General features: G+C 59.8%; 196 protein-coding genes, 3 tRNA genes, 9 pseudogenes and 1 riboswitch (1 of these 209 cut by a window edge). Of the genes and pseudogenes, 122 read left to right on the forward strand and 86 right to left on the reverse strand.

The genetic code is table 11. The features are described 5' to 3' along the window. Positions 1-303 (forward strand): annotated as a pseudogene (locus B0O95_RS01755) (two-component system response regulator); the annotation flags it as partial. Here B0O95_RS01755 and B0O95_RS01760 read toward each other — a convergent pair. The 3 genes from B0O95_RS01760 to B0O95_RS01770 all read right to left on the reverse strand — a co-directional run bounded on the left by B0O95_RS01760 (position 272) and on the right by B0O95_RS01770 (position 3,373). Continuing rightward, positions 272-1,051 carry an SDR family oxidoreductase gene (locus tag B0O95_RS01760; RefSeq protein ID WP_104076363.1) on the reverse strand — a complete coding sequence of 260 codons (780 nt, stop codon included), beginning with the start codon at positions 1,049-1,051 and terminating at the stop codon, positions 272-274. The pseudogene B0O95_RS01755 and the gene B0O95_RS01760 overlap by 32 nt on opposite strands. Continuing rightward, the gene (locus tag B0O95_RS01765; protein WP_146063956.1) at positions 1,048-2,760 is read right to left on the reverse strand and encodes an ATP-binding response regulator; all 1,713 of its coding nucleotides are present in this window, start codon (positions 2,758-2,760) and stop codon (positions 1,048-1,050) included. Before B0O95_RS01765 ends, B0O95_RS01760 begins: the two co-directional genes overlap by 4 nt. A gap of 112 nt (positions 2,761-2,872) precedes the next feature. Beyond that, positions 2,873-3,373: a putative pterin-binding protein gene (locus tag B0O95_RS01770; RefSeq protein ID WP_104076365.1), complete on the reverse strand. Its 501-nt coding sequence runs from the start codon at positions 3,371-3,373 to the stop codon at positions 2,873-2,875. A gap of 496 nt (positions 3,374-3,869) precedes the next feature. Here B0O95_RS01770 and B0O95_RS16865 point away from each other — a divergent pair, with 496 nt between their 5' ends. From B0O95_RS16865 to B0O95_RS01785, 4 genes are all read left to right on the forward strand, one after another. Beyond that, positions 3,870-3,995 carry a hypothetical protein gene (locus B0O95_RS16865; RefSeq protein WP_255779195.1) on the forward strand — a complete coding sequence of 42 codons (126 nt, stop codon included), beginning with the start codon at positions 3,870-3,872 and terminating at the stop codon, positions 3,993-3,995. Positions 3,996-4,144: 149 nt separating this feature from the next. Then, positions 4,145-4,408, forward strand: coding sequence for a helix-turn-helix domain-containing protein (locus B0O95_RS01775; RefSeq protein WP_104076366.1), 264 nt, complete (start codon positions 4,145-4,147; stop codon positions 4,406-4,408). 1 nt (position 4,409) lies between these two features. Then, positions 4,410-5,759, forward strand: a complete 1,350-nt coding sequence (locus B0O95_RS01780; RefSeq protein ID WP_104076367.1) for a type II toxin-antitoxin system HipA family toxin — start codon at positions 4,410-4,412, stop codon at positions 5,757-5,759. Between the two features lie 379 nt (positions 5,760-6,138). Further along, positions 6,139-12,072 (forward strand): DUF3320 domain-containing protein, encoded by a 5,934-nt coding sequence (locus B0O95_RS01785; RefSeq protein ID WP_104076368.1) that lies wholly within the window; start codon positions 6,139-6,141, stop codon positions 12,070-12,072. 340 nt (positions 12,073-12,412) lie between these two features. Here B0O95_RS01785 and B0O95_RS01790 read toward each other — a convergent pair whose 3' ends face one another. The 4 genes and pseudogenes from B0O95_RS01790 to B0O95_RS16265 form a co-directional block, all read right to left on the reverse strand. Beyond that, positions 12,413-12,853: a CesT family type III secretion system chaperone gene (locus B0O95_RS01790; protein ID WP_104076369.1), complete on the reverse strand. Its 441-nt coding sequence runs from the start codon at positions 12,851-12,853 to the stop codon at positions 12,413-12,415. Between the two features lie 609 nt (positions 12,854-13,462). Further along, on the reverse strand, positions 13,463-15,001 hold the full coding sequence (locus B0O95_RS15275; RefSeq protein ID WP_146063957.1) for a hypothetical protein: 1,539 nt from the start codon (positions 14,999-15,001) through the stop codon (positions 13,463-13,465). Positions 15,002-15,245: 244 nt separating this feature from the next. Further along, positions 15,246-16,091: pseudogene (locus B0O95_RS01800) on the reverse strand (IS5 family transposase). Positions 16,092-16,758: 667 nt separating this feature from the next. Beyond that, a pseudogene (locus B0O95_RS16265) lies at positions 16,759-16,917 on the reverse strand (transposase); the annotation flags it as partial. 180 nt (positions 16,918-17,097) lie between these two features. Here B0O95_RS16265 and B0O95_RS16270 point away from each other — a divergent pair. The 3 genes from B0O95_RS16270 to B0O95_RS01815 all read left to right on the forward strand — a co-directional run bounded on the left by B0O95_RS16270 (position 17,098) and on the right by B0O95_RS01815 (position 18,677). Next, positions 17,098-17,400 carry a PIN domain-containing protein gene (locus tag B0O95_RS16270; RefSeq protein WP_146063958.1) on the forward strand — a complete coding sequence of 101 codons (303 nt, stop codon included), beginning with the start codon at positions 17,098-17,100 and terminating at the stop codon, positions 17,398-17,400. Positions 17,401-17,479: 79 nt separating this feature from the next. Beyond that, positions 17,480-17,896, forward strand: a complete 417-nt coding sequence (locus B0O95_RS01810; protein ID WP_104076371.1) for a hypothetical protein — start codon at positions 17,480-17,482, stop codon at positions 17,894-17,896. 307 nt (positions 17,897-18,203) lie between these two features. Beyond that, entirely contained in the window at positions 18,204-18,677 is a 474-nt protein-coding gene (locus B0O95_RS01815; protein ID WP_104076372.1) for a transposase, read from the forward strand. Between the two features lie 86 nt (positions 18,678-18,763). Here B0O95_RS01815 and B0O95_RS16000 read toward each other — a convergent pair whose 3' ends face one another. Further along, on the reverse strand, positions 18,764-19,081 hold the full coding sequence (locus tag B0O95_RS16000; protein WP_199180407.1) for a hypothetical protein: 318 nt from the start codon (positions 19,079-19,081) through the stop codon (positions 18,764-18,766). A 146-nt stretch (positions 19,082-19,227) separates the two neighbouring features. Here B0O95_RS16000 and B0O95_RS01825 point away from each other — a divergent pair, with 146 nt between their 5' ends. From B0O95_RS01825 to B0O95_RS01900, 17 genes are all read left to right on the forward strand, one after another. Beyond that, positions 19,228-19,587, forward strand: a complete 360-nt coding sequence (locus B0O95_RS01825) for a DDE-type integrase/transposase/recombinase (protein WP_104076373.1) — start codon at positions 19,228-19,230, stop codon at positions 19,585-19,587. A 523-nt stretch (positions 19,588-20,110) separates the two neighbouring features. Next, a complete protein-coding gene (locus tag B0O95_RS01830) occupies positions 20,111-20,560 on the forward strand; it encodes a phage tail protein (protein ID WP_104076374.1) in 450 nt (149 codons plus the stop codon). A 54-nt stretch (positions 20,561-20,614) separates the two neighbouring features. Beyond that, positions 20,615-21,829, forward strand: a complete 1,215-nt coding sequence (locus B0O95_RS01835) for a phage tail sheath family protein (RefSeq protein WP_104076375.1) — start codon at positions 20,615-20,617, stop codon at positions 21,827-21,829. A 69-nt stretch (positions 21,830-21,898) separates the two neighbouring features. Then, positions 21,899-23,317, forward strand: a complete 1,419-nt coding sequence (locus B0O95_RS01840; RefSeq protein ID WP_104076376.1) for a phage tail sheath family protein — start codon at positions 21,899-21,901, stop codon at positions 23,315-23,317. Positions 23,318-23,395: 78 nt separating this feature from the next. Further along, positions 23,396-24,769 carry a phage tail sheath family protein gene (locus B0O95_RS01845; RefSeq protein WP_146063959.1) on the forward strand — a complete coding sequence of 458 codons (1,374 nt, stop codon included), beginning with the start codon at positions 23,396-23,398 and terminating at the stop codon, positions 24,767-24,769. Beyond that, positions 24,766-25,308, forward strand: coding sequence for a phage tail protein (locus B0O95_RS01850; protein ID WP_104076378.1), 543 nt, complete (start codon positions 24,766-24,768; stop codon positions 25,306-25,308). Before B0O95_RS01845 ends, B0O95_RS01850 begins: the two co-directional genes overlap by 4 nt. Further along, the gene (locus tag B0O95_RS15285) at positions 25,305-25,517 is read left to right on the forward strand and encodes a DUF5908 family protein (protein ID WP_146063960.1); all 213 of its coding nucleotides are present in this window, start codon (positions 25,305-25,307) and stop codon (positions 25,515-25,517) included. The genes B0O95_RS01850 and B0O95_RS15285 overlap by 4 nt, the downstream gene beginning before the upstream one ends. Then, entirely contained in the window at positions 25,514-26,275 is a 762-nt protein-coding gene (locus B0O95_RS01855) for a CIS tube protein (RefSeq protein ID WP_104076379.1), read from the forward strand. The genes B0O95_RS15285 and B0O95_RS01855 overlap by 4 nt, the downstream gene beginning before the upstream one ends. After that, positions 26,275-28,035, forward strand: a complete 1,761-nt coding sequence (locus tag B0O95_RS01860) for a phage baseplate assembly protein V (protein WP_104076380.1) — start codon at positions 26,275-26,277, stop codon at positions 28,033-28,035. Before B0O95_RS01855 ends, B0O95_RS01860 begins: the two co-directional genes overlap by 1 nt. A 20-nt stretch (positions 28,036-28,055) precedes the next feature. Continuing rightward, positions 28,056-28,496: a GPW/gp25 family protein gene (locus tag B0O95_RS01865; protein ID WP_158249436.1), complete on the forward strand. Its 441-nt coding sequence runs from the start codon at positions 28,056-28,058 to the stop codon at positions 28,494-28,496. A 182-nt stretch (positions 28,497-28,678) separates the two neighbouring features. Then, on the forward strand, positions 28,679-33,493 hold the full coding sequence (locus B0O95_RS01870) for a WD40 repeat domain-containing protein (RefSeq protein ID WP_146063961.1): 4,815 nt from the start codon (positions 28,679-28,681) through the stop codon (positions 33,491-33,493). Positions 33,494-33,568: 75 nt separating this feature from the next. Next, positions 33,569-36,472 carry a hypothetical protein gene (locus B0O95_RS01875; RefSeq protein WP_104076383.1) on the forward strand — a complete coding sequence of 968 codons (2,904 nt, stop codon included), beginning with the start codon at positions 33,569-33,571 and terminating at the stop codon, positions 36,470-36,472. Positions 36,473-36,524: 52 nt separating this feature from the next. Then, positions 36,525-38,216 (forward strand): hypothetical protein, encoded by a 1,692-nt coding sequence (locus B0O95_RS01880; RefSeq protein ID WP_104076384.1) that lies wholly within the window; start codon positions 36,525-36,527, stop codon positions 38,214-38,216. Beyond that, entirely contained in the window at positions 38,213-39,091 is an 879-nt protein-coding gene (locus B0O95_RS01885) for a hypothetical protein (RefSeq protein ID WP_104076385.1), read from the forward strand. The genes B0O95_RS01880 and B0O95_RS01885 overlap by 4 nt, the downstream gene beginning before the upstream one ends. Positions 39,092-39,266: 175 nt before the next feature. Beyond that, a complete protein-coding gene (locus tag B0O95_RS16005) occupies positions 39,267-41,102 on the forward strand; it encodes a hypothetical protein (RefSeq protein WP_199180408.1) in 1,836 nt (611 codons plus the stop codon). Between the two features lie 89 nt (positions 41,103-41,191). Then, entirely contained in the window at positions 41,192-42,931 is a 1,740-nt protein-coding gene (locus tag B0O95_RS01895; protein ID WP_104076386.1) for a methyltransferase regulatory domain-containing protein, read from the forward strand. A gap of 13 nt (positions 42,932-42,944) precedes the next feature. Then, positions 42,945-45,290 (forward strand): contractile injection system tape measure protein, encoded by a 2,346-nt coding sequence (locus tag B0O95_RS01900; protein ID WP_146063962.1) that lies wholly within the window; start codon positions 42,945-42,947, stop codon positions 45,288-45,290. A gap of 57 nt (positions 45,291-45,347) precedes the next feature. On the opposite strand, the gene B0O95_RS01905 is transcribed toward B0O95_RS01900, so the two are convergent. The 4 genes from B0O95_RS01905 to B0O95_RS01920 form a co-directional block, all read right to left on the reverse strand. Further along, positions 45,348-46,049 carry a hypothetical protein gene (locus B0O95_RS01905; protein WP_104076593.1) on the reverse strand — a complete coding sequence of 234 codons (702 nt, stop codon included), beginning with the start codon at positions 46,047-46,049 and terminating at the stop codon, positions 45,348-45,350. A gap of 117 nt (positions 46,050-46,166) precedes the next feature. Continuing rightward, positions 46,167-46,937 carry a hypothetical protein gene (locus B0O95_RS01910; RefSeq protein ID WP_104076388.1) on the reverse strand — a complete coding sequence of 257 codons (771 nt, stop codon included), beginning with the start codon at positions 46,935-46,937 and terminating at the stop codon, positions 46,167-46,169. Between the two features lie 42 nt (positions 46,938-46,979). Further along, complete coding sequence (locus B0O95_RS01915) at positions 46,980-48,392, reverse strand: hypothetical protein (RefSeq protein WP_104076389.1); 1,413 nt, start codon at positions 48,390-48,392, stop codon at positions 46,980-46,982. A 148-nt stretch (positions 48,393-48,540) separates the two neighbouring features. Further along, a complete protein-coding gene (locus B0O95_RS01920) occupies positions 48,541-49,284 on the reverse strand; it encodes a hypothetical protein (RefSeq protein WP_104076390.1) in 744 nt (247 codons plus the stop codon). Between the two features lie 510 nt (positions 49,285-49,794). Between B0O95_RS01920 and B0O95_RS01925 the strand changes: the two genes are divergently transcribed. From B0O95_RS01925 to B0O95_RS01935, 4 genes and pseudogenes are all read left to right on the forward strand, one after another. Then, entirely contained in the window at positions 49,795-51,981 is a 2,187-nt protein-coding gene (locus B0O95_RS01925) for an ATP-binding protein (RefSeq protein ID WP_233203022.1), read from the forward strand. Positions 51,982-51,998: 17 nt separating this feature from the next. Beyond that, positions 51,999-52,973 (forward strand): Pvc16 family protein, encoded by a 975-nt coding sequence (locus tag B0O95_RS01930; RefSeq protein WP_233203023.1) that lies wholly within the window; start codon positions 51,999-52,001, stop codon positions 52,971-52,973. 333 nt (positions 52,974-53,306) lie between these two features. Continuing rightward, positions 53,307-54,407, forward strand: a complete 1,101-nt coding sequence (locus tag B0O95_RS15290; RefSeq protein WP_146063963.1) for a PI-PLC domain-containing protein — start codon at positions 53,307-53,309, stop codon at positions 54,405-54,407. Between the two features lie 39 nt (positions 54,408-54,446). After that, a pseudogene (locus B0O95_RS01935) lies at positions 54,447-54,569 on the forward strand (transposase domain-containing protein); the annotation flags it as partial. A 132-nt stretch (positions 54,570-54,701) separates the two neighbouring features. Here the strand turns inward: B0O95_RS01935 and B0O95_RS01940 are convergent. Beyond that, complete coding sequence (locus tag B0O95_RS01940; protein WP_332908541.1) at positions 54,702-54,944, reverse strand: type II toxin-antitoxin system RelB/DinJ family antitoxin; 243 nt, start codon at positions 54,942-54,944, stop codon at positions 54,702-54,704. 129 nt (positions 54,945-55,073) lie between these two features. Between B0O95_RS01940 and B0O95_RS01945 the strand changes: the two genes are divergently transcribed. Further along, positions 55,074-56,000 (forward strand): DUF6216 family protein, encoded by a 927-nt coding sequence (locus B0O95_RS01945; RefSeq protein ID WP_146063964.1) that lies wholly within the window; start codon positions 55,074-55,076, stop codon positions 55,998-56,000. 343 nt (positions 56,001-56,343) lie between these two features. On the opposite strand, the gene gyrB is transcribed toward B0O95_RS01945, so the two are convergent. The 3 genes from gyrB to dnaA form a co-directional block, all read right to left on the reverse strand. Then, the gene (gyrB, locus tag B0O95_RS01950) at positions 56,344-58,827 is read right to left on the reverse strand and encodes a DNA topoisomerase (ATP-hydrolyzing) subunit B (protein WP_104076393.1); all 2,484 of its coding nucleotides are present in this window, start codon (positions 58,825-58,827) and stop codon (positions 56,344-56,346) included. Between the two features lie 99 nt (positions 58,828-58,926). Further along, positions 58,927-60,033, reverse strand: a complete 1,107-nt coding sequence (gene dnaN, locus B0O95_RS01955; protein WP_104076394.1) for a DNA polymerase III subunit beta — start codon at positions 60,031-60,033, stop codon at positions 58,927-58,929. A 387-nt stretch (positions 60,034-60,420) separates the two neighbouring features. Then, positions 60,421-61,974, reverse strand: coding sequence for a chromosomal replication initiator protein DnaA (dnaA, locus tag B0O95_RS01960; RefSeq protein ID WP_233203027.1), 1,554 nt, complete (start codon positions 61,972-61,974; stop codon positions 60,421-60,423). 424 nt (positions 61,975-62,398) lie between these two features. On the opposite strand from dnaA, the gene rpmH reads away from it, so the two are divergent. The 4 genes from rpmH to yidC all read left to right on the forward strand — a co-directional run bounded on the left by rpmH (position 62,399) and on the right by yidC (position 65,131). Further along, entirely contained in the window at positions 62,399-62,533 is a 135-nt protein-coding gene (rpmH, locus tag B0O95_RS01965) for a 50S ribosomal protein L34 (protein WP_006998755.1), read from the forward strand. A 146-nt stretch (positions 62,534-62,679) separates the two neighbouring features. Next, a complete protein-coding gene (gene rnpA, locus B0O95_RS01970) occupies positions 62,680-63,204 on the forward strand; it encodes a ribonuclease P protein component (RefSeq protein WP_104076396.1) in 525 nt (174 codons plus the stop codon). A 1-nt stretch (position 63,205) separates the two neighbouring features. Next, entirely contained in the window at positions 63,206-63,436 is a 231-nt protein-coding gene (yidD, locus tag B0O95_RS01975) for a membrane protein insertion efficiency factor YidD (RefSeq protein WP_233203029.1), read from the forward strand. Between the two features lie 30 nt (positions 63,437-63,466). Further along, a complete protein-coding gene (gene yidC, locus B0O95_RS01980; protein ID WP_104076398.1) occupies positions 63,467-65,131 on the forward strand; it encodes a membrane protein insertase YidC in 1,665 nt (554 codons plus the stop codon). A gap of 128 nt (positions 65,132-65,259) precedes the next feature. Here the strand turns inward: yidC and B0O95_RS15755 are convergent, their stop codons facing one another. Further along, complete coding sequence (locus B0O95_RS15755) at positions 65,260-65,421, reverse strand: hypothetical protein (RefSeq protein WP_158249437.1); 162 nt, start codon at positions 65,419-65,421, stop codon at positions 65,260-65,262. Positions 65,422-65,554: 133 nt separating this feature from the next. Between B0O95_RS15755 and mnmE the strand changes: the two genes are divergently transcribed. Both mnmE and B0O95_RS01990 read left to right on the forward strand, forming a co-directional pair. Then, positions 65,555-66,946 (forward strand): tRNA uridine-5-carboxymethylaminomethyl(34) synthesis GTPase MnmE, encoded by a 1,392-nt coding sequence (gene mnmE, locus B0O95_RS01985; protein ID WP_104076399.1) that lies wholly within the window; start codon positions 65,555-65,557, stop codon positions 66,944-66,946. A gap of 502 nt (positions 66,947-67,448) precedes the next feature. Then, on the forward strand, positions 67,449-67,781 hold the full coding sequence (locus tag B0O95_RS01990) for a DUF4148 domain-containing protein (protein WP_104076400.1): 333 nt from the start codon (positions 67,449-67,451) through the stop codon (positions 67,779-67,781). 185 nt (positions 67,782-67,966) lie between these two features. Here the strand turns inward: B0O95_RS01990 and B0O95_RS01995 are convergent. Beyond that, positions 67,967-68,464: pseudogene (locus B0O95_RS01995) on the reverse strand (O-methyltransferase); the annotation flags it as partial. 118 nt (positions 68,465-68,582) lie between these two features. Here B0O95_RS01995 and B0O95_RS16010 point away from each other — a divergent pair. After that, positions 68,583-68,756 carry a hypothetical protein gene (locus B0O95_RS16010; RefSeq protein ID WP_199180422.1) on the forward strand — a complete coding sequence of 58 codons (174 nt, stop codon included), beginning with the start codon at positions 68,583-68,585 and terminating at the stop codon, positions 68,754-68,756. Positions 68,757-68,858: 102 nt separating this feature from the next. On the opposite strand, the gene B0O95_RS16870 is transcribed toward B0O95_RS16010, so the two are convergent. Next, entirely contained in the window at positions 68,859-68,990 is a 132-nt protein-coding gene (locus B0O95_RS16870) for a hypothetical protein (RefSeq protein WP_255779348.1), read from the reverse strand. A gap of 675 nt (positions 68,991-69,665) precedes the next feature. Between B0O95_RS16870 and sap1 the strand changes: the two genes are divergently transcribed. Further along, complete coding sequence (gene sap1, locus B0O95_RS02005; protein WP_104076403.1) at positions 69,666-70,019, forward strand: surface attachment protein Sap1; 354 nt, start codon at positions 69,666-69,668, stop codon at positions 70,017-70,019. Positions 70,020-70,884: 865 nt separating this feature from the next. Here the strand turns inward: sap1 and B0O95_RS02010 are convergent. Then, a tRNA-Lys gene (locus B0O95_RS02010) sits at positions 70,885-70,960 on the reverse strand. A gap of 189 nt (positions 70,961-71,149) precedes the next feature. On the opposite strand from B0O95_RS02010, the pseudogene B0O95_RS16275 reads away from it, so the two are divergent. Further along, positions 71,150-71,303, forward strand: a pseudogene (locus B0O95_RS16275) (hotdog domain-containing protein); the annotation flags it as partial. A 27-nt stretch (positions 71,304-71,330) separates the two neighbouring features. On the opposite strand, the gene B0O95_RS02020 reads toward B0O95_RS16275, so the two are convergent. Then, a complete protein-coding gene (locus B0O95_RS02020; protein WP_104076404.1) occupies positions 71,331-72,344 on the reverse strand; it encodes a D-2-hydroxyacid dehydrogenase family protein in 1,014 nt (337 codons plus the stop codon). 350 nt (positions 72,345-72,694) lie between these two features. On the opposite strand from B0O95_RS02020, the gene B0O95_RS02025 reads away from it, so the two are divergent. Both B0O95_RS02025 and B0O95_RS02030 read left to right on the forward strand, forming a co-directional pair. Next, entirely contained in the window at positions 72,695-74,551 is a 1,857-nt protein-coding gene (locus B0O95_RS02025; RefSeq protein ID WP_104076405.1) for a phosphoenolpyruvate carboxykinase (GTP), read from the forward strand. A 216-nt stretch (positions 74,552-74,767) separates the two neighbouring features. Further along, positions 74,768-75,925: a LysR family transcriptional regulator gene (locus tag B0O95_RS02030; protein ID WP_104076406.1), complete on the forward strand. Its 1,158-nt coding sequence runs from the start codon at positions 74,768-74,770 to the stop codon at positions 75,923-75,925. Positions 75,926-76,141: 216 nt separating this feature from the next. Here B0O95_RS02030 and B0O95_RS02035 read toward each other — a convergent pair whose 3' ends face one another. The 3 genes from B0O95_RS02035 to dprA form a co-directional block, all read right to left on the reverse strand. Further along, positions 76,142-78,820, reverse strand: a complete 2,679-nt coding sequence (locus B0O95_RS02035; protein ID WP_104076407.1) for a DNA topoisomerase III — start codon at positions 78,818-78,820, stop codon at positions 76,142-76,144. Between the two features lie 217 nt (positions 78,821-79,037). Beyond that, positions 79,038-79,415 (reverse strand): thioredoxin family protein, encoded by a 378-nt coding sequence (locus tag B0O95_RS02045; RefSeq protein WP_104076409.1) that lies wholly within the window; start codon positions 79,413-79,415, stop codon positions 79,038-79,040. A 148-nt stretch (positions 79,416-79,563) separates the two neighbouring features. Further along, positions 79,564-81,141 (reverse strand): DNA-processing protein DprA, encoded by a 1,578-nt coding sequence (dprA, locus tag B0O95_RS16280; RefSeq protein WP_233203031.1) that lies wholly within the window; start codon positions 81,139-81,141, stop codon positions 79,564-79,566. Positions 81,142-81,379: 238 nt separating this feature from the next. Here dprA and def point away from each other — a divergent pair, with 238 nt between their 5' ends. From def to queD, 13 genes are all read left to right on the forward strand, one after another. Continuing rightward, a complete protein-coding gene (gene def / locus B0O95_RS02055; protein WP_104076410.1) occupies positions 81,380-81,883 on the forward strand; it encodes a peptide deformylase in 504 nt (167 codons plus the stop codon). Between the two features lie 8 nt (positions 81,884-81,891). Further along, a complete protein-coding gene (gene fmt, locus B0O95_RS02060; protein WP_104076411.1) occupies positions 81,892-82,905 on the forward strand; it encodes a methionyl-tRNA formyltransferase in 1,014 nt (337 codons plus the stop codon). Between the two features lie 9 nt (positions 82,906-82,914). Further along, positions 82,915-83,142 carry a hypothetical protein gene (locus B0O95_RS02065; RefSeq protein ID WP_104076412.1) on the forward strand — a complete coding sequence of 76 codons (228 nt, stop codon included), beginning with the start codon at positions 82,915-82,917 and terminating at the stop codon, positions 83,140-83,142. An 83-nt stretch (positions 83,143-83,225) separates the two neighbouring features. Further along, entirely contained in the window at positions 83,226-84,083 is an 858-nt protein-coding gene (gene htpX / locus B0O95_RS02070; RefSeq protein WP_104076413.1) for a zinc metalloprotease HtpX, read from the forward strand. Continuing rightward, positions 84,084-85,466: a 16S rRNA (cytosine(967)-C(5))-methyltransferase RsmB gene (gene rsmB, locus B0O95_RS02075; protein WP_104076414.1), complete on the forward strand. Its 1,383-nt coding sequence runs from the start codon at positions 84,084-84,086 to the stop codon at positions 85,464-85,466. Next, positions 85,463-86,056, forward strand: coding sequence for a DUF4390 domain-containing protein (locus B0O95_RS02080; protein ID WP_104076415.1), 594 nt, complete (start codon positions 85,463-85,465; stop codon positions 86,054-86,056). Before rsmB ends, B0O95_RS02080 begins: the two co-directional genes overlap by 4 nt. Beyond that, positions 86,046-88,490, forward strand: a complete 2,445-nt coding sequence (locus tag B0O95_RS02085; RefSeq protein WP_104076416.1) for a sensor histidine kinase — start codon at positions 86,046-86,048, stop codon at positions 88,488-88,490. Before B0O95_RS02080 ends, B0O95_RS02085 begins: the two co-directional genes overlap by 11 nt. Then, on the forward strand, positions 88,491-89,177 hold the full coding sequence (gene esaR, locus B0O95_RS02090; RefSeq protein WP_104076417.1) for a response regulator transcription factor EsaR: 687 nt from the start codon (positions 88,491-88,493) through the stop codon (positions 89,175-89,177). Positions 89,178-89,283: 106 nt separating this feature from the next. Beyond that, positions 89,284-89,359, forward strand: a tRNA-Phe gene (locus tag B0O95_RS02095). Between the two features lie 139 nt (positions 89,360-89,498). Beyond that, positions 89,499-90,767, forward strand: coding sequence for a glycosyltransferase (locus B0O95_RS02100; RefSeq protein ID WP_104076418.1), 1,269 nt, complete (start codon positions 89,499-89,501; stop codon positions 90,765-90,767). 116 nt (positions 90,768-90,883) lie between these two features. Then, a complete protein-coding gene (gene queC / locus B0O95_RS02105; RefSeq protein ID WP_104076419.1) occupies positions 90,884-91,618 on the forward strand; it encodes a 7-cyano-7-deazaguanine synthase QueC in 735 nt (244 codons plus the stop codon). 22 nt (positions 91,619-91,640) lie between these two features. Further along, positions 91,641-92,282, forward strand: coding sequence for a 7-carboxy-7-deazaguanine synthase (queE, locus tag B0O95_RS02110; RefSeq protein ID WP_104076420.1), 642 nt, complete (start codon positions 91,641-91,643; stop codon positions 92,280-92,282). Positions 92,283-92,300: 18 nt separating this feature from the next. Continuing rightward, positions 92,301-92,747, forward strand: a complete 447-nt coding sequence (gene queD, locus B0O95_RS02115) for a 6-carboxytetrahydropterin synthase QueD (protein ID WP_104076421.1) — start codon at positions 92,301-92,303, stop codon at positions 92,745-92,747. Positions 92,748-92,780: 33 nt separating this feature from the next. Here the strand turns inward: queD and rodA are convergent, their stop codons facing one another. The 5 genes from rodA to B0O95_RS02140 are packed head-to-tail and all read right to left on the reverse strand — an operon-like array spanning position 92,781 to position 98,734. Then, the gene (gene rodA, locus B0O95_RS02120) at positions 92,781-93,929 is read right to left on the reverse strand and encodes a rod shape-determining protein RodA (RefSeq protein ID WP_104076422.1); all 1,149 of its coding nucleotides are present in this window, start codon (positions 93,927-93,929) and stop codon (positions 92,781-92,783) included. 8 nt (positions 93,930-93,937) lie between these two features. Then, on the reverse strand, positions 93,938-96,100 hold the full coding sequence (mrdA, locus tag B0O95_RS02125) for a penicillin-binding protein 2 (RefSeq protein ID WP_104076423.1): 2,163 nt from the start codon (positions 96,098-96,100) through the stop codon (positions 93,938-93,940). Between the two features lie 17 nt (positions 96,101-96,117). After that, positions 96,118-96,630 (reverse strand): rod shape-determining protein MreD, encoded by a 513-nt coding sequence (mreD, locus tag B0O95_RS02130; RefSeq protein WP_104076424.1) that lies wholly within the window; start codon positions 96,628-96,630, stop codon positions 96,118-96,120. Then, positions 96,627-97,655, reverse strand: a complete 1,029-nt coding sequence (gene mreC / locus B0O95_RS02135; RefSeq protein WP_104076425.1) for a rod shape-determining protein MreC — start codon at positions 97,653-97,655, stop codon at positions 96,627-96,629. The genes mreD and mreC overlap by 4 nt, the downstream gene beginning before the upstream one ends. Before the next feature lie 35 nt (positions 97,656-97,690). Further along, on the reverse strand, positions 97,691-98,734 hold the full coding sequence (locus tag B0O95_RS02140) for a rod shape-determining protein (protein ID WP_076785893.1): 1,044 nt from the start codon (positions 98,732-98,734) through the stop codon (positions 97,691-97,693). 336 nt (positions 98,735-99,070) lie between these two features. Here B0O95_RS02140 and gatC point away from each other — a divergent pair, with 336 nt between their 5' ends. The 4 genes from gatC to B0O95_RS02160 all read left to right on the forward strand — a co-directional run bounded on the left by gatC (position 99,071) and on the right by B0O95_RS02160 (position 103,227). Continuing rightward, on the forward strand, positions 99,071-99,370 hold the full coding sequence (gene gatC / locus B0O95_RS02145; protein WP_104076426.1) for an Asp-tRNA(Asn)/Glu-tRNA(Gln) amidotransferase subunit GatC: 300 nt from the start codon (positions 99,071-99,073) through the stop codon (positions 99,368-99,370). A gap of 22 nt (positions 99,371-99,392) precedes the next feature. After that, complete coding sequence (gene gatA / locus B0O95_RS02150) at positions 99,393-100,886, forward strand: Asp-tRNA(Asn)/Glu-tRNA(Gln) amidotransferase subunit GatA (protein ID WP_104076427.1); 1,494 nt, start codon at positions 99,393-99,395, stop codon at positions 100,884-100,886. A 2-nt stretch (positions 100,887-100,888) separates the two neighbouring features. Then, the gene (gatB, locus tag B0O95_RS02155; RefSeq protein ID WP_370641798.1) at positions 100,889-102,358 is read left to right on the forward strand and encodes an Asp-tRNA(Asn)/Glu-tRNA(Gln) amidotransferase subunit GatB; all 1,470 of its coding nucleotides are present in this window, start codon (positions 100,889-100,891) and stop codon (positions 102,356-102,358) included. 80 nt (positions 102,359-102,438) lie between these two features. After that, the gene (locus B0O95_RS02160; protein ID WP_104076595.1) at positions 102,439-103,227 is read left to right on the forward strand and encodes an exodeoxyribonuclease III; all 789 of its coding nucleotides are present in this window, start codon (positions 102,439-102,441) and stop codon (positions 103,225-103,227) included. Between the two features lie 44 nt (positions 103,228-103,271). On the opposite strand, the gene B0O95_RS02165 is transcribed toward B0O95_RS02160, so the two are convergent. From B0O95_RS02165 to argB, 7 genes are all read right to left on the reverse strand, one after another. Then, on the reverse strand, positions 103,272-104,156 hold the full coding sequence (locus tag B0O95_RS02165; RefSeq protein ID WP_233203033.1) for a M48 family metallopeptidase: 885 nt from the start codon (positions 104,154-104,156) through the stop codon (positions 103,272-103,274). A gap of 68 nt (positions 104,157-104,224) precedes the next feature. After that, positions 104,225-105,508, reverse strand: coding sequence for an AmpG family muropeptide MFS transporter (locus B0O95_RS02170; protein ID WP_104076430.1), 1,284 nt, complete (start codon positions 105,506-105,508; stop codon positions 104,225-104,227). 26 nt (positions 105,509-105,534) lie between these two features. Continuing rightward, the gene (gene metW, locus B0O95_RS02175; RefSeq protein WP_104076431.1) at positions 105,535-106,143 is read right to left on the reverse strand and encodes a methionine biosynthesis protein MetW; all 609 of its coding nucleotides are present in this window, start codon (positions 106,141-106,143) and stop codon (positions 105,535-105,537) included. Next, on the reverse strand, positions 106,140-107,285 hold the full coding sequence (gene metX / locus B0O95_RS02180; RefSeq protein WP_104076596.1) for a homoserine O-succinyltransferase MetX: 1,146 nt from the start codon (positions 107,283-107,285) through the stop codon (positions 106,140-106,142). The genes metW and metX overlap by 4 nt, the downstream gene beginning before the upstream one ends. 244 nt (positions 107,286-107,529) lie before the next feature. Beyond that, positions 107,530-107,763 (reverse strand): hypothetical protein, encoded by a 234-nt coding sequence (locus B0O95_RS02185; protein ID WP_146063965.1) that lies wholly within the window; start codon positions 107,761-107,763, stop codon positions 107,530-107,532. A 62-nt stretch (positions 107,764-107,825) separates the two neighbouring features. Further along, a complete protein-coding gene (locus tag B0O95_RS02190) occupies positions 107,826-108,626 on the reverse strand; it encodes a pyrimidine 5'-nucleotidase (RefSeq protein WP_233203035.1) in 801 nt (266 codons plus the stop codon). Positions 108,627-108,628: 2 nt separating this feature from the next. Continuing rightward, positions 108,629-109,528: an acetylglutamate kinase gene (gene argB / locus B0O95_RS02195; RefSeq protein ID WP_104076433.1), complete on the reverse strand. Its 900-nt coding sequence runs from the start codon at positions 109,526-109,528 to the stop codon at positions 108,629-108,631. 333 nt (positions 109,529-109,861) lie between these two features. On the opposite strand from argB, the gene B0O95_RS02200 reads away from it, so the two are divergent. Then, on the forward strand, positions 109,862-111,130 hold the full coding sequence (locus B0O95_RS02200) for an ATP-binding protein (protein WP_104076434.1): 1,269 nt from the start codon (positions 109,862-109,864) through the stop codon (positions 111,128-111,130). Continuing rightward, positions 111,127-111,669, forward strand: coding sequence for a response regulator transcription factor (locus tag B0O95_RS02205; RefSeq protein WP_104076435.1), 543 nt, complete (start codon positions 111,127-111,129; stop codon positions 111,667-111,669). Before B0O95_RS02200 ends, B0O95_RS02205 begins: the two co-directional genes overlap by 4 nt. Positions 111,670-111,696: 27 nt before the next feature. On the opposite strand, the gene hslU is transcribed toward B0O95_RS02205, so the two are convergent. The 4 genes from hslU to B0O95_RS02225 form a co-directional block, all read right to left on the reverse strand. After that, complete coding sequence (hslU, locus tag B0O95_RS02210) at positions 111,697-113,034, reverse strand: ATP-dependent protease ATPase subunit HslU (RefSeq protein WP_104076436.1); 1,338 nt, start codon at positions 113,032-113,034, stop codon at positions 111,697-111,699. Between the two features lie 99 nt (positions 113,035-113,133). After that, positions 113,134-113,670 carry an ATP-dependent protease subunit HslV gene (gene hslV / locus B0O95_RS02215; RefSeq protein WP_076796583.1) on the reverse strand — a complete coding sequence of 179 codons (537 nt, stop codon included), beginning with the start codon at positions 113,668-113,670 and terminating at the stop codon, positions 113,134-113,136. A 250-nt stretch (positions 113,671-113,920) separates the two neighbouring features. Beyond that, complete coding sequence (dksA, locus tag B0O95_RS02220; RefSeq protein ID WP_104076437.1) at positions 113,921-114,340, reverse strand: RNA polymerase-binding protein DksA; 420 nt, start codon at positions 114,338-114,340, stop codon at positions 113,921-113,923. Between the two features lie 420 nt (positions 114,341-114,760). Then, positions 114,761-115,807 carry a CobW family GTP-binding protein gene (locus B0O95_RS02225; protein ID WP_370641797.1) on the reverse strand — a complete coding sequence of 349 codons (1,047 nt, stop codon included), beginning with the start codon at positions 115,805-115,807 and terminating at the stop codon, positions 114,761-114,763. Between B0O95_RS02225 and B0O95_RS15760 the strand changes: the two genes are divergently transcribed. Further along, entirely contained in the window at positions 115,800-115,970 is a 171-nt protein-coding gene (locus B0O95_RS15760; protein WP_158249438.1) for a hypothetical protein, read from the forward strand. The genes B0O95_RS02225 and B0O95_RS15760 overlap by 8 nt on opposite strands. 37 nt (positions 115,971-116,007) lie before the next feature. On the opposite strand, the gene B0O95_RS02230 is transcribed toward B0O95_RS15760, so the two are convergent. From B0O95_RS02230 to B0O95_RS02250, 5 genes are all read right to left on the reverse strand, one after another. Further along, the gene (locus B0O95_RS02230; RefSeq protein WP_104076438.1) at positions 116,008-117,219 is read right to left on the reverse strand and encodes a class I SAM-dependent rRNA methyltransferase; all 1,212 of its coding nucleotides are present in this window, start codon (positions 117,217-117,219) and stop codon (positions 116,008-116,010) included. A 63-nt stretch (positions 117,220-117,282) separates the two neighbouring features. Continuing rightward, positions 117,283-118,221 (reverse strand): tyrosine recombinase XerC, encoded by a 939-nt coding sequence (gene xerC, locus B0O95_RS02235; RefSeq protein ID WP_104076439.1) that lies wholly within the window; start codon positions 118,219-118,221, stop codon positions 117,283-117,285. A 30-nt stretch (positions 118,222-118,251) separates the two neighbouring features. Next, complete coding sequence (locus tag B0O95_RS02240) at positions 118,252-119,055, reverse strand: DUF484 family protein (protein WP_104076598.1); 804 nt, start codon at positions 119,053-119,055, stop codon at positions 118,252-118,254. 139 nt (positions 119,056-119,194) lie between these two features. Continuing rightward, positions 119,195-120,073: a diaminopimelate epimerase gene (gene dapF, locus B0O95_RS02245; RefSeq protein WP_104076440.1), complete on the reverse strand. Its 879-nt coding sequence runs from the start codon at positions 120,071-120,073 to the stop codon at positions 119,195-119,197. Positions 120,074-120,095: 22 nt separating this feature from the next. Next, positions 120,096-120,980 (reverse strand): lipid A biosynthesis lauroyl acyltransferase, encoded by an 885-nt coding sequence (locus B0O95_RS02250; RefSeq protein WP_104076441.1) that lies wholly within the window; start codon positions 120,978-120,980, stop codon positions 120,096-120,098. A gap of 252 nt (positions 120,981-121,232) precedes the next feature. Here B0O95_RS02250 and metK point away from each other — a divergent pair, with 252 nt between their 5' ends. Next, positions 121,233-122,420, forward strand: a complete 1,188-nt coding sequence (gene metK, locus B0O95_RS02255; protein WP_104076599.1) for a methionine adenosyltransferase — start codon at positions 121,233-121,235, stop codon at positions 122,418-122,420. 129 nt (positions 122,421-122,549) lie between these two features. Here metK and B0O95_RS02260 read toward each other — a convergent pair whose 3' ends face one another. Then, the gene (locus tag B0O95_RS02260) at positions 122,550-123,317 is read right to left on the reverse strand and encodes a BPSS1780 family membrane protein (RefSeq protein ID WP_104076442.1); all 768 of its coding nucleotides are present in this window, start codon (positions 123,315-123,317) and stop codon (positions 122,550-122,552) included. A 150-nt stretch (positions 123,318-123,467) separates the two neighbouring features. Continuing rightward, positions 123,468-124,874 (reverse strand): amino acid permease, encoded by a 1,407-nt coding sequence (locus tag B0O95_RS02265; RefSeq protein WP_104076443.1) that lies wholly within the window; start codon positions 124,872-124,874, stop codon positions 123,468-123,470. A 235-nt stretch (positions 124,875-125,109) separates the two neighbouring features. Here B0O95_RS02265 and B0O95_RS02270 point away from each other — a divergent pair, with 235 nt between their 5' ends. The 5 genes from B0O95_RS02270 to B0O95_RS02290 all read left to right on the forward strand — a co-directional run bounded on the left by B0O95_RS02270 (position 125,110) and on the right by B0O95_RS02290 (position 130,266). Beyond that, complete coding sequence (locus B0O95_RS02270; RefSeq protein WP_104076600.1) at positions 125,110-125,322, forward strand: hypothetical protein; 213 nt, start codon at positions 125,110-125,112, stop codon at positions 125,320-125,322. Between the two features lie 122 nt (positions 125,323-125,444). Then, the gene (locus tag B0O95_RS02275; protein WP_104076444.1) at positions 125,445-126,485 is read left to right on the forward strand and encodes a serine/threonine protein kinase; all 1,041 of its coding nucleotides are present in this window, start codon (positions 125,445-125,447) and stop codon (positions 126,483-126,485) included. Between the two features lie 256 nt (positions 126,486-126,741). After that, entirely contained in the window at positions 126,742-128,937 is a 2,196-nt protein-coding gene (locus B0O95_RS02280; RefSeq protein ID WP_104076601.1) for a TonB-dependent receptor, read from the forward strand. 28 nt (positions 128,938-128,965) lie between these two features. Then, the gene (locus tag B0O95_RS02285) at positions 128,966-129,652 is read left to right on the forward strand and encodes a Fe2+-dependent dioxygenase (protein ID WP_104076445.1); all 687 of its coding nucleotides are present in this window, start codon (positions 128,966-128,968) and stop codon (positions 129,650-129,652) included. Next, positions 129,613-130,266, forward strand: a complete 654-nt coding sequence (locus B0O95_RS02290; RefSeq protein WP_370641796.1) for a PepSY-associated TM helix domain-containing protein — start codon at positions 129,613-129,615, stop codon at positions 130,264-130,266. Before B0O95_RS02285 ends, B0O95_RS02290 begins: the two co-directional genes overlap by 40 nt. Positions 130,267-130,552: 286 nt before the next feature. Here the strand turns inward: B0O95_RS02290 and B0O95_RS02295 are convergent, their stop codons facing one another. Continuing rightward, positions 130,553-131,470 carry a LysR family transcriptional regulator gene (locus B0O95_RS02295; RefSeq protein ID WP_104076446.1) on the reverse strand — a complete coding sequence of 306 codons (918 nt, stop codon included), beginning with the start codon at positions 131,468-131,470 and terminating at the stop codon, positions 130,553-130,555. Between the two features lie 141 nt (positions 131,471-131,611). On the opposite strand from B0O95_RS02295, the gene B0O95_RS02300 reads away from it, so the two are divergent. The 11 genes from B0O95_RS02300 to B0O95_RS02350 all read left to right on the forward strand — a co-directional run bounded on the left by B0O95_RS02300 (position 131,612) and on the right by B0O95_RS02350 (position 142,853). Beyond that, on the forward strand, positions 131,612-132,073 hold the full coding sequence (locus B0O95_RS02300; RefSeq protein WP_104076447.1) for a CidA/LrgA family protein: 462 nt from the start codon (positions 131,612-131,614) through the stop codon (positions 132,071-132,073). An 11-nt stretch (positions 132,074-132,084) separates the two neighbouring features. Then, positions 132,085-132,807: an LrgB family protein gene (locus B0O95_RS02305; protein ID WP_104076448.1), complete on the forward strand. Its 723-nt coding sequence runs from the start codon at positions 132,085-132,087 to the stop codon at positions 132,805-132,807. 32 nt (positions 132,808-132,839) lie between these two features. Continuing rightward, positions 132,840-132,953, forward strand: a riboswitch (S-adenosyl-L-homocysteine riboswitch). A 29-nt stretch (positions 132,954-132,982) separates the two neighbouring features. Beyond that, positions 132,983-134,404, forward strand: coding sequence for an adenosylhomocysteinase (ahcY, locus tag B0O95_RS02310; protein WP_104076449.1), 1,422 nt, complete (start codon positions 132,983-132,985; stop codon positions 134,402-134,404). A 76-nt stretch (positions 134,405-134,480) separates the two neighbouring features. Then, positions 134,481-134,846, forward strand: a complete 366-nt coding sequence (locus B0O95_RS02315) for a phage holin family protein (RefSeq protein WP_104076450.1) — start codon at positions 134,481-134,483, stop codon at positions 134,844-134,846. Between the two features lie 48 nt (positions 134,847-134,894). Beyond that, a complete protein-coding gene (gene metF / locus B0O95_RS02320; protein WP_104076451.1) occupies positions 134,895-135,725 on the forward strand; it encodes a methylenetetrahydrofolate reductase [NAD(P)H] in 831 nt (276 codons plus the stop codon). Between the two features lie 138 nt (positions 135,726-135,863). Then, positions 135,864-137,507: an ABC transporter substrate-binding protein gene (locus B0O95_RS02325; RefSeq protein ID WP_199180410.1), complete on the forward strand. Its 1,644-nt coding sequence runs from the start codon at positions 135,864-135,866 to the stop codon at positions 137,505-137,507. A 128-nt stretch (positions 137,508-137,635) separates the two neighbouring features. Further along, positions 137,636-138,646, forward strand: coding sequence for an ABC transporter permease subunit (locus B0O95_RS02330; protein ID WP_104076602.1), 1,011 nt, complete (start codon positions 137,636-137,638; stop codon positions 138,644-138,646). A 2-nt stretch (positions 138,647-138,648) separates the two neighbouring features. Beyond that, the gene (locus B0O95_RS02335) at positions 138,649-139,578 is read left to right on the forward strand and encodes an ABC transporter permease subunit (protein WP_104076453.1); all 930 of its coding nucleotides are present in this window, start codon (positions 138,649-138,651) and stop codon (positions 139,576-139,578) included. Next, positions 139,575-140,747 (forward strand): ABC transporter ATP-binding protein, encoded by a 1,173-nt coding sequence (locus tag B0O95_RS02340; RefSeq protein ID WP_104076454.1) that lies wholly within the window; start codon positions 139,575-139,577, stop codon positions 140,745-140,747. The genes B0O95_RS02335 and B0O95_RS02340 overlap by 4 nt, the downstream gene beginning before the upstream one ends. Further along, positions 140,744-141,751, forward strand: coding sequence for a peptide ABC transporter ATP-binding protein (locus B0O95_RS02345; protein ID WP_104076455.1), 1,008 nt, complete (start codon positions 140,744-140,746; stop codon positions 141,749-141,751). The genes B0O95_RS02340 and B0O95_RS02345 overlap by 4 nt, the downstream gene beginning before the upstream one ends. Beyond that, positions 141,744-142,853, forward strand: coding sequence for a TraB/GumN family protein (locus tag B0O95_RS02350; RefSeq protein WP_104076456.1), 1,110 nt, complete (start codon positions 141,744-141,746; stop codon positions 142,851-142,853). The genes B0O95_RS02345 and B0O95_RS02350 overlap by 8 nt, the downstream gene beginning before the upstream one ends. Positions 142,854-142,994: 141 nt before the next feature. Here the strand turns inward: B0O95_RS02350 and pcp are convergent, their stop codons facing one another. Further along, the gene (pcp, locus tag B0O95_RS02355; protein WP_104076457.1) at positions 142,995-143,654 is read right to left on the reverse strand and encodes a pyroglutamyl-peptidase I; all 660 of its coding nucleotides are present in this window, start codon (positions 143,652-143,654) and stop codon (positions 142,995-142,997) included. 654 nt (positions 143,655-144,308) lie between these two features. Here pcp and B0O95_RS02360 point away from each other — a divergent pair. Beyond that, positions 144,309-146,741 (forward strand): hypothetical protein, encoded by a 2,433-nt coding sequence (locus B0O95_RS02360; RefSeq protein WP_104076458.1) that lies wholly within the window; start codon positions 144,309-144,311, stop codon positions 146,739-146,741. Positions 146,742-146,831: 90 nt separating this feature from the next. Here B0O95_RS02360 and B0O95_RS02365 read toward each other — a convergent pair whose 3' ends face one another. The 5 genes from B0O95_RS02365 to pxpB all read right to left on the reverse strand — a co-directional run bounded on the left by B0O95_RS02365 (position 146,832) and on the right by pxpB (position 151,135). Continuing rightward, positions 146,832-147,788 (reverse strand): DUF979 domain-containing protein, encoded by a 957-nt coding sequence (locus B0O95_RS02365; RefSeq protein ID WP_104076459.1) that lies wholly within the window; start codon positions 147,786-147,788, stop codon positions 146,832-146,834. Between the two features lie 2 nt (positions 147,789-147,790). Beyond that, a complete protein-coding gene (locus tag B0O95_RS02370) occupies positions 147,791-148,525 on the reverse strand; it encodes a DUF969 domain-containing protein (RefSeq protein ID WP_104076460.1) in 735 nt (244 codons plus the stop codon). 74 nt (positions 148,526-148,599) lie between these two features. Beyond that, positions 148,600-149,376, reverse strand: coding sequence for a 5-oxoprolinase subunit PxpA (gene pxpA / locus B0O95_RS02375; RefSeq protein WP_104076461.1), 777 nt, complete (start codon positions 149,374-149,376; stop codon positions 148,600-148,602). A gap of 15 nt (positions 149,377-149,391) precedes the next feature. Next, a complete protein-coding gene (locus B0O95_RS02380) occupies positions 149,392-150,420 on the reverse strand; it encodes a 5-oxoprolinase subunit C family protein (protein ID WP_104076462.1) in 1,029 nt (342 codons plus the stop codon). A gap of 61 nt (positions 150,421-150,481) precedes the next feature. Further along, a complete protein-coding gene (gene pxpB / locus B0O95_RS02385; protein ID WP_104076603.1) occupies positions 150,482-151,135 on the reverse strand; it encodes a 5-oxoprolinase subunit PxpB in 654 nt (217 codons plus the stop codon). A 189-nt stretch (positions 151,136-151,324) separates the two neighbouring features. Between pxpB and B0O95_RS02390 the strand changes: the two genes are divergently transcribed. Beyond that, entirely contained in the window at positions 151,325-151,837 is a 513-nt protein-coding gene (locus B0O95_RS02390; RefSeq protein ID WP_104076463.1) for a winged helix DNA-binding protein, read from the forward strand. 16 nt (positions 151,838-151,853) lie between these two features. Here B0O95_RS02390 and B0O95_RS02395 read toward each other — a convergent pair whose 3' ends face one another. Continuing rightward, positions 151,854-152,477: a 5-formyltetrahydrofolate cyclo-ligase gene (locus B0O95_RS02395; protein ID WP_233203038.1), complete on the reverse strand. Its 624-nt coding sequence runs from the start codon at positions 152,475-152,477 to the stop codon at positions 151,854-151,856. Between the two features lie 33 nt (positions 152,478-152,510). Between B0O95_RS02395 and B0O95_RS02400 the strand changes: the two genes are divergently transcribed. Beyond that, a complete protein-coding gene (locus B0O95_RS02400) occupies positions 152,511-154,484 on the forward strand; it encodes a lytic transglycosylase domain-containing protein (RefSeq protein WP_104076605.1) in 1,974 nt (657 codons plus the stop codon). A 72-nt stretch (positions 154,485-154,556) separates the two neighbouring features. Then, complete coding sequence (locus tag B0O95_RS02405) at positions 154,557-155,801, forward strand: multifunctional CCA addition/repair protein (protein ID WP_104076464.1); 1,245 nt, start codon at positions 154,557-154,559, stop codon at positions 155,799-155,801. 166 nt (positions 155,802-155,967) lie between these two features. Here B0O95_RS02405 and B0O95_RS02410 read toward each other — a convergent pair whose 3' ends face one another. Further along, positions 155,968-156,666, reverse strand: a complete 699-nt coding sequence (locus B0O95_RS02410) for a dienelactone hydrolase family protein (RefSeq protein ID WP_104076465.1) — start codon at positions 156,664-156,666, stop codon at positions 155,968-155,970. Between the two features lie 320 nt (positions 156,667-156,986). Between B0O95_RS02410 and B0O95_RS02415 the strand changes: the two genes are divergently transcribed. After that, a complete protein-coding gene (locus B0O95_RS02415) occupies positions 156,987-158,132 on the forward strand; it encodes a branched-chain amino acid ABC transporter substrate-binding protein (protein ID WP_104076466.1) in 1,146 nt (381 codons plus the stop codon). A 188-nt stretch (positions 158,133-158,320) separates the two neighbouring features. Here the strand turns inward: B0O95_RS02415 and B0O95_RS02420 are convergent, their stop codons facing one another. Continuing rightward, the gene (locus B0O95_RS02420) at positions 158,321-159,517 is read right to left on the reverse strand and encodes an MFS transporter (RefSeq protein ID WP_199180411.1); all 1,197 of its coding nucleotides are present in this window, start codon (positions 159,515-159,517) and stop codon (positions 158,321-158,323) included. 694 nt (positions 159,518-160,211) lie between these two features. Between B0O95_RS02420 and B0O95_RS02425 the strand changes: the two genes are divergently transcribed. Next, positions 160,212-160,511 (forward strand): H-NS histone family protein, encoded by a 300-nt coding sequence (locus tag B0O95_RS02425; RefSeq protein ID WP_041753907.1) that lies wholly within the window; start codon positions 160,212-160,214, stop codon positions 160,509-160,511. 369 nt (positions 160,512-160,880) lie between these two features. Further along, positions 160,881-162,047: a cation diffusion facilitator family transporter gene (locus B0O95_RS02430; protein WP_104076467.1), complete on the forward strand. Its 1,167-nt coding sequence runs from the start codon at positions 160,881-160,883 to the stop codon at positions 162,045-162,047. 13 nt (positions 162,048-162,060) lie between these two features. Here B0O95_RS02430 and B0O95_RS02435 read toward each other — a convergent pair whose 3' ends face one another. Continuing rightward, positions 162,061-162,519, reverse strand: coding sequence for an Lrp/AsnC family transcriptional regulator (locus B0O95_RS02435; RefSeq protein WP_104076468.1), 459 nt, complete (start codon positions 162,517-162,519; stop codon positions 162,061-162,063). Between the two features lie 249 nt (positions 162,520-162,768). Between B0O95_RS02435 and B0O95_RS02440 the strand changes: the two genes are divergently transcribed. Continuing rightward, positions 162,769-163,902 carry a glycosyltransferase family 4 protein gene (locus B0O95_RS02440; RefSeq protein WP_104076469.1) on the forward strand — a complete coding sequence of 378 codons (1,134 nt, stop codon included), beginning with the start codon at positions 162,769-162,771 and terminating at the stop codon, positions 163,900-163,902. 108 nt (positions 163,903-164,010) lie between these two features. Here B0O95_RS02440 and B0O95_RS02445 read toward each other — a convergent pair whose 3' ends face one another. Beyond that, positions 164,011-164,691, reverse strand: coding sequence for a 3'-5' exonuclease family protein (locus B0O95_RS02445; RefSeq protein ID WP_104076470.1), 681 nt, complete (start codon positions 164,689-164,691; stop codon positions 164,011-164,013). 11 nt (positions 164,692-164,702) lie between these two features. After that, positions 164,703-165,350: an MBL fold metallo-hydrolase gene (locus B0O95_RS02450; RefSeq protein WP_104076607.1), complete on the reverse strand. Its 648-nt coding sequence runs from the start codon at positions 165,348-165,350 to the stop codon at positions 164,703-164,705. A gap of 601 nt (positions 165,351-165,951) precedes the next feature. Between B0O95_RS02450 and B0O95_RS02455 the strand changes: the two genes are divergently transcribed. Further along, positions 165,952-166,581: a septal ring lytic transglycosylase RlpA family protein gene (locus B0O95_RS02455; protein WP_104076471.1), complete on the forward strand. Its 630-nt coding sequence runs from the start codon at positions 165,952-165,954 to the stop codon at positions 166,579-166,581. 60 nt (positions 166,582-166,641) lie between these two features. Here B0O95_RS02455 and rsmI read toward each other — a convergent pair whose 3' ends face one another. After that, positions 166,642-167,469, reverse strand: coding sequence for a 16S rRNA (cytidine(1402)-2'-O)-methyltransferase (rsmI, locus tag B0O95_RS02460; protein WP_104076608.1), 828 nt, complete (start codon positions 167,467-167,469; stop codon positions 166,642-166,644). An 80-nt stretch (positions 167,470-167,549) separates the two neighbouring features. On the opposite strand from rsmI, the gene B0O95_RS02465 reads away from it, so the two are divergent. The 6 genes and pseudogenes from B0O95_RS02465 to B0O95_RS16985 form a co-directional block, all read left to right on the forward strand. After that, complete coding sequence (locus tag B0O95_RS02465) at positions 167,550-168,113, forward strand: YraN family protein (protein ID WP_104076472.1); 564 nt, start codon at positions 167,550-167,552, stop codon at positions 168,111-168,113. Positions 168,114-168,145: 32 nt separating this feature from the next. Beyond that, the gene (locus tag B0O95_RS02470; RefSeq protein WP_104076473.1) at positions 168,146-168,733 is read left to right on the forward strand and encodes an SIS domain-containing protein; all 588 of its coding nucleotides are present in this window, start codon (positions 168,146-168,148) and stop codon (positions 168,731-168,733) included. Positions 168,734-168,755: 22 nt separating this feature from the next. Next, complete coding sequence (locus B0O95_RS02475; RefSeq protein ID WP_104076474.1) at positions 168,756-169,541, forward strand: BON domain-containing protein; 786 nt, start codon at positions 168,756-168,758, stop codon at positions 169,539-169,541. Next, positions 169,541-169,939 (forward strand): c-type cytochrome, encoded by a 399-nt coding sequence (locus tag B0O95_RS02480; protein ID WP_104076475.1) that lies wholly within the window; start codon positions 169,541-169,543, stop codon positions 169,937-169,939. The genes B0O95_RS02475 and B0O95_RS02480 overlap by 1 nt, the downstream gene beginning before the upstream one ends. A 55-nt stretch (positions 169,940-169,994) precedes the next feature. Then, positions 169,995-170,070: transfer RNA gene (locus B0O95_RS02485), tRNA-Ala, on the forward strand. A gap of 121 nt (positions 170,071-170,191) precedes the next feature. After that, positions 170,192-170,497, forward strand: a pseudogene (locus B0O95_RS16985) (hypothetical protein); the annotation flags it as partial. On the opposite strand, the gene B0O95_RS02495 reads toward B0O95_RS16985, so the two are convergent. Beyond that, positions 170,460-170,843 carry a helix-turn-helix domain-containing protein gene (locus B0O95_RS02495; RefSeq protein WP_104076476.1) on the reverse strand — a complete coding sequence of 128 codons (384 nt, stop codon included), beginning with the start codon at positions 170,841-170,843 and terminating at the stop codon, positions 170,460-170,462. The pseudogene B0O95_RS16985 and the gene B0O95_RS02495 sit on opposite strands and share 38 nt — an antisense overlap. Positions 170,844-171,613: 770 nt before the next feature. Here B0O95_RS02495 and B0O95_RS02505 point away from each other — a divergent pair. The 12 genes from B0O95_RS02505 to B0O95_RS02555 all read left to right on the forward strand — a co-directional run bounded on the left by B0O95_RS02505 (position 171,614) and on the right by B0O95_RS02555 (position 185,400). Continuing rightward, positions 171,614-172,096 carry a hypothetical protein gene (locus tag B0O95_RS02505; protein ID WP_146063966.1) on the forward strand — a complete coding sequence of 161 codons (483 nt, stop codon included), beginning with the start codon at positions 171,614-171,616 and terminating at the stop codon, positions 172,094-172,096. A 935-nt stretch (positions 172,097-173,031) separates the two neighbouring features. Further along, a complete protein-coding gene (locus tag B0O95_RS15295) occupies positions 173,032-173,379 on the forward strand; it encodes a hypothetical protein (RefSeq protein ID WP_146063967.1) in 348 nt (115 codons plus the stop codon). Between the two features lie 264 nt (positions 173,380-173,643). After that, positions 173,644-175,653, forward strand: a complete 2,010-nt coding sequence (locus tag B0O95_RS15300; RefSeq protein WP_146063968.1) for a hypothetical protein — start codon at positions 173,644-173,646, stop codon at positions 175,651-175,653. After that, positions 175,650-176,708: a ferritin-like domain-containing protein gene (locus B0O95_RS02525; RefSeq protein WP_104076481.1), complete on the forward strand. Its 1,059-nt coding sequence runs from the start codon at positions 175,650-175,652 to the stop codon at positions 176,706-176,708. The genes B0O95_RS15300 and B0O95_RS02525 overlap by 4 nt, the downstream gene beginning before the upstream one ends. Positions 176,709-176,907: 199 nt before the next feature. Continuing rightward, the gene (locus tag B0O95_RS02530) at positions 176,908-178,188 is read left to right on the forward strand and encodes a 3-dehydroquinate synthase (RefSeq protein WP_233203041.1); all 1,281 of its coding nucleotides are present in this window, start codon (positions 176,908-176,910) and stop codon (positions 178,186-178,188) included. Then, the gene (locus tag B0O95_RS15305; RefSeq protein ID WP_146063969.1) at positions 178,175-179,212 is read left to right on the forward strand and encodes a hypothetical protein; all 1,038 of its coding nucleotides are present in this window, start codon (positions 178,175-178,177) and stop codon (positions 179,210-179,212) included. The genes B0O95_RS02530 and B0O95_RS15305 overlap by 14 nt, the downstream gene beginning before the upstream one ends. A gap of 66 nt (positions 179,213-179,278) precedes the next feature. Then, entirely contained in the window at positions 179,279-180,586 is a 1,308-nt protein-coding gene (gene eboE / locus B0O95_RS02535) for a metabolite traffic protein EboE (RefSeq protein ID WP_233203043.1), read from the forward strand. Beyond that, the gene (locus B0O95_RS02540) at positions 180,583-181,440 is read left to right on the forward strand and encodes a UbiA family prenyltransferase (RefSeq protein ID WP_158249439.1); all 858 of its coding nucleotides are present in this window, start codon (positions 180,583-180,585) and stop codon (positions 181,438-181,440) included. Before eboE ends, B0O95_RS02540 begins: the two co-directional genes overlap by 4 nt. Before the next feature lie 57 nt (positions 181,441-181,497). Then, a complete protein-coding gene (locus B0O95_RS15310; protein WP_146063970.1) occupies positions 181,498-182,220 on the forward strand; it encodes an EboA domain-containing protein in 723 nt (240 codons plus the stop codon). Next, on the forward strand, positions 182,207-183,097 hold the full coding sequence (locus tag B0O95_RS02545) for a TatD family hydrolase (RefSeq protein ID WP_104076483.1): 891 nt from the start codon (positions 182,207-182,209) through the stop codon (positions 183,095-183,097). Before B0O95_RS15310 ends, B0O95_RS02545 begins: the two co-directional genes overlap by 14 nt. A gap of 93 nt (positions 183,098-183,190) precedes the next feature. Continuing rightward, positions 183,191-184,564: an alkaline phosphatase family protein gene (locus tag B0O95_RS02550; protein WP_104076484.1), complete on the forward strand. Its 1,374-nt coding sequence runs from the start codon at positions 183,191-183,193 to the stop codon at positions 184,562-184,564. A 194-nt stretch (positions 184,565-184,758) separates the two neighbouring features. Next, complete coding sequence (locus B0O95_RS02555) at positions 184,759-185,400, forward strand: TMEM165/GDT1 family protein (RefSeq protein ID WP_104076485.1); 642 nt, start codon at positions 184,759-184,761, stop codon at positions 185,398-185,400. 490 nt (positions 185,401-185,890) lie between these two features. Here B0O95_RS02555 and B0O95_RS02560 read toward each other — a convergent pair whose 3' ends face one another. Further along, positions 185,891-186,409: a DUF6496 domain-containing protein gene (locus tag B0O95_RS02560; RefSeq protein WP_104076486.1), complete on the reverse strand. Its 519-nt coding sequence runs from the start codon at positions 186,407-186,409 to the stop codon at positions 185,891-185,893. Between the two features lie 557 nt (positions 186,410-186,966). On the opposite strand from B0O95_RS02560, the gene B0O95_RS02565 reads away from it, so the two are divergent. The 3 genes and pseudogenes from B0O95_RS02565 to B0O95_RS02575 all read left to right on the forward strand — a co-directional run. After that, positions 186,967-187,476 (forward strand): hemerythrin domain-containing protein, encoded by a 510-nt coding sequence (locus B0O95_RS02565; RefSeq protein WP_233203045.1) that lies wholly within the window; start codon positions 186,967-186,969, stop codon positions 187,474-187,476. After that, positions 187,476-187,598: a DUF3309 family protein gene (locus tag B0O95_RS02570; RefSeq protein ID WP_233203047.1), complete on the forward strand. Its 123-nt coding sequence runs from the start codon at positions 187,476-187,478 to the stop codon at positions 187,596-187,598. Before B0O95_RS02565 ends, B0O95_RS02570 begins: the two co-directional genes overlap by 1 nt. Before the next feature lie 55 nt (positions 187,599-187,653). Further along, positions 187,654-188,088: pseudogene (locus B0O95_RS02575) on the forward strand (DUF72 domain-containing protein); the annotation flags it as partial. A 96-nt stretch (positions 188,089-188,184) separates the two neighbouring features. Here the strand turns inward: B0O95_RS02575 and B0O95_RS02580 are convergent. Both B0O95_RS02580 and B0O95_RS02585 read right to left on the reverse strand, forming a co-directional pair. Continuing rightward, positions 188,185-189,051, reverse strand: a complete 867-nt coding sequence (locus tag B0O95_RS02580) for an SDR family oxidoreductase (protein WP_104076488.1) — start codon at positions 189,049-189,051, stop codon at positions 188,185-188,187. Positions 189,052-189,224: 173 nt separating this feature from the next. Then, positions 189,225-189,563, reverse strand: a complete 339-nt coding sequence (locus B0O95_RS02585; protein WP_104076612.1) for an MgtC/SapB family protein — start codon at positions 189,561-189,563, stop codon at positions 189,225-189,227. Positions 189,564-189,776: 213 nt separating this feature from the next. On the opposite strand from B0O95_RS02585, the gene B0O95_RS16020 reads away from it, so the two are divergent. The 4 genes from B0O95_RS16020 to B0O95_RS02600 all read left to right on the forward strand — a co-directional run bounded on the left by B0O95_RS16020 (position 189,777) and on the right by B0O95_RS02600 (position 193,226). Further along, positions 189,777-189,947 (forward strand): hypothetical protein, encoded by a 171-nt coding sequence (locus B0O95_RS16020; protein WP_199180413.1) that lies wholly within the window; start codon positions 189,777-189,779, stop codon positions 189,945-189,947. Between the two features lie 207 nt (positions 189,948-190,154). Next, a complete protein-coding gene (locus B0O95_RS15765) occupies positions 190,155-190,304 on the forward strand; it encodes a hypothetical protein (RefSeq protein ID WP_158249440.1) in 150 nt (49 codons plus the stop codon). Between the two features lie 97 nt (positions 190,305-190,401). Beyond that, positions 190,402-191,331, forward strand: a complete 930-nt coding sequence (locus tag B0O95_RS02595) for an extracellular solute-binding protein (RefSeq protein ID WP_104076613.1) — start codon at positions 190,402-190,404, stop codon at positions 191,329-191,331. Beyond that, complete coding sequence (locus B0O95_RS02600; RefSeq protein WP_104076490.1) at positions 191,328-193,226, forward strand: ATP-binding cassette domain-containing protein; 1,899 nt, start codon at positions 191,328-191,330, stop codon at positions 193,224-193,226. Before B0O95_RS02595 ends, B0O95_RS02600 begins: the two co-directional genes overlap by 4 nt. On the opposite strand, the gene B0O95_RS02605 is transcribed toward B0O95_RS02600, so the two are convergent. Together B0O95_RS02605 and B0O95_RS02610 are read right to left on the reverse strand one after the other, a co-directional pair. Continuing rightward, positions 193,201-193,959, reverse strand: coding sequence for a Mut7-C RNAse domain-containing protein (locus B0O95_RS02605; RefSeq protein WP_104076491.1), 759 nt, complete (start codon positions 193,957-193,959; stop codon positions 193,201-193,203). The genes B0O95_RS02600 and B0O95_RS02605 overlap by 26 nt on opposite strands. A 472-nt stretch (positions 193,960-194,431) precedes the next feature. Continuing rightward, on the reverse strand, positions 194,432-195,298 hold the full coding sequence (locus B0O95_RS02610) for an alpha/beta fold hydrolase (protein WP_233203063.1): 867 nt from the start codon (positions 195,296-195,298) through the stop codon (positions 194,432-194,434). A gap of 270 nt (positions 195,299-195,568) precedes the next feature. Between B0O95_RS02610 and B0O95_RS02615 the strand changes: the two genes are divergently transcribed. Further along, on the forward strand, positions 195,569-196,528 hold the full coding sequence (locus B0O95_RS02615; protein WP_104076614.1) for an NAD(P)H-dependent flavin oxidoreductase: 960 nt from the start codon (positions 195,569-195,571) through the stop codon (positions 196,526-196,528). Here the strand turns inward: B0O95_RS02615 and B0O95_RS02620 are convergent. Next, positions 196,485-197,522: a LysR family transcriptional regulator gene (locus B0O95_RS02620; protein WP_104076615.1), complete on the reverse strand. Its 1,038-nt coding sequence runs from the start codon at positions 197,520-197,522 to the stop codon at positions 196,485-196,487. The genes B0O95_RS02615 and B0O95_RS02620 overlap by 44 nt on opposite strands. Before the next feature lie 335 nt (positions 197,523-197,857). Next, positions 197,858-198,544: a hypothetical protein gene (locus tag B0O95_RS02630; RefSeq protein ID WP_146063971.1), complete on the reverse strand. Its 687-nt coding sequence runs from the start codon at positions 198,542-198,544 to the stop codon at positions 197,858-197,860. A 265-nt stretch (positions 198,545-198,809) separates the two neighbouring features. Between B0O95_RS02630 and B0O95_RS02635 the strand changes: the two genes are divergently transcribed. Further along, the gene (locus B0O95_RS02635) at positions 198,810-199,826 is read left to right on the forward strand and encodes a bile acid:sodium symporter family protein (protein ID WP_104076616.1); all 1,017 of its coding nucleotides are present in this window, start codon (positions 198,810-198,812) and stop codon (positions 199,824-199,826) included. Between the two features lie 60 nt (positions 199,827-199,886). On the opposite strand, the gene B0O95_RS02640 is transcribed toward B0O95_RS02635, so the two are convergent. Beyond that, on the reverse strand, positions 199,887-201,641 hold the full coding sequence (locus B0O95_RS02640; protein WP_104076494.1) for a peptidoglycan D,D-transpeptidase FtsI family protein: 1,755 nt from the start codon (positions 201,639-201,641) through the stop codon (positions 199,887-199,889). 206 nt (positions 201,642-201,847) lie between these two features. Between B0O95_RS02640 and B0O95_RS15315 the strand changes: the two genes are divergently transcribed. From B0O95_RS15315 to B0O95_RS02655, 4 genes are all read left to right on the forward strand, one after another. Beyond that, the gene (locus tag B0O95_RS15315; protein WP_146063972.1) at positions 201,848-202,108 is read left to right on the forward strand and encodes a hypothetical protein; all 261 of its coding nucleotides are present in this window, start codon (positions 201,848-201,850) and stop codon (positions 202,106-202,108) included. 96 nt (positions 202,109-202,204) lie between these two features. Further along, positions 202,205-205,837, forward strand: a complete 3,633-nt coding sequence (locus tag B0O95_RS02645; RefSeq protein ID WP_104076495.1) for an indolepyruvate ferredoxin oxidoreductase family protein — start codon at positions 202,205-202,207, stop codon at positions 205,835-205,837. A gap of 1 nt (position 205,838) precedes the next feature. Continuing rightward, positions 205,839-206,207, forward strand: coding sequence for a hypothetical protein (locus B0O95_RS02650; protein ID WP_104076496.1), 369 nt, complete (start codon positions 205,839-205,841; stop codon positions 206,205-206,207). 106 nt (positions 206,208-206,313) lie between these two features. Further along, the gene (locus tag B0O95_RS02655) at positions 206,314-207,621 is read left to right on the forward strand and encodes a solute carrier family 23 protein (RefSeq protein ID WP_104076497.1); all 1,308 of its coding nucleotides are present in this window, start codon (positions 206,314-206,316) and stop codon (positions 207,619-207,621) included. A 92-nt stretch (positions 207,622-207,713) separates the two neighbouring features. Here the strand turns inward: B0O95_RS02655 and hemN are convergent, their stop codons facing one another. Beyond that, positions 207,714-209,105 (reverse strand): oxygen-independent coproporphyrinogen III oxidase, encoded by a 1,392-nt coding sequence (gene hemN, locus B0O95_RS02660; protein ID WP_104076617.1) that lies wholly within the window; start codon positions 209,103-209,105, stop codon positions 207,714-207,716. A 275-nt stretch (positions 209,106-209,380) separates the two neighbouring features. Here hemN and B0O95_RS02665 point away from each other — a divergent pair, with 275 nt between their 5' ends. Continuing rightward, positions 209,381-210,400 (forward strand): sulfate ABC transporter substrate-binding protein, encoded by a 1,020-nt coding sequence (locus B0O95_RS02665; RefSeq protein WP_104076498.1) that lies wholly within the window; start codon positions 209,381-209,383, stop codon positions 210,398-210,400. 90 nt (positions 210,401-210,490) lie between these two features. Here the strand turns inward: B0O95_RS02665 and bioB are convergent, their stop codons facing one another. The 7 genes from bioB to B0O95_RS02700 form a co-directional block, all read right to left on the reverse strand. Beyond that, positions 210,491-211,420: a biotin synthase BioB gene (bioB, locus tag B0O95_RS02670; protein WP_233203064.1), complete on the reverse strand. Its 930-nt coding sequence runs from the start codon at positions 211,418-211,420 to the stop codon at positions 210,491-210,493. Positions 211,421-211,779: 359 nt separating this feature from the next. Then, positions 211,780-212,073: a hypothetical protein gene (locus tag B0O95_RS02675; RefSeq protein WP_104076500.1), complete on the reverse strand. Its 294-nt coding sequence runs from the start codon at positions 212,071-212,073 to the stop codon at positions 211,780-211,782. Between the two features lie 123 nt (positions 212,074-212,196). Continuing rightward, on the reverse strand, positions 212,197-212,667 hold the full coding sequence (locus B0O95_RS02680; protein ID WP_104076501.1) for a YchJ family metal-binding protein: 471 nt from the start codon (positions 212,665-212,667) through the stop codon (positions 212,197-212,199). After that, on the reverse strand, positions 212,664-213,887 hold the full coding sequence (locus tag B0O95_RS02685) for an acetyl-CoA C-acetyltransferase (protein WP_104076618.1): 1,224 nt from the start codon (positions 213,885-213,887) through the stop codon (positions 212,664-212,666). The genes B0O95_RS02680 and B0O95_RS02685 overlap by 4 nt, the downstream gene beginning before the upstream one ends. A 40-nt stretch (positions 213,888-213,927) precedes the next feature. Then, positions 213,928-214,749: a carbonate dehydratase gene (gene can, locus B0O95_RS02690; RefSeq protein WP_199180414.1), complete on the reverse strand. Its 822-nt coding sequence runs from the start codon at positions 214,747-214,749 to the stop codon at positions 213,928-213,930. A gap of 47 nt (positions 214,750-214,796) precedes the next feature. Then, positions 214,797-216,620, reverse strand: coding sequence for a bifunctional isocitrate dehydrogenase kinase/phosphatase (gene aceK, locus B0O95_RS02695; RefSeq protein ID WP_104076503.1), 1,824 nt, complete (start codon positions 216,618-216,620; stop codon positions 214,797-214,799). Continuing rightward, positions 216,620-217,048 (reverse strand): MerR family transcriptional regulator, encoded by a 429-nt coding sequence (locus B0O95_RS02700; RefSeq protein ID WP_104076619.1) that lies wholly within the window; start codon positions 217,046-217,048, stop codon positions 216,620-216,622. Before B0O95_RS02700 ends, aceK begins: the two co-directional genes overlap by 1 nt. Before the next feature lie 80 nt (positions 217,049-217,128). On the opposite strand from B0O95_RS02700, the gene B0O95_RS02705 reads away from it, so the two are divergent. Beyond that, the gene (locus tag B0O95_RS02705) at positions 217,129-218,211 is read left to right on the forward strand and encodes an MBL fold metallo-hydrolase (protein ID WP_104076504.1); all 1,083 of its coding nucleotides are present in this window, start codon (positions 217,129-217,131) and stop codon (positions 218,209-218,211) included. Between the two features lie 105 nt (positions 218,212-218,316). Here the strand turns inward: B0O95_RS02705 and B0O95_RS02710 are convergent, their stop codons facing one another. The 6 genes from B0O95_RS02710 to argS all read right to left on the reverse strand — a co-directional run bounded on the left by B0O95_RS02710 (position 218,317) and on the right by argS (position 224,745). Further along, the gene (locus tag B0O95_RS02710) at positions 218,317-218,706 is read right to left on the reverse strand and encodes a GtrA family protein (RefSeq protein ID WP_104076505.1); all 390 of its coding nucleotides are present in this window, start codon (positions 218,704-218,706) and stop codon (positions 218,317-218,319) included. A gap of 6 nt (positions 218,707-218,712) precedes the next feature. Then, positions 218,713-220,272 carry an ABC transporter substrate-binding protein gene (locus B0O95_RS02715; RefSeq protein WP_233203066.1) on the reverse strand — a complete coding sequence of 520 codons (1,560 nt, stop codon included), beginning with the start codon at positions 220,270-220,272 and terminating at the stop codon, positions 218,713-218,715. A 191-nt stretch (positions 220,273-220,463) separates the two neighbouring features. Further along, positions 220,464-221,252 carry an SDR family oxidoreductase gene (locus B0O95_RS02720; RefSeq protein ID WP_104076507.1) on the reverse strand — a complete coding sequence of 263 codons (789 nt, stop codon included), beginning with the start codon at positions 221,250-221,252 and terminating at the stop codon, positions 220,464-220,466. A gap of 35 nt (positions 221,253-221,287) precedes the next feature. Continuing rightward, positions 221,288-221,935, reverse strand: a complete 648-nt coding sequence (locus B0O95_RS02725) for a thiol:disulfide interchange protein DsbA/DsbL (RefSeq protein ID WP_104076508.1) — start codon at positions 221,933-221,935, stop codon at positions 221,288-221,290. A 114-nt stretch (positions 221,936-222,049) separates the two neighbouring features. Next, entirely contained in the window at positions 222,050-222,811 is a 762-nt protein-coding gene (locus B0O95_RS02730; protein ID WP_104076509.1) for an SPOR domain-containing protein, read from the reverse strand. Between the two features lie 125 nt (positions 222,812-222,936). Then, complete coding sequence (gene argS / locus B0O95_RS02735; protein ID WP_104076510.1) at positions 222,937-224,745, reverse strand: arginine--tRNA ligase; 1,809 nt, start codon at positions 224,743-224,745, stop codon at positions 222,937-222,939. A 193-nt stretch (positions 224,746-224,938) separates the two neighbouring features. Here argS and B0O95_RS02740 point away from each other — a divergent pair, with 193 nt between their 5' ends. Further along, positions 224,939-225,265 carry a DUF1840 domain-containing protein gene (locus B0O95_RS02740; RefSeq protein WP_104076511.1) on the forward strand — a complete coding sequence of 109 codons (327 nt, stop codon included), beginning with the start codon at positions 224,939-224,941 and terminating at the stop codon, positions 225,263-225,265. Between the two features lie 95 nt (positions 225,266-225,360). On the opposite strand, the gene metH is transcribed toward B0O95_RS02740, so the two are convergent. Further along, positions 225,361-228,078, reverse strand: a complete 2,718-nt coding sequence (gene metH, locus B0O95_RS02745) for a methionine synthase (RefSeq protein ID WP_233203049.1) — start codon at positions 228,076-228,078, stop codon at positions 225,361-225,363. Beyond that, entirely contained in the window at positions 228,075-229,124 is a 1,050-nt protein-coding gene (locus B0O95_RS02750; protein WP_104076512.1) for a homocysteine S-methyltransferase family protein, read from the reverse strand. The genes metH and B0O95_RS02750 overlap by 4 nt, the downstream gene beginning before the upstream one ends. 878 nt (positions 229,125-230,002) lie before the next feature. Here B0O95_RS02750 and B0O95_RS02765 point away from each other — a divergent pair. Further along, positions 230,003-230,686 (forward strand): annotated as a pseudogene (locus B0O95_RS02765) (hypothetical protein); it runs 689 nt beyond the window's last position.

Consider the following 230,686-nt stretch of genomic DNA (forward strand, 5'->3'; position numbering starts at 1 on the left):
GCGCTTGGGGAGAATGTGTTTGACGGGTTTATAGTTGACTGGCTACTGGAGACGGGCACGGCCGAAGCGATTATCCAGTCGATCCGGCAGTCGCGTCACGGCGACGCGCCCATTTTGTTGCTCACTGGCAAGCTGGTGACAGGCGAGGCGAACGAGGATGAGGTGGCGCGGGTGATTCAGCAATACGACGTGAAACCCTTTGAAAAGCCGGCGCGACTGAACTGGGTGGCTGTGGAACTGGCGCGCCGGCTCAAGGCGGGGGGGCATCCGGCTAGGGCCGCGGGGCGCGATGCAGATAGATGACGTCCTGCTGTACGGGTATCAGGTTCTGGCCGCTATCGATGACGAAGTCGGTGCCGTTGTAGGCCGGAGAAGCCAGCAGCAGGACCGCCGCTGCGACATCGGCCGGGCCTGCTACCCTACCCAGCAAGTTGGATTGGTGGGCCGCGTAATGAAAGTCCGCATCGGTCTGGCTGTCGCTGGGCAACATCAGCCCGGGAAAAACCGCGTTAATGCGTAAGACCGGCGCGGCCGATATCGCAAGCATTTGTGTCAGGTTGCCCAGCGCTGTCTTTCCGACCGTATAAGTGAAGTGGTCGCGGTGGAAGTTACCTTTCACCTTCTGGTCCACAACATTGACCACTGCGCCGGTTACACCCGCGGCCCTCGCGCAGTCGTGGAAGGCCCGCGTCAGCAGGATCGGAGCCCTGCAGTTCACCGCCCATGCCTGATCCAGCGCCTGCACGGAGAAGTCGACGAAATCGTCTTGCCAGAAAACCGCCGCGTTGTTGACCAGTAGGTCCAACCGGCCGAAGTGCGCGAAGACATCCTGGATGAGCTGGTCGATCTGCGCGGCGTCCCGCAGGTCACCGCTGAAGGCAAGTGCGTCATACCCGGCATGCTGCAGCGCCAATGCGGCCGTTTCCGCCTCATCGCGCGATGTGTGCGCGTGTACGGCCACGCGATATCCATTCTTCGCGAGATGCTCCAGGATCTGTCTGCCGGCCCGCTTGGCCGAACCGGTCACCAGTGCTACCTTATCGACGCTCATGAAGACGCTCCATCCAGCAAGTTTTCGAATGCGGCGCGCAGCGCGTCAATCCGGACCGGTTTCATCAAAAGTTCGTCAAACATGGCCAATTGCGTTTCACTGAGTAGCTCCGGTGCCGATGCGCTTACGCCAATCAATTTCGAATGTGGTGCGCCGGTTTTCCGGATCCATCGCGCCAATGAAGCGCCATCTTCTCCCGGCATTTGCAGGTCAATGAGCGCGACATCCACTTCCCGCTGGCTAAGCATGACTCTGGCGTCCCATGCCGAGTCCACGGCGGTAACGGCCAGGCCCAAGCTGCGCATGAGCGCGACCAGCGCATCCCGCATCTGGGGCTGATCGTCCACCACCAGCGCCTGTTTGCCGCACAGCGGCGTGTCCGGCAGCGCGCTTCGGCTGTCGTCGTTGGGCTGCGCGCGACGTATCAACGAGTCGGTCGATTCGCGAAACGTGACTTCGAACGTCGATCCAACACCGAGCGTCGACGTAACGGTGATATGGCCGCCGAGCAGTCGCACCAGCCCGTCGACAATGGCCAGACCCATGCCGATGCCCGTGTGGCTTCGCGTGTTGCCGTCATCAAGCTGCACGAACGGCTCGAATAACTTTTCCTTGGCCTGCTCCGGGATGCCAATGCCGTGGTCGGTCACCGCGATCCGCGTGACGCATTCCGATGCAGCAATGTGCTGCGTCGCACGGATCAGCACGTCGCCTTGGGTCGAATACTTGATTGCGTTGTCGACCAGGTTGAGCAGGATCTGCCGTATCCGTTGCTGATCGGAGTGAATCAACCAGACGATGCCGCGCGTGTCGATTCGCACAGACAGCCGCTTGAGCGCAGCCATCGGCCGCATCTGTGTGGCGACCTGCTGCACGATATCGATCAGATCCACCGGCGCAATGCGCAACTTGAGCTTGCCCGCGTCAAGCCTTGCATAATCGGCCAGGTCTCGCAGTTGCGCGTCGATCTGTTCGGCCGCCTGCTCCATTCGCAACACAGCGCGCATACTTCTTGTCGACAGCTCGGCATCTGCGAGACTCGAAAGACCGGCCGATATTGTTTGTAGCGGCGTGCGGATCTCGTGCCCGATCGCCCCTAGAAACGCACTCTTAGCTTTTAATGACGCATTGGCTGCCGCCGTCGCGCTTTGCTCGGCGATTCTCCAGGTTCGCTCCCGCCAGGCGGCGCGCATGCCACGATATGTGGCGATGGTCAACGCGATCAATAGCGTGCTCGTCAACGAAGCTGCACTGATACAGCTCGCCCACAGCACTCGCCGTTTGTGTCGGAAGTCCTCCAGCGCAATGTCGCGACGTTTGTTTTCCGCTTCGCCGATGCCTTGCGCCAATCGAAGTGTTGACTCGTCCAGCGCGTGCAGGTGGCCGGCGATGACGCGCGCCGTCGACCTGTCGCCTGGCTGCAGATCGACGATGAGCGGATCGATCGTTTGCAGGCAATGGCGGATTGCCGCGATGGCCTGCACGTAGTCCGGCACGCTCAGCTGTACTTGGGTGGTATCCGACGGCTTCGAAATAAGCGAGAACTTTGACACCAGGATCTCATAGGAGCGCTGGATCTCATCCAGGTCCTGGCTGTCGCCGCTCGCATACCGCAAAAGCAGGTTTTCCAGGCGATCTGCATTGAACTTGAACTGAGCGGGTGCCCAGTAGTAGTTTTCCTGCGGACCGGCCAGCTTGTACACGGACATGGGTTCCGTGCTGGTCCATTGAAGTGCCGTATAGCCCCATGCCGCTATCACCAGCGCGAGCGCCACCCCCAACAAGGTGCCTGCCCGCGACCAACGAGGCCATTGACACGTATCATCTGACCTCAATCGACTTCACCTGCCACACGAACCGCCCGGCGACCTCTGAGCGATTCAACTCCTTTGGGAACCGGTCGCGGGGGTAGACAAGAAACAGCGGGCCGAAGTCCCTGAGCGTCAGCTGTTTGCCGTTGATCTGGTCGGCTAGAATCACGCCGTACCGGTGCGCGTCGCTGATCGGGACCGCATACGACACATAGCCATCGTGTGCTGTCACCCGGAGCGTCGTTCCCTTTGCGCCCACCTTCGATAGCACGTCGCTCAAAAGCACGCCGGAAAACTGCGACGAAGGCGTCCAGTTCGTGGCCGTGGTGAACTGGGTACGCGGCATCGACCGCCATTCCTGTTCCGTGAAACGGTACACGTGAGTACCTGGCACATTCGTGCGTTGGATATTGCCGGTGACGTCCAGTTGCATCGGCGTGGCCTGCGCGAGGCCGCCGAAGACGAACAGAACGAGCGCGAGGCCTCTCGCGAGCGTTGCAAGCTTGTTCATGCGGGTTCTCCTGACGAGCCGATTGGCTCAAGCGGTATCTCGGGATTCACATGCTAGACAAGCGGTTCAACTGGTAGCCACGGCGGCTGGCTGTGGAATGCGACATGCCAGCCGTCGCTCAGATGATTAAACGCGCTGGTGAATAGCCGACCGCGTTGACTGCAGTGCATATAGGGTATCGGCAGTGGGTTTGCTTGCTTGCTCGTCGTTGCGGGATCGACGCAGCTTTGCGAAAAATCAGCGTATCCGTCCAAACCAGCCGGTGCGCCGCACACCTTGCAGTGACAAACGGCCACATCGCTATCGCTATCAGATAGGCGGATCCTCGGTGCAGCCATTCATAAATAGACAGATTTGTCTGGACGAGGTTGGAAACTAAGCCAGCATATCGTCGGTGCCCGTGTGTCGCAACGCTTGCGTCCGACCTTTTTATAAAAAGACGGAATGCTTGCTTTTTATGACGAGGTGGTGGGTTGAGTGATGCGGTGGTTAGCCCATGCTGCACCCGCTTTTTTGCGTATTGGTCGTGACTGGCGTACCGGTGAAGCGTTTAGCCAAGCATTCGCGTATTGCCAATGTGCTGCTGGGGGCGTTGCGCGCGGTATCGGTGGCGCAAAGCTGAGTAATTGCGAATCTGACGCGCCGTCAGCGTGCTGAAGGGCTCAATTTTATCTGAAATTCAGATATTTTAGATTATCCGTTTTCCGGATATATTGCAAATATCCCGATTGCAGCTAAAATTAAAATAGCTGATTTTCGGGTACAAATCCTATGTCCCACACCTCGCCGTTCCAACCGCTTGTGACTGCTTTGCAGCTAGGTCAACTGCTGAAGGCGGCTCGCAAGCGTAGCAAGCTGACACAGGCCGAGGTGGCGGCCCGATTGGGGCTGAGCCAGAACCGCGTTTCCTATCTGGAACAACATCCGGACCAACTGAGTTTCAAGCAGTTGCTGGGCTGGTGCACGGCCGTCGGCCTGGAACTGCGGCTGGGCGAGCGCGAGCGCCTCGAATCGACCAACAAGACGCAGTGGTGAGATGGGGCGGCGCTCGCACAGTCAAACCCTGACGCTTTGGGCCAACGGCGACTACGTGGGCCGCTGGACTATCACGGCCCGCGGCGACATGGAGCTGCAATACGACGGGGGCTGGCTCGCCTCTGCGCATGGACGGCCAATATCTTTGTCGCTGCCCTTTAACCTCAACAACGAGCCGTTGAAAGGCGAGCGCGTTGCCCATTACTTCGAAGGCCTGCTGCCTGACAGCGATGCCATCCGCAAGCGCGTTGCAGCCCGCTTCAAGACGGGGTCTACCGAAGCCTTCAACCTGTTGGCCGCCATCGGACGCGATTGCGTAGGCGCACTACAACTCCTGCCGGAAGGCGAGACACCTTCTGGTGTTGACCGTATCGACGGCGTTGTCGTGGACGACGAAGCCATCGAACGCCATCTGCTCGAACTCGTAACCCCGGACCGCTTCGCCGGTGCGAGGGACCCTGACGACGACTTCCGGTTCTCGCTAGCCGGCGCTCAGGAGAAGGATGCTTTCCTGTGGTGGGGTGACAAGTGGATGAAGCCACGCGGCGCAACGCCCACCACGCACATCTTTAAGCTGCCGCTTGGCCTGGTCGGTGGTCGGCAGGCCGACTTCAGCACCTCCGTGGACAACGAGTGGCTGTGCCTTCGCTTGTTCAAGGCGTATGGCCTATCCACGGCAAAAGCTCACATCGCCACGTTCGGCAAGCGGCGGGTACTCGTTGTCGAGCGATTCGACCGCGTGGTGTCGTCCGACGGCACGCGGTTGTTCCGGCTCATACAGGAAGATTTTTGCCAAGCCACTGGAACATCGCCGCTCGTAAAGTACGAGAACGAAGGCGGGCCAGGCCTCAAGCAACTGTTCCCCCTCGTGCAGCAGTCGCTGGATGCCGAGCGTGACCTGCGCGCCCTCATGGCTTCGCAAATCCTGTTCTGGATGCTGCGCGCGCCGGACGGGCATGCCAAGAACTTCAGCATCCAACTACAGGCCGGGACAGCTGGACGGTTCCGGCTCACGCCGATGTATGACGTGATGTCTGCGTATCCGGTCATCGGCGAAGGACCGAACCAATGGGCCGAGCAGGACCTTAAGCTTGCTATGGCGCTGCTGAGCAAGAACCGGCACTATCGTATGCACGCCATCCAGCGCCGGCACTTCAATAGCACGGCCCAAAAGCTCGGCTATGGAGGAAACGCCGAGCCATTGCTTCAGGAACTGGTCGCTCGGACGCCAGAGGTGGTCGCGCAGGTGCAAGCGGAGCTGCCGCAAGGCTTTTCGCAGCAGGTGGCCGACAAGGTGCTGGGCGGGCTATTGGATGCCGCCCGGGCGCTCGAAGGGATGCCGCCAGTGTGACGCCCGCGGCAGTCGTAGCAACGGGTAAGGACAGGCGACAACCACGCGAATTACCTTGTCGTGAAAGCGCCTCACGCCACCGGCCGCACTTCTGCCGCGAGACGAAAGAAGCGATGCCGCCAACGCTGGTCTCAGCACTTGCAAGCCCGCCGGAACAATGATGCGAAACTGACTATGATCGCCATGTTCATCCGTACGGTGACGCATGTCGCTTCCAGGTTGCCGCTCTTGATCAAGGGGGCAAATTTCCGCGCACCCGGCATCGGCGAGGAAAGAATAAAATCTTTGCGAAAGACTCGCAGGCAATCGCGCAATCAAGGTTCAATCTAGCGCCCGCAATAATGAGAACTCGGTTGAACACAGTAGGGGGAACGGGGTGATGACGCAGGAACAGGCAGACAACGCTAAGGATCTGATGACCGACACCGACGTGAAGCTACCTGACGTTCAAATTATTGCCGACCTGACGATAGGGTATGCGGCGATTCAGAATCATGTTCCGGTCATCCGTGAAATTCGGGTCACAAATGAGGGTGAAACAACGCTCTCTGATATTGAACTCATCGTCAAATGTGTGCCGGCTTTTGCCGAAAGTGCCCGTTTCCGTTTCGAGGCATTGATGCCTGGAGAGCGCCGTCGCCTTGCACCGGTCGACCTACGCCCTGATCATCAGTATTTCAGCCAGCTCGACGAATCTGAGCGAGCGGTCATCACAGCAACGCTGCATGCTCGGGAAACGGCACTCGTAACGGCAACGCACAACATTGATGTGCTCGCCTACGACCAGTGGGCCGGCATACGGTCGCTACCCGAACTGCTTGCCGCGTTTTGCATGCCGAACTCGCGGGTCGTAGACAAGCTTCTCGCTCGAGCATCCGGGTTGTTGCGCCAGACGTCGGCCGACCTGTCCATGGACGGATACCAGTCCAAGAATCGTGAGAAGGTCTGGAAACAGGTGTCGGCTATCTACAGCACGATAGTTGCTGAGGATATCCAATATTCCAACCCGCCGGCGTCGTTCGGCAATGACGGTCAGAAAATCCGGACGCCGGAACGCATTCTGGATGGCAAGCTCGCGACGTGCCTAGACCTCGCCATGCTGTTTGCGTCTTGCTTGGAGCAGGCGGGCCTGCATCCCGTTGTGCTGTTCAAGGAAGGTCACGCCTGGGTCGGTGTCTGGCTGATAGAGACCAGTTTCCCGACCGCATTGGTAGACGACGTTCAGGCTGTTCGCAAGCGGGTGAAATCCGGCGAGTTTATGGTTTTTGAGACCACCAGCGTAGCGGGCGGACATAAACCGTCCCTTCGCTGGGCCTGCGCTCGTGGTCAGGAACACCTGAACGACGAGGACGAGTTCGCGTATGCAGTAGATATTCGGCGCGCACGTGAAGTCCAGCTTCGTCCCCTGCCATCACGCTCGTCGCAGGTCGATGCGTCTGCTGTCCCGAGTGCCAAGGCCGAAACGCCCATCATCGAGGACGTGCCGCAATTGCCGCCGCTGGACCCGGTCGTCATTCCACTGCGCGATAATGTTACATCCGACACACCCGAAGGCCGACTGGCGAAATGGAAGAGCAAGCTGCTCGACCTGACGCTCCGAAACAAGCTTCTGAATTTCAAGCCGACCAAGTCGACGCTGCGCGTCATCTGCCCTAACCTGGGTGCGCTAGAAGACCGGCTGGCAGGCGGAAACGAATTCCGCGTTCGTGCGAAACCGAAGATGATGTCCGGTTCGGATGGTCGCGATGCCGATGTGTACACCGGACGGAACGGTACGGCTGCAATGGATGACCTAGCGACCGACGCGCTTGGTCGAAACGAAATCATCACAGACATCGACGAGGAAGCGCTGGAAAGCAGGCTTCTCGAGATATTTCGAACGGCCAGCACGGGCATGGAAGAAGGCGGGGCCAATACGCTGTTTCTGGCTTTTGGAATGTTGGAGTGGCAAGAGAGCCAGGATGCCGAATCCAGCCACTTAGCTCCTATTTTGCTCATCCCGGTCACGTTGTTCCGCCAATCCGTCCGGAGTGGTTTCCGCCTGGCCCGTCACGACGACGACGCGCTCGTGAATCCGACGCTGCTACAAAAGTTGCAGCAAGATTTCAGCCTGAGGCTGCCGTCGTTCGACGTTTTGCTGACTGATGATCGTGGTATCGACGTCAACCGGATTCTGCAGATCTTCCGGCTGCATGTGGGCGAAATGAAGGGATGGGAGGTCAAGGAGCAGGTGCATCTGGGTATCTTCTCGTTCACGAAGTATCTGATGTGGAAGGACCTCCAGGACCGCCAGAAGCAGCTTCAAGAAAACAGCGTTGTCGCTCATTTAATTAACAATCCCGACAAGGCATTTGCTGACAGCGCGACTGGATTCGAGCCCAGTACCCTAGATGAGAAGTTCCGACCTCAAGACCTATTTACGCCGTTGCTATCGGATTCGTCGCAGTTGCGTGCTGTTTGCGTCGCTGCCGAAGGCAAGAATCTTGTCATCGAAGGTCCGCCAGGTACGGGTAAGAGCCAGACCATCTCGAACCTGATTGCGCACTTGTTGGCTACGGGGAAGACCGTGCTGTTTGTCTCGGAGAAGATGGCCGCGCTGGAGGTAGTACATCGTCGGCTCAGCAGCCTCGGTTTGGGGCCATTTTGTCTTGAGCTGCATTCGTCCAAGGCTAAAAAAGGGGATGTTCTGAAGCAGCTTGGCGTTGCGCTTGATGCTGCCAGCACACGTACGGTGAAGGATTGGGAGCGGGAGTCAGAACGGCTTCTAACGCTTCGTGCAGACCTCAATGGTGTCGCGCGTGCACTACATCACATCCATCCGAACGACCTGACCATTTATGAGGCCATCGGAACCAGCCTGCAGTATGCGCAGTGGCGGCCTGGCGCAATGCCGTGGGCGGATGCAGATGTACATGATCGTGCCCGGCTCGAGGCACTGCGTGAGAGCTGTCGCCAGATGGGCGCTCTGGCTGGCCAGCTGACCGGTTTGCAGAATCATCCTCTGGCAGCCGTCCACAAAACCGAATGGATGGTGTCCTGGCAGCAAGAGTTTCTCGACGCGGTTTCGGCGTTTGAAGCCCAAATCAAGAAGCTGGATAAGGCTGCATCGAACCTACTGGATCAATTAGGCCTTCCTAAATTTGCTTTTTCCCTGAATGGGCTGGCCCAATTGGATGTACTGGCCGACGTGCTCTCTGCCGCGCCCACCGTTCCTATCGAGGTTGCCCGGTCGGCGCATGACGAATCCACGCGCAACCGACTTGCCAACCTGCGGCGCCATGGCCTCGCGCGCAATCAGGCATGGGAGCCGCTGAGCAAACACTACGTGGAAGACGTTGCCACCCTAAATGCGTCGGAGCTGAAACTGCAGTGGGCGGCGACGACCCATACCTGGTGGCCGAAGCGTCTATTTGCCCGGCGTGCGGTTACCGGACGATTGCGACTGTATCGACAGGACCAGCGTCGCCCACCAGGTGGCGATGTTCCGTCCATCATTACGGCATTGACCGCCGTCAATGCCGAGGACAAGATCATCGAGTCTATGTCTCATGACGCGTCGCAATTGCTGCATGAAACGTTCGCTGCGTCGAAGACGGACTGGAACGCCGTCGAGTCGGCCGAGCGGTGGGCGACGTCATTTGCGGACGCGGTAGCGGCAATCGCGGACAACGACATCGAGTTGGCCCAGACGCTCCGCGCAAAGCTGCAGCCGTTTGTTTCCGATAACCGGGGCATGCTGAAGGCAGGCACGCCTCTTGGCTCCAGTTTGTTGGCGTACCGCGATTGCTATCGGGACGTCATGACTAAACTCCGCCAGGTCATTGAGCTTGGACACTGTCAGGCTGACCTCGGACTCGACCCAACTGCCGCCAGCGTGATTCCTCGGCTGTTGAACTTGCTTCAAGGTTGGCAATCTGCTTCGCGGCAGCTGCAGCCGTGGTGCCTGTGGCGGAAATCCCGCGCCAATGCAATCAGCAGCGGGTTGCAGGGTATTGTGGATGCACTGGAGGCTGGCGAGGTGCCATTGTCCGCTGTGGCGACGTTCTTCGAATACAGCTACCAGAGCTGGTGGCTGCGCAAGGCGATTGACCGGGAGCCGGTGCTCCGCAACTTCTCGAGTGCCGAGCATAACCGCAAGATTGCTGAGTTCAACGAGGCCGACGAGCGGTTTCAGAAGCTGACCCAGCAATATATTGCGGCCAAACTTGCGGGCCAGATTCCGGCGAGCCTCGAGGTTGTGCCCGGTGCTGATTCTGAACTGGGGAAGCTACGGCGCGAATTGCAGAAGCAGCGCAAGCACATGCCGATTCGGCAGCTGGTGCAAAACCTGCCGAGTCTGATGACCCGGCTGAAGCCATGTCTGCTGATGTCACCCTTGTCAGTCGCCCAGTATCTGGACGCTTCGCACGCTCAGTTTGATGTAGTCATCTTCGACGAAGCATCTCAGATTCCGGTGTGGGACGCCGTCGGTGCAATTGCGCGCGGCAAGCAGCTTGTCTGCGTTGGCGACCCGAAGCAACTGCCGCCGACCAGCTTCTTCTGCCGGTCAGATGGCTCAGAAGATGGGGCGGATAGCGACGATATTCAGGACCTTGAGAGCATCTTGGACGAGTGTCTCAGTATCGGCCTGCCTGAGCTGCGGTTGAAATGGCACTACCGAAGCAAGCATGAAGGGCTGATTACCTTCAGCAATGTCACGTACTACAACAACGAATTGGTCACGTTCCCGTCGCCGATGACAAATGACCAGAGCGTGCGCTTTGAACGCGTACTGGGTGTCTACGACCGCGGTGGCTCGCGAACCAATCGGGCGGAAGCCGATGCCATCGTCAAGGCAATTGAGCGGCACTATCTGGACTCGGCGAAGCGGCATCTGACGCTTGGTGTAGTGACCTTCAATCAGGCACAGCAAAGCCTGATTGAGCGGATGCTGGAGGAACGCCGTCGAGCGTCTCAGCAACTAGACCAGGCTATTGCGCAGACGGCGGCGCAGGAGCCGCTGTTCATCAAGAACCTGGAAAACGTCCAAGGTGATGAGCGGGACATCATCTTTTTCTCCATTACCTATGGCCCCGATGCATCGGGTAAGGTCAGCCTCAACTTTGGGCCGTTGAACCTAGAGGGCGGCCATCGGCGTCTCAACGTGGCCGTATCACGTGCTCGTGTCGGCGTCGTGATTTTTAGCACGCTGCTTCCCGAGCAGATTGACCTGTCGCGCGTCCGGGCTGCCGGCGTACGAGACCTGAAGAACTACCTGGAGTTCGCCATTCGAGGCCCACGCGCCCTGGTGGAGAAAAATATGCCGACTGGACGGGAGCCCGATAGCCCGTTCGAGCAGCAGGTGATTTCCGCACTTCGTGAGAAAGGTTGGACAGTCCATCCGCAGGTCGGCGTGTCCGGATACCGGGTTGATATTGGTGTGGTCGATCCGCGTGCGCCGGGACGCTATCTGCTGGGCGTCGAGTGCGATGGCGCCATGTATCACTCCGGCGCAACTGCGCGCGACCGTGACCGGCTCCGCCAGCATGTCCTTGAAGGGCTGGGTTGGGAACTGTATCGTATATGGTCCACGGACTGGTGGTTGAATCCGCAAGAGCCGATACGAAAGCTTGTGGCCCGACTGGAAGAGTTGGTAGCGACGGTGCCGACCGAGAACGAACCGCCTGTTGAGCTGCCGGAAGAGGAGAAGTATGAAGAAGCGCCGCATGCTTTGTATGCCCGGGCCGGATCGGTCGTCGAGTCGATTGCGCCTGCTACTCAGTTGCCCGAATACGAACTGACCCGCTTGGACAGAGGCAACCCCCACCTCTTCTACGAGAGCCGCTCAATGCCGACTTTGGCCGGGCAGTTACTCAAGGTAATCGAAACGGAAGGACCGGTATCGCAGGCGATAGTGTTCAAGCGTGTGACGCGGGCTTGGGGGTTGTCTAGGGTTGGTAGCCGCATCGAAGCTTATTTGATTGCAATGGTGCCCAAGCAGGTGATCCGTACGACGGACAACGACATCACTTTTTATTGGCCAGGGCAGGCTAACCCAAGCACCTGGGAAGGTATCCGGGTACCAGGAGGCGACCCCGAAACGCGTCGCAGTATCGACGAGATTAGCCTCGAAGAATTGGGTAATGCGGCTATGTATATCTTGATGCAACAAGGCGGTACGTCGCAAGAGGGATTGGTAAAGGCGGTTTGCCGACTACTCGGTGTGACTAGAACAACTGCCGAGGCCGGCATACGGATTTCTCGGGCGCTGACCCACGGACGAGTCCAGGCAACAGTGGCTATGGAGGGCGGTTCTGTTCGGTTGCGGAACTGAGTTAGCGTAGGGTAGGCGTTGTTTCAGGGCCGCGTTGATGGTCAGAATTGGGTCCACTCGCCGAATAGGCTGCTGGTTACTGGGTCGAGGAATGGCCGCGCTTACCGACGGTGATAAGCAGCGCGTCCAGCGCTTTGTTCAACGACTGCCGAGCGAAATCCGCACATCGCAGCGCTCCTCAAGCCCTACAGTAACGGCGTCGTTGAGGGCCATGTTAATCGGCTCAAGTTCCTCAAGTGCCCAATGTATGGCCGCGCCGGCTTCCAGCTGCTTCGTATTCACAGTCTTATGCCTACCCGCTATTGTAAGTGGCAGAGTGTGTCCGGACTTTAAAAGGACGTCAAAGTTGCCGGATTTGTCGAAACCGTTGAGCGAGGCGCTGGCGTTCTTCGATAAATTTTTCGATTGCTTGCTCAAGCGCATCGGGCTTAAGTGTCTCGACAGGCAAACCGAGATGATAGACGAATGCGTCCATCGGCTCAGAAACTGAAATCACACCGCCACGCGTGCCTACTTCCAAACAATTCAAACGCAACATATCGGCAAGAACTTGCCCATCTTGAGCATCATTCAACGGCGCGAAGGGTGCGTATATATACAGTTTGTTTGATTCAGCATTGAACCTTAGGTACAAACGCTCCCCCCACGCTAGCTCGATCCCTGCCTCGTCATTGGCATCCAGTGTCAAGCCGGCGATGCGGTGACGTTGACCAATTGCTTCAAGACACCTGCGCACGCGTTCTTTAGCTTGAAAGTGCACGACTGCAAAAAAATGATTCATAGTATTCTTACTGCCAATAGATGCAATAGCACATGACCGCTCAAAGAGTGAAGTGCTGTTTTGAAGATCTAAAAAAACTTTTTTCTGGGCATTTGGCCATAATTTGCAAAAATTCTATCAAGACAGAAGGTTTATGTTGGAAGGTTTGCTTTGTATTAAATATTTTCTGGAAAAATTAATTTGCGGCATGTAAGCGTTAATTCCATTTTCGTGGATTAATCGGTGGCCGTGCGCATGATTTCTGTGCCGCTCAGAATAGCAAAGCGGAAAATGTGTGAATTTTATTGATGTCCGGCTGCGCTGATTAATGGCTGACATTTTTAATAAAATATTGCTATAATATTTTATTAAAAATAACACTCAGATAGTTTGCGGCATCAATGTCGATGTGCATTCTCTCGGTTGCCCACTTGCACCCGTGCGGCTTCATTTGTTTATGCATTTTATCCTATAATTCATTCCATGTTAAATATAAGTTTTTGTATTTCCTGTCGCAGTCGAAATATTTTATCAAGGTTAATGCGGTTGGGGTATTTCTCTATAATTCAAAAAATGTTTTTGTTGGATTATACGCGCTGAAAATACAACTAAATTTAGTCAAATCATTGTTCATTCCGAATAATAGCGAGAGCGCCCAGAAACGCGGAGGCGCCCGGGTTGTTGAAGAGCCGATAGTGGTGAACCAATTGGGTCGGACACCGTTGAAACTGCTGATGGAGCTTTGATTGAAGTCGCTCCTTCAAGGGGGCTCTTGGTCCAAGTATTAAAAATTGTATTAGATTGATTGTCGGAAGATTTTTGTTTATGATAATCTAATATAATGCGTTCTATAACACATGCTGCGACGTTGTGTGATTCCGGGCTTGGGTGTTGCTCAATATATCCTTTACGTTCAAAATATTTCATGAGTTCATTTAAACTCATGGTTTCCCCATCAAATTCAACTTGGGTATCCTTTTCCGCTTCAAAAAGCTTCTTAAGGGTTTCGGGGCGCATTTTTTTCCAATAGTGATTGAGTTCATCCTCCTGGCCCTTGAGTTCCTTCTTCACAATTTTTCCTTCCATTAAGGCGATATTTTTGACAATAGGTCGACCGTATTTTTGTTTAAATTTTTGGATTAAGCCTTGCTGTATTCCCATAAGCATGTCTTCTCCGCCTGCAACCATATACGCAGCATAGATTCCATCTTCCCCTTTTTTGCGAAATGGAGATTTTATAGAAACGTATTGTTGTGCTGGCGATAGAACTCGCTGCTCGTTTGCGGTTTTTGGTTTTTTGGGGGAATATTCACCCTTTTCGAATCCAAAGTGTTTCGGAGGATCTTCGCGTGTAGGATAACCAACTCCAAGTCCGATGATAGATTTTTGAGTATTTCTATGTTTATTGTTCAATTGAGTTTTTATGCCAGGATTGGTGTGTCTAGTATTTTCGGTTAGAGCAACGTCCTGATCCATCATTATAATTTGCTGAGGACGATATGGTAGTGTATCTGCAAACGCCAAGGCTGCAGCGCGCGCAGCGCCGAAACCGGTCAAGCTACCGCCGTACCACCCGACAAGGCGCAAATTTTTATATTGCTCCATCATTTCGTTAAGAGCAGCCTCATAGCATTTGAATTCTGTCTCATGAACAAGCAAATAAATTGATTCATCTCGCATATATTTTGGATGCCATGCGAGGCTGCCGCCTGTTTTGCTTTTAAGGTCGCCTGCAATTTTATTTGCGCTCCCGCCGCTTATAACAATAATTGGCACTTCATTTGACTGCAGATCATGTTCTTGCCATTTATGTTCTTGTGTGCCCTCTCTTTTCCTGAATGAGAACCAGCCAACTGAATCACCTTGATAAGCAAGTTCCTTACATGTAGCAATTCTTTTTTCTAACACTTCTTTCATGTATTCAAAATTTTTGTTTTCATCATATAATACTTTGATGGGGGCATATTTGCATTTTGGTCGTGTTTTTTCATTGGTCCAGGCATCGTTTAAATCTATTTTAATTGCAGGTTTCCCTGTGGACGCAGTGCCAGAATTATTTTCTATATCAGGAGCGCTACGATCCCCAGTAGCTTTAATTGTAAAGGTGCAAGTTTTTGAATTTTTTAATGGGCTCTGACGAACTTCCGAAACAGAAGCTTGTTCTTTCAACGGCCTGGGCAGCCTAGAAGAATTTGTAGAACTATTCTTTGGTTTTCTTTGTTTATACATAATTTTCCTTCTATTTTTATTAATTAAAATGTTGGGGTATAACTATCAATTCTTGAAAAGCAAATTCCTTTTTTATTGGCGTATTTTTCTGCGCAATGCATATAGCATTTGGGCTGTCAATCAATGGCTAAATCTTCAATATAGAATAATTTTGGTGATCTCTATTTGTTTTGGCGGCGATCGGCTAGATTATGTCTGATAAACTGAAAATATCGGGAGCGTGTGATGCAATTTGCAAGATAGGCGCGGCATGAACGAGCATGAGCATGGCAAAGACGACGAAATGCAAGCCGACGAGCGTTTCAGGCAAACGCTCGTCGTCGCGAGCGAGCCTTCGAAAGCGATTGAGCCATCCGAAACTGCGCTCGACGAGCCATCAGTGCGGCAGCAGGATAAAGCCCTTCTTTGCCTCTGGCCGTTTGATAACCTGCAATTCGATGCCTTCATCTTGCGCGGCTTGTGCAGGCTCTTCTCCTATATAACCTTGGTCGGCAAAGGCAAGCTTCGTGCTCTACCCGCTCACAAGTTGCCCCGCTTGTGCCAACTCCGGAACCTGCACGCGCTCTTGCTCGTTGGCCGGCGTGACATGAACCGCCAGCCAATGCCCGAGCGTATCGACGGCCATATGCACCTTGCTTGCCCGTTTGCGCTTATCGCCGTCGTAGCCTGCGCGTGGGCCACTCTCGTAGCTCGACTGCAACGTACGCCCGTTCAGAACCACCGCACTGGTCTGAGCTTGCCGACCCTGGCAACACGCAGCACCGAACGCAAATCCTGAACCATCGCTTCGAAGCAGCCCGCTCGCAGTCAGCGCTGAGTTTGCTGATACACCACGCCTCCCATGGCGGAAAGTTCGCCGGCAGCATGCGCCACGCAGCGCCTGCACGAGCCAGCCAACGCAGCGCGTTGCACAACTCGCGCAATTCATACCATCTTGCGGTGCGTCTGGCTCCATCAACGTTAAATACGGCGCCGCGAAGCTCCATTCTTCGTCCGTCACGCCGCTCGGATAGGGTCTGCGTTTCTCCATCTCGATTCGACCCTGAGCCTCGATGAAATTGCATAACACGCTCTAAATCCGCAAGAGCCTGGCTTGCCACCCGTTATGGCATACGGTGTCAGCAATGATGAAGAGCGCAATATGCGCGTTCCATGCGTCCCAGTGGGCAACCTGCCAGAAGGTTGTAAATTGCCAGAGCCTTCTATACGATGGGAGCGACGTAGATGGGACCGCAGTGAGCTATATCCAAAAGGAAGCTCACCGACCAACACATAGAAGTTCTGTCGCATTAATGTGGCGATGCAGCCAGTTGCCGGGACAAGTCGATCAGGGACCCCGCGAGAATCGTCATGCGTGGCATGGGGCCCTCCGGCTCACCGGGCCGCGGCGCGTCCGCCGACCGGGACAGTGCGATAGCACATATACGCATAGAGCATGCTCTTGGGAATGTGCAGACGTTGTGCAATCTGTTCAACGCTGAGCTGCCCCTCGCGGTACAAGGTCTCGGCGGCATATGCTGTCATGCAGCAGCCCGCGCGCTTTGGAATGCAGTCACCTCCCACAGGCAACCGTTACTCTTCGCCAACGTCTGGTGTACCCGGTGTCGCGACGTAACGACGATCGGCGATTTTAGTGGTCGGACTGAACGCGGGGATTTCGTGCTGCAAGGGCGCTGCAAAATCTGCGGCGGTGAAGTCGCACGCTCCTGCAACTGCCCCTTCCATTCCGTGACCTGATTCGGGTGCACATTGAATGGGTGCGCCAATCCTGCCGGCGCTTGTTCACCCTTGACCGCTGCCATTGCCAGCTTTGCCTTGACCGCCGATGAGTGCTTCCGTCTCGTTCCCTTCGTTATTTCCTGGGATCCTTTGCCTGCATTATCGCCGGCTTAGGGCCCGGACATTTCACTTATCAGGATGTCCGATTGCTCGGCCACCTCTGCTAACTTGGAACTCAAAACGTCACACGGTATGTGAGAGCCAGCTTTTGAAAAGCGTTGACTGGGCGAGTTAGGATGGACTAGTATGGATTTAAAGTGTGCTATGCACTTTCAGCAAGACTCGACGCAGACGATGTTTTGTCAGCAGCGCGAGTATTCGCGGCCAATCTGGGCAAGCTTGATGCTAACGTGAGTCCGCTCGTGTCAGAAATTGAGGCTGGCGGCTTTTCAGAACTGTCGGTACGGGTAGCTTACGCTGCAATGGCTCGCCATTTACCGGCTATCCATCATGACCTGTTCGATTGGCTTCTTGTTGCGCAGGCGTTGTTTGAACCGTTGCACCTATTGATATCCGATGGCCATTTACCAAAATACGCTGATCTTGTGATTTTACTATAGGGAAAAGGATCCATTTTAGATTTCGCGGGACTTGGTAATGGAGCGGTCGATTTTTAGCTGAAGGCAATGGAGATCATCGATGGGCAAGTTGATCGTCGTGACGGGTGCCATGCTGGTTTTTCCGGCTCAGATTCAGGATGTACTATTCGTGCCCCCGATTCCTCCACGGCCCCTGTCGGGAAGCGGCCTTGCCAAAGTGAAGGGGCGGCCAGTTTGTCAGCTTGGCGATGAAAAGAAAATCATCGTGACAACTAGCTATCAGACGGCATCGGCCTCCATTCCAGGCGTCGCTATTCTGACGGTCACGCAGGCCGAAACCGCCAAGCGAACAAAGAGCCCGCTGCCTGTCATTATCGCGCCCAGCTGGGACATATTATGTACCATCACGGTTCCGGCACAAATACCGGGTACGCCCCCTGTTCCACAACCTCATCCACCCGTTTCAGGCAAGGCTACCGTGATGGCCAATCCCAATATCAATGTGATAGCGAACTAGGGCATAGGTTGCTCATCTATCTAAAAAACACTTCATTCCCACACCATTTTCTCCTTAAGCATCATGAAGACTTTATTTGAATCACAGCAAGTATTCATTCGGGTTTGTAACATGCGCTAAACAGCTGGCACAATCACATGCATTCCCTTAATAATTATTATGGGAAAAATAAGACCTTGGTGTAGTATGATTTTTTCTATAAAAATGAATCGATCTTTATTTTGATAGCGGGCAGCATACGATAGGATATGCGATTGTGTGCCGCAATTCATTTTCTCATGCTGTTCAACGATAGGAATAACATGACGTGAGGAACCATAAGCTCAATGCGACTGAAATCATAGCGGTGTTACAAGCACTTCGTGAGGGTGAGACGGTGCCTCAAATTTGTTGCCGATGGGGTATCAGTGCAACGACGCTTTATCAATTAAAAAGAAGTTATGACGGTCTGAGTGAGCCTGTATTTGAACGTATCACCGCACTGATGCGGGAAAACGCACGGTTGCGCCAGCGTGTGAAATCGCTTGAACGCGATAGTGAAGTGCTGAGCGAGGCGCTTCGAGCGCAGAGTCTCAGCACACACAAGCGTCGCAGGTTAATCGATCACTTAAGGCAGCATTTCACCGTGAGTCTGGCGCGTGTGTGCCGCTTAGTGGGGATGTCGCGCACCCTTTATTACTATGAACGTGGCGAACTAGGAGGAGAACAAGATGGCCCGGGCTTTGACCGAAGATCGGTAAAATCGCCCAGAAGTGGCCTTACTAAATCGGACAGACTCTGAGGAGATGAGCAAGAAGACAAGAAAGATTCCTAAGAAACGCCTTGCGCAGGTTGCAATGAGAAGCCGAATTCCGCCGCTCGCCGATGTCATTGTTTGATGACTCGCTCCCTGCAGCGCCGTTCGTAACGGTCTGCCCCGGGGGCCGCGTACGTATTGGACTTGCCCACAGTGACGGCAGTCAGCCGCAGCAGTGCGGCCACGCGGTTAGTTGTCTTGCGCGTATGTGACAACAATACCTTGCCGCCGCTGATCTTGCAGCCCGGCGACAATGTTAGTTTGTTGTTTCGTGCGGCTGCGCTTCTCGGACAAAGGCTTCTGCGGTATTGGCTTATTGGCAGCCAGGACATCCGGATCACGCTCTCCTGGCTAACAAGAATCTGTTGCGTCGCATCGACAAGCTGCATCTGACGTTTACATTTGCTGGGGCGTGGATGCTTGCGTGTCTGCTGCGCCGGGAAGGCCATTAAATTGGCCGGTGACGCGTGCGCACGCTAATGAAACGGATGAGCGTAGAAGCGTTGTACTACCGCCGAGCACGAGCCGGTGCAGCATGCAGCACAAGGTCTGGCCGTATCTGCTATGGAGCGTGAAGATCGAGCGAGCCAACCAGTTGTGGGCGCTGGACACAACCTATGTTCCTATGGTGCGTGGCTTCGTGTATCTGACTGCGGTGGTGGACTGGGTTAGCCGCAAGGTACTCGCGCACCGGGTTGCCATCACGCTGGAAGCAACGCACGCTGTCGAAGCGCTCGAGGAAGCGTTCGCGCGCTACGGCAGCCCAAAACCGCGAGCACAAACCAAGGCAATCAGTTCACAGCGAACGCGTTCATTGAGGCCGTGCCGTGCTGAGCCGGAGCATTCGAGTGTTAATAATGGGCAAAAGAAGCTGGCGCGACAATGTATTTGTTGAACGAATGTGGCGGAAAATCACTAAAATTGTCCGAATAAATGAGGGCAACTCTGTCATCTATTACAAGAATAGATTGTACTAAACTATTTTTCACACTGAACTAAACTTTTAGCCACGGCGATACACTGCCGACTGCGAACGGAGCATCACTCGGGCGGTGCTGGCACAGGAACCGAGTCAAAGGTGAAGGTCCAGCGCGAATCGGGTGAATTGTCAAAATCACGAAGCATAAAAAGGACACGAAGATGGCAACACTGAGTTGGCCTTTATCGCTTGTTCAGCTGCGGGCGGGTGTCGATATTCGAAGCGTTGAAGCTCGACTTGCTTAGCTGGTCAGTCCATTCGCTCAATGAAGCGACGTATTACCGCCGATGAGTTGGTCGCGTCTATCAGCGGATCAAGATATCGCTGAGCGGCACGGTAAACGTCGTGTCCACTGTACGCAATACGTGCCAGTCAAACGGCACGGGCTCGTGATGCAATCGGGACGCAAGGTTTCCTAATACACAATAAAGGAGAAGCTATGGCAACCACGGCAGATCAAATCGCAACAACTTACCCGATTCCGGTTTACCGGTTCAAAGTGACGATGGGCAAAGACGAGATGGCATTTAGCAATGTCTCGGGGTTGGATTTGGGATTTGAGACGATTACCTATAAGGATGGAGCGGGACATGTGTACCGGATGCCCGGGCAGCCCAGTGAGTTAAACATCACATTGCGTCGGGGCGTGATTAAGGGTAAAAACGAGCTGTATGACTGGATTAGCAAGATATCGAAGAACCTGATCGACAAACGGGACCTCTCAATTAGTCTAACCGACGAGGCGGGCACCGCGTTGCTGGTGACGTGGAATGTGACGGATGCATTCCCAAGCAAATTGTCGGGGCCGAGCTTTGATGCGACAAGCAATGAGGTGTCGATCGAGGAGTTGACGCTCGTAGCCGATCGATTGACGATAACATTCCACTGAAAGTGCGATCAGCGGCGCATGCCGCCAGTGCCCTATCCCGATTGAGGTAAGAACATGGCTTACGATTGGCCGGGTGTCTATGTCGAAGAAGATAAAGGTCTGTCCTTGGCGATTACCAGCGGGGCGACCGCGGTGCCGGTGATTGCGTACGACCCTGACGGTTCAACTAATAAAGATAAAGATAAGGCGGTTAATAAAGACCTAATCTCGGCGCCGGCCCGTATCGATTCGTGGATGGCGTTCATGAATTTACCCGGTGTTCAGACCGTGGCAAAGGCTGAGACAGAAAAGCCCCCTAAGAAGCGTCTGCTTGATTGCCCGCTTTATATTGCGTTAAAAACCTATTTCGACAATGGTGGTGGCTATTGCTATGTGTGTCCGACGAACGGAAAAGGTGATCCTGCTGATACGTTAATTAAGACCGTACCCGAGCTGGATGACGTGACGTTAATTGTTCAAGCGGGGGTGCCCAAGTTGGCGGAAGCGGTTTTTACGTCAGGTACAGGTTTATGTGCAGAAGGCAAATCGCGCTTTGCAATTCTGGATGGCCCCCTAGCGGTGCTTAAAGGGGACGCTACGGACATGGACACATATCCTAATACGTCATATGCTGCTGCGTACTATCCTCCTTTGAGGGCAGAGTGGGCAACGTACGTCAAGGAGGATAAAGGGGCGAAGGTGTCGGTAACACTGGATATCCCGGTGAGCGCAGCAGTTGCCGGCGCATACTGTTCTGTTGACCGTGACCGGGGCGTGTGGAAGGCGCCAGCCAATGTTCAGTTACAAGGCAAGGTCGTGCCTAAGTTTGTCGTATCCGATGCAGTCCAGGGAATCTACAATCAGTATCCCAAACCCCTGAACATCATTCGCTGCTTTCAGGCAGGCGTGCCATTGGTGTGGGGTGCACGCACGCTGGCAGACGACAGCGAGAAGGAGCGTTGGCGATACGTGCCGGTGCGGCGGCTATTCGGTGCGGCGGAAAAAGATATCAAACGGGCGATGGCGTTTGCGGTGTTCGAACCGAATAGCCAGCCGACGTGGGAGAAGGTGCGGGCGGCAATCGATGCATATCTATATGGTATCTGGAAGGCGGGCGGGCTCATGGGCACGAAGCCGGAGGAAGCGTACTTTGTGCGGTTAGGGCTGGGGGTGACGATGACGCAGGACGACATCGATGAAGGCAAAATGATTGTCCAAGTTGGCATGGCGCCCGTGTTTCCTGCGGAGTTCATTATTTTGCGCTTCACTCAGGACATGGACACCGCGTAATGCGGATGGGTGGTCGAGCGGATAGGATGCACTGGAAAATTAAGAAATGTATAAATAGTGAGGGTAGTCATGGGTGGACCTTATAAAGTTCCTGGCGTTTATATTGAAGAAGACCATTCGTTGTCGCTGAGTGTGCTGTCTGGTGCAACGGCCATCCCAGTGTTTGTTGGACAGTTTTTTAAGCCCGGGGCGAAACAAGGGAACGATCCAATACCAGTGGCCACAGACCCTGTAGCCTGCATCAGAGTGAATAACTGGGCTGAATTTGCTAAGCAGTTTGATAGCACGCTTGATTTAAAGGAAGCCGCGCTCAAAGTGACTAACGATGCCATTACAGGTACGTGTAAAGTTGTACCCGACTCCGCCAGCGCCGTATCGGTACAAGCGTATTTCGAAAATGGTGGCGGGCCATGCTATGTTTTATCAATTCAGGCTTCAACATCATCAGCCGATATTGAAAGTGCGATTTTGGCCTATCCAGACATTTCGTTATTGTGCTATTGTGGAAATACACCAGCAGAGCCAGATAACGTTAAAACTGTCTTTAAAAGCTTGATCGATCCGCAGAAAAACCTCGGCTATTTTGTGCTGACAGACAGTAATCTTGAAAATGTAAAGAATGTCGATTTTGGCAATAAGGAACAGGTTGCGATTTACTATCCAGCATTGCAGATGAGCTACCAGATGACAATACCTGATGATAATAAAATTGCATTAAGTGGAAATTTTAAGAGTTTTTCATCTTCCGGTTCACCCTTGCCGTCAACACTTAAATCGCTGATCGATTATAAGCCAAAAAATGACGCGGAACAGAGGGATAAAGAAGAACTGATTGGAAAGATTAGATCGTTGTCAGCCATTCCTCTTCGTGCAAGTGGGGTCATGGCGGGAGTCTATGCGCGTACCGATGCATTGCGTGGAGTATGGAAGGCCCCGGCGAATGTAACCTTGTCATCGGTAAAAGGGACGGTGTGGCCTTGCCCAACACCCCAGCAAGTACTCCAGCAAGCACCTCAACCGGTGACGGTTACCGATGAGATTCAGGAGAAACTGAATCCAGCAGGCCTCAATGCAATCCGATATTTCACGAATCAACAAGCTTATGTAGTCTGGGGAGCCCGGACGCAGAACGGTACCGACGAAAATCCTGATAAGCGTTGGCGGTATATCCCAGTGCGGCGCTTATTTAATGCGGCTGAACGGGATATCAAGGCCGCAATGAGGCAAGTCGTGTTCGAGCCGAACAGTCAGCCGACATGGGAAAAAGTTAGTGCGGCTATTGATACTTACCTGTACGCGATATGGCGCAAGGGCGGCTTGCAGGGCGCAAAACCGGAAGAGGCGTATTTCGTGCAGGTGGGCAAGAATGTGACGATGACCGATGCCGATATTCGCGCGGGCAAACTGATCGTTAAGGTTGGAATGGCTGCGGTGCGCCCGGCCGAATTCATTATCTTGCAGTTTTCACAGAAGCAACAAGATGAGTGAGCGCTTGAGTTTGGCACACCGAGTGCCGGTTGGAGGCATTGAGATGCGTTGAGATTGACGAATTTTGGAGTTTGAACAGTGCATCACGAACAACCTGGTGTCAGCTTCAATTTTCAAGAGGAAGCCCGTACGACAACACCGGCCGATACGACGGTTCCGTTATTTGCTGGCTATACGGAAAAAGATCCGGAATCACAAGATCTAGAATCAAAGTGTCCGAAGTCCCCCGTCCTGCTGAATACGTTCGAAGATTTTACGCAGATTTTTGGTGGTTTTCCATCATCTAACCCATTGGTTCCTTTGGCCCAGGAAGCCGCTTTCTATTACACCGTGAGACATTATTTCGATAACGGTGGTAGTACATGCTATGGTGTTTCATTGGGCAGCTATGCGAATTTGCCAGAAGGGGACGACTATTACGCACGGCAAGGCATAGCCGATTGCATTACCAAAACTGACTGGAATGATTTTCTTGAACAGGCGCTAGATGCAACGCTGTTGGCGGTGCCCGATATGGTAATGCTATCGGCACCCCAGTATTATCAGGCAAGCGACAGCGGTCAGTTGAACGATCAGCGGGTATCGAAGGAAGATGCAGTACTTTGGACGTCGGTGTGGAAGAAGTTATTAAGCGTAACTCAATCTCATCGGCAGGTCTTTGTGGTGCTCGATGCACCAGACAATCCGCAGCTTGTGCGCCAGTGTCTGGTTGAGCTGGAGTCAATGGATGAGGCATCGCGCGCGCGCGGTGCAGTGTATTGGCCGCGTCTGCAAACGAACTATTACGTTGATTATGATGACGAGCGTCAGCGTATTCCACGCCAAATCGTCGTTCCACCCTCAGGCGCTGTGGTTGCAGCGATCGGTAAAACCGACCGCGATCGTGGTATTTGGAAGGCCCCGGCCAATGTCGAATTAACCCAAGTGATCCGGCCTAACTATCGGAGCTGGCGCGATGTATTACTTCCTAAGTCGCCGTTATTCGAGGAAAATAAAATAAGCATTAATCTGATTCGAAGCTTTGTCGGGCGCGGGGTGCGTGTATGGGGCTGCCGCACGTTGGTTGCCCCACCGTTGCCGGATCGGTGGCGCTACGTTCAGGTACGGCGCACGCTGACCTATATCGAGACCACCTTAACGAACATTGGCCGTTATACGATATTCGAGCCGAATACCGCCATTACGTGGACGACGCTCAAAAGCTTAGCGCGTGCCTGGCTACGCGATCTATGGCTCGCGGGAGGACTGGTTGGGGCACAGGAAGGCGATGCGTTCCAGGTCTTGTTAGGACTTGGCGAGAGCATGACGACAGAAGATATTCGATCAGGCCGGTTAATTCTGATCGTGAAGCTTGCGATGCAATATCCGGCGGAATTTATCGAGCTGCGCGTATTGTTTCAAACGGGCAGCGATGCTGTGCTAACAGAATCGACGGAGAAAGCGACATCATGAGCAGTGCAATATTATCAACCGCCGAGGCGATGGCTACGGCGCCGATAACCGGTGATTTCTACGCGCATAGCCACCGTTTTTTAGTCCAAGTCTTTGCTAAGAAGAATTGGCGATTCATGGGTAATCTGCAAACGCTCAGTGTACTGCCAACGGTCGTTGATTTTCGTTTTCAACGCATTAGCGGACTGGGCCGGACGATCCAAACAAAGATGTTTCATCAAGGTGGTGATCCTATTAACCAGATTCACTTACCGAAGGAACTCACACAGGAGAACATTGTTTTGGAGCGCGGGGTCACGACATTATCGCCGCTGACGACAATGTTCATCGACACGATGCGACAATTCAAAAGCCGGTACCTGGTGGTGGTCATCTTGTTGCTTGATTCATCGTCGTTGCCGCTGTGCAGTTGGATTTGCATGGATGCGTTACCCGTGAAGCTGCAATGGGGCGAACTCGATGCCAATAGCAACACCGTCTTGCTTAATACGATGGAGCTCGCTTGCCGGGATGTGCAGTGGATGGGGTTGGTGGCATGATCGAGATTCATGAATTAATCATCGAGGCGCGCATCGGTACGCCAGGGACACGGAGTGTGCCGGTGTCCGCGCTGGGTACGGCTGCGTCGCCCATACCTCCTTGGGAAGCAGCGCAGTGTGAGGCGCGTTGGGTGGATGCGATTGTGCGGCAGGTCATTGAACGGTTGCGTGATGAATGGAGCAGTGATGTCCACGGAGGTAGCGTATGAGCGGGAGCGAGCAGTCGCTGCAGAAATTGAAAATGACGCCCTATTCGCTGGACAAGGGGGGGGCGCTCAAAAACTTGGCTGGGCCCTTCGAAGTTTTGTACAACCCTGAATCATTGACGATTGGGTATGGTGCAAAGTTTCGGGACGTGTCGCAGGCCGACAGCTCCAATACCCGCGTCAAATTTGACGCGGTGACACCCAGCACGCTGGCGGTGGAGTTGATCCTAGACAGCAGTTTGCCAGACAGCAAAACAAGCGTCGATGAGCAGTTGACTAGTCTGTACATCACGTTTTTTAGGATCAACGGCGCGGTGCGTACGCCCAACATTGTTAAGGTCGAATGGGGCCATTTTGGCTGGGCGGGGCAAATGAAGTTTACCGGCTGGATGACGAACATGACGGTGACATGTTCGCTCTTTGACCGCAGTGGCGCGCCTCAACGTGCCAATCTCTCGGTCAACTTCCTTGAAGAGTTGGAGCTGGATATGGGAGGCAAGGGTGGCAGCGGCGGTAACGTGTCGCAGGGAGGCGGCCAAGGCGGTAGCGGTGGTAGTACGCGGCAAGCCAGTATGTTGTACGAAGGCGGGCCCGTTCCAGATGGTGCCACATTGGCTCATATTGCTGAGGGAGCGTGGTCTGTGCCGAGCCAAACGACGGCGAGTGATTATCTCTCGTACGCCCGTGAAAATGATTTGGATAGCCTGGAGGCCTTGACACCCGGCCAATTTTTACGTGTGCCTGGCTCTAGGGAGACGTGATGGCACTTCCCTTCGCGAGTAAAAAATTTGACATCCAGGTGCAAGGTCAGCCGCTGTCCAAGCTCGGTTTAACGGTGATTGAAGCGGAAGTTCAGTATGCGGTCAACCGGATTCCAATGGCCCGGTTAACGTGCCAGGTGGATATAGAAGATCCAGCTAACATCTGGGCATCGTTAAGCCAGATAGATAAAGCATGGCAGCCAGCTCATCCCGTCAAGATCAGCTATACGGATGAAACGGGCACGCGCGTTCCGATTTTTGATGGGATGGTCGCCAGGCCACTGAACCCAAGCTATGTGCAACGGCAACTAACGTGCCAGCTCGAGGTGGTCCATGAGCTGCAAAAAATGGCCAACAGCCACCGCAGTCAGGTGTTGACCCAAAAAGGTGAAAAACTCACCGATGCTCAGGCTTTGCAAAAGCTGTTCAAGGAGCACGGCATCAAGGTGAAAAAAATGGATGGCATGACGGTTTCGCATGCACAGCTGATCCAATGGTCTTGCTCGGACTGGACCTGGTTGATGAGCCGGATCAGCGCGTATCCAGTTTGGTTGATCGGTGCCCCCGAACAATCGGTGTCGATTCTCAAAGCGGATATTGGGCAAGCACCCAAAGGCCTCGTCTTAAAAGCAGCAAAGCAGAATGCTGGGATAGAGTTGCGTGATATGAAGTACCGGCGTGATAGCCGAAGACTACCGAGCCAATTGAGCGTGAATTATTGGGATGTCACGCAGCAGAAAAGCCGGTCTGTGAAGGCGAAATCTCCGGCAGTCGGATCGGGCGTATTCAAGCCGCTCACCTATGCTGTGTCCGATGCGATGCACTGGACAATTAACTCAGGCTTGCCGCTTAGCGAGACGGAAGCGCAATCTTTCGCGGATGCCCGCTTGCTAGGTTGTCAACTGGCGGGTACCCAGGCGGAGTTTACGGTGGATTGGAGTGAAGCAACGGCTAAACTGGCACCTGGACAAACTCTGGAGTTGTCAGGCTATGGCACTTTCGACGGCAAAGGGCTAATTGCCGAAGTACGGCACCAATGGCTCGGTGCTGGCCAAGGTAAGACGATCTTGACGACGGGCCGGCCTAACGCCGTGATCGGTCTTCAAGTACCTGAGATTGATGCGCCCTTGATGCCAAGGGTTCAAGGTATGGCACCCGGTGTGGTTGTGAAGCCTGGCCGCGAAAAGGATCCGACTGGTTGGGGGTGTATGGCGGTGCGCGTGCCGGGGCTGGGAGGCAAGCCAGGACAGGAGCCGCCGGTCTGGGTGCGGCCCGGCATGGCCTATGCCAGCAAAGGCAGCGGCTTATGCTTGTATCCGGAAGCCGATGACGAGGTGATGCTGGCGTTTCTGAGTGACGATCCGCGCTTCCCAGTGATCGTCAGTGCCGTGCATAACCCGAAGAACAAGGCACCGTTCGAGTCGAGCGAGAAAAACGAGCAAAAGGGCTTGGTTTTGGCGAAAGACGGCAAAACACAGTTCCAGTGGCTTTTTGACGTCAAGGACGGTGGAACGCTTACATTGGAAGCGCAGAAGACGGCATTGGTACTGTCCAAGGCAAGCCTGCGCTTGCATGGCGAAGACGCGTTCGCGCTTGATGCGAAAAAAATCACGGTAGAAGCCAAAGAAGGTCTCACCCTCAAAAATGGTCAATCCGAGATGAAGATGGGAGGGACCTCCCTAAGCGCCAAATCGCAAACGCTTTCGCTGCAGGGCTCAGCCAAGGCTGACCTCAAAGGCGGCCAGGTCAACTTGGGTTAATCGTATGAATGGAGGACAGGATGGCGAACGGACCTCAGGATCAGCTTGGATGCGGCTGGAAGTTTCCAGTGCAGTTCGAATGTGTCTCCGGCAAGCCAAAAGCAGCGCAAGTGACGATGTCACGCGATGCGGACAATATCAGAGAGAGTCTGCAGGTACTGTTTAGTACGCAGCCGTACGAACGGGTGATGCGCGCAGGCTATGGGTGTGATTTGCAGACCTTTGTGTTTGAGAACATCAGCGATGGGCTGCGTACCGCAATTCGCCAGATGATCAGTGACGCGGTTCAAACCTACGAGCCCCGGGGCACGCTGGTCTCAATTGATTTCAGACCGGACAGCAATTCGCCGTGGACGATCAATATCGATATTGCTTACCGGATTCCCCTGAACAATACGGTGCAGCATGTCGGTGGCAAGCTGAATATCGGCAGTCCGCAGGGAGGATGGCTTGCACAATGAATAGCCGGATAAGGCGCCCTTGAGCCAGTGTGATGCAGCAGAGCATGCGCACCACGCGGCGGGCCGATGAGAGCAGTGCTTAGAGAAGGAAGTCCAAGCCGGGTAAATAGAACGTTCTCTACGATCAGCATAAAAAACCTATTATGACAGCGAAGAAGACATTATCGCCTCAAGAGTCGTTCATGCTGGATCAACGCGATTTGGCATGGCACTTAAAGACTTGGCGAGACTATGTAGCTTTGCTGCCATTTGATGACCCGTTTGCCACGTCGGACAGCGTTAAGAAAGACGATGAGTCGTGGAAGAAGTTTTTTTTCCCGTCCGATGAAGCCGGTGATTCAGTCGACCCCGTAGCGGCCCTACTTAAGGCGGTAGCTCAGCCCAATGGCATGCTGCCTCCCCAGCAAGCCTTTCTGATCGCATTTTTAGCCTCGCTCAACGTGCCGCGAGACCTGCTTAACACGCTACCGGATCGGCATCGCGCGCTTTATTATCGGGACGAGCTTGGTGTGCGGGAAAGCCCTGCCGTGCCGGATCAGGTGATGCTGTCATTCACGCCAAGCCAGCCAACCTTGATGTTGCCGGCCGGTGAACGGTTCAGTGCGGGCCAGGATAGTGCAGGGACACCATTGGAGTATCGGCTCGATGAAGATGTGTGGGTGAATCAGGCGATGCTCACGGATGTGTGCTGGTATCAGTCGGAAAACCATTACGATAACCCTCAAATCCAGCATCCTGCCACGAAGCGGGTGGTGCTTGATACGCTTGGTCAGTCTGCCACGGTGTGGCCAAACGAAGGGGTGCGGCTATTTAGTTACGATCCTCAAAGGGACCAGACCGTGGTGCCCGGGCGCGTGGTGGCTTCGCCGGTGCTGGCTGTCGCGCAAGGGGAGCGCGAGATCGAGGTGACGTTTGATGGTGTCGGCGGCCTGATGGGAAAAGACCAGGAACTCAGTGCATGGATGAGCGGGGAGAAAGGTTGGGTTCCCCTAAAGAGGCTTCCCATCATCCATATGCCGCCTGAGGGTTGGAAGGCCGCGTTTGTATTACAGGCCGATCAAGGCGCCATAGCGGTGCCCGCGGGGTTGGATGGCTTTAACGATCCCGTGCCTTTGCTCAAGATAACGTGTCCATTGGCTGATATTCCACGTGTTAAGCAGATTAACGTCACGGTGCGCAATCCCGCCCAGGTGATTATGGCGACCGATGACAGTGTGGCAGAAACGGGTAAAAAGAGCACGCCATTCGGTGAACTTCCCGCATTGGGCAGTAGCTTGTATTTGATGTCGCCGGACTGGAGCAACAAGCCGGATTGTACGCTGACCATCACTTTGAATCCGACGTGGACGGGATTGCCCACGCAGAATTTCCGCGATTGGTATCAATGGGATAGCGTGGGCGGTCAGGATGGAGAGTCTGGCTACGCCATTTATGGCGGTGGCGTACCTGCGAATAATCAGGCGTTCACGGTCAAAATGACGGTGGCGAATGGTCAATCAGACGGTGGAACGGTTCCTTTATACGAAAACCAATTGTCGGGAGACGCTGCGCCGCCGATAGGCGCTTTGCTGGCCTTTAAAGAGATTAAGGCACTCACCGCTCCCATCATTGAAAGTACCGATCCGCACGACTGGACACAATATCTTCGTTTCGAGTTGACGGGCCAGGACTTTGGGCATGCCGCTTATCAGAATTCACTTGTCGCGCCACAATATAAGAAGACGCCTACGATTATCGAACTCCATCCTCCGTATACACCGTGGTGGACATCGTTATCCGTGTCGTACGAGTTATCGGCAACAAAGCAGCTCACCCGGCATTCGCTTCCGTTGGGTTGCGCCATTGCTTCGTCAGTGCTGGCCGTTGCGGGCGGGCAGCGTGTGATCGAAGTGACATTTGATGCCTCTATCGGGGCAAGAGAGGACTTGAGTGCCTGGGTGAGCGGAGAGAACCAAAATTGGATCCCCCTGCAGAACCCCGGGAAGATCGATGATGATAGAAAGGTTTCGTTTGTATTACAGGCCAGTCAAGGCGCAGTAGTGGTGCCCGCAGGGTTGGATGGCTTTAATGATCCTGTGCCGTTGCTCAAGATGACGCATTCATCGGCTGAGGTTCCAGTTGTTGAGAAGATCAACGTAACCGTGCTCAGTTCTCCCCACGTAATCATGGCGACCGATGACGGTGTGGCGGAAATAAGTAAAGAAAACAGGCCGTTCGGTGATTCGCCTGCATTGGAGAGTAGCTTTTATTTGATGTCGCCGGACTGGTGCAACAAGCCGGGTTGTACGCTAACAATCACGCTGGATCCAAGTTGGATGGGATTGCCCACGCAAAGTTTCCAGAGTTGGTATGAATGGGACAGCGTTGATGGCCAGGATGAGAAGTTTGGCTATGCCATTTATGGTGGTTGCGTACCTGAAAATAATCAGGTTTTTACGGTAAAAATGACCTTGGAGAGCCGCCAACCGGCGATGGCGGGCAATCTATCAGATGACGAGGGGCTCCCGCTATTCAAAGACAAATCGCCGGGAAACGCTTCGCCACCGATCGGTGCTTCGTTAGCCTTTAACGCGATTGATGCGCTGACCGCCGAGATCATCGAGGATACCGATCCGCGCCATTGGGACCAGTACCTTCGTTTCAAACTGACGGGCCAGGACTTTGAGCATGCCGTCTATCAAAGTTTTAAGAATGCACCGCTCTATAAGAAGACGCCTACGATTATCCGGCTTCATCCCCCGTATACGCCGCAGTGGTCATTGTTATCCGTATCGTACAAACTATCGACGGCTGCACTCGACACCCAATACCGGCTTACGCCATTTGGTCACTGTGCGGACGATGCGCCAATGGCCCGCGAGTTGGGTCAGCCAGCGCGTCAATTAATGCTGGGCTTCGCGGGGATACAGCCGGGGCAAGATTTGGCGATGTACTGGAAAGTGCGAGCGGCCAATCCTGATGTGCTGTTGTCTTGGGACTATCTTTCCCAGGACAGGAATAAGAAGAGCTGCTGGCAAGCGCTGGACATGCAGGTGCATGATAAAACAGGAAAATTGTCAATGTCCGGCTTATGGCGGACAACGTTGCCGCACGATGCGAGCCACCAAGACCCGGCCATGCCCGCAGGGCGCTATTGGGTACGCGCACAGTTCAAGCCGCCTGCTCAGCAGAAGCAAGATGGGGAGCAGGATGACTTTGCAGTCAGTGACGATGCGGTGCGGCCTTCCGATTTTCCGTGGCTGTTGGGCCTGAACGTCAATTGCATGACGGCTACGCTTGTCAATGTTGAGCATATTGCCGCAGATCATCTGACCACGCCCCTGCCTGCTGATACGGTCACGCGCAGTGTCGAGCCCATCGAGGGTCTGCAAACTATCACACAACCCTGGCCTTCCGAGGGCGGCCAACCCGTGGAAGAAACAGGGAGATTTTATCAACGGATTGCCCAGTGCCTGCATCACCGCGGCCGTGCATTGACATGGGGTGATATCCGGCAATTGCTCACGGAGCGTTATACGGAAATTCATGACGTACGAGAGGCCGCTCCCCGTGTGCAAGATAAAGATGATCCGAACGCTCATCCTTTAATTCAGCGTCTGGTCGTCATTCCAGAGCCTGATCAATCCGATAGCGGTGACCGGTTGCGTCCTGCATTTAATGCGTCGCGGCTGAAGCAGATGAAACAATTCATTCTCGACAGAGCGACGCTATGGCTTAACCTTGAAATCGGCAATCCAGCTTATCGTGATGTCCCGCTCGCTTGTACAATCGACTTTACTGCGAGCACGAATCCTGATCAGGGCTATTGGCAAGTGGCCCAGGCGCTCAGCGCCCAGTATATGCCGTGGGCCAATGGCTCCAGCCCGGGTGAAGTTCGTACGGGTGTAACGCTCGACTACTATGCGATGCTTGCTTTCATCGAACGTTTGCCGATCGTGATGCGCGTGAAAAGCCTATTGCTCGATGGACAAGCGCGAACTGTTGTGGCAAACGGTCTAGAGGCGTTGGTGCTCACGTTTGGCGAACGCACTTCAACGCTTTTTGCTCAACCGCAGCGGGTGGAGCTCGATGCAGAATATACCCTTGTTGGCAATCGCGTACGCGTTAGCCATGACGGCCAGTATCTGGCGATCGATGCGACTAAGGATCCTAATACGCCGGCCATTGCCATTTATGGACCAGACAGCCAATGGCGCCATATTGAACTAGAAGCCGGACAAGCGACCATATTTGAGTTGACTGGGCCGCATGTCTGTCCTGGTATTGCGTATCTTCGCGGTACCGCCGTGCAGTTTGATTTGCTCAATAACCAGCCGTTTGGCATCGGCCCAAGCTTCGAGGTGGACACAAACGAAGGCGCTGTGACGGATCTCAGCGTTGAGGACAACGGGCAGTTTATCGCTGTGGCTCAAAAAGGAGGGTATCTTCGTTTCTGGACACTCAATAACAGTACGTATCAGAAAGGACGGGAGGACCCGATAACGCTGCCAGATTGGAACGATCGCCAGATTGACCTCAATGGCGGCGGAACGCTTCCCTTAGTCGCAAGCTGCAAGGACGATACGGGTGTTTATGTGTACCCGGACGTGGTCCATCATCCTGATAAGTCTGTCCAACTGGAAAGTGCTTTAAGTACCGTGTCCACTCTCAGCCGGAACGCGCAGGTGATCACGTGCGCATATCAAGCGGATATTACTATTGACCAGATACAAAACGGCATCTGGCAACGTGCCGGTAAGGGCATCTCATTGGCCCAGCCGGTGACCAGCGTGAGTCTGAGCGATACCGGCTATGTTCTGGCCGCCGGCGTTGCTGATGGCAAGCAGGTTGAAATTTGGATCGGTGTGAATGGTCCCGATCCCACCTTGTTGCAAACGCTTGAGGCGGAAACAGGGTTCGGCACAAGTGTGAGCTTAAGTGGCAATGGCTTAATACTTGCGATGGGCGGCGAACAAAACTCAATCCTATTGTTTCATCGGGCAGCAGAGTCAATATGAGTCCGCTGTTGATTCGACGGCATACACCGTCTACGCGCCAGGGAACAAACACTTTTATCGGCTGGGGCTTATCGCATGGATGAGACTGAACAGGAGTACGACGCGATTCACTTTGATAGCCTGTGGGCCACGGCGCTGGATACGTTGCGTACGCTCGCCGGCCAACAATGGACCGAGTTTGGTGAGCACGATCCAGGTGTAACGTTCTTGCAGGCGCTCACCTATAACGTGGCCGATCTAGCTTATCGGCACACGCATCCGCTAAAAGATTTGCTGACGCTCAGTCCAGAGGATGTGCAACGTCGTGAAGAAAATAATCGGAAGCGAATTTTTCCATTGACGTTTGGTCCAGATTGGGCGCTAACCTGCTCACCGGTCACGGAAAACGACTATCGGCGCGTGGTTCTGGATCTGCGCTCGGATGAGTCAACGCAGGCTGCAGCACTATCGCAGGGCTTTTATTTTATGGATGCGCAGCTGGTACGGGAGCCCTTCAATCTTAAACATATATATAGCTATCGGTACAATAAAGACAATCGCCGTTTCTGGTTCGATTTCAATTTGCTTTTTGATCACCCGCACCTTGAGACCAATCAGTTCTGTTTGTTAGGCGGATACCACTTGTATGTGGCGAAGCAGCGCGGCATCGATGAAGAGAAAGCCAAGGAGGCCTTGCAAACGTGTTTGCAAAACAATCGTAATCTGTGTGAGCACGTGCGCAGGGTCATCTGGCTCACGCCCCAAAACGTGGACGTGCAAATCGATATCGAACTCGACGATGAGTGGCAGGATCCGGTCAAGACAATGGCCGCCCTTTATCAGCAGGTGGATGCTTGCATCCGTTCACCAACGAGGCGCGCGGGGGCGCGGCAGCTCATCGAGCAAGGCATCCCGGCGGAGGCCGTCTACGATGGTCCGCGATTACAAAACGGCTGGATTACCTCAATACCCGACCCCGTTGACTACACGCAGTCCCGTGCCGTCGATATTAGTGGACTTGCTCAGTCATTACTAGCGCTTGCCGGGGTCGAGAGGATGATGAAGCTGCAAATCGGCGATATCCCGTCCTGGACAATGGCGATCGACCCGGCATGCTATCCGGTCGCCTGGGGGGACGATCCGATTGCTTCGTTAACCGGTGAGTCACCTAAAGTCCGCTTATTTAAGCGAGGCAAACTACAAATTATTGACCCAGGCGCTCTCAAACAAGCGATCCGAGATGCGCAATCCCCCATTGTCACGGACACACCTACAGGTGTGCCGATTGGCCGTTGGCGTGGCGATACCTACGCACCGGCGAGCAACCGCATCCCGCCGTGCTACGGCTTGCAGGATGATCTTAAGCATCAAGAGAATGAGGAAAAAAAACGTCTGCAACGCCAATACCAATTCTTTTTGCCGTTCGAGCAGTGGATTGCGAACGGCATAGCGCAAGCGGCCAATGTTGCTAAATTATTGGCATTCGACCGGTATACCTTGAAGCAAGCTTCGCCAGGGAACGTATGGGGATTTCAGTGGCCCTATTTGCCAGATTCTCGCTTGAATGAATTGTTTGATAACCGGAAAAAGTACCTAACCGGTTGTATGGTCGAGCATTCGGAGGATTGGGTCAAAGAACTGGCGATTATCGACTATCTGCTGGGGTACTTTGGGGTTCAGCAAGGCCTAGGCGTGTTGCGTAATAAGGCGCGGCTTCGTGAATTTATCCAGGTTCAGCAAGGCTACCTCGAACATTTTTGTACGCTGACCTACAACCGTGCCAATGTCCAGATCGGCCAAATCTCTGATCTTCAGAAGCGAATTGCCGCTCGACTGGGCATTGGCGCGGAACTCTTTGCCCTGCCTCGCGGCGGCAAGCTGAATAATCTTCCGTTTTACCTGATCGAATATCGGCTGTTGTTACCGCCGCAACCCAGAAAACCCATTGAGTTGGGACCTGCGTCTAGGGCATTTATTGAATTTTCAGACGAACAAAAAACGGAGAAAAAAGCACTAGCTCTGATATTTAGAGAGGGAGAAGATGTTCCCGAAGTCGGACAACTTTTCAGAATAACTGTAACAGACGGCTCTCCACCGCCTGACGTTAGTGTTTATCCTTGGGCGGTTGTTTCGGATGTAAAGGAAGGAGTTTTGGATGTAAAGGATGAAGGAAAGCTTATTAAGCTATCGTTCGATCTGCAACACAATAACCAGCTGTATGTCGATGCCGAATACATTGCGGATGGTGTATCCAACAAAGCGCGGCAACTGTCTTGTGAGACCTTGAGCGAATGGATGTGGGGCGTCGATTATCCACTCATATATGCCGCTGATCAATCTGGCTTAATCGATAGTCAGCGAAAGCGTTGCCAAATTGCCCCCAGCGCGACAGCGATCCAGATTGGAGACACGATCGCTATTCCATCTAATCCAAACATCCCCGGTGATCTGATCAAAGTGGTTGTTGAGCAGGTGAATATATCGCAGGGCACCTTTGTGGCGAAATGCGGCAATGGCGCCCAGTGGCCAGGAACCAACGGAGACGGCAAAACACTTCGGCGCTGTTACGTTGAGCGTTCGTTACCTCTGGCAGACCCGTTTTCGTTTAGCATCGGCGTTGTGTTGAATCGCGAGAACGATTGGTTCTCTTCGTCTTCTAAACCCAGCGATGTTATCGAGTGGGTCGAGCAGATTGTACGAGATGAAATTCCATGCCATATCCAAGCGACTGTCCACTGGTTGAACCGTAGCGCATTCCGTTCCTTTGGGCATGCATACGATGGTTGGCAAAATAGCGGTTGTCCGTTCGGCAATGAGGCGTATCAGCTGCTCGAGCTCCTGTCACTGAGCCGCTTGCCGGATCAACCGGCTGGCATTGGCACGGTCTCTCTCTATAAAACAGATGGAAATGTAAAGCTTAATCCTGATGGGACTTATCAAGACGAAGAGGCCGTCAAGAAAAATGAAGTGATGTATATCTTAACAGATAAACAGTACTAGCCACCATGCGATATTTGAGCGCGACGCTGCTGATATTACCGGCGAGGAGATTATGACGCTGCAAAAAGCCATGTGCCGGATATTGGACGCCCGTTTGGAAGTTAAAATTGCCGATTTGAAAAAGCGCTTCGGGACCGGCAGAAAACCGAGCGAGTGCGATTATGTTAACTTGTTCAACGTGCTCGAGGCATTATGTGATGCGCTGGACATGGCGCAGGATCTAACAAAAGTTGTGCCGGGTGATGGACTGCGTTTGGAACAAGACCGTCTCGTGCTGAATTTGGAGGCAAAGGGTGGTTTGAAAATCAACGCATTGGCGCCGTATCTGTTTGCCGATTTCGACGGCGACACATGTTTAGCGGCCGATGACAAAGGTATTTATGTTAAATGCCGCCCCGTGCTTCATGATGGCGAAGGCCCTCTGTCTGTGCAAGCGGGGTTCGGCGTAAGGGTCGAAGCGGTCAATAGTGTCAAAAAAGTGGTGCCGCAAGGCGTGAAACAACCCGTGGGCGGTATTCAGGCCACAGAGGATGGTTTAAGGTTAGAGGTAGCCACCAATACTGGGCTTGCTACTCAAGAGGGGTTGGCGTTGAAGTGCGGCAAAGGCATGAGCGCCGAGCAGGGGTTGCAGATCGTGCTGGCTAAGGAGACAGCGTTAGCGCTCGATGCCGATGGTCTTCGTGTGTGTACAGGCAAAGGCAATGCGCTGCAGATTGACGAGAACGGTCAATTGGCGCTTAATCCAAAAGTCTCGGTGAGCACGTTTGAAAAGATGTCATTCACCGAGCGTCAAGAGATATGGAAGATTTTAGAAGCGACCGCTCAATCCCCTGCGATCGGTAAACTGCGTATTGTGAGTCAGTCCGAAGATGAACACTTGAGTGGCATCCTCAACGATCACGAAAAAATTGGGCTGGCCAGAGTTTATTTTGTGCCAGCTGCTTCAGAGCAACCGGCTCAGGCAGTCACGGGTGATTTGGCATCGGTCATTGTTCAACTCAAGGAGGCATTTCGGACAGGAAAGTTACCGTGTCCCGAGCATTACGTGTCATGGTTCAATGTGCTCGAAGCGTTGTTTGACGCGCTGGGCATGACGCAGGATCTAACGAAAGTCGTACCGGGTGATGGCCTGCGATTGGAACACGACCGTCTTGCGCTGAATCTGGATAAGAAAAGCGGATTGAGTGTCGATCAACAATCATGCCTCACGGTCTATCTTGACGACAGCACATGTTTAGTGGCCGATGACAAAGGGATTGATGTGAAGTGCCACCCCGTGCTCCATGATGGCCAAGGCTGCCTGGCTGTGCAAACGGGGGGCGGCGTGATGGTTGAAAAGGTGGACGGTGTCAAAAAAGTGGTGCCAAGCAATTGGCAAAGCAATAATCAACCCGTGGGCGGTCTTCAGGCCACGGTGCAGGGTTTAAAGGTGGCGGTGGCCAGCAGCGGGCTTACGACCCGCGAGGGGCTGGCAGTGGTCTGCGGTGGCGGTGTGAGTGTCCAGGACGGGTTACACGTCGCGCTGGCTCAAGACACAGCGTTGGCGCTCGATGCAAACGGACTCCGTGTGCATACCGTCGAAGGCAACGCGCTGCGACTGAACGACAGTGGTCAATTGGCACTTGATCCGAGCGCTTTGGTCTCGGTCGAAACGTTTGAAAAGATGCCGCTCGCCCAGCGTCAAGAGATATGGCGGATTTTAGTGAAAGCAGGTGAAGAAAAAGAGGAGGATGAGTTGACATGAATCCAGACGATGAAAACGGCAGGCCGCAGAATACGCTCGTTCGAAATAGCCCGCTGAGAGACCGGATTGCAGAGCTGAAAGCATATTTTCAAGCGGGCCAGGTCCCGACTGAAGCTGATTTTTCCGAACTATTGGACCTGTTGCAAGAAGCCTGTCAAGCAGTGGGGGCAGTGGATCGTAATCCGGGAGCTGGTTTGCAGCTGTCCCCGCCGCCGACAAAATTGGACGGCCCATTGAAGCTGAGCGTTAAGTGTGACGGCCGGACAACTGAGTTAGGCGCGGAGCAAGAAGGATCAAAGGCACTGAAACTGAAAACGAACCCGGACGGCGCGTTGCAGGTTTCTGATGATGGAAAGCTTCAACTTGTTTTCAGTTCGGAATTGGAGGGGGAAGGTTTGCTTCAAATCCAAACGGGGCCAGGACTGGAGATTATGAGGAGCGCGGGGAAAGAAACCCTTGCGATAAAGTTGCAAGAGGATAAAGGTTTAAAGTTTGACAGCACAAACGGAGGCAGCGTGCAGATCCATTGCGGGCCTGCTATTAAGGTCGATAAAGGGCCACTTGAGATTGTATTAGGCGAAGGGTTGAAGTGGAATAATCAAGATAAAAATCTTGAAATTGATCTGGCAAAAGATAGTGGTTTGGTTTTTAATGGTGAAAATGCTGTCGATTTGCTGCTTAATCCACAAGAAGATAACGTGATAGAGAAGGTCGAAGAGAGTGGCCAAAACGCTCTGCGCGTAAAGAAAGATGCGTTGCTTTGTGATGTTGCTACATTTAGAAAACTTGATGAAGATTCAGATAAAGGAGGCCGCACGCTCCTGAATGAAATTTATCGGCTTCTGCAGGAAGCTGCGCAGGATGATCCAGGATAAAGCCGGACAAACGAGAATGCTGCACGTAGTGGAAAAAGCGGTAAAGTATTACTTTTAATGCTTGACTGAAAAATAGGGCGATTCGACGAAAGTTGATGAAAGCGTTAAGTTTAGATAACGGAGTACATTCTTCGTATCAACGTGGAATCAGCGGGACTCGATCGAATAGTGAGTAATGGAACCAGATAAAGATCCCGGTACGAAAAAAAATGTCGATGAGGAGGGCTTCTCTACAGAGGGCCCCTGGTCGCTATCAAAGCTGAAATCGTGCTTTGAAGCCAAACATGTTCCACGGCAGGAGCACTTCGAGGCCATTTTGGATGGACTGTCGAAATGTTTTAAGGCCATTGGTATCGATTCAGAGGGAAAGCCAGAATTGCCTGCAAATGGGCTATATTTGCAAAATTCGAAAAAATTGCCCAACGATAACTATCAATTATCTGTGTACTTGGATGAAAAACGGTCCATGACCAGCAAGACAGGTAGTGTGGCTGTCAAGGTGGACAAGGATCGCAGAATCGGTTCGGATGATAAAGGTTTGAAATGCATTTTTAGCGACGAGTTGAAGGGCGAAAATAACAAAAGCGGTGTAACGATGCTTGCCCTGCAGGCGGGCTACGGGATTGAGGTAACAAAGGGTGGTGAAGGTGGTAAGGGTAAAAAAGTCAAACTGAAAATCAAGAAAAACGACGCATTAGTCTTGGATAAACAAGAGGGACTGGGGTTGAAATGCAAGGAGAACAGTGGATTCAAGCTCGATTCTACCTTGCAGATCGATATACTTAAGGAAAAGGGGCTGGTCATCCCGGATGAGGGAAGTAATCAAAATAAATTGAGTGTTCAGCTTGATAAGATAAGGGGCGTGGAATTTAATGGCGGGTTAAGTCTGAAACTCGATGCTGAGAGTCATTTTGAAGGCCTTTCAGAAGGGCTTTGTTTGAAGCAGGGCGATATATTTTCGAAGGAGGTTTTTGAGGGCCTTGGAAAAGAATCATTGAAGAAAATATACAATATACTTCGTTCTGTTTTTGATGAGGATGGTGTGCCGTTTGGACCTGAAGCTAAGGATTTTTTATGGGCGGATGCCGCTTGCAATCATTACGATAATTATCGCTCGAATGGTGGGTGGTTTTCTGTCTTGACTCGTGATGAAAGTGGCAAAAAAAATTCATTAATGTTTTTGGATCAGGGGGAAAGAAAGGATATTGGGGAGGGGGTCGGGGATTCAATTGTCATTATTGATAATAAATTGATTGGCATCGGCGTATGCGAAGAAGAATCTGAACTTCACTGTATAGATTTAAGTACTACACGCTATAGGGATGAAAAATTTCAACTTGAACCGAAAACTTGTTTTTGTGGGCCGTTGTGCTTTAGTTCAGATGGGGGGCGGATAATTTTGTTGGATAGCGAAAAGAAAAATGTCAATGTATATTATTTTAGTGACGAAGGCGGTGGTGACGAAGGCGGTGGTGACGAAGGCGGTGGTGACGAAGGCGGTGGTGACGAAGGCGGTGGTGACGAAGGCGGCGGTGATGAGGGCGGTGATGGTGACGTAAAGAAAAAATACGAAAAAAGTGACGATTTTATCTTTAATGATGGTCTTCCTTTCCATGTTGTTCCAACCTGTGTAGCGTTGAGTGGAAACGGAAAATTTGCAGCGGTGGGGGACGAAGAAAAAATATATTTTTTCAAAGAAGGGGATGGAAAAAAATGGACTAAAGAGTACGAATGTGAGTTGCCCCATTCTGCGCTGGCCATCGGTGAGAATGGAGATTATTTCGCCGCGATAGAGGAAGATGTCATTGGGGTTTATAGAATTAAACGGGAAAGCCCTACTGCTCTGTCTATTGATAAAGTGCAAACGCTTGATTATTCCGCGCGGTCCATCTCGATGAAGATAATAGAAAAATCGAAAGAAGAAAAAGAACAGTATCTTGTTGCAATCAAAGCAGCCAATGACGAGGCCTCACCTTTGGGGATGGTCTTCAAGGGCTCAGTCATCGTGTGACATCACAGTTTGATGATTGTGTCACGCGCCTGAAAGGGGGCCTGTATGAGCTGGCTGAATGGCAGGCTGTTCCACTTCTCGGAGAGCTTATGTTAGAAACTCAACTACAAGTTGATGAAGCTGTTCAAGACACCGCGGCAACAGCGCTTGCGCCTTTTGTCTCCACGTATGACCGCTTGCCGTACACTTCGTATCCATTCGAGCAGACACACCCAGGAGCACTGGCTGCGCTGGCAGGACTGTTCGGACTTACCGCGCCGCCAGTGCGTACCGCGCGGATTCTGGAGCTGGGTTGCGCGGCTGGCGGAAATTTGATTCCGCTCGCCGCTGAATTTCCTGAGTCGGTGTGCGTGGGTATCGATCTGTCGCCAGTCCAAATTGAGGATGGGCAACAACGCATTGCCTACTCGGGTCTGCGCAATGTGCGCCTCGAGTGTCGCGACTTGCTCGAGCTTCCTGGCACATTGGGCCTATTCGATTACATTATTTGTCACGGTGTCTACAGCTGGGTGCCGCCCGCGGTACGCGCGGCGATTATGCAAATCTGTCAACAGCATCTGGCCCCCGACGGAATCGCGCACGTTAGTTATAACGTGCTGCCGGGTTGGCGGCAGCGGCAGGCGATTCGGGATGCGTTGTTGTGGCACGTTTCAGCGGATGCGGAACCAGCTCAGCAGCTCGAGCAGTTGCGTGCAATGCTGAGCTTTTTACGAACGCATGCGTCGTCCGATTCGAAGTATGGCTCGGCAGTATGTGCCATCATCGACGATTTGACGCAGCGCTCAGATCCGTATTTGATGCATGAATATCTGGCTGCAACCAACGCACCGTGCCTATTCAGCGAATTCGTGCAGGCGGCCAAAGGGCTGGCGTTTCTGTGCGAAGCGCGCTTAACCACCATGCTGCCGGAGTTGAGCGCCCCCGAGCGGGCAGCCGCAATCCGCGCGTGGACGGGCGACCGCTTACTGGCGAACGAGCAGGTGAATGATCTCGTCTCGGGTCGCCCGTTTCGCGAAAGCTTGCTTGTACATGATCATTGGGCGATTGATCGCACATTGCGGGCTATGCATATGGATAAGATGCACGTCGTTTTGTGTGAGTCTTATCGGTTCGAGCTGGAGAATAATGCTTGGGTGTTGCATGCTCCTCAAGGTCAATATCGGACGTCGGACCCCATTGTGCAGGCGGCTTTAAATATGCTTATCTCACGGTACCCGGCTTCGAGTACGTTGGATGAACTGAGCGCGGCTGCGGTGGAATCTGGCATTTCAGAGCCCGTTCGAGCGGCAATACGTGACGCGCTGTTTTACCTCGTGGTGGGCGGGCTTGCGATCGCGCGCACGGAACCGGTGTGCGCACAACCTGCGAGCACGCTGGAATGCGCGGTACTGGAGGATAAACTGGACGCGACATTTTGCTGTGCCAGTGCGCTGGCGCGCAGCGATGCCGCCGCCGGCGCACGGGCCACGGCGAACCTGCTTCACCGGCCTGTGCAGCTTACAGCCATTGATATCCTTTTGTTACCTCGCTTGACGGGGGACATGTCGATCGCTGCGCTACTCACAGCACTGTCGGGTGCAGTGACAGAAGAGCTGCTCAAGTTTGCTGAGCACGGCGATGTGTCGCTGCGTGAGCTACTCATCGCACGTTTGCGGCATTATGCGCGAGCGGCATTGCTGGTCGCACAGGCAAAGGACGAACCAGGCGGTAACCGGCAGGATGCCGAGCACGACCAGGTGCAAGCGATGACCTTATCAGGAAAGGTGTCAAGTACAGCCGGGCAATCGATTAATGAAGCGATTGTCTCGTTCAGTCCGCCAGAAAATTGACTGGAGAGCAGCCGTGTCCAAAATTGACCGACTGCGCTTATCGTTCAAGGCTGAGCAGTTCGATGGTCACGCGTTGCTGCGTGAATGTAGTCAGTTGTTTCACCAGCGTGTGCTTGCTGATCTCGATCAGCTCATCCATCGTTTAGCGAAGCGAACCTCCCGTCCCAGACTCATCAAACGGCTGGTGGTTGATCTGGGTGTGTTGGACGCGTCCGTCTGGAAAGAGCAATGGCGAACGCGTTTGCTGCAGCGAGTGGAGCAGGCGCTTATCGAGGAATTGGCACGTGCTGAGCAAGACAGGGCCAATGACGATTCGATGACACCGCATGATGAATCCGAGGCGTGGGTTCACTGGCTGCAGATGGGCGTTGAGACAGCGTCAGCTGCACCGTCTCTTTCCGCGATGAGTGTGCAGGCACATCCAGCGATGCCGGCAGCGCCTGTGACACAGCTCACCGAGAGCGCTATGCGCACTGTGCGAACCCGTCTGCAACAATGGTTGCAAGCGAACCCGGTATTGCGCCCAGCAGTGCGTCACCGGTTGGCGCAGCTGTGTGCGATACCGGCGCTACAAGGTATCTGGGCTGCCTACGAGGCTCAGCACCCCGAACCGGCTAAGCTAGATAGCCTAACCCATGCGGCACAAGGCATTCCACTCACCACATACTCCTCGGACGCTATTGCAGACTCCAATCGGCCGACTCCGGAGGCCGTGCCCGCGCAGCAAGGTACCATCTGGCCAGACGCATCCGTGCGCGCACCGGATATGTCTTATCGGATGAACCCCGCGATCGTGCCGAACGAACCAGCTGGCTTTAGCGCTGGTTTTGGGTTGCTCTGGCCGCTGTTGCCGGGCGTGTTTCGTGCGTTTGAAAGCAATAAACCGGCGACGGATACGGGTGATGCATTGCTGTGGGCTGCGTTGGAGTCTTTTCAGTCACATCCGGCAATGCCGACATCTTCCGCAATGCAGATCACCGAGAAAGCCATACATATCGCACGAACCCGTCTGCAACAATGGCTGCAAGCGAACCCGGTATTGCGCTCAGCAGTGCGTCACCGGTTGGCGCAGCTGTGTGCGATACCGGCGCTACAAGATATCTGGGCTGCCTATGAGGCTCAGCACCCGGAACCGGCTAAAGCGGATAGCCTAACCCATGCGGCGCAAGACATTCCATCCGCTACACGTCTACCGGATGCTATCGCAGGGCCCGATCGGCCGGCTTCGGAAGCCGTGCCCGCGCAGCAAGGTGCCATCTGGCCAGACGCATCCGTGCGCGCACCGGATATGCTCTATCGGATGAACCCCGCGATTGTGTCGAACGAACCAGCTGGCTTGAGCGCTGGTTTTGGGCTGCTCTGGCCGCTGTTTCCGGGTGTGTTTCGTGCGCTTGAAAGCAATAAACCGGCGGCGGATACTGATGATGCATTGCTGTGGGCTGCGTTGGAGTCTTTTCAGCCACATCCGGCGAGGGCGACATCCTCCGCAATGCAGATCACCGAGAAAGCCATACATACCGCGCGAACCCGCCTGCAACAATGGCTGCAGGCGAACCTGGTATTGCGCCCAGCAGTGCGTCACCGGTTGGCGCAGCTGTGTGCGATACCGATGCTACAGGATATCTGGGCTGCCTATGAGGCTCATCACCCCGAACCGGCTAAAGCGGATAACTTAGCCCGTGCGGCGCAAGACATTCCATCCGCCACACGTCTACCGGATGCTATCGCAGGATCCAATCGGCCGGTTCTAGAGGCGGTGCCCGCAAGTACCGTTCGGCCAGATGCACCCGTGTTACCAGATACTCCCGATCGCATGAACAGAAGCCGTGACCGGAACGCCGCGTTCGTACCGGCCGAGTTTGCCGTCTTAAACGCGGGTCTCGTGCTGCTGTGGCCGATGTTGCCAGGCTTGTTTCGCACGCTTGCGCTACTCGATGATGCCAATCACTTTATCGATGTCAGCGCACCGTCGATTGCTGCGGGTTGGCTTGATGAGCTGGCTTGGGGTGATGACACGGTCGCCGAGTGGCGCACACCGGTTAATAAACTACTATGCGGTGTGGCACTGGACGCTATGTTACCCGATTGGCAGCCTGACCCAACGGTGAGGGTGCAATTGAGCGGTTGGCTCGCGGCGTTGCCATCTCGCCTGCCGGGGTTGCATCGCTGTGGTGTGACTGACGTGCGACAATTGTTTCTACAACGTCCCGGCATGCTGACGCATCAGCCCAATAAGCGCTGGACGCTGCAGGTTGAACCGCACGCGGCTGACGTGCTGTTACACGCAATTCCGTGGCCACTTGAGCAGGTGTGGTTGCCATGGTGTAACGATTTGTTATGCGTGGAGTGGAGCAGATAAAGAGTAAGTGTCTACCGCACTCGTCTTGCTGAAGGTGAGTGTGGTAGGCCCTACGGACTACTTGCCCCCTTCCCACTTAAAGGTGGTACTGGCGGCGAGCGTGGTTTGCAAGGGATTTTGCTCGTCATACCCGCTTTTGAAGTAGCCGAGCGTATATTCGATGCCATTCTCGATGTTTTGATCTTCAGGGAGGGTGAACACACCGTTCCCCTTGTTGGTGTGGATTGGCACCGGCGAGAAGCATCGAGGTCTTTTATAGTACAGTTCAGACACCGTAGAACCTTCCCACAGTCCGACCCAATCGTTGTCGTCCTTCGGATTCATCCCCCTCGGCACGCAGAGCCGGTACGACAACGATGCAGGGCCGATCTGGGTTACCGAAAACGATAGGCTATCCGTGGGGGAGGATACCGTGAATCGACCGTCGCCTACACCTTCGATGAGCAGCGTGGCGACAATAGCCCTAACGTTGTCATTTACCGCGTAGGCCATTAAGTACGGCTCTTTACTTAACGAAAGCCCCGTGAAATTGGTGGAGGCGTTAGGTTCGTTGCGACTGATGGACTGCGATCTGAAAGGCGTGATTTTGACGAGAACGTCCTCTCCCTTTGTTTGCCAGAGATAGACGGTATTCTTGTTAGTCTTCGGCTGGTTCCCCGGCAGTGTGTCATAGCGAAAGGGGATGATTCTCGGCTTGATGTCCTCCGCTTCGACAGTGAACTGAGTGATCGAAGTTGCTTGGGAGGAGGGCTCGTCCATCATTTTTCCCTCTTAGTTTGAGAAAAAGGACCGCTTACGTTTGACTGACTTGGCGCAGCTGAACTCAGGCGCGGGCGTCTGCCAGGCCCCTTCATCCGCCCGGGTGCTGCCCGGCGTTTATGGGCCGGTAAAGATGGTAACGGCGGCGAGCGTGGTTTGCAAGGGATCTTCCTTACCGCCCCCTTCTTGATTGTTCTTCTTATCTTCTTCCTTACCGCTCCCTTCTTTATCGACTTTCTTATCTTCCTTATACCCGCTCTTGAAGTAACCGAGGATGTATTCGATGCCGCTCATGAGGTTTTGGCCTTCAGGCAGGGTCAGTCCACCGTATCCGCTGTTGATGTCGCTTAACACCGGTGAGGAGAATAGGGGTTTTTTGTAGTAAAGTTCCGATATTGTAGAGCCCTCCCACAGTCCGACCCAATCGCCATCGTCCTTCGGACTCATTCCTCTCGGCACGCAAAATTGGTAACACAATGATGTCGAGCCGATCTGGGTCACCGAGAACGCCAGCTTATCTTCTGGGAGGGATACGTCAAATCGGCCGTCACCCACACCCTTGATGAGTAGCGTGGTCACCACGGCGTTCACGTTATTCGCTACCGCGTAGGCCAACAAATACGACTCTTTAGCCAGCGAAAGCTCGTCGAAGTTGGTAAGGTTATCGGCCCGATTAGAATCGATGAGCATCGATTTTAGCTGTGGGTCTTCATGGAAGGGGACCTCTTCCCCATTCGTTTGCCAAAGGTAGACGATATTCTTGTTTGCCTTCGGCTGATTTCCAGGCAGCGTGTCATAGCGAAAGGGTATGATTGTTGACTTGATGTCTTCCGGCTCGACAGTGATTGAAGTGAGCTGAGAATGAAACCTACCTGGGCTTATTATCATATTGCCTCCTAGTTTAAGGTCTACCCGGATGCTGCTTAGTGCTTAGGGGCCCTTGAATTGGACAATGGCGGCGAGCGTAGTCCGCAAAGATTCTTCCGGGTTATCCGGATTGGATCCGCTTTTGAAGTAGCCGAGCATGTAGCTGTCGCCACTCACGAATTGCTGGCCGACAGAAAGAGTCAACCTATCGGTCCCGTGGCTGTCGTCGATTGTTATCGGCTTTAAGCCAATAGGCTTTTCCGCAGGGTTATAAAGTTTTGACACCGTAGTACCCTTCCACACTCCGATCCAATCCCCGTTGGCCTTCGCTCTCATCCCCGCCGGCATACGGAAACTGTACGACACCCTTGCCGTATCGATAGAGGTCACCTTCAATGAGAGCGCCTCGTCACTGGGTGCCGGGATGATCTTGTAGCACTTGCTGTCCTCCTGGTACTCTAGACGCTGCGTGGTCACAACAGCATTCACTGTTGGGCTCACCGCGTAGGCGATCAAGTAATTCGCCTGATCCAACCCAACGCTAAAGTTCTGGAAACCTTTGACTGAGTCGGAGGTGATTGAATGCTTTTGTGAGTCCGCATCCGTTGAGGGAACTGTCCAACCCTCTTTTTGCCAGAGGTAGACGGTATTTTTATATGTTTTCGGCTGATTTCCGTCTAGCGTTTCATAGTGAAAGTCAATTTTAGTCGAGTCGATGTTGATGAGATCGACGCCGAACTGGGTGAGGGTAGGCTTCGGAGGCCCCTTGAAGAGGACAACGGCGGCGAGCGTGGTCCGCGAGGGTTTTTGCGTATCGTACCCGCTCTTGAAGTAGCCGAGCATATAGTCGTCGTCGATCTCGAATTGCCGGGCGTGAGGAAGGGTTAATTCACCTGTCCCGTTGCTGTCGTCGATTAATATCGGCAAGAAGTAAAGGGGCTCCTGCGTATCGTCGTAGAGGTTCGATACCGTGGAACCCTTCCACACTCCGATCCAATCCCCGTCGTCTTCCGCGCTTGTCCCGCGCGGCATGCGGAAGCTGTACGACACCGTTGTTGGATTGACACTGGTCACCTTGAACGAGAGTTCCTCCGCCTCGGGTGGCGTGATGACCTTGTATTTACCGTCGCCCAGAGGCTCTAGACGCTGGGTGGTCACAACCGCATTTTTTTCTTTGCCCACCGCATAGGCTATCAAGTAATTTCGCTTAGATAACCCTTCAATAGGGGTAAGGTCCTGGAAGTCGCTGGATGAATCGATGTCGATTGGATGTTTCCCTTTTAGGTCCACATCCGATGAGGGAATATCCCAATAGTCTGTCTGCCACAGAAAAACGGTATTTTGGTATGTATGTGGCTTATTCCCATCTATCGTGTCATAATGAAAAGGGATGGAATTAGGCTGAACTCTTTCCCCATCGATTTCGAACCTGGTGAGAACAGCTGGATCATCAGGAAGCTGGGCTAACGTCATCATTTTTCTACTCTTCGTGTTTTTGATTTAAAGAAAGTGATTCACTCCTTACTGGAACTATGGAACCATCTCAACCTTCTACCTTTCCTCATCTTAGGGGCAAGGGAGAGGGTGCCCGGGTAGCCTCAGCTACCCGGGCGCGGCTCAGTGCTTAGGGGCCCTTGAATGTAATAACGGCGGCGAGCGTGGTCCGCTTGAGCGCATTTGAGTTCCCACTTTGGGCTCCGCTCTTGAAGTAGCCGAGCATATAAGTGGCACCACTCTCAAATGATTGACCGCCAGGAAGAGTAAGCCTATCGTTCCCGTAGCTCTGGTCCATTGTTAGCAGCTTCGTGCCAATGGGGCTTTTGGTAGTGTCGTAGAGGTTCGCTATCGTGCTACCCTTCCACACGCCGACCCAATCCCCGTTTCCTTGCGCGCTTGTTCCATTCGGTGCGCGAAAGCTGTACGATACCGATCTCGTAGTGGGATCGTCATTCAGTTGAAATGAGAGCGCCCCATCACTCTCCTGCGGCTCGATGACTTTGTATTTACCGCTTCCCTGAGCTTCTATGCGCAGTGTGGCCACGATAGCATCGCGTGTGTTATCCACTGCGTAGCCTATCAAGTAATTCCTATTAGCCAACGGAGTATAAGGAGAAAGATCGCCGAAGCTGCTGGGTGAGTCGTTGGTGATTTGAACTTTCCCCTTAATGTCTTGTTCCGATTGGGGAACAATCCAAGAGTCTACCTCCCACAGGAAGACGGTATTGTGGTTTTCCTTTGGCTTATTCCCAGTTATCGTATTATAACCAAAGGAGATATTATCCGTCAAAACGTCTTCATCCCTCATAGCGAAATGGGTGAGAACAGTTGGATCAGCAAGAAGTCGAGCTAAAAACATCATTTTCTCCATTTTTCGGTTTTTACTAAAAGGCAGTTGGATACTTCTTATTGGGACCACGATGCTTTCTCAACTTTCTGCCTCTTTCCATCCATTGAGAATGGCACCGCTAAAAGCCCGCATACGTTTGACTTGCTCGATGCAGCTGAACTCGTCATCGATGAGGTGATTGTCCCGTCAGCTTGAGTCCCCTGACCAACCAGCAGCGAACTCACACTTACTTTAGTCCATGTTTGAAAATAGTCAATGACTAAATCTCCTAAGATTTTGTGGAGTTTAGTACTGTTCATTATCTGTTCTTTTTTCGTGCCACTGATACATTTATTGTTGCAATGTTGGGTCATTTGGTGAAGTCCACGTCTTTTGCGATGAAATCTGATTCTTTGTGGCAAGGTTGTGAGGCCAAAATAGGTGTTGTGAGATCTGTAAGGAACGTGCATATTGACGCGTGAGACCTGCAAATTTCGACGAAAGTTGAATTGATCCAAAGATGCCGGCACCAATCAGCGTGATGTGGCTTCAATGAAAACTCTCTCGACTGACTTGTTAGACGCCCTTGCATCGGGCGCTGGGCAACCCGATACGGTTGATTTGTCCAATGCGCCGCCTGCGGATGCATGCGTGGCACATGCGTTCGAGGCGCTGGGGCCATGGCTCGAATACGTCGACCAGGCGCTGCAGCACCTGCTAGTGTGGCAGCACCAACGCGAAGACGACCGCTTTAACATAGCGGAGTTGCTGCACACAGAGGAGGCGCTTGAAGCCACACGCACGCAACCGCGCGGCATGCCGCATTGGAGTACAGCGAGCGGCGACGTTCCCCCGTGGACAACGCTGTGCGCACCCGTGCCGCGCGGCCGGCTCGCCAACGTTATCGACCGATTCGGGCTGACGCATTTTGAAACCCAGGTGCTGGTGCTGTGCTTATTGCCGCTCATCGAGCCACGCTACCGCGCACTGATTGCTTATTTGCAAGGTGATGAAGGCGCGAGTTGGCCTGGCGTGGAGCTGGCGTTGACGCTATTTAGCGCCACGCCGGTGGAGCGTATCGCACACCGCCACCAACTGTACTCGAGCGCGGGCAGCCTGTTGCCCAATGAGCTTGTGCATACGGCCGAGCGCAATGGTCGTGCATGCGCGCGCGACGATGCAGCCTACCTGCGCGTGAACGAGACCGTGTTTCGCTATCTCAGTGGGGCGGACGCGATGTCGCTACCCATGGCACTGACGGAGCTCGCGCAATGGCGCCCGACCTCACACGCCGAAGAGGCGCTGCGTCACGGCGCGTGGGCCGCGTGCGCGGAGCAGATTGCGACGTTCTGTTTCGGGACCGGATCACGCGCCATGCCCACCCCATTATTACTACTGCAAGGGGGCGATGGCAGCCAGGCGCTTATCGCGCAGCTAGCCAGCGAGGCAGGCCGCCCAGCTCTGATCGTCAATCTGCGGGCGTTGCCAGACGATGCGACGGATGCCTGGCCGCTGCTACTGGCGGCGCTGCGTGAGGCGCGCTTGCACGGCGGCATACTGGTATTACAGCACATCGCCGAAGGCGTATCTCGGCACGGGCCGCTACTCGAGGCGCTGGAGCCACGACTGGCGCGGCATGGTCAACCCATCGTGTGCTTATTGCCTACGCAGGAAACAGCAGAGGCGTTCGCAAGCCTGCCGAAGTTGCGCCTGACGATGCCGCCGCGCATGCACGAGGATAACGTGCGGTTGCTGCAAGCTGGCTTGGGAACTAGCAGTGATGGGTGGGATCTGGCGGGCTTGCTTAAGCGCACACGGGTCAATCCGGACACCCTGACTTCAACGTTGCAGGAGGCACAAGGCTATCGGGCACTGCGTGGGGCGCAAGCGCCGCTCGCGGAAGCTGACCTGTGCCAAGCGCTGCGCGTGCGGGGCCAGCAACACTTTGGGCAACTCGCACGGCGCATGCAGCCGCAGCGCACCCTCGACGACCTGATCGTGAACGAGAACCTACGTGAGCAGCTGCACGAGATTCTCGTGGCCATCCGGCAGCGCGATGCGGTGCTGACGCGCGGGTTTGCCCGCAAAGTAGGCTATGGCACTGGCATCAGCGCATTGTTTTATGGCGAATCGGGCACGGGCAAGTCGATGGCCGCAGAGGTACTCGCCGGGGAGTTAGGGCTGGATCTGATCCGAGTGGACCTGTCGACAGTGGTTAACAAGTATGTCGGCGAGACAGAAAAGAATCTGTCGCAGATCTTCGATCTAGCGGTGGCGGACACGGGCGTATTATTGTTCGACGAGGCGGATGCACTGTTTGGCAAGCGCAGTGAGGTGAAGGACGCGCAAGACCGGCACGCGAACATTGAAGTGTCGTACTTGTTGCAACGGCTGGAACAGTACCCTGGGCTGGTGGTGCTGACGACGAACAACCGTGCGCACTTGGATGATGCGTTTACACGTCGCTTAACGTTTATTACGCGTTTCGAGACACCCAATGCCGTATTGCGTGAACGCATGTGGCGGGCGATCTGGCCGGAGCAGGTGGCGGTGGATCAGGAAGTGGATTTTGCGCGGCTCTCGGCGGCCACGGAGTTAACGGGAGCAGGAATCCGGAACGTGGCGTTGCTGGCGAGCTGGCTTGCTGCCGAGCAGGATCGAGCAGTCAATTGGGTCGATATCGCTCGCGCGGTGCGCCGCGAGCTGAGCAAGACGGGGCGGATCATGCCGCAGCTTTAAGTTAAAGGTCTCCGCCAATGCAAGGTGGGGTCGATGAAGAACGTCAATTTTTAATGACGGATGCGATCATGGCAGACCAAATCATGGGTACGGGCGAGGAGTCAGAAAGTATGCAGCCGATCATCACTTTGAATAAAGCGATTGCACTTTCATTGGAAAAATACTTGTTGCGGATTAGCGATGAGTCGATCGATATTCGTTTTGATATTCCGGACAAAACATTGCTACCGGATATGCCAACCGTTTGTGTGTTCCTCTATGACATTCAAGAAGACCTTGAGCTACGCCACGGGCAACCACGCCAGTATTGCGCAAAGACAGGAACATTTGATGCTAGACAAGTCAACGTGCGTTGTTGTTACCTTGTGACGTATTGGGAGCAACCGAAGAAAGAGGGGATGAAGCCAGACGGTCAACCGATGGTAGTAATGAATGCGGTGCTCGATGCATTACTCAGTGCTGAACTGGATACGCTTCTTCGAGAGGCAGGTCTGCCGTCATTTGCGCGGGTGATCGCACCATTGGAGCATTTATCGAGTTTGGGGAATTTTTGGCAATCGTTGGGTGATCGGCCACGCCTGTGTCTGAATTTTCAAGTGACGATACCAGTTAAAATAGTTCCTGACCAGCCTGTAAAAGCGCCACCCGTGCTTAGTATGGAACTTGAATCGTCAAAGTGGGAACAGTATGATAAATCGTCACCTTTCAAGCGCGTGCTGGTTAAACAAGTTCTGCAGAAGTCGGATGTCAACAGAATACCTGAGGTACGAGCACAGCTCGCACGTTTAGCAATAACATGCGAGTACAAAGAGCCCAATCAGCCTGCGGTTCACATAAGCGGCCTACTTGATCAAGCGACAAATAATGCAGTAGAAAAAGTGATTGACGAGTATAACAACCGTTGGAATGAGATAGATGAGGACCTGCCTAATTCCCTATTGGTGAGCACTGATTTGACTGTAGTGAACGCTTCCATTCACGGTGCCGATTGACGAATGAAGACTGGCTTGGGCGTCCGCAGTGTCATGAATTTTAAGTATGTGAAAATACTGATGGCAAGTTGAGGATTGTCTTGACTGTGACAGCAGTATAGATGCCGTAATTGTATGCCAATCTGAGCTAGCATTCCCGCATAGATGGTTTTGAATTTGATGTGTTAAAGACGTAGGCCTAATATTGATCTGTTGCCTATGAAGTGATGTGATGCCGTTAAGCCTGACGCGCTGGCGCAAGCGGGCCAACGTCATCAAGAGTTCGGTTCCGAAACGGGTGATCGTTGACACATTAAAAGTCATGAAAAAACACATCTATTAATGAGGTGCATAATGCCAAAGACAAGTTCGTATGATATTCAATCCAAAAAACAAAGAAAAAATCAAGGTGAGCTTGCTACACCAGACCAGGACGCGATGGACTTACAAGTTATGCCGCTCAGCCGGCGTAACCTGGACCCGGAAAATCCGGATCGATCACCCGAGAATTTGCCACCTTTAGATCACGCAGACCTGCCGCCTCAAACACGGTTAACCCAGCTCAACATGCTTGGTTCACACGATGCAGGCACCTATCTGTTTAGCAAAGAAAGAGCGCAAGGCGGCTTTTCATTGGGTAAAACATGGCCGGGCCCTTTTAAGTGCCAATCCCTGGATTTGGTGGGACAAGCTGAAGCGGGAATCCACTATTTTGATTTGCGAGTAGAGCGTGATAAAAGCAATATTTACCGATTTTTCCATGGACCTAGCTCGACAGGCGGGGATGCACTGGAAGAGGTCAAAAAGCTGCTTAGGTATGCAACCGAGGATGAAAGAAATTTATATATACTGAAGTTACATTTCAAAAAAAGAGATGCAAGGCACTTTATTCGGCAGCTGTCAGCTTTTGAGCAACGTATTATTGAGAATAACGCATCGGGTTCGGAGAATCCTCTTGGGGGATTGACCATTGATAATACGATTGGCCAAAACAGAAATATTTTACTGCTAGTCAAAAATGCGGAGGGCAGTATTATGGAGGGGTCTTTAAAGAGATATTTCTGGGACTATGACAAAAATACCAATACAAAATGGGCCAATCAAGCCAGTGGCTCAGGAACGGGATCTCATATTCTAAATTTTCATGGTGATCGTGGTGTCGACAGAGAAAATAAATTCAATATTATACAAACAAATATGCCAATGAGGGCTAATCCTATTTCGAAGGATTTTGATTATTTTTTGAGCTTAATGAAATTGTTTAGCGTTAAAAATTTGGCTGCAGATCAAAAAGAACAGGTTGCCAATTTCGTTCGCCACCTTGTTTTGCGAGGTGTCAGTCCGGGCATTATTTCGATAGATTATGCGGGAGATGATGATAGATCTGATACGCGTTTGTATAATCAATTGGTTGATGATCAAAATCGTAAATTAACTAACGCCAACAATGTATAACGAAAATTTAACTGGTGAAATATTTGTTGGGTTAATCTACTGTATTCGCTGATCGAAGCCCGCAAGGCAAATCGCGTCGAATCGTATGGCTATCTCGTCGCGCTGTTCAGGCCCCTACCACTGGCAAACACTGCCGACGATTACCAGGCCCTGCTGCCGTGACGGCTCTTCGCCTCAACACACTGGCGCATGGCAGACCACCCAGAGCAAACCATGTCGTCTACTGAAAGCTTACCTTAATCCTGCGCATGCAGGTCTCCCATTAGCGCCTCAACGCTATTGAAGCGCTTGAGGTTACCTGCATGGCCTCACGCATAGCCGCGATAGTAGTTTCATTTGGCACCAGCGGCTCAAATGGAAGGGTTTTTCGTGGGCGACGCGGGTCAGTATGATGCGAAAAGCGTCGGATACCGTAAGGCCCGTCGCCGCCAGTATGATCGATGCTTCTTCTTTGATACGCTTGTCGATGCGGGCGGGAACAACCGCGTTCGCAGACATGGTGGGGTTTCCTAGTCTATGGGCTACATTGTGGCCCATTTATCTGGAATGCGTACCTTGTTCATTGCCTAAATGTCATGACATCCCGCGGATTAGGCGCTTGCATGTGCAGGTTTCTATCCTCATCGCCGTTCGCTAGACCCATCAAAGCATCCAGGAATCGACAACGTGGAATCCCTTTCAACATTTGTCCAAAGTCCAGCCCTTTCACCACTATCTATCATCTTCGGCGGGCTGATTATGGTCGGCTTATTTTGGTGGCGTGCCGGCTCGATTCACATCGTGCTGGACCGGCTCTGGCAGCTGGTTGCCGGCAAGGCCGACGTGCATGACCCAGTACTGAAAGCGCTCTTGCTTGAAAGCCGCGACATTGAAAAATTTAAATATACCTACCGGTTGAAGGTAGAGACCATGGCTGCAATCCACAGACTGGACAAATGGAGAAGAACACATGAAATCAGCATGTCTCGGCTTCAAAAAATGCGCTTTTGGATTGATACCACTTCGCACGAGATGGTGCGCCAGCCACCCAGGCACTATGTTTTGATCCATTTAGCGTTGGCTTACTTGGCACTGCTCTCAATGTCCGGGATCAGTCAATTCGCCGTGTCGGGCGATGCTTACCTTCAAACGCGCACATCCAAAGTGTTGTTCAAGACCGACGCTGTCACGGTCAAGGCACCGCTGGGAGGTTGGTCCTTCGATTCGGCAAAATGCGCGGCCGACAAAGCTGGCCTCGCGCAACTGACCGGCTTCAATGCCTCCGAAACCGACGCAATTTGCAATGCTCTGAAAGACGATAATTTGAAAGCGCTGGTCAAACAAACCCTGAAAAAGCAAGCATGGGTCGCAATTGCTGGTGTCTTGGTTGCCGTCGCCGTAGCCCTGGGCAATATCTTGGCTGCGCGTTCAGCAAAAGAAGCCCTGCGTCTAAGAAAGCAGCTGTATCCATCCAGTGAAGGTGACGGCAGGGAGGAGGACCAGACAATGCAGCCCGGATTGCCAAAGTCCAAACCTTCGCGTTTTAAGAGCCGAATGAAGGTTGTGCCGGATGGCGCGGATGTCGCTCATCCATCCGAACCGCACGGCCAGTGAAGTTCGCCTTCAAGGTTGCCGGGCCGATATCGAACTTTGCGCGTTGTCTCACCATCTCAAGTGCCACTTTAAGTCGGTAGTCGATGAAGTATCGTTGTAGCTACGGCGAAACGCTCTTCAACGCCTCGCCTGTCGCCCGATTCGACAAAGCGTGCACGATGAAGGCCAGAGCCACAGTGGCCGGGGAGCGCAACTGAAAATCTCACTCTTTTCCGCTAAGCAAACGGCGGGTACTCGTTGCCGGTCGATCCGACCGCCTGGTGTCATCCGGCGGTACGCGGTTGTTCCGGCTCATATTCTTGTCGTTGGCCGACGCGCGGCGCAAAAAGGTCTACAGTAGGCCTCAAACATCAATATTCCCCGCCCGCAACGCATTGCTCTCGATAAACGCCCGTCGCGGCTCGACCTCGTCGCCCATTAACGTCGTGAAAATCCCATCGGCAGCAATCGCATCCTCGATCTGCACCCGTAGCAACCGACGCACGGTCGGGTCCATCGTGGTTTCCCACAGCTGTTCCGGGTTCATTTCGCCGAGTCCCTTATAGCGCTGCTTTGACACGTTGCGCTCCGCATCCGCGAGCAGCCACTTCATTGCGTTCTTGAAGTCCGTCACGGCCATTGTCCGCTCGCCACGCTTGATCATCGCGCCGGCGCCGATTAGCCCCTTGAACGTATTGGCGGTGTTCATCAGTTGCTGGAAGTCCGCGGTCAGCAGAAACTCTTCGTCGATGACCGATACCCTGATATTGCCGTGATGCCGCCGCTCGATGCGTAGCGAACGCAACTCGCGCACGGCATCATATTGCGGTAAGACCGATACGTCCGGCTTGAGCGCGCTATCGCGCAGCTTGTCCTGCAGGGCTTGCGCGGCTTGCCGCGTCGCGTCCTCGGACGTCAGGTCGATGGTCACGCCGTCCATCACCGCTTCGAGCGAAGCCTCGTCATAGAGCTTGCTGAGCCGGTCCACCACCGCTTGCGCAAGCAGGTACGAGCGAGCGAGCTCGCCCAGCGCGTCACCGACGATCGGTGCCGCGCCTTCCGACGGCACTAGCTCCGCGCCATGTAACGCCAGCTTCAGCATGTGCTGGTTCAACTCATGCTGGTCCTTCAGGTAGCGCTCGTCCTTGCCGGCCTTCAGCTTGAACAGCGGCGGTTGGGCGATGTAGACATACCCGCGTTCAATCATCTCGGGCATCTGCCGATAGAAGAATGTCAGCAGCAGCGTGCGGATGTGTGCGCCGTCCACGTCCGCATCGGTCATGATGATGATGCGGTGGTAGCGCAGCTTCTCGAGGTTGTAGTCTTCCTTGCCGATGCCGCAACCGAGGGCGGTAATCAATGTGACGATCTGCTCGGACGACAACAGCTTGTCGTACCGCGCTTTCTCGACGTTCAGCACCTTGCCGCGCAGCGGCAGGATCGCCTGGAATTTACGGTCGCGCCCCTGTTTCGCGGACCCCCCCGCGGAGTCGCCCTCGACGATGTAGATTTCCGATTTCGCCGGGTCTTTTTCCTGGCAATCGGCCAGCTTGCCGGGCAGCCCGACGCCATCCAGCACCCCCTTGCGGCGCGTCATCTCGCGAGCCTTGCGCGCCGCGTCGCGCGCCCGCGCGGCATCGACGATCTTGCCGCAGATGACCTTCGCATCGTTTGGCGTCTCGAGTAGGTATTCCTCGAGCGCCTTCGCCACGACCTCCTCGACCGGCGCGCGCACTTCCGACGACACCAGTTTGTCCTTCGTCTGCGAGCTGAACTTGGGCTCCGGCACCTTGACGCTGAGTACGCATGACAGCCCTTCGCGCATGTCGTCGCCGGTCGTCTCGATCTTCGCCTTCTTCGCGATCTCGGTGTCGATGATGTACTTGTTGATCACGCGCGTCATCGCCGCGCGCAATCCGGTCAGGTGCGTGCCGCCGTCCCGCTGTGGAATGTTGTTCGTGAAGCACAGGACGTTTTCGTTGAAGCTGTCGTTCCACTGCATGGCGACCTCGACGCCGACGCCGTCCTTTTCGCCGACGACATGGAAGATGTTCTGGTGCAATGTCTGCTTGGTCTTATTGATGTATTCGACAAAACCCTTCACGCCCCCCGCGAATGCGAAATCGTCTTCCTTGCCGGTGCGCTGGTCGGTCAGCCGAATCCGTACGCCATTGTTCAGGAACGACAACTCGCGCATGCGCTTGGCGAGGATGTCGTAGTGGTACTCAACCGTGCCAAAGATCGTGTCGTCGGCCAGGAAGTGCACTTCGGTGCCGCGATTCTCGGTGTCCCCGATGATCACCATGGGCGAGACTTGTTCACCGTCGCGTTGCTCGAGCACGCGGTCCTGTACGACGCCGCGATGAAATTCCAGGAAATGCTTCTTGCCGCCACGGCGCACGGTGAGCCGCAGCCACTTGGAGAGTGCATTGACGCACGACACGCCGACGCCGTGCAGCCCGCCGGACACCTTGTAGCTGTTCTGGTCGAACTTGCCGCCGGCGTGTAGCTCGGTCATCACGATTTCGGCCGCGCTGCGCTTCGGTTCGTGCTTGTCGTCGCGCTTGATGTCGGTCGGGATCCCCCGGCCATTGTCGGTCACGGAGATCGAGTTGTCCGCGTGGATAACCACATGGATGTCATTGCAGTGTCCGGCGAGTGCCTCGTCAATCGAGTTGTCGAGTACTTCGAATACGAGATGGTGCAGACCGGTGCCGTCGGAGGTGTCCCCGATATACATGCCTGGGCGCTTGCGTACAGCTTCGAGACCTTCGAGGATCTGGATCGACGACTCGCCATAGCTGTTATCCGCGTTCGAATTCGCTTGCAGATTGTGCTGTTCAGTCATGAATTTCTTCCGGTTCTGCGTACTGCTTAAACACCCAATAAACATCAAAGGGGCCGGGATGGTTCCCTAGGCCCCTTGGTCATCGTTCTGATTTGCGGGTCATATCCGCATTGGCATCACCACGTATTTGAATTGTTCGTTCTCGGGGATCGTAATCAACGCGCTCGATGTCGCATCGCTGCCCAACGCGACCTGGATCATGTCGACTTTCAGGTTTGCGAGCATGTCCAGCAGGTACGTGACGTTGAAGCCCACGTCCAGCGTATCGCCCTGGTATGCGATTTCTAGCTCTTCCTGCGCCTCTTCCTGATCGGCATTGGTCGACATGATTTTCAGCTGACCAGGCGCGACGATGCACCGCACGCCCTTGAACTTGTCCGACGTCAGGATCGCCGCCCGTTGCAACGAATGCTGCAATTCGTCACGGCCGATCATGAACGTGTTTTTGTAGCCCTTCGGGATCACGCGCTGGAAGTCCGGGAACTTGCCCTCGACGAGTTTGGACACCAATTCCACCTGGCCGAACGTGAATTTCACCTGCGTGGACGCGATGTCGATCTTCAGCGGGTCGTCGATGTCTTCCAGCAGCCGCTGTAGCTCGAGGATCGTCTTACGCGGGATGATCACTTCCTGGCGCGCGAATGCGCCGTCCGTCTTCATCGACGAGAACGCGAGGCGGTGGCCGTCGGTCGCCACGGCCATCAACTGATCACCGTCGACCACCAGCAGCATGCCGTTTAAGTAATAGCGGATGTCCTGCTGCGCCATCGCGAAGTGGACCATCCCGAGCAATTGCTTGAATGTCTTCTGCGGCACCGACAGGCTCGCGCCGAAGTCTTTTGCCTGCGCCAGCGTCGGGAACTCGTCGGCTGCCAGCGTTTGCAGCGCGAACCGGCTCTTGCCGGACTGAACGGTCAGCCGTTTGTCTGACAACGTCAGCGTGACGTCGCCGATCGGCATTGCGCGCAGGATGTCGACGAGCTTGCGCGCGGCCACCGTCGTGGCCACTTGCTCGTTGCCGATGCCAAAGTCGGCACGCGTGGTGATCTGCAATTCGAGGTCGGTGGACAGGAACGACACGTCCGGGCCGTTTTTGGAGATCAGCAGATTGGCGAGGATCGGCAGCGTGTGGCGGCGTTCGACAATACCACTGACCGTCTGCAACGGACGCAGCAGGGTGTCTCGTTCGGTCTTGACCAATTGCATAGAATTCCTTCGTTGATATGACGGCTCACCCGCCCCACATCGCCATTGCCGTGCGTAGCGCCCGGTGCGGGGCGGCCCCCGTGCCCCGCACCGCAGGGCATGTAGCGGTCGATCAAACAGGCGTTTGAACAAGGCGTTGCGCCCGGCTGTCGGCCCGCCGGCCATAAACCCGTATTGTGCCTGAAAAACGCCCAGGTTTGCCCGACTCATATGGGGTGATCATGCGGTTTTCCAGGCGGCGCCTGCGGCGGTGTATGGATCCTGCTGTACGGCGCCCCGGTAGGGCGCCGCCGTCGACACATGGTGGAGACCGACGGTGGCCGGTGCCGCGACCGGCACCGTGGCGCATCGTGGGCCGCCGGCACGGATCGCCGCGGCAGTTATCCCTTATCCCTTGAGGGTTTGCTCGAGCACGTGCAACTCGTGGTTTAACTGCGCATCCTTGCCGCGCTCGTCGGAAATCTTGCGCACCGCGTGCAGCACGGTGGTATGGTCGCGACCGCCAAACAGTTCGCCGATCTCAGGCAGGCTCTTCTGCGTGAGTTCCTTGGCCAGGTACATGGCGATCTGGCGCGGCCGCGCAATGTTGGCCGGGCGCTTCTTCGAGTACATGTCAGCGACCTTGATGTTATAGAAGTCGGCGACGGTCTTCTGGATGTTCTCGACCGAGATCTGGCGGTTCTGCACCGTCAACAGATCCTTGAGCGCTTCCTTGGTCAGCTCAATCGTGATTTCGCGTCCGTGGAATTTCGAGTACGCGAGAATCTTGCGCAGTGCGCCTTCAAGCTCGCGCACGTTCGAGCGCAGGTGCTTCGCGACGAAGAACGCGACATCCTCGTTCAGCACGACACCCTCGGACTGCGCCTTGCGCATTAAGATCGCGACGCGCATCTCTAGCTCGGGCGGCTCGATCGCCACCGTCAGGCCGGAGTCAAAGCGCGAGATCAACCGGTCATCGATGCCGGAGATCTCCTTCGGATAGGTATCGCTGGTGATGATCACTTGCGCCTTGTTCGCGACCAGCGCCTCGAACGCGTAGAAGAATTCCTCCTGCGTGCGCGACTTGCCGGAGAAGAACTGGATATCGTCGATCAACAGCAGGTCCAGCGAATGGTAGTAGCGCTTGAACTCGTCGAACGCCTTGCGCTGGTACGCCTTGACGACATCGGACACGTACTGCTCCGCATGGATGTAGCGGATGCGCGCATTGGCCTTGTCCTGCAGCAGTTGGTTGCCGATCGCGTGGATCAAGTGCGTTTTGCCCAGTCCGACGCCGCCGTACAGGAACAGCGGGTTATACGATACGCCGGGGTTGTCGGCGACCTGGATCGCCGCGGCGCGCGCGAGCTGGTTCGCTTTGCCGGTGACGAAGTTTTCGAACGTGAGAACCGGATTGAGCTTGGAGCGCTCGTACGCGGAATCGGCCTCGGGCGACGGCGCGGGCGCCCCGGCGCGGAAGTTGCGCCGCGCCGCCGCAGCTTCGTTCGCGTCCAGGCTCGGCAAGTCTAGCTCCGCGTTGCCATCCGCGGTCGCGGCGCTGGCCGTGCTGAGCGCCTGAGCCATCGTCGGGTGAGGCGGCGAGCCATTGGCCAGCGCGGCGGCCGACGTGCCCGAGGCCGCGGCAATGACCGCGTCCACGGCGTTGGCGAGCGGGCTGCCGCTCGCGCGCCGCGCCGGCGATGCCTTCATGCTGGCTTTCGGATCGAGGACGAACTGAACTTGCACCGGATGCTGCCAAAAGTCCCGCGCTAGGTCGGTGATGCGCCCGGAGAATTGGCTCTTCACCCAGTCGAGCTTGAAGCGGTTCGGCGCGGCAATGCGCACCGTGTTGGCTTCAGCGTCGAAGTCGACCAGCGCGAGCGGTTTGATCCACGTCACGTATTGCTGAGGCGTTAGCTCGCGCGCCAGCAGTGTCGAGCAGTGTTGCCAGAAATCGTTCATGTGGTCTGTTGTGGTGTCGCGACGTCGTATCGGCTGCACCGCTCGACGCGAACGGCGCGGTTTCCGTCAGGATTCTTCATAGGGTTGCATGCGAAGCTGTGGGACGCACCCAGCCGCAGATGCGACAACGCATTGCGGCGGCCGAAGCGGCGTACTGGATTCTTGGGATAGCCGGGATTCTACCGCCAAACGCGTCAGGCGGGGCGAGTTATCCACAGGGCCGGTTCGGCGCCGTGACCGCGGACGCCCGGGGCGGCGGCCTGCGCCGGTGAACGTAAGATATTGACGCCGCAAAGAAAAGCGGTTTAAATAGCGGGTTCCGCGAAAACCGAATTTTTTGGCTCGGCGTCGCACTGCCGTTGTGCTGGCGCGTCAGGTTCTTGCAAAGCACGCCGCAGCCCATCCTCCAACGAGTGAGAGCAACATGAAACGTACCTATCAACCGTCCGTGACGCGCCGCAAGCGCACCCATGGCTTCCGTGTTCGCATGAAGACCGCGGGCGGTCGCAAAGTCATCAACGCTCGCCGCGCGAAGGGCCGTAAGCGCTTGGCCGTCTAAGGCCGGCGTGACGCTGGGTGGCGACGGTCGGCGGCCGAGCAGCGTGGTTTGCGCACGTCGATGCCGGGCGATGTCCGCCATGGGCGGAATGATGCCGGGCGGCGCGGCGGGCCGGTCCACTAGACGAGAGGCCTGAGCGCGTGCGCATGACACCTGCTGGTTTCCCGAAGACCGCAAGGCTGCTGAAAACGGATGAGTTCTCATCCGTTTTTCGTTTGCGCCCATGGGCGCGTTCCGCTCACTTCGTGTTGTACGGCCGCCCCACCGGGCAGGCTGCGCGGCTCGGCGTGGTGGTTGGCAAGAAGCAGGCGCCGCGCGCAGTCACGCGCAACCTGGTCAAGCGGCTGGTTCGCGAGGCATTTCGCGTGCGACGCCTGGAGTTGACTGGCTGGGACGTGCTGATCCGGCTGTCGGGCAAAATCGATCGTGCGCAGTTTCCGAGTGCCGGGTCTACGGCGCTCACGCAGATGCTGCAAGCGCAGATCGAGGGTTTGATCGGGCGCGCGGTGCGTGAGGCCACCCGCCGCACGGGCGGCGAACGGCTTGTGCAGGCCCAGACGTCGGTGCTCGCGCCGCACCACGGGCAGCGCGCTCCGGCGGCCCCGGCCTCGTCGGGTACGGTGCCGGGCGATGGCCCGCCGGAGCGCGCGTCCACCGACACGCAGCGATAACATGCAAACGGTGTTGATCGTGCTCCTGCGCTTCTACAAGCTTGTCGTGAGCCCTTATCTCGGCGATCGATGCCGTTTTTACCCTTCATGTTCGGACTACGCGCGCGAGGCAATCCAGTATCATGGCGCCGCGCACGGGACCTATCTGGCAGTGAAGCGATTGTGCCGCTGCCATCCGTTTTCGGCGGGCGGCGTCGACCCGGTGCCGCCGGTTCGTGCCGACAGGCGCTAGTCGCTCAGCTCATTCACCACGAGACAACGCATGGACATCAAACGTACCGTCCTATGGGTCATCTTCTTCATGTCAGTCGTCATGCTTTACGACAACTGGCAGCGGGACCATGGACGTCCGTCGCTGTTCTTCCCGAACACGACACCGACCCAGACGGCCACTTCGGCGGCGTCGGGCACGACCACGCCGGGCACGCAGCCGGCGGATCTGCCGCAGACCGCGGAGCCGAGCAGTGCGCCTGGCACGGCGCCCGCTGTGCAGCTCGCGGTGAAGGGCCAGCAGATCCACTTCAAGACGGACGTGTACGACGGCGACATTAGTACGGTGGGCGGCACGTTGTCGCGGCTGTCGCTGGTCAAGGGGGGGGGGGGCAAGCAACCCGACCTGTACATCACGCTGTTCGACCAGACGGCCAACCATACGTACCTGGCGCGCACTGGCCTGATTGGCGGTGATTTCCCAAACCACAACGATGTGTTTACCGTCGTGCCGGGACCGACGTCGCTGGCGGACGGCGCGAACACGGTGTCGATCAGCCTCGAATCGCCGGTCAAAGGCGGCGTGAAGGTCGTAAAGACCTATACGTTCACGCGCGGCAGCTATGTGGTCGGCGTCAATACGAAGCTTGAGAACGTTGGCTCCATCCCCGTGACGCCAACGGTATACATGGAGTTGGTGCGCGACGACACGCCGGTCGAGACGCCGCGTTTCTCGCATACGTTCATCGGCCCGGCTGTCTACACCGAGCAGCACAAGTTTCAGAAGATGAGTTTTTCGGATCTGGACAAGGGCAAGCAGGACTATGCGCCGTCAGCCGACAACGGCTGGGTTGCGATGGTGCAGCACTATTTCGCTTCTGCGTGGATTCCGCAGGAAGGCGTACAGCGCCAGTTCTATGCGGACAAGTTCAGCCAGGCGCTGTACCGCGTCGGCATGAAGGAGCCGGTGCAAAGCATCGCCCCGGGCCAGAGCGTGGACGTGGCCGCGCGCCTGTTCGCCGGCCCGCAGGAGGAGCGCAAGCTGGAGAAGATCGCGCCGGGCCTGGAGCTGGTCAAGGACTACGGCTGGGTGACGATCATCGCGAAGCCATTGTTCTGGCTGCTCGAGAAGATTCACGGCTTTGTCGGCAACTGGGGTTGGGCAATCGTGTTGCTGACGCTGCTGATCAAGGCGGTGTTCTTCCCGCTGTCGGCGGCTAGCTACAAATCGATGGCGCGGATGAAGGAGATCACACCGCGCATGCAGCAGATCCGCGAGCGTTTCAAGAGCGATCCGCAGAAGATGAACGCGGCGTTGATGGAATTGTACAAATCCGAGAAGGTGAACCCGTTTGGCGGCTGCCTGCCGATCTTGATCCAGATCCCGGTGTTCATCTCGCTGTACTGGGTGCTGCTCTCGTCAGTTGAGATGCGCGGCGCGCCATGGGTGCTGTGGATCCATGATCTGTCGCAGCAGGATCCCTACTTCATCTTGCCAGTGTTGATGGCGGTCTCAATGTTCGTGCAGACCAAGCTGAACCCGACGCCGCCAGATCCGGTGCAAGCGAAGATGATGATGTTCATGCCGCTCGCATTCTCGGTGATGTTCTTCTTTTTCCCGGCCGGACTGGTGCTGTACTACGTCGTGAACAACGTGCTGTCGATCGCCCAGCAGTACTACATCACGCGGATGATGGGCCAGGGCAAGAAGGCCTGAGCCCGTGAGGGTGGGGCGGGTAGCTTGACGAGGCGCTCGCCGTCGGCATGGGCCGTCGCGGTATCCGACGCGAATCGCCGGGCCGTCTGACGTCGCTCTAGCGCTTGGTGTTGCGCGACCGCTTGACGTTACTCCATCGTCTGACGTTGTCGGACCGCGTGACGTCGCTCTAGCGCTTGGCGTTGCCGGACCGCGTGACATCGCTCCACCGCTTGGTGCTGCCCGAGCGCGTGACGTCGCCCTACCGCCTGGCGTTGCTCGATCGCTGACGCCGCGACAATGCCTGACATCCCGTGATCCGGCAGCCTTGGCGGGCCACCGGGCCACGTTGTTTAGCGGATCTTAGCAAACGCGTATCGCGCGATACAATGGACGCAAGCCGTTATCGGCGGCGACCCGTATTACCGCACCTATTTATTTGAGTTGATGCAAACCGATTCTGATCCGATCGTTGCGATTGCCACCGCACCGGGCCGTGGTGGCATAGGTGTGGTGCGTGTCTCGTTCGGCGCGGCCGGGGCCGACGCGGCGGCGCGGCTGATGGACGCATTGTTCCGCGATCGGCTTGCGCCCCGCCGTGCCGTCTATGTGCCGTTTTTCGATGCGACCGGCGTGCCGCTGGATCGCGGCATCGGTTTGTATTTCCCGGCACCCCATTCGTACACCGGCGAGCACGTCCTCGAACTGCAGGGGCATGGCGGGCCGGTTGTATTGCAGCTCGTGCTGCAGCGATGCCTCGACGCTGGCCGCGACATCGGCCTGCGGCTCGCGCAGCCCGGCGAATTCACGCGACGCGCGTTCCTGAACGACAAGCTTGATCTCGCGCAGGCTGAAGCCGTGGCGGACCTAATCGAAGCCAGCACCGAGGCGGCCGCACGCTCGGCCGGTCGTTCGTTGGAAGGGGCATTCTCGCGCGACATCCATCGGCTCGTCGACAAGGTCGTCGACCTGCGGATGCTGGTCGAGGCCACCCTCGATTTCCCGGAGGAGGAAATCGATTTTCTGGAGGCGGCCGATGCGCGCGGCAAGTTGGCGCATATCCGCGACGCATTGGCGGCCGTACAGCGCGATGCGAAACAAGGCGCATTGCTGCGTGAGGGGCTGTCCGTCGTACTGGCCGGGCAACCGAACGTCGGCAAGTCCTCGCTGCTTAATGCGCTGGCGGGTGCCGAACTGGCGATCGTGACACCGATTGCCGGCACGACGCGGGACAAGGTTGCGCAGACCATTCAGATCGAAGGCATACCGCTGCACGTGATCGATACCGCCGGCCTACGCGATACGCAGGACGAAGTGGAGCGGCTCGGTATTGCGCGGTCATGGAACGAGATCGAGCAAGCGGATGTCGTGCTGCACCTGCTGGATGCGCGTGATGAGATAAGCGTGGAGGATCATGCGATCGCCGCACGGTTTCCCGCCGGCGTGCCGGTGGTGCGGATTTTCAACAAGATCGACCTGGCAGACACCGAGCCGGAGGTGCGCGATGCCGGGGATGGCGCGGTGCGCGAGGTCAGACTATCCGCAAAGGCGGCGCTCGGTATCGACCTGCTGCGCGCCGAACTGCTGCGCATTGCCGGCTGGCAGGCAGGCGCGGAAAGTGTCTATCTGGCGCGCGAGCGTCATTTGCGCGCATTGCGCACCGCAGGCGAGCATTTGGCAACGGCTGCGGAGCACGCGGCGCGCAATGCGCAAGCGCTCGATCTATTTGCCGAGGAGTTGCGACTGGCGCAGGAGCAATTGAACGCGATCACTGGTGAGTTCACGTCGGATGATTTGCTGGGTGTGATCTTCAGCCGGTTCTGTATTGGGAAGTAATGCAGGGCCCATAGACATCCGTTGGCATCCTCTGATGTTGCTCAAAGCCAAGTCAATACAGGGATTCCTTCTACTGACGGATTCGGTGATACAGCTCCAGCCAACTACGTCATCGGCGGTGTGTGCAGCGCCTACAATCCGGCAGAGTACGCAGAGCAGCGGTGGAAGAGGCTACAGGCGTGCTCGGGCTATAACTGCGGGTTACCGCAGCGTCGCTCGATCCAGCAGGCGCCCCCCATTTTGTGCGGTATTGCACGTATGCCTAGATTCCATGTCAGCGGATCATCGGGCGTCGGAACGCGTGCCTGAACCGGTTTGCGACGGGACGCGATGGTCGGTATGCGTGGAGACGATGCACCGTCCCGATTGTTCTTTTTTTGATAACAGTGAATTCGTGAATTAAATATTTACCCTTATTTGTCCGGCTCCTACACTGCATTTGTCGGCTACAGACCTTGACGTTTGTAGCTTCAATGTGAAACGAACAATCGGAGGTTGTGTTATGAATGCGCTGGTCAAAGCTGTCGTCATTACCACTGTTGCCGCCGCTGCTGCAGCGCCGCTGGCCTCGTTTGCACAAACGAACGCACCACTCACACACGCCCAAGTGCAGGCCGAGCTGATCGAGCTTGAACAAGTTGGCTACAACCCCGCCACGGCCAACGACTACGACTATCCGAACAACATCCAGGCGGCTGAGGCCCGCGTGGCAGCCAAGCATGCCGCCGAGCAACGCGTCGCCGCGCAAGCGGTGGGCGGCGTGGCCAGCGGTTCGACGCAGGCGGGCGGCCCGACCATTGCCCATGTGTCTCAATCCGTCTATATGGGTCACTGAGCCCGCCGCTCAGAGGAACCTGCCGGCGCCAACGGTATTCGCGGGTGCACCCGACGTTCAAGATGTGTGAGGATAGCCTCGTGAGTGCTGCGTCGGCCGGCGATGACGGTGCAGAGCCAATCAAGCCGGTGTGCCGCACCGAGTAGCGGCGAGGCGCTGCAGCGGATGTATAGTTGAATGCCCATTCAACAGACTCGGATAGACAACTCCACATCATCGTCTAACGGCATGGACAGGTAGCCCTTCCCAGGCGAGCGCACGCGTGCCAGATAGTCGGGACTGTGGTTGGCGTTGTCGGCGACAATGAAGGCACTTGGCCTAAGGTGGCTTTCCACTTGGCTTAAAATTTCCGGATATAACCCCTTCGCGCCATCGAGTAGGAGCAGATCGATTGTTTCTGGCAAGTCGACGCTCAACGTCTGCAGCGCGTCGCCCTCCCGGATCTTGACCAGGTCGCTTAGTCCGCCGGCTGCGAGGTGATTGCGGGCCCGCGCCACCTTGGACGGCTCAAATTCACTCGTAATCAGCCTACCGCCGCCGTTGTCCCGCAACGCCGCCGCCAAATGCAGCGTCGAGATGCCGAACGAGGTTCCGAACTCGACGATCGTCTGCGCGCCACAGCCGCGAGCCAGCATGTACAGCAGCATGCCTGTTTGTCGCGAAACGGGCAGCGGTAGATCCCTGCGCGCGCTCAATGGCGGTTGAGTCAAATGGCCGCGCGCAGGCGCGTGTCTTTGCCCCTTTTCGTCGCTATCCGATTGCCTACAATAAAGTGATGAGTGTTCCCAATGGAGGGCAATCATGGAAGGCGAAACGGTTGCAGGCCTGATCGGTGGTGGATTAGGCATCCTGATTCTATTGTCACTGTGGGGGTTTGAACTTTTATCACGTTGGCGCGAGCATCCGGAACGCAGTCGCGTACTTCATTGGATGGAGACTCGCCATCTGGCGGGATGGCTGCGCCGTCGTCATTGATTCGACGCTGCACGTGTGGTGCGCAGGTGCGGCGCCATTCGCAAGCGGCCCCCTGAAGCCGGCGGGTGATTGTGACGAATCGCGTCCCGCATCCGTCGATGGTTAAGGCCGCGCGCGCTCGGCGCGGCCATGACTGCACAACCGGTGCTCCTGCCATAGTCCGTCAATGAAAAGAAACGCAACGATCACCAATGGCAGTAAGAGAAACGCGTCCAGGATAATCTGCTCGACCATGATCGGGTCCCTACGCTAGTCCTTATTCATTTTAGGTCGCTGTACATTACCCGCCAGCATTCCAGCTTCCCACCAGCATTCCAGCTTCCCACCAGCATTCCAGCTTGCCCACTAGCATTCCAGCTTGCCGGTCAGCACCCGCATTTCCATCCTGTGCCCCACATCGATATCCAGTTGGCGCGCCGGGATTGGCATTCTGGCCGGCGAGCGGGACTAGCGTGGAGGCTGTCAATGGGGCGCATGCCTACCCGGGCCAATCCGCGCGATCCATGGTGCGATGTGATTCGGATGGCCACGCTTTGCGTATCCCGGCTCGGGGCACGTATGTGTCTTCCCCCGGCGGTCTTTTATTCAGCAAGCGTTTCAGCGCCTCATTGATTTTTGGCGAAATGGCGCCGATGGCTTACCCGTTGGGGGGCTAGGTATTTTTATGCAGTCTTTAACGCGACAAACCACGCGCCATTTCGGCGACATACTGCAGCGCGATATGTGCGGTGCGTCAAAACGATGCAACGCGCGTGGCAGGCATGTTACCAATGGGTGCGGCATTTTGGCCTATTGCGCCTGCACACAAGTTCTGCTTGTGCTTCGCGTGCATTGGTCTACGATGGAACTGGCGCGTTTAACTTCAAATATGACATACCAAGGTATGCGCAGCTTACAGGAGAGAGATTCATGATGAAACGTACTGGGATGGTTTTTGCTTTGGTCACGCTTGCCGCCGCATTTTCCGCGACGCAAGCCCAGGACAAAGTCGTCAAGTTGGCGCCGGACCAGACGTTCCGGTTCAAGGCAAATGCCTATGGATGCTTGTCGCGCGATAAGCTGGACGCGGCTGATCAGCATGCGTTGGCCGGTGAACAAGGAAAAATGCAAGAGTTGTTCAATGCGTATCAATGCCTGTTGACGCCGGAGAATGACGAATTCAGAATTATCCGAGTAGTCGGGCATGCAATTGAATTTCAGAACGCGGGCAATCGCGATCCGAACGGCTTATGGACTTCGGACCGTTTTATTAAGCAATATTGAAGAATGCCTGCATGGCGATGAATTGCTGCATCCTGACACGGAGCAATGGGACGTCGCTTGAAAACCAGCAAGCAAGTACTGCGGAATTGACGCAACAGCAGAACACGCCGGCTCCAGCTCCAAGCTACGCCAATACAACAGATGCTCTGCGGGGACTGCTGGGCCAAGCGGAACGGCGGCGCAATTTGGCGAGTCGGCGTGGCCGTCCTTTTGCGTCAATCGATGTCGGGAGAGCCAATGCGTTATGGCGGAACGCCCGGGATCGACATCATGCTGCCAGCACCCCAGAGATCGTGGAAACGCCGGACGACGGCGTTTCCCTTACGCTATGGGGGCAGCGCAGGAACGACGACTACGGCGCACCCGGCTCATCGTCGCCGGACATGCCGCCACTGACCCACGCCTTCACCCCCGAGTTTTCAATCAATGCTGCCTTCCAGCACCCGCCGGCGGCTCAGCCCGTGAGCATGCCATCGGTGTCGCCGTCCCCGCCTCCTGGCACGTCCTTGTTTACCGAGTAAGAGCGTCGGGGACTGGAAGATTTCTTCCGAAGTATGGAATAGCGGCAGCGCCCATCCCCGAAGCCGCGGCTTGCCTCGACGTCATCCGCCTAAACTGTGGCTATCGCCACCTCTTTTCGGCCTTAGAAGGAAGCGGGGTACTGATCGTGACCGACGATGAAACCAAAGCTTGAGTCGGTCGTTCGCCTGGTCGATGATGGCAACCATTTGGGCGCTTGAGTCAATGCCGACGTAGCGGCAGATTTCCGGCAAAGGCCAGTTTTTGAGGCCTCGCGTCCGACCGATGGACGAAAAAAAGCACTGGCGATCACTCGCAAGTGCTTGACTTTAACTACAGAATTTTTTGGTGGGGCGTGAGTGACTCGAACACTCGACCTACGGATTAAGAGTCCGCTGCTCTACCAACTGAGCTAACGCCCCAACAGAAGGGGAATTATAGCAGGCTTTTTGCAGTGCGCACACATTTTTTGGGCCGGACATCCTCGCGCTGTACCGCTCCATATTCACGGCCGTTGCCTGCCCCTCACGGACGCCCCGCTTGCACCCGACCTCGAATCAAGCTCCGGACACTTCCCGAGCAAGCCCGTCCCAGCCCCAGTATGATGTCGCCGGCACGCTGGTGGCGTTATTCGCGGGCAAGTTTTCATGGCGGTCGGCGGATATCGCGATGGTCATTGCCGCGTCCGCAGCGCTGGACGGGTTCCGGCCGATGATCACCGTATCGCCGAACATAAGCTTTATGCGCGCGGTGCGCGCCGGCGATCCCGTGCGGCCCCGACGCGCCTGTGCATCAACGCCGCATCCGCGCCGTGAGTGATTCCGGGTTCACGACGTTTTGCGTATCGCCGCCCAGATACGCGAGGATGTTGTTGAACGCCGCACCGAAATACAGTTCATAGCTCTCGCGTTCCACGTAGCCGATGTGCGGCGTGCAAATCGCATTTTCCATGCGTAGTAACGGATAGCCCTGCAGGATCGGCTCGCTTTCGAATACGTCCACCGCGACCATGCCCGGCCGCCCTTGATGAAGGGCTGATACGAGCGCGTTCTCCTCGAGCAGCTCGGCGCGACTCGTGTTGACGAACAGTGCCGTCGGTTTCATCTGCACCAGGTCATTGACGGTCACGATGCCGCGGGTCTCGTCGTGCAGCCGCAGATGCAGGCTCAGCACGTCGCTTTCGGCAAAGAGTTGCTCGCGCGTCTGCGCCACTTCAAAACCATCGTCTTTCGCCGCCTGCAACGAATGTTCGCGTCCGTAGATCAACACGGTCATGCCGAACGCGCGCCCGTAGTGGGCGACGATCTTGCCGATTTTCCCGTAGCCCCAGATGCCCAGCGTCTGCCCGCGCAGTACCTGGCCGAGTCCGAAGTTCGGTGGCAGCGCGGTGGTGCGCAAGCCTGATTGCTGCCAGGCACCTTGCTTGAGGTTCGCGACGTATTGAGGAATGCGACGCTGCGCCGCCATGATCAGCGCCCACGTCAGTTCGGCGGGCGCAACGGGCGAGCCAGTGCCTTCGAGCACCGGAATGCCGCGCTCGGTGCACGCCTGCAGGTCCAGGTGACTGGATACGCGGCCTGTCTGGCTGATGACTTTCAGTCGCGGTAGTTTGTCCAACAATTGCGGCGTGATGCGCGTACGCTCACGGATCAATACGAGCGCCTCGACTTCCGCGAGTCGGCTGACGAGTTGCCCGAGCCCGCGCACCGTGTTGTTGAATACCTTGACGTCATGCTCGGCGAGCAGTTGAAAACAGTTGAGCTTGCGGACGGCGTCTTGGTAGTCATCGAGGATGGCAATCTTCATGGGGACTTGGAACAGTGCGGTCTTTTGCGGTGCACCACTTGCACCGCGGACGGGGTGCTATGCTTGACGCTCTACCAGCAATACAGTGATCGGCGGCACTGATGCGCCGAGACCGGAGAACCGCTTTCGTGCGCGTCAGCGCATATATGCTGTGCCGAGAATCAAGCAGCCTTTTCAATTTCTAACAGCTTGTCGAGCGCCGATGCAAGCCACGTTACAAGATGGTACAAGCCGGCAAACTGCAATGTCCGCGACGTCTGTTACGCACGCGCGCCCATTGACGCGCGCCTCTCGCAGCCAGCATCGTCGGGCTCATACCGTTTCTTTCTTATCCAAACGGAGACAGCTCCATGAATCAACCAGGAGGCACCCTCACCATTGCTCTCGACATTCCGACATACGTCAGGCACCGCAAGCTGATCGAGTGGGTCGAGCACGTCGCAGCGTTGACGCGGCCGGACCGCGTCGTCTGGTGCGATGGATCTCAACAGGAATATGACCGGCTGTGCGACCAGATGGTTCGGCTCGGAATGTTCAAAAAACTCAAAGAAGCGAAGCGTCCGAACAGTTATCTCGCCTGTTCGGATCCGTCCGATGTCGCGCGGGTTGAGGACCGCACGTTCATCTGTTCGCAGCGCAAAGAGGACGCGGGTCCGACGAACAACTGGATCGATCCCAACCAGATGCGCACGACGCTTGGACAGCTTTTCGATGGCTCGATGGCCGGGCGCACGATGTACGTCGTGCCGTTCTCGATGGGACCGCTCGGCTCGCCGATTGCGCACATTGGCGTCGAGCTGACTGATAGCCCGTATGTGGTCGTGAACATGCGGATCATGACCCGGATGGGGCGGCCGGTCTACGACATACTCGGCGAGCACGGCCAGTTCGTGCCGTGCGTGCACTCGGTCGGCGCGCCGCTCGCCCCAGGTCAGTCCGATGTGCGCTGGCCGTGCAACGATACAAAATACATCGTGCACTTCCCGGAGACCCGCGAGATATGGAGCTACGGCTCAGGCTATGGCGGCAATGCATTGCTCGGCAAGAAGTGCTTCGCGCTGCGTATCGCGTCGACGATGGGTCGTGACGAAGGGTGGCTCGCCGAACACATGCTGATCCTGGGCGTGACTTCGCCGCAGGGGCGCAAGTACCATGTCGCTGCCGCGTTCCCGTCGGCCTGCGGCAAGACGAATTTCGCGATGCTGATTCCTCCGCAGGAGATGAACGGCTGGCGTGTGTCGACGATCGGCGATGACATCGCATGGATTAAGCCGGGCAAGGACGGCAGGCTGTACGCGATCAATCCGGAGGCCGGCTATTTCGGTGTTGCGCCGGGTACCAGCGAAAAGACCAATTTCAATGCGATGGCCACGTTGCGCCAGAACGTGATATTCACGAATGTCGCGCTGACCGATGACGGCGATGTCTGGTGGGAGGGTATGACGGACACGCCGCCTGCGCACCTGATCGATTGGCAAGGTCAGGACTGGACACCGCAGATCGCGCAGCAAGCCGGTCGCAAGGCCGCGCATCCGAACGCGCGCTTCACCGCGCCTGCATCGCAGTGCCCGTCGATCGATCCTGATTGGGAAAACCCGCAGGGTGTGGCGATCGACGCATTCATCTTCGGCGGCCGCCGCTCCAGTACCGTGCCTCTGGTGACCGAAGCACGTAACTGGGTGGAAGGCGTCTATATGGCCGCGACGATGGGTTCTGAGACGACGGCCGCCGCGGCGGGCCAACAAGGCGTCGTGCGTCGCGACCCATTCGCGATGCTGCCGTTCTGCGGCTACAACATGAGTGACTACTTCGCGCATTGGCTCGACATCGGCGCCCGGCTGCAAGCGCAAGGCGCGACGTTGCCTAGGATCTATTGCGTGAACTGGTTCCGCAAGGGCGCCGACGGCAAGTTTGTCTGGCCGGGTTTCGGCGACAACATGCGCGTTCTGCAGTGGATGCTCGGGCGCATCGACGGGCAGGCGCGCGGTGTCGAGCATGTGTTTGGCGTTTCACCGCGCTATGAGGATATCGATTGGACCGGCCTGGCGTTTTCACGTCAACAGTTCGAGCAGGTCATGTCGGTTGACGCCGGCGTGTGGCGCGAGGAGCTGGCGTTGCACGGGGAACTGTTCGCCAAGCTGGAGCGCCGGCTGCCCGAGGCGTTGAGCCGAATCAAGGACCATATCGAGCAACAACTCGCGGCCTAGCCCCTTTGCACTAGATTGGTGCGTGGTTGAGAGTTTTTGCGCTGAATAGTCCATTACTACAACATTACGCCGATCCCCTACGGGGTTTCGGCGTTTTTTCGGAAAATGCCGTGCCGCAGTGCCGCAACTTATGCAGACTTTCGCAAGTCATAGGAAAATCCCGCATTGCAATTGTGCAACAACGCCATTTCGGTTGCACGCTGTAGGAGTTTCCTAATGGATCATTTGCAGTCGATGCGCGTTTTCGTCAAGGTGGCGGACCTAGGCAGCTTTGCCAAGGCGGCCTCTATGATGGACATGTCCAATGCTGTCGTCACTCGGCACGTCGCCGACCTGGAAAGCCGGTTGGGCACTCGTTTGCTGAATCGAACCACGCGCTCACTTTCGTTGACCGAGTCTGGCCAAGTCTATCTTGAGCGCGCCCGCCAGATTCTGGACGAGTTGGAAGATGTTGAGCAGATGGTGGTGGCGCGCAATCACGAGCCGGTCGGCACGTTGCGCATCGTCGCGCCAGTGGTGTTCGGGCTGCACAATTTGGCGCCCGTATTGCACTCATACGCGCAGCGGTTTCCGCAGGTCGTCCCGAACGTCACGCTGGTGGACCGGGAGGTCGATATGGTGGAGGAGGGTTTCGACGTTGGCGTCGTAATTGCGCGCAACGTGCGCAGCGCCAGTGTCGTGATGCGTCGGCTGACTACCGGCTGCATCACCGTCTGCGCAACGCCTGAGTACATCGCCAAGCATGGTGCGCCGCAGCGACCCGAGGACTTGCTCGAGCATCACTGCCTGTCATTGCCCGCGGACTATTGGGGTGACGAGCGCGTATTCACCGGTCCGGATGGCCAAGAGGTCCGGGTGCGGCCCACCAATGTGATGATTGCGAACAATACCGAGATGTTGCGTCAGCTTGCGTTGCTCGGCAATGGCATTGCGTTGTTGCCAAGCTACCTGATCGGCCGCGACATGGCCGAGGGGCGCTTAATGCGCTTGTTGCCACAATATCATCTGCCGCGGGTCGATATCAACATCGCTTATCCCAGCCGGCACTATCTGCCGGCCAAGGTGCGCACGTTCATCGATCACCTCGTCGAGCACTTCAGCCAGACGCCGAACAGCATGCTCGGTGAACAATGGTCTGGCATTGATGGCGCACACACAAAGGCAGCCGACGGCTCGATGGGGTCGGCTGACGCGGCGGTGCATCCGGCCCCGGCACCCCGGCACCCGGAACAAGAGCGCGACGAGGGTGAGCTGGACCAGCTTGATGAACAGTTGCGCGCCAACGGTATCGAACGCAAAGGGGCGCGCCGTGCGCCGGCGGCGCCACGGCGATATCCGGGCAACGCTGAACGTCGCACGTACGAACCGGCATAGGCAGCGGGATATGTCTGGGCGGCGCGACCTGCCGCCGCTGGCACGCCGGGCCTCCGGTGCCATGCACCACACCACCTCATGGCCACAGCAGTGCACGCGTGGGTATCCGTAACGCCGCATGACCGGTGTGTGAGGCGGCATATCGTGCGATGTATTGAGTGTCCGGTGTCTTCCCGGCCGCTTCGCCCAATGCGTGGCCCGTGTTCGCCGGGGCGGTCAGCCCGCGGCGCGCTTGCGTGCCGGCGTCTTGCGTGCAGTGGTTTTCGCGGCAGGGCCCGCCGTTGCCGTGCCGGTTCGGGCGGCCCGTTTGGCTGCGGGCTTGAGCGGCGTCGCGTGGTCGTTGTCGCCGCGTTGCGTCGTATCGGACACGGCGTCCCCGGCTTCGCTGTTTGCCTTCGCGCCACGCGTTGAGGACTTCACTGCGGTCTTTGCCGCCGGTTCCTTCTTCTCGAACTCGAAGCCAATTGAGCCGTCTTTCTGCTTGACGAGGAATGCTTTGAAGTTGCGCCCGGTGCGGGACGACTTGAAATTCGTCAGCAGATCGGTGCGCCCCTGGTCAAGCAACTTTGCCATTTGCTCCCGCGTGATTTCTTGCTGCAGTATCACCTTTCCGGAGCGGAAGTCACAGGTCTTCGGATGGGCGACCTGGTTTTCGCAAACATAGCTCATGCCGTGCTCGAACACACGGGCATGGCACTTCGGGCATTGGCCGACGGGTTCCTGTGAGGAGAAGTCGGGTGCTTCACCATCGTCTCCCGCCGTATCCTGACCAAAGTCGAACTCCAGCTTGTAATTGTTTGTCTCTTCGTCGCGCGCGAGCTTTAGGATGGCGGAGAACGGTCGGCCCATTTTCGAGCGGAAGCCCGATAGCGGACCAATCGATTTTTCCGACAGCAACTGCTCGACCTCCTCGATCTCGAACTGGCGGCCACCCGGAATCTTCGAGATCGAGAAATCGCATTTTGTGCACGCGAAGCGACGGTAGTTCTCCTTGACTTCGCCGTCGCAGTTCGGGCAGGGCGTCTTCAACGTCGCGTAATCGCCTGGGATCGTGTCCGAATCGTATTCCTTCGCACGTTTAACGATTGTTTGGGTCATGCGCGCGATCTCACGCATGAACGCTTCGCGCTCCAGACGGCCCCGCTCCATTTGCGACAGCTTGTGTTCCCACTCGCCGGTCAGCTCGGGGGCGGTCAACTCTTCGACGCCCAGGCCGCGCAACAGCGTCATCAGCTGGAATGCCTTGGCCGTCGGGATCAACTCGCGGCCCTCGCGGAGCAGGTACTTTTCACCAAGCAACCCCTCGATGATCGCCGCGCGCGTGGCGGGCGTGCCCAGGCCCTTGGCCGCCATGGCCTCGCGCAATTCATCGTCCTCGACCAGCTTGCCTGCCCCTTCCATCGCCGAGAGCAGCGTTGCTTCGTTGTAGCGGGCGGGCGGCTTGGTGGTCAATTGTTGAGCCGCGATTTTGTCCGTTTGGACCTTCTCGTCCTTGGCGATCGGCACGAGGTTCGCATCCTCGCCCGACGTTTCACGACCGTATACCTGCAACCAGCCCGGCTCGACCAATACTTTGCCTTCGGTCTTGAAATGATGGCCCACCACTTCCGTGATCCGGGTCGTCACTTTGTACTCGGCGGCCGGGAAAAACACGGCCAGGAAACGCTTGACCACCAAGTCGTACAGCTTCTGCTCCGGCTCGGACAGGTTCTTGGGCGCTTGCAGTGTCGGAATGATTGCAAAGTGATCGCTGATCTTGGTGTTATCGAAGATCCGCTTGTTCGGTCTGACCCAGCCCTTGTCCATCACCTGCTTGGCGAACGGCAGGTAGTTGTTGCTTTCCTTGAGCACCTCCAGCGTATCGCGGACCGTGGCCATGTAGTCTTCGGGCAGCGCACGTGCATCGGTACGCGGATAGGTCAGCACCTTGTGCCGTTCGTACAGCGCCTGGGCCAGCGCGAGCGTGTTCTTGGCCGAGAAACCGAAGCGTCCGTTCGCCTCGCGTTGCAGGCTGGTCAGGTCAAACAGCAACGGCGAGAGCTGCGTTGACGGTTTCGATTCTTCGCTGACCGTGCCGCTCTGCCCACGGCATGCCGCGACGATCGTTTCGGCCGCGGCCGCGCTCCAGAGTCGGGAGTCGCGTTGCTCGGGATCGAACTCGTTTTTCTTGAATTTCGGGTCAAACCAGCGCCCTTCGTAGAATCCCGTCGCGCAAACAAACTCAGCCTTCACTTCCCAGTAGTCGCGCGGCACGAAGCGACGAATCTTTTCCTCGCGCTCCACGACGATCGACAGCGTTGGCGTTTGCACGCGTCCGACCGTGGTCAGGAAGAAGCCACCGCCCTTGCTGTTGAACGCTGTCATCGCCCGCGTGCCGTTGATGCCCACAAGCCAATCGGCTTCGGAGCGACAGCGCGCCGCGTCGGCCAGCGGTTGCATTTCCTGGTCACTGCGTAATTGCGCGAAGCCGTCTCGGATCGCCGCCGGCGTCATCGACTGGAGCCACAAACGCTGCACTGGTTGCTTGGCTTTTGCGTGCTGCACGATCATCCGGAAGATCAACTCACCTTCACGGCCCGCGTCACATGCGTTAATCAGTCGGGCGACGTCCTTGCGCTTGATCAGTCGAGTCAGCAGCTTCAGTCGAGACTCGCTCTTGGCGATCGGCTGAAGGTCGAAATGGGGCGGAATAACGGGCAGATGCGCGAAGCTCCATTTGCCGCGTTTGACTTCATACTCCTGCGGCGCCGCGATCTCCACCAAGTGGCCAACAGCCGACGACAACACGTAGTCATCGCTCTCGTAGTACTCGTCATGCTTTGTGAAGCCGCCCAGCGCACGCGCGATATCGTTCGCGACAGATGGCTTTTCGGCGATGATCAGGGCTTTTGACATGACTATTGGAAAGTACGGATGCGCGGAATCGAACGCTTTATAGCATATCGGCCGCAAACACATCGCGGCTCGAGCGCGGCAAGCGGCTTGTAGCAACAGTTCAGCCGCGCATGATAAGCGCGTGCCAAGGCCTGCCGCAAGCGCTCAGCGCAATTGCGTGCAAGCGCGGCGCGAGGCGGCAATAGCCGGAGAATGGGCAATTTGCGTGCCGCAGCGCTCACGCGTCGATGAGCGCCGGACGTAGTTTCGGCGCGCGCTCCACGCCGGGCAACGAGGACAAGTCGACCAGCAGCCGCGCAACGATCTGCGGATGGGGCAGTACGGTGCCGAAAAAGCGCGTGGCATGAGCATCCTCGATCAGGATGGTCGGAAAATTCTCCACATCGAAGTCATCGAGCCGGTCGGCATGCGTCTCGATGTCGATCCAAACAAAACACGTTTCCGGATGCGCGTCCGCGAGCGCGTCGAAACCGGCCCGATATTCGCGGCACGAGCCGCACCATTCGGCGCACAGGCAGGCAACAAACAGCGTGTCAGCGGATGACAGACGCGTGGTGATGACGTCGGCGTCGTGGTCAAGGTCGAGGGCAGGCATGATCGAGAAATCCTGGCAACGCATCGTAGTGGCGTGGGCGTGCCGGCGTGGCTCGCCCAGCGGGGTACCGCCGTGGCGCCACGCCGCTGCTGATGCAATTTAGTTTTGGACTGTAGCATGGTCGCCGTGCGGCCGGCATGCAATCCGCTCACGCGCGCTGAAAGCGCCCGCCTGGTAGCGCAACGATCGTACCGGACAATTCCAGTTCCAGCAGTACCGCTTGCAGTGTCGCGCAGTCCAAATGAGTACGCTGTACCAGGGTTTCAAGCGTGACGGGATCGTGTCCGATCGCTTCCAGTGTCGCGCGCCGCGCTGCGTCTGCGGCGTGGCCGGCTTGGGTGTTCCGTGCAGCGGCGACGTACGTCGGGCGGCGGCGGGCGCTCGACCAGGGCCCGATCGTGCGACGTCGGGTCGGGGCGCGCGCCGCAGCGGTGCCGCGCCGTGCATCACCGGGCGTGACGGTGCGGTACCGCCACCGCCGCGCGTGGTGGCCCGTCACCAACGGATCGGTCGGTCTGGCGGCCGCGGCGTCGACCCAATCGGCTGCCGGCGCGTCAGCCGATTGGGTCGTCCCAGCGTGTATCGGCCGGATGGCGGCGCGCTCGGCCGGTTGGGCCGTCGAAGTATCACGCCTGTGGGCCGTCAAAGCATCCAGCATGTGAGTCGTCGCAGCATTGGGTGCAGGGATTGCCGCCCCGGGCCGGTGAGTTGCCGCCGGCTCAGGCGGGCGGACTGCCGGCGCATGGTTCGCGCAGACGGTCAATGTGGCTGCTTGCGCGCTGGCTGGGGCGGCCCCGGGAGCGGCCTCGACGCCCGGCTCCGGCAATCGAAGCTCGGTCAGCACGTCGTGCGGTGTCTCGACCAGCTTGGCGCCGTCTTTGATCAGCCGGTGACAGCCACGGGACATTGGCGAATGGATGGAGCCGGGAATGGCGAAGACGTCGCGGCCGATGTCGTTGGCCAGTCGCGCGGTGATCAACGAACCCGAATAGGGGGCGGCCTCCACGACGAGCACGCCCCGTACCATCGCGGCGATGAGTCGGTTGCGTTGCGGGAAGTGCTGGCGCAGCGGCGCGGCGCCCAACGGCCATTCGGTCAGGATTGCACCGCCACGCTCGACAATTTTAGCAGCCAGGTCGGCGTGACGTTGCGGGTAGATAACATCCGCGCCAGAGCCGGTGATCGCCACCGTCACGCCGCCGCTGTCCAGCGCGCCGCGATGCGCGGCACCGTCGATGCCCAGCGCTAGTCCCGATACGATGCACACACCCTGTGCCGCAAGCGCCTGCGCGAATAAGCGCGCATTGTCGTTGCCTTGCGGTGTCGGATTGCGGCTGCCAACGATCGCTAGCGCTGGTTGGTGCAGCGCGCCGATTGCGCCGTGCACGTAAAGCAGTGGCGGCGGATCGTACAGTGTCAGCAGCGCGGGCGGATACGCCGGGTGGCCGAACGGCACGATCAGCCGTGCGTTCCCGGCAGCCCATGCAAGCGCTGCCTCCACGCGCGGTGCCACCGTGTCGCGGCTTTGCAGCAACGCCTGTGCGGCGACAGCGCCGACCACCTGCTCCAGGCCCGCGGCCGTCTCGGTCATGATGGGTCGCGGCGAGCCGAATGCCGCGAGCAACGCGAGCGCCGCCGATGCCGGCACGCGCGGCGTATGCGCGAGCGTCAACCAAGCGGCGAGTTCGTCTGCCGCAAGCATCGGAGGCTGAATTGTGGTATTCATCGCGTGATAAAATTTTGTCAGTCCAGTAGGTTGGTTTCCGGCGTTCCCGGTCCGCGTCGCAGGACCCGCGCACCGCGTCCGCCAGTGCAAGCGCCAAGCGGCCTTTGCGCGCCCGCGGTTTGATTCGGGAGCGCTGCGCCCTGACTTAACTATTACCGAAGATGAAGAGGTGGGCGATTCGGCTGATTGGCCGACGCTTGCGCGCGAATATGAGTCCGCTCGAGAGGACTGATTGATCATGGCTTTGCTCAATATCTTGCATTACCCCGATAAGCGCCTGCACAAGGTCGCCAAGCCCGTCGAACGGGTCGACGAGCGCATCCGCAAGCTGGTGGCCGACATGGCCGAGACGATGTATGCGGCACCCGGCGTCGGGCTAGCGGCCACGCAGGTGGATGTCCACGAGCGAGTCGTGGTCATCGACGTGTCGGATACCCGCGATGCGTTGCGCGTGTTCATCAACCCAGAGATCGTCTGGTCGAGCGATGAGCGCAAGGTCAACGAAGAGGGGTGCCTGTCGGTGCCGGGCATCTACGACAGTGTCGAACGCGCCGAGCGGATCCGCGTGCGCGCATTGAACGAGAACGGCGAGCCGTTCGAGCTAGAGTGCGAAGGATTGCTGGCGATTTGCATCCAGCACGAGATGGATCACCTGCTCGGCAAAGTATTCGTTGAGTACCTGTCGCCGCTTAAGCAGATGCGGATCAAGACGAAGTTGAAGAAGCTCGAGCACGCGATGTGACGGCCGCGATGACGTCTACTCTTCGCGTAATTTTTGCCGGTACGCCCCAGTTCGCGGCGACCGCGCTGCAGGCGATCCACGATGCGGGCTTCGCGGTGCCGCTCGTGTTGACGCAACCCGATCGTGCGGCGGGACGCGGAATGAAGTCCTCGTCGAGTCCAGTCAAACAGCTTGCGCTGGCGCGGGAGTTGGCGCTCGCGCAGCCGCCATCGTTGCGATGCGACGGCAAGTATCCAACTGAAGCAGCCGACGCGTTGGCGCTGTTGCGCGCCACGCCGCACGACGTGATGGTGGTGGCTGCGTACGGGCTGCTGTTGCCGCAAGCGGTGCTCGATATCGCACCGTATGGCTGTATCAATATCCATGCTTCGTTGTTGCCGCGCTGGCGAGGCGCGGCGCCGATCCACCGCGCGATCGAGGCCGGCGACCGGGTCACGGGCGTTACGTTGATGCAGATGGACGCGGGTCTGGACACGGGCCCGATGCTCATGCGCGAAGCCGTGGCGATCGAGCCCACGGACACCACGGGCACGCTGCATGACAAGCTGGCCGCCACCGGCGCGGGGCTCATCGTTGCCGGGCTGCGCGAATTGGAGCGTACCGGCTCGTTGCTGGTGACGCCGCAGCCGAGCGAAGGCGTCACGTACGCGCACAAGCTATCGAAGCAGGAGGCGGCGCTTAATTGGCGCTTGCCAGCCGACGTGCTCGCATGCAAGGTGCGCGCTTTTGATCCGTTTCCGGCCGCGCATGGGATACTGGACGGCACGCCACTGAAAATCTGGGCCGCCGAGCCGGTACGTGCCGACGGGTCCGACTTGACTCCGGGCACTATTCTGGCCGTGGACAGCGCCGGCGTGACGATTGCCTGTGGCGAGCACGCATTGCGTGCTACTCAGCTGCAAAAGCCGGGAGGCAAGCGGCTTGCCGCCCGGGAATTCGTGGCGGGATTCCCGCTGCGCGTGGGCCAGTGCTTCGAGACCGGGCGGAACGATCGGCCACGGGCTGCGCTACCGTCGCAATAGAGGATTGCCATGCTGGGAATCACGCATTTTCCGCTCTTCATCGCCGCGGTGTTCCTGCTCAATCTCACGCCGGGCCCCGACACCGCGTACATCGTGGGGCGCAGTTTTGTTGCCTGGATCGCTGGCACCACGACGCAGCGGCTGTCGGGGCGTGCACGGGTCAGGCAGTGGCTGGAGTGCGGTGTGGGTAGCGCTTTCATCGGGCTCGGCATCAAGCTGGTGATGACGACACGCTGACGGGTGGGGACATTGAATTTTCGATGCATGCCCCTATCTAACAACTTCCTTACGACGGGTCGTTTTGGTTCGGAGTAGCTGACATGTTCAACTGGTTCAAGACGGCGCTGCTAATGGCCGCGATCACCGCGCTGTTCATCGTGATCGGCGGCATGATCGGCGGCACGCGTGGCATGACGATCGCGTTGGTGTTCGCGTTGGCAATGAATTTCTTCTCATACTGGTTCTCGGACCAGATGGTGTTGAAGATGTACAACGCGCAGGAGGTCGACGAAACCAGTGCGCCACAGTTCTATCGAATGGTGCGTGAACTGGCCACGCGCGCCGGGCTGCCGATGCCGCGCGTGTACCTGATCGACGAGGACCAGCCGAATGCGTTTGCAACCGGCCGCAACCCGGAGCACGCGGCGGTCGCAGCGACCACCGGTATCTTGCGCGTGTTGTCCGAGCGCGAGATGCGCGGCGTGATGGCGCACGAGCTTGCGCACGTCAAGCACCGTGACATCCTGATCTCGACGATTTCAGCGACGATGGCGGGAGCCATCTCCGCGTTGGCCAACTTCGCGATGTTCTTTGGCGGCCGGGACGAGCAGGGTCGGCCGAACAACCCGATTGCCGGTATCGCGGTCGCGCTGTTGGCGCCGTTGGCCGCCGGTCTGATCCAAATGGCGATCTCGCGTTCGCGGGAGTTCGAGGCGGACCGCGGCGGCGCGCAGATCAGCGGTGATCCGCAAGCATTGGCGGCGGCGCTCGATAAAATCCATCGGTATGCGGCGGGCATTCCGTTCGCTGCTGCGCAGGAGCACCCGGCGACGGCGCAAATGATGATCATGAACCCGCTGGCCGGTGGCGCGATCCAGAACCTGTTTTCGACCCACCCATCGACCGAGGAGCGGATCGCGCGACTGATGGCGATGGCGCGCACGGGGCGCTACAGCTGAGTGAACCACGCGCCCCGGAAACGGCCTGCCTCCGGCGCTGCCGCTACGCCGCGGCCGGATTCCCTCGCGTTTGCGTTGGACGGCGCGGCGCGCGCCCTCGCGCGGCTGCGGGCTGGGACTGCGCTGCCGGACGCGCTGGCCACCGTCCATGCGGGCATTGCATCGGCGCAGGCTCGCGGCGCGATCCAAGATCTTGCCTATCGCGCGACACGGCAACTGGCGCGGGCTGACGCGTGGCTGGCCGCGCTGGTTCGCCGGGCGCCTGCTGAGCACGTAGCGAATGTGCTGCGCTGTGCATTCGCGTTGCTTGCCGAGCCCGATGGGGCGCGTGCGTACCCTGACTTCACGGTGGTCGACCAGGCGGTTGACGCGATCGCGGCCCGCGCGGACGTCGCGCATACGAAGGGACTGGTCAACGCCGTGCTGCGCAATATGGTCCGCTCACGGCCTGCATTGCTCGCCGAAGCGATGCTCGATCCGGTCACCCGCTGGAACTATCCCCGATGGTGGATTGACGCGCTGCAGCGCACGTGGCCTGACGACGCGCAGCGTTTGCTTGAAGTGGGCAACGCGCATGCGCCGATGACGCTGCGGGTGAACCGTCGTCAGACGGATGTGGTGACCTATCTCGAGAGGCTGCGGGCAAGCGGCATCGACGCGTTGCGCAACTCGGCTTGCCCCGATACCGCGCTCACGCTGCGCGAGCCGATGCCGGTCGAATGCCTGCCTGGCTTCGCGCAAGGCACGGTTTCAGTGCAGGATGCGGGTGCGCAGCGTGCTGCCGCGCTGCTCGACGTGCGCGATGGGATGCGAGTGCTGGACGCGTGTGCAGCGCCCGGCGGCAAGACCGGGCATCTGCTCGAATGCGCCGACATCGAGCTGGTGGCACTCGAGCGAGATGCGACGCGGGCCGCGCGCATCAAGGAAAACCTCGCGCGGTTGAAGCTGTGCGCCAGTGTGCAGACCGGTGATGCGGGGGAGCCGGGCCAGTGGCACGACGGCCGGCGATTCGACCGTATCCTGGCCGACGTGCCGTGCTCCGCGTCGGGCATCGTCCGACGCCATCCGGATATTCGCTGGCTGCGACGTCCCACCGACATCATCGCCTTGGTCGCCGAGCAGCGCCGCATCGTGCAGGCGCTGTGGCCGCTGCTGGAGCGCGGCGGGCAATTGCTGTATGTGACGTGCTCGGTCTTCCCGGAAGAGGGCGAGCAACAGGCCGCATGGTTTGAACACGCGCTCGAAGATGCGGTACGATTAGACGCGCCGGGCCAGATCTTGCCCACGGTGGCGCGCCCGGGCGATCATTGCGATGCTCACCGTGACGCCCGATCGGACCTCGACCAAGACGGATTCTTCTACGCGCGCTTTCAGAAACGGTGACCCAATCACGCTTTTTCTCGTCACGGCTCGTTGCCGTTTTCGGTCTAGTGCTGGCGGTCTGGTGCGCGACATTCGCATCGGGCTCGCGCGCGGACACGTTCTCGGTGCAGCGGGCGTCGTTACAGGCTGACAGCAGCGGCTGGAGCCTGGACGCGCGGTTCGACTTCCAACTCAACAGCAGTCTTGAAGACGCCGTCAACCGGGGCATTCCACTGTACTTCACGACGGAGTTCCAGTTGAGTCGCGCGCGCTGGTATTGGTTTGACGAGCAGCCGGTCAGCGTGTCGCAAAGTCTGAGGCTGTCGTTCCAGCCGCTCACGCGCGAGTATCGCGTGTCCACCGGTGGGTTGCAACTAGGCTTTCCGACATTGGAGGAAGCGTTGGCGGTGATTCGCCATGTCACATCGTGGCATGTGATCGACCGCTCGCAGGTCAAGCCCGACGAGACCTATACGGCGTCGGTGCGCATGCAGCTCGATACCGCGTTGATGCCCAAGCCGTTCCAGATCGACGCGGTCAACAATCGCGACTGGAACTTGGCCTCGGACTGGAAGCGGTTCACGTTCACGGCGGGTGAGCATGGCAAATAGCGCGAGACTCAAGAGCCTGCTGGTCAGGCTGCTGATCGGGACTTTCGTGCTGACCGCGCTGCTGCTGTTAGTGTTGCTGGCGCTCGCCAGCGCGAACACCGAGTTCTTCGATCGCTATTATTCGTGGCTGTACACGGCGAACTTCGTCGTCGCGCTGATCTTCATGCTGATCGTTGGCGGATTGGTGTGGATCATCGTCAGCCGACTCAGGCAGGGGCGTTTCGGCACGCGGCTGCTCGCCAAGCTGGCGGTGTTCTTCGCGCTGGTCGGTGTGCTGCCGGGCGGTATTATCTACCTGGTGTCGCTGCAGTTCGTGTCGCGCAGCATCGAATCGTGGTTCGACGTTAATATCGAGACGGCGCTGACCTCCGGGCTGAACCTGGGGCGCGGCATGCTCGATGCGTCATTGTCAGACCTGCAGAATAAAGGCCGGCTGATGGCAGACCAGCTTGCCAATACCGATCCGTCCAACATGACGCTGACGTTGCTGCGACTGCGCGACCAGTTCAGCGTGCATGATGCGACAATCGTCGAGCCGGCGCGCAGCGTATCCGGTGCAATGGGCGAGATGCGCGTCATCGCGCAGGCGTCGTCCAATTTTGCGGCGCTTGTGCCGGATGACCTGCCTACGCCGCTGATGCTCGGCCAGGCGCGCGAGCGTGGCTATGCGGCCGTGGAGGGCGAGGTCGACAACATCGGCGCGGGCGCCCATAACGCCGCCAAGGACGTGTTGCGGCTGCGCGTGGTGGTCCGTATCCCGAGCACGGACACGAGCGCGCTGCAACCGAGCGAGCGCTTTCTGCAGCTCGCGCAGCCGGTGCCGTCGTCGCTGGCGCACAATGCCGACGCAGTGCAGCGTGCGTACCGCGAATACCAGGAGAAGGCGCTCGGCAGGACCGGCCTGCGCAAGATGTATATTGGTACGCTGACGCTTGCGTTGTTTCTCGCGACTTTTACCGCGATGATGCTGGCGCTGGCGTTGGGCAATCAGTTGGCGCGTCCGCTGTTCCTGCTGGCGCAAGGCACCAAGGAGGTGGCGCGCGGTGATTACACACCTAAGCGCGAGATCAAGACGAACGACGAACTGGGCTTCCTGACCCAATCGTTCAACGCGATGACGCGCCAGCTCTCCGATGCGCGTGCCGCGGTCGAGCGCAACCAGATCGAGCTCGAGCATTCGAAGGCGTATCTGGAAAGTATCCTCGCGAACCTGACGGCGGGGGTGTTCGTATTCGATTACCAGTTTCGGCTGACCACGGCCAATCGCGGCGCGGAGCGGATTTTCCGGCAACCTTTCGATGCCCTGCTTGGGGTGCCCCTGGAGCAGATCACCGCGTTGGTCGCGTTCGGCGCGATGATCCGCAAGGCGTTTGCCGAGCGGGATGCGGCGCGCTCCCCTGAGCAAGGCCTGCCGCCCGACCCGGGGCATTGGCAACAGCAGTTCGCGATCGAGGTACCCGGTGAGAGCGACCCGCTGACGCTGCTTGTGCGCGGCAGCCGCCTTGCGCAGCCCGGCCTGACTCATGCGCCGCAGGTGGGCACCGCGGGCTATGTGGTGGTGTTCGACGATATTTCCGACTTGATCTCGGCGCAGCGCTCGATTGCGTGGGGCGAAGTCGCCCGGCGGCTCGCGCACGAGATCAAAAATCCGCTCACGCCGATCCAGTTGTCGGCCGAACGGCTACAGATGAAGCTCGGCGACAAGCTCGCGCCGGAAGACGCGGGCTTTTTGAAGCGCAGCGCGACGACGATCGTCAACCAGGTCGCCGCCATGAAGCGCATGGTCGACGATTTCCGCGAATACGCGCGCACACCGCCGGCGGTGCTCGTGAACTTACAATTGAACGAGTTGGTCACCGAAGTGTTGACGCTGTATGGGATCGAGGACGGCAAGGGTCCGTTGGAGGTGAAGCTGTCGGCATTGCCGGTGATCAAGGGCGATCCGACGCAGCTGCGGCAGGTCGTGCACAACCTATTGCAGAATGCGCTGGATGCGGTCGCGGACGTTCCGAGCCCGCATATCCTGCTCGAGACTAGGACAGTAGAATACGGCGAGCCCGATGCGCAGGGACAATCGCGCGTCGCGGTCCGGCTTGCCGTATCGGACAATGGTCCGGGCTTTCCCGCGCGCATCCTGACACGCGCGTTTGAGCCCTATGTCACGACCAAGGCCAAAGGGACAGGTCTCGGGCTTGCTACGGTGAAGAAAATCATCGACGAGCATGGTGCGCGTATCGACATCCGCAATCGCACGAAGCCGGGAGAAGGAAGCGTGGTTGGCGCGCAGATATCGATCTTGTTCCTGCAGTTGGCCGACGGCGTCGATGCACCGGACCCTTCAGGCGGCACGCGCACGCCACAATCCGCTGCAGCGGCGAAAGACACGGCGCATACAAAAGCAATAGCGGCAACAGCGCAGACAAAGGTAGCGTAAATGGCAACCATCCTGGTGGTAGACGACGAAATGGGTATCCGGGAATTGCTCTCGGAAATCTTGAGCGACGAAGGACATGCTGTCGACGTCGCCGAAAACGCACAACAGGCGCGGGAGTACCGGCAGCGATTGACGCCGGACCTCGTGCTGCTCGACATCTGGATGCCGGATACCGACGGCGTGACGCTGCTCAAGGAATGGGCGGCGCAGGGCCAACTGACGATGCCGGTCATCATGATGTCAGGGCACGCGACGATCGACACCGCTGTCGAGGCGACGAAGATTGGTGCGCTGAATTTCCTCGAAAAACCGATTGCGTTGCAAAAGCTGTTGAGCGCGGTCGAACAAGGGCTGGCGCACGAGGAGGCCACACCGTCGGCGATAGCGGCCAGCAAGCCGCCCGTGCCGGCGACGCAAACGGTCGCCGGGGCGGCGGCGTTGCCGGTCGCGGACGCATTGGGCGCCGCGTCCAATGGCGTGGCAGGCGTGCCGACCACGGCCATCTCGTTCGACATTCCGCTGCGCGATGCGCGCGACGCATTCGAGCGCGCGTACTTTGAATATCATCTCACGCGTGAGAATGGCAGCATGACGCGCGTCGCGGAAAAGACCGGGTTGGAGCGTACCCATCTGTATCGCAAGCTCAAGCAGCTTGGCGTCGAACTGGGCAAGAACAAGGCGGAATGACGGCGCCGCGCGCCGCCCGCCTTCCTACGCTGCCCGCGCCACGTCTGCCACGTCGACAAAAAACTTGAGACCTGCAGCCGACCTTGATATACTTCTTGCTTCGCGTGGCCCGGTAGCTCAGTTGGTAGAGCAGCGGATTGAAAATCCGCGTGTCGGTGGTTCGATTCCGCCCCAGGCCACCACCGATTGATTGACAAAAACCCAAGAGCCGAAAGTTCTTGGGTTTTTGTTTATTGATCGCCTGTTCACGCAGGCGAGACCTGCGCTGTCGGTGCGTGCGGCGCTCCAGGTAACGCGGACAGGCGAGGAATCCTACGAATCATGCAACACGACAGGTATGCGGCGCGCGAGGCCAAGGTCACGCGCACCCGCATCGCATTCCATATCCACCATTTTGGGCTTGGCGGGACCGAGACCGCGCTGATGGGATGGTTGCATGCGCTGGATCGTGGCGCGTTCGACGTCGACTTGATCGTCGGGTTTCCGACTGAGGAGTTCGAACAGCATTTCCGGGCGCAGCTACCTGGCGACGTGCGCGTGCACTTTCTCGCCGACCGGCCGTGGCAGTATCGGCTTGAGACGCTGCGGCTGCAACGCCGGCTTAGCCGTATCGGCCGTATCGTGCAACAACTGGTGTTGCGACCGTACTTGCGACAGGTGTTCGCGCGCCGGATCCGCGCCCTTGCGGCTCACTACAACTTGATCTGCGACTTCGATCTGTCGCTGCGCCAGCACGCGGGCGCCGGCGGCAAGCCATGGATCGGCATCAGCCACTTCAGCCTCGCGGCCCGGCTCGGCAATCGGCCGGCCAAGGTCAGGCGGCTCGCACGTCAATACGCGCGCTACGCAGCGGTCGCGGCGCTCAACGCGGACATGGCGCGCGAGGCGCGGCAGATGTTTGGTGCGCAATTGCGCGACGTCATCGAATTGCCGAACGTCATCGACCCTGCAGTGATCCGGGCACAGTCCGAAGCATCGGTCGAATTGCCGACACGTCCGTATATCGTATCGGTCGCGCGGCTCGACGGTGATCAAAAGGATCATGAAACGTTATTGGACGCGTACGCGCGGATGCGCGAGCGTGGTCATGGCGACGCGATGCTCGTGCTGGTCGGTGATGGCCCTTACCGCCCGGTATTGGAGCAGCGGGTCAGCCGTCTCGGGCTGGCCGATAGCGTCGTGTTTGCCGGCTTCCATGTGAATCCGTTCCCGTTCATGCGGCATGCGCGCGTGTTGGTCCTAAGTAGCCGCTTCGAGGGTTTCGGGATGGTGTTGCTTGAGGCGATGGCGCTTGGTACACCGGTGGTGTCAAGCGATTGCCCGAACGGTCCACGCGAAGTACTGGCCGACGGTGAGGCAGGACTGCTGGTGCCGGTGGGTGACTCGGTCGCGATGGCAGAGGTGTTGCAGCGCGTACTGACGGACGACGTATTACGCAGGCGTTTGGTGTCGCGTGGGCTCGCGCGCGTACAAGAGTACGGCCCTCACGCAGCGAATCGCCGCCTGATGGAGTTGGCCTCCCGCTTGTGCAAGCGCGATGCTGGGTTGGCCGACGTGGCTGCGTCCGTGAGGTCCGCTGGGTCCGCATGATAAAATCCATCGTTTTGCGCCGCCCTCCGGCAGGCCGATGACCGGTAAACACTCGCGCGCAGTGGCCCGCGCGGCGCCGGCCTATACTGCCTGCATCTGATCGAAGGAGTGCCACGGTGACTCGGACAGACGCCCAACGCGGCGCGCTCGTATTGTTTTCCGGTGGACAGGATTCGGCCACCTGCGTGGCATGGGCGCTTTCGCGCTACGATCGCGTCGAAACCATCGGCTTCGACTATGGGCAACGGCACCGCGTCGAGCTGGAATGCCGCGAGGGGTTCCGCGATGCGTTGATCCGCGCGTTTCCTCAATGGAAGCCGACGCTCGGCGACGACCATCGCGTTGACCTGTCGGTGCTGGGGGCGATCAGCGACACAGCAATGACGCGCGAGATCCAGATCGAGACCCAGGCCAATGGGTTGCCGAACACATTTGTGCCAGGCCGCAACTTGATGTTCATGACGATCGCGGCAGCGGTTGCGTACCGGCGCGGGCTCGGTGTGCTGGTGGGCGGCATGTGCGAAACTGATTTTTCCGGATATCCAGATTGTCGCGATGACACGATGAAGGTGCTGCAAGTGGCGCTAAATCTGGGCATGGACCAGCGTTTCGTGCTCGAAACCCCACTGATGTGGCTGGACAAGGCGGACACTTGGCGGCTTGCGGAATCGATCGGCGGCGAAGCGCTGGTCAAGCTGATCCGCGTTGACACGCATACATGCTATGTCGGCGAGCGGGCTGAATTGCACGATTGGGGCTTCGGTTGCGGCGAGTGTCCGGCATGCAGGTTGCGCGCACGCGGCTACCACGCATTCCGGCATGGCGGGCGCGTTGATCCTGCGTCGCTTTGACGCTTCAGGGGCAGGCAGTGAGATGACGTACGCGGTCAAAGAAATCTTCTACACGTTGCAGGGAGAGGGCGCCAATGCCGGTCGACCGGCGGTGTTTTGCCGCTTTGCGGGCTGCAACCTGTGGTCGGGCCGCGAACAGGACCGCGCGGATGCGGTGTGCCGCTTTTGCGACACCGATTTTGTCGGCACCGACGGCGAGAACGGCGGCAAATATCGCGATGCTGATGCGCTAGTGGCGAAGATCGCGTCGCTGTGGCCGCCCGGCGAGGTTGCGGCACAATACCGTTTTGTCGTTTGTACCGGCGGCGAGCCGATGTTGCAGCTTGATGCGGCGTTGATCGACGCGCTGCACCGTGAGCGGTTCGTCATCGCGATCGAGACCAACGGCACCCTGCCGGTGCTTCCCGGCATCGATTGGGTCTGCGTAAGCCCGAAGGCCGGCTCGTCCCTCGTGGTGACGCGCGGCAACGAACTGAAGGTCGTGATCCCGCAGGACAACCAGCAGTTGTCGGAATACGCGCGGCTGGATTTTGAGCATTTTCTCGTGCAACCGATGGATGGTCCATCGCGCGAACTGAACACGAAGCTGGCCGTGGATTGGTGCAAGCGGCATCCCCAATGGCGCCTGTCAATGCAGACGCATAAGTACTTGAACATTCCCTGAACCAGGCGCTGGACCACCGTGCTGACTATCACGCGCAAACTCGCATTCGACGCAGGCCACCGTATCCCGGATCACCGCAGCCAGTGCAGGAACCTGCACGGCCACCGGTATGTGCTGGAAATCACCCTGCAGGGCGAACTCGTCGATACGGAAGGCGCGCCGGATCGCGGCATGGTGATGGACTTTGCCGACGTGAAGCGGCTGGCGATGGAGCACTTGGTGAACGTGTGGGATCACGCGTTCATCGTCTATGAGCAGGACGTGATGGTCCGTTCTTTCCTCGATACGCTGCCCGAGCACAAGACGGTCGTGCTGGACCGGATCCCGACTGTCGAGAATTTGGCAGCCAAGGCGTTCGAGATCCTGGCCCACGTCTATGATGCGCATTACGGCATCAACCTGCGGCTGGCCAAGATACGCTTGTATGAGACGCCCAATTGCTGGGCCGATATCATCCGCGACTGAACGCCGTCAGGGCCGGGCACCGACGCGCGGTCGTTAGCTTTGCATCAGGCGCTTTTGTCGCGCCACGCTCATGATCATCCCGGTCGCGATGCCCAGTGTGATCAGCGCGGTGCCGCCGTAGCTCATGAATGGCAGCGGTACGCCTACCACGGGCAGAATACCGCTGACCATGCCGATATTGACGAATGCGTACATGAAGAAGGACAGCGCCAGCGCCCCGGCCAGCAATCGGCCGAACAGCGTGGCGCCGTTGGCCGCGATGTACAGAGCACGCGCGACGAGCAGCAGGTACAGGAATAGCAGCACGAGCCCGCCGGCCAGGCCGAACTCTTCGGAGAACACGGCGAAAATGAAGTCCGTATGTTTTTCCGGAATGAACTCCAGGTGCGCCTGCGTTCCCTTGAGCCAGCCTTTGCCGAAGGCCCCGCCGGAGCCGATCGCGATGACCGCCTGGATCGTATGAAATCCCTTGCCAAGCGGGTCTGAACTCGGATCGAGCAGCGTGCAGACGCGGTGCTTCTGGTAGTCGTGCAGCAGAACCCATTGCACGTCCGGCTGACAAATCCGGTCCTCGGTTGCAATCAATGAGCCGACGCCGATCACCAGCGCCAGCAACAGCGGCACGATTAGCTTGAAGCTCAGGCCCGCGAAGTAGATCACGAACAGTCCCGTGGACAGCACCAGGATCGCAGTACCCAAGTCGGGCTGTTTGGCGATCAGCCCGACCGGCACTGCCAGGATGATTAGGCCGATCAGGTAGTCGTACCACCGTATCACGCCCTCGCGTCGCTGGTAGTACCACGCGAGCATCAGCGGCATGGCGATTTTCAGAATTTCAGATGGCTGAATCACGACGCCGACATTGATCCAACGTTTGGCGCCTTTCTTAGTCAAGCCGAACAGCGCCACGGCGATGAGCAGTGCCACGCCGAACGAGTAGGCGGGCACGGCAAAACGCATCAGCGTCTGCGGCGGTACGTTCGCGATCGCCCACATCAGCACGAACGTGAGCAGGATATTGCGGACCTGGTCCTCGACGCGTCCGGGCACGTCCATGCTGGCGCTGTACAGCGTGAGCAGACCCACGCATAGCAACAAGAAGACGATCAGCGCAAGTGGCTTGTCGAAGCCGGCGAACATCCGTTTTGCGCGTCCAATCAGCACGCGGGGCTCGATGGGCATGGCGACTCCTAGTGCGCCGGGGTAGCGCCGTGCGCGCCCCCGGATCGATTCAATGTGGCTGGCGTGTCGGTCGGCGCACGCGGCCCCTGATCCGACGGGGGCTCGTATGGATCAGGTATCGGTTGTTGGGCGGGGGGCATGTCGCCGCCGCTGCTGGCCACCGACGCCGGCAGCGCGACTTGTATTGGGGTCTGCGCGCCGCCGATCGCCGGCGTGCCGCCGAGGTCGGTCGCCGACGCTGCCATCGCGACGGCGGTGGCTTCGGCACCGGGCTTGACGCGGTCGATCAGGTAATAGTCAAGCACTTTGCGGGCAATTGGGCCGGCCGCCCGGGCTCCCCAGCCGCCATTCTCGACGATCAATGCGAGCGCGATCTGCGGGCGCTCGACCGGCGCGAACGCGATGAACAGCGCGTGGTCACGCAGGTGCTCGGCCACCGCATGCGCACGGTATTTCTGGCCCTGTAGCGAAAATACCTGCGCCGTACCGGTCTTGCCGGCCGACGTATAGGGTGCGTTACCAAAGATTTTGTACGCGGTGCCTGAAGGGCTGTCCATCACGCTTTTCATCGCGTGCTTGACGACGTCGAGGTCCGCCTGCGTGATGCCTTGGATGCGGCCGCTGGATTTGGGCACCGTCAGCCGGAATTCGCGCGTGATCGGGTTCTCGACATCCTTGACCAAGTGAGGCTTCATGACCACACCGTTGTTCGCCAGCGTCGCGACAGCGTGCGCGAGTTGCAGGATCGTATACGAATTGTAGCCTTGGCCGATGCCGAGGCTGATCGTCTCGCCTTCGTACCAGCGCTGCTGCTCGGGCTTGCGATAGGCGCGTTTCTTCCAGTCGGTGGACGGCAGCACACCGCGTGCCTCGCCCTCGACGTCGATGCCGGACTGCTGGCCGAACCCCCACTGCTTCATAAAACTCGCAATCGTGTTGACGCCCAGATCGTGCGCGAGCATGTAGTAATACGTGTCGTTGGACACGACGATCGAACGGTACATGTCGACCCAGCCCTGCCCCTGTGGCACGTCGTTGCGGAATGTGTGGCCGCCGAACGTGTACGAGCCCGGATCCTGGAAGCCCCAGTTCGGCGTACGCTTGTGTGTGGCGAGCGCGGCCAGCGCCATGAACGGCTTGTATGTCGAGCCAGGCGGATAGGTGCCGCGTAGCGGCCGGTTCAGCAGCGGCCGGTCGGGTGACGTATTCAGCTCGTCCCAGGTTGGCTGATCGATACCATCGACGAACAGGTTTGGATCGAAGCTGGGCGACGACACGAACGCAAGCACGTCGCCCGTCGCCGGTTCGATTGCGACTAGCGCGCCGCGCTTGCCTGCAAATGCCTGTTCCGCGCTTTGCTGCAGGCCGATATCGAGTGACAGCCGCAGATTGTTGCCGGGCTTGGCCTGGGTGCGCGACAGCGTGCGCACCGGGCGGCCACCCGCGGTCACTTCGACTTCTTCGAAGCCTGTCACACCGTGTAACTCGGTCTCGTAGCTCTGCTCGACGCCGATCTTGCCGATATAGTCGGTGCCGTTGTAGTTGTTCGCATCGAGCCGCGGATCGTAGTGCTCCGGGTCACTGTCGTTTTTTTCGCTAGCCGCGTCGATGCGCTCCTGGTCGCGCTGTGAAATACGGCCGATGTAGCCGATCACGTGCGCCGCGGTCGTCCCGAGCGGGTATTGCCGGAACAGCCGCGCGCGCACTTCCACGCCCGGAAACCGGTAGCGCTGCGCGGTGAAGCGGGCCACTTCGTCGTCGGTCAATCGCGTGCGAATCGGTAGACTCTCAAAATTTTTCGAGTCCTCCTGCAGTTTCTTGAAGCGGCGGCGGTCGCGCGCATCGATATTGACCACGTCCGACAGCCGCTCGATGACCTCATCCAGTGTGCCGTCAATCTTCGATGGCGTGATCTCCAACGTGTAGGCTGAGTAGTTCTTCGCAAGCACCACGCCGTTGCGGTCGATGATGATGCCGCGATTCGGCACGATCGGCGCGACCGAGATGCGGTTTTCGTCAGCCTGCAGCGAATATTTGTTGTAATTCCATACCTGCAGGTACAGGAAGCGACAGCCGATCAGCGCGAAGCACGCGAGCACGAACACGCCCGCGGCGGCCACGCGAAGCTTAAAGCGCGCCAGTGCCTGCCGGGGATTGTTGAACTGCGTCATCTGCGAGCGGACCCCGGTCAAATCGGTCGCGTGTCGTCGTGGTCGGCCGCGCGTTTCTGCGGCAATAGCAGCAGCACGCTGGCAACCGGCCACAGCAGCGCGCCGACGAAGCCGTCCAGCAAGTAGCCCCAGCCCGGGAATGCGCCGCCGGCAATCAGCCGAATCACGAACGGCACGGCCTGCGCGACCATCAGCAGCGGCATCACGACGAAGACCTGCGCACCCAGCGATAGCCACAGCACGCGCCGGTGCACCATGATTGCCCCGTACGACAGCAGTGTGTAGGCGAGCGCGTGCTCGCCGAATAGGCTCGCATCGTGCACGTCGATTAACAGCCCAAGCAGGAACGCGATGCCCATGCCGACCTTGCGCGGTTGATGCACGTTCCAAAACAGCAGCACGATCGCGACGAAATCGGGCACGCCGATCCACTTACCCCATGGCAGCAGATTCAAAAAAAACGCGGCGGCCAGGCTGAACGCAATGAAGTACGGATTGACCGGCAGCAGGATATGATGGGGTCGATTCATTGCCGTGCTCCGGTTACCGTGGCCGACGCGGCTCGGGCAGATAATGCCGGCGAGCCGGTGCCCGTCGCACCCGATGCGGCCGGACCGGTCGCGGTGCTCTTGCCGGCGGCCGCCTTCGCGCCCTTCCTGGCCTTTGCCTTGCCGGCAGCCTTGGCCGCGCCGGTGTCCGTGTTGGTGGGATGCGGCGGCGTGCGCGCATCGTAGCGCAGTACCAACAACTGGCGGGCGCCCCGCACCGGCGCGAGCGGCTCGCAGACCACCCGGGCGAACGTGGTGTCCGCTTGGCGGTCGACGCGAATAACCTTGGCCACTGGCAGTCCCGGAGGGTAGACGCCGTCCAGCCCATTTGTCACCAGTTCGTCGCCGGTCTTCACATCAGCGCTGGTCGGCACGAACCTCAGATCCAGTACGTCGCCCTTAGGGGTGCCGTAGATCACGCTGCGAATGCCGGTACGTACCACCTGCACCGGCACCGCCTGGTCCTTGTCGGTCAGCAGCGTGACCTCAGATTGCAACGGGAAGACGCGCGTGACTTGTCCAATTACGCCTTTTTCGTTCACCACCGGTGCGCCTGCCTGCACATCCTGCTGGCTGCCGCCGGCGATGATGACCTTCTGCGTGAACGGGTCGCGCGTGTCGTACTGAATTTCGGTGGGCGTTGTCTGTATCGTTGAATGCTGCTGCAACTGCAGCAGCCGGCGCAGATGTTCATTCTCGGCCAGCAGTTGGGCCGCTTGCGACGCACGTACCGACAATTGCAGGCTCTTGTCGCGCAGCGTCTGGTTCTCGCTGCGCAACGAATGGATCGTGACGAATAGGTCGGCGCCGCCGACGATCAGATCGCGTGGCACCAGCGCCGCGCGTTGTAAAGGATAGAGCCCCGTGCCGATCACTTCGCGCACGACTTCGAGCGTTTGGAAACGCGCGTCGGTAATCAACAGTACGAGCGCGAGACCGACAAACGTGAACAGACGCGCGAGCGCCGAAGGACCTTGCTTGAACAGGGGCGGCGGACTGTATTCCATGGTCGACGCCCGAAACCGCACTTACTTCAGCCGGATCATTCGTACGAGAAGATGCTACCGAGCTTGTCCATCCGCTCGAGCGCCATGCCGGAGCCGCGCACCACGCACGTGAGCGGATCCTCGGCTACCAGCACTGGCAGCCCCGTTTCCTCCGCGAGCAGCCGATCCAGGTCGCGCAGCAGTGCGCCGCCGCCGGTCAGCATCATGCCGCGTTCGGCGATATCGGCGCCCAGTTCCGGCGGCGTCTGTTCCAGGGCGATCTTGACCGACGAGACGATCTGGTTCAGCGGGTCCGTCAGCGCTTCCAAGATCTCGTTGCTCGAGATCGTGAAGCTGCGCGGGATCCCCTCGGACAGGTTACGGCCCTTGACCTCCATTTCCTTCACTTCGGAACCGGGGAACGCCGAGCCAATCTCCTTCTTGATTGCCTCAGCGGTCTGCTCGCCGATCAACATGCCGTAGTTGCGGCGGATGTAGTTGACGATCGCCTCATCGAACTTGTCGCCGCCGACCCGTACCGAGCCCTTGTATACGATGCCGCCGAGCGAAATCACGCCCACTTCGGTGGTGCCGCCGCCGATGTCTACGACCATCGAGCCGGTCGCCTCCGACACTGGCAGGCCGGCGCCAATCGCCGCGGCCATCGGTTCCTCGATCAGGTAGACCTGCGATGCGCCGGCGCCGAGCGCGGCTTCACGGATTGCCCGGCGCTCGACCTGTGTCGAGCCGCACGGCACGCAGATGATGATTCGCGGCGACGGCGAGAACATCCTCGATTCGTGCGCGGTCTTGATGAACTGCTTGATCATCTGCTCGGTGACGCGGAAGTCGGCGATCACGCCATCCTTCATCGGGCGGATCGCCTCGATGTTGCCCGGTACCTTGCCGAGCATCTGCTTAGCTTCTCTGCCCACGGCCTGGATTGTCTTTTTTCCGTTGGGCCCGCCTTCTTGGCGGATCGACACAACCGACGGCTCGTCGAGCACGATACCCTTGCCGCGCATGTAGATCAGTGTGTTGGCGGTGCCTAGGTCGATCGCCAGATCGTTCGAGAAATAGCTGCGGAGAAAACCGAACATTAAAAATCCTGTCTCGCGGATGCCGGTCGCGGGAAATGTGCGTATGCGCCGGCGGCGGGTAAAACAACAGCTTCGGCAGAGGTCCGGAAGGCGGCCGCCGCGCAGTCACGAAGCTGCGGGAACAAAAATTTTACCGGCGCAGGCGGTGCACGCATCTGGGCAACGCGAATGCCGCAGCCGCGGGAGTACGCGCGTGCGGAGGACATTGCTGAAAGATGACGGTAAGACCGGCCGGGTTTAGGGCGAACGCGTAATGATACCTTATAATTTCAGCTTATTCGAAGAAAAGCGGGGGACGTTTTCGCCCGCTTTTCCCCCTCCATCCTTGGTGACCGCATGGCCTTGACCCCCACTGACGTAAACCGCATTGCGCACCTGGCGCGCATTGAGCTCGGGCAACGCGAGGCCGAGCACATACTCGAGCAACTGAACCAGTTTTTTGGCCTGGTCGAGCAAATGCAGGCCGTGGACACGACTAGCATCGCGCCACTCGCGCATCCGATCGAGCAGATCGAGGACGTCGCGCTGAGGCTGCGCGAGGACGCCGTGACCGAGCACGTACGGCGCGAGGACAACCAGCGCTGCGCGCCGGCGGTGCAGGACGGCCTGTATCTGGTACCGCAAGTGATCGAATAACGCGACGCAGGAAAACCGCACGATGCATCAGAAAAGTCTTACTGAATTGCGCGCCGCGCTCGATACAAAGCAGGTATCGGCGCTCGAGCTTGCGCAGCACTTCCTGCAGCGTATCGAGGCCGCACGCGAGCTGAACGCGTTCATCGACGTGAATCCGCCACTGACGCTGGACGCGGCGCGCGCGGCCGACCAGCGGCTCGCGCGCGGCGAACGCGGGCCGCTGCTTGGCCTGCCGGTTGCGCACAAGGATGTGTTCGTGACCCGCGGCTGGAAGTCCAGCGCCGGCTCCCGGATGCTGGCCGACTACGTGAGTCCGTTCGACGCGACGGTCGTCGAGCGGCTGGCGGCGGCGGGCATGGTCACGCTGGGCAAGACCAACATGGACGAGTTCGCGATGGGCTCGTCCAACGAGAATTCGTTCTTCGGCCCGGTACGCAACCCGTGGGACCGTAATGCGGTGCCGGGCGGCTCGTCGGGCGGCTCGGCCGCGGCGGTGGCCGCCGCACTGGCGCCGGTGGCCACCGGCACCGACACCGGCGGCTCAATTCGCCAGCCGGCGTCGTTGACCGGGATCACCGGCATCAAGCCGACCTACGGTCGCGTCTCCCGCTACGGGATGATCGCGTTCGCGTCGTCGCTCGACCAGGGAGGGCCGATGGCGCGCTCAGCAGCCGATTGCGCGCTCGTGCTAGGTGCGATGAGCGGTTTTGACCCGCGCGATTCGACGAGCTTGCAACGCGATGTGGAAGACTACACGCGCTGGCTTGGTAAGCCGTGGCAGGATGCCGGCGCGCTCGCCGATCGACCACTCGCCGGGCTGCGCATCGGGTTGCCGCGCGAGTACTTCGGCGCGGGGCTGTCGGGCGACGTGCGGGCGGCGATCGATGCGGCACTGCGGCAATACGAAGAACTTGGCGCGATACTGGTGGATGTATCGCTGCCTAAGACGGAGCTGTCGATCCCAGTCTACTATGTGATTGCGCCGGCCGAGGCGTCGTCGAATTTGTCACGTTTTGACGGCGTGCGCTACGGCCATCGCGCGGCCGAGTACCGCGACCTGCTCGACATGTACAAGAAGACACGCTCGGAGGGCTTCGGCGCCGAGGTCAAGCGCCGCATCCTAGTCGGCACGTACGTGCTGTCACACGGCTACTACGACGCGTACTACCTGCAGGCCCAGAAGATTCGCCGGATCATCGCGCAGGACTTCCAGGACGCGTTCGAGCAATGCGACATGATCATGGGCCCGGTGTCGCCGAGCGTCGCGTGGAACCTGGGCGAGAAGGCCGACGATCCGCTGCAGATGTATCTGGCGGACATCTATACGCTGTCCACGAGCCTGGCCGGATTGCCAGGCATGAGCGTGCCATGCGGCTTTGGCACTGGCCCCCATGCGGCGCGGCCGGTCGGCCTACAGATCATCGGCAACTATTTCAACGAAGCGCGGATGCTGCAAGTCGCCGATGCGTTCCAGCGCGTCACCGACTGGCATCGGCAAGTGCCCGCGGGAGTTTGACTATGCAGTGGGAAGTGGTAATCGGGCTGGAGACACACGCGCAGCTGTCGACCCAGTCGAAGATTTTTTCCGGGGCCTCGACGCGGTTCGGCGCCGAGCCGAACACGCAGGCCTGCGCAGTTGATCTGGCCTTGCCTGGGGCGCTGCCCGTCGCAAACCGGGGCGCTGTCGAGCGGGCAATACGCTTCGGGCTGGCGATCGGCGCGACGATCGCGCCGCGCAGCGTGTTTGCGCGCAAGAATTACTTCTATCCGGATTTGCCCAAGGGCTACCAGATCAGCCAGTACGAGTTGCCGGTTGTGCAAGGCGGCTCGATCACGATCCAAGTGGAGGCGAACGAAAAGGCTGGCCGCGATGCGTACGAGAAGACTATCAGATTGACTCGAGCGCACCTCGAGGAGGACGCTGGCAAGTCGTTGCACGAGGATTTCGCCGGGATGACCGGCATCGACCTGAACCGCGCTGGCACACCGCTGCTGGAGATTGTGACCGAGCCGGACATGCGCAGCGCCGCCGAGGCGGTCGCCTATGCAAAGGCGTTGCATTCGCTGGTCGTCTGGCTAGGTATTTGCGACGGGAACATGCAGGAAGGCTCGTTTCGCTGCGACGCGAACGTGTCGGTGCGCCGGCTCGGCGAGCAGGCATTGGGCACACGCGCCGAAATCAAAAACCTAAACTCGTTCCGCTTTCTGGAGGAGGCCATCCAATACGAGGTGCGCCGCCAGATCGAGCTGATCGAGGACGGTGGCACCGTCGTGCAGGAAACCCGGCTGTACGACCCGGACCGCGGCGAGACGCGCTCGATGCGCAGCAAGGAAGACGCGCATGACTACCGTTACTTCCCTGACCCGGACCTGATGCCGCTCGTGATCGACAGCGAGTGGATCGCCGAGGTTGGCCGCGCGCTGCCGGAATTGCCGGACGCGATGAAGCGCCGCTTTGCTGAACAATACGGCTTGCCCGACTATGACGCGGGTGTGCTCACAACGTCACAGGCGCTTGCCGCGTACTACGAGCAAGTGGTGTCCAAGGTGGGCGTTGCGAATGCGAAAATGGCGGCGAACTGGGTGATGGGTGAGCTTGCGTCGCAGCTGAACCGCGATGGGCTGGACATCGCGCAGTCGCCGGTATCGGCCGCGCAATTGGCGCTGGTTCTCGTGCGGATCGCTGACGGCACGATCTCGAACAAGATCGGCAAGGAGATTTTTGGCGCGATCTGGGACGAGAAGGCCACCGACGACGCGGCAGCCGATCGCATTATCGACGCCAAGGGGCTCAAGCAGATCTCCGACAGCGGCGCGCTCGAGGCGATCCTGGACGAGGTGCTTGCCGCCAATCCGAAGTCCGTCGACGAATACCGCGCGGGCAAGGACAAGGCATTCAACGCGCTGGTCGGCCAGGCGATGAAGGCCACGAAGGGGCGGGCAAATCCGCAGCAGGTCAACGAACTACTAAAGAAAAAGCTGTCCTGACCATGCGTGGCAGGTGCGCGGGCATGCCGCTGAGCGCCACCGGCTTCCACGATCGTCCGTCAACAAGGAAACAACACACCATGCTGCGAGTCATCACCGCCAATTTGAACGGCATACGTTCCGCCGCGAAGAAAGGCTTTTTCGACTGGTTCGGCGAACAGAACGCCGACATCGTTTGCGTGCAGGAAATCAAGTGCTCGCAGGATGACATGACACCCGAATTCCTCGCGCCGCACGGCTTCACCGGCTATTTCCAGCATGCGCAGAAGAAGGGGTACAGCGGCGCCGGGCTCTATACGAGGCATGAACCGGACGAGTTCATCGCCGGCTTCGGCAGCAAGGCGTTCGACCACGAGGGACGTTATGTCGAGCTGCGCTACGGTGACCTGTCGCTGGTGTCGGTCTATGTGCCGTCGGGTTCGAGCGGCGAGGAGCGGCAGGCGGTCAAGTACCGCTTCATGGACGATTTCTATGCGCACCTGGACGAGCTTCGGCGCGAGCGCGAAGTGATTTTCTGCGGCGACATCAACATCGTGCACAAGGAAATCGACATCAAAAATTGGAAAGGCAACCAAAAGAACTCCGGGTGCCTGCCCGAAGAGCGCGCATGGTTAAGCAAGGTATTCGACGAGCTTGGCTATGTGGACGTCTTTCGCACGCTGGATCCGCGGCCCGAGCAGTACACGTGGTGGAGCAACCGCGGCCAAGCCTATGCGAAAAACGTCGGGTGGCGAATCGACTACCAGATCGCGACAGCCGGCATTGCCTCGACGGCCAGGCGCACGTCGATCTTCCGCGATATTAAGTTCAGTGACCATGCGCCGCTGACGATCGACTACGACTACACGCTGCGCCGCCGCGCAGCGTGACATGGCCGGCACTCGTCGCGTCCGCTGCGGCATCGCCACTTGGCTTAACGGTTGCGTCGGTAGCGCGGCAATGCGTCGGTGGTCGTGCCGAGCGCCTTTGCATACAGTGGCAGCATGTCAGACAATCGCTTGCGCAGGTCGGCGGCGCGCTGCGGCGTCATCGGATGGGTCGCGATGAAGCTCGTCTTGCTGGCGCCCGGCAGGGCGGCGGCCCGGCTCCATACCGTCAGCGCGGCTCTTGGGTCGAAACCGGCACGCGATGCGATCTCATCGCCGATCACGTCAGCCTCGGTCTCGTCGGCTGCATCGTAGCGTAAGTGCGCGAGGTGCGTGCCGATGTCCAATGGCGTGGACCCGAGATCGGCCAGCCCAAACAACTGCGGGATCGTGCCGGCGCCCAATTGCGTGGCCTGTTGCCGGCCTAGGCGCTCGCGCGCATGTTCGCGCAACGCGTGAGCCACCATGTGGCCCATCAGCATCGCCAGTTCGTTGTCGTTCGGGCGCAGACGCGTGAGTAGCGCGCTGTCGATCAGCAGTTTGCCGCCGGGCAGGCAGCGGATCATCATGTGCTGCGAGCGCACCACATAGGCTTCCCATTGCCACTGTTTCGCGCGTTCGTTCCATTTCAGCGCATATGGGATGAGCCTTTGCAGAATCGCGCGAACCCGTTTGACCTGCAGGTCGCCGTCGGGCAGCAATTGTCCTCGCTGCTGGGCGCTGTGCACCCATTGCCGGTATTCGCCGCTGGCCTGTTGCTCAAGCATCGACGGCGAAATCAGGTTGCGGAACGCCGCCGCGTTGCCGAAGCGCACCGCCTGAGCCGGATCATATGACCTGGCGTTGCCGGTCCTCGGCTGCGCGCCGGACGGCGGCGCGACGGCACCGCCGATCAGCAGTGCCACGCCAGCCAGTCGTCTGGCGAGCGCCAAGACGCCCGTCCGAGGCGGCCGTGGGCACCGAGCGCGTCCAGGGCGCCAACCGACATACGGGCGCCGCATCAGCGTGCTCTCCATGGTGCAACCCGCGGCAGCAGCAGCATGCCCGGGATCGCCAGCACGGCGCACAGCAGAAAGAACTCAAACCAGCCGATCTGCGCGACGATATAGCCGGCGCCGGCATTGGCGAATGTGCGAGGCATCGACGCGAGACTGGTGAACAACGCAAACTGCGTTGCAGTATAGCGCGGGTCAGTAGTGCTGGCGACGTACGTGGTGAACGCGGCCGTACCCAGGCCTGTGGCGAACGCCTCGAGGCTGATGACCACGGCTAGTCCAGGCAGCGTATGGCCCGTGCGGGCGAGCGCCGCGAAGCCAAGCACCGCGACCATTTGCGCGACGCCGAAAATCCACAAACTGCGCGCCGTGCCGATGCGCATTAGCCATATGCCGCCGAGGATGCCGCCGGCAATACTTGCCCAGAAGCTGCTGGTCTTAGACACCAGTCCGATCTCAGTTTTTGTAAAGCCGATGTCCAGGTAGAACGACGTCGCCAGCGACGTCGCCATGTTGTCGCCGAGCTTGTATAGGAAAACGAACGCCAGCACGATCAGCGCCTGCTTGGCACCGTCGCGCGCGACGAATTCGCGAAACGGCATCACCACGGCTTCCTCCAGCGTGCGTGGCAGCGTACCTTGCACCTGCGGCTCGCGCACCACGAGCGCCGTCGCCACACCAGGCAGCATGAACGCCGCGGTGATCGCAAAGACCGTCGACCACGCGAAGTGGTCTGCGAGGATCAACGACAGCGAACCGGGCACGAGGGCGGCCAGCTTGTACGCGTTGACGTGGATCGCCGTGCCGAGGCCCTGCTCGGTGTCTTTCAGCAACTCGCGTCGGTACGCGTCGAGCACGATGTCCAGGCTTGCGCTGGCGAATGCAAGGGCGGCTGCGAGCACGGCCACCGTGCGGATTGAGTTGCTCGGCGACACGAAGCCCATGGCGGCAACCAGCGCCAGCACGCCGAGCTGAGTCAGCAACATCCAGCCGCGCCGGCGCCCAGGGCGCCAGCGGCCGAACCCGGGCACGAAGCGGTCCATTAACGGCGCCCACACGAATTTCCACGTATAGGGAAACTGCAGCAACGCAAACAGGCCAATGGTTTTGATATCGACGCCGCCGCTGCGCAGCCACGCCTGCACCAGAGTTAGCAGCGTAAACAGCGGCAGGCCCGACGTGAATCCAAGAAACACGCAGATCAACATGCGTGTATTGAAGTAGGCTCGCCAGCCCGAGTGGGGATCGTGTGCGGCCAGTGTGCGGGCTTCGTGAGGTGGAATGGACATGGATCTGCGGTCAACGAAAGGGGTGGTTAAATTTTCTTGACGCGATAGACCGCAAGACTACCACGCCAGTTCGTTCCCCACCGGATCGCGCGGCCGCCGTGCAGTACGGCCCGATCCAGGATCCGGATGCCGACCTCCGGAGCGAGTGCTTCGAAGTCGCGGATCGTCAGCACGCGCACGTTCGGCGTATTGTGCCACTGGTAGGGCAGCGACTTGGAAACCGGCATGCGGCCGTGGAGCACCGCGAGCCGATGCCGCCAGTAGCCGAAATTCGGAAACGACACGATACATTCCTTGCCGACGCGCACGGTCTCGCGCAGGATCGCCGCGGTCTGGTGGAGGGTCTGCAGCGTCTGAGACAGGATCACGAAATCGAAGCTCTGGTCCTCAAACAGCCGTAGGCCGTCCTCCAGATTTTGCTGGATCACGTTCACGCCCTTTTGTGCGCAGCCGAGCACGCCCGCATCGTTGATCTCGATCCCGTAGCCGTGCACGTCCAATTCCTCGGCGAGGATGGCCAGCAGCGAGCCATCCGCGCAGCCGGCATCGAGTACGCTTGCGCGCGGCTCGACCCAGCGCGCGATCATGCGGAAATCGGCGCGGGTGGACAGGGTATCGAAGGCTTGCTGGTTCATGCGCCGATCTCCGTGGCGATGCGTTCGTAGTAGGCACGCACCAGGTTGTGATAGCGCGCGTCGTCGAGCAAGAATGCGTCGTGGCCGTGCGGCGCGTCGATTTCGCCATAGGTCACGTTGCGCTTGTGGTCGAGCAGCGCCTTGACGATTTCGCGCGAGCGCGCCGGCGCAAAACGCCAGTCTGTTGAAAAGCTGACCACGAGGTAGTTGGCCTGTGTCTGCGCGAGCGCCGCGGTCAGGTTGCCATCGTACGCCTTGGCGGGGTCGAAGTAGTCCAATGCGCGCGTGATTAGCAGGTAGGTATTGGCGTCGAAATAGTCGGCGAACTTGTCGCCCTGGTACCGCAGGTACGACTCAACTTCGAATTCGACGTCGAAATTGAAATTGTAGGCATCCACCGCTCCGTCTGCGCGGCGCAGCGCGCGGCCGAACTTCGCGGCCATATCGTCGTCGGACAGGTACGTGATGTGCCCGATCATGCGCGCGACCCTGAGGCCGCGGCGCGGCTTGACGCCGTGCGCATAGTAGTCACCGCCATGGAAATCCGGATCGGACAGGATCGCCGAGCGGGCAACCTCGTTGAACGCGATATTTTGCGCCGACAGCTTGGGCGTCGAGGCGATGACCACGCAATGTGCGACGCGCTGCGGATACAGGATGCTCCAGGCGAGCGCCTGCATGCCACCGAGCGAGCCGCCCATCACCGCGGCAAAACGCTCGATGCCAAAGTGATCGGCGACGCGCGCCTGCGCATTGACCCAATCCTCTACGGTGACCACCGGAAAGCGCGCGCCATAGGGCAGGCCGGTGGCCGGATCGATGCTCATCGGACCGGTGGAGCCGAAGCACGAGCCGAGATTGTTCACGCCGATCACGAAGAAGCGGTCCGTGTCGAGTGGCTTGCCCGGGCCCACCATGTTGTCCCACCAGCCGAAGTGCTTTGGCTCATGTTCATACACCCCGGCCACGTGATGTGACGCGTTCAGCGCGTGACAGACGAGCACCGCGTTGGAGCGCGCGGCGTTGAGCGTGCCATAGGTTTCAATCGTCAGATCATAGCCGGCGAGTGACAGACCGCTTTGCAGGTGCAGCGGTGCGGCGAAGTGGAGCGTTTGTGGAGCGACGATGCCGATCGAACTCATACCCTTGCCTGTGTTGTTGTCCGCTTGCGCGGGCGTGCGGACAGCGAGTCGGCGAAGGGTCAAGGGCGCTGCGTGTACGGGCGCGCGCATGGACCGCTGACGACCGCTTTAGCCGGATTTGTACTGAACCGCTTGGGTTCGCGCGCCCGCAATCGAGTCAGCAAATCGGCGCGCAGAGGAAAGACTGTGACTGACAAGTATAAACGAAATCGTTCCGCTGACGTAGGCGACGCAGGCATGGCCGCTATTGCAGCAACAGCCGCAGCTGTGCATCGGCGTGCTCAGAGGGATTTTTGTAAAAGCCGCTGCGCGCATCGTGGTGCCAGCGTTTCAGCACGTAGCTGATGATAAGGTTCGCGCGCAACGCCGGATCGTAGCCGCACGGCAATGTATCGGCATGCTCGACGCACGTCAGCTCGCACGTCAGCTTTAAGCTCTGGCGCAGCAAGGTTTGCAGGCGCTCGGTGAGTTGGCTCATGCGTGCGGTCAGCCGCGCGGGCGGCCCGGCGCCGTCCGTGGGCGATGGCGCGGCGCTGTCGGTCAGTGCACACGGCGATTCAGGCGCCGTGTCGGGGCGTCTGGACGGCTGCCACATGGTGCCCTCCGCGATGCGTTTAGAGGCTTGAGTCGTAACGATTTTATCGAACGTACGCGGCAGTCGATATAGTGCGCACGTCCAGTGCCCGCCAGCGCTGGCGGGCCGCCCGAAGCCCTGGGCACGGGTGGTAAGTGCCCAACCATCCATACGGTGCGCAGTCCCAGGCGCTTGTAGCGTTTCAAGTGCGAGCGGGTGTCCTCGACCAGCGTTGCGTCGCGCGCCCGCACTCGCGCGCGGCGCAACGTGCGGCGCAGCATGCCGGCATCGGGTTTGGCGTGCCAGCGGTCACGGTACCGCATCTGCTCGATAGCGATCACCTGCTCGAACAGCTCAGTGATGCCCAGCGCGTCGAGCACGGCCTGCGCGTAGCGGCGCGGGCCGTTGGTCAGCAGGATCCGGCGCCCGGGCAGCGCGCGCAACAGCCGGGCGAGTCCGCGCTCGGCGCGCAGCATCGAATGCAGATCGTGGAATCGGTGGACCTGCGCGAGGAAATCGTCGGGATCGAGTGGATGGTGCCGCGCGAGTCCCACCAATGTCGCACCGTAGCGCCGCGTGTAGTGCACGCGTAGCCGGTCCGCTTCGTCCCGGCTGACCTGCAGCGCACGCTCGATGTAGTCGGTCATCGCCCGATTGATTTGCGGGAACACCGCATGCGACGCGTGGTGCAGCGTATTGTCCAGGTCGAACAACCAGACCGGGCCGCGCGGGTGGGCAACGCGCCGCCGGCGCGCGCGCGTGGCCATGGTCAGTGTGACCGGATCATCGTGCCAAACGGCTGCTCGGTCAGGATCTCGAGCAGCACCGAGTGCTCGATGCGTCCATCGATGATGTGCACGGAGCGCACACCGCTCCTGGCCGCGTCCAGGGCCGACGAGATCTTCGGCAGCATGCCACCGGAGATCGTGCCATCGGCGAACAGTGCATCGATCTCGCGCGCCGACAGATCCGTGAGCAGTGTGCCGCTCTTGTCCATCACGCCCGGGATGTTCGTCATCATCACCAGCTTTTCCGCGTTCAGCACGACCGCCAGCTTGCCCGCGACCAGGTCCGCGTTGATGTTGTACGCAAGTCCGTCCTCGCCGAAGCCGATCGGCGAAATGACTGGGATGAACGCATCGTCTTGCAGCGCCCGCACGACCGCGGGATTGATCGAGTCAACCTCGCCGACCTGGCCAATGTCGAGAAATTCACCCGGTTTTTCCCGGTCTGGCATCAGCAGCTTGCGTGCATGGATTAGTCCGCCGTCCTTGCCCGTTAAGCCGACCGCGTGGCCACCAACATGGTTGATCAGCGTGACGATGTCCTGTTGCACCTCGCCGCCGAGCACCCACTCGACGACCTCCATCGTTTCCTCGTCCGTCACGCGCATGCCTTGTACGAACGTGCCCCGCTTGCCGATTTTCTTCAGCGCTTGGTCGATCTGCGGGCCGCCACCATGGACGATGACCGGATTGATGCCCACCAGCTTCAGCAATACGACGTCGCGTGCGAAGCCTTGCTTCAGGCGCTCCTGCGTCATCGCGTTGCCACCGTACTTGATCACGACCGTCTTGCCGTGGTACTGGCGGATGTAAGGCAGTGCTTCCGCGAGGATTTCGGCCTTCAGCGCGGGTGAGATGGCAGGCAGATCGTTGGTGTCGGACATGGTGCGAGCGGACTGAGCAGGCAAACAACCGCGAATTGTACAGGACTGAGGTGTCGGCACGATGCCGCCCGCCGGGCTTTTTTGACGTGTCTTGCCACTCTGGCGCGCTGCCGATAAAAGGCGTGCAGACATTAGAAACCCCATCATCGACCGTGCCGATATTGCGGTGCTGCGACGCGGCCGGCACGAAGTGTCGCCCGCCTGCCGTGGCGCGTACGCAACGCTGCTGCAGTGCCCGACTGCAGCGCGGGCGCTTGCGTCATAGTGTCGCGAGCGTGATCGAGCTTGAGTTGACTGCGGGGTCGTGCCACGTCAAACCGGTAAACTTGTCGCATGACACTGTATGCAAATCCCGGCCGGGTCAATCTCGGCCATATGTTCTGGCTCCGTTGCCTGGCCATCATTGGCCAACTGGTGACTATCGCCGTCGTGCAGATCGCCTATGGCGTGCATTTGCCGCTCACCGCGATGCTCATCGTCATCGCGTTGGAAGTGATCTTTAACATTCTGACGTGGATCCGCGTAGCCCAAGCCAGGCCGGAAACGCACATTGAGCTGATGGGGCAGCTGTGGGTCGACCTCGGTGCGCTGTCCGCGCTGCTGTTCCTATCCGGTGGCACTACCAACCCGTTCGTGTCGCTGTACTTGCCTTCGCTGGCGATTGCGGCGGCGGTATTGCCGTGGCGTCTGGCCGCATGGCTCGCGGCGTTTGCGGTCGCCTGCTATTGGTTGCTCGGCTTCGACTCGGTGCCGTTGAACATGGACAATCCGGCCAACCTGTTCGATTACTACCGGGCCGGCATGTGGGTAAACTTCATGGTCAGCGTCGGACTGATCTCGTGGTTTGTCTCGCGCATGTCGTCCGCGTTGCGCAAGGGGGATGCGGCATTGGGCGAGGCGCAAGAGCGGCTGTTGCGCGACGAGCGGGTGGTGGCGTTGGGCGCGCAGGCTGCCAGCGTCGCGCACGAGATCGGCACGCCACTGTCGACCATCGCGATGGTGGCCGAGGAGTTGCGCGACCTGTCCCAGACCGACCAGGCGCTTGCGCCCTACCAGGCCGATTTCGACCTGCTCGAGCAACAGCTGGCGTTGTGCCGCTCAGCGCTCGCCCGGCTGCGCACGCGGGCAGCGCTGCCCACCGGCCAGCAACCGGTGGGCAGTTGGCTCGACGCATTCATCGAGCAGTGGCGGCTGCGTCACCCGCATGTGAATTTCTCGCGGATCGGCACGGCGCCCGCCGACGTGTTGGTCGCCGATACCGTGGCGGTCGGGCAGATCTTGACCATCTTGCTGGACAATGCGGCCCGGGCCAGCCGCGAATCGGTGACGTTGGAGGCGGCGCGCGACGGCGACATGCTGGTCTTCGACATTCGCGACCGCGGTCCTGGTATTGCGCCTGAAAGGCGTGCCAAACTCGGGCAGGCACCGGTCGAAAGCACGCAAGGGGGCCACGGCGTTGGCTTGTATCTCGCGTTTACGACGGCGGCGCGGCTGGGCGGCTCAATCGAACTGACTGAGTTGCCGCAGCCGGCCACTACGGGCACCCGTGCGCTACTGCGCCTGCCCGCGATCCAAGCGCATTCAAATGGAGAAGTACAGTGAGCGAAATGAACTTTTTGGTGATCGACGACGACGAGGTATTTGCTGGCATCCTCGCGCGCGGCCTGACCCGGCGCGGCTATACCGTTCACCAGGCGCACGACCGCGACAGCGCGCTGAAGCTCGCCGATGCGCTGCCGTTCGGCCAGATCACGGTCGATCTGAACTTGGGCAATGATTCGGGGCTGTATTTGATCGCGCCACTGCGCAAGCTGCAGCCCGAGGCGCGGATCCTCGTGCTGACCGGCTATGCGAGCATTGCGACGGCGGTGCAGGCCGTCAAGGATGGTGCGGACAATTATCTGGCCAAGCCGGCCAACGTGGAGACGATCCTGGCGGCGTTGCGCGTGGACGCAAGCGAGTCACAGGCCGAGGAGGCGCTCGAGAATCCGATACCGCTGTCGGTGGCGCGGCTCGAATGGGAACACATCCAGCGCGTGCTGTCCGACAACGGCGGCAATATTTCGGCGACCGCGCGTGCGCTGAACATGCACCGCCGCACGCTGCAACGCAAGCTGGCGAAACGGCCAGTGAAGCAATGAGCGGTGCACGCACGGCGGCGAGCCGCGTTACAGCACGTAGCGTGACAGGTCTTCGTTTTGCGACACGTCGTTCAGCGCGCTGTCCACGTATGCGGCGTCAATCTTGACCGATTGGCCCGAATGGTTGCCGGCCGAGAACGAAATTTCTTCGAGCAGCTTTTCGATCACCGTGTACAGCCGCCGCGCGCCGATGTTTTCAGTCTTTTCATTAACCGAAAAGGCGATTTCTGCCAGGCGCTTGATGCCGTCGTCGGCAAACTCCAGGTGTACGTCCTCGGTCGCGAGCAGTGCCTGGTATTGCTTGACCAGGCTCGCGTCGGTGCGTACCAGGATCGACTCGAAGTCACCGACCGACAGCGAATCGAGTTCGACGCGGATTGGAAACCGTCCTTGCAGTTCGGGAATCAGATCGCTCGGTTTGGCCAGGTGAAACGCCCCGCTGGCAATGAACAGGATGTGGTCGGTCTTCACCATGCCGTACTTGGTGTTAATCGTCGTGCCTTCCACGAGCGGCAGTAGGTCGCGCTGCACGCCCTGGCGTGACACCTCGCCGCCGCCGGCTTCCTGACGCGACGCAATCTTGTCGATCTCGTCGAGGAAGACGATGCCGTTCTGTTCGGCGTTCTGTACCGCGCGGGTCTTGATATCTTCTTCGTTGACCATTTTGGCGGCTTCCTCATCGGTCAACAGCTTCAAGGCTTCCTTGATCTTGACCTTGCGGTGCTGCTTCTTGCCGCCGCCGAGATTGGCGAACATCGAACGGATCTGCTCCGTCATTTCCTCCATGCCGGGCGGGCCCATGATGTCCATGCTGGCCTGTGGCGCCACGATGTCGAGCTCGATTTCCTTGTCGTCGAGCTGGCCTTCGCGCAGCCGCTTGCGCAATGTCTGGCGCGTCGCGCTCTCGCGCTCGCTCTCCTCGCTGGTCGGGCTGAAGCCGACGGGACGTGCCTGTGGTAACAGGATGTCCAGGATGCGGTCCTCCGCCAGGTCCTGTGCCTTCGTGCGGACCTTGTGCATTTCCGATTCGCGTGTTTGCTTGACCGAGATATCGATTAGGTCGCGCACGATGCTATCGACATCGCGTCCGACGTAGCCGACTTCTGTGAACTTCGTGGCCTCGATTTTGATGAACGGCGCGTCGGCGAGCTTAGCCAAGCGTCGCGCGATTTCGGTCTTGCCCACGCCAGTCGGTCCGATCATCAGAATGTTCTTCGGGGTGATTTCCTGGCGCAACGGCTCTGGCACCTGCAGACGGCGCCAGCGGTTGCGCAGCGCGACCGCGACGGCACGCTTGGCGCGGCCCTGGCCGATGATGTGCTTGTCCAGTTCGGAGACGATTTCAGCGGGAGTCATGGTAGTCATGTTTGACATCCTTCAGGTGGCGCCGGGCCTGAATCGGCCTGCAAGCCTCGATGCGCGGGCACAATGGGCCGCGCAAGGTCGCCCGACACCCGGCTTCATTTATTCGATGGTTTCGATGACGCGGTTGTGATTCGTGTAGATACACATGTCGCCGGCAATCGCGAGCGCCTTTTCGACAATGTCGCGCGCGCTCAACTCAGTGTTCTGCGCGAGCGCGCGGGCCGCAGCCTGCGCGTATGCGCCGCCCGAGCCGATGGCGCAAATGCCGCCTTCCGGATCCAGCACGTCGCCGTTGCCGGTAATCACCAGCGTCGTTTCCGCGTCCGCGGCGATCAGCATCGCTTCCAGGCGGCGCAGCATGCGGTCGGTGCGCCAGTCCTTGGCCAGTTCGACGGCGGCGCGGGTCAGGTTGCCCTGGTGCTTTTCCAGCTTGCCTTCGAAGCGGTCCAGCAGCGAGAATGCGTCTGCGGTGCCGCCGGCGAAACCCACCAGCACCTTGCCACCGTAGATGCGCCGCACTTTCTTGGCGCCGCCCTTCATGACGATGTTGCCCAGCGTTACCTGACCGTCGCCGCCTAATGCAACGCTGTTGCCTCGCCGTACCGAGACGATGGTTGTGCCGTGATATTGCTCCATGTGGAATTCCTTTAAAGCGGGGTCGCGCGCCAGCGGCGCGGGACAGGGCTGAAGTCGCGCGTTCCCGTCTATTTTAGGGCGGCTGGCGCAATATCAAGGCGTGCGTACGCGGGGCGGTGCCGATATGACGCAACGCACGTGCACAATGCTCGTGCAAGAAGCGCGCCATAAATAAAAAAGGCACGCCTATCGCGTGCCTTCCGACAGGAGCCGGCCGGACCATACCGCGCGCCATGTGGCGCACCACGCTTTAGTCGCCGAACAACTTCTGGCGCAGTTCGCGGCGCTCCTGCGCCTCGAGCGATAGCGTCGCGGTCGGCCGCGCGAGCAGGCGCGGAATGCCGATCGGTTCACCCGTTTCCTCGCACCAGCCATATTCACCGGTTTCGATCCGCGCGAGCGATTGCTGCACCTTCTTCAGCAGCTTGCGTTCGCGGTCGCGTGTGCGAAGCTCAAGCGCGTGCTCTTCTTCGATCGTCGCGCGATCGGCCGGATCGGGCACGATCACGGTTTCCCGGAGATTTTCCGTCGTCTGCCCCGCATTGCGCAGGATTTCCGTCTGCAACTGTTCGAGCCTGTGCTTGAAGAAAGCGAGCTGATCCTCGTTCATGTAATCCTTGTCGCTCATCTTCAGGATTTCGGCTTCGGTCAAAAGTCGTGTCGTCGTCATCTGGCTTGCTGTCTTCATTGTGAGGCGATGCATCGAGCATTACCCGCACTTACCATTGCCCGCAATTGCGGCGGCCGAGTGCCTTGCGGCGGCCACGTCGGATTCGTCGTGGCAGGTGCGGCGGCCGTTGCGGGGCCGAACTCCTTCTGGCGCCGCGTCGTTATCATTCTCCAGTGGGCACGTATTGTAACTGAACCACAATCGGTGCCAATAGCGGCGGAAAACCCTGTCCGAAACGGTATTTCCCGGTCCGACAGAGGACTTCCGGCGTCGTTGCGAATGTCTCAATATACGCCAAAGGAAATGAACTCTCGACCAAGCCGCCCCTTATTTACCAATGCGAGATACCGCCGCCACACCGAGGTAGAGAGGTCGGCGCGCTCTCTCGTGCGCTGTGCCGTGACCTGGCGCACGACGTCGTCACGCCAAGCACGCGTCCAGGCCGTCGGTAATCAGGTCCCGGGGCAGGTCCACGCCAATGAACACCATCTTACTGGTCTTCTTCTCAGCCGGTAGCCAGCGCGCGGCCAAGTCGCTGCCCATCATCTGGTGCACGCCCTGGAATACCACCTTGCGGTCTATTCCCTTCATGAACAGCACGCCTTTGTAGCGTAATAAGCGCTCACCGTAGATTTGTAGGATCCCGCCGAGAAAATCCTCCAATTTTTGGGGATCGAACGCCCGGTCGCTACGGTACACGAACGATTTAATCTTGTCATCGTGATGCGTATGGTGGTGACCGTGCGCGCAATGTCCATGATCATGGTCACAATGCTCGTGCTCGTGGTGGTGCGCGTGATCGTGTCCGTCTTCGGCGAGGAAGTCCGGATCAATTTCAAGCTTCGCGTTCAGGTTGAACCCGCGCAGGTCAAAAATCTCCTTGATATCGGCGTTGCCGAAATTGACCACTTGAATCGGCGCCTTCGGGTTCATCTGCAGCAGTCGATGGCGTAGATCGGCGAGCGTCGCCTTGTCCACCAGATCGGCCTTCGTGATGAACAAGCGGTCGGCAAAGCCCACTTGCCGTTGCACGACCTCGTGTTCGTCAAGCTGCTGGTTGGCGTGCTTCGCGTCGATCAGCGTGATCACCGCGTCGAGCAGGAATTCGTCAGCGATCGACTCATCGATGAAGAACGTCTGCGCGACCGGTCCCGGATTGGCCAAGCCCGTGGTCTCGATCACTACCCGGTCGAACTTGAGCTTACCTTCGCGCTTTTGCTCGGATAAGTCCGACAACGCACGGGATAGGTCGCCGCGGATCGTGCAGCAGATGCAGCCGTTGCTCATTTGCACGATTTGTTCCGCCGACTCCTGCACGAGGATGTCATTGTCGATGTTCTCTTCGCCGAATTCGTTTTCGATCACGGCGATTTTCATGCCATGCGGCTCGTTTAGGATACGCTTGAGCAGCGTGGTCTTACCGCTGCCGAGAAAGCCGGTCAGGATGGTGACGGGAATCATGTTCATCGCCTGCCTTTACTTACGTGAAGTTCCGTGGAAGTTGCGAGACGGTCCGCGCGAGCGCAGCGCGAAATGTTCTATTGAAGCACAAATGCGGCGGCAGGGCTGTGACCATTATCCGGGCGCCGACGATGCGGTGCGTCAACGGGTGCATCAAAAGGTGCATTGACGGGCGCGGCATCCGGCCCGCCCGACGTGGGGGCGCACTAGGGTTTTTGCAACCACAGTCCCTTCAAGTATTCACCTTCCGGGAAGCTGGTCAGCATCGGATGATCGACGCCGGCCGATAGTCGGCGCAGAATCCGTGCATCGACGCCGGCGTCGGCCGCGGCGCTCGCGACGATCTTCTGAAACAGGCCCATATCGATCGCGCCCGAGCACGAGTAGGTCGCGAGTAGCCCGCCCGGGCGCAGCAGCTTGAAGCCGCTAAGGTTGATATCCTTGTATGCACGCGCTGCCCGATCGACGTGCTCGCGCGACGGGGCGAATTTTGGCGGATCGAGCACGATCAGGTCGAAGCGCTCGCCCGCATCGTACAACTGCCGCAGTGTCTTGAATGCGTCGGCGTCGTGCCACTGGGCCCGCGCCGGATCGAAGTCGTTGGCGGCCAAGTTCGCGCGCGCGACCTGCAGCGCTTCGCCAGATGAATCGATCGACACGACCTGCGCGGCGCCGCCCCGCAGCGCGGCCAGCGAAAAGCCACCGGTATAGCAGAAGCAATTCAGTACGTCGCGCCCAGCCGCGTGTTGTTGCACAAGCAACCGATTGTCCCGCTGGTCGATGTAGAAGCCGGTCTTGTGGCCGTGCTGCACGTCGACCCGATACCGTACGCCATTTTCCTCGATCATCAGGGCCTGCGGCGGTGCTTGGCCGGCGAGTACGCCCGTGGTCTGCTCAAGTCCCTCTTTCGCGCGGATCGACACGTCCGAGCGTTCGTAGACATTGGCGCAGCCGGTCGCGCCGAGCAGGGCCTGCACGATCGCCGGCTTCCATGCGTCGACGCCGGCCGCCATGAACTGACAGACTAGTTGTTCGTGCGGCGTGCCGCCATCGCCAGTCCACCCGCTGTAATGATCGACGATCAGTCCGGGTAGGCCGTCGGCCTCGCCGAATATGAGCCGCACCGCGCCGGTACCGGACACGAACGCGCGGCGATACGCGAGCGCGTTCTGGATGCGCCGCTTGAAGAACGCATGGTCGATCGGCTCGGATTCGTCGAAGCTCCACATCCGCAGGCGAATCGCCGAGTGCGGGCTGTAGGCGGCACGCGCGAGAAACTGCCCGTCGGCTGCGCGTACCACGACCGTCGCGCCGGATGCGGGTCGGCCGTCGATGCGCTCGATCGCGTTCGCATAGATCCACGGGTGGCGGCGCAGCAGCAGTTTTTCCTTGCCTGGTTTCAGCGTGACAGTGTTCATTGCAATGGTCAGTATAGGGACGGTCGCGTCCGCGCAGCACGGTGATTTGCCGATGCCGGACGGCTATTGCTGTCCCGGATCGCGCTTTTTCGCGCGCGGATGGGCCTGGTCGTAGATGCGCGCAAGATGCTGGAAGTCCAGCGAGGTATAGACCTGCGTGGCAGCGACGCTCGCGTGGCCGAGCAATTCCTGGACCGCGCGCAAGTCGCCGCTCGATTGTAGTAGATGCGTCGCGAACGAATGCCGAAGCACGTGCGGATGCACGTGGGATGGAACGCCCGCGGCGAGCGCGGCCCGCCTGACCCGCTCGCGCACGACGCCGGCGGACAAGCGCATGCCGCGCGCCGACAAGAACAGCGGATGCGGATCGTGCTTGAGCAGTTGATCACGCACGGCAAGCCAGCGATGCAACGCGTCAAGCGCCTTGTTGCCGATCGGCACCGTGCGCCGCTTGCCCCCTTTGCCGAGCACGGTGACGTCGGCCGTGTCCAGGTCGATCCAGCCCGCCGAGCGATATTGCGCGGTGTTGACAAAGGCGATGTCCAAGCCGATCAATTCGGCCAAGCGCAGCCCGCATGAGTAAAACAGCTCCAGCATTGCCCGGTCGCGCAACGCGTCAGGTGTCTCGATGCACGAGCCTTCCATCAGCGTGACAGCGTCGTCGACCGACAGCGCCTTGGGCAGCATTTTTGCCCGCTTCGGCGCGCGCACGCCAGCGACCGGATTCATGGTCAGAGGTTGATGTAGCGCGAGCCAGCGATAGAAGCTGCGCCACACTGACAGACGATGCGCGATCGAGCGGGGCGAGAGCCCACCCGAATGCGCGCGCGATACCGCGCCTCGCACGTCGACGGGCGTCAGTTGCGCCAGCTCGCGGGTGCCGGCTAACTGGCGCAGCATGTCCAACTCGTGCGCGTAGCCGCGTAGCGTGTGCGCCGAGAGTCGGCGCTCGTGGGCGAGGCTGTCTAGGTAGCGCGCGATCGGGTCGGTGGAGGGTGGCATCGGGCAGGCTGCGGTGACAAACATGTCGCGCTAGTGCGCGTGCAGCCGGCTCAGCGCGGCGCTGGCGAGTGCGCCGATCTGCGATAGGAAGTCGGTGGCCATGCCGTCGTGGAAGCGGCGCGGGTCTGGCGAGCCAAGCACCAGCAAGCCGAATACGTTTTCCGCATCGGCCCGCTGCGCATCGCGCAGCGGGACTAGCGCGATCGATGCGGTCTGCTGCGACACTCTAGTGTCGTTCCCTGCCGCGCTGCCCGGGTGCGCATCCGCACACGGCGCGTTCGCGTCACCGCTCGCCCTGTCCGGCGCCGTGACGGCAAGCGACAGACCTGTTCCCGCGCCCCCTTGCGGGGCGGGGGCGGCGCTGAGCCACTGCGCGGCTTCGAATCCGGCGTTCGCGCCGCAGTAAGGCGCGACGAGACTGCTGGCAAAAATGCGGACTTCCTCGCCGACGCTGCGGGCAAACTGCGCTTGCGCATAGGCGCTCGCGACATCCCAGACGCGCAGCGCCGCCTGCGGCACGTCGAAGATCTCGCGCAAGCCCGAGGTGATTGTGGCGGGTAGCGCATGCGGATCGCGTTCGGCGATCACGCGCAGTGTCCAGCGCTGGAACTTCGCGGCCAGGCTGTCGTTCTCGTGACCATGGCGCAGCAGTTCCGCCAGCCTGCGCTCGAGTTGCTTGTACTTGTCGCGCAGCAGGTCCATTTGTCGCTCCTGCAACGACACCGCCGCTTTGCCGTGCGGATTGGACAGCCGGACTGTGGCAAGTAGCTCGGCGTGACGGTCGAAGAACTGCGGGTTGGCCAGTAGGTAATCGGCGACTTCGCGATCATTCATGATTGTTTTCAGCTTCAGCTCAAAAGGGCGGCGCGCGTCGGGCAGGCGGGCCGGGAGGGGCGGCACCGCGGATACCACACAGTAAAGGTTGCGCCGCATCGGGGTCAATCGGCCGGACGGCCTAGGGCGGTGATCGCGCTCACGCGGGCAACTCGTCGGGCACGTCGAGTTCGCCTTCGAACACAGTGGTTGCCGGACCGGCCATCATGACCGGGGCGTCGCTGTCGCGCTGGCCGTTCCACGAGATGGTCAGCGTGCCACCGCGCGCACGCACGCGCACCGGCGAATCCAGTACCCCCCGGCGGATGCCGGCCACGACCGCCGCGCAAGCGCCGGAGCCGCACGCGAGCGTCTCGCCCGCGCCGCGCTCATAGACACGCAGTTTGATTTCATGCCGCGAGACGATTTGCATGAATCCCGCGTTCACGCGGTTTGGGAAGCGCGCGTGCGACTCGATGATCGGCCCGTCCCTGAGCACCGGCGCGACGTCGGCGTCATCGACAATCTGCACCGCGTGGGGATTGCCCATCGAGACCACCGAGATCCATTGCGTCGAGCCATGCACGTCCAGCGGCCACAGTAGGTCGTCACCATCGCGCACTGGTGTCAGTCCCGACGCGTCGAACGGCACTTGTGGCGTGGCCAGTGTTGGTGCACCCATGTCAACGAGCACTTCACCGTTGTCCTGCACGCTCAATGTGATCACGCCGTGCTGCACCTGCACGCGAATCGTGCGCGCCTGGCTCAGGCCGGTGTCGCGCACGAACTTCACAAAGCAGCGCGCGCCATTGCCGCAGTGCTCGACTTCTTTGCCGTCACAGTTGAAGATCCGGTACTTGAAATCGACGCCATCGAGCGTGGGCCGCTCGACCAGCAGCAACTGGTCCGCGCCGACGCCGAAGTGGCGGTCGGCGAGGTAGCGCACCAACGCGAGCGTGGGCGAGATCACGTTGCGCACGCCGTCAAGGACCACGAAGTCATTGCCGGCGCCATGCATCTTGGTGAATTTGAGCTTCATGGCACCGTATTGTAGTCGAGCGTCAGTAAAAGCCCGCTTCGCCCAGTGGGCGCGTTTTGAAGCGCTTGTGTATCCAGTAGTATTGCTCTGGGAGGCGTGGAATTTCCTGCTCTAGCCACGCATTCATGCGGCGCGCATCCGCCATGTCGTCGCCACTCGGATAGTCCTGCCAGGGCGCGAAGATCTTGAGTCGATAACCCTTGTAATTGGGCAGCACCTCACAGATGAACGGCGCCAACTGGGCGTGTCCTGCCTTCGCGAGCCGGCCCACCGCGGTCAGCGTGCATGCCGGCACGCCGAAGAACGGCACGAAGGCTGAGTTGCGCATGCCGTAGTCCATATCCGCGCCGAGCATCACCGGCTTGCGCTCGCGCAGCCAGCGCAACACGATACGCGCACTGTCGGCGCGACTAGCCATGTCCGCGCCGAAGCGCGCGCGCGCGGCGACCGCGACCTTATCCAGCAGCGGGTTTGACATGGGCTGGTACAGCGCGCCGCATTGCCGGCGCAACTGGTAATTCAGAAAAATCGAGCCGGCCTCAATGCCGACGAAATGCGCGCCGAGGAACAGCGTCGGCGGCAAGTTCGGGTCGCGCAGGTCGATCGCGCTGTCGAGCTGGATCAGCTTCTCCAACTTGCGCGCCGAGCCGAACCACTGCACGCTGCGCTCGACGTAGCTGCGGATTGCGTGGCGGAAGTGCTGCTCGGCGACCTGCTCGCGCCGCGCCGCGCTCCACTGTGGGAAGCAGAGCCTCAGGTTGGTGTGGACCACGCGACGGCGACTGTTCGGAATTCGGTACAGCAACCAGCCCATCGCATCGCCGAAGCGGGCGATCCAGCCATAGGGCAACAGCGCGAACAGCTTTAGCAGCAGGATGGCAAGGTGGGTTCCGGCGCGGCCTAGCATCGTGGATCTCGCGATGTCCTCAGCGGCTGGCGGGGTGAAGCAAACGGCAATTCGGCCTCTACTCTATGAAATATGACAGAAGTCGATATAATACGAGCATCGCCGAGTTAATGGGACAACTTGCGGGGCGATATCGGGCGCGGCATCCAGCGAAGCGGCGCCCGGACAATGGAATCCGCTAAAGCGTCGCCGCTTCGATCCGAAGCCGGCAACGTGAAAACGCGACCGACTTCACTCACTGGAGCTAACGAAGTGGCGAACAACTATCTCTTTACTTCCGAATCCGTATCTGAAGGCCATCCGGACAAGGTGGCTGACCAAATCTCCGACGCGATTCTCGATGCAATCCTGACGCAGGACCGGCATTCGCGCGTGGCTGCCGAGACGTTATGCAACACTGGCCTGGTGGTGCTGGCCGGCGAAATCACGACGCATGCAAACGTCGACTATATTCAGATCGCGCGCGACACGATTCGGCGCATCGGCTACGACAATACCGATTTTGGCATCGACTACCGCGGCTGTGCGGTGCTGGTCGCTTACGACAAGCAGTCGCCGGATATCGCGCAGGGCGTGGACAATGCGCACGACGACAACCTGGATCAGGGCGCGGGTGACCAGGGCCTGATGTTCGGCTATGCGTGCGACGAAACGCCCGAGTTGATGCCGTTGCCGATCTATTTGTCGCACCGGCTCGTCGAGCGGCAAGCCGATCTGCGGCGCGACGGTCGTCTTCCGTGGCTGCGTCCGGACGCGAAGTCGCAAGTGACGGTACGCTATGTTGACGGGCGTCCGGATTCGATCGACACGGTCGTGCTTTCCACGCAGCATGCGCCAGATATCGATCTGTCCACGTTGCGCGAGGCGGTGATCGAGGAAGTCATCAAGCCGGTGCTGCCGAACGAGCTGATCAAGGACAACTTGAAGTTCCTCGTCAATCCGACGGGGCGGTTCGTGATTGGCGGCCCTCAAGGCGATTGTGGACTCACCGGCCGCAAGATTATCGTCGATACGTACGGCGGGGCCGCGCCGCACGGCGGCGGCGCGTTCTCGGGCAAGGATCCGTCCAAAGTGGACCGTTCCGCCGCGTATGCCGGCCGCTACGTCGCGAAGAATATTGTCGCCGCGGGTCTTGCGTCGCGCTGCCTGATCCAGGTCTCGTACGCGATCGGGGTCGCGCGCCCGACGTCGGTGATGGTCAACACCTTTGGGACTGGCCGGGTGCCGGATTTGGTAATTACCGAGCTTGTCCAGCAGCACTTTGACCTGCGCCCGAAGGGCATCATTCAGATGTTGGACCTGCTGCGGCCGATTTACGAAAAGACCGCCGCATATGGCCACTTTGGTCGCGAAGAGCCCGAATTCTCGTGGGAAGCGACCGACAAGGCGATTGCGCTGGCCGACGCGGCTGGCATCGAGCCGATTGCCGCCGTTGCCTGACGGCACAGGCATGGCCCGCTGACGTGTCGGAGCCGCCGGCACGCCACAAAAAAACACACCCCGGCTAGGCCGGGGTTTTTTGTGGGCCGGGCTGGCTCATCTCCGCTTGACGCGAGGTGCAGGCAGCGCTCAGCGCGTGACAAACACGTCCCGATAGCCGACGTAGACCGACAAGAATAACAAAGGTATCACGATCAGCCAGCCGAGCAGGAACGGGATCGCACCGATCACCAGCATCACGAGCAGCAACAGCGCATACACAATGCCAGCCAGCCAGTTTCGCATCACGCCCTTGAAACTCGCCCGCATCGCGCGAATGGGCGCTACGTCATGCAGTATCACCAGCGCGGGTGAGAACCATGCAGCGGCTACAGCCACCGTGGCGATCGCGATATAAATTAGCAGCCCGACGAGGCTCGATGCACTCAATTCGGGTGGGTTGCCCGGCTGGTGCGAGACCAGTTGGGCAAATGTGCCGAAGCCGATGATTGACGCGAGCACCACGATACCAATCATCATGATCGCGAACGTGAGCACGCCGACCCACGCCAGCGGGCCCAGCTTGCGCGTGAACCCGGCGAACAGGCTGCCGATGCGCACGTCGCCGTCGGCGCGGAACTGCTCGCACGTGAACATCAACCCGCCCAGCAGTATCGGCGTGACCAACATCGACAGCAGGTTGAACACCGGCACGGATGACAGCGCGCACTCGATCACCATGTACAACAGGCCCAGACCGATCCACTGCAGCGGGCGGCGCTTGAACAGCGTCCATGCGTCTGCGATCCAACGCAAGCCTTCCGCCACAGTGACCGTGCGTGCGTCCAGATTCAATGTTTCGACGGATGGCGCCGAGCCGCCTGGGGCGAGCGGATGGTTCAGCGTGTCGTCGTTCATGGGGCCCTCCTCGCGAAATCCTGTAGGGTATCCGCCGTAGGCGGCCAGCGCGCCGCCGTATTGCCGAATGCGGTCGGCACAATAACCGGACGCCCGGCTTGCGCACACGAAACAGCGTGTATGCAGGCACAATCCGGTCCGCCGCGAGCGCTATCCGTGCTCGGGATTCAATGCGAGCTTCGCATACCGGCGTGAATAACCGAAGTACACGGTCAGTCCCAGTGCCAGCCATGCCACGAATGCGACCCACGTCATTGCTTGCAAATGGGCCATCAGGAACACACAGGATGCGACCGCGAGCATCGGCACGAGCGGCACGCCTGGGCACCGGAATGCGCGCGGCAGCGTCGGGTGCGTGCGGCGTAGGATCAGCACGGCGACAGAGACCATCGAAAACGCGGCGAGCGTGCCAATATTGATCAACTCTGCCAAGACGTCCAGTGGCACCAGCGCGCCGATCAACGCGAAAAAGATGCCGACCAGCCAGGTGGTGATCAGCGGCGTCTGGAAGCGCGGATGGATGCGCGAGAGCGCGGCAGGTAGCAAGCCGTCCCGGGACATCGCAAAGATGATGCGTGTCTGACCGTACATCATCACCAGAATCACCGTCAGCATGCCGAGCACCGCACCCAGATCGACGAAGCCGGCGACCCAGTCCGCGCCGATCGTCTGAAGCACGTAGGACACCGGATGCGACACGTTCGCGAACTCACCGTACGGCACGATGCCGGTGACCACGGCGGCGACCGTCACATAGAGCGCCGCGCAAACGGCGAGCGACGCAATGATGCCGATCGGCAAGTCGCGTTTCGGGTTCTTGACCTCTTCCGCCGCGGATGACACCGAGTCGAACCCGATGAAGGCGAAAAACATTACCGCGGCGGCCCCGAATACGCCAGACCAGCCCATCGGCATGAATGGGTGCCAGTTCGTGGGCCGGACATGGAACGCGCCGACCGCGATCACCAGCAGCACGACGGCTACCTTGATCGCGACCATCACATTGTTGATCCGGGTGGATTCACGCACGCCGATTGATAACAAGAATGTGACGGCCATCATCACGAGGAACGCTGGCAGGTTGAACCACGTTGTGTGGCCGGGCACGGTGCCTGGCGCCGCAGTCAATACTTGCGGCAGCGTGATGCCGAAGCCGGACAGTAACGATTGCAGGTAGCCGGACCACCCAACCGACACCGCCGACGTCGCGAGCCCGTATTCGAGCATCAGATCCCAGCCGATGATCCAAGCGGCAAGCTCGCCGAGCGTTGCATACGAATAACTATAGATCGAGCCGGCAACCGGGATCGTCGAGGAGAATTCGGCGTAGGCGAGCGCCGCAAAGCAGCACGCGATCGCCGCAATGACGAAAGACAGCGTCAGGGCGGGGCCGGCGATCAACGCGCCGGTCCCTGTCAGCACGAAAATGCCGGTACCGATGATCGCTCCGATGCCCAGAAGCGTGAGATCCAGGGGGCCCAGTGCCCTGCGCAAGCTGTCGTCGGCATTGCGGCGGGCCAGCATATGACCAATATTTTTCTTTCGAAACAATGACATAAGGCAGTACTCGGCAGCCGGGGAGCGGCGCAGCCGACTTCGGTGAAACCGGCTATTCTAGCTGACTAGTGCAATCGGTCAGGCCGAGGTTGCGCTAATGGGTCGCACATTGCGTGGCGACGAGGCAGCCGGCCGCGTTGACGGGCGGCACCGGTGCGTCAAATTCGGCACAATGGCACCAGGCACCAGCAGGACCGGGGACGAGGGCCGGGCGAATATCAAAATGGGGGAAATCATGAAGGTGGGTTCGATCGTACGTTCTAGCCATATCGCGGTGCCGCGCGACGCGCGCGGCATCGTATTGCGCATTCTGGGCGACATGGCGATGGTGGCGTGGTTCGAGGGCGAGCCGGGGCAATCCAAGCAGCTCAACACCGAGCCGTTCTTCTTGACGGATTTGATCGAGACTGGCGAGGTGGCACGCTCGGCGGGCGCACCGCTGCACTGATGTAGCCCTGCTGTGGCGTTGGCGAGGGCCTGCTGCAGACACTGCCACGAACAGGACTGCGTCTCGTCCCCGTCCGCGTGTGGTGATGCCCGGGCCGTGCGCCGCTCAGGCACAATGACGGGATGGAACCCAATGATCGCAGCCTCAACAATCCGCCGCGCGCCGATGCCGGCGCCCTGGCTCCCTACGCGGGCCTAACGCCTGAGCGCGTGCTCGACGCGCTCGATGCCGTGCTGGCGCACGGCGGCCGCCGCACCGACGGACGGTTGCTTGCACTGAACAGTTACGAAAACCGCGTCTATCAGGTCGGCATCGAAGACGCCGCGCCGCTGGTGGCGAAGTTCTACCGGCCCGGGCGTTGGAGCGATGAGGCGATCCTGGAGGAGCACGCGTTCGTCGCGCAACTGGTCGAGCACGAAATCCCGGTCGTGCCGGCGATCACGCTCGATGGCCATACGCTGCATGAGATCGACGGTTTCCGCTTCGCCTTGTTCGAGCGGCGTGGCGGCCGGGCACCAGAGTTGGATGACAGCGCCACACTGCAGTGGCTGGGGCGCTTCATCGGCCGCATCCACGCGATCGGCCGGCAGCGCGACTACGTCGCCCGCGGGCCGCTGGACATCGACACGTTTGGCCATGAGCCGCGTGCGTACCTGCTCTCCAGCGGCTTCGTGCCGATCGAGCTGCGGCAGGCCTACGAGACGATCAGCCAGCTGGCGCTGGAAGCGGTGCATGCCTCGTTCGAACGCGCCGGCGATGTGCAAGCGTTGCGCGTGCACGGCGACTGCCATCAAGGCAACGTGCTGTGGACCGATGCCGGCCCGCATTTCGTCGACTTCGACGACAGCCGGATGGCACCGGCGATCCAGGACCTGTGGCTGCTGCTGCCGGGCGAGCGCGCGCAGGCGAGCCATGCGCTGGGTCACGTGCTGGCGGGCTACGAGGACTTTTGCGAGTTCGATTCACGCGAGCTTCACTTGATCGAAGCGTTCCGCACGTTGCGCTTGATCCACTATGCGGCATGGCTTGCGCGTCGGTGGGACGATCCGGCGTTTCCTGCCGCATTTCCGTGGTTTAACACACACCGGTACTGGGAGGATCGTATCCTGGAGCTGCGCGAGCAGGTCGGTGCGTTGCAGGAGCCGCCGCTGTGGCCTGTGTGAAGTGGGCTGCCGATAGCGAGTATCCGCCATCCACCAGTTGAAAAAAGACGCGATACATGTAATGATAACGATTCGCATTTCCGAGTGATGCTGGATATGCGAACTGAGCCGCCAGCCAACCGCGTTTGCCCGTGCCGCGACAACGGTAATAGGGCGGCGTGAGCCAGCCGACAATCAAGACAGGGCGCTTTGCCGTGCGGGCGACGCCATGCGATCGCGATGGCGCAAGCGTCGCCTTTCGCAGGACATACCGACAATGACGAAGATGACGCCGCTCGCCACGGCGCTGGTGGCCGCTTTTACCGTGCCGATGCCCGTGCTTGCCCAGTCCGCGCAGCCCGGTTCCAGTTCACAGGACACGTGGCACGACGCCGTGACCAGTGCCGCGCTGCCCGCCGTACGGGTCACCGGCGATACGGACCGGGCCGATTTCCAGGCAACGCGCGCCTACGTCGGCGCAAAGCGCCCCACCGCGCTGCGGGACATTGCGCAGGAGGTGGTGGTGGTCAATAAGGCCTTGATGCAATCGCAGGGCGTCGCGTCGTTTGCCGACGCGCTGCGCAATGTCCCGGGCATTACGATCGGCGGGGCCGAAGGTGGGCAGATCGGCAATAACATCAATCTGCGTGGCTTCACGGCTCGCACCGATATCTATCTGGATGGCTTCCGCGACCGCGGGCAGTACTATCGCGACACCTTCAACCTCGAATCGATCGACGTGCTGTACGGGCCGTCGTCAATGTTGTTCGGACGCGGCTCCACCGGTGGCGTGATTAACCAGGCCAGCAAGAAAGCGAATCTGACGCGTTCGGCTGAAGTAAGCGGTACCGTCGGTACGGGCGACTATTACCGGACCACAGTCGACGTGAACCAGCCGATCTCCGATACCGCGGCGGTGCGGGTCAACGCATTTGGCCAGAGCGTGAGCGCCACGCGCGACGCGATGCGCAACAAGGATTTCGGTATTGCGCCGCAGGTGCGCCTGGGTATCGGAACGCCGACCGAAATCACTTTGTCGGCGCTGATCCAGCACAATCGTGACATGCCGGACTATGGCGTGCCGGCGGTCAACGGGCGCCCCGCGCTGGCGGGCCGCGAGCGCTTTTACGGCTACACTGGCGATCGCACGGTGCAGGACGTGCAGACATTGTCGGCGCGTATCGAGCACCGGTTCAGTGATGAACTGAAGCTGCGCAACCAGACGCAGTTCAGCCACTACGCGACCGATGCGCGCGCAACCAATGCTGCCAGTGTGCTGACCGGGCCGCTCGCCGGCTCGCGTGCGCTGTCCAGCGGCAACTACACGTCGTTGCCGCTATCGAGCCTGTACGTGAAGCTGATGGGCAAGGACCGAGTGATCAACGATCACTCGCTCTATAACGCGACGGACGTCGAATGGAAGGTTGCGACCGGGGCGCTGAAGCATGACTTGATCGCCGGTATCGAGCTTGGGCACGAGACGTACCACAACCAGTCCTATACCGCAACCGGCGCCGGCATGCCGAGCAACGTGATTGGCGTGGTGCCGCTGACCGGTGCGGCTTACGTGCCGCGGCCAGCCGATGTGATGCGTGGCACCGGCAACCTGGCGCAGTCCAGCGCGAACTCGATTGGCGTGTATGTGAATGACACGGTGTCGCTGACGCGGCAGTGGAAGGTGGTCGGCGGCGTGCGCTGGGACCGCTATCAGGCCCATATCGCGAACTCGATGAATGCGCCGTCCTATGCCGCGCAGACGAACAGCTACACGAGCGTGCGCGGCGGCGTGATTTACCAGCCGGACGATGTACAGTCGTACTACCTATCATACGGCACGTCGTTCAATCCGTCACTCGAGGCGCTGACGCTGACCAACGGCACGCAAAATCTGAAGCCCGAAACGAACCGCTCATACGAGGTGGGCAACAAATGGGACTTACTGGGCGGCATGTTGTCGATTTCACAATCGCTGTTCAACATCGACAAGTCCAACGCGCGCACGCAGGACGCGAGCGGCGCGTATTCGATCGACGGTGACGTGCGGGTGCGGGGTTATCAGTTTGGTGCGTCGGGCCGGATCACGGACAAGTGGCAGCTATACGGCGGCTATACGTACTTGAACAGCCGCATCACGGGCGCGAAGGACGGCACGCAGGGCAATACGCCGGCGAATACGCCGCGCAACATGTTCACGCTGTGGACGACATATGAATTCATGCCGCACTGGCAGGCGGGCGGTGGCCTGAATTACGTGAGCGCGCGCTATGCGGCGAACAACAACCGGGTGTCTGTTGGCGGCTATACGCGCTGGGACGCCATGCTCGCGTATCACGCCAAGCAGTACGACGTGCAGCTGAACCTGCTGAACGTGACGGACAAGCGCTACTACGATGCACTGATTCCGTCCGACGGCGGGCGCGCGGTGCCGGGGCTGGGCCGCACGTTGCTGGCGACATTCAATTACCGGATCTAACCATGCAACCGATAGCAGGCGCCGCGAGATGATCGTGTCTATACCAAACGTATTGTCGCCGCAGCAGCTACAGGCGATACGCGCCGCACTGGACGCGGCCGGCCACGCGTGGGTCGATGGTCGCGCGACAGCCGGCTACCAGGGTGCGCCGGTCAAACACAACCAGCAAATCGACGAGCGCGCGCCGATTGCGCGCGAGTTGGGTGACATGATCCTGGCCGAGCTTGAGCGGCACCCACTGTTCATTAGCGCGGTGTTGCCCAACCGCGTGTATCCGCCGCTGTTCAATCGCTATGGCGCCGGGATGACGTTCGGCGACCACGTCGATGGTTCGATCCGGATCGTGCCCGGGCATGGCGCGAAGCTGCGCACCGACGTGTCGGCGACGCTGTTTTTGGCCAGGCCCGACGAATATGATGGCGGCGAACTGGTGATCGAGGACACCTATGGCGCGCACGAGGTCAAGCTGGCCGCCGGCGACATGGTTGTTTATCCGGCGACCAGCGTCCACCGGGTCGCGCCGGTCACCCGCGGTGTGCGACTCGCCAGCTTTTTCTGGATCGAGAGCCTGGTGCGCGACGACGCCAGGCGCGCGCTGTTGTTCGACCTGGATACGGCGATCCAGCGCCTGAACCGCGATCATGCCGATGATGTCGCGCGGCGGCAGCTAATCGGGTGTTATCACAATCTTCTGCGCATGTGGGGCGAGACATGACGCGCCGCTCGACGTTCCTCAAATGGCTGCGCAACGTGCACGGCTGGATTGGCCTGTGGGGCGCGGTGCTGGGATTGATGTTCGGCGTGACCGGCTTTCTGCTGAATCACCGCGGCGGGCCGATGAAAATCTCGCCGGGTGAGCCGCAAGTGTCGCAAATGCGGCTGCCGCTGCCCGATCCTGCTCCGGATTCGCCGCAAGCACTCGCCGAGTGGGTCGGCTGTGAACTGCGCTTTGATGGCCGTATCGGACGCACGCAGCGTGAGCCGGCGCACAAGGTCGCGTGGGGCGATCGCAGCGTGATGCAGCCGGAGCACTGGAGCGCGATGCTCACCGGCCCGAGGACGTCGATCATGATCGAATACTGGCAAGGCAATCCGACCGTATCAGTCAAGCGCACTGAAGGGACGTTGCTCGCCATGTTGAACAACATGCACCGCGGCGCCGGCATGGGTATCGGTTGGACCTTGCTCGTCGATACGATCGCCGGCAGCCTGGTGCTGCTGTCGTTGACCGGCGTGTTGCTGTGGACCGAACTGAACCGGCGCAAGACGATCGGCGCCGCGATCTTCGCCGTGTCGCTGGTCGTGATGGTTGTATGTGGCGTCGTGTGATGCGCGCCCGTTCGCCGCATCACCGTTGAGCACCATCGTCGCGAACGGCCGGCCATAGGGACGGAGCGAGCAGGTGTCGCAAGTTCAGTCATGGCTGGGTCAGGTACCGGCTTCACCCTGCACAGCGACGCAAAGCCGTCGAACCCCTCATGGTTCGCCCTGCGACCGCTTGACGCGTTGCTACACGCCACGCTCGACGGGCACGACGGCGCCTACCGCGCATCAGCAGCTTGCCGCCCCTAACGATTTCGATACGGTCCGCGCGCGCCGTCTGAACCGCCTGTCTTCAGATGCCCACCGGCGGCCCGATGAAATCGTCACCGTCCCGGCTTGGCAGCAGCTCTCGCGCGACGGCCAACCACGCGCGCGCCGCATGCGACAGGTAGCGCTTGCGACGCCAACTCAGCGCCATGTCCCAGGGGATCTCCGGTTCGACGGGCACCCGCGTGAAGCGCTCCGGATCCAGCCGCTCGCAGTACGGGCGGGGCAGCAGCGCAACGCCCACGCCAGCGGCTACCAGCGCGGTGATGAAGTCCCAGTGCCCGCTGCGCCCCGCGATGGTGGGTGAGAACCCGGCCCTGCGGCACGCTTCCAGCACGATATTGTTCAACGCCAGGCTTTCGCCGTAGAGCACGAACGGCTCATGGGCCAACTCTGTCAAGTCGACCCGCGCGGCGTCGCGCCAGCGCGACGCTTGCGGGGCGATCAACCATAGCGGGTGACGGCTGACCGGCAGCACGTCGAACACGTTGGTGTCCACCGGCTGCAGCAATGCACCCAATTCCAGTTCCCCGGCCAGCAGCGCGGTCTCAATCGCGCGCGAGCCCTGCTCGAACAACTTTAGGTCGATGCCCGGGTAGCGCTGCCGGAACACGGCGATCACGCGGGTAAACAACGCGCCGCCCATTGGCGGGATGCCCAGCGTGAGTTGGCCACGGCCCAGCGTACCCAAATCGTCCAGCTCGGCTTGCAATTGCGCGTGGGCGGCCAGCACATCCTGGCCGCGCTGGTACACGATCCGGCCGGCGTCGGTGAGCACCATTTGACGGCCGTCGCGCAGCAGCAGCGGTGAACCGATCTCGTCCTCGAGCGCCTTGACCATTTTGCTGATCGTGGGCTGCGTGACGAACATCCGTTCGGCCGCCGCCGTGAAACTCTGTTGCCGGACGACCTCAACGTAGTACTTCAGCGCGCGCAGTTCCATGGAACACTATTCCATTTTGGAATGGAAAACATGATTGTAATTCATTATATTTATGTTGCTTGGCAACCTATACTCGATTTGCATGAATAGTGTGGGCCATTGTCGTCGCGCGATGGGCGGCCCATCAAATCCACGGAGTGCATGATGAACGCCAATTCCTCGTACGCCAATCCTGTCGTGCCGTCGGCGGGCCGGGTGGCGGGTGCGCTCAAAAGAGGTGCGATTGTCGCGGCACAAAGCACGCTGCTGGCGCTGCTGTGGTTAGCGGCCGATGCGCTGGCCCAAGTCATGCGCCTGCCGATGAACGGCGGCGTGCTGGGGCTTGGCCTGCTGCTCGTACTACTGTTCTCCGGCCGCATCGCGCCACGCTGGGTCAAGGCCGGCGCGGACTGGCTGTTGTCCGAAATGCTGTTGTTTTTCATTCCGGCCGCGGTTGCCGCCGTCCAGTACGGTGACGTGCTCAAGGCGCAAGGTTGGCGTCTTGCGCTGGTGGTTGTGTGCGGCACGCTGCTGGCGATGGTGGCAGTTGCGGTCGCGGTCGAGCAGACCGCGAAGCTCGAGCGGCGTCTCGCGCTGCGGCGCGCACGCGGGCATGCCGCGTAGTCGGTAACATCATGCCCTCGCTGCCCGCACTGATCGCATCGGAGCGTGCCGCGTCGTGGATCGCGGCGGCGTGCTTCGCGCTGACCATCGTGCTGTACTTCGGCTCGAAGGCGCTCTATGCTCGTTTTCGCTGGCCTTGGCTGACGCCGTTACTCGTCGTGCCGGTTGCGCTTGGCGCGATCGTGTTGCTCGCGCGCATCCCGTATCCGGTCTATTTCCGCGATACTCGCTGGCTGATGTGGCTACTGGGCCCGGCCACGGTTGCGTTCGCGGTGCCGATCTATGAGTACCGACAGTTAATCCGGCGCCATTGGCTGTCGTTGTCGGTCGGCGTTGCCGTGGGTGTGCTGTCCGGAGTCGCCGGTTCGCTCGCGCTGGCGCGGTTGTTGCATTTGTCCGCCGACCTGCAGCACAGCCTGCTCACGCGTTCGGTGTCTACGCCGTTCGCGTTGGCGGTGTCCGACCGGCTGCATGCGTCGCGTGATCTGACCGCATTGTTCGTGATCGCGACTGGCGTGGTCGGCATGCTGGTCGGCGAACTGGTGCTGGCGATCCTGCCGCTCAGGAGCCGATTGGCGTGCGGTGCGTTGCTCGGCGCGGCGGCGCACGGGGCCGGAACCGTCAAGGCGCGCGAGCTGGGCAGCCAGGAGGGCGTCGTCGCCAGCCTGACGATGATGATCTGTGGTGTAGTGATGGTGCTGCTGGCCCCGCTGCTGGCCGTCTGGCTCAATTGAGCGATCTCTGTCGTTTTGCTACAATTGCGACTCGTTTCGAGGAGCGTTGCGACGGCTGACAGCCGCCAGGCTCGAAACGCTTCGATCGGCGGTCCGTTTTGCGCGTTCAACGCGTGCGGTCGTCGCCACAACGGCGCTCACGTCTTTTATTTCTTTTGACAGAAAAGGAGGCGTGATGAACGCCGTAGTCTACGAAAAAAGCCTATCCCAGGATTGTGTTGTTGCCGACCCGTCGCTTGCCGCGTGGGGCCGCAAAGAGCTAAACATCGCCGAGACCGAAATGCCGGGCTTGGTGCAGATCCGCGACGAGTACCAGGCTGAGCAGCCACTGAAGGGGGCCCGCATCGCCGGCTCACTGCACATGACGATCCAGACCGGCGTGCTGATCGAGACGCTGAAGGCGCTAGGCGCCGACGTGCGCTGGGCGTCATGTAACGTCTTCTCGACGCAGGACCACGCTGCGGCAGCGATCGCCGAAACTGGCACGCCGGTGTTCGCGTACAAGGGCGAATCGCTCGACGAATACTGGGAATTCGCGCACCGGATCTTCGAATGGCCGAACGGCCAGTTCGCCAACATGATTCTCGATGACGGCGGCGATGCCACGCTGCTGCTGATCCTCGGCGCGCAGGCCGAGCAGGACCGCTCGGTGATCGCCAAGCCGCTCAACGAGGAAGAGGTCGCGTTGTACAACGCGATTGCCCGCCACCTTGACGCGGACCCGCGCTGGTACTCGACGCGCCTCGCGCACATTCGCGGTGTGACCGAGGAAACCACGACCGGCGTACATCGGTTGTACCAGATGGAGCGCGAGGGCCGACTGCCGTTCCCGGCCATCAACGTGAACGATTCAGTGACCAAATCCAAGTTCGACAACCTGTACGGTTGCCGCGAATCGCTGGTGGACGGCATCAAGCGCGCCACAGACGTGATGATCGCCGGTAAGATTGCTGTGGTGGCCGGCTACGGCGACGTGGGCAAGGGCTGCGCGCAATCGCTGCGCGGGCTTGGCGCGACCGTGTGGGTGACCGAGATCGATCCGATCTGCGCATTGCAGGCGGCCATGGAAGGCTATCGCGTCGTCACGATGGACTACGCGGCGGACAAGGCCGACATCTTTGTGACGGCCACCGGCAACTATCATGTGATCAACCACGACCACATGAAGGCGATGCGCCACAACGCGATCGTCTGCAATATCGGCCACTTCGATTCCGAAATCGATGTGGCGTCCACGCGCCAGTACCAGTGGGAGAACATCAAGCCGCAAGTGGACCACATTATCTTCCCGGATGGTAAGCGGGTGATTCTGCTGGCCGAGGGGCGGCTCGTGAACCTGGGGTGCGCGACCGGCCACCCATCGTTCGTGATGTCCAACTCGTTCACGAATCAGACGCTCGCGCAGATCGAGTTGTTCACGCGCGGCGACCAGTATCAGAATAAGGTCTACGTGCTGCCTAAGCATTTGGATGAAAAGGTCGCGCGGCTGCATCTGGCGCGCATCGGCGCGACACTGACCGAGCTTAGCGACGCGCAGGCGCGGTATATTGGCGTAGACAAGCACGGCCCGTTCAAGCCGGACCACTACCGTTACTAACTGCGGCTGCACGCGCGCCGGGGCACGATCGATAACGTGCCCCGGCGCGCCCCGGCCGCATCACAGGGAGCCCCCGATGACTGTATTGCTGACCTGGTTGATCAATGCGCTTGCGCTGCTGATCATCACGTATATTGTGCCGTCGATCCAAATCAAGAGCTTCGGCACCGCGTTGATCGTCGCGCTCGTGCTCGGGTTGATCAACGCGATTATCCGGCCGCTCCTGATCCTATTCACGCTGCCGCTGACGGTGCTCACCCTGGGATTGTTCATTCTGGTGATCAATGCGTTGTGCTTCTGGTTGTGTGCGACGCTGCTCAAGGGGTTCGAGGTCTCCGGCTTTTGGTCGGCATTCTTTGGCTCGATCCTGTACAGCATCGTGTCGTATCTGCTGAGCGCGCTGATCCTTGGGCATCGCTTTACCGTTGAGCGCTGGTACTAACGCGCGCTGGACGCACGCCGGCGGCGCGTATCTCTTTCCAATACTTCTATGTCCTTGCCTGAAATCTCGTTCGAGTTCTTTCCGCCGAAGACGGCGGAAGGGGTCGATAAACTGCGCGCAACGCGTGCGCAACTGGCGCCGCTTAAGCCAAAGTTCATGTCGGTGACATTTGGCGCCGGCGGCTCGACACAGCAGGGCACGCTCGATACCGTGCTTGAAATGGCGGGCGAGGGCTTCGAGGCCGCGCCGCACTTGTCGTGCATCGGCGCGTCGAAGGAGAGCTTGCGCGGCGTTTTGGCGCAGTACCGCAGGCACGGCATCCGGCACATCGTCGCGCTGCGCGGCGACTTGCCCTCCGGCATGGGAGAGGTCGGCGAACTGCGCTATGCGTGCGACTTGGTTGCGTTCGTGCGCGCCGAGCACGGCGACTGGTTTCATATCGAAGTGGCTGCGTATCCTGAATACCACCCGCAGGCGAGGTCGCCGCGAGCGGATCTGGAGAATTTCGCACGCAAGGTGAAGGCGGGCGCAAATTCAGCAATTACACAGTATTTCTATAACGCGGACGCCTATTTCCGCTTCGTCGACGACGTGCGCAAGCTCGGTGTTGACACACCGATCGTGCCCGGCATCATGCCGATCACGAACTATGCGCAACTGATGCGGTTTTCCGAAATGTGTGGCGCAGAGGTCCCGAAGTGGATCGCGCGGCGACTGGAAAGCTTTGGTGACGACCGTGACGCTATTCGGGCATTCGGGCTGGATGTCGTGACCGCAATGTGCGAGCGGCTGGTCGTGAACGGTGCACCAGGATTGCATTTCTACACGCTGAACGGCGCGGTGGCCAGCAAGGCGATTTGCGAGCGTCTGCGCGCCTGAGCGCAACAAGGACGGCCCGGCGCGCGTCGGCCGTTGAGAATTTGTCGAACGTACGTTTTTTTCCGCCTTGCCGGTTTGGCGAAATCCAGTACACTCGCGCCTACACCGGAGATCCCGGGACGACAATTCGGAGCAAGCATGCCACATAACCGTCCGTTATCCGAAACCTACCGCCCGACCTATAATGCCGTGCTCGCCGTGGTGACCGCGCTGGCACTGAGTGGCGCCGGGCTCGCGCAAGCCGCGTCGCTGCCCAACAAGACGCTGGTCTATTGCTCCGAGGGCAGCCCCGCGGGCTTCGATCCGGCGCAGTACACCACCGGCACCGATTTCACCGCCAATACGTTCACCGTCTTCAATCGTCTGGTCGAGTTCGAGCGTGGTGGCACGAAGATCGAGCCTGGCCTAGCCGAAAAGTGGGATGTGTCGCCGGACGGCCTGCAATACACCTTCCATTTGCGTCATGGCGTAAAGTTTCACTCGAATGACATCTTCAAGCCGACGCGTGATTTCAATGCCGACGACGTGCTGTTCACGTTCAATCGGATGCTCGACCCGAATCTGCCGTTCAACAAGGCGTACAAGGTCCAGTTCCCGTACTTCACTGACTTGGGGCTGGACAAGCTGATCGCAAAGGTCGAAAAAAGCGGTCCGTATAGCGTGCGGTTCACGCTGAAGGAGGTCAACGCGCCGTTTCTGCAGAACTTGGCGATGGAGTTCGCATCGATCCAGTCGGCCGAATATGCGGACGCGCTGCTCAAGGCCAATCGCGCGCCGGACTTGAACCAGAAGCCGATCGGCACCGGACCGTTTATTTTCAAACGCTACACGAAGGATGCGACGATCCGTTTCGACGGCAATCCCGATTACTGGAAGCCGGGCGCAGTTAAGGTCGGCAAGCTGATTTTTTCAATCACTGTCGATCCGGGCGTGCGGAGTCAGAAGCTCAAGCGCGGCGAATGCCAGATCACAGTCTATCCGCGGCCGGCTGACATCGAATCGCTCAAGAGCGACCCGAACGTGCAATTGCCGTCTAAGCCGGGCTTCAACCTCGGCTACTTGGCGTACAACGTCGAGCATAAGCCGTTTGACAACGCGCAGGTGCGCCGCGCGCTGGATATGGCGATCAACAAGAAGGCCATCATCGAGTCAGTGTACCAGGGCGCAGGCCAGCTTGCGACCAACCCGATGCCGCCGACCCAATGGTCGTACGACGCATCGATCAAGGCGTTGCCGTATGATCCGCAGCAAGCCAAGGCGTTGTTGCAGAAGGCGGGCGTCAAGAAAGGCACCGAGGTCACGTTGTGGGCCATGCCGGTGCAACGCTCGTACAACCCGAATGGCAAGCTGATGGCCGAGATGATCCAAGCCGACTGGGCGAAGGTTGGCGTGAAGGCGAAGATCGTCACGTATGAATGGGGCGAGTACATTAAGCGCGCCCATGCGGGCGAGCACGACGCGATGCTGATTGGCTGGACCGGCGACAATGGCGATCCCGACAACTGGCTCGGCACGCTGCTCGGCTGTGACGCGGTCCATGGCAACAACTTTGACAGGTGGTGCTACAAGCCCTTCGACGATCGGGTTGTCAAGGGCCGCGAGACCACCGATCAGGCGCAGCGCACGAAGCTGTACCTCGAGGCGCAGAAGATCTTTGCCAAGGAGCTGCCGTTCTCGCCGCTCGCGCATTCGACGACATACCAGCCGATCGCGAAGAACGTCGTCGACTTCAAGATCGATCCGCTAGGTTACACCCGTTTTGACGGCGTGAGCTTGAAGTAAGCGTTTCGACATCGTCCTGCGTGACGCTGGCGACGACACGCCGCTCAAGCGTTAAGCATGGACTGCGGCGGCCCGGGCGCGAGCCCGCGCCGCCGCTCACGCACTGGCACCCACAAACGGGAGTTTTCATGATCCGTTTTGTCTTGCGCCGCCTGGGAATGGTCATACCGACGTTTATCGGCATCACCCTTCTCGCGTTCGCGCTTATTCATCTGATACCCGGCGACCCTATCGAAGTGATGATGGGCGAGCGCGGCGTCGATCCGCAGATGCATGCCGAGGCGCTGCATCGCCTGGGGCTCGATGAGCCGCTGCCGTTGCAGTATCTGCACTATGTTGGTCGCGCGTTGCATGGCAATCTCGGCACGTCGTTGATCACCAATACCAGCGTGATGGACGAGTTCCTCGCGCGCTTTCCGGCGACGCTGGAGCTGTCGGTCTGCGCCATGGCGTTCGCGCTGCTGTTCGGCCTGCCGGCGGGCGTTGCCGCGGCGCTCAGGCGCGGCTCGTGGCTCGATCACACGGTGATGGGGACCGCCCTGACCGGCTATTCGATGCCGATCTTCTGGTGGGGGCTGCTGCTGATCATGCTGTTCTCGGTCACGCTCGGCTGGACGCCGGTGTCTGGGCGCATCGCGGTGGAATACGACATTCCGTATACGACCGGCTTCATGCTGATCGATTCGCTGCTATCCACCGATGAGGGCGCGTTCAAGTCCGCTGTGTCGCATTTGATCCTGCCGGCAGTGGTGCTGGGCACGATTCCGCTGGCGGTCGTTGCGCGGATGACGCGCTCGTCGATGCTCGAGGTGCTGCGCGAGGACTATATCCGCACTGCGCGCGCCAAGGGCTTGTCGCCGGCGCGGGTCGTCCTCGTGCACGCGCTGCGCAACGCGCTGATTCCCGTTGTCACGGTGATTGGGCTGCAGGTCGGCACTTTGCTTGCGGGCGCGGTGTTGACCGAGACTCTGTTTTCGTGGCCTGGAATCGGCAAGTGGCTGATCGACGCAATCTCGCGCCGCGACTACCCAGTCGTGCAAGGCGGCATCCTGATGATCGCGACGCTGGTCATCCTGGTCAACCTGCTCGTCGATTTGCTGTACGGCGTGCTTAATCCGCGCATTCGCCACACGAGGTAACGATGGCAGACTTGCCAACCCCACCCCTGTCATCGCCGCAGGCGGTGACGCCGCCGCCGTCCGGACGCTTGCTGGCGGCGCGCGAATTTTGGGCCCAATTCTCGCGCAACCACGGCGCAGTCGGCGCGCTCGTGGTGGTCACGATATTGATCGTGGTCGCGCTGTTCGCGCCGCTGCTGGCGCCGCATAGCCCGATCGAGCAGTACCGGGAGTTCGTCAAGTTGCCACCGGCGTGGCTCGCCGGCGGCAACTGGCAGTTCGTGCTGGGCACTGACGAAGCGGGACGCGACATCCTGTCGCGGTTGATGTACGGCGCGCGGCTGTCGTTCTTCATCGGCCTGGTGTCGGTCGTGTTGGCGCTGCTGCCAGGTATCGTACTGGGGCTGGCCGCCGCATTCTTTCCGCGCTGGGGCGACGCGCCGATCATGCGGCTGATGGATGTGCTGCTCGCGCTGCCGTCGTTGTTGCTCGCGGTGGCGGTCGTGGCCGTGATCGGCCCCGGATTGGCCAACACGATGCTGGCCATTGCAATCGTCGCGCTGCCCGCCTACGTGCGGCTCACGCGCGCGTCTGCGCTCGGCGAGCTGCAAAAGGAGTATGTGACCGCCTCGCGCGTGGCGGGCGCCGGCACGTTGCGCTTGATGTTCTCTCAGGTGCTGCCTAACTGTACCGCGCCGTTGATTGTGCAGGCCACGCTTGGCTTCTCGACCGCGATCCTTGATGCCGCCGCGCTCGGCTTTCTCGGCCTGGGCGTGCAGCCGCCCTCAGCCGAATGGGGCGCGATGCTGGCCTCCGCGCGCGACTACATCGACAACGCGTGGTGGATCGTCACGATGCCGGGCTTGTCGATTCTGGTCACCGTGCTGGCCATCAACCTGCTCGGCGACGGGCTGCGCGATGCACTCGATCCGAAATTGAAGAGGTTGTCATGAGCCCGAATCCGAATGCACCGTGCGATGCAGGTGCGCCGTTGCTGACGATCCGCAACCTGCATGTCGACTTCGACGGACTGGCCGCGGTCGATCGCGTGAATCTGTCGGTGGCCGCCGGCGAGGTGCTCGGCATTGTCGGCGAATCCGGTTCGGGCAAGAGCGTCACGTCGATGGCCCTGATGGGGCTGATCGACCCGCCGGGGCGTGTCAGCGCCGACGAACTGTGCTTTGACGGCGTTGACCTGTTGCGCGCGTCGCCGGCTAAGCGCCGGCGTATCGTCGGCAAGGACATCGCGATGGTGTTTCAAGACGCGCTCACGAGTCTGAATCCAAGCTATACGGTCGGCTACCAGATCAAGGAAGTGCTCCGCTTGCATGAAGGGTTGCGCGGCGCGGCCCTGGAGCGCCGCGCGCTGGACCTGCTCGAGCAGGTTGGCATCCCGGACGCGAAGAACCGCATCAACGCGTTCCCCCACCAGATGTCGGGCGGGATGAATCAGCGCGTGATGATTGCCATGGCCGTGGCGTGCAACCCGAAACTGCTGATCGCCGACGAGCCGACCACCGCGCTGGACGTGACGATCCAGGCGCAGATCATGGACCTGCTGGTGCGGTTGCAGAAGGAGCGTGGTATGGCGCTCGTGCTGATCTCGCACGACCTGGCCGTGGTATCCGAGGTCGCGCAGCGGGTCGCGGTGATGTATGCGGGTGAGATCATCGAAATGAACCGCGTGCCGGATATTTTCTCGGCGCCGCACCATCCGTACACGGAGGCGCTGCTGGCGGCCATTCCCGAGCACAACCGCGGTGCGCGGCGGCTCGCGGCGCTCTCCGGCATGGTGCCTGGCCACGGCGACCGCCCCAGTGGCTGCCTGTTCGCGCCGCGTTGCAAGTATGGGGTTGACGATTGTTGGAAGGGGCGGCCCGCGCTCGCGCAACTCGATGCGCAGGACGACGCGATGCGTGCCCGATGCATCCGTCCCCTGAATGTGGAAAAGGTCGCGGCGCCGATACTCGATGCGGGGCGCATTGCGCTGGCCGGCGCGACGCCGGGAGACGACGCCGGCGAGTGCGTCGCGGCGCCGGCCGCGCCGCCCGCCGGTGGCGTTGCCGACGACCGGCATGACCCGCACGCGCGCGGCACGCACGAGAACGGAGGTGAACGATGAGCGCGGTGGCGCATGCCCGCGACACGGCGACGGCCAAGGATGCCGTGCTGGTTGCGGACCAACTGACCAAGCACTACGAGGTGCGCCGTGGCATGTTCGGCACGGCCACAGTGAAGGCGCTCAACGGCGTGTCGTTTTCGCTCGCCCGTGGTCGCACGTTGGCGGTTGTCGGCGAGTCGGGATGCGGTAAGTCAACGCTTGCGCGGCAATTGACGATAGTCGAGAGCCCGACGTCCGGCCGCCTGTTGATCGATGGCGCCAATGTTGCGACCGCCACGGATGAACAGCTAGCCGAGTTGCGCAAACGCGTCCAGATGGTGTTCCAGAACCCGTTTGCCTCGTTGAACCCGCGCAAGACGGTCGAGCAGACGCTGGCCGAGCCGCTGGCGATCAATACCGAGATGAGCGCCGGCGAGCGGGCATCGCGCATCGCCGAGATGATGCGCACGGTCGGCCTGCGGCCCGAGCACGCGAAGCGGTATCCGCACATGTTCTCCGGCGGGCAGCGGCAGCGCGTGGCGATTGCGCGCGCGATGATCCTGACGCCGCGCATCGTCGTGGCCGACGAGCCGGTGTCAGCGCTGGACGTGTCGATCCAGGCGCAGATTTTGAACTTGTTCATGGATCTGCAGGACAAGTTCTGCACCAGCTACGTGTTCATTTCGCACAACCTCGCGGTGGTCGAGCACGTCGCCGACGATGTGATGGTGATGTACTTCGGCAGCATCGCGGAACGAGGGGCCAAGGCGACCATCTTCGCGCGGCCGCGGCATCCGTACACACGCGCGTTGATGTCGGCTACACCGGCTATTTTCGAATCCGACCGTCGCATCAAGATCAAGCTGGAGGGGGAGCTGCCGTCGCCGTTGAATCCCCCTCGCGGCTGCACATTCCATCAGCGCTGTCCGTACCGGATCGAGCGGTGCATGGCCGAGGAGCCGAGGTTGCGCGACGTTGACGGCCGCCAAGTGGCCTGCCATCGTGCGGAGGAGATGGATGCTTGAGTGGCGGCGCGGCCGCCGCGCGCGATGCAATACCGGCCTGGCCAAGTTGCTCGCGCGGCGGGTCGCCTTCGGATTGTTGGCCGGTATCGCATCATCCGCGCACGCATTGTCCGGCGCGTCCATGGTGCAGGCCCCGCTGGGGCCGCCAACCGTGCCGATATCCGCCAGCCAGACCGAGGCGGCCACGCCGCCGCGCCAGCACGGTCAGCCGGCGCTGCAAGCCGACGATGGAACGGCGTCTAGTCGGCCCGGCGCCGCCCAGGCGAGTGTGCCGCGGCCTGCGCACATGCCGTTCTATGTCGCGACCAGAGGTGCCCTGACACTGTACCTGTTCGGCACGCTGCACGTTGGCGACCCGGCTGACTATCCGGCCGAGCAACCGTTCCGGCAACCGATCATCGACGCGTTGCGTGCGGCGTCGTGCATGGCATTCGAGCTTTCGCCCGACGATCTGGTGATGTCGCAGGACGATGTGACGCGCTATGGCATGTGCTCATATGCGTGTCTGCCACGGTTGCTGCCGGCCGATATGTGGGCGAAGATCGTGCGTCGCATGCGCGGCAATCCAGCCGGGCTTGCGGCGATCCGCAAGACACGCCCATGGTTGGCAGCGATGCTGATCGAGACCTACGACTCGTTGTCGGCCGGGTTGCAGGCCGAGTATGGCTCCGAGCCACAGCTCGAAAACCTGTACGTGGGACGTATCGTCGGTCTGGAGACGCGCGATGAGCAAATCGCCGCTTTCACCAAACTGACGCTCGCCGAGCAACGCGAGATGCTCGCGCAAGACTTGCGGCAGACGCCGGCCGATAACGTGTCCGACGTGCGCATCCTGCATGCGCTATGGCGGGCCGGCGATGCCGATGCGATGGCGAACTGGCAGGCGCGGCAATCGGCGAAACTGGCGCGCTCGCCGGCGTTGTCGCGGCGCATTGACGAGCGGATCGTGTTCCAGCGCAGCGAGCGCTTCGTTGCACGCATGCTGCTGCTTGCCGAGCCCGACAGGCCGATCTTCGTCGCGATCGGCGCACTGCATCTCGGCGGGCAGAAGGGCGTGCTCGCGCTGTTGCGAGATCGCGGCTTTGATGTCGCGCCGCGCTGACGTGTGCCGGGCTGCTCGCGTCGCCATCACGGCGCTGGCCGCGAGGCGGCAGGATCGTGCGGATGCGGTTGGGCCGTGCCGAGGCGGCAGGATTGCGGATGTGGTTGTGCCGTGCCGAGGTGACAGGCCAGCGTAGACGGTTTAGTGCAACGCGCCGCCCGTTTCCGGCAAATCCATGCGCACTGACAAGGCAGTCCGCACGATGACCTTCAGCCCTTCGATGACGGACGCGGTCGGCAGGCTGGGCTGACCTGGGTGGCGCGCGGCCTGTCGCGGCGTATAGGGTATATGCACGAAGCCGCCGCGCAATTGCGGTGCGCGTGTCGCGATGTGGTGCGACAGCACGTAGAAGAGGCGATTGCAGGTGAAGGTGCCGGCCGTTTGCGACACCGACGCCGGGATGCCAGCCTCGCGCAGCGCATGGACGAGCGCCTTGATCGGCAGCGTGGAGAAGTAAGCCGCCGGCCCGTCGGCGACGATCGGAGCGTCGATCGGCTGGTAGCCGTCGTTGTCCGGAATGCGTGCATCGTCCACGTTGATGGCGACGCGCTCGACGGACAAGTCCGGACGCCCGCCGGCTTGGCCGACACAGATTGCCAGCGACGGACGCGTTGCATCGAGCGCGTCCAGCAGCGCCTGGTCGAGCGTGCGAAAGCGCACCGGCATCCTCCACGCACGCACGAGCGCGTCGCTCGACGCGGTTGCAATGCGCGCCCCGTCCAGTGCGTGCACGGCTTCCCATGAGGGGTTAATCGGCTCGTTCTCGAACGGCTCAAAACCGGTGAGCAGCACGGTTTGCATCGTATGGTGTTCCTTCCTAGAAACGTTGCGTGCCAGCCGGCGCGGCCGACGCTGGCGTAGCTGCAGTGCCGTTATGATGCCGCGGGGCGTGCGAAAAAGCCATTCAACAAGTGGCCCAGTTGGCGACGCAGCCGATGCTTTGTCAGCCGCCCTGGCGCTGTCGGAACAGACGCAGACGGGAGCGGGTTGCGTTGGTGTGGGCTGGCCTTCGCATCGTTGAATGGAATGATAATTATTCTCATTAATATGAGTGCGCCTTACTTTCCTGAATGCGCATCCATGTTGTCCTTCTCAACTTCTCACGCTTTCGCCTCGACCTCGGCTTCCAACGCTTGCACCGTTCCCGTGGCTTTAGGCGCATTGTCGAACTTTTCAGCCCACGCTGCTGCTGCGACTTTTTCGACTGCACAATGGACGCCGGGCGCCCGGCGCGCCGGGCGTCGCACTGGTCACCAGCGTCTCGATGCACCGCCCACGCTGCCGGAAATCCAGGTGTCCTGCGTTGTCGATTGCTCAGACATACTAAGCGAGTTGAATCGGCTCTCACATGATGACGCGTGCCGGCCACCGTCGCGTCGGCTACCATCGGTCGGCCGCACGCCGCAGACCCCGACGTCGCGCTTGCCGCCCGCGGAACGATCTGAATGTCCGACCATGGATGAACGCAAGCTTGCCATCGACGAATGGATGGCATGGCGCCGTGAGGCGCGTGTGCCTCACGGCGCCCAACTGGCGTGCGACCCTGCGCTTTACGAAACGGTGAAGCGGCTCGCGACAGAGTGCATCGGTGGCGACCAGGACGGCAGCGGCGCGCTGGCGATCGACGCGGACGAGTTTGTACATTGCTTGTACGTGATTGTGGTTACGCTGATCCAGGTGTCCAAGGGGGACGGCGCGGGCGTGCAAGCAGCCTTCAACGAGGCGGCGACGCTACTGGCTCGGGATCCGCTCGGCTGGCTGAAGGACGCCGGCATTGCGCATGGTATCGCCGATCTTGCGGTGACCGCTGGCATGACCGCGCCATTGTTGCTGTTGGCCAGGCAGGCCATCGTGGAGGGTCTGGCCGAGTGGCGCCGTGCGCGCGAGACGGGTAAGGCATTGGATCAGGCGCTGGCGAAGGTTGACGAGGAAATCGCGGCACTACAAGCGCTGGCGGCGCTACTGCAGCCGGCAGGAGACGATGTCTCATCAGGCCGGGCGGCGGCGCGCGCAGGCGGCGGCGCGCGTACCGATCCCGCCGCCGGCAGCGGCCAGACGCTGCCTAAATTGACTGCGATCAAGCAGGAGCGACGGACCGCGTTGCGGTTTCTGCGCAAACAAAACGATGCGGACACGGTGATCGGGGCCAGCTCCTTTGTATCGGGCAGTGCGATTGCAGCGAAGTGCGCGGTCGATACCGGCACCAAGGCATACTACATCATCGAGCAGGGTGGTGCAGCCGCGACGGCGGCCGCCGGCGCGGCTGGCGCGCTGGGTGCGATGGCGCTGGGGCCGATCGCATCAGCCGGGTCATTGGCGCTGGGTGGCTATATGCTGCATAAGTCCCGGAACAAGCGCGATGCGTTCCGCGCGGAAAAGAACCGTACCGATTGCCGGGTCGGCGCATGGCTGCAACAGTCGCCCGCGCAGGGCGCGGCCATGACGTCCCACGATGCCGCGTCGTGGGACGAGCACGCGCTGCGGCATCGCTATGCCGAGTTCTATCGGCAAAAAACACAGCAACATGATGCGTTTTTTACCCACTATACGCGCTGGAACAAGGGTTTTGTCGCCGGCAGCGGCCTGTATACTGCCGGTACGGTGTCCAAGCTCGCGCTGGCCGGCATCGTGGCCGCGGGCGGCACGGCGCTTGCCACGCCGGCCGCACCGGTTGTGCTCACGGCGGCGACCGGCGTGGCCGGCGCCATGATGATTTTCTTTTCGCTTCAGTATCTGAAAGGGCATGGCCGTCTCCAGCGTTACCAGCGCTACTACCATGACGATGATCCGGAACTCGACCGTCATTTCCTAGCCGCTGTCGATCTGCTGTGTGCGGACGATCGCCCGTTGGCGGGCTTTGATTTGCGTGCTGCCTTCTATCATCAGGCGGCCCAGCGCGAGGATCAGCGCCAGACTTTCCTCGCGGATGTCGCCGCGCAATGTTCGAAGCGGTATGACGACTCATCCACGTACACTGCTGACGCAGAGGACGTGCTCGCGCGCCGTGGCCCCAAACCGACCCGCGCGCAGCAACTGACGCAATTCGCCAGACGTACCGGAGAGGCGGCGGCGGGCCGCATCCACGCGGCGTCGGCTTTTGCGCGTGCCGCGGTTCACCCGAAGCCAGTTGCGGGCGCAAGGGGTGCTGTAACGGGCGCGTGGGGCAATGCGCGCGAGGCAGCCCGGCACGCATGGCATGCGTCGCGGCGCCACTTGACCCGAACGGGCCTGAAAGCGTGGCTGGCGGATCCTGCCAATCATACGCAGCAGGCCCGTGTCCTGGGACAGATGATCGAGACGCAACTGGCCTACTTGGATCGCAAGCTGCAGACCAAGCTTCACGCATACAGCCATATCGAGCGGGGACTACGCGCCGATACGCGCATGGCGGACGCGCGCCCCGAGGCCGGCACGCCGAACAATGTGGCGCAGCCGGCGAGGCCTGTCAGTCCAGCCGATGTGACGCAGCTGTTGCGGGGATTGCGTGACGATCTGATAGACGACGAGCGTTTGTATCGGCACGCGTTGGTCGTGTGTGATGCGTTGAGCACGCTGGCGAATGGTCCTGTGGATACGCCGGCCGGCCGTCAATTGCTTGCCAGCACGCTGGACCAGTTCATCAGCGTCCAGCAAGGCGTGCTGCCGTCGCCCGCGGATGCGTTGCCGGACCTGGAGGCCAGCCATGATCGTCTGGCAACATACCTGACGAAACAGGCGCCGGCCCGCTATCGCGATCTGCGCGGCAAGTTGATCGAAACGGAACTCCAGTCCACGCGCATCCGTGACGCCTGGCAACAGCGGGCCGTTGGCGAACCCGCGGGCGGTGTGGTGCCCGGGCCGACACGCAGGCGGCCGCGCCAAGCCGTGCGTATATCGATGGCAGGTTGACACTGCTTGCTCTGCCGTCGGCCTGAGTACCGGCGTCGAACTGACGCCGATACCTGCGCATCGCGTGCTAAACGCGGAGTGCAAGTGCGTTCATCGGAACGCAAGTACGTTCATCAGCACGATGTTGGCCGCGAGGATTGCCAGCGCGGTCGGCACTTGCGCCTTGATCACCGCGTTCTTGTCGGGCAACTCCAACAGCGCCGCCGGCACGATGTTGTAGTTCGCGGCCATCGGCGTGAGCAGCGTGCCGCAATAACCTGAGAACATGCCGATGGCGACCATTACCGCCGGATCGGCGTGGAACACGCCGACCAGCACCGGCACGCCGACGCCGCCGGTCATTACCGGGAACGCGGCAAAGCCGTTGCCCATGACTACCGTAAAGAGCGCCATACCGATACAGTACACCGCGACCGCGATCACCCGCAGGTCCATGTTGATGTAGGCCGTCGTCAAGTGGGCGACCGCCTTGCCCACGCCGGCATCCGAAAACACCAGTCCCAGCATGCCCAACATCTGCGGCAGCAGCACCGCCCACGACAGCGCATCGACCAGGCGCCGCGTTTCCCGGGTCGACTGCGCAAGCGTGTCGCGCGTGAGCAGGCACGCGAACGCCACGGCGACGAGGCAGCCGATACCGAACGCTACGAGCGTGACGTTTTTTGGGTCCAGCAACGGCGTGCCGCCTACATTCAGGTGCGGCGCGGCCAGCGTGAGCACGACGGTGATGGCCGGGATCGTCAGCGCTGGAAGGAACAGCTTGTTGCCGAGTCGTTTCGCGCTCGCCGTGCGCAACTCCGTTGACAACATTTTCGTCTTGCCGCCGGTCACACCGCCGAATCCGGCGATCAGCGCCATCGCGATGACGAAGGCGCCGACCAGTTCAGCCGGCAGGCGCTCGCCGACCAGAAAGATGATGGCTGCCAGGGCCCAGAATGTGCCGGCTAGCCAGCGCTTCGGGTGCGTGGTGTCGGTGACGATCATGCCCGCGACGATCGCCAGTAGGATGCCCACCAGCCAGTAGAGGTAGTTGATCGACAGCATCATGCTTATTCTCCGCTTGGTTGGAGGGGTTGGGCGCCCGTGCTGCGGGGCTGGGTCAGCAGTTCGCGATCCAACGACCGATCGAGCAGGTACAGCCGCGTGCCATGGATCAGAAAGGCGCAGATCGCGGTCGGGATACCCCACAGCGCGACGTGCAATGGCACCACGTCGATGCCTGCCTCATGCAGGAAGGTGGTCATCAGCACGATCGCGCCGAATGCCACGAACACGTCCTCACCGAAGAACAACCCGACGTTGTCGGTGGCTGCGGAGAACGCCCGCAGCTTGTATCGCACCGCATCGGCAAGCACGCCATAGCGCGTTTGCGCGGCGCCTTCAGCCATCGGCGCGATCAACGGACGGACCATCTGCGGATGACCACCCAGGCCGGTCAGGCCCACCGCGGCGGTCACTTCCCGCACGAACAGGTAGACGATCAGCAGGCGTCCCGCAGTGGCGGACTTGATGCCGGCAATCCATTGGTGAGCCCGCTCGCGCAGCCCGTGACGCTCCAGCAAGCCGATGACTGCGAGCGGCAGCAGGATAATCAGAGGAAGGTTACGCGTCTTAACAAAGCCGATACCGATTTCCGCGAGGATCTTGGCCGGCGGATAGTGAGCGGCGGCGGCTGTCACGATCGCAGCGGCTGTGACCACGAGCATCGGATTGAAGCGCAGCACGAAGCCGGCAATGATGACGGCCACTCCGAGCAGTGGCCAAAGATTGAGGGTAGTTTGCATGAGATCTCCAATTGGCAAGTCCAGCGGTGGTGAACAAGCATGAAAAACCCGGCTTCATGGACCGGGCTGTGTTGTCAAGCATCGGGTGCACAGCCCACCGCCATCGCGACGTGGCGGGCTGCGTCAACCCGGATGCCTTCATTTGCCAGCCGCGCGCGGATGCGGCGGGCAAATTCGAGGGCGTGCGGACCGTCTCCGTGTAAGCAGATCGTCTGGGTGTTCAACATCACCCACTGCCCGTCCACGGACCTCACGCGCTTGTCCCGGATCATCACCAGCGTGCGCTCCAACACCGCCTCCTCGTCCTCGAGCAGCGCGCCGGGCAGCTTGCGCGGCACCAGCGAGCCATCGGACAGGTAGCCGCGATCAGCGAACACTTCTTCGATCGCGAGCAGTCCGGCACGCCGGGCCGCTTCGATCAGGCGGCTGTTCGCCAGACCGAACACGGCCAACGATGGGTCGAAGTCGCGCACCGCGGCAACGATCGCATTGGCCAGCGTGATATCGCGCGCGGCCATGTTGTATAGGGCCCCATGAGGCTTCACGTGAGCCACCTTGCCGCCTTCGGCATGCGCGATTGCGGCAAGGGCGCCGAGCTGATACAGCATGCCGGAATAGACATCGGAAGGCGGTAGCGCCAACTCGGCACGTCCGAAATTCTCCGGATCGTTGAAGCTGGGATGCGCGCCGATTGCCACGCCTTTCTCGATGGCCCAGCGAACACTCTGACGCATGATGCTGGGGCCACCTGCATGCCAGCCGCACGCGATGTTCGCCGAACTCACTAGTTCGAGCAGCGCTTCATCGTTACCACATCCCTCGCCGAGATCGGCGTTCAGATCGACTTCCATGTCCCTGCCTTCAATTCATGCCGCAGCCTTACAGCGCTCCTGCTGTAGTGCAATGGCCAGCTCGATATGGCGCAAATATTTGTTGAGTTCCGCCAGTGCGTTGCGCGCCTGTTCCAACGAACATTGGATGAAATGAACCCGTTGGTTCAACCGAGCCTGCGCGAGCAGCCACAAGTCCGCGGCGATCACGCTGCCGAACCGCGGGTAGCCGCCGGTGGTCTGAGCGTCGCTCATCAGCACGATCGGCTGCCCATTCGGTGGCACCTGGATGGTGCCCGGCAGCACGCCGTGCGACAGCAGATCGATTGGGCTTTGCCGCTCCAGCACCGGGCCGGCCAGCCGGAAGCCCATCCGGTTGCTGTTCGGCGTGATCGACCAGTCCTCGTTCCAGAACGCGGCGTGGGCCTGCGTCGAAAAGCTTGCATATTCGGGGCCGGGTATGACCCGCACGCGCGTCGCGATGGCGCCGAGCCGGTGACCGGCGCCCTGTTCAAGATGCTCCAGTGCGCACCACGATGGTGGCTTGACCCCGAACGCCGGCGCTTCCGGGCTGAATGCGGGGTTGCGCGCGCTCGCGGGCAGTGGCGCCACCGGCAAGCGATCGCCGTCCTTCAATACCCGCCCCGCGAGACCGCCGAAATGCGCGCCCAAATCCGTCGAGCGCGAGCCAAGCATCGGCATCACATCGATGCCGCCGGCAATCGCCAAGTAGCCGCGCATGCCGATCGACGGCGCGCGCAGCGTCAAGGTTTGTCCTGCTTGCACCGGCAGGCTGCGCCATGCGTAGACAGGCTGGTCATCCAGTGTGGCGTGGAAGTCGGCGCCGGTCAGCGCGATGCGTGTGGCACGCGGGAACCGCAGCACCACCGGCCCTAGGGTCAATTCGAGCCCTGCCGCCCCCGGGACGTTGCCCACTAGCCGGTTGGCTACCTGCAGCGCCACGGTGTCGAGCGCGCCGGCGGTGCACACGCCACACTGGCGATGGCCGGTGCGGCCCAGGTCTTGGACGCTCGTCAGCGTCCCCGCGCGGATGACCTCGATCATGCGTGTCCCCTTGCCCAGTCATTGCGCGTCTGCAGCGCCGCAGCGCAAGCCCGTCCATCTTTCATGCCAGCACCTCCGCGATGGTGAAGCGAACTTTATCGCCTGGCAGCAGTGTCGTGCTCGGGGTCCTGGCTGGATCGAACAGCACCATGTCCGAGCGCCCGATCAATTGCCAGCCGCCCGGCGACGTGGCCGGGTAGATGCCGGTCTGCTCGCCGCCGATGCCCACTGATCCGGCCGGCACCGCGAATCGCGGCTCGTGCCGCCGCGGCGTGGCCAAGCTTGCGTCGAGTCCGCCCATGTAGGCGAATCCGGGCTGGAAACCGAGAAAGAACACAACGTATTCACCGGCGGCGTGCCGCTCGACCACTTCGCGGGGTGAGTAGCCGGTGTGCCGCGCCACGCTTTCCAGGTCCGGTCCCGCCTCACCGCCGTAGCGCACCGGGATCTCGACGACGCGGCATGCCGTCTCCTCGGCCGGGGCTCGTGCCCAAGCGCCGCGCAGCTGTATCGCCAACCCGTCCGGATCGGCATGTAGCGGGTCAAACACCAGGGTGACGTTATTCATGCCAGGCACCACGTCCAGCACATGTGGCCAGTCGCGTGCCATCCGGGCCACATGCCACACGCGCTGCTGGTACGCGAGCGTGGCCGGCGGTGGCAGCTCGCACACCAGTGCCTGATCGCCCAGCGGGAAAATTCTTGGTGCAGTCATCATTGATTCGCCTCCATAGCCATGCATTCTGGTGAAGGGGACGCGTATCCGCGCGTGCCTCAGGCATATTTTTATCTCGTATTGTCAATAAAATATAGAGAATTTATCAATAAGTGTTTTCACGAGACATCGCCAAGCGCTTGTCCGCCGCTATACTGAAGGCCCTGCAACGAACCACGGTCATTTGGCATGATCCGCACGCCAACGAAGATTGTCTCGTCAGAACACCTCATGTCTGAAACCAGTGCAGAGCTGTCTGAGTTCGAATATGGATTGATCCTGGCCGGCCACGCGTTCGATCGTTGGATGGTGCGCTGTATGTCCGCGGCGGGCGCCAAGGACATGACGGCAATCGAGGTGTCGCTGCTGCATCATGTGACACATCGCGAGCGCAGGAAGAAATTGGCGGATATCTGTTTCGTGCTGAACATCGAGGATACGCACGTGGCGACGTACGCGCTGAAAAAGCTGGTCGCGCGCGGTTACGTGGCCAGCGAGAAATCCGGCAAGGAGGTGTTTTTTTCGGCGACCGAGGCCGGCCGCGAGCTTTGCCTGAAGTATCGCGAGGTGCGCGAGAGTTGCTTGATGGTGACGTTGGCCGAGGCCGGCCTGGACAATGCGCAGATCGGTGACGCCGCGCAGTTGCTGCGCACCGCGTCAGGCCTCTACGATACGGCCGCGCGCGCCGCGACGTCGCTCTGAGCGCGCCGGGCGGCGATCAATAGCAGAGCGCGTCCGTGACGATGACGTCCAGCGGCAAGTCGTGCGCTTCGTGCGGCAGTGAGTCCGCCCGCGAGCATTCATATGCGATCCCCACGGTGACCGGCGGGACCGCGTGCGCCGGCCAGGCGGCCAGCGTCCGGTCGAAATAGCCGCCGCCGTAGCCGAGCCGGTACCGTGATGCGTCGAAGCCAACACATGGCGCGAGCAGCAGGTCCGGCACGACGCTGTTTTCGTGCGCCGGCACGGGAATCCGATAGCGCCCTTCCTTCATCGGCGAGCCGGGTGTCCACGCGTGGTAGGCCATCGGCGCGTGCGGCGCGACGATAACCGGTAATGCCGCCCGCCGCGCAGCGTCGCCGCTCAGCCAGTGCGCGACCACGCGTCGCGCGTCGAACTCTGCGGCAACTGGCCAGAACAGGCCCACGCAACGCGGCGCATACCGCTGCAGTACATCGGCCAGGCGCAGCGCCAATTCGACGTCGGCCCGCGTGCGCTGCGGCGTGCCGGCGAAGCGCTCGCGTTCGGCCAGCAACTTGGCGCGCAACGCCGTCTTCAGCGACGATCGCGTTGCGTTTTCTTCGCTCAGCAGTCCTGGCTCGCGTGCTATGCTTTTGATCACTGGCAGAGTCCTTGTTTAAACGTGAAAAAGAAGATACCCGTGCGTGTTCACCGAGTATATCGCGCGGTCACAGGCGCGTTGACGGCGGCGCTTTTTGTCGTGTGCGGCAGCGCTTTTGCGGTACGGCTGCTGCCTGGCGCCGTGCCGTCCGATCCGGACCAGATATTCGTGCAGCTTCGTGAGGCGGCACGCAGGAACGATGCGGCTGGCGCCACACGGCTGGCGGCATTGATTCCCGATTATCCCGCTGCGTCGTATCTGACGTACTTCCAGATCAAGCCCACGTTGTTCGATGACCAGGGCCACGCGCGTGTCGATGCGGATGACGCACCGGTGCTCGATTTCCTGTCGCGCTACGATGGTCAGGCGATTGCGGAGCGGATGCGCGGCGATTACCTCGCGGTGCTCGGCGCGCGCCATGATTGGCGCAATTTCGACGCCCAATATGCACGGTTTGTGCTCGACGACGATACGCAGGTCAAATGCTACGCGCTCGAGTCCAAGGCAGCACGGCGCCAGGATGTCGCCGACGCGGCGCGTGCGCTGCTCGTGGAGCCCAAATGGTATGGCGACGGCTGCATCGACCTGATCACCTATCTGGCGCAACGTGGCCAGTTCAGCGCCGATGACGTATGGGCACAGATCCGGCTGGCACTCGAGCAAGGCTACTCGAGCCTGGCGTCCAAGCTTGTCGACGCGCTCGGCAGCGACCGGCCCGATTCGGTGTTGTACGAGCAGGCGACGTCCTCTGCGCCGCTGTATTTGGCGCGCGGGATTGCGCCGAATACAGCGGCACACCAATTGGCGCTGGTCGCGATTACAGCGATGGCGCGCAAGGACCCAGCGCTGGCCGCAACGACATTCGCGTCGGTTAGCGAAGCGCTTACGCCTCAGGAGCGTGCGCTTGGCTGGGGAACGATCGCATACCAGGGCGCCATCAAGCAGATGCCGGCGGCTGCGCACTGGTACCGCCTGACGAGCGGCACGCTGTTGAGCCCGCCGTCTTACGAATGGCGGGTGCGCAGTGCATTGATGGTCGGCGACTGGGCCATGGTGCGCTGGAGCATCGAGCAGATGCCGCCAACGTTGCGTGCACAACCTGCGTGGGTCTACTGGCATGCCCGGGCGCTGGCGCAGGTCGGCGACGAGGAGGCCGCCGCGCAGGAATACGAATCGATCGCATCGCAGTTCCACTTTTACGGCCAATTGGCCGCGGAGGAACTCGGTCGCAAGACGACAGTTCCACCGCGCACCGAGGTCACCGATGTGGAAGTTGAGGCGATGAGCAAGGTGCCCGGCTTCGCGCTCGCGCAGCGCTTTTATGCACTAAACCTGCGCCTGGAAGGCAATCGCGAATGGAATTGGTCGCTGCGCCCGATGAGCGATCGGCAATTGCTCGCCGCCGCCGAGTATGCGCGTCGCATCCAACTGTACGACCGCGCGGTGAACACCGCGGATCGCACGCAATCGCAGCACGACTTCACGCTGCGCTACTTGTCACCGTTCCGTCAGACGGTCGAGCGCGATGCGCAGCAGACCGGGCTGGACGTCGAATGGGCATATGGGCTGATGCGGCAGGAATCGCGCTTTATCATCAACGCACGCTCTGGCGTCGGTGCGAGCGGCTTGATGCAGCTGATGCCAGCCACCGCGCAGATGGTCGCCAAGAAAATCGGCCTAGGCACGCTGTCGCGTATGCAGATGAACGACATCGACACGAACATCTTGCTCGGCACCAACTATCTGTCGATGATCTACAATCAGTTCGACGGCTCAGCCGTGCTCGCGACGGCGGGCTATAACGCCGGGCCCGGCCGGCCGCGCCAGTGGCAAAAGCGTTTCAACCGGCCAGTGGAGGGAGCGATCTTCGCGGAAACCATCCCGTTTTCAGAGACGCGGGACTATGTGAAGAACGTGCTGTCGAACACGACCTACTATGGCGTGCTGTTCGAGGGCCGGCCGCAGTCGCTGAAGGCGCGCCTGGGCGTGATCCTGCCCACGTCGTGACGAATCAGGGTGCGTGAGCGTACGCATCGCGCTACAGCGCGATGCGCATGAGCGCGAGAGGGTGAACGACTAATGAACGTATACGCAGTGGGTGGCGCCATCCGCGACGAGTTGCTGGGCAAGCCGGTGCAAGATCGCGATTACGTGGTGGTCGGGGCGACGCCCGAGCAGATGATGGCGCAGGGCTTTCGCCCCGTCGGCAAGGACTTTCCGGTATTCCTGCACCCGCGCACGCAGGAGGAATATGCGTTGGCGCGCACGGAGCGCAAGACGGCAGCCGGCTATCACGGTTTCCAGTTTTTTTATGCGCCGGACGTGACGCTGGAGCAGGACCTGGCCCGGCGCGATCTGACCATCAATGCGATGGCACGGGCGGTGTCGCCCGATGGTACGCTGCACGGGCCCGTGATCGATCCATTCAACGGCCAGGCGGATCTCCAGGCGCGTGTGTTCCGCCATGCCAGTGACGCGTTCGCCGAGGACCCGGTGCGCATTCTGCGGGTGGCGCGCTTTGCCGCGCGCTTTACCGATTTCACCGTTGCGCCGCAGACGCTGGCGTTGATGCGGCAGATGGTCGCGGCGGGCGAAGCCGATGCGCTGGTGCCCGAGCGCGTATGGCAGGAACTCGCGCGCGGCTTGATGGAGGCCGAGCCGTCGCGGATGTTCGATGTACTGCGCCAATGCGGTGCGCTGGAGCGCGTGCTGCCCGAAGTGGCGAGGCTGTTCGGCGTGCCGCAGCGTGCCGACTATCATCCGGAAGTCGATACCGGCGTGCATGTGATGATGGTGATCGACTATGCGGCGGCGCGGCACTATGCGCTGCCGGTACGCTTTGCCGCGCTCACGCACGACTTAGGCAAGGCCGACACGCCATCCCATGTGCTGCCACGCCACACTGGACATGAGGTGCGTAGCGTCGAGCGCATCTTGCCGCTGTGTGAACGTCTCAGGGTTCCCAACGATTGCCGCGACTTGGCGGTGTTGGTGGCGCGCGAACACGGCAACGTCCATCACGTGATGGAGATGGGGGCGGCCGCGCTGGTACGCATGCTCGAGCGCAGCGACGCGCTGCGCAAGCCTGCGCGGTTTGCGCAGGCGCTGCAGGCCTGCGAGGCGGACTTGCGCGGGCGCCTGAATTTCGCGTCTCATCCTTATCCCCAGGCCGAACGACTGCGCGTCGCACTGATGGCCGCTCGCGGCGTCGACGCCGGCGCCATCGCGCAACGCACGGCCGGCGAGCCGGCCCGCATTAAGGAGGCCGTGCATGCGGCGCGTGTGCAGGCTGTCGAGTGTGCGATACGCGAGGGCGCACGGTAGCGTGCCGGCGGCTATCTCGGGGATTTCACTGGTCGCAGCAACGCCCAAACTTGCTATGCTGTGCCGCGCCGCCGCGTAATACACCCGGCGCTTGGCGCGGACGGTCCGGTGCGCTCGTTGCCGAGCTGTTCCCCGCGCACATCCGCCCGACTGTGCTGCCGGTCGGCTACAGATGTTCGACCAGGAAAGTCAGCGTGCGCCCATGAGCCAACGCGGCTGCGCGTTGCTGGTAAGTCGCGCGATGCGTGCAGTTGAAGCCGTGGTGTGCGCCCGGGTACAGATGGAATTGGGCATTGTTCCGGCCCGTGAAGCGCTCCTTTACCTGACCCACCGCGGATAGCGGGATATTCGCGTCTTCCTCGGCATAGTGAAACAATATCGGCACATGCACCTGTGCCGCGCGGTCCAACTGGTTCTGGATGCCGCCGCCATAATAGGCGACCGCGGCGTCCACCGAGCCGTGCGCGGCCATGTTGTAGGCGAGCAGCCCGCCGAAGCAGTAACCGATCGCGGCGATCCTGCCATCTTGTTCCGGTAGCGCGCGCAGCGCCTGTGCAGTCGAGGCGAGGTCCTTCAGCGTCTTGCCGAAGTCGACCTGCTGCATCAGCGCGATGCCCCGGTTGCGATCCGCGTCTTCGTACCCGAGTTCGACTCGCGGCTCGCTGCGCCAGAAAATGTCCGGCGCCAGCACTACGTAGCCGTCTGCCGCGTACTGGTCGGCCACTTCGCGGATGTGCTGATTGACCCCAAAGATCTCCTGGATCAGTATGATCCCGGGACCCTTGCCGGTGTGCGGGAGCGCGAGATACGCCTGGAACGTTCCGTCGTCGGTAGCAATGTCATGCCATGTCGAATGCGTAGTCACGTTGATCTCCGAGTCACTAAAAAGAACCGAATGGAAAGGGTTGGTCAGTGTGACACCATTTCAATTTTTGCGCGCGCATCGCCGGTGCATTGCGTTGTGGCGGTGACCGGAATGAATAATCTCAAAGCATTCCCCTAAATTAATTTGATGGCCTACACTGGCGCGCAGCTTGTGACGTCGCTTGTCAAAAACGCGCGTCGTTTCAGGCTTGCTAAGTGCATGACGATGCGTCAGGCACGGCTGCTCACGCCAGTGTTTCGGCATCTGGCATGGCACGGGGCAGGCACGCCGGAATTCTGGGGCCGAAACTGGAGACGTACATGACCATCAAGCTTCACAAGCTGCTGCCGGTCAGTGCTGCGGCCATGCTGTGCGCCGCTTTTGCCACCGGCGCGTCGGCGGATACAATCGTCAAGATCGGTCACGTCGCGCCGTTGACCGGTGGTATCGCTCACCTGGGCAAGGACAACGAAAACGGCGCCCGGCTAGCTATCGAGGAAATCAACGCCAAGGGCCTCATAATCAATGGCCAGAAGGTCAAGCTCGAGTTGGATGCACAGGATGATGCGGCCGACCCTCGCACCGCCACGCAGGTCGCGCAAAAGCTGGTCGATGACAAGGTCGTGGGCGTGGTCGGTCACCTGAACTCGGGTACGTCGATCCCGGCCTCCAAGATCTACAGCGATGCGGGCATCGTGCAGATTTCTCCGGCGGCGACCAATCCCGCGTACACCCAACAGGGTTTCAAGACGACGTATCGCGTGGTGGGGACCGATGCGCAGCAAGGCCCGGCGTTAGCCAATTACGCGGCCAAGAACCTGAAGATCAAGTCCGTGGCGATTGTCGACGACTCGACGGCATACGGGCAGGGCTTAGCCAACGAATTCGAGAAGACGGCCAAGTCGCTCGGCCTGAAGGTGATGTCACATGATGCGACCAATGACAAGGCTGTGGACTTTCGCGCGATCCTGACCAAGGTCAAGGGCAAGAACCCAGATGCGATCATGTACGGTGGCATGGACGCCACCGGTGGTCCGTTCGCCAAGCAGGCCAAGCAACTCGGCTTGCGGGCCAAGATCCTTGCGGGCGACGGCGTGTGTACCGACAAGCTGTCGGACCTGGCGGGTGACGCCACCGACAACATTGTGTGCTCGGAAGCAGGCATGGCGCTCGAGCAGATGAAAGGGGGCAAGGCGTTTCAGGCCAAGTATGAAAAGCGCTTCGGTCAGTCGATCCAGATCTATGCGCCGTTCACCTACGATGCGGTGTACATTATTGCCGACGCGATGAAACGCGCCAACTCGACCGATCCGGCGAAGATTTTGGCCGCGATGCCGAATACCGACTACAAGGGCGTGATCGGCGAGACTACGTTCGATGCGAAGGGCGACCTCAAACACGGCGTGATCTCACTGTATAACTACAAAGCCGGCAAGAAGTCGGTGCTGGACGTGGTGAAGATGTAACTCGGCGGGCCGCGCTTGACGCGTTCCACGCTTATCCTAGGGCACACGCGCCGATGCGGCGCGTGTGCTTTTTCACCTATATCGCCATCGACTACACAGGGGTTCAGGCAATATCTCGGACAACGACAACCTCAGAACGCTATTATCAAAGTGCGTCGGCAATTGCGCGCGATATGGGTAGGACCGGTTCACAGTCCGATGCGTTTCAGGCCCCGCGGCCCGACGACGGCGACCAGCGCTGCGCACAGCGCGACAATCGATAGTCCAATCGGTAGCGTCGTGGCTTGAGCCACGCCACCGATCAGCGCAGGGCCCACCAGCAATCCCACATATGCCATTCCCGCAACGCGTGCCAAGCCCTGCGCTGCGCGCACGCCTTTGACGTTGGCCGCCGCGGCAAACAGTACCGGCATCATGTTCGCCATGCCGAGTCCCATCAACGTGAAGCCGGTCAGCACGATATACGGAAAAGGCAGCAGCAACGCGATCACCATGCCGACACAGGCGAGCAACGCGCTCATGCAGACGAGTTGGGGCGCGCCGAGACGGGCGCGGATCCAGTCGCCTGCGAATCGTGCAACGGCCATGCCGGCTGAAAACGACGCGTACGCTGTACTTGCAAAAGCGGGGCTGGTCAGTACGATGTCGCGCATATAAACAGTCGTCCAGTCGTACATTGCACCTTCGGCGATCAGCGCGATCAGCGCGACACTGCCGAGCAGCACCAACTCACGCGAGCCGCTGCGTGGCTTGCCCGGCGGCGGCTGCCTGTTCTCGGTGACATGCGGCAACACGCGGCCACGCGCCGCGAGTAGGACCGCGGTGGCTATCAATGACACCACAGCCATATGCAGCTCAGGGGCGATACCTAGGCCAAGCAACGCCGCACCGGCAGCCGCCCCGCCCATGCCGCCGATGCTCCACATGCCGTGCAACGACGACATGATCGGCTTGGCAGCGGCGTTCTCGACCGCACTGGCTTCGGCATTCATTGCGACATCGACGGTGGCCATCGTGACCCCGAACAGTGCGAGCATGGCCAGCAGTGCAATATAGGAAGGCATGGTGAGCACGAGCGACGCACTGACTCCCATCGCGGGGCCGGTAATCAGGTACGCGCGGCGCGTACCCACCTTCGCGAGCCATGGCCCGACACGCAGCATCGCCGCAATCGAACCGCCGGCCACTGCAAGTAGCGCGACGGACAATTGTGCGGCGTCCAGTGCGAATTTGTCGCGTATCGTCGGTATATTTACGCCCCACGACGCGTACAGCATGCCGCTCACGAAGAAGACCGCCATCGTCGCGATGCGCGCGCGCCATAGTGCCGAGCGCGGCAATCGCCGCGCGGTGGAGGAGGGTGACGTGGCAGCCGGGTCAGGCACATTCGAAAAGTATTGATCTGACACAAGTGAACCCCGCGGCGAGCCCGTCGAATGGGGCAGCGCCGAGCTGAAGTGAACGGGACCGCGTCCAGCACGCGGCAAGATCACTTATTTTAGCGAACGCTTGATACCCGCGTCGCCAGCGAGCCGTTAAGATTATTGCGTGCTGTGCTGTGCTGTGCTGTGCTGTGCTGTGCTGTGCTGTGCTGTGAGGCCCAATGCCCGACTTCCCGGACGGTGGCGCGTTCGCTACGCGAAATTATTTGAAACACGAACGCGTGCGCATTCTTCTGCTGAAAGGGTTAAACCCCGACGTATTAATTAATCTGACCATTCGTCGTCAGTAGAATAGTGCCTCGCTTCTCAGTAGTCAGGAAAAGTCCGAACTAGTCAATAGACAAGAGCCCGCACCTTAGCAGTTTATCGAATAAAATCGAAACTGGACGTCGATTGCCACGGCCTCCGGATGATTGTTGACCAGTGGTTCTCCACTGCGTTCGCCGCTGTAATAGGCAGTCGCGCGAGCATACTTTTGTAACATGACCTCAATCCAATGCTGAATCTGTATATCAGCTATTTGTCTCAGTCGCATTTTGTGTTAAATTCACCTGGTACTATTCCGAGGTGATCTCATCTCTATTGGAGCGACTTAACGGGCGCAGAACCGAGTCGTGTCTACTATCCAAGGACCCCTATGTCATCGTACAAAGAGCTTCTTGCACAGCGTGAAAAGCTGGAAAAGCAAATCGAAGAGGCAAAGGCCAAAGAGTTTGCTGAAGTTGTCAACGACATCAAACAAAAGATGGCCGATTATGGTATTACGCTGGCTGATCTCGGCTTTGGCCGGGGCAAGCTGGCGAAGGCGGGACGGCCTCGTGCAGGTGTGGCGCCGAAATATCGCGACCCTGCCAGTGGCAGCACTTGGTCGGGTCGTGGCAAACCGCCGAAGTGGATTGCTGGAAAGAATCGGGATCAGTATTTGATTCAGCAATAAGTCAGGAAGCCGCGCAAGCGGTTATAGCGAGGGCGTGCCGAACCACGGATTGCCCACAAAGAGAAGGCCGTGTGCCCGACAAGGGCCACTGGCCTTTTTTATTGCTGCGCCCCAAACCGTGCCGGACGCGAAACAAGCCGGGCCTCAAACCATGGTGGACTCAAAGCCATACCGGCTGCGTACTCTGACGGATACTGCGAAATGGCGTGTGATAGCCCTGCAGCGTGTTGCAGACGTGTAATGAGAATGCGTCACATCATCGTAAACCGATGATTTTATTCTGAAAAAATCGTACGAGCGGCGCGAACCGGATTCGGCTGATAAAATAGCCATCCAATCGATGGTCTTCGCCGCCCTGATCTATTTTTCATGACCGCTCCGTTGCCCGAGCGCCAAGTCGTCGCGCAGAAATCCACATTGGTGAGCATCGTACTCAATACGGTGCTGATGATGACGCAGATCGTGGTCGGCGTGCTTGCCCATTCGCAAGCGTTGATTGCCGACGGGGTGCATTCGCTGGCCGACCTCGTGTCTGACTTCGTCGTGCTGGTTGCTAATCGGCACAGCGGGGCCCACCCGGACGCCGATCACAACTACGGCCATAGCCGCTACGAAACCGTTGCTTCGCTTTTTCTGGGTAGCCTGCTGATCGTCGTGGGCATCGGCATGATGTGGCGCGGCGCTCAGCGCATCGCCGTTCTCGATGAGATCCCGCCCGTGCATGTGTCCGCGCTCGTCGTCGCCGTGGCGGTGCTGCTTTCCAAGGAATTACTGTTCCGCTACATGTTGCGCGAGGCGCAGCGGGTGCGTTCGGCGATGCTGGTGGCCAATGCATGGCATGCCCGATCCGATGCCGCGTCCTCGCTCGTGGTTGCGGTCGGTATCGTCGGCAGTCTGGCGGGCTGGCGGTGGCTGGATCCGATCGCGGTAGCCGTCGTCGGCTTCATGATTGTCCGGATGGGCTGGATTTTTGGCTGGGATGCGCTCCAGGACCTGTCGGACCGGGCGTTGGACGAGCAGACGACACGTCGGATCCGCGAAATGCTGTTATCGACGCCTGGCGTGCAAGGGGTGCATGAGCTGAGAACGCGCAAGATGGGCGATGCGGCATTGGTCGATGCCCATATACTCGTGGAACCTCGAATCACCGTTTCTGAGGGGCACTATATCGCGGAGACGGCCCGTCTGCGTGTATTGAAGGAGCCGCACGTGCTTGATGCGTTGATCCACGTTGATCCGGAGAGCGACGACGAGCGCATCGCGTGGGAAGCGTTGCCGCCGCGCGATCGGCTGCGCAAGAATTTGGAGCGCGAACTCTCCCCTCACGGCGTGCAGTTCGTGTCGTTCGACATCCATTATCTGCGGCACGGCGTCGAGCTTGACTTGCTGCTCACACCGGGCAGTGGCGCGCAAGCCGGTGGTGATCATGACTTAACTCAGGCGCTCGATCTCGATGCCGTCGCCCGGCGTCTTGGCGTGTGCCAGATCCGGCTGCAGCAGAGGGTCGGTTCGGCTGCGGTGCACGCGACGGCCTGATGCGCACACCGTATCAAAGCGGCAATTGCGTGTCGAACTTGATTTCCCGCAGTACGACGCTGGTGTGGACTTGCGCGACGGCTGGAATTGTGAAAATGCGCTCGTGCAGGAACGTGTCGTAAGCCTTGATATCGGCTGCAACGATTTTTAGGATGTAATCGGCCTCGCCCGTCGTGCTATAGCATTCGGTGACTTCCGGGCAGGTCGCGATTTCCCGCTCAAATTGCTCCACGCCGCCCTCGGTATGGCGCGTCAAATGGATATGGGCGAGTGCGCACATAGGTAATCCGAGCTTTTCCCGGTCGAGCAACGCAGTGTAGCGCTGGATTACCCCCGACTGCTCCATTTCCTTGATCCGCCGCCAGCACGGCGTACTCGATAAACCGACTTGATCGGAAATTTCCTGTACCGAGCGGCGCGCGTCGAGCTGCAGCAGGCGCAATATCTTTTGAGAAAACGCATCGAGTGCCAAGAGTGCCTCCCTTTAGCGCGTTTCTATTTCTTGAATGGTAGAGAAGTCGCGAATAAAACGCAATTCGTATCGGTTGTAGTGAGTGACTTAGTCTCTGGCCGGTATGTTTGCCGCGGCACTTTTACTCATAATGTCCATATTCGCCGCGTTGGCGCGCGGGCCGGCGTTTTTGCGATTGGCAATTGTGCGAGCCGGGCCGCTCCATTAGACTGCGAGCGCTCGCAACAAAAACTCTTTTACTCTTTTATCATGCGCGTCGTGCTGGTGGCCAATACACTGTGGTCCATTGTTATCTTTCGTCCAGGACTGCTGCGCACGCTGGTTGGAATGGGGGTTGACGTCGTCGTGATGGCGCCTGTCGACGATACGTTGCCACGTGCACGCGAACTGAACGTGCGGGTCATCCCGCTGGAGCTGTCCGCGAAAGGCACGAACCCGCTGCACGATCTCGGGTTGGTGCGCACGCTCGTGACGCGCTACCGCGCGCTGAAACCGGACCTGGTGTTCCACTACACCATCAAGCCGAACATCTATGGCTCGATCGCGGCCAAGTTGGCTGGCGTGCCGTGTATCGCCGTGACCACCGGACTTGGCTACGCGTTCGTGAATACCAATCTCGTCGCGCGCGTGGCCAAGGCGTTGTACCGTTTCGCTTTTTGTTTCCCGCGCGAGGTGTGGTTCCTCAACGGTGACGACCGGCAGGACTTCGTCGCGCAGCGACTGGTCGATCCGGTCAAGACGCAGGTGTTGCCCGGTGAGGGCATCGACCTCGCCCATTTCGCGCCGCGTGCAGCGGGCATGCCCGACGGCAAGGTGCGCTTTCTGCTGATCGCCCGCATGCTGTGGGATAAGGGGGTTGGCGAATACATCGAGGCCGCTCGCCTTGTCCGCGCGGTGTACCCGCAGGCGGTGTTCCAATTGCTCGGCGCGACCGACGTTGCCAATCCAAGCGCGATCAGTGCCGAGCAGATGCGCAAGTGGGCCGCCGAAGGCGTGGTCGAGTACCTCGGCACGACGCAAGACGTGCGCGATATCATTGCGCGCGCTGATTGCCTCGTGTTGCCGTCCTATCGCGAAGGCGTGCCTCGTACGCTGCTGGAGGGGGCGGCGATGGCCAAGCCGCTGGTGGCGACGAAGGTGATCGGGTGCCGGGAAGTCGTGGTCGACGGCGAAACCGGATTGTTGTGCGCGCCCAGGGATGCCACCGACCTGGCGCGCAAACTTCAGCACATCATTGAAATGGGGCCCGACGCGCGCGCGACTATGGGCGCGCGCGGGCGACGAATGGTCGAGCAGCGCTACGACGAACGGATCGTCATTGAGCGCTATCTAGAAGCGATGCGGCGGATTGGATTGAGGATCCCTGACATGCCGGTAGCGTGACGGCTGGGCGGCTTAGTGGCTCAACGGCTCAACGGCTCAACGGCTCAACGGCTCAACGGCTCAACGGCTCAACGGCTCAACGGCTCAACGGCTCAACGGCTCAACGGCTCAACGGCCGCCGCCCTGTTGTCCGGGTTCCGTTTCGGACTCCGCGGGGCCTGCCGCCGGGTCGAGAGGCGTTGCTTTCGCGAGTCCGTCGTTCGTTGTCTCCGCCAGCCATTGGGCATGCGCCGCCTGGCGGACGCGCAACTCCGAAAGCATGTTGCAAAACAATGCCCCCTGTTCGATCGCATCGTCGAGCGCGACATGCGTGTGCGGATGGGCGTCGAACCAGTGCTTCGGCAGCCGCGGCTTGATCGCCTTCCGGTAAGGCAGCCCGGTCATCGCAAACGCCAGCGTCTTGATGTCCAGCGCCGACCAGGAGAACGGGCAGCGGCCAGCAAAGCGCATCATGTACCAGAACATGAACGTGAAGTCGAAGCCGGCCGGATAGGCCACGAAGACGGGCTTGCCGGGTAAAGCCTCGACCCAGTCAACATAGGCGGGCAGTGCTTCTTCGGGCGCGCGCGTATCCGTACGGCATGCTGCCCAAGCGTCGGGTTGCGTTTTCCACCACGCGTCCTGAGTCGGATGCGGGGACGCGCCGGGCAGCGTGTCCAAGTTGGCGGAGAACGTTGCGATCAGTTGTTTGTCCGCGGTATAGGCTGCTGATGCGAAGCTCAGCATCGAATGCGGGCCGGGAATTGGGCCGTCAGCCTCGATATCGGTGCTGACATAGATTTCGTCCATTGAGTATCTAGTTAACTGGCAGTAACGTGGTCCGCCACGTATGGGTTCGTGCGCCGCTCCTCGCCGAAGGTCGACATCGGACCGTGTCCGGGGACGAAGCGTACGTCGTCACCGAGCGGCCACAGCTTCTTGCGGATCGACGAGATGAGATCCGCATGATTGCCGCGCGGAAAATCTGTCCGCCCGATCGATCCCGCAAACAGTACGTCGCCGACCAGCGCAAGTCGATGTTCGCGGCTGAAAAAAACCACGTGTCCCGGCGTGTGTCCCGGGCAGTGAAGGATCTCCAGTATCTCATTGCCGAACCGCACGGTATCGCCATCGTGTAGCCAGCGGTCCGGCTCGAACGCTTGCGCCGCCGGCAGGCCGAAACGCGTGCTCTGCTGCGGCAGCAATGCCAGCCAGAATTGCTCATCCGGATGCGGTCCTTCGATCGGCACGCCGTAGTAGCTTGCCAATGCACGGGCACCTGCGCAATGGTCGACGTGTCCGTGCGTCAACAACACCTTTTCTACGCTCGCGCCGCGCTTTTGCACCTGCGCCTGGATCAACTCCAGATCTCCTCCCGGATCGACAATGGCGGCGCGTTGAGTCTGCTCGCACACGAGCAGCGAGCAGTTCTGCATGAAGGCAGTGACGGGAATCAGCTTGACTTGCATTGGGTTCGGAAGCGCACTGAACGGCTGGCTGAGTGAAGGCAACATTGTAGTCGTCATGTCCCGATCCGCGCATCTGCGCATCCGCGCGTTCGCATGGCCGCAGTGGCGTACTGCGGAAAATGACGATCTGCACCAATCGGGTATAATGGCCGGCATGCACCTTAATTGTGCAGTCAAGTCGGACGTCCCCGCACCAACCGGCGGAATAGAAAAGGGCGCCGTCCAGTAAAACGCCGCGTACGAAATGCGGCCGCATCCAGCATCGCAAGTCGATGCGACACGTTCCATCCGGTTGGGCGCGGGGCGCCTGATCCCGGCGTAGCCCGGCACCGGTACGGAGCCTTCACCGCTGGTCGACATGATGCTTGTTTAGCAAGCACCATGCCAATCGGTGTAACGTCATCAGCGGTGATTCGGGTCTGGTCGACGTCCCTAAAAAGGGGCGGCCAGACGTGCGTTAAAACCTGGCGGATCACGGCGCTTGCCGTTTCGCGATCGTCGCCCACCGTGCGCAGCCTGCCTGCCCGGTGCCGTGGCGCATCCGTTCGTTCGCCCAGAGCCGTGGCCATTGGTGGCGGCTCACAATAGTGAAGACGTACCTATGAAAGCTCGATGGCCTCGATGTTATGGGACCGTTTGCGCTCTCCTTCTGCTGGCCGGTTGCGCGACGCACGGCGGTCACAAGGAGCCAACGACGGTGAGCCCGACGATGGGAAGAGCGGGGGCAAGCAGTGCGGCGCTCGTCCAGTCGGTGTCAAGCCGCGCAAAGTCAGCCCTAGATGCACTCGCGCGCGGGGAGTCGGGCGATGCGCCGGCCGACACGGCCGCACGTAATGTCCCGTCGCTTGCCGATGCCGAGCCGCTGGTCGCGGATGCGCGTGACGTGTCGGATTTCAAGCAGGAGGGGCGCGCGTCCTGGTATGGTCCTCGTTTCCATGGCCGTCGTACTGCGAACGGCGAGCGCTTCGACAAGAATGCGTTGACCGCTGCGCATCGGCGCTTGCCGTTGTCGTCATTCGTGCGCGTGACCAACGTCGTGAACAAGAAATCGGTGGTGGTGCGGATTAACGATCGTGGGCCGTATCACAGAGGACGGATCATTGACCTGTCGCAGGCGGCGGCGAATGCACTTGGGCTGCAGCATTCCGGGACCGCAAGAGTCCGGCTGCAAGGCTTGTCGCGCGAAGAGGCTCGCGTGGCGATGGCCGAGCAACTCGCGTCGGCCAGATGATTGAGGCTGCGGGTTTGTGCAGTACCCTTTGTCCCGGGTGGCGGTTCAATCGCGGCTTTTTTATCTTCCCGGTCCGTTCTTTTTCAATTCCAGCGCACGCGCATAGAGCACACTACGTGATGCGCTCGTTAGTGCGACTGCCAGTTTGACCGCGGTGCTGACCGGCACTTCGTCCAGCAATGCCGTCAGTATCGCGTCATGCTGGTGCGCGTCACTTTGCGTGGGTGCGCCAGCACCTTCGACCACAAGGACGAACTCGCCACGCAGCCGGTTCGGATCCGCGGCGAGCCATGCTGGCCCTTCGGCCAGCATGCACTGATGCAAACTCTCGTGTAGCTTGGTGATTTCTCGCGCGATCAACATTCGACGCGACGGGCCAAGCGTTTCGGCCAACGCGCGTACGGTCTCGAGTGCGCGGTGCGGCGCCTCATAGAAAACAAGCGCTTCTTCACGCGACGCCAATGCCTGGAGCCGGGCGGTCCGCTGCTTCGGCTTGGTCGGCAAGAAGCCGGCGAAGGTAAACGTGCCCGCCCAATCGCCGGTCACACTCAGCGCAGCGGTCACCGCGCTGACGCCCGGTATCGGCACCACGTCCAGTCCTGCGTTGCGTACCGCATCGACCAGCCGTGCGCCCGGATCCGAGATGCCAGGCGTGCCCGCGTCCGACACATACGCGATACGCTCGCCCGCGCGCAGGAAATCAACGACGCGCTGTGCGGCTTCGCATTCGTTGTGTTGGTGAACCGCCAGCAATGGGCGCGTGATTCGGTAACGCGCGAGCAGTTGTGCTGTGTGGCGCGTATCTTCCGCCGCAATGCGGTCCACCAGCGCAAGCACGTGCAACGCGCGGAGCGTGATGTCGGCGAAGTTACCGATCGGCGTCGCCATCACATAAAGCGCCGGTGCCGGATAGTGCTGGTTCTCGGCGAGCGTGAGGGGATCGATCAAGGAATACCTCAGGAGAAGCGATGAGCAACAAAGCGCCCGTCATTGTGCCACGACGTGGCATAGCGACTGGTACCGCCCCGCCTGCGATGCAGCCTATGCAGCCTATGCAGCCGACCCAGCCGACCCAGCCGACCCAGCCGACCCAGCCGACCCAGCCGACCCAGCCGACCCGGGCCGGGGGGCCGTTGAACAACTTTTTGCGCCGGCCGGTGTCGAACCGGGTCGGTCGTGTCTTCGAGTCGCATGCGCTGCGCCATTTGAGCCGCCACGGGTTGGTGCTGGTGGCGCGCAACATACGTTATCGGCGCGGGGAGATCGACCTTGTCATGCGGACCACCGATGGGATGCTCGTATTTGTTGAGGTCCGTGCTCGCAATCGCCCCGATTATGGTGGGGCACTCGCCAGTGTCGATGTGCGCAAACAATACCGCCTGATGGCCGCCGCCCGGGCTTTCCTGGCCACGCGTCTGGCGGGCGGGCGTCTGCGAGCAGTGCCGCCTTGCCGGTTCGACATCGTCGCGTTCGATGGTGGCCGACTGACGTGGGTCGTCGATGCCTTCAGCGAAGATCCGCGACTGCGGTAAACTCGCGGGCGAGAAACGAGTATGAACAATTGATGTCGATCGAGAGAATTCAGCGGCAGTTCCGCGAGAGCGCAGAGTTGCAATTGACTGCATTGGACGCGTTGGGGGCGCCGATTGCCGCGGCAATCGATACCATGTTCGCGACGCTGGCGAACGGCGGCAAGATCCTGGCATGCGGGGAGGGTGCGTGCACGTCGGACGCGCAGCGTTTCACGGCAGCGCTCGTCGGTCGTTTCGAGCGCGATCGCCCGGGGTTGCCGGCGCTTGTCCTGGCCAATGATGACTTGATGAGAGCATCCGGTGGCACGCAGGCGCACGACGAGGTTTTCGCGCGCCAGGTGCGGGCGCTGGGGCACGGCGACGACATACTGCTTGCGATCGCCGGGCACGATGATGCGCCGGCGTTGGTTGCAGCCGTCGATGCTGCGCACGAGCGGGAGATGATCGTCGTCGCGTTGACCGGGGCCGGCGGCGGGCCGCTGTCCCAATCGCTGATCGATACCGACATCCATATTTGCGTGCCTGCGCAACGTCAAGCGCGGGTTCATGAGTTGCAGCTGCTGACGATCCACTGCTTGTGCGACGGGATCGATGCAATGTTGCTCGGGGAAGAAGATTGACCAAATCAGGGAGAGCTTGTCAATGACTGCCACTCGCGTCCGTAAAACGCTTATGCATGCCGTGCTGGCCGTGGGCCTTGCTTCATCGCTCCAGGGCTGCGGCCTACTGCTGCTGGGCGGCGCTGCCGGTGGCACGCTGATGGCCGTTGACCGGCGCACGCTCGGGGCCCAGACGGAGGACCGCGAGATCCAAATCAAGGCATTGAGCCGGATCGGCAATGCATTGCCGGACACCGCCCACGTCAACCTGACGGTCTATAACCGTCGCGTGCTGTTGACCGGGGAGGTGCCGGATGAGGTCGCGAAGCAAAAGGCCGAGTCGATTGTACGTGACATCATCAATGTGAGCAGTATCGCCAATGAACTGGCCGTGCAGCCCGCGAGCTCGTTTTCTTCGCGCACCAGCGATACGTATATCAGTAGCAAGGTGCAGGCCGCGTTGGTCGGCAGCAGGGACATTTCGTCGAACTATTACAAATGGACCACGGAGCGCGGCATTGTTTACTTGATGGGGTTGGTGACAGTTGACGAAGGCAATCGAGGGGCGGACGTTGTCAGCCGCGTGACCGGCGTGAAGCAGGTCGTCAAACTGTTTCAGTACGTGAAGCCCGAGGATGCGAAGTCACTGGTGGCGACGCCGGCATCGGGCGCCAGCGCGGCTTCCGCGCCCGCGGCGGAGCAGCCGACGGGAGCAACGGTGGGTGAAGTGCCACCGGCAGGGGTGAGTGTGCAACCGCTTGATCAACAGCCGCCCGCACCCGTGTCCAACTCGGCGATCAAGCCGGGTAATCCGAAGGCGCCGAATTGATGAGCGGGGTCAGTCAGGTGCGTTGGCACGGGGCTTGGTTGCAGGGCGGGTTCGGGTTCGCTCAGTGGGGGCTGTTGCGTTGGGGCGTGGCCGTTGTGCTGGCGGGAGGGGCTACCGGTGCGCATGCGTATGATGCCCAGCGCGCGCAGGCCCTGGCGAAGCAGAATGCATGCTTGGGTTGTCATGCCATCGAGCGTAAACTCGTCGGGCCCAGCTTTGCTGAGATCGCGCAACGATACAACGCGGATGCGGTGGCGCCCGCGCGGCTGGTCAAGAAGGTCGTGCAGGGTGGAGCAGGGGTATGGGGACCAATTCCAATGCCGTCGCATCCTCGGTTGAATGAGGCTGATGCGAAGGTGTTGGTGGATTGGGTACTGGCCGGGGCGCCGCGGAAGTAGGGGGAAGCGTCTTGCTTTCGGAGCCCGTATTTCTGCTATAATCGTCGCTTCACGTGGGGCGGTAGCTCAGCTGGGAGAGCGTCGCGTTCGCAATGCGAAGGTCGGGAGTTCGATCCTCCTCCGCTCCACCAATAGATTCAAGGGTTTAGCCGATGGCTAGGCCCTTTTTCTTTGGTAGATTCGATTGATTGCGCCAATTTTGCGCTGCTCGGGCTGTCGAAGCCTGAGATGCAGCACATGAAGGGCATGTGAATAGCATCTATCACTCGTCGGGGCGATCTTCAGTGGCAGGCCCGTGTTCGACGCAAGGGCTATCCGGTACAGATCAAGAGACGTGGAGAGCAACGCCGATCGTGCAACGATCGATGGCGTCGTCGCGCAGTTCGGACGTAGCCAAACTGCGCACCGACTGGCTGAGGCAGATCACTCCGCCACTGAAGCCGGCGTCAGTGCTTCGGCGCTTGGCCATCCTCCCCCCTCTTCGGCATCGCCCGCAAGGAATGGGGAATGGAAAGTCTTTTCAATCCCCTCGAGCTTGTGCGCAAACCGCCCGCGAACGGGCCTTGGCGCGTTTGACCTCGCCCGCTTGTTGCAGTGTGTTCTTCGCCCGGGTGTAGTTGCGCATGCCGCCGTGCTCGCCTCGGTACCCGCTGTGAAAGTGCCGCACGTTCCAGCCCGTGTAGTCGCGCCGGTACAGCTGCACGAGTTTGACCACTTCATCCACCGGCGCTCGCTTGTGCGAGAACTGATCCAGTCGCTTGTCGAGCAGCCCTTGTAGACCGTCGGCCTCATAGCGTCCAATCTGCCGCCGAAATGTGCGCTCGCAAACGCCCAATAGCCGCGCCGCCTCGGCCTGCGTGAGCCGCTTGTCCTGCCAGTCGCTGTAGACCTCTTCAAATCTCATCTTCCGGGTTTCCTGTCACCAACGCGCCCGGCTCACGGGGGGCCATACGACACCCAACAACCGGATACATGACGTGCTACAAACCCGGACAATTCATGTGCTCACGACACGGAACCGGAATCTCCAGTTGCCGTTTTTTGATGAACTGCCTATACTGGAATCGCCTCTGAAAACAACAGCGGCCGGGTGTGACAATCCGGTAGATACAGGCGCACAGAAGCCGCGCCATCTTACGATTCGCGGCTTTTTTGTGCGTAACGTCTGGTCTCGTCTATGGCGGGCCGGGCGGGGCCAGCTTCGGCTGGGCCGGATCCTGTATCCCGGTTTGTCACCCTCGTTCGGTCCGCCACCCTCCGTGACAAGAGGGCGCGGGTAAAAAACCGTGATACAGGATCCAGGCATGGATATTTCACCTCTTGGCGTTTGTCCGTCCGAATATCGCCGTCTGCGTGTGCGTCGAACACTGCTGCTTCTTTTCCCTCGTCTTTGCGCGTTTTCTGCGTCGCTTGTTGCCTCTAAACGGGTGCCTAGCCATTTGTACATGACGCACCGAGCCGCGCAGCCACCGTAAAATAGTTAAACCCTCCACTGTTGCTCCAAGCTAAGCAGACACTTCGCGCAATTGTTAGGACTATTAATCTAACGGCTTAAATACCTTTTCCGCTTTCCCTCGCATCGTGCCTATCGGCGCGAGGGGTATGTTTTGCTCAAAACAAGGAGGATGTGCAGGGCTTGCGTCGCACTAGCGATGCAGGCCAACAGATACCGTGGTGGATCAAGGATTTTACGTCATTGCCATGGATCCGGCGCATGTACGCTTCGTCGTGCCGCCGGCCGTAGTTTCTAAACGAGAAAGCATAGGGACATGGCTGGCCGCCACTAGCTTGACCGTCACCGCGTTCGTTGTGCGTCTTGATCTCGGCATCGTGGTCTTGTTCGGCGAGGCGTGGATCGCCTGGCGGTGGCTGCGTCGGTTTGAGCCGACCCTGACCACAAGCCAGTTCAGCATCAGTGCGGCAGGCATTATCTGGTTCGGGTCAAAATCGGGGGCCGCCCTGATCGCAATGCATCGGGTGAGTCGCGTTTGCCTAGTCTCGCCGCGCAGGCGCCTGGCCAAGAGGGGAATCGTGGTCGAGGCCGACGGACTCGATTATGCTATCGCGCAGGGCCTGTCTCGCTGTACCGCTCTTTGTTTGGCGCGGGCAGTGCGACGGGCACTGCGTGCCGCGCTGCAAGATGGGCATTGGATTTGACGCTTTTTTCATACCGGCATGGCATCTATTAAGCAATGCTGAGGACAAACTTAGAACATGATGCGCAACGCTGCCTCGCCCTTGCTTTCCAATAGCCGCGCCCGGCTGGCACACGCTCCACGCGCAACGTGATTTTCTCGCGTGTTTGCCAGAAGTTGTCAAGGGTTTGCCCGGCTAGTCAGATGTCAGCGCTGTCGCTGCGCTCGACGCTAAGCCACACATCGATACGCAGTGCCATTTCGAGCGAGATCGCCCCCGCTCACCTTCTCGTGGAATCGATGGCCGTTTTCATGTGGAGTATCAGAGAAACTGGATCGCCAAATCGAACAGCTTGAGCTACGCCTCGAGGATCTGCAGGCCGACGAAGGCGCTGTGCCCCTCGAGATCCGAAGACGGGGCGCTGCCGCGCGTCAATCAAGCTGAGTCAATGCGTTAGGCGGTAGTTGTAGTTGACGCTCAATACTCGCGCTTGACTGCGCCGTGGACCAGCTTTTCCAGTCCTCCAGTGCCAAACCCGGCACACGCACAAACTCTTGCCTATGATGCGTAATTAACACGAGGTTGCGCGCCCGAACTTGGCCGGCGATCCGTACATCGTACAGGCCAATCGGCGTGCCAGCGGCGCGCAAGCAGCGCGCGCACTTCGCTAGTGTGCTGCGCATCTTCGCGATCAAATAAAAGTACTCCGCAGCATGGGAGGGCGTTGCTTACCGCACGACGTTGCCGCAGAGCGAGATGACTTTTCCGGCTGACTCAGTATTAGATCGACACTCGACACGCCGCTTAATTTTTCTTAAAGATAAATTCCAGTCCATTTTTCACCCAATTGTATCCAATTTCAGTCAATATAAAATAATAATGATATGAAATCTAAACAATATAACTAATTCTGCACCGTGTGACATTAAAGCTTTTTCTATTACGATTTTGTCGGTTTGAGTAAGCAAAAGTTGCTTGGGCTTCTCGCAATTCAAGCCTATATTGGTTTGGCGTCTTTACGAAAAACCGCGCGTAGTAGCGAATCTACGATCGTGCGCGGCGGTCTGGAAAGAAAAAAGTGGGCGTTGGTAGCAGTGATGGCTTGTTTCACAAAAGCAATATTTGGAGTGAACGCAATGGCAAAGCACCCTAGCTTAAACCAGATCGCATTGTTCTCATGCAATGTGCATTTTTACCCCTGCCTCCTTTTGCTTTGTACTTATTTCAATAGGTATAAGAAATTCTTAGCGCATCAGGGCGGTAGATTTAAAGAAATGGCTATTGCTTCAGTAACTAACATTTAGGCGTTGTATTGACTTATATAATCTCTAAGCCAAGCGAACAAATACGGTGATAAGACGATGTTATCACTGCGCCAAACGGCTGCCCTTCGATTCTTTTTGCTTAAGGGAGGGCGAGTATAAGTGATTTATGTAGAGAGGGCGTAATAAAATTTTTTGGGGCGTGTCGATTTGTCATTGTTTCAATGCTAAATATGCGATTTTTGCGTTGACTGCTTTGTTTAAGGCATGTTAATTGATGGCTAATCTATTGATGGAGGAATTTAAATGAGTTATCTTGATTTTCCGCGCATTAATTTTCTAGGGAAGTTTCAGGCCAATGTGTCAACGGTGAATAACGATGTGCGTTACTATGACAATGCAACATTTAGAAAAAGGTATCAAAGCACTAGTGATGAAGATGTCAAATTAACCCCTACCAACTGGAACCCAGAAGGAACGGGTATTTTTAGACTTTTGGACTGCAAAATCACCAGCGCTTGCTTGTGGGATGAAGAAAATGACGAACCAAAACTTATTAATGAGCAAAGCCAAGATCCGATTATCGGAATGTCGCTAAGCGATGCCAATCAGCAGCCACCAGCCAAGCTGGTAGACCTGGACCCCCAACATCAGCTTTCTTCAGCGGTATGGGGGCTCCAAGTAAGGTTGACCGATAACGCCGATCAGTCTATTTTTACTGGCGATATGATACCAGTATCCTTTAAAAACCTTTGGAAAAGGTGGAAGAGTCAAACGGGCAGTACGGCGTATTCCGCTGATTATCAGTCAGTTATTGAATGTGTCAAATCATGCGATTGTGATAGTGGATCTGAGCTTTTGGGTAAATTATTCCTTAATCGACCGGATAAACTCTCCATTCATTTTAGTCTTTACGGCTACAATGAATTCAATGTAGCAACTGTCCGGGACCCCAGTCGTGTAATTGGGTCTATTATTGGAACGATTGGTCCTTATCGCGAAAATGAGCCGAAGCACTTTGTAATGGGACGGCAGATGATAGCGGCCACAGAAAAAACCGATCCATTGACTCCAAGCCATGGAATATTTGGATATCAATGCAAAGTAGATAAGGAAAAAAATATACTTACCGCAGATTTAAGTCACTGCTTGCCATTAGAAAAATCCGAAAATGTTTTCGAGATTGATGTGGATTATAAGTCTTTAGAAATTGTCACTCAATCCAGCAAGGAAAAAATAGGAGAAATTACATCTGAAAAATTTAAAAATCCGGATTGGTATAAAAAAACCGGCGGAATAATAGACTTTGTAATAAATCCAGAGTTGGTCGAAAAAATAGAAGGTGAGCCGCTTGTGTTGCGTGGGTGTAATGATAACGTAGGCCCGGTCGAATTGGTTAACGAATCTTTAACAGGTTTATATGTTCGCGCTGAGCAAAGCATCTGCCGCATCAATCCAGGAGATACAGAAACTGTAGATTTTTATGCGTCACAGTATGGAAATCCTCTTCCCAACGCTGTTATTTCTATCTTAACGCAGCCTGATGCAACGATTGGGGGAACAGGTGGCGCCAATTACCCTTTAGACCCACCAGTCCCTATTCCTAAAATTGGTGTTCCTGAGGGTGTCCTTAGCTACTCAAGCCCCACTGTAATTCCTGGAGATCGGCATATAGGAGAACTTCAATTTAAGACTGATGCACAAGGACGTGCTCAACTGCATATCCATGCTTCACACAAAGGACCGGGGAATCCACGTGGCTATATTGACGGACAGCTTTATCGTATTGGTTATAAGCTGCGAGACGAGCCGCCCGGTTACATCCGAAATTTTTTAGAGTTTATTGGTGTGTTGGCTTTTGATTTTGAAGAAGTCAAAGCAAATCCTAATTGGTTTTCTGATATACAACCTATTCTTCAGCAATACAGCAATCTTTATCCCATTATGAGTCGTTACGTCGTTGATCTAGGCGATTACGACGCCGTAGTAAATAAAAGGGAGATTCTTAAACTCGTTTTTTCTCTTCCGGAAAAAGATCCGAACTATATGCCCATCCAGCGAGATCTATCGAGAAATAAGCGAAAAAACATCTTAAATTGGCTGGATTCTCCTATAAAGGGGGATCCGGCTGGTTTCCCTAAAGACAATAAAGTTGTCTGGCAACAAACACCTCTTAATCCAGAAAAATTAATACCAGAAAAATCTAAGCAAAAAATTTCAAAGCCATCTGGAACGCCGCAGCCTGACAGTAAAGCTGCTTTTGTAGCGCAATACCAGGCCCGGTTGTTAAACGTAAAGCAAGGAGAAGAATCATGATAGAGACTTTTGTAAACTTTGGAACGCCGCTTGCACTAAAACAAGCGTTCATAGACGAAATTATTAAAGCCCAGGATGTTGTTGATTTATATGGGCCACTACAAAATGCGATCGCGTTGGAGCATAGCACTATCCCACCTTATCTGACCGCGATGTTTTCACTCAAGCCGGGCGTTAATGACCTGATTATTGAATTTATTCGTGGTATTGTCGTTCAAGAGATGCTGCATATGACCATTGCGGCCAACATTCTGATCGCGATTGGCGGCGAACCTGAAATTAATACACCCAATTTTATTCCAAAATATCCCGGGCCTTTGCCTATGGGGATCGGAGGAGAAGATTTCAAGGTGGGGATAGAAGCTTTTTCGATGGATTTGGTCAAGAAAATTTTTATGCGAATTGAGCTTCCTGAAAACCCTATAGCTTTATATAGCGCCAATCCGCCATCTACCATTGGCGCATTTTATAAAGAACTTAAAAATAAGATTAAGGAGCTGCAACCTCCATTTGCCCATTTCAACAGGCAGGTTACCTCTAAAACAATGAAAAAGCAGTGGTTTACGGAAGATAAGTTATTTGAGATAAATGACATGTCTTCTTGCGAAAGGGCAATCGATATTATTGTTGTGGAGGGCGAGGGAACCTCAACTGATCCTATGCAAGCCCACAATCTTCCGGCCCACTATTACAGGTTTAAGGCAATTACCCAAGGGCGCAGGCTTATTAAGTGCTCTAACGGTCAGTACGGATATTTTGGAGAGGCAATTCCATTTAATGTAGAAGATGTTTATCCTATGAAGCCTAACCCCAAAATAGCTGATTTTAATAATAAACCAGCAATTCAGTCTCGTATTAAACAGTTCGCCAGCTATTATAGCAACTTGCTTGATACGCTACATCAAGCTTTCAATGGAGATCCCGCACTAATGGACAAAGCAATGGGCTTTATGTACGACCTCAGAGTTACTGCGGTAGGATTAATGCAAATTCCTTTGGGAGATGGAAAAAATGCTGGTCTTAGCTTTGAATACATTCCGCTCAAAGAGCGTTAAAGGTAAAAATGCAACTGATATTTTATAAAATTGAGGTGATTGCATGCTCGGCAAGCGGGATAAAAACCTAAATGGCTTGAAACGGCAGTCAAGTTTTCAAGTTTATAGTGGCGCACGTAATTTGTCGCTGCGGCCCGCTGAGTTGAGAAAAAACTGCTTCGGCTTTTAGCGCTTTGTCCCTTGCCAAAGAGGAATTGCCATGCAATGTCTGTCGGAATCCATGAAAGAAGACGGGCCAGTTGACGAGAATTCGTCTGTCCATGCCGTCGATACCGATAGTGTGATGCAACGTTTCAATGTACCGTTTGAATATCCCGTGTATTTTTCCCGCGGTGTATTCAGTGACCCACACAATCTGACGTTGCAACGGGCAATCTGCCGGCTGGAACCGCACCGGCGTCACCGCTTCGTTGCCGTGGTCGATGCCGGCCTGGCTAATGCCAATCCCGCTATCGTTCAGGCTTTACAGGCATATGCGTTACGTCATGCAGACACGCTTGAATTGGTTGATGCGCCGCGTGTGTTGGCTGGCGGGGAGCAACTCAAGCACGAGCCAGACGCGGTGCGCGCGTTACAACAATGGTTGCACGATCAGCACATCGACCGTCATGCCTGTTTGGTAGCACTCGGTGGCGGCGCGGTGCTGGACGCGGTCGGATACGCGGCGGCCACGACGCATCGCGGCGTGCGGCTGATCCGGTTGCCCACGACAGTTTTAGCTCAGAATGACGCGGGCATCGGCGTTAAAACGGCTATTAACGCTTTTGGGGTAAAAAATTTCTTGGGCACCTTTACCCCACCGTTTGCGGTAATCAATGACTTTGACTTTATCGCGACGCTGCCTGCACGGCATTGCATCGCGGGCATGGCCGAAGCGGTTAAAGTCGCTGCGATCCGTGATCGGACCTTCTTCGATTGGCTGACGGCCCATGCCAGTGCGCTTGCGAATTTCGAGCCGAACGCGATGCAATGGATGATTCGCCGTTGCGCCGAGCTACATTTGCAGCATATCAGTCAAGGCGGTGACCCATTCGAATCGGGCAGTGCACGCCCGCTTGATTTTGGGCACTGGGCAGCGCACAAATTGGAGACCCTAAGCGCACATACGCTCATGCACGGTGAAGCCGTCGCGATTGGCCTCGCACTAGATACCCGTTATGCAGTGACCATAGGTTTGCTGGAAATGCCTGCATTGACTGCAATGTACACGTTGCTAAACCGTTTGGGGTTCCGTTTGTGGCACGACGCGCTCGATGCACGCGATCAATCTGGGCGGCGACGGGTGCTGGATGGACTCACTGAGTTCCGTGAACATTTGGGCGGCGAGTTGAACGTTACATTAATTAAACAAATCGGGAAAAGCGTGGAAGTTCACGCCACTGACGAACGCGAAGTCAATGCGGCCATCGACTGGTTACAAGAGCAAGATAGAAATCGCTTGCACATTGGGAGAAAGGAGGTTCACTGTGAAATGGTATAAATTTAAAATTTACAGCGCAAAAGTACACAGTCTATGGTCCCAGTGGACCTTAGTGTTGGTGCTGGTTTTGGCATGCATGGCTTCAGCGTTGGGTTCAGGTCTATCTTATCAAATAATCGTACCCCAAGAGAATGTTTGCGAGGGCCGAGAAGATAAAGACATTTGTGAGCGGCATATCTATCCGACGAACGGAGTGCATAACGAAATATACTGCGGAGAACCTGATTCAGTATGTGACTACAGCCATCAAACTGGGCGGCCTCAACCAGATCCGGAATTCCCTGAGTATTGGACTAGCGATTGGACCATGTATCGGGTGTTCAAAAACTATGACACATTCTCACCGCCATACGACGATCCTCCAAGAAATCTAAAGCCTATCGAAGACTATGAAATTTCAAGCGGTTGGACAGTCTACGATTCGACTTACATACCTACAGACAAGGATGGGCAAGGCGCGATGATGGAGCATTATGACAAGCGATGCTTGCCGATTTTTCCGCATGATAATAAATACACCTGTTCTTTTGTATCACTAGGTAATAAAGCCTACTTTCTCACTTACGATAAAGATCGACCCGAAGGCATGCCGGAAATCTGCCAGTTTTCACTAGATAATCATCCGCCGAAGCGCGATTTCATTAAGCATTTGCCTTATGATCCCAAGCAAAGCCAACATATTGAAGGCAAGATTCAAGCTTATTCAATACTCGCGCCTGGCGATATTTTGTTTGGCTATGCTTTTTGGAGGGACAGGTTCGTTGCAGATGATAAAAAATATAAAATGCCACAATCTTTCTTTTACTCTGGAGACCTGAGTATCCCATACCCTAACGCCCCCATCGTCAGTCAAAACTTCAAAAATTTTAAAGTTGAAAAACCAGGAGAAGAAGTTTGGCAAAAGGTCAAAGCGAAGCTAAGAGATAATCCTCATCCGCCATGGTGCTGTCTTTTTGCAACCGACTGTAAGGACGACAAGAAAAGCGGACCGCAAATGCCTGCTAAGTCAGCGAAGACACGTTGAAAGACTGAGCCAACTAACCATGGCGCGGTCTCGCTAATCGCGAGACCGCGTAACCGGATGAGCCCTATGGATCGGACCGATATCAAAAAACCTTATGCGTTGTGTTGGGATGCCATGCCACCCTCCCAACGGGCGCATTTGACTTATTGCACCAATGTTCATCCTGCGCAAAGTTGGTCTGAAGTACGTGATACATTGGGCTACTATCTGCCCCAGATCAAGGCACGCGTCTCGCCCCATACACCATTTGGCGTTGGATTGTGGCTATCTGAGCTGGCGGCTCGTGAACTGGACGATCCTGCCGCGCTTGCGCAATTTAAAGCCTTCTTACGAACACATGATTTATATGTGTTCACGCTCAACGGATTCCCTTTTGGTAGTTTTCACCAGCAATCTGTTAAAGATGCGGTCTATCTGCCGGATTGGCGCGACCCGCGGCGGCTTGAATACAGCAATCGACTGGCTCGCCTGCTGGCTCAACTCTTGCCCGACGATCAAGATATCGAAGGCAGTATCAGCACCGTTGCCGGGGGATTCAAACCACATCTCGCTGACGATCCTCAGTGCCGGTCCGTGATGGCTAAGCAACTGCTTGAGCATGCAGTGATGCTACATCGGCTGCATCAGGAAACAGGGCAATGTATCACGCTGGCGCTAGAGCCTGAGCCGTGTTGCCTGTTGGAAACCACAACCGAAACCATTACGTTTTTCGAGGAATATCTGCTCAACGCCACCGCGACTGAGCACATTGCAGCCGCATGCGCACTAGACGACGCTGCGGCGCTCGCGTTGATCCGACGTCATTTAGGCGTGTGCATTGACACGTGCCACGCCGCTGTCGAGTTCGAAGATCCGAACGATATGATAAGCCGCTTTAGGCAAGCGGGGATCCGCATTGCCAAGTTGCAACTTAGTGCTGGGCTGCGCGTCCCTCGCCCGTGTGCATCGCATGCACGCGCGCTGCAGCCGTTCGCCGAACAGGTGTATTTACACCAAGTCATTGAGCGCCGTACAGCTGAAACCAACGCTGAGCTACAGCGCATGATCGATTTGCCTGCTGCACTCAGTGTCCTCAACACGAATCCATCAGTTTATGAAAATACCGGGGATGAATGCGAATGGCGCATTCATTTTCATGTGCCTGTATGGGCCGACACCGTCGGACCATTTGAGAGTACGCAACCGTTCTTAAAAACCATGTTGGCAATGCAACGTGACACGCCGATTTCGACTCATCTGGAAGTGGAAACTTATACGTGGCATGCGTTACCGGCTGTCTATCAGCAGCATCATACCGAACGTACTCAGCCGACTGGCAGCCTTATCGAAGCGATCTCGCATGAGTTGCAATGGGTCCAGGAGCAGCTGAAATGATCACCTGGCATGTCGCTTTACGTCTGGGGCGCGTTTCCAACCTGCCCACTGTCTGGAGCAATGTCATTGCTGGCGCGGTACTCACTGGCCAGCCCATCCACCCTCTCACTTTGCTATGCTTGTTATTAGCGATGTCGCTGATCTACACCGCCGGTATGTTTCTCAATGACGTATGTGATCGAGCGATCGACGTGATTGAGCGGCCAGAACGACCGATTCCTGCGGGTCAAATCAGTGTTTCGACGGTATCGGTCAGTGGCTTGGCGATGCTCGGTGCGGGCGTACTATTGCTCGCCTCACAAGGAAGTGGTGCTTTTGCCAGCGGCATCATTTTAGCGCATTTGGTTGTGCTTTATAACTTGTATCATAAAGCTAACCCATTGAGTCCGTTGATCATGGGCCTGTGCCGGATGCTGGTTTATATTACCAGTGCATTAGCTTTCACAAACGGCACCTTGTCCCAACCCACATGGCAAGGCTCGGTTATTTTATTCGCTTACACAGTAGGCCTAACCTACGCTGCCAAGCAGCAGTTCACCGGCCCAATGATTCGTTTTGTGCCCGTGATTGGACTCGCAGCGCCGCTGGTATATGCGTTCATGAGTTTGCCGATCCATCGATGGGCATGGGGTTATCTAGGGGCGTTTGCGTTTTGGACAATATGGCATCTTCAGCGTGCGGCCTTTCGCGCTAAGACGTGCGATTTGCGCAGCGCAACAGGCGAACTGATCGCTGGCATGGCATTAAGTGACGCATTACTGATTGCGATTCACGGCGCGCCAAGCTGGGCAGTGGCAAGCGCGGTTGCTTTTTTGCTGACAGTTTTATGGCAACGGCGTATTGCAGGCAACTAAATTCCAATCAATCTATGCTCAGTTAGCCTTATCGCCAACCCAATATTAAATTTGGTTATGACAATCGCGAATACGCTTTATGCGGGTTTACTCCAAGCCACCGAAGCCTGCTCTGCGGAGGATAAGGCAGATCGTGCAAAAAATTGGCTGGCTCGCTGCCAACAGATCATCACAAGGCCTGCCTCATGCAGCGATGATCTCCAGCATAGTGTCGAGCATCATTTTGCAATAGCACAGCGCCGACTCGCGGGTCTGCCGTCGTTACCCGCTAAGACGCTTGATACATTGCGCGGAGCCGGCGTCATTGCGCCACAGCAATGGAGTATAGGTGATTTTGGCCGAGCGCTGATCCTCTTACATGCCTTGTCGTTGCGGCCCAGTGTTGAATATCTCAGATTTGTCACGCGTCTCTATCGACGTGGCGATAATACTGAGCAGCAGGCAATACTGCGCAGTTTAATCTTATTGCCCGAACCGCAGCGATGGGTATCGATTGCCGCGGAGGGCTGCCGTAGCAATGTAGCAATTGTCTTTGAAGCGATCGCTTGCGACAATGCGTATCCCGAACGTTTCCTCTGCGAGTTGAATTTTAATCAACTTGTCTTGAAGGCTCTCTTTACCGGCACGTCAATCCGCCGCATTGCTGGACTCAATAAAAGACTCACTCCCACACTAAAACGCATGGTTGCCGATTACGCTAGTGAACGGCGCGCAGCAAAACGTCAGGTTTCTGACGACCTTAACTTTCTTCTGCGAGGTATTGAACATGAAAATGTTTGACCCCCATATCCATATGACCTCACGCACCACCGACGATTACCAGGCGATGAGCAATGCAGGAATTACGGTCGTGGTAGAGCCGGCTTTCTGGATGGGGCAGCCGCGCACGCATGTCGGCACGTTCGAAGACTATTTCCTATCTTTATTGGGCTGGGAACGTTTTCGGGCCGGCCAGTTTGGCATCCGCCACTTTTGCACGCTGGGCTTGAACCCTAAAGAAACCAATAATCCGGATATTGCCGATGGCGTCATCGCGTTGCTTGAGCGCTATCTTGATAAAGATGGCGTGGTGGCAGTGGGCGAAGTCGGATTCGACGATGAAACACCGGCCGAAGCCCATTACTTTGCGCGTCAAATTGAACTGGCAATCGAACATGACCTGCCTGTGCTAGTGCATACGCCTCATCGAAATAAAAAAGCTGGCACCATTCGCACTCTCGCGCTCATTCGCGAAAGCGGCATTGCCCAAGAGCGGGTATTGATTGACCACAACACGGAAGAGACACTCCCGCTGGTGCTCGACTCAGGTTGCTGGGCCGGACATTCGATTTACCCGCACACCAAGATGGATGAGGCGCGTATGGTCGCGCTGGTTAAGCAGTATGGCAGTGAGCGCATCATCATGAATAGTGCAGCTGATTGGGGCGTCAGCGATCCATTGAAAGTGCCTAAAACTGCAGCGGCCATGCGTGATGCGGGCATCGCCGAGCATGAAATCGAAACGATCGTTTGGCACAATCCGCTTGCTTTTTTCGCACAAAGCGCACGGCTTGATATCGCTGAGGCCGAAGCGCCGCTGCTAATCGATCAGCGCCACAACTGGGAGGGCAATTCAGTACTACGCGGGCAAGTCCCGCAGGTAACCACTACTGAATAATCGATGCCAAGAATCGGCGTAGTCGGGCGATCTCGTGATTGCCGTCAGCGAACCGCCCAACCATGAATACGCTAACTTAAGCAAGGTGCTGCTATGCAACGCGTGATCGTCCTGAATGTGGTGGGGCTAAGCAGCCAGCTACTGAAGCATGCGCCTCACTTATCCGCTTTGGCCAAGCGCGGCGCAATGCGTCCTTTAATCACTGTGACACCGGCGTTGACCTGCCCGGTCCAGGCCACACTACTGACTGGACGCTTGCCGCAACATCATGGCTGCGTCGCTAACGGTTGGTATTCACGGGAATTGGCCGAACCGTTGTTCTGGAAGCAAAACAATGGACTCATCGAAGGGGATAAAGTTTGGCACGAGGCCAAAGCGCGCAATCCAGACTTTTCTTGTGCGCAGTTATTCTGGTGGTTCAATATGTATGCGGATGTGGATTGGAGTGTCACGCCGCGGCCGATCTATAAGGCGGATGGCTGCAAGGTCCCCGACTTCTATACGCAACCGGACACATTGCATTCGGAATTGTTATGGCAATTGGGCGAATTCCCGCTATTCCAATTTTGGGGGCCAGCGGCTGGCCTTGCGTCAAGCCGGTGGATCACGGACTGCGCGCTGCACTTGTGTGACACCCGGCAGCCCACGTTGACGCTGGTGTACCTTCCACATTTGGACTACTGCTTGCAAAAGCTTGGGCCAAGTCATCCGGCTATTGCTCGAGAAGTCGCTGCGGTGGATGCGCTGTGCGGTGAGCTCATCGAGTACGCGGACAACCACGGCATGCACGTCATCGCTTTGTCGGAATACGGAATCACGCCGGTATCGGGCGATATTCCAATTAATCGTGCGTTGCGTCAAGCTGGCTGGCTCGCGGTACGTGATGAACAGGGGGAAGAGAAGCTCGATTGTGGTGCATCCGCGGCGTTTGCGCTGGCTGATCATCAAGTCGCCCATGTCTATATCCGGCATAACGCGCTAATCGATGAAGTCAAGGCGCTGTTGCAGCGCTTGGACGGCGTCGACACCGTATTGGACAGGGCAGGCCAGCATAGTATAGGACTGGATCATCCACGTGCTGGTGAACTGGTGGCCATCAGCCAGGCTGATCGTTGGTTCAGCTACTATTATTGGCTCGATGACGCGCGTGCGCCTGATTTTGCACGCACAGTGGATATTCATCGCAAACCGGGCTATGACCCACTAGAGTTATTCATTGACCCCGAACGGGTCCTTCCTCGCTTGCAAATTGGTTGGAAACTTTTTAAACGGCAACTGGGTATGCGTAGCCTGCTTGATGTGATTCCATTAGACCCGCTGCTGGTAAAAGGCTCCCACGGACGCCCAACCGACGATATTGAACAAGGCCCGGTCTTGATCAGTTCACATGCCGATAAGTTACCCGCCGCGCCAGTGAAAGCCGAATCAGTACGCGGTATTATTTTGAATCATATCTTCGACAAATAAGCAAGTACATCAATTCCGTCACGGAAACAATTTGCGATGAAAAATGCACAGCGACAATTAGTTTGGCCACGCGTGTTGAGTCCGGCCATTTGTTACCTTGCCAGTGGCGAGGCCAATGGTCTACGAGTGCCGGAAAAGTTCGGACAGTGCGTGAGTTGTGACTCGCGCATCGACGGCCTGGGACACTATCGCTCATGATCGAAGCTTTGCTCGTTTCCGTTAGCAGCGTTGCACTTGCCGAAATCGGTGATAAAACGCAACTGCTGTCTTTCGCGCTCGCCGCACGCTATCGCCAACCTTGGCCGATTGTGTTTGGCATGCTGGCCGCCACGCTGGTGAACCATACTGGAGCGAGCGCGCTCGGCCAATGGCTGTTGTCAGTGCTCACTCCGTCGGCAATGCGCTGGGCACTCGCGCTGTCATTCATCGCGATGGGTGTATGGGTACTGGTTCCTGGCAAGCTGCTCACGAAAGCGGTGCAGCCTGCGCGTACAAAGCTTGGGATCTTCGGCACTACATTGCTGACGTTTTTTTTCGCAGAAATGGGCGATAAGACCCAAATCGCAACCGTGGCATTGGCCGCCCGGTTCCACGATATGCCTAGCGTCATTATCGGCACCACGCTAGGCATGATGTTCGCGAACGTGCCGGTCGTTTTTCTCGGTAACCGTTTTGCACATCGGCTGCCGATGACCGCTGTGCGTACGACCGCCGCAATCATGTTCATCGTGTTGGGGGGACTTGCGGCCTGTGGCGTCGGTACTCCACGCTCGGCTGAGCAAAGTGCTGGGCACGCTCTCGCGCCTTCGGGTTTCCGCAACGTCGCTGTTGCGTGAGCCGGGGCGGAAGCGATTTGGCCGAAGGATTGTGGCCTATCACAATGGCGCTCTTCCAGCGCTTCGCGGGCTACCTGGAGGCTCTTCATGCCGCACCTCCAAGGCTATGCTCGAACCATTGTCTCTTGGCGTCACCCTCGATCCATCCAGAAAAATACGAAAAGGGTCGAGATTCTGCGGGCGCGGAGTCATTGGGCGACCCGCTTCGCCGGCGTCGAATCCGGCTTGCCATGCCGCTGGGTCGATTCGAACCTTCAAGTTCACCGCGTAGCTCCTACCAACCGGGATGAGGGGCGGGAGGCGCTCGGTCGCGCTTGCAGTTTCGCTACCTGCTGGGCCTTTGTCGGTCGGCCTCGTCGGGCTGCCCGGTTGGAGGCCCCAGCACCGCTCAAGCGGATATCGTGGTAAGTCGTCGTAGCAGCCGCGTAGATACGAGACGGCTACGCGGGACGGCGAGGGGCGCGTCCCGGCCGTCCTGCGTCCGTTCCTCTCAGTGGTGTGCGCGTGCGGCGCGCGTGTGGGCAGCCTTTTTGGCGGCAGCGGAGCGGCCGGCCGCGCCCTTCGTCTTGGCTGCACGCTTGGCCGCAGCGGAGCGGCTGGCGGCCGGCCGTTTCGCCGCGGCGGATCTGGCCTGCTTTGACATCGACTCGCGTGTGGCGCCGTCCGAACGCTCGCGCCGTAGTACAGAGGTCGTCGTGCGCGAGCGCTTGGCTCGGGTTTCCTTGCTCGCGGAACCCGTCGTCTTGTGCTGACCCGCCGCGCTGTCCTTGGCCGTTTTTTTGCGTGTCGCCTCGCTGACGGTGCCCTTTTTCGGCGGCTTCAAGTCGACGCCAGCCCGTCGCGCCTTTGACAGCCCGATTGCCACGGCTTGCTTGGCCGAGCGCACGCCATGTTTGCCGGCCCGAACATGCTCGATCTCTTCCTTGACGAATTCGCCGGCCTGCGTGCTGGCCGATTTCCCTGCACGTTTGTCGGCCTGCGCTTGAGCCATAGTCTTTCTTTCTGGCATGACAATCCTCCTTGAAAGAGACGCTATATGTGCAAAGCTAGCAACCCCCGTGCCAGCATGTGACCACGGCACGCGCTGGTCCTGCGCTCTCATCGGTCGGATGGCTTGGGTTCTTGATGGATCGCGCGGCACCCGTCCTCCACGTCTCGAGCCGGCCCTGGTGTAGCCTGATTGCCCCACGTCGAGCGCGCAACGGTCAGCACTTGCGCGATCTCTCGGGCGACGTCAGCTTGTCCTGAAAGGAGGACATCGGCTCTTCAGCCGTTGCCGCATTGGCCTCCGGACGCAGACTGCCTTCAATAAACAGGCGTACGATTGATAAAACATCGTTACCCGCGAGCATAAGGCGAGTGCGCGGTATGGGCCACCAGTGTCCGACTCGCCGTCCGCGTGCGGGGCTGGCTTCGGGTGGGAACGATGTTCATGCCGTGCCGTGCCGTGCGGCGGCTCGGCGACACGAAGGCCGGGCGCGTCGATTGCTAAACGCCGTAGACCTTCCCACAGGAGCAAACATGACTACTACTGCGACACACCAAAAATCCACGCGGTCTTCGACAATGCCATCTCATGATGTTGGCGCTGCGCACGCAGCTGAGCAGGACGCGATTGCACTGCTGGAGGCGGACCATCGCGCGGTCCAGCGGCTATTCGATACGTTCGACAAGACGTCCGATGACGATCCCGACGCCAAGGCAACGCTGGTTACGCGCGCGTGCGACGAATTGGCCATGCATACGATCATCGAGGAAGAAATCTTGTATCCAGCGGCGCATCGTGCGCTGTCGGGGCAGCCGCAAAAGGAAGTCGACCAGGCCTATGTCGAACATTTTCTCGTTAAGACTTTGATGGAGAAACTACGGGGCTCTCGGCCAGGGGACGATGGTTTCGATGCTGCGTTCAAGGTATTGGCGGAAAACGTCCAGCATCATGTCAGCGAGGAAGAGTCGGTACTGTTCCCCGCGCTGCGCAAGGCAGGCGTCGACCTGGCTGAACTCGGCGCGCGTATTGCACAGCGCAAGGCGCAGTTGCAGGCGAAAGTGTCAAAGGACGTCGGCGATCGCACTTGATGCGCGAACGACTCGCAGCGCGCTGTGCTGGCCTGCTTGGCGAGGCAGGTTACGCTCCGTCCGGCTCCCTTGGCGTGATCGTTGTGATTGTTATCGCGCTCGTGCTGACGGGGCGCATCTAGCGCGCAGCTGCTTGCCGTGTGCGTCGCAGTGCCGAGCCGCGTGGCGGTGGCCAGGCTGCCCCGGGACATGCTGGCGGCTCGGGAACTCGCCAGCGGGCATGATCATCGTATTGCGCAGTCCTATTTGACGATCCATCGTAACCGCAAGCTTAGACATGCGATCGAGGTGCGTCATGAGAGCTTTGTCAATCCGCAGTTCATTCGCCTGCTGCGCCGCTATCATGCCGCCCTGGTCGTGTCGGATTCCACCGAGCATTGGCCTTGCATCGAGGATGTCACGGCCGATTTCGTTTATCTGCGCCTGCACGGCACCGAGAGCAAGTACGCAGGCGCGTACAGCGACCCGGCGCTGCAACGCTGGGCGCGCCGCCGTGTATTCTGCTATTTTGACAGTGATACGAAGACACAAGCGCCGTTTGATGCCCAGCGTTTGATCGAGATTGTGGCGCGGGCGGGTTCTTCCACGGCGGCGGACGAGGCAACCCGATGAGCGGCGGCCTCAGCCGAATTTGCGTCCGCTCGGCCGTCCGTTAGTCGCCAATAGCCTTGCGCCGGCACGGGTGAGGCCGGCCGGCATGACTTGCGCCTACAGCATTGGTGCGCCGCCCGTTACCGCGATCGTCGCACCTGAAACATAGCTCGATTCGTCGGATGCAAGCATCACATACGCGGGGGCCACTTCGGCCGGCTGTCCGGGCCGTTTCATCGGCACCTGCGCGCCGAATTGCTTGACCTTCTCCGCCGGCATCGTTGCGGGAATCAATGGGGTCCAGATGGGCCCAGGCGCCACACAGTTCGCTCGAATGCCTTTTTGCGCAAGCAATTGCGCCAATCCCGCCGTGAAATTCTGGATTGCCCCCTTGGTGGCGGCATACGCCAGCAAAGTCGGATTCGGATGATCGGCATTGATCGATGTGGTGTTGATGATGGAGCCGCCCGCCTTCATATGATGCAGCGCGGACCGGGTGATCCTGAACATCGCGCCAATGTTTGTATCGAACGTGTTGTCCCATTCATCGTCTGAAATCTCGTCCAGCGACTCGTGCGTCATTTGAAACGCCGCATTGTTGACCACGACATCGATTTTGCCGAATGCGTCAACGGCTTGCTGGACAATCCGCGCGCAGTGTTCGCGCTGCGCCACATCGCCCCGCACGAGCACGGCGCGTCGCCCCGCCTGCTCGACCCAGCGCGCTGTCTCGCGCGCATCATCGTCCTCGTCGAGATAGGCGATCAACACGTCAGCGCCTTCCCTAGCGAATGCGATGGCTACCGCGCGTCCGATTCCGCTATCGCCCCCGGTAATGATCGACGCTTTGCCGGCAAGACGGCCCGAACCTTGGTACGAGCGCTCGCCATGGTCGGGTTGCGGTTGCATGTCGCCAGTGTGGCCCGGCACCGTGGCTTGCTGCTGGTGTGGCAATGGGGGTTCTGGACGTCGGTTTTCAGTCATGACACGCTCCTGTTGGTTGATTGTCGCGCGACACCGGCGCGCGCATGCTGGTGAAGCAACCAACAGGCCCGCCGCGCGCACGTTCCGCCCAGTGTGTGATGGGTCCGTACGACGTACGCCATACCGGTCATAGCGTGCCGTGGCAGGCGAACTCCCCAGCGGAAGTGGACCACTCAGCGACGCCGCTGCTTCGCTGCACGGCGAACATCAATTCGCATTCCATCCGATCGTCTCAGTCGATCGGCTACCCCGATGAACTCCATGCCGAATAGCACACCCAACGACAGGCGCATCATATCCGGCGTGACGAACGATCCCGCGGTCTTGCCGGCCGGCGTTAGCAGCGCGTTCATTTGCAGCATCAACAGGCAGGCGGCCAAGCACGCCAGCTGCGTCGTGCAAAGTCCAGCCGGCTTGCCTGACTCGCCGCGATTCAACCCCAGTGCCACGCCGGCAAGCAACGCGACTGCCAACCGTAACGCGACGTCGTGCCAACTGCGCGATAGCGGCATCAATTTCAGGTGCGACGAGCGCAAGGCGCCGCGTGAACGTCTCGATGCAGAAATGAGGCAGTCAGCATGCCTACGATCGGGGCGAGCCGTGTACCTCGGTTGGGAATAGCCTTTGCTAATTTTTCAGTGGTGAAGTGGCGGTGCGAGCATTCCAACGCCGAGTGGCGAGGACGCGGCGCGCCGGCTAGCGTCGGGGTCGAACGGAGGAACACAATGGAACAATCTGACAAGCCGCTGTCGCCCGGTGATGAAGCTGCGCCAGACGCGCCGGGCGTGGGCGAGGCGATTTGCCAGGCATGCCACGGCACTGGAACGGTGGACGGCGCGCGCTGTACGGTGTGCAGCGGCACTGGCAAGGTGCTGCAGGGAGTGGGCGGCGGCTGAGCGCGCGGCCGCGAAAGAATGTATTGCGCGCGCACGCGGAAAACATGCCGTGGCAACGCAGCGAGCCGCTTAGCGACGCGAGCAGCGCATGCCAGCAGCGCAGTGCCGAGCGCAAGCGCCACGCTGGCGCAGCAACCGCGGTGCGCCCGTCGTCCAAAGAGCCGCGCTACGGCTTCGCGCGGCGCTGCCGAAGACGCCACGAGTACGGTGCAAACCGCGGACCGGCTGCCAAAGATTGGATGGCTCGCCGCCGTGGGTGCAGGTACCGTCTTGTTGGGCGCGCTAGCCGATACGCGCGAGGAAACGGTCGAGCATGCCGGGCGCGACATGATTTGCAAAAATTCGGTGTGGGTGTGAGATGACAATGTTGCCGCAGCATGGGGCGGCGGCATGCAAAAGTCAACGCGGCCAACAGCGTAATATATTGCCCAATACAACGAAGAAAGGGAACGCAATGTTGCATGAACGTTTCGCGGCGAACGTCCGTGCGCTGCGCCTATCGCTGTCGTGGCTCGTGCTCGATGCGCTCGTGCTGGCGGCAATGGCTGTTGTGGCGCCCAGTGTCGCGCTGGCCGGCGACGCTGGCACGGTCCGGGTGTTGTACGCTGGGTCGCTGGTGCATGTGATGGAGCACTCCATCGGGCCGGCATTCGAGAAGGCGTCAGGGCTGACGTTCTCCGGCTATGGCGCCGGCTCAAACAAATTGGCCAACGAGTTGAAGGGTAAGCTACGGCGCGGTGACGTGTTCATCAGCGCCACGCCGACGGTCAATGCGAGCCTGGGCGGCGCTGCGAACGGCAATCGGGTTAGCTGGTATGTGAATTTTGGCGAGTCGCCGCTGCTGCTCGGCTACAACGCAAACAGCCGCTTTGCGGCGGCGTTGAAGACTGAACGCTGGGACAAGGTGTTGCTGCAGCCGGGCATCCGGATTGGGCGCACGGATCCGAAGCTCGATCCGAAAGGGGCTTTCACGCTCGAGGCGGTGGCCCGTGCCGCGTTGCTATATCGTCAGCCGGACCTGATGCAGCGCATGCTCGGGGCACCGGGCAATCCAAATCAGGTGTTGCCGGAAGAAACGCTGATGGGCCGCCTGCAGTCAGGGCAGCTCGACGTGGGCTTTTTTTATTCGACCGAGACGGCGCAGCTGCACATCCCGACGGTGAAATTGCCGGCCGAACTCGCGGTCAAGGCTAGCTATACGATCGCGATCCTGAACGACGCGCCAAATCAGGAAGGCGCGATGCGCTTCGTGACGTTTCTGCTCGGAGCGAAGGCGCGCGCATTGCTGCGTGACGCCGGCATCGATGTGATCGTGCCGAGTGTTGGCGGCGAGCGCACACAGGTCCCCGCACGCGTGCAAGCAATGCTCGACGCGGCGCGATGACGCTGCAACGCGGCCGTGGCAGTGGCGCAGGGCGGCGGCGCGCCACGCCCCTGAGGTGGCTTGCGGCCTTGCTGGCGCTTTATCTGTGCGCGCCGTTCATTGCCGTGCTGCCACAGCTCACGCATGCCGACTGGCGCGCGATCGAGCCTGGGGCGCTTGTCAAGGCAACCACCGTGTCGGTTGGCAGCGCGACGCTGGCCACGCTGCTGATCGCGCTCACCGGGATCCCGCTCGGTTATCTGCTGTCGCGTTCACGCTCCAGATGGGCGAGTGTGCTCGGCTTTGTCGTGCAATTGCCCCTGGCGTTGCCGCCGCTGTCCAGCGGCGTGCTCCTGCTGTTCCTGCTCGGTCCGTACAGCCTGCTCGGTACGTTGACTGGCGGCGGGTTAACTGATTCGTTCGTGGGCGTCGTGCTCGCGCAGACTTTCGTGGCCGCGCCGTTTCTGATTGTGGCTGCCCGTTCGGCATTCGATTCCGTCGATCCGGTCCTGGACGACGTCGCGGCTACGCTGGGGCATGACGCGCGCACGCGCTTGCTGCGCGTCTGGCTGCCGATCGCCTGGCCGTCTATCCGCGCCGGCATGGTGCTCGCGTGGCTGCGCGCATTCGGCGAGTTCGGCGCCACGATGATGGTGGCCTACCATCCGTACTCGCTGCCGGTGTATACGTATGTGGTGTTCGGCTCGGTGGGTCTGCCCGCGATGCTGCCGCTGCTCGCGCCGACGTTGGGCATCGCGCTGGCACTGTCGCTGGCGGTCACCGTCCGTCTGCGGCCATCGCGTCCGGTCGCCATTGCCGCCCCGGGCGACGAGCTTGACCCATTGCGCTCACTCGCCCGGGAAGTCGTGCCAGTGCCACGTCATTCCTCAGGCGGCACGCTTGCGTTTCACTTCACGTGCACGCTCGGCGATTTCATGCTCGATGTTCAATGGAGCGCGCGCAGCCGGCGGTTGGCGATCATTGGCGCGTCTGGGTCCGGCAAGTCCCTCACGCTGCGCATGATCGCCGGTCTGCAGCACGGCGCGACGCAATCGGTAATCGTCGATGGTGAAGTGCTGACGGCTAGCGCGCCGCAGTCGCGGCACATGGCCTACGTGCCGCAGGACTACGGTCTTTTTCCGCATATGAGCGTTGCGCGACAGCTTATGTTCGCCGCCGACGCCGACCCGGACGCCGCGCGCTACTGGAGCCTGCATTTGGGGATCGCACCACTGGCGCAGCGTCTGCCAGCCCAGCTTTCGCTCGGCCAGCGGCAGCGCGTGGCACTGGCGCGCGCATTGGCGCGCAAGGCGCGCGTGATCTTGTTGGACGAGCCGTTCTCCGCGCTGGACACCCCGCGCCGGCGTACGTTGCGCGAGACGTTGCGCACGTTGCAGCGGGAGATCGATGCGATCACGGTGCTCGTCACGCACGATCCGGAGGATGCGGCTTTGCTGGCCGATGAGATTCTCGTGCTGGACCGTGGACGCGTGTTGCAGCAAGGGCCGGCGCGCGCGCTATTCGAGCGACCGGCCAGCCTGAAGGTGGCGCAGTTGCTAGGTATCGACAACGTCGGCGAGGGCACACTGGTAGCCGGCGGCAAGGTGGATATCGGCGGCGTGTTGCTCGATGTGCGCGACGACGGTCTGGCGGCTGGTACGCGGTTGATGTGGCGCGTTGATGCGTGCGGCGTCTCGATGACAGAGCAGGGTCGGCACACCGCAGTGGTGGAACGGGTGTATGAATCGCACGGCGAGACGCGCGTGGCGGTGCGATTGGGCACCGCGCTGCTTCATTGCCGTGCGCCATCGGACGCCGACGCGCGCGCAGCGTTCGGGCTGCACGATCGCGAAGGCCACTGTTGCCGTGTCGATATCGCGGCAGGCACGACTACGGTGTGGCCCGTGATGCCGTAGCGGCTCGTTCGCCCAGCACTTCGTCCATCAGCTCGCTCATCCGCTTCCAATGCGAGCCTTCCCAGTAGATCCTGCCGCATACGTCGCAGGTCGCAAACCGGTCGCATCGCTCACGCACGCTGGGCGGAACCCGTGCGAGCACGTCAGCTTTATCGACTCGGCGCAAGGGCGCATTGCAGTGTAGGCATAGGCGCAATGGCCGCGTCCGTGCGTGCAGCGACAGCCGCGCGGCGACTTCACGCAGCTGTTCGAGCGGATCGAGTGCGTGCACATAGCACCCATGCTCGATGCTGCGCCGCTTGAGTAATTCGCGGTCGCGCGTGAGCACAATGCGTCGTTCTTGCGCAGCGATTTGCTCGACGTTGCGATCGTCGATGCGATTGTCGTACAGCGTGTCAAAGCCCGCCATGCGCAGCAGGCGCGCGAGCCGGCCTAGGTGGGCGTCGGCGAGGAATCGCAACGGGTCGGGTAGCGCACCGCGCAGCGGCACCGGGGCGCGCTCGCTGGGCGGATACACGACCACGCTGTCCCCATCGGCGAGCGGTCGCTCGAAGCCGGCCGCCTCGCCATTGATGACAATCCGTCCCACTTCGGTATGCGGCACGCCCAGCGCCTCGATCGTATGCTTGACCGACGCATTGTGCGCGTACGATGCGGCGAATGTCCGCTGACGCAGTCCTGCCGGCAGGAACGCGTTCAGTTCAGCGTGGAAACGGAAGGTTGCCGTGGTCATCACAGTCGCTCCGGCGGCGGCTCGCGGCGCGACGCGCTACAGCGCGCGCTGGATCCCGGTCACGCCGAATAGTCCCAGCGCCAGCCCCGCGATCCGGTCGATCAGCCGACGCAGCCGTGCACCCAGCCCATGGCGTGCACCAGCTTAGATACAGCAGGAACAGGCCGGCCGCAACATGCAGTGGCTTGACTGTAACATCCGGTATGCCAAAAAGAAAAAAGCCGTTCACGAGCGGCGAACGGCGGAATATCGTACGACGTGATCAGCGTCGCAAGGATGTTATCCAATGTATCAACCTCGCAGAATTGGTATTTTCCCTACAGATCATGTCGGCATGAATGTCAGATAACTGCGTTATTTGAGTGCCACGGATACGCGAATTTCGTTTTTCGGGATACCAATTCGTGAATTGAATGTCGTGAGGTGCAATAATTCATTTAGATGGAAAAAATCAGTCGCTCTATTATCGATCTCACGCCGGTTGTCGGTAATCGAAAAAAGCAACGATTTCCTCCAATAGCGCTTGCGGCGCCTCCTCCGGAATATAGTGGCCGCACGGCAGCGTTCGGCCGCTGACGTCGCGGGCGACGCGGCGCCATTGCGCCAGAGGATCGAAGCACTGCGCGAGCACGCCAAGCTCGCCCCACAGCACGCGCAACGGGCAGGCAAGCTTGTTGCCTCGCTCGAGGTCAACGCGCTCGTGCAGCAGGTCGATGCTGGCCGACGCACGATGGTCTTCGCACATCGCGTGCACGGCGCCGGGTTGCGCCAGCGCTTGACGATAGGCGTGCAGCACGTGCGGCGCGAATGCCTCCCGACCGGCATGCCGCGATTCCATGACCCGCTCGATATAGACGTGCGGTGCCGCGCCGATCAGCGTTTCGGGCAGCGGTTCCGGCTGGATCAGGAAAAACCAGTGAAAGTACTGCGTCGCGAACTGGCGGTTGGTTTGCTCGTACATCGCCAGCGTCGGCGCGATGTCCAGCAGCATTAGCCGCTCCACCGCGCCAGGGTGGTCTAGCGCCATTCGATGTGCGACGCGCGCGCCCCGATCATGGGCGCAGATGAAGAAGCGTTCATGGCCAAGCTCGTGCATCAAATTCACGAGGTCGGCCGCCATTGTCCGCTTGGCATAAAGCACGTGTTGCGGATCGTCGGCAGCCGGCTTTGACGACGCACCGTATCCGCGCAGATCGGCGGCAATCACGGTGAACCGCTCCGCCAGTTGTGGCGCGACGCGATGCCAGATCATGTGCGTCTGAGGATGACCATGCAGCAACAGCAGCGGCGGCCCGTCGCCTCCCAGGGCGGCGAAAATCTCGATGTCGGAGCGCCCCATCGCCGTGTCGACAACGTGCACACTTACGTGGCGAAATCCAGCGATCGATTCGGTCGCACGCGTCATGGTCCCCTCGGGGCGGTTAGTGAGGGGCGTATTGTAGAAGCACGCTATTTCCTTTGTCCGTCTGAATCACGCAATTTTTATCGAAGCCGAACACTTCTTCAGTTAAGCAGAAAAGAGCGGACGTGCATTAAAGGAAATTTCTGTTAATCGCTACGTATAATGGAGCGGTCGTTCGATAGCCCCGGCTCCAAGGAGACGTCCAGCATGGCCTTGCCCCCGTTACTGCAGCGTTTGTCGCTGCCGGTTGTATCGTCGCCGATGTTCATCGTTAGCTATCCGGAATTGGTGCTCGCGCAGTGCAAGGCGGGCATCGTCGGCTCCTTTCCCGCGCTCAATGCGCGGCCGCCGGAATTGCTCGACGAATGGCTCACGCAAATCCAGCAGGCGCTGGCGCAGCACCGTGCCGAGCATCCGGACGTGGTGATCGGCCCGATCGCGGTCAATCAAATCGTGCATCAGTCTAATGCCCGTCTGGAGCGCGATGTGCGCGTGTGCATCGACCATCGGGTGCCGATCTTCATCACCAGTCTGCGCGCGCCGGTCAAGGAGATGATCGACGCGGTCCATTCATACGGCGGCATTGTGCTGCACGACGTGGTCAATCTGCGTCATGCGCAAAAAGCGCTGGAGGCGGGCGTTGACGGCTTGGTCCTGGTCGCGGCTGGCGCCGGCGGGCACGCGGGTACGCTGTCGCCGTTCGCGCTGGTCGGTGAAGTGCGCAAGCTGTTCGATGGGCCGCTGGTGCTGTCCGGGGCGATCGCCAATGGCGCGTCCATTCTCGCCGCCCAGGCAATGGGCGCGGATCTGGCGTACATTGGCACGCGTTTCATTGCCACGCGCGAAGCGCATGCAGCGCACGCGTACAAGCAGGCCATCGTACAGGCCAGTGCGGCGGATATCATCTACACGAATTTGTTCACCGGCGTGCATGGCAACTACATGCGGCAGAGCATCGTGGCGGCCGGCCTAGATCCAGACAACTTGCCGGTATCCGATAAAAGTCAGATGAACTTTGGCGATGGCAGCAGCAAGGCCAAGGCATGGAAGGACATCTGGGGCGCCGGCCAAGGGGTTGGCCTGATGGACGATGTTCCAAGCGTGGCCGAACTTGTCGCACGGCTCAAGGACGAGTACCAAGCCGCCCGCGCGAGGCTTGCGTTGTAGCGTGGCTCGTCGTGTTCCCGCCGGCTTGCTGGCAGGTGGCGGCACCGCGTGCGGCCAGCATCGTCACGTGTTCGCGGGTCGGCCAGTACGCGTCGCCAGCAAAGCGCTCGGCGATGAAGTCGACGAACGAGCGAACCTTTGCCGACAAGTGGCGCCGGCTGGGATAGACCGCGAAGATCGGCAACTCGCGCGGTCCTACGTGCTCGAGCAGCAGCGGCACCAGCGTGCCGTTTTCCAGGTCATCGTGTACGCAATCGGTGCCCAGATAGGCGATGCCGGCGCCGGCTAGGGCTGCGGCGCGTAGTGCCTCGATGTCGTCGGCCACGATATTGCCGCGGGTGGCCACGCCGCCGCCGCCGTTTTCAGCGTTGCCCAGCGGCCACTCGCGCGTGTGCGCGTCATTGGCGGCCAGACGCAGGCAGTTGTGTGCGCGCAGATCCTCCGGCACTTGTGGCACGCCGTGCCGGCGCAGGTACTCAGGCGACGCGCAGATGACAAAATACGCGCGGGCGATCTGGCGTGCGATTAATGAGGAAGTCCGCAACTTGGACGAGCGCGAGCCGCGGATGGCCAGGTCGTAACCTTCCTCCACCAGGTCGACGACGCGGTCGCTCATCGTGATGTCCACCTGCACGCCGGGGTGCTGGCGCGTGTACTCGGCAATGACTGGCATCAGGTACCGATTGCCGAACGTCGATAGCGCGTTGATCCGCAGCGTGCCCTTCGGCACCACGCTCGCTTCACTGACGGCTTGCTCGGCCTCCTCCAGCTCGGTGAGCGCCTGCACGCATCGCTCGTAATAGCCTCGCCCGGCTTCGGTGAGGCTGATACGGCGTGTGGTGCGGTTCAGCAACCGTGCGCCCAGGTGTGTCTCGAGGTGCATCACGTGCTTGCTGGCCATCGCAGGTGACAGGTGCATGCGCTCAGCTGCTGCCGCGAAGCTGCCGGCTTCGACGACGTGGCGAAACACCTTCATGCTGACCAGCGTATCCATGATTTCGTGCGCTTGCGCCGTGGCCGGCGCTTTATTCGTTCGTGCCAGGAAATAATGTGCGCTTTTAGGGCGGCAGGCAAGTGTGCGTTGCGTGCCGCGTTGACTCGCGATTAGAACCGCATGCATATACTCACGCCGAACGTGCCGACGGTCGACTGGCCAGTGAACTTGTTGTATATGTACGTCGCATACACGTCGGTGCGCTTGGACAGCGGATAGTCACCGCCGAGTGTCCCCCGCGCCTGACACCCGCACGGCGCTCGTGGGCGATGGCAATCTTGCTGAATGCGGTGTCATGCCGACCAGTGTTGTATTTTACCGCTGCGGCAATAACGTCAGTGCGCGTAGGGCCAGGCGTCGTGAGGGGGCGGAACATACGGCGGTGCGCGGCGTGCCGGCGGCACATGGCGATGCTCCGTATTGTACCGGGTGATGTCCGCCCGAAGCGAGCCGGCGCGCACCGCGCTGCGATCCATATCGGGTCGGGATGCCACACGCATGTCGACCGAAAACGGCACGATCGGGCTCAGTGGGCGCAATTGTGGTGTCGGCGCACCGATCCGCACGGTCATTTCGCGCTGCGCGGCGCTGGGTGCGACGAATGGCTGGGCTGGCCTGCCGAGCTTGATCTTGCCGTCTTGCCCGCGCGCTGCCGTCATCCACTGCGCTATCGAACCGGACGTCTCGGCCTGCATGGACAGCGCACCGGCCAGCGCGCGTGGACCCCGCGGATCAACATGCGCGCTGCCGGCGTCGGCGGCGCCCATAGCCGGCAGGGTCCCGGAAGCGGTGTTGTGGAGACGGGCCGAGGTCCCGACGTTACCGCCCGCCGGACGCGTATCCTGCGGCGTGAAGCCGGGTAACCGCAGCGCCAAAATGAATGGCTGCATCTCCTCACGGCCCGGAGCGAGTGCCCCGGCAACTAGCCCGAGCGCGATCACCGTCCCGATTGCGACGGCGGACATGCTCAGCAACGAAAACGTACGGCCGCCACGCAGCAACATGAAAGTCGATGATTGCAACGATTATCGAGCTAATCTATTCACGTGGCCTATGCGTGTCGAGTCGAAAAATGTTAGGTGAGTTTCCGTGTTGTAACTGCATGTAACGGACGGGACAAGCGCCAAAATTTATGAGGGATTTACATAAAAATAACAGAAAAATGAATTTGTCTATTGGATAATCGAGCGCCGACAATAGGTGCTTTCTCCACGTGGGCGCGCCCGTGGCCCGAGAAGGTCGCAGGCGATGCCCGCCACGATGACGCCGCATGGCGCCGAGATGACCATGGCCCGATCCAAATTGCTACCTGACAACTTCACCCTCGCGTTGGTCACGACGGTGGCGATCGCGACTTTCTTGCCGTGTCGCGGCGGCGCGGCGCTGGCGTTCAACTGGCTCACGAATTGTGCCGTTGGTTTGCTGTTCTTCCTGCACGGCGCGAAGCTGTCGCGCGAGGCGGTCGTCGCTGGCGCGACCCATTGGCGGCTGCACCTGGTCGTGATGCTGTGCACGTTCGCCATATTTCCGCTGCTTGGGCTGGCGCTCAGACCGCTGATCGCGCCGCTGTTGACGCCGGAACTGTATGCCGGCATGTTGTTCTTGTGTGCATTGCCTTCGACAGTGCAGTCCTCGATCGCCTTCACGTCGATCGCCAAGGGCAACGTGCCGGCCGCGGTGTGCAGCGCGTCCGCTTCCAGCCTGCTCGGTATCTTTGCCACGCCGTTGATTGCCGGGATGATCCTGTCCAAGCAAGCCGCGGGCGGCGAGTCGTGGCACAACGTGTTCAATATTGTGCTGCAACTGCTGGTGCCGTTCGTTGCAGGCCAACTGCTGCGGCCATGGATTGGCCGCTGGATTGCCCGTCATGCCGTGGTGCTGAAGCTGGTCGACCAGGGCTCGATCCTGCTCGTTGTCTATACCGCGTTCAGCGAGGCGGTCAATCAGGGGTTGTGGCACCAGATTCCGCTATCGGCGCTGCTCGCACTGCTGTTCTCGTGCATGCTGTTGCTCGCGCTTGCGTTGCTGATCACCGGCTTTGCCGCCCGACAGCTTGGCTTTGATGAGGGGGACCGGATTACCATTATTTTCTGCGGTTCGAAAAAAAGCCTCGCAGCCGGTATTCCGATGGCCAAGGTAATTTTCGCCGGTCACGCGCTGGGCGCGATCGTGTTGCCGCTGATGCTATTCCATCAGATCCAACTGATGACCTGTGCGGTGCTAGCGCAACGTTGGGCCTCGCGAGCGCCCTGCCGGCGCGACCCAATCGTTTGTGCGTCGTTGAAACCGCGCGAAGAGCGTTAATCAAAAGGGCGCCGTCGCCTCGCGCCGTCACGAAAAGTGCGCATACTCGTCGAGGCGCGGCTAAGCGCTGGCGTCGTTTGACGTGCCCGACAGCAGCGGCGTGACGTCCGGCGGCACGCCGAGCAATTGCAGCGACTCGCCGGTCACCGCGGCGAACACCGGTCCGGCGACCGAGCCGCCATAGAACGAACGGCCTGCCGGTTCATCGATCATCACCGCGACGATGACACGCGGATCGCTCATCGGCGCCATGCCGACGAACAGTGCGCGATACTTGTCCTTTGCATAGCTGGTGCCGGCGAGCTTGCGCACGGTGCCCGTTTTGCCGCCGGCGCGGTAGCTATCGATCATCGCGGCGCGCGCGGTGCCGCCGGGGCCGACCGCCATCTCCAGCATCGCGCGGATTGATGCCGCCGTGTCCGGTGTCGTCACGGCGCGATGGCCGCCGGCGGCCGTGTCCGGTTCGTCCCTGATCACCAGCTTGGCCGGCTTCATCACGCCGTCGCCGGCAAACGCGGTGTAGGCTTGGGCAACCTGCATCAGCGACATCGACAGTCCATACCCGTACGCATGCGTGGCTTGGTCGATCGGAACCCAGTGCTTGTACGGACGCAGCTTGCCCGGAGCGGCGCCGGGAAACGTGATGGTAGGCGGATGGCCAAAGCCGTATTCTTGGTATTTGGACCAAATCGTCTCGGCCGGCAGCGACAGCGCCAGTTTTGCCATGGCGACGTTACTGGACTTCTGGATCGCCTGCGCGACGGTGATCACGCCGTGGTTCGACGTGTCGTGGATGACGTTGCGCCCTATCCGATAGGTGCCGGGGGACGTATCGATCAGCGTATCGGGGCGCACCTTGCCCGCATCCAGTGCCAGCGCAACGATCATCGGCTTGATCGTCGAGCCCGGCTCGAACGTGTCGGTTAGGGCGCGGTTGCGGACCTGGCCCGACACCCGGGCCGCCCGATCGTTTGGATCGAAGGTCGGCCAGTTTGCCATCGCCAGGATCTCGCCGCCGCGCGCATCGAGCACCACGACGCTGCCCGCCTTGGCTTGATGTTGCTTGATCGCGGCTTCGAGCTGCGCATATGCCAGCTGTTGGATACGGCGGTCGATCGTCAGCCGGATCGTGTCGCCATGCCGGGCCGGCGTGACGGGGCGCGCATCGTACAGGAACCGCCCGAGCCGGTCGCGGACCACCTCGCGTTGGCCAGCATTGCCTTTGAGCGCATCGTCCAACGCTAGCTCGACGCCTTCCAACCCGTTGTTCTCCAGGTCGGTGAAGCCCACGATCTGCGCGACCGATTCGCCTTCCGGATAGACACGCTTCTCGCTGGCCACGCGCGTGATGCCCGCGCCGCCGAGCGTCTCGATGCGGGTTGCGGTTTCCTCGTCGATCTGGCGCTTGAGCAGCACGAAGCCACGATGCGGTGCGAGCCGGCGCTCGAGTTCGGCCACCGGCATGTCCAGCAGCTTGGCTAGTGGTGCCACCGTGTGCGGCTTGACCAGCCCGGGTGTGGCCCAGATCTCGTAGGTCGCTACGCTGACGGCAAGCAATGCGCCATGCCGGTCGACGATGCGCCCGCGCGTCGCATCCAGCGGCAACGTGAGCTGATAGCGCTTTTGGCCTTGGGCAGTATAGAAATCCCGGTCGATGACTTGTACCCACAGCGCGCGCGTGGCCAACGCAGCGAAGCCAATGATCATCAACGCCAGGACCAGCCTGGAGCGCCAGCGTGGCATACGGACCGCGAGCAGGGGGCTTTTTAGCGGTGCATAAGGATCACGCAACAACCTTTTATTCCAAAGCGACATGGCGGGTACGGCGTTCCGAAGCGGCGGTTGACGTGTATTTTGCTTTCAATCTCCTTTCGCTGGCAAGCGTGCGTCGTCCAGAACTTGCGTGTCGTCCGATATCTCTAAGCGACGATCGGATACGTGAATACCTGGCCAAGAATCCGCACATGCCTGATGACTGCCCTTCACGAGCGCGAACGCTCTACGGTGCCCCGAGAGGGATCATGGCCGATACCACCTACACGAAGGGCATTGATACGGCGAGCATCGCTTGCGCGACCCGTGGACGGCGGCAAGTTCCTCGGCGTCGTAAAGCGTCGCGCGATGACGGCGCCCGCACGTCGGTGCCGGCGGCGCTATTGCCTTTTTTGCGCAGAGCAGGTGAATTTGCTCGTAACTTGGTGTTTCGTGGCAAATTCACCACACAAGCGCTGTGTGTGCTCCGATCTTCGCAAAAATCTTCCCGCGTCCCTGAGGAAAAATAGTGTATGGCCAAGCGCCTCGCGTCCCCCTCGGGCGGCGCATCTCCCGGTATCCGCCGCGAGGCCTCTCCGGTACCCCAAAATACACAGGAGACAAATATGGGCGTCGATCGCCTCCCGTTCGGATCGCAGGATCCGCTACTGTTCGGCTACCAGCTGTCAGACAAACTGCGCGCCACCCGTGGCCGCATCTTTCTCACCGGGACGCAGGCGCTGGTGCGGCTCGCGTTGATGCAAAGCGCGCTGGATAAGGCGCGGGGGCTCAATACGGCAGGGTTCATCAGCGGCTATCGCGGCTCGCCGCTGGGCATGGTGGACCAGCAATTGTGGAAGGCTAGGCCCTATCTCGATGCGAGTGGCATCCGCTTCTTGCCGGCCGTCAACGAGGAACTCGGTGGCACCGCGGTACTCGGCACGCAGCGCGTGGAGGCCGACCCGCAGCGCACCGTCGACGGTGTGTTCGCGATGTGGTATGGCAAGGGCCCGGGCGTGGATCGCGCCGGCGACGCGCTCAAGCACGGCAATGCATATGGCTCGTCGCCGCACGGCGGCGTGCTAGTGGTGGCCGGCGACGATCATGGCTGCGTGTCCTCGTCAATGCCGCACCAAAGCGACTTTACGATGATCGCGTGGCAGATGCCGATCGTCAATCCGGCGAATGTCGCCGACATGCTCGAGTTCGGCTTGTACGGCTGGGCACTGTCGCGATTTTCGGGAAACTGGGTCGGCTTCAAGGCGATTTCCGAGACGGTCGAATCGGGCTCGACCGTGGACCTGGACGCGTTGCGAACCGAATGGTCTGCGCCGGCCGACTATGTCAGCCCGCCGCACGGGCTACACAACCGCTGGCCCGATCTGCCGAGCCTGGTCATCGAGGCGCGCATGGCGGCCAAGCTCGACGCGGTCAGACATTTTGCGCGTGTCAACAGCATCGACAAGTGGGTGGCGCGCAGTAAGCATGCGAACGTGGGCATCGTCACGTGCGGCAAGGCACACCTGGACCTGATGGAAGCTTTGCGGCGGCTCGGGCTCACGGTGCAGGATCTGGACGCCGCTGGTGTTCGCATTTACAAAGTCGGCCTGTCGTTCCCGCTCGAGATGACCCGCATTGACGCCTTCGTCAACGGGCTGTCAGAAGTACTCGTGATCGAGGAAAAGGGACCGGTCGTCGAGCAGCAGATCAAGGATGACTTGTTCAACCGCCGCGCCGATGCGCGGCCCGTGGTAATCGGTAAGCACGATGCGCAGGGGCGGCCATTGCTGTCGGCGCTCGGCGAGCTGCGTCCGTCGCGTGTGCTGCCGGTATTCGCCGATTGGTTGGCACGCCACAAGCCGGCGTTGGACCGCCGCGAGCGGGTGGTCGAACTGGTCGCGCCGCAGATCTTGTCGAACGCGGCCGATGCGGTGCGCCGGGTGCCGTATTTTTGTTCCGGCTGTCCACATAATACGTCGACCCGCGTGCCGCAGGGGTCGATCGCGCAGGCGGGCATTGGCTGCCACTTCATGGCCTCGTGGATGGAGCGGGATACGACCGGGCTGATCCAGATGGGCGGCGAGGGGGTGGATTGGACCGCGCACTCGATGTTCACGAAGACGCCGCACGTATTCCAGAATCTGGGCGATGGCACGTATTTCCATTCCGGCTTGCTGGCGATTCGCCAGGCGGTGGCGGCGCGTACGAATATCACGTACAAAATCCTGTACAACGATGCCGTCGCGATGACCGGCGGGCAACCCGTGGACGGCAGTATCTCCGTGCCGCAGATCGCGCGGCAGGTCGAGGCCGAGGGCATTGCAGCGCTCGTCGTGGTCAGCGATGAACCGCAGAAATACCAGGGGCACGAGGGGCTGTTTCCGCGCGGCACCACGTTTCACTCCCGCGCGCAACTCGATGAGGTGCAGCGTTGCCTGCGCGACACGCCCGGTGTCACCGTGTTGATCTACGACCAGACCTGTGCCGCCGAGAAGCGGCGTCGTCGTAAGAAGGGCGAGTTCCCTGATCCGGATCAGCGCCTGTTCATCAACGAGGCGGTGTGCGAGGGATGTGGCGATTGCGGCGTGCAGTCCAATTGCCTGTCCGTCGAGCCGCTGGAGACACCGTTGGGACGCAAGCGCCGCATCGAGCAATCATCGTGCAACAAGGACTACTCGTGTGTAAACGGCTTCTGCCCGAGCTTTGTGACCGTGCGTGGCGCGAAGCTGAAGCAGCCGGCCGGCACCGCATTTGACGTCGACGCACTATCCGCGGTGGTGGCGCGGCTGCCACGGCCGGCAATGCCATTGGGCAATGCACCGTACGACATTCTGGTGGCCGGCGTGGGCGGCACGGGCGTGGTCACCGTGGGTGCGCTGATCTCGATGGCTGCGCACCTGGAGCGCAAGAGTGCATCGGTGCTCGATTTCATGGGATTCGCGCAAAAAGGTGGCGCGGTGCTGTCGTTCGTGCGGTTTGCCGCGACCGACGCGCTGCTGAACCAGGTGCGTATTGATACACAGCAGGCCGACTTGCTGCTGGCCTGCGACATGGTCGTTGGCGCGGGCGCCGACGCACTGCAAACGGTCCGGCATGGCCGTACCCGCATCATCGTCAACACCCATCCCATCCCAACCGCTTCGTTTGTCGGCAATCCCGACGCAGACCTTCATGCGCCAGCGTTGCTCGATAAGATGCGCTACGCAGCAGGTGACGAGCGATTCGAGACCTGCGATGCGCAGGCGCTCGCGCAACGGTTTCTCGGCGACAGGATTGGCTCCAACGTCCTGATGCTCGGCTATGCGTGGCAGCGTGGCCTCGTGCCGGTGTCACTCGATGCGCTGCTGCGCGCGATCGAGTTGAACAACGTCGCGGTCAACGCGAACAAGTTGGCATTCTCGCTCGGTCGGGTCGCCGCCGCAGATGCGGCAGCGCTCGACGGACTGCTTCATACGCCGCGTGCCGAGGCCCCGACGCTGCCGTTCTCGGTGACGCCCGATTTGGCCACCGACGTGGACGCTGTGATCGCCGATCGCCAGGCCCGGCTGCTCGCCTATGGCGGGGCGCGGTACGTCGCGCGCTTTTGCGCGTTGCTCGACAAGGTGCGTGATGCGGAGCGGCGCCTGGTGCCCGGCGGCGCGGCAGCTGGGCACCGCAGTGAACCGTTGACGCGTGCGGTGGCGACGACCTTCTTCAAGCTGTTGGCCGTCAAAGACGAATACGAGGTCGCGCGCCTCTATAGCGACGGCACATTCCGGCAGGCGCTGCAGGCGCAATTCGACGGTGTGGCGGGACGCGATTTCCGTATCGAGTTCAACATGGCGCCCCCGGCACTCACGCACGCGGCTCTCGGGCAGCGGCCGAAGAAGGTGCGCCTTGGCCAATGGATGTGGCCTGTACTCGGTGTACTGGCCCGGCTCAAGGGATTGCGTGGCACGCCGCTGGATCCGTTCGGCAGGACGCTGGAAAGGCGCATGGAGCGGCAACTCGCGTTGGACTATGAGTCCAGCATCGATGCGCTGCTCGGCGCGCTTTCACCCGATACGTTGTCCGACGCGGTACGGCTGGCCGAAGTCATGCAGCAAGTGCGTGGCTATGGACCGATCAAGCTCGCCAGCGTGGTGGCAGCCAAGGCCCGCGAGCGCGCGCTCGCGCGGCGGCTTGGCATCGAGCCGGCGACCGGCGACGCGGTGCGGGCCGCGCTCGAGCAGGCACCCGCGACCGGCGCGTTGCGCGGCATACCGGTGGTGGCGCGCTGATTTGTCAGCCGCGAGCGTGGCGGCCGCTGACGCGGCGATCCGCGCAATCGACGGCGAGCTGACGTCACTGAGCGCCGGCGAGGACACCGCACGCGCAGCGGTTGCCGGCGACGTGGCGGCGCGCCTGTGCGACGCATACCGGCATCGTAAGACCAGGTTGGGCGAGGAGCAGGCGCAACGGCAGCAGGCACGACTCACCGAGAGCGTCGAGGTGCAGATGCGCTTTGCCGCGATGCGCGCGGAGCGCATCGCGCTGGTGCGGTTGCGCGGGGCCAATCGGATCAACGACGTGACGCTGAACAAGCTGATTCGCGAGATCGACCTGTCCGAGGCGGCGCTATCCACGCGCGCCGGTAAGCGGCGGTTATGATGGCGGGCGCGTACAACGATGAGCGAACAACGGCAACCAAACAACGACAACCAAACAACGACAATCAACAACGACAATCAACAACGACAATCAAAGGATAGCCTTTATGTTCGATTCCTACTTTCCATGCTGGCGTAGGGTCAGCGGCGCAGCCGGGCGCTCCAGCGCGTCGCCCGGCGTCATTGCACCCGACGAGCGGCTGCCGGTCGCGCAGACGCTGGCGATGGGCGTGCAGCATGTGGTCGCGATGTTCGGCTCGACCGTGCTCGCACCGTTGTTGATGGGATTCGATCCGAACCTGTGCGTCCTGATGTCGGGTATCGGCACGCTGCTGTTTTTTGTGCTGGTCGGCGGCCGCGTGCCGAGTTACCTTGGATCGAGTTTCGCGTTCATTGGACTGGTGATCGCCGCCACGGGCTACACTGGGCAGGGTCCGAATCCGAACGTGCCGGTCGCGCTGGGCGGCATCGTCGCGTGCGGCGTCGTCTATACGGCGATCGGGCTGTGGGTGACCGTGGTCGGCACGAGTTGGATCGAGAAGCTGATGCCGCCAGTGGTCACCGGCGCGGTGGTGGCCGTGATCGGCCTGAACCTCGCGCCGATCGCGGTCAAGGGCGTCACGTCGACGACATTCGATGTGGTGATGGCGTTGCTGACCGTGGTCACTGTCGGCGCAATCGCCGTGTTCACGCGCGGCATCGTGCAACGGCTGTTGATCCTCGTCGGACTGGCGCTCGCCTATGCGATGTATGCGCTCGTCACCAACGGGCTTGGGCTGGGCAAGCCGATCGACTTTTCGGTCATCGCTCATGCCGCCTGGTTTGGGATGCCGCGATTCGCGACGCCGGTATTCCAAATGCCGGCGATGTCGCTGCTGGCGCCGGTCGCGGTGATCCTGGTCGCGGAGAACCTTGGTCACATCAAGGCGGTCGGCGCAATGACCGACCAGAACCTGGACCGATATATTGGCCGTGCGTTCGTCGGCGACGGCTTGGCCACTATCGTGTCGGGCCTCGCTGGCGGTACTGGCGTGACGACATACGCGGAGAATATCGGCGTGATGGCCGCCACAAAGATCTACTCGACGCTCGTATTCGTGGTGGCCGCGCTGATCGCGGTCATGCTCGGTTTCTCGCCGAAGTTCGGTGCGGTCATCGCGACGATCCCGGGCCCCGTACTCGGCGGCGTATCGATCGTCGTATTCGGGCTGATCGCGGTGACCGGCGCGCGCATTTGGGTCGAGAACCGCGTCGATTTCACCGAAAACCGTAATCTGATCGTGGCCGCAGTCACGCTGGTGCTGGGCACGGGCGACTTTACGGTGCACCTGGGCAACTTCGCGCTCGGCGGCATCGGCACCGCGACGTTCGGCGCCGTCTTGCTGTACGCGCTGTTGCGCCGGCACGGGCGCTAGCACGCCTGCCGGCGTTAGTACCCGCGCTCCCGTTGTACGATGCCAGCGACCGGCTCATCGCGCTCGAGCACCGCACCGCGACCGGCGGCCATTCAGACCGTCTTCGAGTACTGCACCGCGACGCTGGAGGTATCCACATAGCGGTCGAACGTCATGCAGATATTGCGAATCAGCAGCCGGCCGCGCATCGGCACGACGATGCTCTCGTCGTCCACCGACACCAGCCCGTCGGCTTGCAGTGCACGCAGGCGCTCCAGCTCCTGCTCGAAATACGACGAGAAGCGTATGCCGTACGTTGCCTCGACCTGCGCGAAGCGCAAGGAGAATGCACACATCAATTGCCCTATCACGTCCCGTCGCAGCTGATCATCGGCGCTCAGCCGCCAGCCACGAGAAAGCGGCAGCTCACCGCGGCGCACCCGAGCCTCGTAGCGCTCGACGTCCTTTTCGTTTTGCGCGTAGACATCGTCGATGCGGCCAATCGATGACGCACCGATGCCCAATACGTCGCAGTCAGCGTGGGTGCTGTAGCCTTGAAAGTTGCGGTGCAGCGTGCCGTTGCGTTGCGCGATCGCCAGCTCGTCGTCCGGCCGGGCAAAATGATCCATCCCGATATAGACGTAGCCGGCGTCGCTGAGCCGTTCGATTACTAACTGCAGGATCGCCAGCCGCTGCGCGGGCGATGGCAGCGCGTTCGAATCGATCTGGCGCTGCATTTTGAACAGATGCGGCAGGTGGGAGTAAGCGAACACCGACAGCCGGTCCGGCGCAAGTTCGATGATGGTGTCGAGCGTGCGCACATAGCTCGATACCGTCTGGTGCGGCAACCCATAGATCAAATCGACGCTGATCGACTTGTAGCCACTCTCGCGTGCCTGGCGGATCGCGTCGGCTGTCATCTCGTGTGGCTGGATCCGGTTGACCGCTTGCTGCACGAGCGGATCGAAATCCTGTACGCCCAGGCTCAGACGGTTGAAGCCCAGCTCGCGCAGCACTGCGATCGTCGAATCGTCAATCGCGCGAGGATCGATCTCGATTGAATACTCGACGTCATCCCAATCCGGCGTGAGGGTGAAATGCTCGCCGATCCAGTTCATCAACTGCGTGATCTGAAGCCGGCACAGGAACGTTGGCGTGCCGCCTCCCCAATGCAGTTGGCGTATCCGCCGGCCTTGTCCGAACAGCGCCGATTGCAGCGCAAGTTCTCGGTTCAGCGTTTCGACGTAGCTGTCGGCGCGGCTGCGGTTTTTCGTGATGACTTTGTTGCAGCCGCAGTAAAAGCAAACGGTGTCGCAAAATGGAATATGCACGTACAGGGATAAGTCCCCGCCGCGCGCATTGGACCGTTGGATGGCGCCTTGGTATGTTTCGACGTCCAGCGATGAATTGAACAACGCTGCGCTCGGATAGGACGTGTAGCGGGGGCCGTCGAGCGCGTAGCGGCCGATCAACTCGGCATCGAACAGGTCGCGGGTGGTCGTCATGCGGGTGATGTCCTTGTGCGGTGCGCGGTGGCTTGCTCCGGAGCCGGGCAGCGGCAACAAACTCCAGTCCATATACGAGTATGCCAGTGCCAGCGGTTTGGCCCATTGACAGAAATCAAATCAGGTTGATCTCGGCATGGCGAGCGCCTATTTTGTGCCGACGGCATGCTCTAACGAAACGAGCTTTGCTATACAGAGCGGGCACAACAAGCGCTATGGTCTTCGACTGTCCTATTGGGGCTGGTTACAATGCGATTTTAGACCGGGGAAAGGGGATGGAGATTCACCGTGCGAAATGGCTCGTGTTGGCGGTGTGCCTGGTGTTAGCGCTGGCAGCGACGGGGGGCGTGCGTGCCGACGAGTCGCTGCTGAATGTGTCATATGACGTTACGCGCGAACTCTATGAGGATATCAACGCCAGCTTCGTCGCTAGTTATGCGAAAAGCACAGGCAAATCCATATCGATCAGGCAGTCGCACGGTGCATCAACTTCCCAGGCGTTGTCCGTGCTATACGGGCGGCAGGCCGATATCGTAACGATGAACCACCCAACGGATATCGATCTGCTCGTTCAGCGTGGGAAACTTTTACCTAAAAACTGGCGTACGCGGCTGCCGAATTTAAGCAGCCCTTATTCGACTACGGTGGTGTTCGTTGTGCGCAAGGGTAATCCGAAAAGGATTAGGGACTGGGATGACCTCGCGCGGCCGGGTATTCAGGTCATTATTGTCCACCCCAAAACATCGGGTAACGGCCGCTATACCTATTTGGCTGCGTGGGGCTACAAACTGCAACGGGGAGGGGATGACGCTCAGGCGAAGAAATTTGTGAAAGCGATCATGGCTGATACGCCGACGTTTGATACCGGGGGGCGAGGCGCAACGATGACGTTCACGCAGCATGGTATCGGCGACGTACTCGTGACGTTCGAGAATGAAGTGGCTTCTATCATAGGTGGCGAAGGGGGAGAGAACTATGAAGCGATATATCCGTCGATAAGCTTGCTTGTTGAGCCGCCGGTCGCCCTGGTGGACAAGGTCGTCGACGAGCGCAACACGCGTGAGCAAGCCCAGGCGTATCTCAATTACCTATGGTCGCCTGAGGCGCAGCAAATCATCGCAAATCACAATTTTCGACCACGCGACGCGACGATATTGGCGATGCATTCAGCGAAGTTTCCAGCAATTAAGACGTTTACTGTCGAACAGGTATTTGGTGGCTGGGCTAAAGCGGAGCAAACGCATTTTATCGACGGCGGAACGCTTGACGAAATAGTTCCAAAAAAGCGTCGATAGCGGCTTGAGATACACGGCGTGCAACATGAAGTGCCGCGCGCCGTTCAAGCCGGCTGCGGCTGCCTCCTGCGGCTATAGCCAGTACGAACGTTACGCGATGTGCAGTCCCAGCCGGGCGAACAGCGCGCGGTCCTTGGCCAGCTGCGGGTGCCCCGGTTCCAGCAAGGGGTCTGCGTAGAGTACGGCGTTGGCGCCGGCGAAAAAGCATAGCGCCTGCAGCGCATCGTCCATGTGCTCGCGTCCGGCCGACAGGCGGATCACTGCGGTGGGCATTGTGATGCGCGCGACGGCAATCGTGCGGACGAACTCGAACGGGTCGAGCGCCGTGGCATCGGCCTGCGGCGTGCCCTTCATGCGCATTAAAGCGTTGATTGGCACCGATTCTGGGTAGGGCGTCATGTTCGCCAGTTGTGCAATCAACCCGGCCCGGTCGCGGCGCGACTCGCCCAGCCCGACGATGCCGCCGCAGCACACCGCGATGCCTGCATTGCGCACTCGCTCGAGCGTGTCCAGGCGGTCCTGATAGGTGCGGGTCGAAATGATTTGCCCATAGAACTCGGGCGAGGTGTCGAGATTGTGGTTGTAGTAGTCCAGTCCCGCATCGCGCAGTGCCTTGGCCTGCTCGTCGTTGAGCATGCCCAGCGTGGCGCAGGTCTGGAGCCCGAGCGCCTTAACGCCGCGGATCATCTCCAGGACCTTGTCCCAATGCCGCGCCTTTGGATTGCGCCATGCGGCGCTTATGCAGAACCGGCTCGCGCCGCTTTCCTTGGCCGCGCGGGCTGCACTGAGCACGTCGTGCAGCGACACGAGCGGCGCCGCGTTCAGTCCCATGCCAGGGTGAGCGGATGAGTGGCAGCGGGCGCAGTCTTCCTCACACCCGGCGTTTCTGATCGACAGCAGCGCTGACAGCTCGATGGCGTTCGGAGCGCAGTGGTCGCGATGTGTTTGCTGCGCGCGCAACAGCAGATCGCCCAGCGGCAATTCGTACAAGGCGGCGATGTCGCAGGTGCTCCAGCGCATGGTGTGCTGGTTAAGCGTGACATCGGTGGTACTGCTGCGTTCGACCCTCGCTGTACTGATGTCGGTCAGCGCGCATGTATCTGAACCGCCCCGGGCAATGGACGCTGGCAGGCCAGTGTGGGCCGCGCTTTGGGTCATAGTCATCGGTCTATCCCCGTTTCTGTCGAATCCGCTCGAATGTGCGCGGATTGATGCACATCGGCCAGTTTCCCACGGGGGTATGTCCCAGGCAGCGCCGGTTGTCGGATTCCGTAAGCAGATTTACCAACGGGGTATGGTTCGCCGCCAAGGCCCGGACTAGCGCACGTCAGTGCCGAAGCCGCTCGAGCAATGCGTCGATATCGATGTACGTTGCCGCTTCATCGGCGCGCTTGCCGTCCAGGCGCGGGATCGTACCGAGCAGCGGCGCGCTGTACTGCCGGCAAGCCGGTATCGGCCATGGCCGCAAACGACTGCGTGTGCGGTGGCCCTGACACGCCGCCGTGGATACCCGGGGCAGTGGCCGCACGCTGCAGCACGGTCGCGTTGGCGAGCGCATCAATCGGCTCGATCACGCGGCCGGGGGACAGGTCGGCCTGCTGCACGCCGGGCGCGATGCCGCGAACAGCCACCCCGAAGTAGGTCAATTCGGCGCTTCGCCCGCCCCTGCTCATATCGGCCGCACCGGCATCGCACAATCGCGGCAGGCGGCACGCGGGCCTGTGACGGGATATGAGGCAGGGTCGGCTTCATCGGCAAGGCTTCAAGCTTAAGCAATCAAAAATCGCCGGTGGTGATTAACCGAGCATGTCGCCGTCAACGTAGCGCCACCGCCCGTCGTCACCGCGGTAAAACCGGCTCAGCTCGTGCAGCCGCTGTGCGCGCCCGCCGCCTGCGCCGGCGCTCCGGTAGCGCGCGATGAACTCGACCCGGCTATGCGCATCATCGTCGCTGACGTGTTGCTTGACCGTCAAGCCGAGCCAGCGGGTCGGTGTATCGGCGTTGCAGCCGAGATCCGGTGGACAGGTGGACGGATCCCACGTCTGGCGCAAGTAGTCGAACGCATGGAGCGTATAGGCAGTATAGCGCGAGCGCATCAACTCGAGCGCCGAGGGCGCCGCTTCGCCGTCTTCGATGAAGCGCGCGCAGCAGGGGCCATAACGTGCCGGGCAGCCTTGCTGCACTGCGCCGCAGGGGCACGGTGCCTCGGGCGACAAGTGCAGACGTGCTGTGGGCCGTGCACGGGGCGTATGCGGTGTGCCGTTCAAAATAGTTCGATCCCCATCGCGGTGGCTTCGCCGCCGCCGATGCACAGGCTTGCGACACCCCGCTTCAGGCCGCGCTGGCGCAGCGCGCCGATCAGCGTCGCGATGATGCGCGCACCTGAGGCGCCAATCGGATGGCCCAGCGCACAGGCACCGCCATGCACGTTGACCTTCTCGTGTGGTAAGCGGTGTTCCTTCATCGCGGCCAGGGTGACGACCGCGAACGCTTCGTTGATTTCGTACAAGTCGACGTCCTGCGCGCGCCAACCATTCTTGTCGAGCAGCTTCGCGATCGCGCCGACCGGCGCGGTCGTGAACAGATTGGGTGCCTGCGCATGCGTGCTGTGGCCGACCACGCGGGCCACCGGACGCAACTCACCAGTGTACGCAAGCGCGTCGGCGTGTGAAGCGCGCATCATCACGAGCGCGGCCGCGCTGTCGGAGATCGACGATGCATTGGCGGCCGTGATGGTGCCGTCCTTGTGGAACGCTGGCTTGAGCGCCGGGATCTTGTCCAGGTTTGCCTTGAACGGTTGCTCGTCGCGCGACACGATCGCCTGGTTGGCGCGCGCGTTCACAGTAACCGGCACAATCTCCCAGTCGAACAAGCCGTTCTCGCTGGCTGCCTTCGCGCGCTGCAGCGAGGCGATCGCGAACGCATCCTGTTCTTCACGGGAGAATCCATACGACGCCGCACACTCCTCGGCGAAGGTGCCCATTAGCCGACCGCCGTCGCGCTCGTCCTTCAGATACGCATCCTCCAGGCCATCGAAGAACATATGGTCGATCAGTTGCGCATGACCCATGCGCAGCCCAGCGCGGGCTCTGGGCAGCAGGTAGGGTGCCTGCGTCATGCTTTCCATGCCGCCGGCCACGACGACTTGCGCGGTGCCCGCCGCCAGCATGTCGTGCGCGAACATCGCGGCGCGCATGCCGGAACCGCACATCTTGTTGACCGTCGTGCAGCCGGTGGACAGCGGCAGTCCTGCGCCCAAAGCTGCCTGGCGCGCCGGCGCCTGGCCAACTCCGGCGGGCAGCACGCACCCCATCACCACCTCGTCGACCTGCGAGGGCTCCAAGCGCGCCCGTTGCAGCGCGGCGCTAATCGCCGCAGCGCCGAGCTGCGGGCAGGTCAGCGACGCGAAACCGCCCTGGAAGCCAGCAATCGGCGTACGGGCGACGCTGGCGATCACGATCGGATCGCGTTCGATGGAGTCAGTCATCGCGGTGTTTTGTTCAAATCGAGGTGTTTCCTGGTTCGATTCAGCGCGTGACGCCGGCAGCTGGTTCGCCTTGGTGTACGTGGCCGACGGCTGCCGCCAGGCGCGCCGCATCGTCGGCGAGCACGTCGTTTGGATGAGGCAGCGGCGCCGCATCGGCTGGACGGTTGCGCTTTAGAGCATCCACGCATAGCGCATAGGTTGTGTCCAGCTCGCCCGGCTCGCAGATCGTCATGCCCAGATTGCGCATCTTGCCGTCATGCACGCCGTACACCCAGCCATGCACGGTGAGCTGCTGGCCCCGTTTCCACGCATCGCTCACGATCGTCGTGCGACACACGTTGACCACCTGCTCGATCGTGTTGAGTTCGACGAGCCGGTGGTGCCGTGCCTGGCCCAGTGGCCATTCGGCAAGCAGCGCCGCGTGCTTGCCGTGCACGTCCTGGATGTGATGTAGCCAGTTGTCGGCCAATCCGACGCGCGTGCCGAACAGTGCGGCGCGCACGCCGGAGCAGCCATAGTGGCCAACCACCATAATGTGCTTGACCTTGAGCAACTCGACGGCGAACTGGATCACCGACAGGCAGTTCAGGTCTGAGTGCACGACCACGTTGGCAATGTTCCGGTGCACGAACACTTCGCCGGGCGGTAAGCCGATGATCTGGTTTGCGGGCACGCGCGAATCGGAGCAGCCGATCCACAGGTACTCCGGGTTCTGTTGCTCGGCCAGTCTCGCGAAGTACTGGGGGTCTTCACCGAGCTTGCGCTCGACCCACAGCCGGTTGTTTTCAAACAGGTGTGCAAGCGGTTCGGACGCGGGAGTGGACGGTTTTTGGGGAGAGGACGGTTTTGGATCCATGGTCATCGTTCCGTTTGTTGGTCGTGCTTCGTACATTGCTTGTCGGTCAGGTTTCATGCAGCGGCGGCGCGGCGTGTGTTGGCTAACGGCTGCGCGGCGCGGGCCGCCGCGAAGCATTCGGGGTAACGCACGCAAAATCGTTCACTGCGTTCATAGGGAAAGAAATCGGGTAACATGCCAGCTAGTAACTGCTCTTTTGTCGACTGCCACAACGCCGGGTCGAAGAAATCCGGGTGGTGACGCAGAAACGCGGCGCGCACGCGCGGCTCCCCGAGCAGGAACGTGCCGTAGGTCTGCGGGAAGATATCGTGCGGGCCGATCGCGTACCAGGGCTCGCCCGACATCTCGTCCTCATCATGACGCGGTGGCGGCACGCGGCGCACATTGCAGTCCGTCAGGTACTCGATCTCGTCGTAATCGTAGAAGACGACGCGGCCGTGACGCGTCACGCCGAAGTTCTTATATAGCATGTCGCCGGGGAAAATGTTGGCCTTGATCAATTCCTTGATCGCATCGCCGTATTCCTTGATGCCGTGATCGATCTGCTCGTCCGTGCCATTGTGCAGATACAGGTTCAGCGGTGTCATTCGGCGCTCAATGTACAGATGGCGGATCACTACGGTGTCGTCCTCGTACTCGATCATTGACGGCGCGTACCTCTCCAGTTCCTTGATCAGCGCATCGTCTAACCGCGACAGCGGCAACGCGACTTCCGAATACTCGAGCGTGTCGGCCATCCGGCCGAGGCGGTCGTGCCGCTTGACGAGCTGGTACTTGGCCTGGATCTGCTCGCGCGTCGTCTCCTTCGGCGGCGGGAAACTGTCCTTGATCAGCTTAAACACATAAGGGAACGAGGGCAGCGTGAACACCAGCATCACCAAGCCCTTGATGCCGGGCGCGATGATGAACTTGTCGCTGGAGTGCGATAGGTGATGCAGCAAGTCGCGGTAGAACAGGTTCTTGCCCTGTTTTTGTAAGCCCACCGACGTGTAGATCTCGGCCTTCGGCTTGCCCGGCATGATCGAGCGCAGAAACTGCACGGTTGCCGATGGCACCTCCATGTCGACGAGGAAGTACGAGTGCGAGAAGCTGAAGATAATCAGAATTTGCTCGCGGCGCAACAGCACCGTATCCAGCGTCAGCAGGCTGTCCGCGGTATGGCGGATCGGCACTGAAAACGGCATCACATGTTCGCCGTTGATGATCCGCCCGACGATGTAGGCTGCCTTGTTGCGGAAGAACAGCGACGACAGCACGTGGATCTGGAAGTTGAACGCCGCGTCGAACTCGCCGAATGCGTCGCGAATCGAGCGCATCACGCAGTTCACGTCGCGTGGCAGATCCTCGAATGGCACGTCGAGCTGGAAATTCGTGACGATGCGCTCCAGCGTCGACGCGAGCCCGTCGGCTTCCGGGTAGTACGCGCGATACGTGGGCTTGGCCGCCGGCTCGTCGTTCTCGATGTATTCGGTCGAGATGGCCGGGCGCACGAAAATAAAGTCGTTATTGAAATACGAGCGGTGCAAGATCTTGCAGCACACCGAGTTGAAGAACGTCTCCGCGCACTCGGGTTGCCGGTGTTGGGTCAGCAGCCCGATGTAGTGCAATTTGATCTGCTGCCAGACTTCGTCGTCAATGTTCTCTGCGTCATACTCGTCCTCGAGCAGCTCGACACACTCGCGCACCCGGTCGTCGTACGATGTGATCCGCTCGCGCGCGAGCTTCTGCAACCCGTGCCAGTCGCCGCGTTCGAACTGGCGTTTCGCATTGATCGCGGCTTCGCGAAAGATCTGGTAGTGACGGTTGAAGCCATCCAGAATCGTCTGCGCGAGGTCAAAGCCGATCTGCGAAGACAGCAGTTTCGGAAAATGTTTCATCAATTTAGCGTCTTTTGCTGCGGTTCGGTAGCCGCATCATGCCGCTGCGACGACTCAAGCAGCGCTCGCGCTTGCGCTTCGTACTGGGCAAGATCCTCGAGCGTCGCGCTCAGATCTTCCAATTGACGCTTCAGCGCCTGCCGGTGCTCGGTTAGCGTGGTGAGAAAGGCCTGAAGCTGCGTGACCGTGTCGGTTGGCGATTCGTACAGGTCGAGCAGGGTGCGGACCTCGGATAGCGTGAAGCCGAGCCGCTTGCCGCGCAACGTCAGCTTCAATCGCGTGCGGTCCCGCGCTGAGAATACGCGGCGCAGGCCGCTCGCGCCTTCGCGGCTCGGCGACAGCAGGCCCTGGTCCTCGTAGAAACGGATCGCTCGCGGCGTCACGCCGAATTCACGGGCTAATTCAGTAATGGTGTAGTGCGTCGGCATGTCGGCGGCAACATGGATACAATGCACGTTTACGTTATCGTCAACCTTGCCGGAACGCAACGATTGCAAACCCGACCCTCATGAACGCGCTCGAACATCAGTTGGACTACGCTTTCGCCGATACCCTACCGGCCGACGGCACCGTGCACGAAGTCGCGCCCGGCGTGCTGTGGATCCGCATGCCGTTGCCCTTCAAACTCGACCACATCAACTTGTGGCTGCTGCGCGACCAATCCGGCGCGCAGCCCGGCTGGACGATTATCGATTCTGGGATCGCGAGCGACACGATCAAGGCTCATTGGGAGCGGATCTTCGACGATGTGCTGGGCGGCCTGCCGGTGCTACGTGTGCTGGTCACCCACTTTCACCCGGACCATTTGGGCTTGGCGCATTGGCTGTGCGGCGGTGGCGAACGCGGCCGCTGGCGCGCCCCGCTGTGGATGACGCTGGGCGAATACCTGATGGGCTGTCTATTGTCGTCGTCCAAGGATGGGGATTCGAACGCCGGAGGTGAGGCGGCTGCGCGGTTTTTCGCGTGCCATGGCCTGAACGATCCGCAGTCAGTCGAGAAGATCCGCGTACGCAAGGGGTATTACCACACGCTGGTCCCGCAGGTGCCCGCGTCGTACGTGCGGATGCAGGAGGGGGACACGGTGACGATCGGCTCGCGGCGCTGGCGCGTCATCACCGGGTTCGGTCATTCAACCGAGCATTGTGCGCTGTATTGCGACGCTGATCGCCTGTTGATTTCCGGGGATATGGTGTTGCCGCGGATTTCGACGAATATATCGGTGTTGGAGATCGAGCCGCGCGGCAACCCGCTGGCGCAGTACCTGGATTCGCTCGGCCGCTATCACGGATTGCCCGAGGATACGCTCGTGTTGCCGTCGCACGGCAAGCCGTTTCGCGGCCTGCACACGCGCATCGCGCAGTTGCGCGAGCATCACGCGGCGCGGCTAGGCGAAGTTCTCGAGGCGTGCGCGCGGCAGTCGCGCAGTGCAGCCGACATCGTGCCGCTGATGTTCAAGCGGCCGCTGGACCTGCATCAGATGACGTTCGCGATTGGCGAGGCGCTGGCCCATTTGCATTTCTTGTGGCACTCCGGCGAGCTTGAGCGCGTCGAGCACGATGGCGTGATTCGCTTTGCGCCGTACGCTGATTAGTGTGCTGTTCGACAAGCGCACGCGGTGTGTTCAAATCGATTGTCTCCAGTCGTGCTCGCAGTGTTCCGCAACAGAAACCTGTTCCGCTTTTGCTTCTTTTCATTGTTAACTCTTGCGCCGGAACACCCACCAGCGGGCGGAAACAAAATTGACCGCAAGGCCAGCGAGCGAGCCGGCCGCTACTCCGACGTAAGGTACAAAGACGCGCGGCGGCAAATTAAGGACCACCACGCTGTACGCGGCATAGTTCACGCACCCGCCGGCGAACATCGCGGTGAGGTACCGCCACCATTCGTGCCATACGGATCCGCACCGCTTGTCCGAGAACGTGAATTGCCGGTTCAACCGCCAGGTGACCCAGACGGCCACAAGAAACGACGCCGCGCGTCCAGCGAAGTAGCCGAGCCCGATCCACAGCATGAGCCATAGCGTGCCAGCATCGACAATGAATCCCACTATACCGGCGAGCGCGAAACGAAGGAATTGCGAACGCACGTTTGCTTAGTCGACCTTTACGCTCGAATAGTCTTGTCGGCCGAACGGGCTCACCCGGTAGCCGCTGACATTGCTGCGCGTCAGCGCGGCCGCGCTCGGGTACGCCAGGGGAATCCATAACGCCTTGTCATGAATGATTTTCTGCGCGGCGGCGTATGCCTTCGCGCGCGTGGGCTGATCGGCGGTGCGCTTGCCGTCCGCGATCAACTTGTCCAGTTGCGGGTCGCAGTAGCGGGCAAAATTGATGCCGGACTTTACCGAGGCGCATGAAAACTGCGGCGTCAGGAAGTTGTCTGGATCACCGTTGTCGCCGGACCAGCCCATGAAAAGCAGGTCATGCTGCCCTTGCTTAGCATCCTTGATCAGTTGTCCCCATTCGATGACCTTGACCTGTGCCTTGACGCCGATCCGGGCGAGGTCCGCTTGCAATAGTTCCGCACCGGCCTTCGGATTAGGATTCAACACGCTACCGCTTGGCCGCACCCAAATCGACGTCTCGAAGCCGTTCGGATAACCGGCGTCGGTCAGCAGCTTTTTCGCCTGTTCGATGTTGTACGGGTACGGTTCGACCGCTTTGTTATAGCTCCATGTATTCGGCGGGTATGGATTGACAGCTGCCACTGCAGTGTTGCCAAACACCGTCTTAATGTACGTCTGTCGGTCGAACGCGATGTTCAATGCTTGCCGGACCTTGTCATTGTCCAGCGGCTTATGCTGCGTGTTCAATGCGACAAACGCGGTCATGAACGCTGGTGTTTGCACGACCTTCAGCGACTTGTCGCTGCTGGCTGCCAGTACATCCTGCGGCTTGGGCGACAGCGCAATCTGGCATTCGCCTGACTTGATCTTTTGCGCGCGCACCGCCGCATCGGGCGTGATGGCATAGATCAGCCGGTCGATCTTCGGCTTACGACCCCAATAGGTTGGATTGACGTCGTAGCGGATCACCGCATCTTTCGTGTAACTTTTCAGCACGAACGGGCCGGTGCCAACCGGCTTCGCATTGATGTCGGCTTGTCTGCCCGCCTTTTCCAACTGGCTCGCGTACTCTGCCGAGTAGATTGACGCGAACGGCATCGTCAGGATCGACACAAACGCCGCGTTGGACTCGGACAGTTCAAACTTCACCGTCAGGTCGTCCACTTTGGTGACCGATTTGATCAGCTTTGGCAGGTTCATCGACTGCGCATGCGCAAAGCCGCCGTTGCCCGCGATCTTGTGCCACGGATGATTCGGATCGAGCATCCGGTTGAACGTGAACAACACGTCGTCGGCGTTCAGTGCGCGGGACGGTTTGAATTCTTCCGTAGTCTGAAACGATACGTTGGGGCGCAGGTGGAACGTGACGGCGAGCCCGTCCGGGCTGACCTCCCACCGGTCGGCGAGCGACGGCGCGAGCTTGCCGGCCGCCTCGTCGTAGCGCACCAATTGATTAAAGACAACGTCGCCGGATGCGTTGGAGGTGGTCAGCGAGTTGTACTGCACGATGTCGAAGCCGTCCGGACTGGCCTCGGTGCACACGGTCAACGGCTTGGCCTGCAACCAGGCGGGCGCGATCAGCAGCATGGTCGCCACGCCGAGCCACGCGGCTGCGCCGCGCGGTCCACGGGGCACGCTAACGGGGTGTTTCACACGCATACAATCTCCCAAAGCTTGTTCTTCACGGTTCCTGATGGTGGCCTCGACTGCCAGGCGACGGGGGCCGAATCCGGCTATTCTGATACGTTTTTCGCCACCGTGCTGTCTGTCGCGTCGCTTTATCGCGCGGCGCGTGGTTTGCGCGGCGCCCGCTCGAACGCGAAATCGTAGAGCCAGCGCGGCAGCACGTGCAGCAATGCGGCAACCACGCGCATCGGTCGGGGGAAGATGGCGAAGCGCTTCTTGGCGGCGATGGCCGCCGCCGCGTTAGCGGCGAACCGGTCGGGATCCATCAAAAACGGCATCGGGTAGGGGTTACCGTCGGTCATCGGCGTACGGATGTAGCCGGGTGCGATCGTGACGACCGCCACGCCGGCGGGGCGCATCTCGACCCGCAACGCCTCCAGGTACTTCAGCGCGGCCGCCTTGGACGCGCTGTAGGCGCCTGCGCCTGGCAGGCCGCGCACGCCCGCCACGCTGGCAATACCCACCAGCGTACCGCGCCGGGCGGCGACCATCGCGGCGGCGAAGGGTTCGAAGGTCGCGACCATGCCGAAGTAGTTGGTGTCCATGATCGCGCGGAACGCCGGCAGATCACCGTGGCCGGTGACTGCGCCGGCGCTAATGCCAGCGTTCGCGATCACGATATCCGGCAGGCCGTAGCGGTCAATGAACTGTTGTGCTGCGAGCGCCAGCGCGGCGGCATCGCGCACGTCTGCCACATGAATCGACACGCTCGCCTGCGGGAAGCGGCTGGGGCACGACTTGGCAAAGTCGGCCAGAGCCTCGCCACGGCGTGCGACTAGTCCCAGGCGCGCCCCCGCTCGCGCGTAGTGGCGCGCCAACGCGAGCCCGATGCCGCTCGATGCTCCGGTGATGAAGACCTTCAATGGGGCAGCTTTGCTCATCGCGGCATGGCGTGGCGGGGGATGCTTCGCACCCGCTACATCTTCTTCGCGGCTACTTGCCCGACCAGGTAGTCAAGCACCTGGACGGTACCTTCCAGGCTGTTGGTCGCCGCCGGGCCGGTCTCGTATTTGCCTTGTACGATTACCGTCGGCACGCCGTCGATCTTGTAGTCCTGCGCCATCTGTGACACGCGCTTCAGTTCGCTCGCGACGGTGAACGAATTGTACGCATCGAGGTACTTTTTCTTGTCCACGCCGTGCTTGGCAAGGAAGTCTGCTTGCGCGTCCGGCGTCAGCAGGTAGTTCCGCTTGACGTGGATCTCGTCAAAGATCACCGGCGCGAGTTTGTCGCTCAGGCCGAGCACGTCCAGCGCGAGCAGCATCTTCGAATGTGGAATGAACTGGTCGCGATACGCGACCGGCACGCGCCGGAATACGATGTTTGCACCTTGCTTGGCTTTCCATTTCTCAAGGTACGGGTCGAACTCGCCGCAATGCGGGCAGCCATACCACATGAATTCGGTTACTTCGACTTTGCCGGCTGGGGCCTTCACCGGATGGGCTGGCGCGAGCACCGTATAGTCCTTGCCGGCGACCGGCGCGGACGGTGACGCTTGGGCGAACGGGGCTGCGCCGAGGACGACAGCGACGGCGAGCAGGGCAGCGCTGAGGGTTTTTTTCATAGTGGACCGTGGCAAAAGCGTGGCAAGAAAAAAGCGGCACGAACCTGTTCAGACTGGTACGGATACCGCTGGTTCAAGAGCGTGCGCCACGCGCGCGTGGCGCGGGACACGAGGCTATGGCGTCGTAAAGCGGATCACGACGGTGTCGATGCCGGCATCGGATAGCCGCTGCCGGGCGCTGTTCATGTCCTCGAAGCGCGAGAACGGGCCGATGCGCACGCGGTAATACACGACCCCGCCGGCGTCGCGCTGCGTGACCTTGGATTCGAATCCCTGCAGCGCCAGCCGTGCGCGCTGCTGCTCCGCATCCTGTTCCGTGCGGTACGCGCCGACCTGCAGGAAATAGCCGGTGTTGGCCTCGCTCGCGCCCGGCTTTTGTGGGGCGGCCGGCGTGCCGGCGCCTAGCTTGGCCGATGCAGGGGTGGGCGCGCTGGCGCCGGATGGCGCGGGATGAGGTGCCAGCGTCGCGGACGGGCTCCAAGGTGCTCCGGGCTTGGGCTGCGCTGGCATGGCGCTGGCCGTGGACGGGACCTCGATGATCTGCGGCTCTTCCAGCACGCCCGTTGACTGCGATTGCTGCGAGCTTTGGCCTGGCGCCGTGTTCGGCGGCGGCTGGGTGGCCGACGGCGGCACCGGCTGACCAGGCGACTTGCCGGCCAGCACCCGATTCGGATCAAACGTCGCGCCGTTACCTGCCGTGTCGGACGTTGCCGCGGGTGCGTTGCCCTTGGACACGAACGGCGTTGGCGCTCCTCTGATGTACAGCGCCACCACAATCGCGATCGCCAGTCCGACGATCAATCCCAATACGATACCGAGGAACGTACCTCCACGTTGCTTCGAATTCGGCGAGGAAGACCGTCGTGCTTTTGCCATTGTGTTCGATTACCTGTATCTCTATGGAACCGCGCGGATGAAACCGTGGCCGCCATGCCGCCGTCGCGCCCACGTCATCCGTGACTGGGAAGCGCCGATTATACGGTCCCCGCGCATTCCGTTCCCTACATCTTCGCGGGCGCTGACACCCCGATCGTCGCGAGCCCGTTGGCTAGCACCTGGCGCGTCGCGGCCAGCAGTGCCGCGCGGGCCAGGCGCTCGCGCGCATCGTCCACGAGCACCCGCTCGGCGCGGTCGTTGTAGAACGAATGGAACTCGCCCGCCAGGTCGCGCAGATAGAATGCGACCGCATGAGGGGCAAGTTCGTTTGTCGCGTGCTCCAGCATCTGCGGATATTCGGCCAGTTTTTGCAGCAGCGCCTTGGACCGTTCGGTGTCGAGCGGCGTCAAATCGACCTGCGACCAGTCCTCGGGATCGTCCGCATAGCGTGCGCGCAACTCCGACAGCACCGAGCAGATCCGCGCATGCGCGTATTGCACATAGTAGACCGGATTCTCGTCGTTTTGCTTCAGCGCGAGGTCGATGTCGAATGTGAATTCGGTATCGGCCTTGCGCGAAATCAGGAAGAAGCGCACCGCGTCGCGGCCCTTGCGCAGCATGTCGCTGTCCAGTTGCTGAGGGCTCAGTGAGGCGGCGGACTCGTCCGGATTGCCGCCGCCGGACCATACGATCAGGTCTCGCACCGTCACGTAGCTGCCCGCCCGCTTGGAGATCTTGATCTCGCGGCCGTCGCGCATCACGGTGACCATCTTATGCAGCACGTAGTCCGGATAGCCGCTCGGAATGCCGATGGCCAATGCCTGTAAGCCGGCGCGTACGCGCGCGATCGTGCCATGGTGATCCGAGCCCTGCACGTTGATCACTTTTGTAAAGCCGCGTTCCCACTTGGTGACGTGATAGGCGATGTCCGGCACGAAGTAGGTATAGGCGCCGTCCTTCTTGCGCATCACCCGGTTCTTGTCGTCGCCGTAGTCGGTGGTGCGTAGCCACAGCGCGCCATCGTCCTCATACGTCTTGCCAGCGGCCACCAGCGCCTGGACCGCGCGCTCGACGCGGCCTTCGTCGTACAGTGACGACTCCAGGTAGTACTGGTCGAACTTGACACCGAATGCCTTCAAGTCGATGTCCTGCTCACGGCGCAGGTAAGTCACGGCGAAGCGCCGGATTGCATCGAGATTGTCAACGTCACCGGCGCCCGTTACGGGCGCGCCATCACTAGCCGACACCGTTTCGCCGGCCAGGTAGTCGCGCGCGATATCCGCGATGTAGTCGCCGTTGTAGGCCGCTTCCGGCCACTGCGCATCGCCCGGCTTGAAGCCGCGCGCCCGCGCCTGAACCGAGAGCGCAAGCGTGTTGATCTGCACGCCGGCGTCGTTGTAGTAGAACTCGCGGTGCACGGTCCAGCCCTGTGTCTGCATCAGTGCGCCGAGGGCGTCGCCGAGTGCCGCCTGCCGGCCGTGGCCCACGTGCAGCGGCCCGGTCGGATTGGCCGACACGAATTCGATCAGCACTTGCTTGCCATGGCCGCCGCGCGCCGGCGGCGCGAAGCCGAAGCGCTCGCGCTCTGCCAGTACCGCGTGCACGGTCTGCTGTTTCGCGGCGTTGGTCAGCCGCAGATTCAGGAAACCCGGGCCGGCGACTTCCGCGCCGGCGATCAGCCCGGCCGCGCGCGGGTGCGCAAGGGTGGCCTCGGCCAGTTGTTGCGCGAGCACGCGCGGATTGGCGCGCAGCGGCTTGGCCAGCTGCATCGCCAGGTTCGACGCGACATCGCCATGTGCGGCGATCTTGGGCCGGTCCAACGCGATGGTCGGCTGCACGAATGCTGCATCGCTGGCCGCCGGCGACGCCTGGACGACTCCGGCGACGGCATCTGCTAGGATCGATTCGATGATGTGTTTCTGTGCGGGCAGCATGGAATGACGGCAGTTATCGGAACAGGCGGGCGCGGCGACCCGCTGGCCGCCTGCCTCGCGAACACGCCACAAAGCGAGAATGATGGATTTTAGCAGGTGCTAAACTGTCGAATACAGGTCCAAGCCGGTGCGGTGCGCATGCGGCGCCGCGACGCGGGCGCGACCGGATCGACGAAGCGAACAAGGAGCCGCCATGCTGATCACGTTTAAGTCTCGGGCCACCGTGGATGTGACGATGCTCGAAAACCTCGCGCAATTCCTGCTGGCGATCATCGGCAAGCGCTTCGGGCAGCGTGGCGTCATCGCGCATGACGAGTTGCAGCCGGCGATCGCCAAGCTCGAGGCGGCCATTGCGCAGGACAAGCAACGTCGTGTCGAACACGACGGCCATTTCGATGACGATAAGGGGGATCACGAGGCGCATGAGGCGCCGATTGGCCTGGCGCAGCGCGCCTATCCGTTCCTCGACATGCTGCGGCAGGCGCACAAGGAGAACTCGGACGTGATTTGGGGCGTTTGAGCGCCAATCGTCCGAACAATGCGGGTGCTCCATCGCGCGCCGCGCCGCCGCCGGGCACAGCCGGTGAACGGCTGATTGCGTGCCCAAGGGCGGGATCACAGTTGCGGCGCCAGCGCGCGCCGAGCGTGCTCCAATGACAGGCCCATGCGGCGCGCGTAGTCCTCGAGTTGATCGTCGCCGATCCTGCCGACGGTAAAATACTGGCTGTCCGGGTGGGACAGATAGAAGCCCGACACGCTGGCCGCTGGCCACATTGCCAGCGATTCGGTCAGGCTCATGCCGATCTCGTCCGCTTGCAGCGTCGCAAACAGGTCACGTTTGACCAAATGGTCCGGACACGCTGGATAGCCGGGCGCGGGCCGAATGCCGGCGTATTGCTCGGCAATCAACTGATCGTTGTTCAGTGCCTCGTCGGCCGCGTAGCCCCACAAGTCGCGTCGCACGCGCTGATGCAGTTGTTCGGCGAACGCTTCGGCAAACCGGTCGGCGAGCGCCTTCAGCATGATCGCGCTGTAGTCGTCATGGTGCTGCTCGAACTGCTTCTCGCGCGCGTCGACTCCTAATCCCGCCGTGACTGCGAACAAGCCGATGTAGTCGGCGATGCCGCAGTCGCGCGGCGCAATGAAATCGGCCAGGCAGCGGTTGGGCCGCATCACGCCGTCCACGACAGGCCGCACGCTTTGCTGGCGCAGGTTGCGCCACGTCAGCGCAACCTGCGTGCGGCTCTCGTCGGTATAGATCTCGATGTCATCGTCATTCACCGTGTTGGCGGGCAGCAGTGCGATCACGCCGTTCGCGGTCAGCCAGCGTCCCTGGATCAGCCGCGCAAGCATCGCCTTGCCATCATCGAACACGCGCCGCGCCGATTCGCCGACCACCTCGTCGTCCAAGATCGCCGGGAAGCGTCCGGCCAGGTCCCAGGTTTGGAAGAACGGGCCCCAGTCGATGTAGCGCGCAAGTTCGGCCAGATCCTGGTTCTTGAACGTGCGCCGGCCGACGAACTTGGGCTTGGGGGGCACATAGCCGTTCCAGTCGATGCGGGTCTTGTTCTCGCGTGCCTGCGCCAGCGTGACTAGCGGCTGGGCCTTTTTGTTCGCGTGCTGCTCGCGGATCCGGGCATAGTCGGCGCGCAACGCGTCGATGTAGCGTGCCGCGCCCTCGTCGGACAGCAGGCTGGAGGCGACTGAGACCGACCGCGACGCGTCGGGCACGTAGACGACCGGGCCATCGTAGTTCGGCGCAATCTTCACCGCGGTGTGCACGCGCGAGGTGGTCGCGCCGCCGATCAACAGCGGGGTGTTTCTGCCACGAAAATACTCGTCGCGCTGCATCTCGGCGGCGACGTAGGCCATTTCCTCCAGGCTCGGCGTAATCAGCCCGGACAGCCCGACAATGTCGGCGCCCTCGGCTTTGGCGGTCGCGAGGATGTCCGTGCACGGCACCATCACGCCCATGTTGACCACCTCAAAGTTATTGCACTGGAGCACCACGGACACAATGTTCTTGCCGATGTCGTGCACGTCGCCCTTGACCGTGGCGATCACGATCTTGCCCTTGGGCTTCACGTCCGAGCCGGCGGCGGCCAATTGGCGCTTTTCCTCCTCGATGAACGGAATCAGGTGCGCGACTGCTTGCTTCATCACGCGCGCCGACTTTACGACCTGCGGCAGAAACATCTTACCTTGTCCGAACAGGTCGCCGACGATGTTCATGCCGTCCATCAACGGCCCTTCGATCACGTTGATCGGCCGCCCGCCGGCTTGCGCGATTTTCATGCGCGCCTGCTCGGTGTCCTCGACGATAAAGGTCGTGATGCCGTGCACGAGCGCGTGGGCCAGCCGCTGCTCGACCGGCTGCTCTCGCCATTGGAGGTTTTCCTCCTTTTTGGCCGCACCACTCTTGTACTTGTCCGCGATCTCCAGTAGCCGGTCCGTTGCGTCGGACCGACGATTGAGCACGACATCTTCGACGCGCTCGCGCAGCACGGGGTCCAACTCCTGATATACGCCGAGCTGGCCAGCGTTGACAATGCCCATATCCATGCCGGCTTGAATCGCGTGATACAGGAACACCGTATGGATCGCCTCGCGCACTGGGTCGTTGCCGCGAAATGAGAACGACACGTTCGATACGCCGCCGCTCACCTTTGCATAGGGTAGGTTCTGCTTGATCCAGCGTGTCGCGTTAATGAAGTCGACCGCGTAGTTGTTGTGCTCGTCGATGCCGGTGGCGATCGCAAAGATATTCGGATCGAAGATGATGTCTTCGGGCGGGAAGCCCACTTCGTTCACGAGGATCTCGTAGCTGCGCTGGCAAATCTGGCACTTGCGCTCGAAGGTGTCGGCTTGGCCTTTTTCATCGAATGCCATCACGACGGCGGCTGCGCCGTAGCGGCGGATCAGCTTCGCATGGTGGCGAAACGCCTGCTCGCCTTCCTTCAGCGAGATCGAGTTCACGATCGCCTTGCCTTGCACGCATTTCAGTCCCGCTTCGATCACGTCCCATTTGGACGAGTCGATCATGATCGGCACCCGTGCGATGTCCGGTTCCGACGCGATTAGGTTCAGGAAGCGAACCATCGCGGCGCGCGAATCGAGCATCGCCTCGTCCATGTTCACGTCGATCACCTGCGCGCCGTTCTCGACCTGCTGGCGCGCGACGGCGAGCGCGTCGTCGAACTGGCTGTTCAGGATCATGCGCGCGAAGGCTTTGGAGCCGGTCACATTGGTGCGTTCGCCGACGTTGATGAACAGTGTCGTGTCCGTGACGTTGAACGCTTCGAGCCCGCAAAGGCGCATCGTATGGTCGGTCATGAGTCGTTTTTTTCTTGATAATGCGCCCATGCGCGCGGCTTGATGTCGGCCAGGCGCGCGGCGATCGCTGCAATGTGCTCGGGCGTCGTGCCGCAGCAGCCGCCAGCCAGATTGACGAGGCCCGCGTCGGCGAATTCTTTGAGCAGTCCGGAGGTGACCTCCGGTGTCTCATCAAAACCGGTGTCGCTCATCGGGTTCGGCAACCCGGCGTTCGGATAGCACGACACGTACGTGTCGCACAGCTTCGCCAGCTCGGCGATGTACGGCCGCATCAGCGCCGCCCCGAGCGCGCAGTTCAGCCCGAAGGTTAGCGGCCGCGCGTGGCGCAGCGCGTTCCAGAATGCCTCGACGGTCTGTCCAGACAGGATTCGTCCGGACGCGTCGGTCACCGTGCCGGAAATCATGATCGGCAGCACCTCGCCGGTATCCTCGAACAATTGGTCGAGCGCGAACAACGCGGCTTTCGCATTGAGCGTGTCGAAGATCGTCTCCACCAGGAACAGGTCCACGCCGCCATCAAGCAGCGCTTGCGCTTGCTCGTAGTAGCTGTCGCGCAATTCGTCGAAGGTGACGTTGCGCGCTCCTGGGTCGTTGACGTCCGGCGAGATGCTTGCGGTCTTCGGCGTGGGTCCAATCGCCCCGGCGACAAAACGTGGCTTGTCCGGCGTCGAATACCGGTCGCATGCAGCGCGCGCCAGCTGTGCCGAAGCGATATTCATTTCGATCGCGAACGCCTCCAGTCGGTAATCGGCTTGGGCAATCCGGGTCGCGCCGAACGTGTTCGTCTCGACGATATCCGCGCCGGCGGCCAGGTACTGCTCGTGAATCTGGCCGATGATCTGCGGCTGCGTGATCGACAGCAACTCGTTGTTGCCCTTGACATCATGGTCCAGCGTGGTGAACCGTTCGCCCCGGTACTGGGCTTCGGACAGCTTGTAGCGCTGGATCATCGTGCCCATTGCGCCGTCCAGTATTAGGATGCGGCGCGCGAGCAGCGCGGGCAGTGCGCTGCCCCGGGTGTAGCGAAGGCTGTATGCGTTTTGCATGGAGTAAATGCACGAATCGCGGCTGGCTACGTCGCGTCACGTCGTGACGGTCGGCGGCGGCGCGTGCCGAAATGCGCCACAATATAGCATTCTAAAAGAAAAACTCCACTGGACATTGAACCGACCCCACAAAGTTGGACAGTTTCGGAAAGCTAGGGCTGACTGGGCTGGGTCCTGTATTGCACAGGACCCAGCCCTTTTAGTTTGAGTTTTGAGCATCGCGCTCACCATCTTGAACGCCGCACGGCGGCTGGTCTCGTAAGCGACGATCTCGCCGTTGTACAAGTCCAGCACCGGCAAAAAATAAAGCTTGTGCTCGGGGTGACGTCGGTCGCCCAACTGTTCATCTTTCTGATACACAGACGTCACCGGCATGGTCCCACTGACGCCCCGGCATGGTCCCACGACGTTGGACCCTTCGCACACCGACTCTCGCGCATACGCGAGCCCGCACCGGCTTGCGTGGTATTGTCCGCCTCAAGTTCGTCCAAATAGCAAATGGGACTAGCCCACGCCACTGACGACATAGCGTATTGCAGGTTATCGGAAACCGGCAACTTGAACGATATTCACTGCGCATTGCGCGTGAGCGTGAACACTTGACCGACTAAGCGAAGTGCGGCGTATTATCGGCGATTGTCAAGTCATGTGATCCGCTTGGCTGAAACGACCTGACATGCTACGCACATTGAGTGATTGCTCGGCAGATGTCCGCTGTTGTTACCCGCTTGCATCACTCGCCTGTCATACCACGGCTTATCCGCACGCTTATGTCCTCCGCTAAAAACCTCGTGCTTGTGAAGTATCGCTGCGCGCCTGTGCCTACTTTTCGCTAGCCTGCTGCGCAACCTCGCTACGCGTGGCGTCTTCTTTACTTCTTGCTGAGCTTGCCGATGGACTTCGATCTGAATGCCGCTTTGAACGACTATCAGACCTATATCTGCGCGTTAGAGGCTCGCCCGACACCCGCCGCGTCGGCAGCACCGCCGCCGCAGCCACCCAGCACCGCGTGGTCAAACCCATCGGCCAAGCGGCCCACCACCTACCAGGACCTGCCGACCGAAGTCATCGCGCGCATTGGTGACTACGTGCCCGTCCAAGACGTGATGTCGTTTGCCACCGTTGACCGGCGTACGTATCATGCAATGCAGACTCGGCGCCTCGTTCATAGCTATTGGCAACGAGCAAAACAAGCGGTGACCTTCCAGTCGATCCACCGCCTGCTCGATGAGATGGACGGCACGCTCGCCGATCCAGCGCAGTACGCCGACCCCCTGGACGCGCTGTGCCAACGTTTGAAAACGTTGGAGGCCGGGCGCACCCGCGTATTTAAGCGTTTATTCGCAGCCGCGCAGCGTATCCCGCAAGACGGCGTGCAGATACAAAAAGCGCTGTTGCTCATGCACCGGGATTTCACCTATGAGCGCGAATGGATGGAACTGTTTGACTTTGCCTACGCGCTGGCCGAACAGCGTGAGCCCGGGCAGGACAATGTATGGCCGGAACTAGCGCTTGGGCTGTCGAATTTTTCACTCGACACACCTGAGACCCCTGAGTTTGCT

Source organism: Mycetohabitans endofungorum, assembly GCF_002927045.1.
Classification (GTDB): Bacteria; Pseudomonadota; Gammaproteobacteria; order Burkholderiales; family Burkholderiaceae; genus Mycetohabitans; species Mycetohabitans endofungorum.

Excerpts from the sequence above, each read along its gene's own strand:
- B0O95_RS01760 (WP_104076363.1), bottom strand. The coding sequence starts at position 1,051 with ATGAGCGTCGATAAGGTAGCACTGGTGACCGGTTCGGCCAAGCGGGCC.
- B0O95_RS01765 (WP_146063956.1), bottom strand. The coding sequence starts at position 2,760 with ATGTCCGTGTACAAGCTGGCCGGTCCGCAGGAAAACTACTACTGGGCA.
- B0O95_RS01770 (WP_104076365.1), bottom strand. The coding sequence starts at position 3,373 with ATGAACAAGCTTGCAACGCTCGCGAGAGGCCTCGCGCTCGTTCTGTTC.
- B0O95_RS16865 (WP_255779195.1), top strand. The coding sequence starts at position 3,870 with ATGCTGCACCCGCTTTTTTGCGTATTGGTCGTGACTGGCGTACCGGTG.
- B0O95_RS01775 (WP_104076366.1), top strand. The coding sequence starts at position 4,145 with ATGTCCCACACCTCGCCGTTCCAACCGCTTGTGACTGCTTTGCAGCTA.
- B0O95_RS01780 (WP_104076367.1), top strand. The coding sequence starts at position 4,410 with ATGGGGCGGCGCTCGCACAGTCAAACCCTGACGCTTTGGGCCAACGGC.
- B0O95_RS01785 (WP_104076368.1), top strand. The coding sequence starts at position 6,139 with ATGACGCAGGAACAGGCAGACAACGCTAAGGATCTGATGACCGACACC.
- B0O95_RS01790 (WP_104076369.1), bottom strand. The coding sequence starts at position 12,853 with ATGAATCATTTTTTTGCAGTCGTGCACTTTCAAGCTAAAGAACGCGTG.
- B0O95_RS01810 (WP_104076371.1), top strand. The coding sequence starts at position 17,480 with ATGGGCAAGTTGATCGTCGTGACGGGTGCCATGCTGGTTTTTCCGGCT.
- B0O95_RS16000 (WP_199180407.1), bottom strand. The coding sequence starts at position 19,081 with ATGCAGCTTGTCGATGCGACGCAACAGATTCTTGTTAGCCAGGAGAGC.
- B0O95_RS01825 (WP_104076373.1), top strand. The coding sequence starts at position 19,228 with ATGCAGCACAAGGTCTGGCCGTATCTGCTATGGAGCGTGAAGATCGAG.
- B0O95_RS01830 (WP_104076374.1), top strand. The coding sequence starts at position 20,111 with ATGGCAACCACGGCAGATCAAATCGCAACAACTTACCCGATTCCGGTT.
- B0O95_RS01835 (WP_104076375.1), top strand. The coding sequence starts at position 20,615 with ATGGCTTACGATTGGCCGGGTGTCTATGTCGAAGAAGATAAAGGTCTG.
- B0O95_RS01840 (WP_104076376.1), top strand. The coding sequence starts at position 21,899 with ATGGGTGGACCTTATAAAGTTCCTGGCGTTTATATTGAAGAAGACCAT.
- B0O95_RS01850 (WP_104076378.1), top strand. The coding sequence starts at position 24,766 with ATGAGCAGTGCAATATTATCAACCGCCGAGGCGATGGCTACGGCGCCG.
- B0O95_RS15285 (WP_146063960.1), top strand. The coding sequence starts at position 25,305 with ATGATCGAGATTCATGAATTAATCATCGAGGCGCGCATCGGTACGCCA.
- B0O95_RS01855 (WP_104076379.1), top strand. The coding sequence starts at position 25,514 with ATGAGCGGGAGCGAGCAGTCGCTGCAGAAATTGAAAATGACGCCCTAT.
- B0O95_RS01860 (WP_104076380.1), top strand. The coding sequence starts at position 26,275 with ATGGCACTTCCCTTCGCGAGTAAAAAATTTGACATCCAGGTGCAAGGT.
- B0O95_RS01865 (WP_158249436.1), top strand. The coding sequence starts at position 28,056 with ATGGCGAACGGACCTCAGGATCAGCTTGGATGCGGCTGGAAGTTTCCA.
- B0O95_RS01870 (WP_146063961.1), top strand. The coding sequence starts at position 28,679 with ATGCTGGATCAACGCGATTTGGCATGGCACTTAAAGACTTGGCGAGAC.
- B0O95_RS01875 (WP_104076383.1), top strand. The coding sequence starts at position 33,569 with ATGGATGAGACTGAACAGGAGTACGACGCGATTCACTTTGATAGCCTG.
- B0O95_RS01880 (WP_104076384.1), top strand. The coding sequence starts at position 36,525 with ATGACGCTGCAAAAAGCCATGTGCCGGATATTGGACGCCCGTTTGGAA.
- B0O95_RS01885 (WP_104076385.1), top strand. The coding sequence starts at position 38,213 with ATGAATCCAGACGATGAAAACGGCAGGCCGCAGAATACGCTCGTTCGA.
- B0O95_RS16005 (WP_199180408.1), top strand. The coding sequence starts at position 39,267 with ATGGAACCAGATAAAGATCCCGGTACGAAAAAAAATGTCGATGAGGAG.
- B0O95_RS01895 (WP_104076386.1), top strand. The coding sequence starts at position 41,192 with ATGTTAGAAACTCAACTACAAGTTGATGAAGCTGTTCAAGACACCGCG.
- B0O95_RS01905 (WP_104076593.1), bottom strand. The coding sequence starts at position 46,049 with ATGGACGAGCCCTCCTCCCAAGCAACTTCGATCACTCAGTTCACTGTC.
- B0O95_RS01910 (WP_104076388.1), bottom strand. The coding sequence starts at position 46,937 with ATGATAATAAGCCCAGGTAGGTTTCATTCTCAGCTCACTTCAATCACT.
- B0O95_RS01915 (WP_104076389.1), bottom strand. The coding sequence starts at position 48,392 with ATGATGACGTTAGCCCAGCTTCCTGATGATCCAGCTGTTCTCACCAGG.
- B0O95_RS01920 (WP_104076390.1), bottom strand. The coding sequence starts at position 49,284 with ATGGAGAAAATGATGTTTTTAGCTCGACTTCTTGCTGATCCAACTGTT.
- B0O95_RS01925 (WP_233203022.1), top strand. The coding sequence starts at position 49,795 with ATGAAAACTCTCTCGACTGACTTGTTAGACGCCCTTGCATCGGGCGCT.
- B0O95_RS01930 (WP_233203023.1), top strand. The coding sequence starts at position 51,999 with ATGCAAGGTGGGGTCGATGAAGAACGTCAATTTTTAATGACGGATGCG.
- B0O95_RS15290 (WP_146063963.1), top strand. The coding sequence starts at position 53,307 with ATGCCAAAGACAAGTTCGTATGATATTCAATCCAAAAAACAAAGAAAA.
- B0O95_RS01940 (WP_332908541.1), bottom strand. The coding sequence starts at position 54,944 with ATGGGCCACAATGTAGCCCATAGACTAGGAAACCCCACCATGTCTGCG.
- gyrB (WP_104076393.1), bottom strand. The coding sequence starts at position 58,827 with ATGACTGAACAGCACAATCTGCAAGCGAATTCGAACGCGGATAACAGC.
- dnaN (WP_104076394.1), bottom strand. The coding sequence starts at position 60,033 with ATGCAATTGGTCAAGACCGAACGAGACACCCTGCTGCGTCCGTTGCAG.
- dnaA (WP_233203027.1), bottom strand. The coding sequence starts at position 61,974 with ATGAACGATTTCTGGCAACACTGCTCGACACTGCTGGCGCGCGAGCTA.
- rpmH (WP_006998755.1), top strand. The coding sequence starts at position 62,399 with ATGAAACGTACCTATCAACCGTCCGTGACGCGCCGCAAGCGCACCCAT.
- rnpA (WP_104076396.1), top strand. The coding sequence starts at position 62,680 with ATGACACCTGCTGGTTTCCCGAAGACCGCAAGGCTGCTGAAAACGGAT.
- yidD (WP_233203029.1), top strand. The coding sequence starts at position 63,206 with ATGCAAACGGTGTTGATCGTGCTCCTGCGCTTCTACAAGCTTGTCGTG.
- yidC (WP_104076398.1), top strand. The coding sequence starts at position 63,467 with ATGGACATCAAACGTACCGTCCTATGGGTCATCTTCTTCATGTCAGTC.
- B0O95_RS15755 (WP_158249437.1), bottom strand. The coding sequence starts at position 65,421 with ATGTCAGGCATTGTCGCGGCGTCAGCGATCGAGCAACGCCAGGCGGTA.
- B0O95_RS01990 (WP_104076400.1), top strand. The coding sequence starts at position 67,449 with ATGAATGCGCTGGTCAAAGCTGTCGTCATTACCACTGTTGCCGCCGCT.
- B0O95_RS16010 (WP_199180422.1), top strand. The coding sequence starts at position 68,583 with ATGGAAGGCGAAACGGTTGCAGGCCTGATCGGTGGTGGATTAGGCATC.
- B0O95_RS16870 (WP_255779348.1), bottom strand. The coding sequence starts at position 68,990 with ATGGTCGAGCAGATTATCCTGGACGCGTTTCTCTTACTGCCATTGGTG.
- sap1 (WP_104076403.1), top strand. The coding sequence starts at position 69,666 with ATGATGAAACGTACTGGGATGGTTTTTGCTTTGGTCACGCTTGCCGCC.
- B0O95_RS02020 (WP_104076404.1), bottom strand. The coding sequence starts at position 72,344 with ATGAAGATTGCCATCCTCGATGACTACCAAGACGCCGTCCGCAAGCTC.
- B0O95_RS02025 (WP_104076405.1), top strand. The coding sequence starts at position 72,695 with ATGAATCAACCAGGAGGCACCCTCACCATTGCTCTCGACATTCCGACA.
- B0O95_RS02030 (WP_104076406.1), top strand. The coding sequence starts at position 74,768 with ATGGATCATTTGCAGTCGATGCGCGTTTTCGTCAAGGTGGCGGACCTA.
- B0O95_RS02035 (WP_104076407.1), bottom strand. The coding sequence starts at position 78,820 with ATGTCAAAAGCCCTGATCATCGCCGAAAAGCCATCTGTCGCGAACGAT.
- B0O95_RS02045 (WP_104076409.1), bottom strand. The coding sequence starts at position 79,415 with ATGCCTGCCCTCGACCTTGACCACGACGCCGACGTCATCACCACGCGT.
- dprA (WP_233203031.1), bottom strand. The coding sequence starts at position 81,141 with ATGAATACCACAATTCAGCCTCCGATGCTTGCGGCAGACGAACTCGCC.
- def (WP_104076410.1), top strand. The coding sequence starts at position 81,380 with ATGGCTTTGCTCAATATCTTGCATTACCCCGATAAGCGCCTGCACAAG.
- fmt (WP_104076411.1), top strand. The coding sequence starts at position 81,892 with ATGACGTCTACTCTTCGCGTAATTTTTGCCGGTACGCCCCAGTTCGCG.
- B0O95_RS02065 (WP_104076412.1), top strand. The coding sequence starts at position 82,915 with ATGCTGGGAATCACGCATTTTCCGCTCTTCATCGCCGCGGTGTTCCTG.
- htpX (WP_104076413.1), top strand. The coding sequence starts at position 83,226 with ATGTTCAACTGGTTCAAGACGGCGCTGCTAATGGCCGCGATCACCGCG.
- B0O95_RS02085 (WP_104076416.1), top strand. The coding sequence starts at position 86,046 with ATGGCAAATAGCGCGAGACTCAAGAGCCTGCTGGTCAGGCTGCTGATC.
- esaR (WP_104076417.1), top strand. The coding sequence starts at position 88,491 with ATGGCAACCATCCTGGTGGTAGACGACGAAATGGGTATCCGGGAATTG.
- B0O95_RS02100 (WP_104076418.1), top strand. The coding sequence starts at position 89,499 with ATGCAACACGACAGGTATGCGGCGCGCGAGGCCAAGGTCACGCGCACC.
- queE (WP_104076420.1), top strand. The coding sequence starts at position 91,641 with ATGACGTACGCGGTCAAAGAAATCTTCTACACGTTGCAGGGAGAGGGC.
- rodA (WP_104076422.1), bottom strand. The coding sequence starts at position 93,929 with ATGCCCATCGAGCCCCGCGTGCTGATTGGACGCGCAAAACGGATGTTC.
- mrdA (WP_104076423.1), bottom strand. The coding sequence starts at position 96,100 with ATGACGCAGTTCAACAATCCCCGGCAGGCACTGGCGCGCTTTAAGCTT.
- mreD (WP_104076424.1), bottom strand. The coding sequence starts at position 96,630 with ATGAATCGACCCCATCATATCCTGCTGCCGGTCAATCCGTACTTCATT.
- mreC (WP_104076425.1), bottom strand. The coding sequence starts at position 97,655 with ATGGAATACAGTCCGCCGCCCCTGTTCAAGCAAGGTCCTTCGGCGCTC.
- B0O95_RS02140 (WP_076785893.1), bottom strand. The coding sequence starts at position 98,734 with ATGTTCGGTTTTCTCCGCAGCTATTTCTCGAACGATCTGGCGATCGAC.
- gatC (WP_104076426.1), top strand. The coding sequence starts at position 99,071 with ATGGCCTTGACCCCCACTGACGTAAACCGCATTGCGCACCTGGCGCGC.
- gatA (WP_104076427.1), top strand. The coding sequence starts at position 99,393 with ATGCATCAGAAAAGTCTTACTGAATTGCGCGCCGCGCTCGATACAAAG.
- gatB (WP_370641798.1), top strand. The coding sequence starts at position 100,889 with ATGCAGTGGGAAGTGGTAATCGGGCTGGAGACACACGCGCAGCTGTCG.
- B0O95_RS02160 (WP_104076595.1), top strand. The coding sequence starts at position 102,439 with ATGCTGCGAGTCATCACCGCCAATTTGAACGGCATACGTTCCGCCGCG.
- B0O95_RS02170 (WP_104076430.1), bottom strand. The coding sequence starts at position 105,508 with ATGTCCATTCCACCTCACGAAGCCCGCACACTGGCCGCACACGATCCC.
- metW (WP_104076431.1), bottom strand. The coding sequence starts at position 106,143 with ATGAACCAGCAAGCCTTCGATACCCTGTCCACCCGCGCCGATTTCCGC.
- metX (WP_104076596.1), bottom strand. The coding sequence starts at position 107,285 with ATGAGTTCGATCGGCATCGTCGCTCCACAAACGCTCCACTTCGCCGCA.
- B0O95_RS02185 (WP_146063965.1), bottom strand. The coding sequence starts at position 107,763 with ATGAGCCAACTCACCGAGCGCCTGCAAACCTTGCTGCGCCAGAGCTTA.
- B0O95_RS02190 (WP_233203035.1), bottom strand. The coding sequence starts at position 108,626 with ATGGCCACGCGCGCGCGCCGGCGGCGCGTTGCCCACCCGCGCGGCCCG.
- argB (WP_104076433.1), bottom strand. The coding sequence starts at position 109,528 with ATGTCCGACACCAACGATCTGCCTGCCATCTCACCCGCGCTGAAGGCC.
- B0O95_RS02200 (WP_104076434.1), top strand. The coding sequence starts at position 109,862 with ATGACACTGTATGCAAATCCCGGCCGGGTCAATCTCGGCCATATGTTC.
- hslU (WP_104076436.1), bottom strand. The coding sequence starts at position 113,034 with ATGACTACCATGACTCCCGCTGAAATCGTCTCCGAACTGGACAAGCAC.
- hslV (WP_076796583.1), bottom strand. The coding sequence starts at position 113,670 with ATGGAGCAATATCACGGCACAACCATCGTCTCGGTACGGCGAGGCAAC.
- dksA (WP_104076437.1), bottom strand. The coding sequence starts at position 114,340 with ATGACGACGACACGACTTTTGACCGAAGCCGAAATCCTGAAGATGAGC.
- B0O95_RS15760 (WP_158249438.1), top strand. The coding sequence starts at position 115,800 with ATGTTCATCGCCTGCCTTTACTTACGTGAAGTTCCGTGGAAGTTGCGA.
- B0O95_RS02225 (WP_370641797.1), bottom strand. The coding sequence starts at position 115,807 with ATGAACATGATTCCCGTCACCATCCTGACCGGCTTTCTCGGCAGCGGT.
- B0O95_RS02230 (WP_104076438.1), bottom strand. The coding sequence starts at position 117,219 with ATGAACACTGTCACGCTGAAACCAGGCAAGGAAAAACTGCTGCTGCGC.
- xerC (WP_104076439.1), bottom strand. The coding sequence starts at position 118,221 with ATGCCACCCTCCACCGACCCGATCGCGCGCTACCTAGACAGCCTCGCC.
- B0O95_RS02240 (WP_104076598.1), bottom strand. The coding sequence starts at position 119,055 with ATGAATGATCGCGAAGTCGCCGATTACCTACTGGCCAACCCGCAGTTC.
- dapF (WP_104076440.1), bottom strand. The coding sequence starts at position 120,073 with ATGAAGCTCAAATTCACCAAGATGCATGGCGCCGGCAATGACTTCGTG.
- B0O95_RS02250 (WP_104076441.1), bottom strand. The coding sequence starts at position 120,980 with ATGCTAGGCCGCGCCGGAACCCACCTTGCCATCCTGCTGCTAAAGCTG.
- B0O95_RS02260 (WP_104076442.1), bottom strand. The coding sequence starts at position 123,317 with ATGAACGACGACACGCTGAACCATCCGCTCGCCCCAGGCGGCTCGGCG.
- B0O95_RS02265 (WP_104076443.1), bottom strand. The coding sequence starts at position 124,874 with ATGTCATTGTTTCGAAAGAAAAATATTGGTCATATGCTGGCCCGCCGC.
- B0O95_RS02270 (WP_104076600.1), top strand. The coding sequence starts at position 125,110 with ATGAAGGTGGGTTCGATCGTACGTTCTAGCCATATCGCGGTGCCGCGC.
- B0O95_RS02275 (WP_104076444.1), top strand. The coding sequence starts at position 125,445 with ATGGAACCCAATGATCGCAGCCTCAACAATCCGCCGCGCGCCGATGCC.
- B0O95_RS02280 (WP_104076601.1), top strand. The coding sequence starts at position 126,742 with ATGACGAAGATGACGCCGCTCGCCACGGCGCTGGTGGCCGCTTTTACC.
- B0O95_RS02285 (WP_104076445.1), top strand. The coding sequence starts at position 128,966 with ATGATCGTGTCTATACCAAACGTATTGTCGCCGCAGCAGCTACAGGCG.
- B0O95_RS02295 (WP_104076446.1), bottom strand. The coding sequence starts at position 131,470 with ATGGAACTGCGCGCGCTGAAGTACTACGTTGAGGTCGTCCGGCAACAG.
- B0O95_RS02300 (WP_104076447.1), top strand. The coding sequence starts at position 131,612 with ATGATGAACGCCAATTCCTCGTACGCCAATCCTGTCGTGCCGTCGGCG.
- B0O95_RS02305 (WP_104076448.1), top strand. The coding sequence starts at position 132,085 with ATGCCCTCGCTGCCCGCACTGATCGCATCGGAGCGTGCCGCGTCGTGG.
- ahcY (WP_104076449.1), top strand. The coding sequence starts at position 132,983 with ATGAACGCCGTAGTCTACGAAAAAAGCCTATCCCAGGATTGTGTTGTT.
- B0O95_RS02315 (WP_104076450.1), top strand. The coding sequence starts at position 134,481 with ATGACTGTATTGCTGACCTGGTTGATCAATGCGCTTGCGCTGCTGATC.
- metF (WP_104076451.1), top strand. The coding sequence starts at position 134,895 with ATGTCCTTGCCTGAAATCTCGTTCGAGTTCTTTCCGCCGAAGACGGCG.
- B0O95_RS02325 (WP_199180410.1), top strand. The coding sequence starts at position 135,864 with ATGCCACATAACCGTCCGTTATCCGAAACCTACCGCCCGACCTATAAT.
- B0O95_RS02330 (WP_104076602.1), top strand. The coding sequence starts at position 137,636 with ATGATCCGTTTTGTCTTGCGCCGCCTGGGAATGGTCATACCGACGTTT.
- B0O95_RS02335 (WP_104076453.1), top strand. The coding sequence starts at position 138,649 with ATGGCAGACTTGCCAACCCCACCCCTGTCATCGCCGCAGGCGGTGACG.
- B0O95_RS02340 (WP_104076454.1), top strand. The coding sequence starts at position 139,575 with ATGAGCCCGAATCCGAATGCACCGTGCGATGCAGGTGCGCCGTTGCTG.
- B0O95_RS02345 (WP_104076455.1), top strand. The coding sequence starts at position 140,744 with ATGAGCGCGGTGGCGCATGCCCGCGACACGGCGACGGCCAAGGATGCC.
- B0O95_RS02350 (WP_104076456.1), top strand. The coding sequence starts at position 141,744 with ATGCTTGAGTGGCGGCGCGGCCGCCGCGCGCGATGCAATACCGGCCTG.
- pcp (WP_104076457.1), bottom strand. The coding sequence starts at position 143,654 with ATGCAAACCGTGCTGCTCACCGGTTTTGAGCCGTTCGAGAACGAGCCG.
- B0O95_RS02360 (WP_104076458.1), top strand. The coding sequence starts at position 144,309 with ATGGATGAACGCAAGCTTGCCATCGACGAATGGATGGCATGGCGCCGT.
- B0O95_RS02365 (WP_104076459.1), bottom strand. The coding sequence starts at position 147,788 with ATGATGCTGTCGATCAACTACCTCTACTGGCTGGTGGGCATCCTACTG.
- B0O95_RS02370 (WP_104076460.1), bottom strand. The coding sequence starts at position 148,525 with ATGCAAACTACCCTCAATCTTTGGCCACTGCTCGGAGTGGCCGTCATC.
- pxpA (WP_104076461.1), bottom strand. The coding sequence starts at position 149,376 with ATGGAAGTCGATCTGAACGCCGATCTCGGCGAGGGATGTGGTAACGAT.
- B0O95_RS02380 (WP_104076462.1), bottom strand. The coding sequence starts at position 150,420 with ATGATCGAGGTCATCCGCGCGGGGACGCTGACGAGCGTCCAAGACCTG.
- pxpB (WP_104076603.1), bottom strand. The coding sequence starts at position 151,135 with ATGACTGCACCAAGAATTTTCCCGCTGGGCGATCAGGCACTGGTGTGC.
- B0O95_RS02390 (WP_104076463.1), top strand. The coding sequence starts at position 151,325 with ATGATCCGCACGCCAACGAAGATTGTCTCGTCAGAACACCTCATGTCT.
- B0O95_RS02405 (WP_104076464.1), top strand. The coding sequence starts at position 154,557 with ATGAACGTATACGCAGTGGGTGGCGCCATCCGCGACGAGTTGCTGGGC.
- B0O95_RS02415 (WP_104076466.1), top strand. The coding sequence starts at position 156,987 with ATGACCATCAAGCTTCACAAGCTGCTGCCGGTCAGTGCTGCGGCCATG.
- B0O95_RS02425 (WP_041753907.1), top strand. The coding sequence starts at position 160,212 with ATGTCATCGTACAAAGAGCTTCTTGCACAGCGTGAAAAGCTGGAAAAG.
- B0O95_RS02430 (WP_104076467.1), top strand. The coding sequence starts at position 160,881 with ATGACCGCTCCGTTGCCCGAGCGCCAAGTCGTCGCGCAGAAATCCACA.
- B0O95_RS02440 (WP_104076469.1), top strand. The coding sequence starts at position 162,769 with ATGCGCGTCGTGCTGGTGGCCAATACACTGTGGTCCATTGTTATCTTT.
- B0O95_RS02445 (WP_104076470.1), bottom strand. The coding sequence starts at position 164,691 with ATGGACGAAATCTATGTCAGCACCGATATCGAGGCTGACGGCCCAATT.
- B0O95_RS02450 (WP_104076607.1), bottom strand. The coding sequence starts at position 165,350 with ATGCAAGTCAAGCTGATTCCCGTCACTGCCTTCATGCAGAACTGCTCG.
- B0O95_RS02455 (WP_104076471.1), top strand. The coding sequence starts at position 165,952 with ATGAAAGCTCGATGGCCTCGATGTTATGGGACCGTTTGCGCTCTCCTT.
- rsmI (WP_104076608.1), bottom strand. The coding sequence starts at position 167,469 with ATGGCGACGCCGATCGGTAACTTCGCCGACATCACGCTCCGCGCGTTG.
- B0O95_RS02465 (WP_104076472.1), top strand. The coding sequence starts at position 167,550 with ATGAGCAACAAAGCGCCCGTCATTGTGCCACGACGTGGCATAGCGACT.
- B0O95_RS02470 (WP_104076473.1), top strand. The coding sequence starts at position 168,146 with ATGTCGATCGAGAGAATTCAGCGGCAGTTCCGCGAGAGCGCAGAGTTG.
- B0O95_RS02475 (WP_104076474.1), top strand. The coding sequence starts at position 168,756 with ATGACTGCCACTCGCGTCCGTAAAACGCTTATGCATGCCGTGCTGGCC.
- B0O95_RS02480 (WP_104076475.1), top strand. The coding sequence starts at position 169,541 with ATGAGCGGGGTCAGTCAGGTGCGTTGGCACGGGGCTTGGTTGCAGGGC.
- B0O95_RS02495 (WP_104076476.1), bottom strand. The coding sequence starts at position 170,843 with ATGAGATTTGAAGAGGTCTACAGCGACTGGCAGGACAAGCGGCTCACG.
- B0O95_RS15300 (WP_146063968.1), top strand. The coding sequence starts at position 173,644 with ATGAGTTATCTTGATTTTCCGCGCATTAATTTTCTAGGGAAGTTTCAG.
- B0O95_RS02525 (WP_104076481.1), top strand. The coding sequence starts at position 175,650 with ATGATAGAGACTTTTGTAAACTTTGGAACGCCGCTTGCACTAAAACAA.
- B0O95_RS02530 (WP_233203041.1), top strand. The coding sequence starts at position 176,908 with ATGCAATGTCTGTCGGAATCCATGAAAGAAGACGGGCCAGTTGACGAG.
- eboE (WP_233203043.1), top strand. The coding sequence starts at position 179,279 with ATGGATCGGACCGATATCAAAAAACCTTATGCGTTGTGTTGGGATGCC.
- B0O95_RS02540 (WP_158249439.1), top strand. The coding sequence starts at position 180,583 with ATGATCACCTGGCATGTCGCTTTACGTCTGGGGCGCGTTTCCAACCTG.
- B0O95_RS15310 (WP_146063970.1), top strand. The coding sequence starts at position 181,498 with ATGACAATCGCGAATACGCTTTATGCGGGTTTACTCCAAGCCACCGAA.
- B0O95_RS02545 (WP_104076483.1), top strand. The coding sequence starts at position 182,207 with ATGAAAATGTTTGACCCCCATATCCATATGACCTCACGCACCACCGAC.
- B0O95_RS02550 (WP_104076484.1), top strand. The coding sequence starts at position 183,191 with ATGCAACGCGTGATCGTCCTGAATGTGGTGGGGCTAAGCAGCCAGCTA.
- B0O95_RS02555 (WP_104076485.1), top strand. The coding sequence starts at position 184,759 with ATGATCGAAGCTTTGCTCGTTTCCGTTAGCAGCGTTGCACTTGCCGAA.
- B0O95_RS02560 (WP_104076486.1), bottom strand. The coding sequence starts at position 186,409 with ATGCCAGAAAGAAAGACTATGGCTCAAGCGCAGGCCGACAAACGTGCA.
- B0O95_RS02565 (WP_233203045.1), top strand. The coding sequence starts at position 186,967 with ATGCCATCTCATGATGTTGGCGCTGCGCACGCAGCTGAGCAGGACGCG.
- B0O95_RS02570 (WP_233203047.1), top strand. The coding sequence starts at position 187,476 with ATGCGCGAACGACTCGCAGCGCGCTGTGCTGGCCTGCTTGGCGAGGCA.
- B0O95_RS02580 (WP_104076488.1), bottom strand. The coding sequence starts at position 189,051 with ATGACTGAAAACCGACGTCCAGAACCCCCATTGCCACACCAGCAGCAA.
- B0O95_RS02585 (WP_104076612.1), bottom strand. The coding sequence starts at position 189,563 with ATGCCGCTATCGCGCAGTTGGCACGACGTCGCGTTACGGTTGGCAGTC.
- B0O95_RS16020 (WP_199180413.1), top strand. The coding sequence starts at position 189,777 with ATGGAACAATCTGACAAGCCGCTGTCGCCCGGTGATGAAGCTGCGCCA.
- B0O95_RS02595 (WP_104076613.1), top strand. The coding sequence starts at position 190,402 with ATGTTGCATGAACGTTTCGCGGCGAACGTCCGTGCGCTGCGCCTATCG.
- B0O95_RS02600 (WP_104076490.1), top strand. The coding sequence starts at position 191,328 with ATGACGCTGCAACGCGGCCGTGGCAGTGGCGCAGGGCGGCGGCGCGCC.
- B0O95_RS02605 (WP_104076491.1), bottom strand. The coding sequence starts at position 193,959 with ATGACCACGGCAACCTTCCGTTTCCACGCTGAACTGAACGCGTTCCTG.
- B0O95_RS02610 (WP_233203063.1), bottom strand. The coding sequence starts at position 195,298 with ATGGGGCGCTCCGACATCGAGATTTTCGCCGCCCTGGGAGGCGACGGG.
- B0O95_RS02615 (WP_104076614.1), top strand. The coding sequence starts at position 195,569 with ATGGCCTTGCCCCCGTTACTGCAGCGTTTGTCGCTGCCGGTTGTATCG.
- B0O95_RS02620 (WP_104076615.1), bottom strand. The coding sequence starts at position 197,522 with ATGGATACGCTGGTCAGCATGAAGGTGTTTCGCCACGTCGTCGAAGCC.
- B0O95_RS02635 (WP_104076616.1), top strand. The coding sequence starts at position 198,810 with ATGGCCCGATCCAAATTGCTACCTGACAACTTCACCCTCGCGTTGGTC.
- B0O95_RS02640 (WP_104076494.1), bottom strand. The coding sequence starts at position 201,641 with ATGTCGCTTTGGAATAAAAGGTTGTTGCGTGATCCTTATGCACCGCTA.
- B0O95_RS15315 (WP_146063972.1), top strand. The coding sequence starts at position 201,848 with ATGGCCGATACCACCTACACGAAGGGCATTGATACGGCGAGCATCGCT.
- B0O95_RS02645 (WP_104076495.1), top strand. The coding sequence starts at position 202,205 with ATGGGCGTCGATCGCCTCCCGTTCGGATCGCAGGATCCGCTACTGTTC.
- B0O95_RS02655 (WP_104076497.1), top strand. The coding sequence starts at position 206,314 with ATGTTCGATTCCTACTTTCCATGCTGGCGTAGGGTCAGCGGCGCAGCC.
- hemN (WP_104076617.1), bottom strand. The coding sequence starts at position 209,105 with ATGACGACCACCCGCGACCTGTTCGATGCCGAGTTGATCGGCCGCTAC.
- B0O95_RS02665 (WP_104076498.1), top strand. The coding sequence starts at position 209,381 with ATGGAGATTCACCGTGCGAAATGGCTCGTGTTGGCGGTGTGCCTGGTG.
- bioB (WP_233203064.1), bottom strand. The coding sequence starts at position 211,420 with ATGCGCTGGAGCACCTGCGACATCGCCGCCTTGTACGAATTGCCGCTG.
- B0O95_RS02675 (WP_104076500.1), bottom strand. The coding sequence starts at position 212,073 with ATGAGCAGGGGCGGGCGAAGCGCCGAATTGACCTACTTCGGGGTGGCT.
- B0O95_RS02685 (WP_104076618.1), bottom strand. The coding sequence starts at position 213,887 with ATGACTGACTCCATCGAACGCGATCCGATCGTGATCGCCAGCGTCGCC.
- can (WP_199180414.1), bottom strand. The coding sequence starts at position 214,749 with ATGACCATGGATCCAAAACCGTCCTCTCCCCAAAAACCGTCCACTCCC.
- aceK (WP_104076503.1), bottom strand. The coding sequence starts at position 216,620 with ATGAAACATTTTCCGAAACTGCTGTCTTCGCAGATCGGCTTTGACCTC.
- B0O95_RS02700 (WP_104076619.1), bottom strand. The coding sequence starts at position 217,048 with ATGCCGACGCACTACACCATTACTGAATTAGCCCGTGAATTCGGCGTG.
- B0O95_RS02705 (WP_104076504.1), top strand. The coding sequence starts at position 217,129 with ATGAACGCGCTCGAACATCAGTTGGACTACGCTTTCGCCGATACCCTA.
- B0O95_RS02715 (WP_233203066.1), bottom strand. The coding sequence starts at position 220,272 with ATGCTGCTGATCGCGCCCGCCTGGTTGCAGGCCAAGCCGTTGACCGTG.
- B0O95_RS02720 (WP_104076507.1), bottom strand. The coding sequence starts at position 221,252 with ATGAGCAAAGCTGCCCCATTGAAGGTCTTCATCACCGGAGCATCGAGC.
- B0O95_RS02725 (WP_104076508.1), bottom strand. The coding sequence starts at position 221,935 with ATGAAAAAAACCCTCAGCGCTGCCCTGCTCGCCGTCGCTGTCGTCCTC.
- B0O95_RS02730 (WP_104076509.1), bottom strand. The coding sequence starts at position 222,811 with ATGGCAAAAGCACGACGGTCTTCCTCGCCGAATTCGAAGCAACGTGGA.
- argS (WP_104076510.1), bottom strand. The coding sequence starts at position 224,745 with ATGCTGCCCGCACAGAAACACATCATCGAATCGATCCTAGCAGATGCC.
- B0O95_RS02740 (WP_104076511.1), top strand. The coding sequence starts at position 224,939 with ATGCTGATCACGTTTAAGTCTCGGGCCACCGTGGATGTGACGATGCTC.
- metH (WP_233203049.1), bottom strand. The coding sequence starts at position 228,078 with ATGACCGACCATACGATGCGCCTTTGCGGGCTCGAAGCGTTCAACGTC.
- B0O95_RS02750 (WP_104076512.1), bottom strand. The coding sequence starts at position 229,124 with ATGCAAAACGCATACAGCCTTCGCTACACCCGGGGCAGCGCACTGCCC.